This window comes from Microvirga sp. M2, assembly GCF_047497095.1.
Lineage (GTDB): Bacteria > Pseudomonadota > Alphaproteobacteria > Rhizobiales > Beijerinckiaceae > Microvirga.
In genome coordinates, this window is record NZ_CP134063.1 from 3,416,847 (window position 1) to 3,643,195 (window position 226,349).

Consider the following 226,349-nt stretch of genomic DNA (forward strand, 5'->3'; position numbering starts at 1 on the left):
AGCGCGGTCAGAAGGTCGAAGGGAGAGACCTCGAGAAAGGCCGAAGCCTCGCGGGCCAGGTCGGAGCGGGGCCGGCGCGACGCCCCGATCAGAACCAGAAGGCCGTATTCATCGAGGCTCCCGTACCGCGAGCGGAGCGGGCGATGATCGAAAGCCCGCCCCCGCTGGCGGCTCAGTGCAAAGGCAAGCAGCAGCGCGTCCGAGACGATCCCCTTGGCGGCGCCCGGCGAAACATAGGCGGAGAGCGCCCGCTCGGGAGCGTCGAGAAGGGAAAGGTCGTATTGATCGTCCAATCTTCCGATGGACCGGAAGACGTCGATCACCGGCACTGCGGTGGGATGGAAGAGAACGGCGACGGGATCGGGCCCGGACGACGGATTAGCGAATGTTTCGATCATCGAACAAAGGAGCCTGAAGCGATGCCGGTCTTTATGGGCGGTGCTGAAGGCCCGGAGCGATCCTCCGGGACCAGGCCGGCACGACGAGGTGGCGCCGGAGCATGAGCGGGCACGTCACCTCATCCTGCTGACCATCCTGGACGATTCCGGTCAGCATCCAGGCCACGTTCGGCCGCTCGCGGGGGGAGGAACTCGAAGCGAGCCGGCAGAACTCGTCGGGGAGCTCTTCCTGGCACAAAGCCGCATCCAGTTCGTTGGTGGCTGTCATCGGGGTCTCCGCATCTGTCTCGGCTGGGCAACGTGCCCGAAACGGCCGGGTTCCTTACATCGAACGCTTCCCGTTCGAGGCGAGGCGACTTTTTTGCGGAATGCTTCCGGAACCTTCTTCCGATCCCGGCGTTATGAAGACAACCGGTTCAAATGCCCCCTTGAGCCGGCACCTTTCAAGGCGCAGTCACCTCGTGGCTGCGCCTTTTATTTTGCACGCCGGGCAGAACAGAAAGGCGCCCCGGAAAACCGGAGCGCCCCGAACCGGCCGGAGCCGGTCTTTCATCACTGCTGCGGCGTGTTGCCACTCGCGCCGGTCGAACCGGTGGTCGAACGGTTCGCGTTGTCGTCGCGCTTGGCCTTGAAGACCGGCGCCGCCTGGAGTTCGGCCTTCGTCATGCGAAGGATCACGCGGTCCGGCTTGTGCGACGAAGCGGCACTCCCGCTCCCCGCGGCGGCGTTGTTCGTCGCCATGTTCGAATTCGACGCGTTGCCCGTGGCGGTCGAGCCGGTGGTCGACACATTGCCGCCGGTGTTGTCCATGGCGCTCGCCTGCTGGCTGCCGGCGAATTCCAGTGCGTCGAACGGAACGGCCACGTTCTTCTCGCCGATGCCCAGGAAGCCGCCGACGCCGACGACCACCGCCATCACCTGGCCGTTGCGGTCGACGACCACGTCGTTGATGTCGCCGATCGACTCGTTGTTCGTGCTGACGACGCGGGTTCCGATCACATCGGAGGCCATCACCTGGTTCGGTTCCAGCCGGGTCATGAACTGCCCCTGCGAGCCACTCTGGTTCATCGCCGACGAACCGGCGGAGGGAGCTGCCGCGGTAGGATTGGTCGTGGAAGGAGAGACGGTAGACGAAGAGCCGGTCGCGCCAGGCTGCATCGCCGGGGAGCCCGATGTCGCCGAACCGGAACCGGTTGCCGTGGGACGATCGGTCGGAGCGGAAGGCGAGGTCTGAGCGAGGGCGGGCGCAGCCGCGAAAGCCGTCACGACAAGGCAAGCCGCCATATGCTTCTTCAGCATCGTGATAATCTCCTGAGGGTCCATTGAATCGCGATATGCGCCAATTGCGCAGGGGCAAAACGCCATGCCGTAGCAGCCGTTCCAAATTTGCCTGTATTCAATATGTCGTCAGCACATTCAATTTTTCCATTATGAATATGAATACTTATTCATTTCTTGATGGACGGCCTAAGCAAACTCACATTGTTCTTTATAATTCTCACAAGAACAGGAATATATCAATCTCGATCCCCGACGACGCTCACCTCAGGACAGAGGCTGCTCCAGGGCCGCGAGGCAAAGGCTCGGCATCCTGTTGGCGCTGGCCTTGGCGAGGGGGCTCACGTCGCCCATGCAACCGACCGGCGGCCTCTGCTTGGGCGCCCTTGGCCCGCCGCCTTCACGCGCCGCGGGCGGATTCTGGGCCGTCGGGGCCTTCAGATCCTCCTTCATGGTGAGGGCGGGAAGATCGGTGTTCTTCACAATCGTGGTGATGCCGGAGCGCGGATCGGACCGGTAAAGGACCTCGCCGTCATCGCCGCGCAGGATCACGGTGGCATGGGAGAGCCCGACGATTTCCACGATCGAGACGGCGGCGGCGGCGTCGGCGGGGCGCAGGGCCGCCAGCCGGTCGCCCTTGGGAGCCGCCTGCTCCTCGATGAGCGTCGCTTTCATGAGGGACGATCGCAGGGCTCCGATTCCGGAATCCGCGAACGCGATGCCGCCCGCCAGAACGGCAGCACCGGCCAGAACGCTTAATCTCGTGACGGTGAGGAGCATTCGTGTCTCCCTGCTGCTTAGCTCAACCATTCGAGAAAACAACGCGGCCTTAACTTTGATGTTCCGGAACGACTTCTCCAACAAAATCCAAGAAAAAAAGCTGGAACCTTTATTTTCCAAGGAGCGTTCTTAAGGTACCGGCCTCCTGGTCCTCCCCGCATTCCCCTTGTGCATTGGCCGGCACCTTAAGACGGGCGTCAACGCCCGTCTTTTTTTGTCTCGATTACAGCGTGACAAAAGAAAAGCCCGGCTTGGTAGCCGGGCAATTACTTGGCCAAAAGCTTGACCGTTTACGTGGCAGCGGCGCGCAATGCCGTCAGGCGGTCGCGGCGCGGGGCTCGCGGCGCTTGGCGCTCTGCTGGAAGAACAGGGCCTGGCTGATGACGGCCGAGACGTTCGCCGGCTGGAAGGGCTTGGCGATGAGGAAGGCCGGCTCGGGCCGCTCGCCGGTCAGGAACCGCTCCGGATAGGCCGTGATGAAGATCACCGGCACCTCGAACGACTTCAGAAGGTCGTTGACCGCATCGAGACCCGAGCTGCCGTCGGCGAGCTGGATATCGGCGAGTATCAGGCCCGGCTGCTTCGCGGAAGCGAGCTTGACGGCCTCGGTCCGCGTCCGGGCGACGCCCGTGACGTTGTGGCCCAGACCCTCCACGAGGGCCTCGAGATCCATGGCGATGAGCGGCTCGTCCTCGATGATGAGGATATCGGTCGCCATGTCGGCAGCCAGCTCGCGGCCGGCCTCGTCGACGAGTTCGCGCACCGTCTTCGTATCCACGTCGAGGATCTGGCCGACCTCCTCCTCTCCGAATCCTTCGAGGCAGGACAGGAGGAACGCCTGGCGAGGAAGCGGCGTGATCTGGCCCAGGCGGACCTCCGCCGGCAGATCGCGCTGGATCTGCTCGCTGCGACCGTTCACGGAGAGCGAGTTCCAGATTCGCGTGAAGACTTGAAAGAGTTCGACCTTGACATTCCCGGAGGGGCCGATCGTCTCGGGCTCGCTCACCAGAGTCTCGAGGGTCGCGGCCACATAGGCGTCGCCAGCCATCTGGCTGCCTGTGAGGGCACGTGCATAACGGCGAAGATACGGTAAGTGCTGGACGACAAGCTGCGCTGTCGACATTCGCTTCCCCTTAATATGTGCTTTTGACTCGTTGTACCGATGGCTCTTCCAACGTGGCAAAGCTGGAAAAGTTCCAATTCTGGAACTGTATTCAACAACAGGCGTTATTGCTCGAAAATGAGTATAGGGCTACTGCCAAGGTTGGCCACCCTGAATAATATGCGGGATGGCAAGGGGAATCAGATGAATAGCGACAAGGGGAACAAGCTGGCTCGGGCGCTCCCGAGCACACCTCCGAGTGACAAGCTTGGGACCAATGCGAAACTGGACAGCAGCAGCCAGAAACGAATCGGCGACCAATTGCGCGCCATGTACGATGAGTTGATGCAACAACCGGTTCCGGACCGCTTCAAGGATCTTCTGGATCAGCTCGATAAGAAGAGGGAGGGGTAGCCGTGACCTCCGAGCCTGACCTCCGAGAGGCCCTGCTCGCGGCCGTGCCCAGCCTGCGGGCCTTTGCCATCTCCCTCTCGGGTCAGGTCGACAAGGCGGACGATCTCGTTCAGGACACGCTCCTTCGGGCGCTCGCCAATCTCCACCGCTTCGAGCGCGGCACCAATCTGAATGCCTGGCTTTTCACCATTCTCCGCAATCTCTTTCATTCCGAATACCGCAAACGCCGGCGCGAGGTCGAAGACCCGGACGGCTCCTATGCCGGGCGCCTGAAAATTCAGCCCGAGCAGGGATCGCATCTCGATTTCGAGGATTTTCGAACGGCCCTTGCCCAGCTCCCCTCCGATCAGCGCGAAGCCCTGCTCCTCGTCGGCGCTTCGGGCTTTTCCTATGAGGAAGCCGCCAGCATCTGCGGATGCGCGGTCGGCACCATCAAGAGCCGCGTGAACCGCGCCCGCCTGCGCCTCGCCACGATCCTGAACGTGGACGACATGGACGATCTGGGTCCCGACAGCATGACCCGCGCCGCCCTTCAGGGCTGATCGAAGAGCCGGTCGTTTCCAGAAGATCTCCATCGAAGGAAACCTCCCCCAAGAAAAACGCCGCCCCGGGAGGCGGCGTCTTCATCGACAAGGAAAAGTATCGCGCGAAGCGTCACATGGGGCTTCGTCCGCGCAGGAGACCGATGACGGCCGAAATGGCGAACAGCACGATCGCCACGAAGAAGATCAGCTTCGCGATCTCGACAGCGGTGCCGGCGATCCCGCCGAACCCGAACAGAGCCGCGACCAGCGCGATGATGAGAAAAGTGACAGCCCAACCAAGCATGGTGTTACCTCGCTAAATTTTAAGATCAGCTCATTTGTAATGATCAGCTCTCGGCCGATGACCCTCAACCAACGCCAAGCGCGACCGTGAAGTTCCGCCGGACGGACGGGCGCTCAGGATTTCGATAGGCTCGGCACAAGTATTTTCCGGTGATTTGACGAGGATGGAACCGGGCTCCCCGCAGGCACGTTTTTCAGAAGACTTGGGAGATATGTCGATGACTCGTTCCGTTGCCCTTCGCGCGTGCATTCTCTTCATCGTTCTTACTTTGCTCGCGGGCGTCACGGGCCTTGCGTCGCAGGCCGAAATCGCGGAAGTGGCCTTCCTGATCGGAGCGTCGCTGTCGGCCGTGCTTCTGTTCTTCGCGCTGACGGTGCAGCAGGCTCCCTCTCCGATTCCTGTGCGCGTGCGCCGTCGCCATTGAGCGCGCGATCATGTCCGACGTGAAAAAGGCGGCTCTTCGAGCCGCCTTTTTCGTTGTCAGGATTTTCGTTGTCAGGATTCCGTGGGGTCGCCGCCGTTGGGATGCAGGATCGAACCGGTGATGTAGGAGGCGTCCTCGCAGGCGAGGAACAGGTAGGAAGGCGCGACCTCGTTCGGCTGTCCCGGCCGTTTGAGCGGCGTATTGGCGCCGAAGCTCTTCACCTTCTCGGCCGGGAAGGTGGAGGGGATCAGGGGCGTCCAGATCGGCCCGGGCGCGACGCCGTTCACGCGGATGCCCTGCTCCGCGAGCTTCTGCGCAAGCGAGCGCGTGAAGGCCACGATGGCTCCTTTCGTCGCACTGTAATCCAGGAGCTCCGCGCTGCCGCGATAGGCCGTGACCGAAGCCGTGTTGATGATGGCGGCCCCTTTCTTCAGGTGAGGCATGGCCGCCTGGACCATGTAGAAATAACCGAAGATGTTCGTCCGGAAGGTGCGGTCGATCTGCTCGGGGCTGATCTCGGCAATCGCGGATTTGGGGTGCTGCTCGGCCGCGTTGTTCACGAGCACGTCGAGCTTGCCGAAGCGCTGGATCACCTGGTCGACCGCGGAGCGGCAGAACTCGGGATCGCCCACGTCGCCCGCGATGGTGAGGCACGTGCGCCCTTCCCTCTCCACGAGCTGCTTCGTGGCGCGCGCATCCTCGGTCTCGTCGAGATAGACGATGGCGACGTCGGCGCCCTCCCGGGCGAACAGGACCGCCACCGCGCGACCGATGCCGCTGTCGCCGCCCGTGATCAGGGCCGTCTTGCCCTGGAGGCGCTTGCTGCCCGGATAGCGCGGTTCGTAATCGGGCCTCGGGCTCATCTCGGTCTCGTGGCCGGGCTGCTGGTCCTGCACCTGCGGCGGAAGCGTCTGCTGTTGTCCGGAGCTCATGCCATCATCCCATTTTCGGAAAGAACGATGCGGCCCCTCGTCTCGTCCTATTCGAAAAAAGAGGAGCCCGCGTCGAGGCACAACGCGGGCTCCTTCAGGCGTGTTCCTGTGCGTGGATCAGGCGCGGGCCGGGTCGGCGGCGCGAGCCGGCATCATGTTCAGGAGGTGATAGAGGATGATCGCCCCGAAGGTCGCGGTGCCGATGCCGTCGAGCGTGAAGCCCGCGACGTTCAGCTTGAAGTTGCCCGCCCCCAGGATCAGGGCCGTCGCGACGGTGATGAGATTGCGCGGGTTCGAGAAGTCGACCCGGCTCTCGACCCAGATGCGGCCGGCGGTTGCGGCGATCAGACCGAACACCACGATGGAGAGACCGCCGAGCACGGGCCCGGGAATGGTCGCGATGAAGGCGCCGAACTTCGGCGACAGGCCGAGCAGCAATGCGAAGCCCGCCGCGATGACGAAGACCAGGGTCGAGTAGATCCGGGTCACGGCCATCACGCCCATGTTTTCGGCATAGGTGGTCATGCCGGTGCCGCCCGCGGCGCCGGAGAGCATCGTGGAGAGGCCGTCGCCCATGAAGGCGCGTCCGAGGTAGGGATCGAGGCTGCGGCCCGTCATGGCTCCGATCGCCTTGATGTGGCCGAGGTTCTCGGCCACCAGGATGACGGCCACGGGGGCGATCAGGCTCATGGCCCGAATATCGAAGACGGGGCTCTGGAAGGTCGGAAGCCCGAACCAGGCCGCCTCCCCGATCTTCGCGAAGTCGATGGGCGTTCCATAGCCCAGCAGGTTCGCGGCAACGAAGTAGATCAGGTATCCGGCGGCGCCGCCCAGGAGCACCGGCAGACGCCGTGCCATGCCCGGCGCATAGACGGCGACGAGCCCGACCGACAGGGCCGTGGCGATTGCGATCCAGCGCGCGAAATCGGAACCGGCGGCGTTGTCGGGCGTCACGCCCGATGCGCTGTTGATGGCGACCGGGGCCAGCACGAGGCCGATGGCGGCCACGATGGCGCCGGTGACGACCGGCGGCATGAGCCGCTCGATCCAGCGGTGTCCCGCGAGCTGCACGATCAGGCCGATGATGAAATAGACCGCGCCCGCCGCGATGATGCCGCCGAGGGCGAGCGGAAGGTTCGGGTTCGGGCTGCCGACCGTCGCCCCGGTGGCCACCAGGACGGGGCCGATGAAGGCGAAGCTCGAGCCCAGATAGCTCGGCACCCGGCCGCCGACCACGACGAAGAAGACGAGCGTGGCGAGACCGGAGAACAGGATGGAGACGTTAGGATCGAACCCCATCAGGATGGGAGCCAGCACCGTGGAGCCGAACATGGCGACCACATGCTGAAGGCCCACGACGACCATCTGGCCCGTCGGCAGCCTCTCATCAGGCATGATGGCGCCTTCGGTTTTCAAGGTCCATTTAGGCAGGAAACTGTTGGTCATCTGTTATTCCCCCAGACAATGACGCTTGAGGCGGCACCCTAGTGCCAGGAACGGAGAAAAGGCTAGCGGCCGAATGGACTTATTAACTGTTGCAAGAGCATCGGACGTGAAAAGTGGGACCCACTTTTGGGATCGAATCCGATGCTCCCCCCTATAGAATCCGATGCTCCCCCCTATAGAACAGCGCATCGTTCGGGGCGAAAAACCGGGTCCACTTTTTCGCACGATGCGCTAGAGCCTCATTTCTGGACAGGTGCCCCTTCAAGCGACACATCATGTCCGCCCGTAAGCGATGAGGACCAAGGATGCGCAAGGATCATAACCTGCCGGAAGGCGTGGTGCACAGCCTCCGGATCGACAGCCAATGCCTGAAAGGAAACCTTCTCGGCGATCCCGCCCGGAGGCGGATCGACGTCTATGTGCCGGCAGGCCATGACGGGCGGGGGCTGCCCCTCCTCGTCGATCTCGTGGGCTACACGGCCGGCGGGCCCGCCCACACCAACTGGAAGAATTACGGCGAGAACGTTCCGGAGCGGCTCGACCGGCTGATCGGAACGGGCGCGATGCCTCCCGCCGTCGTGGCCTTTCCCGACTGCTTCACGCGCCTGGGCGGCAACCAGTATGTCGACAGCGCCGCGATGGGGCCTTGGGAGACCTTTCTCATCCGCGAGATGCTGCCCTTCGTGGAGGAGCGTTTCGGCTGCGGCGGCGACGGGCGACGGGGCGTATTCGGCAAGAGCTCGGGCGGTTACGGCTCCCTCGTCCACGCCCTGCGCCACGGCGGCTCGGTCTGGGCGGCGGCCGCCTCCCACTCGGGCGATGTGGGCTTCGAATATCTCTACCATCTCGGCGAGTTCGCGGGCGCCCTGCGCCACCTTGCGGGGCACGGCATGTCCATCGAGACCTTCCTGGACAAGTTCGCGCAGGGACCGAAAGCCAAGGATCAGGACTGGCACGTGCTGATGATCCTCGCCCAGGCCGCGAGCTTCGATCCCGACCCGAGCCAGTTCTGCGGCATCCGGCTGCCCGTGGATCTCCACACCTGCGAAGTCATCGAGGAGCGCTGGGCCAACTGGCTGCGCTGGGATCCGCTGCGTATGGCCGACGACGAAGCCTGCCGGGAGAACCTGCGCAGGCTGAAGGCCTTCTACATCGATTGCGGGGACGTGGATCAGTACAACATGGTCTACGGATCGCGCCAGCTCCACCGCAAGCTCGAGGCGGCGGGAATCGCCCATGTCTACGAGGAGTTTCCCGACAACCACTCCTCCGTGGATTACCGCATGGACGTGAGCCTGCCCCTCCTGGCGAAGGCCCTTGCCTGAGGGAGCCCTGCCTGAGGGAGCTTTGCCCGACCGGCTCAGGCTCCTTCCGGCTCGTCCTCGGTCGGCAGCTCGCAATGGTTGTGGACATGGGTCGCCGCATGGGCGGCATGGCTCATGCCCACGACGATCTGGTCGAGGCCGCGGACGATGTCGCCTGCCGCATAGAGGCCCTTGACGGTCGTCTGGCAATGCTCGTCGACGAGCAGGCTGCCCGACCCGTCGTGCTCGGCCCCCAGGGAGATGGCGAGATCCGACCGGTACTTGAGGCCGAGAGCGGAATAGAGCACGTCGAAACGGTGCTCCTTCCCGCCGGCATGCAGCGCGGAAATGCGGTCCTTTTCCATGTCGAGGGATTCCACGGGCGCCTCGACGACCTTGATGCCGTGCTCGTCGAGACGTCCCCGCTGGTCGGGCGTCAGTTCAAGAGCCTGTCCCAACGTCAGCAAGGTGACGTCACGGGAATAGGTGCGGGCGATGAACACGGCCTCGCCCAACCCATGCGCCCCATAGGCGATCACGGCGATCTTCCGGTCCCGGGATTCGTAGCCGTCGCAGATCGGGCAGTAGCGCACCAGGCCGCGCTGCACGGCATTGGGCACGTCCGGCAGGTCGGGCTCGATATCCACGGCGCCCGTGGCGAGAACCACGCGCCTCGCCGAGATCTGGCCGGTGCGGCCCTCGTCGTCTTCGACGAGGGCGATGAAGCGGTCCGGCTGCTTGCGCAGGCCGGTCACCCGGCCGCCGCGGATGCACTTGCCGTATTGCTCGAGGTTGGTCCTGGCCCGGCTCAGGAGGTCCTTGCCCGAGATGCCGTCCGCGAACATCGGGATGTTGTGGCTGGTCGGAATCCAGGCAGCCCGGGGAGTCCCGCTGTCCACGATCAGGAAGCGGCGCTTGAACCGCGCAAGATACAACCCGGTCGTCAGCCCGGCCGGGCCGCCGCCGACGATCAGGCAATCGAGAATGTCTCCGATGGCCGCCATGCCGCCGCGATCCCCCTTGTTCTGGTCCCAGAGGAGGCACAACTCGCCAAAGCGACAAAAGATCACCTTAAAGCGGCGTGCCGATTGTCGAATCGTGTCGAGTGCCTGAGAACCGTTGGACACGATGCCCAGGAAGCATCGGTCCTTCAGGAGCGCGCGATGACGGTCACATTGTCCAACGGCCACCTCAAGGCCCAGATCGCCTCGCAGGGCGCGGAGCTGATCCGCCTGTGCGACGAGCAGGACCGGGACCTGCTGTGGGACGGCGACCCGGCCTTCTGGACGGGGCGCTCTCCCCTCCTCTTTCCCATCGTCGGCCGCCTGCGCGACGACCGGGTGCTCATCGACGGGCGTGCCCGCTCGATGAATCAACATGGCTTCGCCCGCACCTCTCTCTTCGAGATCGTCGACGCGACTGCGGAAGCCTGCCGCCTCCGCCTGGATGCGGACGACATCACGCGCGAGCAGTTTCCCTTCGATTTCCGGCTCGACATGACCTACCGGCTCGACGGAGCCGCGCTGATCTTCGCGGCATCGGTGTTCAATAAGGACGATCGCACCCTGCCGGTCTCGTTCGGCTACCATCCGGCGCTGCGCTGGCCCCTGCCCTATGGCGGCGACAGAAATGCGCACGAGATCCGCTTCGAGACGGCGGAGACCGCCTCCTTGCACAGGCTGTCGGACGGCTTGATCGGAGACGCCTCCCGCCCGACGCCTGTCGAGGGCGAGCGCCTGCCCCTGCGCGACGACCTGTTTCAGGACGGCGCGCTGGTCTGGAGCACGCTGTCGAGCCGCAGGGTGCGCTACGGCGTCCCTGGCCGCCGCTCCGTCACGGTGTCGTTCCCCGGCATGCCGCATCTCGGCATCTGGACGAAGCCGGGCGCCGGTTATGTCTGCATCGAGCCGTGGCAGGGCTATGCCGACCCCGTCGGGTATGAGGGCGAGCTCGAGGACAAGCCCGGCATCGTCCTGGTCCCGGCGGGCGGGAGCCGCGAATTCACCATGAAGATCGCGCTCGATCCGCCGGAGACGCCTTAGCGCGCCCCGACGACGCGAGCGCCGATGTCCGCGTTGGAGACGGTGCCGTCCTCGCCCATGGCACGGACGATCTGAACCTCGACGACCTCGAGCGGGATGGCCCCTGGATTGGCGAAACGGAGCATAGCGCCGGCCGGAATATGGATCGCCCCGTTTTGATGCGCGAGCCCCGTGTTCCCATTCACCGTCACCTCGGCGGCGCTACTTGCCGCTACCCAATGCCGGGACCAACGGCGACGATTCCGAAGAGACAGACACTCGCCCGGCTTCACCACGATTCGCTCGACCTGGAACCCCGAGGCCGCACCTCACGCGCCGGTGCCAAACCCAGTGATGGTCCACGTGGATTGACCCGCGTGCCTCGGGCGCCGTCTTAATGTGCACTCAGAGCGAGCTCATGTATGGGCGAACGCGGCTCGAAAAACCTTGAGCACTACAAACCCGCTCGACGTAAGCGATTCCACGTTCGACCCGCGCGTTATACTCAGCTTCATTGTTCCACAGCCGTTCGATGATGCCGAGGACCTCACTGGGCGTGGCATAGATAGCAGCATCCTGAAAGGTTTCTTCGAAGTGATGTGGAAGAATCACAGGCACTCCTGTCGCCATGGCTTCCATTGGAGCCCTTCCGAACGCCTCGATCAGATCACGGTGTGGGAAGTAGACGAAGAAATCCAACTCTGCCAGGAAGGACGCAACATCGACTTGGTTGAATGGCAATACCTTCCAGTTTCTGGGCTTTCGGCCAAGGCGGGAAATGGCATGTCCCGCACCTCCCAAGATCCGCACATCGACCGGACCGTCGACACCGTATGCAGCCACAATGCTCTCAACATCTTCCGGCCATTTCTCGTGGTGATCCCGCCCGTGTCGTCCAATGACCGGACGTCGGCTCGGCGTGCGCTCGGGCACCCGGTCCCGACGCCATTGACTGCAATTGATCAGCGGCGTCCAGTCGATCGGAGTAAATTCAATGGCGAGCTGGCTGCTCCCAAGGATACGTCTGATCAATGGAGACAGGGGAGCGGCCTGTGGCCTGACACCGAAGGCACGCTGGGCATTGTCGAGAACTTGCTGAGTATCATAGGCAACCCTGCCACTATCATGTCGTGTGACCGGAGCCTGATTGAAGATCACGACGCAGGCACCGCACTCAACCTGGGGCAGGATGTTTGGTAGCGTCATCAAAAGGTTTGGGTGATTGACCACAACCAAGTCACACTTCACCTTTTCACCAGGAACGATGACATCGATCAATTGCTCATGAATCAGTTTTCTCAACTTGGACTGCGACGGTAGGTGCACGTGATCGGCGCGTGGCCAATGCAGCACAGCTTGCTTCAGGCCACTTTCGGCAGCAGCCTGCCACATATTGATATTGCTCGATGTTGTTCCGCCAGGCAGGGAGAGATCCGACACGAACAGAATGTCGTACTCCCGCGCGCTCGTGTCTCGTGAGCAAAAAATCCGAGGGACCGGGAAAGCCCTTCCATGCTCAGGCAGCGGCAGGCTGTCTGTGGTCGAATGCCAGTAATCATAGGCCTCCCGATACTCGCGACGGGCTCCGTAGTAAAACGTGTGCTTTCCCGTTGCAGAGTTCTGGGTGAGCGATCCGGAGCTCGAGAGGATGAAGGTCAGGGGTGTCGCCTTGACCAAACGCTTGCATGGCTGCCCATAATACTTCTGTGCTCGGACATATAATTCGGCATCGCCGCCAAAGCGGACCGCATCCCACCCGCCAAGTCGGGCAAGATCTGCGCGCCGATACAGGACTGAGGATGTGTTAAAGACGACGATCCGACCATCGTTCGGCTGGGTTAGGAACTTCAGGTCGTCTGAGACGCGAATGCCGCTTGTAGCGTTGAGCGCGGTTGCCTTCTGAAGGGAATCATTGACCTGGATGGCGATTTTCTGAGGATGCGACCAGTCGTCCGCATCATGAACGGTCACGAACTCTCCGGTCGCATGTGCCAACCCCGTGTTACGCGCAGCATAGGCACCACTATTCCGAGGATGCGCAAGCTGTCGAACCCGTTCATCGCGCAAAGCGAAGCTGCGCACGATTTCGGCTGTATTATCGGTACTTGCATCATTGACAACCAGAACCTCGAGGTTGCTCCATGTCTGAGCCAAAATGCCTTCTAGGGCGGTCCCAATGGTCTCTGCGGCATTGTAAGCCGGAACAATCACACTGACTTTAGCACGAGAACAATCGGGTTCAGGGATGGCCGTTGGCGCGTGAATATTGCCGAGGGCCAGCGATCCGTTCGGGTCGCGAAGCGCCAGCGGAGCGAGCCCTCCAACCGCCAAAGCCCTGTTGATCGTGTCGAGGTGAGCGGATGTGTGACCTGCCCCTTGCGCCTTGGCGACATTGGCCATCGCGTACAACAACTCGGGTTCATCACCGCGAACTTTCTGAAGCGCATGTGCCGCGAATTGGGCCTCGCTGACCTGACCCTCGGACAGCAAAGCCTCCAGTTCAAGAAGTTGGAACCCGATGGTCAGGCTCGAGTCGGGCAAAAGACGCCGCAAGGCGTAAAAATACGACAGCGCCTGTTTGTAGTCCTGAACGCTCACACTCCAGCGGGCAAGAGCCCAGAGCGCATGAATGCGCCGCATTTCGTTTGCGCTCGGGTCTTCTAGTACTCGGAGCAAAGTCTCGACCGCGTGATCGGAGTACGGGCTCCAGAGCCCAGTTTCAATTGTTGGAAAAATGGATCGAGGCTGCGAGAGAATCCGCGCCAACTGCCTCGTCCTCAACGCCGGATCCGTCGTGAGCCGAGCGACAAGAGCCCTAACGGTAGACTTTGGCAGAACTTTCTTTGCCGTTTGCCGAACGAAGGCTGGGGTATAAGCCATCACCTTGCTAATAAGTAATTTGTTCAGTCTCATCGGGCCGCTCCAGGCGTGATCTGGGTCTAAATGAGGCTTTTGGGGCTTATCTGTCCATCGGCGCTTCCACGGCTTTCCATGTGCCGCGGTTGCCTCGGACATCATACCCGACGACTTTACTCGGTCGCTGGCCTACCTCGCTTATCTGTTCAGCTTGTCTCATCAAGTGGCTTCGGCATGGTATGATGCTGTTTGTGCTGTACTTTTTTGAAGCGAGGATCCCGCATCAGAAAGGCAAGGCAGAAAGGCAAAGTTGTATTGATGCTTTGCAGGGCATGGAAGACCCCGGCGAGACCATGCGCGAAAAGCCGGAGAGCAATGATGTAGGAAACAACAACCGTTACAGATTTGGCTGTGAGTTCAATCTCGTTAATGAACCAAATGGAGGATAGGCTTAAAACGAATGCCAATGTCAGGTTGCTCAACAGGTGATTGCGCGCCGACAGCTTCAAACGGGCGCCATACATGTTGATAAAATCATTGTAGCCTAGATCAGACTCAATTTCCGTTTGCGCCTCGCGCCGATCAAACATTGAACTTTTGAGCCACTTGCTCTCTAACTGCTTTATCATTTCGCTGTAGGCCGAAGAACTAGATCGAATACTGTGACCAATATTGGTGCCATGCAATGCCGCCAGAATGTAGAGTGGACTCAGCATGACAAGGCTAAGCATTAGAAGTCCAGTCAGGGCCGGAAACAGCACCAAGCATGTCAACGCGCCGGATATCATCATGACACCGGACGTGCCCCCATTGATGACATGCAATAGATTACGCGCCATCATCCGAGGGGCCTGCCTCGTTATACTAGCTCTCTCTTGCTTCGTTATTTTGGTTTTATTCAAGCGGCATTGATGAGCGATCGCCAGTCCTTCGACCAGAGATGTTTTTTCATAGGCCAAAACGATCTGAACGGCGAGTTTGCTTCCGATATAACTGAGGGTGCTCGCGATGAGAAGGATACCCGCGATTCCGGCAACAGCCCAGGTCAGGCTGCTCTGGAGATCATCTGAAGGGAAGCCCCCGTGGGTAAGTGAGCGGGTCAGGATATGCATCCCGACGACAAAGCTAGCCGCATCGGCCAGTCTTCCGCACGTAATTAGGGCCATGCTGACAATTGAACGCCAGCCGTAAAGAGGCCAGACGGTCAACCACAACCAAGCTGTGAGCAGCTTGGCTCGCTCGAGAACCCGCCGAACTATTTGAGGGCGCCAGTGGGAGACCGCATAGCGCGGTGCCGTTTCGCCGCCCTTCAGGTCCTCGTCCTCGTCAAGTTCATCCATCATTAATGACTACTTTCGCGGACTGCCGCCCGTCATATCATTACAGGTTCGGTTTGTTAATCTTAACAGACCACGTGAGGCCCTACCTGGAACTTCGACAGCCACGGGTTGAGCGGCAATCCTTCAAATACGGGGTATTGCTGCTGCACCTTGCCGTCCACGCCAGGAGACCCTTCTACGAGAGATCTCCGGTGAGTTCCCCACCACGCGGGGCCTATGCAGGGCCTAGGCGGCTAGTCCGGCCACGGTTGATTAACGAAATAGTGAAGCATTACTTCATGTCAGAGGCGCCGGTTAGCTGATCCATCAACGTTTTATACCGCCCCACCGCCGGCCCCGCCGCTGAAACTCCAAGAATTCACCGCTCTTGAGTCGGTTTACTACGCGCCAATAGACCTTGGTCCACTTCCTCCTTACAAGTCGCCGACGGAGGAAACCGGCAAGCCTGCGCCTTGCTAACACTTGGTTCTCACGGATCGAGGGCTCGTACTGGCTGACCCTCTGGAGCCATTCCTGTCGGTAGAAGCCATCATCCCAGAATTTTTGCGCCAGGGCCGCCGGAGCAATCGCCGGCACGAGCCCCAGTTTCACGAAGCCATAATAGTCGGGCTCGATGCGATCAAGTTCAAACAGCTGATAAACGGGATGCCCTCTTCCTAGCAGATCAACGACAACCGAGGAATTGCCAACAATGGCTACGTGATCTTCGTCAGGCGCCGCTGATCGAACCCGGAAGTGTCTGGCATCCTCGTCTGTGAAGACCGTTGCGCTGTTGGGATGAGGTTTGACGAAATAATCGGCAACAGCGGGATTGCGACCCAGAGAGTCAATCGCACGGCGTATTGCCGCAGGATCGCAGTGGGAGGTGGGATAGATGCCGACGATTGCTTGGTCGATGAGCTTCTCCGGGACTTTCTGAAAACTGCCCCCATCAAAGTTTCTTGAGACGACGAAGACCCTACCCTTTACCCGCCCTGCATTCCGATACCGATCCAGGGATACTTGGTTGCGAAGGACAGCCGCGGTAAAATCAAGGGGAGGAAAGGCACCGGATACTTCGGCGTGCTGCATATAAATGACCGGAACCCCGAGCGTCTCCATCGCCATCGCGAAGCCGACCTGCAGAGGAGCATGGTCGTTGGCAACAACTGCGATTCGAGGCAAGAGATAATCCTTGCCGGAGTAGGAGTACATGACGTTGAGGTACGCGCCCGTATATTGAAGATGTCTAAAGAGTTGAGCGCCGGTGATGGAGGCAACAGACTGTAGCCATCGTTCCGTGTCACGATGAACCGAATCAAGAAGCGGCTTAGACAGCCCCGAGAGCTTTCTTTTTGTGCACTCGAAATCGTCCAGGAAGTAGCAGCACGTATACTGGACGCCTTGTTCGTCAAGGATCTTTTGTAAGAACTTGAATTCTTTTAGGTTGTTCCCCGTTTTGCCGAAGAAACAGATGTCGGCTTGCGCAACATCATACTCGCGCACGCGCCTGATTTCACCAGTCAGGAAATCGATGTAAGCGCCAGCAAGCGATCCTCTATCCAATGCAGCCAATGCTTCGATCTGCTGCGGCATCCTTGCTTCGACAAGGGTCCGATAATCAGCACTGACCGACGCCAAGTGGCCGACTCTGAGACAGCCCTTAAAATACGCAATCGACATTGTGTCAGTGCCCAGATCAGCGTGGTACTATTGCGGAGAATGTTGCCGCATCAATCGGCGCGCAGCAGGTCCCAAGTCAGTGCGGTTCCGCGCTGAACGTCCCGTGGCACCGGGCGGCCGAGCATCACCTGGAGATACTTGGGTGGGAGGCCCCTGCCTGGGCGGATCGCACGAAGGTTCTTCTCCGTCAGGACCTCCCCTGCTTTCATATTCTCCACAATGTACAAGGAACGACGGAACTGGATCGACTTCTTCTCAGCCTCGACCGGACCATAGGTAATCCTGCCAAGCGCCTGCCAAGCACGCTCCGTTTCAATGACCAACTGAGCCATTTCCGCAGGCTCCATCGAGAAGGTGCTGTCGACCCCGCCATCCGCACGATCCAGCGTGAAGTGCTTCTCGATGACGGTGGCGCCAAGGGCCACGCTGGCGACCGACACGCCGATACCCATCGTGTGATCCGACAGGCCGACCTCGGTACCGAACAACTCCCTCATGTGGGGAATGGTCAAAAGATTCGTGTTCTCCGGGGTCGCCGGATACGTGCTGGTGCACTGAAGCAGGATCAGGTCCTTGCATCCTGCCTCACGGGCGGCACGGACAGTTTCGTCGAGTTCAGCAATCGTGGCCATTCCGGTCGAGATGATGATCGGCTTGCCAGTTGCGGCAACCCGACGGATCAGCGGCAGATCGGTATTCTCGAAGGAGGCGATCTTGTAGCAAGGAGCATTCAGTTCCTCGAGGAAGTCCACTGCGGAAGCATCGAAAGGCGTGCTGAGGCAGATCAGCCCGCGTCGCGAAGCATGCTCGAAGATTGTCCGCTGCCAATCCCAGGGCGTATGTGCCTCCTCGTACAATCGATAGAGTGAGGTACCGGACCAGAGGCTGTTCGGATCGGAAATGAAGAATTCACCCTCATCGAGATCGAGGGTCATCGTATCGGCAGTGTAGGTCTGAAGCTTGATCGCGTGAGCGCCGGCATCGGCAGCAGCGTCCACGATCTTGAGTGCCCGCTCGAGCGATTGGTTATGATTGCCGGACATCTCTGCAATGATGAACGGCGGGTGGCCCTGGCCAATCGTATGGTCGGCGATCTTGATCATCGTACAAGCACTCTGGTCTCAAAGATTATAAGATATAACAGAATGACCGGCCAGCCGCTACGCCCTGCCGCTCGTCGGCCCGGACTGGATGCCGGGCATCAAAAGTTCGGCGGTTCTCAGGGCCCCCCGTCCATCTACGGCGGACGGCCCGGTTCGAGAAAGATGCGACAGCCGTTCCCGATCGAGCAGAGCAGAAATCCGCGCTCGCAGGCTTTGCACGGTCACGGCCGACAGTTCGCCCGCATAATCGATAAGGCCGGCGGCCGATAAAGCACGCGATGACTGCACCTGATTCTCGGCGATTGCGACTATGATCGCCGGAAGGCCAAGGCATAGTCTCTCCCAGGTCGTGGCCCCGCCGGCCCCGATAGCGAGATCGGCACGGCTCATCAAGTCCGCCAAGTGGGGACGCGGCTGATGGAGCGCGACCCGCCCACGCGTCGCGGCCTTCGCCTCGATCGCTTCGCGGTGCGGGTTGGCAGGACCTATCACGACATCCACATCGAGCATCGCCAGCTCAGGAGCAGCCAATGCATCGAGTGCAAGTCCTGTCACGTTGTCGAGGTCCGCGCCTCCGAAGAAGACCAGCACGCGCTCGACCTTGTCGCGCAGCCGCGGCCCGAGCAGGCGGTACTCAGGGCGCAGGAGCGCATATCGTGGACCGAGCAGCAGCATGCAGTCGAGGGGAACAAGCCCTTTGTACCGGTCGGAGGCCTCCGCGCCATAAGTCTGATCGAGCAGAATGTCGCAGTCATGGGGACGGTTGGCGAGATCGTCGATGACCATGATCCGTCTCGTACCTTGTCGCACAGCCCGCTCCCAATGGGCGTCCAGGGCATAATGATCGACGATCAGGAGATCTGCGCAGCCGCCTCCCATCGCCCCCAGCGTCTGCCCGGCGTCCTCGTCCTGCGACACGCCGAGCCAGGCGGAGTAGCCCGGCTCCGCCTGCGCTTCGCGAACGGGAGGAGGCAAGGCCTCGACCCGAAAGCCTTCATCCTCGACGAGTTTGTTGGCATGCCCCGGGTGCGCGCGGCAGACGAACCGCACATCCGCCCCTCGGGCTCTCAACTCGCTTGCCAGGGTCCGGCAGCGGACCAGATGCCCGGTGCCGATCTGCGGAGAGGCATCGGCCCGGATGAAGATCCTCATTGGATTCCTCCTGCGTCATCAACGGACAAGCCCTCCAGCATCGGACGTGAAATCGAACTCACGTCCGATGCTGGAAGGTCCATGTTTTCTTGAGCATCTTTTCTCACAAAACTGGTTCCCACTTTTCCGTTCGATGCTCTAGCACAAGCGTCGAAATCCTCGGATGCACAGTTCGCTCCTCCGCCCAAAGGGTCCATCCTCCTTGGAACCCGTTCCTGCTGCGGCAAGAACGGCGGGGGCAATCCCGGCTGGCCCTTGGTCCATGCCGTTCTTATCGCTCTGAAGCCTCCCCATGTCAGAGTGGGAGCGCGAGCAGGATCCTGCCCTAAACGGTCCTTCTCTTCCTGCATTGAACTGCGCACCAGCGCCAGCCCGTGCAGCAGCTCTGAAGCGGAGAACAACTGCATGAGACTATGTTTGACTGTTTAGGCTCGCTTCTCGCTGAGGCCCATCTTCTTCATCGAGTTCGCCGCGGATGAGGCAAACTCGCCTACGAATGATCGCAAATGCTGGAGCCCGGCCCTACCAGCAGGTCCATCCGCCATCCACTACCAGATTGGCTCCATTGATATATTTGGAGGCGCCCGAGGCGAGAAAGACAACCGGGCCTTTCAGCTCATCGGGGACTCCGATTCGCCCCAAAGGCACACGTTCACTCAGCCGATGAATGAAAACTCTGTCGTCTTCCTGCACCTGCCGAGACGGAAAGGGCCCGGGCGAGATGGAATTGACCCGGATGCCATCCTTACCGAACTCGCAGGCCGCATACCGGGTCCACTGCAGCATCGCGGCTTTGGCGGCACCATAAAACGGTGGGTTTGCAGTCTGCTTCGACGCATAGATACTCGGATCGGGACTCACGATCCCGTACATAGATGCAATGTTGATGAAGGAGGTGTCCCCCGCCTCCTGTACGGCAGCCTTAAGGTTTGGCAGCGCAGCTCGCATCAGGTTGTGAGCTGCAACGACTGATACGTCGTAGCTTTGGCGATAGGAAGCAGCCTCGCCGGTTTCGATCGACCCCGAGCCTCCATAATAGGCGTTGTGGATCAATGCGTGTAGCGCCAGCTTGGGTCGGTTCTGGAAGTATTCGACAATCTGCTCTTCCCGGGTGACGTCAAAGACGGCACTCTCAGCCGATACTCCGTTCGCCTGCAACTCTCCAACCAGTGAGGTGACGCGCTCGTGATCCCGTCCGTTGATCAGCAAATGCGCGCCGGCCTCGCCGAGACCTTCGCTCATCGCGCGTCCAAGATGACCGGTGGCTCCTGTGAGAAGGACTGTTTTGCCTTCGAGTGAAAAGAGAGCGCTCATCACCATACCCTATCCCGTAATCCATTGAGCCGGATCCAGAGACTGCTCCGACAATGCCGGGCGCTCCTGGCCGATTTGGAGCAAGGCCTCGTGGTTCAGGGGTGGCGCTCTGAAGATTTCAAGATTCTCTGCCAATTGTTCATGCCGCTCCATCCCCACAACAATGCCATCGACCCATGCCTGGGATCGAACATAAGCCAGGCACAAATCCGCAACGCTCTTTCGATTCCAGCGCGCCGACTGTTTTCGGAGCCACGCTGTAATGGGAGCCGCATCGGAGACATGCGCTCGCCGCCACAAGTCACCATCATCGCTTAGCAAAAGCCCCTGCAGAAAGGCGCTTCTGACATGAACTGTCAGCTCCCTTTCGGCACGAACAGAACGAATGGCTTCCACAGCGAGACCCCACCGATGGTCAAGGAGATTGAACGGCATCTGGATGAAGCTGATTTCAGGCTCTCTCAGTATCCGAAGGAGCTCCTGCGGCGATTGAACCGATGCTCCGAGGCGCCCTACGGTTCCGACATCCCGCAAAGCCATTATGCGCTTCCAGGCCTCCCCGCCCCATTGGTCAAGATGCACGGCACGATGCAGCATAAGGACATCAAGGGATGGTCGCCCTAACGCGACACAAGATCCGTAGACGCTCGCATCAACGAAGGCATGCACGACGTCCCTTAAAGCGTCAGCTGGGCACTCCGCAAGCGGTGATAGTTTCGTTATGACCCTAACGGTCGCTTGTGGGACTGTCTTCAACGCGCGCCCGATAACGCCCTCGCTGCCGCCATACGCTCGCGCTGTGTCTATGTATTCGACGCCGCCCGCGAGCGCGGAGGAGATCAATCGAGCGCCTTGCTCCGGCGTGAGCCCCCCGCTCTGGTTACAAATTCCATAAGCACCACCGAGTTGCGCGCCTCCCAGGACCAGCTCCTTGACCGGCGCGCTTGGTATCGACGCATTTGACTTAGCGAGAAGATCGATCAGCTCAAGAGCAGAGATGTCGAAGGGATGTGGGACCGATCTGAAGACTCGCTCGACCCTGAGGTAATCGTCGAGGGTATCGATTGTCGATCGGTAGTGGCCCATCTTGAGCGCCTGATACTTCGTAAAGAACGTTGTCCCATACTTACGTCGCACATAAGGGGTGACGTGCTCGCGATCATAGTCGCTCTCGGCAAGGCGATTTGCCTCTCGCAGATGCCTGCACCTCGTGATCTCTACGCTCACGCCATATGGCAAACCCGAAGGCTCTCCGTTGCAGCATAGATATTCAAGATCCCGGGTGAAAAAATCCTGCGCGATCTCATCAAGCAACTGGCCGTCTGGGAAGACATTGTCGGCAGTGAGGCGATACACGATGGTTTCGTCGTCGTAGTCCGACAGAGCCTCCACGACGCGAGAAAGCGTATCATGCAAGCTTCCCCGGAAATACGAAATACCAGAGCTTTCAAGTATTGCCGTCAGAGCATCATCGCTTGGCTCGCTTGATGTGGCGACAACAACTTTGCATCCGGTGTTGCCTGCCCGCACGGCCGCCAGGACGGCGACAGGGACGCCATTCAATGGCAGAAGTACTTTGGCAGGCAAGCGTGACGAGCTCACTCGAGCTTGGATAACCGCAATCCTTGTCATGTGATTGCTCGTCTAATGGCAGAAGCCACCTCCTGCTGCTGCTCGTCCGTCAGTGTCGGATACAAAGGGATGCTTATTGCCTCGGCATAGTAGCGCTCGGCCTCCGGGAAGTCGGACCGGACGAACCCGAACCGGGCGAAGTCGGGCTGGCGATAGACCGGGATATAGTGCAGGTTCACCAAAATTCCGGCCTTGCGCAGCCGCTCGAACACCTCGCGATGGCCGCGGGAGATTTCTTCGAGACGCAGCCTGATGATGTAGAGATGAAAGCCCGAATAGTCGCGCGGGTCTCGCCACGGCACCACCACGGGAAGATCGCGCAGCAGATCATCATAGCGCGCCGCAATGGCGTGCCTCCGCGCCACATAATCGTCGAGACGATGGAGCTGGCTCAGCCCCAAAGCCGCCTGTAACTCCGTGAGGCGATAATTGTAGCCCAGCTCGAGTTGCTGGTAATACCAGCCCCCCTCCGAAGGCGAAGTCATTTCAGCCTGATCGCGCGTGATGCCATGGCTGTTCAGTCGCGCCATACGGCGGGCGAGCGCGGGATCATTCGTCACCGCCATGCCGCCTTCCCCAGTCGTAATGATCTTGACCGGATGGAAGCTGAAAACCGTGATGTCGGAGTATCGGCAGTCCCCGACCGGTCGGTCGCGATAACGTCCGCCGATAGCGTGGGATGCATCCTCGATGATCGAGAAACCGTATTTCTGGCCGAGCGCATGGATCGTTTCCATATCGGCAGGCTGACCGGCGAGATGGACCGGGATAACAACCTTCGGCAGTTTCCCCTCGCGCTTGGCAATAGCCAGCTTATCAGCCAAAGCTACTGCGCTCATATTGTACGAGCGGGGATCGATATCAACGAAATCCACGTCGGCGCCGCAATACCGGGCGCAATTGGCGCTCGCGACGAAAGTGACCGGGCTTGTCCAGACGCGATCCCCCGGTCCTACCCCTAGCGCGAGGCAGGCCAAGTGGAGTGAAGAGGTAGCACTGTTGGACGCGACTGCATGTTGGGCGCCGACGCGTTCTGCGACAGCCCTTTCGAACCGGGGGACGAGAGCCCCTTGTGTCAGGAAGTCGGAGCGAAGAACCGCCGCGACCGCCTCAATATCGGAGTCCGTTACCTCCTGCCGGCCGTAGGGGATGGGGCGGTGGTCAGATTTTGCCGATTCTTCCGCGATTTTCATCGATCCAGGCACGTAGTGTCTCCCTCTCCATCCACTCGGTGTTGGTATCAGACCGGTACACAAAATCCTCTGGCACCTTACGCCCGTTCTTGATGCGCTTCGGATCGGTGTACCAGTTATTGATGGCTGGCAGAATCTTGTAATAGCTGTCGTATTCGTAGGTGTAGGGCACATCCTCCTCACCGATCATCTGCTCGTGCAGCTTTTCGCCAGGACGGATGCCGATGATCTTATGCCGGGCGTCCGGAGCCACTGCCCTGGCGATATCGGTCACTTTCATGGACGGAATTTTCTTCACGTAGATCTCGCCGCCAACCATGTCTTCGAATGCGTGCCAGACCAGTTCGACCCCTTCCTGAAGGGTGATCATGAAGCGGGTCATCCGCGGATCGGTGATCGGCAATTCGCCGCTCTCGGCCAAGGAGAGAAAGAAGGGAATGACCGAGCCCCGAGACCCCATAACGTTGCCATAGCGGACCACGGAGAACTCGGTGTCCTGCGAGCCGACATAGGAATTGCTGGCCACAAAGAGTTTATCCGAAGCGAGCTTCGTCGCGCCATATAGATTGAGAGGGCTGCTCGCCTTATCGGTCGACAGCGCAACCACGCGCCGAACCTTTCGATCGATGCATGCATCAATGAGGTTCATAGCACCGAGGACGTTGGTCTTGATGCACTCGAAAGGGTTGTATTCCGCAATCGGCACGATCTTCGTCGCGGCCGCATGGACAACGTATTCGATGCCGTCCAAGGCGCGCTCCAGCCTGTTCTGATCTCGGACATCACCGATAAAGAAACGCACTCGGGGGTCATCGCCGTAAAGCTTAGCCATCTCCCACTGTTTCATCTCGTCGCGCGAGAGAATCACCAGACGCCGAGGATTGTATTTCTTCAATGTCATTGGGACGAAGGTGTGGCCAAAAGAGCCTGTCCCACCGGTAATAAGAATCGATGAGTTCTTCAGCATCAAAGCGTCACTTTCAAGAGATCGCCGGCGGAGGCGCCGCAATAGGAACCGGGCTCAACATGCACTGACATAGGACCGCCCCAATTGCAACACCAGAACCAGGAAAAGAGCAAGAGAGAGCTCAACCAAGCATAGACTCTCATTCCACGTGGCCAGTCGAGAGGCGCTTTACAGTCAGACATCCAGAAACACGGCAATAAATACAGCGGAATGGACTCACATTCTTGCCAGGATCATTGCTTTCATCTCCGACCGACGAGCTAACCACTCTGTTTTTAGAATGCCCAAGAGGCGCCCATACTATCTTTGTTCAAGCCACTGAATATAACTACTCTGGAAGTAACGTCGTTAATTTCATAAATGAAGTATTGCTGTTCCTCATGATCGCGAACACGCATCAACCACGATTTGCGTTCTTCTATTCCGAGCAGGTGCCGAGTATATATCTTTGATCTTACGCTCTGAGAGTTCCTCCGCCCTCTCATCTTCTCAAGATCATCATCAGCAACACTACGGAGAAGGCCGACCCTGGTCACCTTTGGTCCTATACATTTCTGCAGCTGTACAATCGTCTATAAGCCGTATTGCACTAAGCTCGTCAACCAAAGTTGCGGTACATTTTGATGCGCACGAGAAGGACTGGGATTTGTGAGAATTCCAGAGGTGTCCGACTAAATATCTCGGCCCCAGCCACATTTTTAGCCTCGCGTCCTGAATGCTCCAGGTCCGCTGTTCGCTCTGCTGCTTCCCCCGATCATTTGCAGGAATCCCGCGCCGATCATAGGACCCGTTTCAGGCACAATCTCGGCCGTATGGCTGACGCGTGTACGAACTTCGGTGTGCCAATCGAAATCCGTGGCCGTTTCTCGACGCTCTTGCGCCAAGGCGTGCAGGATCCATAGCAACGCCGGCACCACCATCCTTTGGCAGACCCGTCATCCAGAGAATCTCTGACGCACAGATTGTGGCGCTCCGATGGTGACCTACCCCTGAGATTCTCTCTGCTGAAGGCATACGAGAATGCCCTCAGCGACAAAACAATACCGCTAAAGGACGGTGCGCGCGTCCCGCCCGGGACAGGAGGCGAGGCGCTTGCAGACTTCCTGAACAACAAGCCTCACACATTCATCCCGTGGAGCCGTGAAGTCGATCCACTTTGGTGCGACAACTGTCGAGTTGAGGGTCAGGTAATCACCTTCATCCAAGCCCCCTCTCGTTCTCAGAAAATAGGTCTCTGGAGAAAATCCCAGCATCCAGACGGGCGTCCCAAGCGCGGCACCAAGCTCTATCGGTACCGTACTGATGCCGGTCAGAAGATCCATGCCCTTCAGGTAACGAGCGAAGCCCTCAAAATCATTGAAGAGATCGATATCTTCAATTGTTCTAATGCCGTGGGCCCGACAGAAGTCTATCTCATCGGCCTCCATGCAATGCTGGATCGACCAAAGCTCGATATTCTCCAGCTTAGTCAGTGGCGCAAAATCCTCGACCTGCAAATAATGAAACTTTCGCCTAAGTGTTCGAAAGTGACTTCTCCAGAGAATGCCAACGCGTAGTTTGCGTTGCGAGCCGACCTCCTTCGGAAGAGCAACTTTGTCTGGCGTGAGATAGGACCCGACCGGCGGGCGCGCCACGGCACCCGTAAAATAATTGAAGAAGATGTTCTCGCCGAAGGTCACATAATCCGCGTTCGCAATATGATCCCTGCACTCCTCGGTGAGAATATGCGTCATTTTCTCACCGAGCCCCTTGATACGGCCATTCATTTTATCCTGACGATCAAGCAATCCCTTCCGGTATCTCCAAACGGGAACGAACTCAATTTGAGGAAAGGAGCGCTCGAACATCGATTGCATGCGCGGATCGCAGGAAATGGTGACTTGTTTAAATCGCGTGACCAACTGAGAATAGAATTGAGCGGTCCTGATCTCGTCACCGACTCCACTGTCTCCAATGACGAACAATCTGGCCGATGAACTGCGATCAAACGGCAGTTCCTGATAGTTGAGAAACTTCTCCCCATAGGCTGCCTTCATGATCTTGCCGTAAGGATTGTGCCTTTTCGAATATTGCCCTGCGACGAGATCGCCGTTGAATAGCCGACTGATCGTAAAATCCTTCCCAAGGTCACTCCTATTGCCTGAGCGACCTCGACCAACGGTTCCGTAGCCAATTCTTGCGCGGACATCGAGAATTGCACCGGGCCCATGACCGGTACGCGGGAGAGTCAGACTAAGCCCAAGCCCCGCGGTTTTGTCGGCCGGATCCTCCTCGAGCACTGCAAGGAAGCAGTCCTTTGCGGAGAGATAATCATCAGCCGCGAAGTAATCCATTCCCCGACCTGTGATCGCCGGCAAAAGAGTATTGGGAGTGTGGGCTTCCTGTTGAGTTAACTTCGAGACGCACCCAACCTCCTCAATCTCGAGAAGATTTGCGAGGATAACGCCCTTCCGGAAGATGTCGGATCGCTGGTACATTGCGATCTGTGCAGAAATTGAGCGCTGATACAGCTCGTCCAGCAATGGCGCAGCTTTCCGGTGCTCCGCTAGGGCTGCAAGCACCGTGACGTCTTCGAGGAATGACGATGTGAAGTCCGTACAGCTGAGAATCTGGCGATTGATCCACAGCGGATCAGCTTTCATGTTCGCCAGGAACAATACAGCATCGGTCGGCGCATACCGCTCACTCAACTTAGTGAGCAGATCCCTGATCTCCGCGTCATATCCAAGCGCCTTTAAATACGGCAGATAACGGAGTTGGTAAGCAGGGTTCTCTACGTCAAAGCGCTCAAGCTCTACGAATTGAAGCAGGTCGATTTCAATCGCCGTATCGTATGTTAGCTTGAACGCTATCCACTTCATGTACTGCGTGACACGATCGAGCGACTTTTCTCGCCCGAGATTTTCCTCGATATCCTTCAGGATGGCGATTTTTCGGTCCAGCATCAGGCCCGAGAGGTATACCGCATCCGCGAATGCCAAAGCCGTTTGCGGGCTAAGCGCCCGAACATCAGAGGCCTTCCATCTCTCTTCAATCAGAAGATCGCCCTCTGTTCCACGGTCATTGGACAACATCGCTCTCGCAACAGTCAGAGCTTGTCGGTCGGTCAACGTCCGCACGTCCAAATAGGAGGCTACCTTGACAGCGCTTTTGAAGTTCCTCAACCTGAAAAGAGCTTGGAATATCTTATAGATCACATCGTCTTGAGGTGATTGCGCGGCAATATGAAGGAGGCGATCACGGGACAGTCCCTCCAGTTCGCGGGCTGGCGAAGCAGCTTCACTTCTTACGCCCTTGGCCAGATTCCTGATGCCCCCGACACCACGCACATTCATCACAAAATGCTTCGATCTTCGTATAATTTTTTCTACGGTCACTGCCCGATCCATATTGACGACCTGCTTCTCATTCCTTGATTTCTGAGATTGAATATCACAGCTTCCCAACTTCGAATTTCAGGCTGTATGAGGTCAATGCGCAGCACACCTGTTCCTCCGGCCTCAACAAAGCAGACTTGAGGGTGCCGGGAACAAGCGTTCCTTAAGTGGAAAAGGCATGTAAAGGTTGCTCGAAGTTTCGTGCCACGTCCGGAAGGACCGGGAATATTCATTCCGCACCGGGCTGAAGATGTCCATGTTGCCATCGATTTGGAAAGGACCACCACCGGAAAGAGTGTGCTCAGACCAATGAACAAAAGATAATAGTTTGTTAAGCTGCCTTATGCTGCCATGTCCGAACGAACGCTCCATCCTCAGGTGGAACTCCCCGTCGCCAGCAGCGCGGACGGAGTCGTACCAGCCGATCTTTTCCATCACGGGTCTGCGCCGGAACATCAACGAGGAAGCATCCGGCCTGATATAGCCATTGAGCATCCTGAACCCTCGGCTATCAGAGCATCGTACATGCTCGACCCAGGTCGCGATGATTGAATGATCTTTTTGCAACGTGGTCGCAGCCATTTCTATCTTTTGCGGCTGCGCCCAATCGTCGGCATCCTGATTGGTAACGTATTCCCCGACGGCAGCAGACAATGCGCGGTTGCGAGCAACAAAGGTTCCCGAACGTTGAGCGAGCGGTATCACCCGAAAGCGCGAATCTGCGGCAGAGAACTGCGCGGCGATCTGAACGGTCATATCACTGCTGGCATCGTCGACAACAATGACTTCGAAGTCCTGGTATGTCTGTCGCCGCAATGAGTCCAAGGCGTATCCGATTGTGTCGGCGCAATTTCTGGCGGGCATCAGAATTGAGACCAATGGCCCGCGCACAGGCACGGCGGATCCTGCGATCGACTTCAGATTGGCGCAGCTGAGCGGGAGGCGCTCATCCACCAAAGCAAGAGGATCGATACCTTGCCTGGCGAGCGCATTGTTTACTGAAGCCATCTGAAGTTCGTACCGGCGGCCCCAGAAATGGATTTGCGCTTCGTATATATCGAGCTTCGTTCGCCGTTGCTCTGTATCTGCAGCCTGGCGGAGTGCATCCTCAAGTCTGGCGGCTTCCGACTCGCGCCCCTTCTCGCGCAGAATGTGCGCACACTTCAGGATGTCATCAAAACAGTCGAGGGCGAGGTGCTCCCCGTGCGTGATGATGCGCCCGACGATCATGGCTTTTCTGTCGGGCAGTAGCCTTTCCGCTAACGGATATACTTTGCTTAGGAACCTTGACGCTGCCTCGCTGTTTGGTTCATCCAGAACCTCCTCTACAACGCGAACGATAGGGTCGGGCTGCTCAAGGTTGGCGGAAGCCAAGGCAAAGTAATATCGGCAGGAGTTATCTCCTCTGCTTGCGGCTGGCATTTTCTCATATGCTGCAATGAGATCCTCAAATCGATGCGCTGCGAAGTAGCAAAGGAGCAAGGCTCTCCAAGTTCGTACTTTCTTGGTCCTGACGGTTTCCAAGTATGCGGCGGCAGCATTGTAATTGTGGGCTCGCATTTGCTTCCCCGCTCGGACGAGAGCTGGGGTCTGTGTGTCGAAGCCGACGGCCCGCAGAGCCGTCTTGGCACGCAAAAAGAGGCCTAGATGTGAGCGGCACTTCCGGTTGAAAGCATGGGCTCCTGAAATGCCGGTTTTCTGTAGTTTTCTAAGTACCGACAACATCATCAAAACCTAGCCGTTTGCTGCAGGTACTTGCTCAGGATCTGTAGGATTGGCGCTTCGGATAGGGGCAGTGACGGCTCCGAGCCGCAAGAGCATGTCTGGAACAATCAACGCGCGTGCATAGCTGTGAGGGTAATATTTGAAATCCGCGTGGTCCCGCACGGAGTCCCCCGCGGGCAAAATATGCACGATCCCAAGTTCAGGATGCTTGTGAGTGACCCAGGCAAGCCCAAGTTGGTCCCGGCGACTGAACCGCTCGATTTGCTGCCACCATAACCGAAAGGCCTCAGGCGTTGCCCTGCTCAGCAGGGAGACAACCATGAAGCCGGTCTCGTACAGAGGTTGGTTCGCAGCTAATCCGCGGGCGCGATAATGGTCAACCTGCTCCTGGATTACCTTCGCGGAGTCCTTTCCGAGCTGTCGGCAAGCCTCTGCCTCGTCATAAAAGCAGGGGCGATGAGGATGCGCCACCAGGCCGAGGTCGCCGCCCGTGACCCGGATCATCTCCACATAATTGTGAAGGTCTCCTTTCAGAATGATGTTGGCGTCGAGCCAGACGGCGACTTCGTGGTGGGGAAACAGTTCATGAGGATGCAGCTTTACATAGCGGGCAACCCGCGTCGGATCGGCGTGCTGATAGGGGGCCGCGCGCATCTGCCAAACGCCATAAGTGTTGCGGGGCCGATCGGTAAAGCAGACGTAATCGATATCGGGGTCGATCCGCTCGGGAAGCAGCAGATTGTCGTATTCGCCGAAAATGGCCGTGTACAAGACGATCTTGCGCTGCTTCCCGTGGGCTGAATTGTGCTGGTAGGCTGCAATTTGCCTCTCGATATCTTCACTGACATGCCAGCGATTATCCAGAAGAGTTCGAGAGGCTTGCTTGGGCAAGGCAGTCGCGAGGGCATCCTTGATCCCCGCGACACACTGCCTTCCCCATGCCGCCAAGCGTGGAAGACGGCGCGCCAGGAAACGCAAAGGCACCGTCATTTTCCAGTATAGGGAGTTCTGCATTCCCCTGATTTCGGATTGCAGACTCCTGATACTGCCCTGCAGGATCTCGATCTCTTCTTTCAGCCTTCCGATCTCCGCACGCAAAGCGTCTGGATCACGCCCGTGGAGCGGAGCTTGATTTTGCCTCTCCTGCTGAGGAGCCTCGTCAGCCATCTACTCTCGTGTCCTGCCATTCAGCGCCGGCGACATGGAAGCCAAATGCCCAGTGCCCGTATCCGGGATGAAAAAGATTGGACTTCTTTGCAACCGGTGCCGACTTCACGCCTTCACCACATTGGGCCGGGCTCCCAGGTATCGTCCACGGGTGTCGACGATCAGCTTGGAATGGCTTTCGATGGTTTCGTAGTCGAACTTGTCATGATCCGTCGCCAGCAGCACCAGATCGTAGCTCGCGAGCACTTCCGGCGTCAGATCGACACTGGCCAGATCGAACGAGTAGCGCCTCATTTTGGGGAATGTCGGCACATGCGGATCGCTATAGGCAATATGGGCGCCCTTGGCCTGCAGAAGGCTCATCAGCTCCACAGAGGGAGACTCCCTCATGTCGTCGACGTTCTTCTTATAGGCGATGCCGAGAACGAGGATCCGGCTGCCCCGGATCGACCTCTCGCGTTCGTTCAAGGCATCGGCAATCTTCTCGACCACCCACTCGGGCATGGCGCTGTTGATCTCGCCCGCAAGTTCGATGAAGCGTGTATGCACGCCGTATTCCCGCGCCTTCCAGGTGAGATAGAACGGGTCGATGGGGATGCAGTGCCCCCCCAAACCGGGGCCCGGATAGTACGGAACGAATCCGAACGGCTTGGTGGCGGCCGCACGGATCACCTCGTGGATGTCGATTCCCATCCGGTCGGCGATGATCTTCATTTCGTTGACCAGGCCGATATTGACGGCGCGGTGGATATTCTCAAGCAGTTTGGTGAGTTCCGCCGCCTGCGTCGAGCTGACCGGCACCACTGTATTGATGACCTGCTCATAAAGGGCGAGGCCCGCCTCCAGACAGGACGAGGTCGTGCCGCCGCACACTTTCGGAATGGTATGCGTGCTGAACTTCGCATTGCCCGGATCCTCGCGCTCGGGCGAGAACACAAGGAAGAAGTCTTCCCCGACCTTGAACCCGGCCCTCTCGATCCGTGGCCTGAGCTCCTCCTCGGTCGTTCCGGGATAAGTCGTGCTCTCCAAGGACATCACCTGACCGCTCCTCAAATGCGGCACAAGGGCATCGACCGTGGTCAGCACATAGCTGAGATCAGGCTCCCGGTACTTGTTCAAGGGTGTCGGAACGCACAGGATCAGGGCATCGACCTCTCTTGCCTTTGAAAGATCTGTCGTGGGCTCAAAGCCGCTTTCAATAGCTTTTGCGATGCCTTGAACAGGAATGTGCTCAATATAGGTCTGCTTGTTCTTCAGAATATCGACCTTGGCCTGGTCAATATCGAAGCCGACGACCTTATAGCCTACTTCGGCGTATCGGATCGAGAGCGGCAACCCAACGTAACCGAGCCCTACGACACCGATCACGGCAGTCTTGTCATTCAGTTTCTTAAGCAGAGCATCTTTGTGCATTGCGAATCTCGACCTTAGCCTTGTTGGGCAGCATTTCCTATGGAAATCATCGGGTTAGGGCGCCAAGATCCAGACAGCGCACAGGAGGCGCTCCCCGAAAGAAGGCTGCGACCCCCCGCCGCGAAACGGATGACAGCCGCCGTCACGCCGCTATACCTTCTCAGTCCCGCACCAGCAACCCTTGGCAATATTATTTCTCTATCTGGATCGGGAACCCGGCCGTGACTGGATCGGGCAGGAAACCACCGAAGCGGGCTTGTAGTCACCGGTTGCCCCCTCTCAGGGATCGATCTACTAGACACAGTTCGACACGGGAGGACGAGGGTGCGCATTTTAGCCGTTGCCGTAACCTACAACCCGGACACTGGCATGCTCACCCGTGTTCTCGACTCGATTGCCTCCCAGATCGACGGGATCGCGGTGGTCGACAACGGCTCGGCCAACGTGGCCGAGATCGGTCGGATCGCCCAAGGCGTGGGAGCACGGGTCCTTTCAAACGCTCAGAATCTAGGAATTGCAGCCGCGCAGAACCAAGGCGTCGCCATGGCGCGCGAAGATGGCTTCACGCATGTGCTCCTGCTTGACCAGGACACGATTCTTGCGCCTGGAGTCGTGGCCGATCTGGCGCACCAGCTGTCGTTTCTGGAAAGGGAGCATGGCAAGGTTTCGGCCATCGGCCCCGCCTACTTCGAGCGTCACAGCAAGCAGCAGACGCGCGCCTATCGGGCCAACGGGCTCCGCCTATCAAGGATTTCCCTTGAAAATCAGACCCGACCGATCGCGAGCGACTCCATCATTGCGTCAGGATCCTTGATCCCCCTCACGGTCTTGGAGCAAGTCGGAGAGTTCAAAGAGGACCTCTTCATCGATCTCGTCGACGTGGAGTGGTGCTTCCGCGCTCGGGCAGCCGGATACGCCGCGTTCATCGCACCGAGCGCGGTGGTGGATCATCATCTGGGCAGCGGCACCGTCAAGATCGGACGCCGTCAGATTGCCGTCCACGCGCCGGTCCGGAATTACTACTGGGTCAGGAATGCCCTTTGGCTGGCCCGCCAGCCCTATACACCTCTGGCGTGGCGTCTCTACTTCATCAGCAGAAGCCTTGCCTTTCTCGGGGCTTACACCACGCTCGTCGACAGGAAGCGCTTAAGGCTGCAACTGATGGGGCGAGGCATCCGGGATAGCTTCAAAGGTCGCTTCGGGCGTATCCGCCCGTAGCGGAGGCCCTGTCCGCAAGCCCTGGCGGCCTCCGCAGGAGAGGTCTCTCGGTCATGCGCTGCGCTATGAGCCTGGCACCGCAGACGCTCCCGCGGCGATGCCCAGGAGATACTGACCATAGGTGCTTTTCGCAAGCTTGCCGCCGAGTTCGGTGAGCTGCTCGCGGCTGATCCAGCCGGCCGTGAAGGCAATTTCCTCCGGACAGGCAATCCGGAACCCCTGCCGCTTTTCGAGAGCGCGTACGAACTCGGCCGCTTCCACGAGGCTATCGGGAGTTCCCGTGTCCAGCCAGGCGTAGCCTCGGCCCATCAACTCCACCTGGAGCTGGCCCATTTCAAGGTAGGCCCGGTTCACATCCGTGATCTCGAGCTCGCCCCGGGCCGAGGGCTTGAGCCCGGCCGCGATGTCGACCACCTGATGGTCATAGAAGTATAGCCCCGTGACCGCCCAGTTGGAGCGCGGGGCCTTGGGCTTCTCTTCGATGGAGACGGCCCTGCCGCTGGCATTGAACTCGACGACGCCGTATCTCTCCGGGTCAGTGACATGGTAGGCGAATACGGATGCTCCGGAGGTGCGCCCGGCAGCCGAGCGCAGAAGCTCGGTCAGACCATGACCGTAATAGACATTATCTCCCAGGATCAGGACCGACGGTCCGCCGGCCACGAATTCCGCCCCGATGATATAGGCCTGAGCCAGCCCTTCCGGCTTTGGCTGCTCCGCGTAGGACAGGCGAATGCCCCATTGCTCGCCCGAACCCAGGAGATGCCGGAAGCGTGGCAGATCGTCCGGTGTCGAGATGATGAGGATCTCCCGTACCCCTGCCAGCATGAGTGTGGTCAGGGGATAATAGATCATCGGCTTGTCGTAGATGGGGAGCAGCTGCTTCGACATCACGTATGTCATCGGGTGCAGACGCGTGCCGCTCCCACCAGCCAGGATGATGCCCTTCACGTTGATCCCCTTTCGTCGGCAGCCGGGTCAGCGGCTGCATCAATGATCCAGTTCAGGTGCAGAGGATGCCCGATCCGTGAAAGGACCCCGTCAATTCCCCTGACGCTGCCGGCGCCTCGTATGTCCCGGCCATCAATCGAAATAGACGGGGAGTTCCGCAAGCCGCGGCTGCATTCGGTCCTTGTCCGACAGAATCGCCTGCCCTTGCGGCACAGGCCATTCGATCCCCAGCGCCGGATCGTCGAAGGCAATACCATGGTCGTGGGCTGGCGAGTAATCGGCAGTGACCTTGTACTGGATTTCCGTGTCCGGTTCGAGGGTGCAGAAACCGTGAGCGAATCCGACCGGGATCAGGAGCTGACGCCCGCTTTCTCCTGAAAGCTCCACCGCTACGTGCCGTCCATAAGTGGGGGAGGAACGCCTGATATCCACGGCCACATCGAGGATGCGCCCCCGCGCGACCCTCACGAGCTTGGCCTGAGCAAAGGGATGACTCTGAAAATGCAACCCACGGATGGTTCCGACAGCGGCCGACAAGGAATGGTTGTCCTGCACGAACTCCTCAGTGATCCCTGCCTCGAAAAACCGCTTTCGGCTATACGTTTCGGAAAAGAATCCGCGGTGATCGCCGAAACGCTTCGGCGTGACGATCTTCACGTCCGGAATCGCAGTCGGCTGAACATTCAGCATCATTAGTCTCCAGCTTTGCTCTGCCCAACCCTTTCAGGAGAGCATCCGGCCGTGACGCTCTCAGGCGCCGATACCGAGACGCTCGCCCCGATATCCTCCGGAGCGGACCCTTTCCCACCATGTCCGGTTCTCGAGGTACCATTGCACTGTCTTGCGGAGCCCGGTTTCGAAGGTCTCCGCAGGCCGCCAGCCCAGATCGCGCGCAATCTTGGTGGCGTCGATCGCATAGCGAAGGTCATGTCCCGGGCGATCGGCGACATAGGTGATCAGTCCTTCGCGGGGTCCGATTCGCGCATCGGGAGCCATCTCGTCCACCAGTCCGCATATGGTCCTGACCACATCGATGTTCCTGCGCTCGTTCCAGCCCCCGATATTATAGCTCTCGCCCACCCTGCCCCTCTCGGCCGCCAGGATGAGCGCCTCCGCATGATCGTCCACATAGAGCCAGTCGCGCACGTTCCTGCCGTCGCCGTAGACCGGCAGCGGCTTGCCCTCCAGGGCGTTCAGTATCATCAGAGGGATCAGTTTCTCGGGAAAGTGATACGGCCCATAGTTGTTGGAGCAGTTCGTCACGATGGTCGGCAAGCCATAGGTGTGGTGCCATGCACGAACGAAATGGTCCGAGGCTGCCTTGGAAGCGGAATACGGGGAATTGGGTTGATAGGGATAGCTCTCGTGGAACAAGCCTTCCTCGCCCAGGGCTCCGAAGACCTCATCGGTCGAGATGTGATGGAACCGGAAAGTGTCGCGGCGTTCTCCGCTGAGGGTTCGCCAGTAGCGCAGACTCTCCTGCAGCAGGACGAAGGTGCCGACCACGTTGGTCTGCACAAACTCTCCCGGGCTGTCGATGGAGCGGTCCACATGGCTTTCTGCCGCCAGATGCATGACCATGTCGGGCTGAAAGTGCCCGATAATGTCCCGCATCCGGGCAGCATCCGCGATATCGGCCCGCTCGAAAGCGAAGCGGGGGTCGTTCCCACAAGAGGCAAGGGAGTCGAGATTGCCTGCATAAGTGAGCTTGTCCACTACCAGCACCCGATGGGGTGTCGAGGCGATCAGACGACGGACAACGGCAGAACCAATAAACCCGGCCCCGCCGGTCACCAAAAAGCGTTTTCTCATTTTGGCACTCTTTCTGCCGTCTGTTTCGAAGCTCCTGGAGCCTGGGCGAACGACAGAAATTCTAGATGGGTCCGGAAGTCAAGATGCGCCCTTAAGCCCAAGAGAGGCTCCAAGCGATCGAAAAGAAATGCAATCGATTATGCTCGCTTGAGATTCATCAATTTCAGTTTCCAATCTCCATACGTCTAAATAATTCTTAACATATGCTGTCCAAGTGCCCGACTATCTCTAACGGTAACGCAATTCTACATAATTATAGAACGTTATCGCCAAGCAATATACTTGGGTCGTGTTATGCCCTCCGTCATTGAATGTATTGCCGCCGCCCATAGGCGGATATTCTGTCTATGATATCACCTATCAGGTCTTTGGATACATTGATCCGGAACACCACCCATCGGCCCGGAACTCTCCAGGCGACCGGACCCCTCAGGCGAGACCGTTCAAACGGATGATTGTCCGGAGTGACCATCGGTTCGCCAAGTTGACGCAAAGGCTTGGTCAGCCTCCGGTCTGGCGCGTCGCGACGGAAAGGCCCCAATCGAGAAGGCTCTCTGCGCGGGACGGACTTGCAGCCTCGACATAGACACGCAGTTCCGGCGCATTCCCGGACGCGCGGAAGTGAACGACCTCCCCGCTGCCTGCGGTGACACGTAGCCCATCCATCGCATCGAGGCTGGCTGCGCCACCGAGGAAGGCGAACAGGTCATGGCGAAATTCGATGTCCTGCTGAATGCGGGAAAGAAAGGATCCCGTCTTTTCGCTTGCGACATTCTTCAGGCGATTGCTTGCAGCAGCCTTGAAGGAGAAGTCCGCCGCAACACCGGAGAGCGGCTGCGCGCGCGCGGCAACCTCGCTCAAGACGCAAAGAATTGGCAACATGGCATCACGGGTAGGAAGCGCCCTGAGGCAGCGCCCTTCCTGCGAGACATCGGAGCCAAGCAGCACACCGCCATTGGCTTCGAACCCAACGATCACCCGCGCATCGGATCCTGTCGCCTCGCTCATGCCGTCGATCACGTAGGGAGACCCGACTTTCGTCCGGATGACGCGCTTGAAAGCTCGGGATGCTTCCAACGCCGAATTCGACGTGACAGGCGTCACGATCACATCGGCGCCGAGGCGGCGCGCTGTGATGGCCCCGACAAGGTCGCCACGCAGAAACGCCCCCGTTTCATCGGCAATCAATGGACGATCCGCATCGCCGTCGGTCGAGACGATCGCATTGAGCGACATGATGCCTGCCCATTGCCGGGCCAGGCTCTCGTCCTCCGGCCGCAACGCCTCCGTATCGACGGGAATGAAGCTCGTTGCGCGGCCGAGCGCGATCGCCTGCGCGCCGAGGGATTCCACGACGTCGACGAGGATGTCGCGCGCCACGGAGGAATGCTGGTAGACGCCGACCGTGAGTCTCGACAAGGCCCCGGCGCCGAAGAAATCCAGATAGCGCGCCTTGTAGGCGGCGAGCATGTCCGCATCCGGAGTTCCGATCTGGGATGGCGGAACCGCATCAGGAACAGGCGGCACACTTTGACAATTCAACCTGGCATGATGCGCCAGGATGCGGACTTCATCCTGCTTGCCGATTTCCCCCTCAGCCCGGTAGAATTTCAAGCCGTTGCGGTCGTCCGGGATATGGCTCCCCGTGACCATGATGGCAGGAACGCCTTGCCGCAAACCATGATAGGCCAGCGCCGGCGTCGGCAATGCACCGCACGCGACCGGGAGCAGGCCAGCGTCTCGTAATGCCGCGCAACAAATCTGTGCAATGCTTGGGCTGCTGGCGCGCAGGTCCTGCCCGACCAGCACCATCCCGTTCATGCCCTCCGTGGCGCCGTCTTCCTTGAGCACTTCCGCAAAGGCGCGCGTGTAGGCATATGCCGGGACTCCATTCAGCTCCGTGACAAGCCCTCGCAGCCCGCTGGTGCCGAATTTCAGAGAGCTTTCGCCTGGAATTGCCGATTGAGGTGCATCTGCCTGGGTCATCAGCAGATTCATACGGTCATGGAGACGGCGGCGTCCAGGGGCCTGCCCGGATCCTTCGGGTTACTCCGGTGAAGCGATCACGGCTCGTTCGGAAAGTAGTCCTCGCCGGCACGTCTGTCACCACCGCTCCAGGCTCGACGCAGCCCATTGCCGGGCCATCGGGCTTCAGATGCCAAAGGCAAAGCTGCAGGACGACGGCTGAAGGCGACGCAACGCGCGCCATGAGCTTGTCGATGCCGGTCTCAGAGCCACATGCATCGAGCAAGGCCCTGCCATTGAGGGGTCGACAGCCCTCTCATCCTCCAGACACGCCCGTGCCTTGGCAAACAATCCGCGGAATGTGGGGAGTATGGCTGGGGCGCCAGGATTCGAACCTGGGAATGGCGGTACCAAAAACCGCTGCCTTACCGCTTGGCGACGCCCCAATGGTGGGCGTGTACATAATCGGCGGCACCGGTCCTGGCAACCCGATTTTGCGACGGCCCTGCTCTGAAAAGATATCTGCCGGGACATGCAAATCCCCCTTGCGGCATCCGTCCCCCGTCGCTATAAGACCGGCCTCCCCGATGAATAATCGGTGTCGGAGTGTAGCGCAGTCTGGTAGCGCACCTCGTTCGGGACGAGGGGGTCGTAGGTTCGAATCCTATCACTCCGACCATTTTCCCGCTTCTGGATCAGTTCCATATGATGTGTGGCGGTCGTCCGTGGAAATCCGCGGACCGCTTCATGGACCGGCTCAAGCTCCAGCATCGGACGTGACATCGAACCCATCCGATGCGGCAAGTCTATGGTCTTGCACATCTTTTCACGAAAACCGGTTCCCATTTTTCACGTTCGATGCTCTCTCTACCCTGCGTGACCGGGAACGTGAAATGATCGCGGAGGGGGTCACCCGGCTCGATCAGGGCTCCCAGCGATCGCTCAATCCAGCTCGGCAGCCCCCTGCGGACAGCGTATCGAACCTGCAAGGCTCTATGCTGATCGGGACAATCCCACCTGAAGACAACAGAAGGCCCGGAAGCTCCGCCAGCCCGGAGGCCGGCGAGCGAATCGTCCAAGGTCTGCGCCGCATTCCCCGCTTCTCCGCGAACGCATGACTGCGGTAGCCCCCGGATAGAAGCCTGCTCCCCGAGCTTCGGGAGCAGGAAGATCTTCAGGCCAGTCTCATCGAGCCCACTAAGCGAGCTGACCAGCCAGCGAGCGTCTTGTTCCTGGCCACGATCTCGACTTCCTGGCCACGATCTCGACAGCTCGGCGGAAAGCGGCCTCTATCTCCTCAGGCCCGAAAGCCCCCGACGATACAAAGTCCGTGAGCAATAGGCCATGCTGTGGGATTTCGATGACCAAGGCCCGGTCCTGGCTGACCGGGATCGGACTCTCGACGAAATGAGGCTTGTGTTACCTTCTGACAGAAGGCATCCTCCCCTTCCATTGAAGGGGGTCCAAATGCGAATTCGTCCGGTGGTCATTGGCGACGCTAGGGTTCTCTTCGATTGGCGGAACGATCCCCTCACCCGGGCCATGTCCCGCACCACTGATCCAGTGGAATGGGATCGGCATGTCGCGTGGCTCACCCGCCGCCTGGAGGCCCCCGAGCCCCATCTTTACATCGCCGAGGTCGATGGGCGCCCTGTAGGAACCATTCGCATCGACGGCGAAGAGGTATCCTATACCGTTACTCCTTCAGAGCGCGGCAAGGGCTATGCGGTCGAAATGCTGCGATGGGCGCGGGAGAGGTTTGGAATGCTGACGGCCGGGATCAAGCCGGAAAACGAGGCGTCCATCCGGGCGGCCGAGAAAGCGGGCCATAACGTGCGCCTCCTGCGGGACTGAAGCCCTGCGCAGAGCGTCCAAATCTTCTGTCGCTGTCCCTCGCGCCATCCATTCTTCGTCGCGACGAGAGAAACAAGGGAGTCGTCGCAAGGGGACTCTACCGCTGCGGCTGCCTTGAAAGGGACCTGGGTTTGCCCCTGGTCGAAAGCGACCGCTGACGGAGCCACTGCGTTACGGGTTGGTCAAGGAGCCTATGGACCATCTCTGCGACGATCACTGAGGCCATCATCACGGCAATCAGGTAAACCCAAGGGGCGGCAGATACCGGTATAGCGAGCTTTATCGCGATCATGCGACTGCCCCAAATAACCAATGTATGCAGGAGATACAGCGCGTAAGACGAGTCCCCCAGGCGTGCGAGAGGACGAAGCCACATCGGCGGTGGACCGAACTTCCCTAGGGTTGCGCCAGCGACGATGAGAAATGCCGGGACCCCATAAACATAAATGCGCTCCCACTTGGAAGGGTAGCCATCGCCGATTTGAACGAAGTAAACGAAAACCGCGATACCAATCATCGCGGCTGCCATGGGCCAAGGCAAGCGCAGCCCCTCCTTGTAGGCGAGCCCGACACCAAGGCCAAATACGAAATTCAGGATTATTGGCTGGGACAGGAACGTAAGAGCATCAACGGCCGCTAGTGCTCCTCCGGCGGCAACGATTCCAACAAGGACCAGGATGAGACCACAGACCGCGAAACGGCGTGGAAAAACAATCCCTATCGAGAACAGAAGGTAGAAAAACATCTCGTAGTTCAGGGTCCACCCAACAGGGTGGCTCGGCTGCATTACGCCATCAGGGCGTGGATAGGGAATGAAGAAATACGACGCTAACGTATGTGCTAAGGTAAAACCGCCGCCGACACCGAGAACATAAAGCGAGGTTGTCGCCCAATACAACGGGACGATCCGGATCAATCGCCGTAACAGGAAGAGCTTGGTTGCTCCTGGTTGTCCAAAGAGGCGGTCTGACGAAACCACCATGATGAATCCGGAGATGACAAAGAATATATCGACGCCGGCGGATCCTATGACAAGTTTAGGAATTGCATGTGGAAGCCCGAACCCTTCAGCCAGATTAAGTTGAATGTGATGCCCTACAACCATCAAGGCGGCCGCAGCTCGCAAGAGCTGGACAGAAAACAAAAAAAGCACGCTTGACCCCGATCGACGCAGTCATCCCAACAAGATGCGCTGTATCAGCGATGGGCTTGGCGTCAAAGTGCTACGATGGTGATGCCTGAAGATTATCCATTGCGGCGGCGACACAGGAAAGTTCAAAGACGTCGTATCGCATTATCGGACAAACCCCAGGGGCGACGTGCAGTTGATCGCGTTGTGTGCTGGTGCTGGCACAGCCGGAGCTGTATAGGACGAGAGCCATATTCGGCGACGTGGATCCCGTTCGCCGTCAAAAATGCGGCACACCAAATAGGAGAGCTGATCTCCCATCGAAAGATGGACAGAACCGTGCCGACAGGCCATGGAAAGCGCCGGCCCGTTTCGCGGTCCTCCTCCTATCGCCGCCACGAGGTCATCGTGAAGCTCGTCATCGTCTCCGACATTCACGGCAACTACGATGCCCTGCAGGCTCTTCCGGAGGATTACGACGAGCTCTGGGTGCTCGGCGACCTGGTCAATTACGGTCCTCAGCCGGCCGAGGTCATCGCCACAGTGGTCGCGCGGGCCTCACTGGTCGTACAGGGAAATCACGACCATGCGGTGGCCCACGACGACGATTCGGCCTGGAGCCCGCGCTATCGCGCCATGGCCGAAGCAACGCGGCGCTACACCTCTTCGATGCTGAGCGACGCGCAGAAAGCATTTCTGCGCGGCCTTCCGGAGCAGGTCCAGATCGAGCGCGACGGGACCACCTTCCACCTGCTTCACGGCACACCGGCCGATCCGCTTCGCGGACGCTGGCCGACCGATGAGGCGGAATGGGAAGCGGAACTCGCCGGGGTCACGGCCGATGTCCTTCTGTGCGGCCACAGCCATGTGCCGGTCCTCAGACGGCTGGGGGGCAAGACGCTGCTGAATCCCGGAAGTCTCGGCCAGCCCCGAATGGGAGGCGCCTGCGCAAGCTATGCGGTATGGCAGGACGGCGCGTTCGAACTCAAGACGTTCCACTATCCGGTCCAGGAGACGGTGCGAAAGCTGAGGGAACTCCCCTTGCCTGCAAAGATCGCGTCGGAGCTGATGGAGATCCTGCACACCGGCAAAGTCTAGGCTTCCTGCACGGCGCAAGAATACTGACGGTGCGAGTGGAGGCCCGGCTCATCGTCCGGCACCGAAGTGCCGCCTGCGTGAAAAGCGGATCCGGCTCCCGGTGCAGGGCGATGCGCTAATGGGTCGAGAAACGGCCGTTCTCGTCGTACGTCTCATAATGAAGAGTCTGAGCCGGAACGGCCTCCAGCTGATGGGGGGCTTTCGGCCAGTCCTGAACCGTCTCGTGCGCCTGCGGCATGTAGCGCGGACGGAAGCGCAGATCGACCAGGGATCGCAGTTCGGGCGCTGCCAGGTCGAGCACGTTGGCGTCGCGCCAGCGGCGGTGCAGTTTGGGACGGCCCGTCATGCGTCCCCAGAAGCCCTGCACCTCCTCCTCGACCTGCAGGATGATGCGGCCCCTGAAGGTCTTGCGGAGATTAAAGCGTCCTGTCAGAGCCATTCAACTCTCCCAACTTGAGGTGTTCTGCAAAGGCGGCGTTCCAGGGCCCAGGTTGCGGCCCAGTTTGCCGAACAGGGCCAAGAATCCTGACCTCCCGGTTCGCCGGACTTGCCGTTACAGGCCAATGCAAGCGCAGGCTTTGAGGTTCCGGCTCGTGCGCAGGAACCGAAGGTCGCAATGTCGAGAGGAGATGTTCCGCACCGATTCAATCGGTTCTCGGCCTTCGCGGCGATGAGCCCGGCGATCGGTGCGGGAGAAGGACGATCGCCGGGCCGGAGGGAACGCAGGGTACTGGGAGGACCATGAGCTCCTTCTTCAACGACGCGGGCGCGGCGTGAGATCGATCGTGACGAGTTGTCCGGTGCGAGGATCGAGGATGGTCATGGCGGCCTCCTGTGCTGTTGACACAAAGGAAACGCCGCAGGGCGGCGAACGATCAAAGCCTTCTGCCCGCATGGTAAGCAATTCGTTACCGGAGCGTGTGCTTTCACACCTGGAAAGGCGGAAGCCCGGCCTTTAACCGGAGGCATCGCAGATGGCGCGGATCCACCGGCGCCGTCGTGACAACGACCGGAGATATTTTTGATGCATTCAACCTCGTTCGAGTCCGTATGGACGCCGCGCCTTCTCAGCATCCTGCGCATCGTCGCGGCGCTGATCTTCATGGCGCACGGCACTCAGAAGATTCTCGGCTTCCCCACGGGCGCCTCCCCGGCCATGTTCAGCCTCCCCTGGATCGCGGGCGTGCTCGAACTCTTCGGCGGGGGCCTTCTCGTTCTCGGCCTCTTCGTCCGCCCCGTGGCGTTCCTGCTCTCGGGCCTGATGGCCTGCGCCTATTGGATCGCCCACGCGCCGAAGAGCGTCTTTCCCGTGCTCAACGGCGGGGACGCGGCGATTCTCTACTGCTTCGTGTTTCTCTACTTCGTGGCGGCCGGCGGCGGCATCTGGAGCCTGGACAATCTGCTGCGCAAGACCCGCTGAGCGGGCACCGTTCAGACGATGGAAGGCGGGAGACCGAAGAGGCCTCCCGCCTTTTTTCATGGCTGCTCCTTGCCCGAGCCCGTCATGCGGCGAAGGCGCTCGTCCTCGAGTTCGACGTGCAGAGTGTGGTCGTCTTCCTCATCGAGCGGATTGGGCATGAGATCCGTGGTCAGGCCCGTCGTGGTCGAGGCGGCCGCTCCGATCGGGGGAGCGGCCCCTTGGGAGCGCCAGTCCGTCTCCCGCTCACCCGGCTCGATGCGCCCTTCGTCGTCCAGGATATTGACGACGCGCTCGATCTCCGCCTCGTCCACGCCCACCGTCACGAGGGTTCCGCCCTGGCGAACCCCATCCACATAGGCTTTGGCCTGGTCCTCGCTCAGACCGGAATCGGCCAGGGCTCCCATGAGCCCGCCGACCGCGGCCCCTGCCCCGGCGCCGACGAGCGTCGAGATCAGCCATCCGGCTCCGATCACCGGGCCGAGCCCCGGAACCGCCACCGTGCCGAGTCCGGCCAGGAGACCCGCGCCGCCGCCCGCGATCGTGCCCGCCGCCGCCCCGGCGCCGGCGAATTCGTGATTCAAATCCTCGTCGTCCAGCGAGCGGGTCGCATGATGCGAGGAAACGTTGTCGGTGTTGTTCGAGATCAGGCTGATCTCGAAATGGGGAATATGGGCCGCCTCCAGCCGCTGCACGGCCTTGGCTGCCTCGTCGTAGGTGTTGAAGAAGGCAGTGATTCTGCGCTCGGCCATCGGTTCGTCTCCAGGATTTCTCGGCTGTCCTGAATAGCTAATGAGCGCTTGATGGGACGGTTCCGGCCTTTCTTGCGTCCCGCGGCCAAGTTCTGTTGCAACACTGCGCGCCCGTGACGCCTTCCTGTCCTGGAGAAATATTGTTAGTGTTCGACAAAAGAACGCCGCACGCGGCGAATTGGGGGCTCCCACCATGCGACATATCCATCTCGATGAGGGCTTGCGTTTGCGTTTTCCCGGCCGCAGCGAAGATTTCGACCAGGGCGTCGAGATCGGCATGATCGCCGTTCTCATGGACCAGGAAACGCCTGAGTTCTCACGCTGGATTTCCCGCTCCACTCTCGGGCAGGTGGAAGCGATCGCCCGGCAGATGGGCTACCGCGTCGTCGAAGAAGGCGGCGACGAGGAATGGGTCGATCTCACCTTCCGTCACGGCAGCATCAAGGCGCGGCCGAATCTCCGGCTCGTGCATTCGGCAGGCTAGAGCTTCAGACGTGAAAAGTGGATTCCACTTTTGGGATCGGATCCGATGCTCACTTCTAAGATGAGCGCATCGGACGTGGGATCCAACTCGCGCCGGGATTGAGGCCCCTCGACAACGAAAGAAGCCGCCCGAAGGCGGCTTCCTGTTCACGGTGCCGACGCTCCCTTACCGGGCGCCGTCGTCGCGGCGGGTCACCGACCAGGCTGCCTGCATCAGGGCCACGGCCAAGGCGGTCTTCACCACCGTCGCGGCGACGAAGGGCGCGGCGCCGACGGTCCAGGCCTTCGCAAAGGGCATGACCAGCGAGAGCTGGGCGAGACCGAACACGAAAACCAGCGCATGGCCGAGGCTCATCATGACGATGACGCGCAGGAGCGAGCGGTCCCATCCGCGCTCCGCCATGAAGCCCATGGCGACGGCGGCGGCCAGGAAGCCGAAGAGAAAACCGCCCGTGGGACCCATCATGTAGCCGATGCCGGCCGTCGGACCTGCGAAGACGGGCAGGCCCATCGCGCCCTGCGCGAGATAGAGGCCGACGGTCGCGCCGCCGAGGCGCCAGCCATAGGACGTGCCGATGATCAGCACGACCAGCGTCTGCAGGGTCATGGGAACGTAAGGCAGGGGCACCTGGACCTTGGCGGAAAGGGTCAGAAGCGCTGTGCCGACAGCCATCAGAACGATGGCGCGGAGCGCGGAGAAGCGGGTATCGTCCCGGGACGGCCAGATCAGGCCGACGAGGGTCGACGGAGTGGTTGGCGAGGTTGCGCCAGTCGACATGAAACATATCTCCCAATCGATCCGCCATTCGCAGGCGGCCTGCGAACCCTTATAGGAGGGGCAGGCCCGCCTCAAGCGGAGGCGCAGCCGGGATGTTCAACCGCCCAGATTTCCCAGGATCCTTCATGGCAGACGATCTCTCCTTCGATGTCCGTCCCCCGGCCCGGTCGGGCGAATCGATGCGGGTGAGCCCTCTGGTCCGCCGAATCGTCGCGGGAAATCCGGGGCCGATCACCTTCACGGGGACCTGCAGCTACATCGTCGGCTCGGGCAAGGTGGCGATCATCGACCCGGGCCCGGACAGCCCCGGGCATATCGAGGCCCTGCTCGACGCCGCCAGGGGCGAGACCGTGACCCATATTCTCGTCACGCACACCCACCGGGATCACTCGCCCGCCGCCCGCGCCATTCAGGCCGCGACGGGCGCGCTCGTCGTCGGCTGCAGCCCGCACCGGAGCGCCCGTCCGTTGTTCACCGGCGAGGTGAACTCCCTGGAGGCAAGCTCCGACAGGGAATACGCCCCGGACCGGGAACTTGCGGAAGGCGACGCGGTGCAGGGCCCCGGCTGGACCCTGGAGGCCGTGGCGACGCCCGGCCATATGGCCAATCACCTCGCCTTCGCCCTGCCCGAGGAGAAGGCATTGTTCTCCGGCGACCACGTCATGGCCTGGTCCACCACCGTCGTCGCGCCGCCGGACGGCTCCATGAGCGCCTTCATGGCCTCCCTCGACAAACTCAAGGGGCGGGACGAGACGGTCTACTGGCCGGGCCATGGCGGCCCCGTCCAGGACCCTCAGCGCTTCGTGCGTGCCCTCATTCACCATCGGCGGCTGCGGGAGACATCGATCCTGTCCAGGCTCAGGGCGGGCGACCGGACGATCCCCGAGATCGTGGCGGCCATCTATCAGGGCCTCAACCCGGCCCTCGTGAATGCCGCCTGTCTGTCGGTCTTCGCGCATCTGGAGGACCTCGTCGTCAGGGATCTCGCGGTGACCGACGGCGTCCCGAGCCTCCACGGGGAATACCGGCCGACTTAGAGCATCGTTCCTCCCGTCGTCACGCCCGGCCTTGAGCCGGGCATCCACACCTTTAACCCGCTGCGGTGCGTGAAGACGTGGATGGCCGTGACTGCCCCCCGGATCACGTCCGGGGACGGCCATGACGAGACGCCCACTGTTCCGCACGATGCTTTAAGGCAGGCCTATTTCACCGCGAGGGCCAGATTGGACGCCTCTTCGAGGAAGGCGCGGATCCGCTTGGCGTTGGTGCCGAGATCGTGATGGCCGATGCGGGAGGCGGAACGGATGTCGATCCGCGTGCCGTCGACCCGGGGCCGGACGCGCACCGTGATGTCTTCGGGCATCTTCAGGATGCGGGTGCGGTCGATCGCCTCCAGCCGGCCCGCGCCGGTCCGGCCGCCGGGCGGTACCGCCTCGACGATCTTCCATCCCAGATTTTCGGCGGCCTTGCGAACCAGCGAAAAGGCATCCTCGGGCGGGATATCGAGCGAGAGCGGGGCGATCTGCACATAGGCTTCGCGCTGCAGTTCACGCTCCTCCGGCGGAACGTCCGGCGGGATGCGGCCATCGCGGGCCGTCAGGGCCGCATGGGAGCGCGAGAAGGCCGGCGGGTCGTCCGTATCGGTGCTGACGTCGTTGATCGCCGGCAGCGTCGCCGCCTTGAGACCCATATAGGCCGGATAGCCGAGAACGAGCGCGGCCAGGATAAGCCCTTTGATGGCGCTGCCGAGGCCCCTTCGCCCCTCCTGCCAGATGCGCACGAAGGCGACGAGGGAGAGCCCCGCCGCGAGAAGCGCGATGGCGAGCCCGAGCCCCAGAGCGATGAAGCCCGACTGGTAATCGATGCGGCCGAAGCGGATCAGCAGCGTGGAGAGAGCCGTCACGACGAGCGCGAACCAGGCCACCATGGGCGACCATCGGGCCGGCCGGGAGTAGGGTTCTTCGATAATGAGACGGCGCATCAAGGGGTCTTACAAATCTCTTTGAGCGCGCGCCACTCCTGTTGCGTCAGAAGAGGCTCGCCGGGCTGGGAAGGCACCTGTTTTTCCAAAGCTTTCAAGCGCTGGCCGGTAACGGGGTGGGTCAACAGAAAAGCGGGAATGCGCCTTTCGTTCCCCTCGCCCTCCTCCTTGTCCCCATCTTGATCGGCTTCGATGCGTTTGAGCAACAGCGCCATGGGATGAGCGGGCCGCCCCAGCGACACCATGGTCGCCCCGGCGAAATCGTCCGCCGCCGCTTCCGCCTCGCGGGAATAGGCGCTGTCGATCAGATAGCGGCTCGCGAACACGATGGCTCCGCCTCCCGTCACGTCGCCGAACAGAAGGCCGAACAGATAGGAGGTTCCTCCCGATTGGATCATCTTGCGCAGACCGTCCCGGGCCGCGACATGCCCGATCTCGTGCCCAAGCACGCCGGCGATCTCGTCGGTGGATTCGGCCTTGTCGAGAAGCGCCCGGAACACGTAGATCCGCCCTCCGGGAAGAGCGATGGCGTTGGGAATCTTGGAATCGAGCACCGCAACGTCGAGGGCGGCCTCAACCCCCTTGGCCCTGCTCAGGCGATCCGTGAGCCTGCGCAGGGCCAAGGAGCCCTCGGGAGCCTCGCAGACTTTGTCGCCGAGCAGGGTGTGCAGCTGATTGTCGACGGCCTTGCCGATGCGCCGTTCGGCCTCGACGGGAATGAGGGGCGTGAGCGTCTGCGCCAGAAGCGGCATCAGGAACAGGACGGACAGGATGATCGAGACCGCGGTTGCGGCGGACCAGAAGACGATCCGTCCCCTGGGCTCGCGGTCATGGTGATCGTCGATTCGATGGCAATGCTGCCGGATGATTGCCTGGACGGCGGGATCCGCGACGTCCAGGCGCGTCAGGTCCGGGCCGCTCTCGCGCGTCAGACGCAGGATGCCCTCGGGCGCATCCTTGCGCCGGATGTCGTCGACCGGCCAGGAGGCGACCCACTCGCCCCCTTCGTGAATGTCGAGGCTGGAGGCGGTGATCGTGAGAACGACCGCCCTGCGTCGGGCGCTCGTGCCATCGTAGAAGACCGCATCCATCACGGTTACCTTAAAGTCCGACGCTGAAGTCGAGTGCGTCGGCAAGCCCTTCGCCCATGCCGCCCGCAGGTTGGCCGGAAGCAACGGCGCTGTCCAGCGAGCGCAGGTTCGACACCGACGTGGTGTTGACGATCGCTGCCCACAGGCCGCGAACGAGGAAGTAGCGCTGAATGATGCCGAAGCCGAGCAGGAAGACGAGATAGGCGACCGCACAGAGAAAGCCGACGACGACCGCGCCGCTCGTCCACTCGCCGGCCTGCATGTCGAGCAGGGCCTCCTGGAAGAACATTCCGAGGGCGAAAGCCCCGAGCGTGAAGACGATGCCGAAGGCGATCGCGTAGCCCAGAGATGAGAAGAGCACCTTGAAGAACAGGCCGTAGAACGTGCCCGTCCCCAGCCTGCTCGCCACCGCCGCGCCGCCGATGCGCAGGCCGTCGATATGCCAGCGGGTGAAGATCGCCATCATGATCGGCCAGAGCAGCGCAAGGAGCGGAAACGCGAAGAGCGGACCGATCCCGGCAAAGGTCATTTCGTGCTCCGGAAAGGTCTCGGCCAAATGAAAGCTGACGGCGATGGTGCCGCCGAGCGCGATCCACGAGACGGCCCAGAGCCACCAGCCGCGCTTGAACAGCGTCCAGCCCGTACCGGTGAAGTCGCCCTGGACGCTGCCGAAATAGGTGTGGCGCATGCGGTAGCGCTCGAGATAGGCCATCGCCCACGGCAGGGCGAGGCCGAGCGTGAGCAGGTTGGCGGCGTCCCACAGGATGGCCCGGAAGGCGTAGGCCCAGCCCGATCCCTTCATCCAGAATCGGACCCCGCGAAAGACGGTCCGGGTCGCCCGGTAGCGGCGGGCGCGATAGCTGCCGAAATGGGCCAGCACGTACAGGATGAGAAACAGAGGAAAGCTCGCGAACGCCGCCTGCTCTTCGAGGGCGAAGGACAGCACGAAGATCGCGATATAGAGCGGGCCCAGGATGGCGAGAGCGATCAGGAAGCCGATCAGCAGCTCCTTGCCGGTGCCGGTATATTCGAAGGATTCGCCGTCGATCTGCGTGTTGGCCCAGAGGTGGCGGCGCAGCTTCGTGGTCAGCCAGAATCGATAGAAGCCGAAGGTGGGGATCTGGAAAAGGCTTCCCGCCACCAGCATCTTCAAAAACTCGCCTCCCCGTCCCGAGAAGGACATGGGGGTGGCTTGGGATGGGGCGTGCGGGGCCTGGGAAGAGAGCGAGGCTGTCATGGTCATAATCCTCAAGGGAAGATGGGACGAGCCTTAGCACATTCATGAAATCATATAACATATAAAAATGGATCGCGCCGGCCTTCTCGCCGCGAAGTCCCGAGGCGGGGATGGCGGCGCGAATCGTTTCGCCCTAAACTATCCCGTCGTATCAGGAGCCTATGTCCGTGACGTCCCTCTCACCCGTTCCCGCGGATCTCGGAGCCGATCCGCTCCGGATCTGGTTTCGCGTCATCCGCCTGCATCGCCGTGCGCTCAATACGGTCGCCAGCGAGTTGAAGGCGCTCGGCCTGTCGATCCCGCAATTCGACCTTCTCTCCACCCTGACGGAGCGGGAGGGGCTGAGCCAGCAGGAACTGGCGGAGCGGCTTTATGTGACGAAGGGAAATGTCTCGGGCCTTCTCGACCGGATGGTGGAGGCCGACCTCGTCGAGCGCCGCTCCATCCCCGGCGACCGGCGCTCGAATGCGCTGTATCTGACGAAGAAGGGGCGCGATCTGGCCGAGAAGGGCATCGCCGTGCAGCGCTCCTACGTCCAGCGCACCCTGGGCTCCCTTCCGGAACAGGATCTCGTCGATCTCGAGCGCATCGTGCTCGCCTGGCGCGAACGCGCCCGCGCCGAGGAGGACGCGACGCTCGAGAGATTGCAGCGTTAGGAACCATGTTCGACGCAGTGGCATTCGCAGGCGGCGGCAACCGCTGCTACTGGCAGGGCGGCTTCTGGGAAGCGGCGGCCCCTCTTCTCGGCCTGGACCCCACCATGATCGTGGGTGTCAGCGCGGGGGCCTGGTCCGCCTGCTACAGCCTCCTGGGCCTGGGCCGCATGGTCAACGAGATGGTGGCCGAAGGCTGCAGCCAGGGCCGCCGCAACTTCGAATGGCGTGCCTGGCGCAGCGAGGGCTCGCCCTGGCCGGTCTCCCTCATGTATCGCAGTCTCATCGAAGCCGTCATCGACGAGGCGGCGCTCGCCCGCCTGAAGAGAGGCCCCGAGATCCTGATCGGCCTGGCGCGCAAGCCCCGCCGCCTGCCGCTGGCCATCGCCGTCCCGCTCGGAATCGCGGCCTACCAGATCGAGAAGAAGTGGCGCTCTCCCGTCCATCCGCGCGGAGGGCGAGCGCTGGGCTTCGTTCCCGAATTCGTGCGGGTGCAGGATCTCGCCTCTCCCGCCGAGCTCTCGGCCGCCCTGATGGCGAGCGCCAGCGTGCCGCCCTTCATGCCGGTGGGGCGCATCGGCGGCACGGCGGCCCTCGACGGCGGCCTGGTCGACAATGTGCCGGCGGAGCCCCTGATTCCGGTCGAGGAGCGGGGCGGCAGGACGCTCGTCATCCTGTCCCGCCTCTACCGCGCCTTCCCGCAGGTGAAGGGACGCCTCTACGTCCAGCCCTCGCAGCCCGTCCCGATCGGACAATTCGACATCACCAATCCCGACGGCATCCGCAGGGCCTATGAAATGGGCCTGAAGGACGGCGAGGATTTCGCCCGTCGCCTCGGCCGTCGGAACCCGTAACGGCTACGCCGCGAGAGCATCATGCCGTTCATCCGGGATTAAGCCTGTTGAGACTATCCCTTGGACAACCAATACATGATTGCGGGTCTGCCTCAATGAGGACGCGTCTGCCCCATTCATGACGGCAGGCGTGAACGCCAGCTATGTCCAGGAGGAAATTCATGACCGTGCGTGCCCCGAACCGAGACCAACGACCGAATTCCCAGGCCCCCGCCCAGGCTATTCCGGCCTTCAAGCCCGTCGCCCTCCCGGCGCTCGCGGCCGCCATGCGCTCGGTCAAACGTCAGCCGGCCAAGCCCAAGACCGTCGAGCTTCCGGCGATCCTCCGCAAGGAAGCAATCCTGGACGATTGAGGCGCTATTGCCCTGCAACGAAAAAGCGCCCCTCGAGGGCGCTTTTCTTTTGGGCGCGAGGCCCGAGCATGACGATCTTGGTTTAGCGCACGATGACGGTCGTGTTCAGCGCCACGCGGTTGTAGAGGTCGATCACGTCGATGTTGCGCATCCGGATGCAGCCGGAGGACACCGCCTGCCCGATCTTCTCCGGCTCGTTGGTGCCGTGGATACGGTAGAGCGTGTCGCGGTTACCTTCGAAGAGGTAGAGGGCGCGGGCGCCGAGCGGGTTGGCGGGGCCGCCGGTCATGGCATGCACATGGGGCCAGCGCGCCTTCATCTCGGCGGGCGGGTTCCAGTTCGGCCATTCCGCCTTGCGGGCGATCCGCGACGTGCCGGTCCAGCCATAGGCCTCGTCGCCGACGGCGACGCCGTAGCGGATGGCCTTCCTGCCATCCTGCACGAGGTAGAGGAGGCGCTCCTTCGTGTCGATCACGATGGTGCCGGGCGCCTCGCCGGTCGGGTCGTCGACGATGTAGCGGGCATTGCGCGGCTCTTCCTGGGCCGGCGGAATCTGCGCCATCCATTCCGCGTCGCGCGCGGAGACCTGGGGGTCGGGGACGCCCTTGTAATTGCAGCCCGCCAGGGCGGCTGCCATGGTTGCCACAAGGAAGACGAGGCTCGAGAGGCGCATCGAAGGAAAGCTCTGTTGGCCGTCGCGAAGACGGCATGGGTTGACGTAACGCTCACTTCTGGATCGGCAGATCCGAGGTCGAGGCGAATCACCGCCACAATGCCACGGTTGGCGCAGGAGAGGTGTTGCATCGCAACAACATGGACAATCGGTTGCGCGGCTGCGACACTGTTTTTCCACCCTTAATCAAGTGCTTGCATGTCAACGCTCTACATCAGCCATCCGTCCAGCCTGAACCATCAGACGCCCCTCGGTCATCCCGAGAGGCCGGACCGCATCCGCGCCATCGAGCGCGCTCTGGAAAAGGAGCGTTTCACCGCGCTGATCCGCGAACAAGCCCCCATGGCCGAGATGGAAAGCCTCACCCTGGCCCATCCTGAAGACTATGCCGTACGGCTGCGGGATATCAGCCCCCGGGAAGGGCTAGTCCGAATTGATGAGGACACCGTGATGTCGCCCGGCACCTACGAGGCCGCCCTGCGCGCCGCCGGGGGCGCGGTTTTGGCCGTGGACGAGGTCATGTCCGGCCGGGCCACGAACGCCTTTGTCGCCATGCGCCCGCCCGGGCACCATGCCGAACGCACCAGGGCCATGGGCTTCTGCTTCTTCAACAACGCCGCGATCGCCGCGCGCCATGCCCAGAGAAAATACGGCGCCGAGCGCGTCGCGATCTTCGACTGGGACGTTCATCACGGCAACGGCACGCAGGACATCTTCTGGAGCGACGCCAGCGTGCTCTACGCCTCGACCCACGAGGCGCCACTCTATCCCGGAACGGGTGCCTTATCGGAAACAGGCGAGCACGGCACGATCGTCAACGCGCCGCTCAATGCGGGGGACGGCACGGAAGCGTTCCGCGAAGCCGTGGAGACCGCCATTCTTCCGCGCATCGACGCCTTCGCGCCGGATCTCATCATCGTTTCCGCCGGCTTCGACGCCCATTGGCGCGATCCGCTGGCCAGCCTCAATCTCACGGAGACGGATTTCGCCTGGGCCACGCAGAAACTGATGGGTCTCGCCGACCGGCATTGCGGGCAGCGGATCGTGTCGGTTCTCGAAGGAGGCTACGATCTCGAAGGTCTCGCCAAATCGACCGCCTTCCACCTCGATGCCCTCATGGGGCGCGAGATGCACACCTGAGGCCCGGCGCCGCAGGCCGGTCATCGACAACCTTCGGCGCGCATGTCTCGAGACGTGGATGGCCGCAACAAGTGCGGCCATGACGGCGAGAGCCGCCGCCCCCTCTCATCCCGGCACCCTCTTGGTCATCCCCGCGCGGGCGCCCCGGTCTGTCGGGTGAAGAGAATGCACCGCCCCGTCAGCACTCGATCGGCTCTTCGCAGATCAGTTCGATACCGAAGCCGGAGAGGCCGACATAGGAGCGGCTCGAGGTGGCGAGGTTGCGGATCGACGTGACGCCGAGATCCTTCAGGATCTGCGCGCCGAGCCCGATCTCGCGCCATTGGCTGGAGCGCACGGCTTCCGATGCGGTCTCCTCGCTTTCGGAGAAATGGGTCGCCGGCACCCCGGCCGTGCCGTCGCGCAGGTAGACGAGGACGCCCCTGCCCTCCTTCACGAATCGCTGCAGGGCGGCAGACACCGTCCGGCCGCCTTCGAACACGTCGGTCAGCGCATTGGCCCGGTGCAGGCGCACGGGAATATTGGCGCCGTCGCCGATGCGGCCATGGACGACGGCCATGTGCTGCACGCTGTCGAAGGGAGTCGAATAGGCATAGCCCGTGAACGAGCCCCAGGGCGTCTCCACCGGGAAGGTGGCGATGCGCTCGACGAGCTTCTCGCGCGACTGGCGATAGGCGATGAGATCGGCGACCGAGATGCGCTTGAGATCGTGCTGCTCGGCGAAGGCGTCGATCTGCTGGCCCTTCATCACCGTGCCGTCGTCGTTGGCGAGCTCGCAGATCACGCCCACCGGCGGCAGGTTCGCGAGCTTGCAGAGATCGACGGCGGCCTCCGTGTGGCCGGAGCGCATGAGCACGCCGCCATCCTTGGCGATGAGCGGGAACACGTGGCCGGGGCGCACGAAATCGGCGGCCCCCATGTTGTTGTTGGCGAGCGCCCGCACGGTGTTGGAGCGCTGCTCGGCGGAGATGCCCGTGGTCAGCCCGTGCTTCACGTCGACCGTGACGGTGAACGCCGTGCCGAGAGGCGCGTCGTTGGAGGCCACCATCGGGTCGAGCCGCAGGCGGCGCGCCTCCGCGACGGTCAGCGGCGCGCAGACGATGCCGCAGGTGTTTCGGATGATGAAGGCCATCTTCTCGGGCGTGCAGAGGGAGGCCGCGACGATGAGATCGCCCTCGTTCTCGCGGTCGTCATCGTCCGTGACGATCACGATTTCACCGCGGGCGAAAGCCTCGATGGCTTCGGCGACGGAGTTGGACATGAGGGCCTCCTGGGCGGATAGGGGCAGAAAATCGTTGGGCGTGACGGCTCCGCGGGTTTCGCGGGCGATCATTTCCGCGGTGTCCCGCGAAAGCCAGGCATGGTCGGAATTGCACATCTGGGTAATGGCGCCGGGAGTGACGCCGATCCGCCGCGCGAATTCCACGCGCGACACGCCGTTGCGGGACAACCATTCAGCAAGCTTCATGGCCCAGGCTTAGCGGAAGCTGCGATTTTAGTAAAACTAAAATTTGATGAAATCTTCTCTCGGCCAGCAGGACTAAAACTAAAAGACCCTGATCCTGCGGCTCATCCAGACAACCCGCGATCGTCCTCCCGTCATGGCCGGGCACGACGAGGGCGTATTGCGAGGGCGTATCGACGGAGCACCGGCAAAGAAGGCTCTTACGAAGCCCCTACCCGCCAAACGGCCAGGCAGGCCCCTCTCCGACCTGCCCGCGATGGCGCAGGAGGTGATCGGCGAGGACGCAGGCCATCATCGCCTCGCCCACCGGCACCGCCCGGATGCCCACGCAGGGATCGTGCCGGCCCTTCGTCATCACTTCGGCCTCCGCGCCCGTGCGGGTCACGCTGGAGCGCGGGGTGAGGATCGACGAGGTCGGCTTCACGGCGAAGCGGCAGACGACCGGCTGGCCGGTGGAGATGCCGCCCAGGACGCCGCCCGCGTGGTTCGACAGGAAGGTCGGCGCACCCTGGTTTCCCGGCCGCATCTCGTCGGCATTCTCCTCGCCGCGAAGGGTCGCGGCGGCAAAACCGTCTCCGATTTCCACGCCCTTGACCGCGTTGATCGACATCATCGCGGCCGCGAGGTCGGAATCGAGCTTGCCGTAGATCGGCGCGCCGAGGCCCGCCGGCACGCCCTCGGCCACGATCTCGATCACGGCGCCGATGGACGATCCCGCCTTGCGCAGGCCGTCGAGATAATCCTCATAGAATTCCGCCGCCTTGGCGTCCGGGCAGAAGAAGGGATTGCGCGCGATCTCCTCCCAGTCCCAGTTGCCACGGTCGATGGCGTGAGGCCCCATCTGCACGAGGGCGCCGCGAATGGTGACGCCGGAGAGAACCCTGCGCGCCACCGCTCCCGCCGCCACGCGGGCCGCCGTCTCGCGCGCGGAGGAGCGCCCGCCGCCGCGATAGTCGCGGATGCCGTATTTCACGTCGTAGGTGAAATCCGCATGGCCCGGGCGATAGGAGTTCTTGATCTCCGAATAATCCTTCGAGCGCTGGTCCACGTTCTCGATCATCAGGGCGATGGGGGTGCCGGTGGTGACCTGCCGGCCCGTGCGCTCGTCCGTGAACACGCCGGAGATAATCTTGACCTGGTCCGGCTCCTGGCGCTGGGTGGTGAAGCGCGACTGGCCCGGACGGCGCCGGTCGAGCTCGGCCTGGATCTCGGAGGCCTCCAGCGGGATCATGGGCGGGCAGCCGTCGATGACGCAGCCGAGGGCGGGCCCGTGGCTCTCGCCGAAGGTGGTGACGCGGAAAAGGTGACCGAACGTGTTGTAGGACATGGCGCACTTCGACAATGTTCAGGGCGTCTTAGAGCCAAAGCGCGCGGGTGTCACGCCTCCGCCGCGCCGGAATGCGCCAGGAGAAGCTCGGCGAACCGCTCGATTGCGGGACGCTGCAGGGTCTTGCGCCGGACGAAAAGCGTCCTGGCGCTGTTGAAATCGGGATCCGCGATGGGGTGAATGCCGAGGCGGGATCGCTCGGAATAGGTCCGGACGACGCTCAAGGGCATCATCGCAACCCCCATACCGGCAGCCGCGCAGCCCAGCATGGCGTGATACGACGTGAGTTCGATCATGCGCCCGATGGGGGTTCCGGCGCGGGCGAACCAGCCTTCCAGACGTGCGCGATAGGGGCATCCCGGATGGAAAACCAGAGCCGTCCGGGGATCCACGTCGCGCGGTGCGGCAATCGGCGGATGCGCAGCTCCGCCGACGAGCACCAGTTCCTCCTCGAAGATGGCGAGCGTGTTCAAACGGTCGTCATGGACGGGCTCCGCGACAAGGGCGGCATCCAGCTCGCCCGAGAGAACGAGAGCAATTTGCTCCCTCGGCGATCCCGTCCGAAGCTCGATGGACACCTCGGGATAGCGCTCATGATACTCGCATAGGGGCCGGGGGAGACGCGCCGCGGCCGTGCTCTCCATGGTCCCAAGGCGCAGGACCCCGAAAGGCCGGGTTTCGTGAACGGCGGATCGCGCCTGCTCTGCAAGGACAAGGATCTGCTCCGCGTAATCCAGCAGAATTCTGCCCGCCGGCGACAGCCGCACCCGTTTTCCCTCCCGCAGGAAGAGCCGGACACCGAGACTGGCCTCGAGCTTGCGAATGCGGACGGTGACATTGGACTGGACGCGGTTCAGCTGCTTTGCCGCGCTCGTGATTCCTCCGTGACGGACAACCGCTTGGAAGATGAACAGATCGGAGATTTCCATATTCCGTCATGAGAACGATATAATCTGTATTATTCATTTTACGGGATTACACATCTGAGGCAACTCTACATCCAGAGCCTTAGAGCAGGATTTGCACCATGATCGTCGTCGTATTCCGAAACCGTCTCAGAGAGGGCATCGAGGAAGCCTACAGGGCCGAGGCGACAGCCGTCGCTTCCATGGCCAAGGAAATCCCCGGCTATGTCGCTCATAAATCCTTCGTGGCCGATGACGGGGAGCGGGTGACGATCGCCGAATACGAGTCGGAGGACGCCCTCGGCGCCTGGGCCCGCCATCCACGCCACGTGGCGGCGAAAAGACGTGGGCGAAACGAACTCTATGGAGAATACAAGGTGCAGATATGCACTCTGATGCGCGAAGGCCGCTTTGCGCGCGAATAGGCGCGTCGAACTCGCCTCATTCTTCCGTTCTCCTGAACAGGCCAGACCCCGCCCCATCAGCCCGGGAGGGGCCTGTCGTTCGATTTCCGGCATCCGGACGCGCCGGTCGATCGTGATGCGGCCCTGCGCGTCGCGGTCGACGTCGTCGATCAGGAGAGTTCGGTCGCATCCGCGGCGTGGAGAATGTCGCGGAGGCCGAGCAGGGTCAGGGGTCAATGGGCGAGTCGCGTCGGCTGCCGCAGGCTCCACCCTCATCGCCGCGTCCGCTGTGGCCATCCACGTCTTCGGAACGGTTGCGTCATCAAGACGTGGAGGCCGGGCGAAGGTGAGGACGCAAGCCTCACACCCAGCGGTGATTGCGCCCCTCGAAAACGAGCACCCTGCCCTGCCAGATGTCCATGCTCGCCGCCTGGCGCGAGGAGATTCCGCAGCATATCGACAGGAAGGCGCGGGCCACGCCGCCATGGGCCACGATGACGGTGTCGCGCGTCAGGTCGTCGAGGACGGGGCGGATGCGGTCGACGAGCATGGCGTAGCTCTCGCCTCCCCCCGGTGGGGCATAGTTCCACTTGTCCTGCTCGCGCAGGGCCGCGAGCTGCGGCTCCGCCTTGCGGACCTCTTTCCAGGTCATGCCTTCCCAGGCCCCGAACGTGATCTCGACCAGGCGCTCGTCCAGGCGATAGCCCTGGGGCTGGAGACCGATGGCGCCGCGCAGGATCTCCATGGTCTCGCGGGTGCGCCGCATCGGGCTCGCGACATAGGCGAGATCCTCGTAATGCGGACGGATCGACTGGAGACGGCGGCCCGCCTCCTCGGCCTGGACGCGGCCCAGGTCGTTGAGCGGAATGTCCTTCTGACCCTGGAGGCGGCCTTCCAGATTCCAGTCCGTCTCGCCGTGGCGGATGAAGTAGATCGTCGGGCGAGGCGAATTCATGATCGGCCGGGTTACTCTTTGTCGAGGGAAAGGTCGGGGGCTTCCGGATTCTTCATGCCGACGACATGATAGCCGGCATCCACGTGCATGATCTCGCCGGTCATGCCGCGCGCCATGTCGGAGACGAGGTAGGCGGCCGTCTCGCCGACCTCCTCGGTGGTGACCGTGCGGCGCAGGGGCGAGTTGTATTCGTTCCACTTCAGAATATAGCGGAAATCGCCGATGCCCGAGGCCGCGAGCGTCTTGATGGGGCCCGCCGAGATGGCATTGACGCGGATGTTCTTGGGGCCGAGATCGGCCGCGAGATAGCGCACCGAAGCCTCGAGCGCCGCCTTGGCCACGCCCATGACGTTGTAGTGGGGCATCCACTTCTCGGCGCCGTAATAGGTGAGCGTCACGAGCGACCCGCCGTCGGTCATCAGCTTCTCGGCGCGCTGGGCGATGGCCGTGAAGGAATAGCAGGAAATCAGGAGCGACTTGGAGAAGTTGCCCTCGCTGGTGTCCACATAGCGGCCGGTGAGCTCGTCCTTGTCGGAGAAGGCGATGCAGTGGATGACGAAATCGAGCTTGCCCCAGAGGCGCTTCACTTCCTCGAACACGGCGTCGATGGTGGCGTCGTCCGTCACGTCGCAATGCCCGACCACATGGGCGTCGAGTTCCTTGGCCAGGGGCTCCACTCGCTTCTTCAGGGCATCGCCCTGATAGGTGAAAGCAAGTTCCGCGCCCTGCTGGCGGGCGGCCTGTGCAATGCCCCAGGCGATCGAACGGTTGTTCGCCACGCCCATCACCAAGCCACGCTTACCGGCCAGAATGCCGGTGGCCTTTGTCTCCGCCATGAGATTCACCTAGATCGTCGCTGGACACGTGAAAGAACGGCTTCTTTAGCCGACCCTGCAGGCCTGGGGAAGCCCTCTTGGTCGATAGGAACGCAATCCAGGTGCCTAACCGTAAGCTTTCGTTACTCCGCCTTCGCGGAACGCCGCTTGCGGGCGTAGTCCATCAGCTCCTCGGACACGGCCTGAGGAAGCTTGATCTCCACGGTGACGAGAAGGTCGCCATGTCCGCCGCCCTTCGTGGGCAGCCCCTTGCCGCGAAGCCGGAAGGTGCGTCCGGAATCGGTCATGGGCGGGATGTTCATGCTCACCGCGCCGGTCAGGGTCGGGATCCGCACGGGACCGCCGAGGATGGCCTCCTCGATCTGGATCGGCAGGCGCTGGCGCAGGTTCGCCCCTTCCATGGTGAACCGGTCATGAGGCGCGATCTCGATGGTGAGCAGCGCATCGCCCGGATTCACGCCCGGAGCCCCCTGCCCCAGGCCGCGCAGGCGGATCACCTGCCCGTCGCTCACGCCCTTGGGAATGACCACGTCCACGTCGCGGCCCGTGGGCAGCCGGATGCGCTTCTTGGCTTCCGCGGCAACCTCCTCCAGGGTCACCGTGAGCGTGGCGGACACGTCCTCGCCCTTCTGGGGGCGGGCGCGTCCCTGCTGGCGCATGCTCTCGGCCCCGGCCGAGCGGAAGGCCTCGCCGAAAAGCTGGGAAAAGATGTCCTCTCCCGCATCGCCCCCCGAAAAGCCGCGCGCATTGCGCCGGCCGCCGAAGGGACCGCCGCCACCGCCGAAGCCGTAGCCCTCGAAGCCTTGCCCGCCCGCGCCCCGGCCGCCGCCGAATCCTTCGAAACCCTGGAAGCGCGGCTTGCCCTCCGCATCGATCTCGCCCCGGTCGAACTGAGCGCGCTTCTCCGGGTCGCCAAGGATCTCATAGGCCGAATTGGCCTCGGCGAACTTGTCCTTGGCCTTGGGGTCGTTCTTGTTGCTGTCCGGGTGATAAGACTTGGCGAGCTTGCGGAACGCCTTCTTGATCTCCGCTTCGCTGGCGGAGCGGGACACGCCTAGAACGTCGTAGGGATTTCGCATCGTGGACAATCCATGAACCGTCTGATTGAGGCAGAACCGCCCCACGGAACTCAAGGTTCATATGGGAAAAGTGTTGCTGCTTTGCAACGAGCAGTTCGGCGGAGCTTGGCGCATCGAGCGCCCCTGCCGGGGCGCTGGAGTATCGAATCGATCCTCCTGTAGCACAGCGCATCGTGCTTATGAAAAACCGGGGCCGCTTCGTCGCAGGATGCGCTAGGCCTTGGCGACTTTCTTCTCGGGCCTGGCCGGGCCGTTTCCGGGCTTCGTCTCGCCCGCAAGCGGCCGGATCTCCTTGACCGTCCAGTCGGCGCCCGAAAGTCGGCAGGCCGTGCCGTGCAGGGAGGCATTCGCCGGACCGCTCAGATGCGCGTCGAAGGCGCGGCAGATCTCGTCGTTCTTCACGAAGGGAGCGCCGGCGGGCGTGAAGCTCCCCCTCATGGAGGTGTCCGGGTTGTCCCAGGAGACCTGGGTGCCGGGCCCCTGGGGATCGAGGGCGACGGCCAGAGCGGCCTTCGCCCGGCGCCAATCCTCGTCGTTCAGCGCCGGCGAGAGCGGCGACGGCGCGGCGTGCGGCTCGGCCGGAGCGAGGGCTCCCGTGGTCTTGGGCTCCTCGACATCCATTCCCGCCATGCCGAGAGAGAAACTGCACGCCGACGTCGACAGGGCGATGATCCCTGCGGCCAAGAGTTTCCCGGCTTCGCGGAGTTTACCGGCTTCGCGGAGTTTCCCGGCTTCGCGCAGGATCCCATCTGATCTATAACGGCGCGTCTTGATCCACGGCACGCGTCGGGTCCCCGTATCGAAAAGTCACACACCGAGATAAACCATTGAACCAGTTAACAACCGGTGACTTCACCGAATCCGAAGAGCCCTTCACCCTGTTCCGGTCCTGGCTGAGCGAGGCGGAGGCCTCCGAGCCGAACGACCCCAACGCCATGGCGCTCGCCACCGTCGACGAGACGGGGCTGCCCAATGTCCGCATGGTTCTGCTCAAGGGCTTCGACGAGAACGGCTTCGTGTTCTACACCAACACGGAATCCAACAAGGGCCGCGAGCTGCTGGGACAGAAGAAGGCCGCGCTCGTGCTGCACTGGAAGAGCCTGCGCCGCCAGGTCCGCGCGCGCGGACCCGTGACAATGGTGAGCGACGCGGAGGCCGACGCCTATTTTCAGAGCCGCCCCCGCGACAGCCGCATCGGCGCCTGGGCGAGCCAGCAGTCCCGCCCGCTGGAAAGCCGTTTCGCGCTCGAGAAGGCGGTGGCCGTCAACGCCGCGAAATATGCCATCGGCGAGGTGCCGCGCCCGCCCCACTGGACGGGTTTCCGCATTGCGCCCGTCTCCATCGAATTCTGGCAGGACAAGCCTTTCCGCCTCCATGACCGCGTGGTCTTCAGCCGCGAGGGAGACGGATGGCGGAAGGTCCGCCTTTATCCGTGAGACTTGCGCCTCCGGATCGGATAAGGATGGGCCTTCGCTCATAGAGATTTGCCATGTCCTCTTCATCCAACACCTCCCGCCGCATCATGCTGCTCACCGGCGCCAGCCGCGGGATCGGGCATGCCACGGTCAAGCGGTTCTCGGCGGCCGGCTGGCGGGTGATCACGTGCTCCCGCCACGGCTTTCCGGAAAACTGCCCATGGGAGATGGGTCCGGAAGACCACCTCCAGGTCGATCTCGCGAATGCCGAGGACACCTTACGCGCCATCGCCGAGGTGAAGGAACGGCTCGCGGCCGAGGGCGGCTGCCTGCACGCGCTCGTCAACAATGCGGGCATCTCGCCCAAGGGCCCCGGCGGCTCGCGGCTGAACGCGATCAATACAGTCTATGAGGATTGGCTGCGGGTCTTCCAGGTGAACTTCTTCGCCTCGATCATGCTCGCCCGCGGCCTGCAGGACGAGCTGACCCGCGCAAAAGGCTCCGTGGTGAACGTCACCTCCATCGCGGGCTCGCGCGTCCACCCCTTCGCGGGCGCCGCCTATTCCACCTCGAAGGCGGCGCTCGCCGCGCTCACCCGCGAGATGGCCGCCGATTTCGGTCCCCTGGGGGTCCGCGTGAACGCCATCTCGCCCGGCGAGATCGACACCTCGATCCTGTCGCCCGGCACGGAGAAGATCGTCGAGCAGATCCCCATGCGCCGCCTCGGCACCCCGGACGAGGTGGCCAAGGCCATCTACTTCCTCTGCACCGACGCGAGTTCCTACGTGAACGGCGCTGAGCTGCACATCAACGGCGGACAGCACGTTTAAGGAAGGTCGCGCCGAGCGTCATCCCGCGAAGGCGGGGATCCATAGCCACGACGCGTCGTGGAGAAGCGCAACCGCCCCCACAGCCTCGTTCTGGACCGTCGCGGAGAGGGATCCCGGGCCCCGCTGCGCGGCCCCGGGACAGGTGCGCGTCTCCTTCAGGCCGCCTTCGCCGGCCACGGCCCCACATAGCGCGATTGCGGGCGGATGATGCGGCCGGCATGCTCCTGCTCGACCGCGTGAGCCACCCAGCCCGCCGTGCGCCCGGCGGCGAAGAGCGGCGTGAAGCCTTCGCGCGGCACGCCGAGCGAATCCAGAAGGATCGCCGTGTAGAACTCCACGTTGGTGTCGAGACGGCGGCCGGGCTTGCGACGCTGAAGCACCCTCAAGGCCGCCTGTTCGACGGCCTCGGCGAAGGCGATGCGGTTGTCGTCGCCCCTCAGCCGCGCGGCGGCAGCCTTGAGCACGTCCGCGCGCGGGTCGCGCACCCGATAGACCCGGTGGCCGAAGCCCATGAGGCGCTCGCCCCGCGCCATGGCGTCGTCGAGCCAGGCTTCCGCATTCTCGACCGTGCCGATCTCATCGAGCATGTCGAGCACCGGACCGGGAGCGCCGCCATGAAGCGGTCCCTTCAGCGCGCACAGCCCGGCGACGACGGCGGAGAGCAGGCCGGCATCGGTGGAGGCCACCACACGGGCCGCGAAGGTCGACGCGTTGAGGCCGTGATCGATCACCGTGACGAGATAGGCATCGAGGCCCCGCGACCTGCCCGCGTCGACCGGCGCGCCCCTGATCATGCGCAGCAGATCCGCCGCGTGACCGGCGGACGCGTCCGGCGCGACGGGCGAAAGCCCCTTCGCGCCCCGGATCGCCATGGCGGCGGCGACCGCCGACCCGCCGACGGCGAGCAGGGCGGGCTCTTTGTCCGCGTCCGGCAGGGCCGAGAGCAGAAGGCGCATGCCCTCGACCGGCGTGAGACCGGACAGGTGCCGCGCCAGGGGCGAGAGATACCGGAAGGCTCTCTCCCGCGCCCCGCCGAAGCCGGCGCGCAGATCGGAGGGGACTCCGGGAACCAGGCCGTCCCACAGCCTTGCGGCGACCTCCTCGAAGGGGACGTGGCCGGCCAATTCCTCCAGGTCGCGCCCCCTGATGATCAGGCGGCCTGCTTCGCCATCCACGTCGCTCAGTACCGTTTCGGCGGCAACGACGTCATCGAGTCCGATGCTCATGCGATTTCTCCTTGTTCCCGAGGACCATCGCGCCGCACTTGCGCAACCGTCAATCTTGAATCAACATGTCAACATATGGGTATCGAACTGACCTCCGCCGAAGCAGCCTCCTCCCGGCTCGGGATCAGCCGGCCGAGCCTCTACGCCTATGTGAGCCGGGGCCTCATCCGGTCCTTCACCTCGCCTCACGACCCCCGCCAGCGGCTCTACGCCCTAGACGACGTCGAGGCCCTCGTCGCCCGCAAGACCCGGTTTCGCCGCCCGACCGTCGCGGCGGCGACCGCCCTCGACTGGGGCCTCCCGGTGCTGGAGACGAGCATCACCCAGATCAAGGACGGACGGCTCTTCTATCGCGGGCACGACGCCCTCGGCTGGGCGCGGGCCGCAACCCTGGAGGACACGGCGCTCCTGCTGATCGGGGGCCTTCCCGGCGAGGCCTTCCGCCTCCTCTCCCGGTTGCCTCGCGCCCTTCCCGCTCCCGCGGACGGCGTGCATGCTTTCATCTCGAATGCGATGCGCCTTCTCTCCGAGCCCGTCCCCAAGGAGATGCGGATCGTGGAGGTGGCGGCGATCCTGCGCCTGATGGCGGCTGCGGCCAGCGGGGCCGATCCGGGACTGGAGCCCTTGCATCGACATCTGGCCCGTGCCTGGAAGGCGCCTCAGGCGGCGGAGGCGATCCGCCGGGCCCTCGTCCTCTGCGCCGATCACGAACTCAGCTCCTCCGCCTTCGCGGTGCGGGTCACGGCCTCGACCGGCGCATCCCTGCGCAACGCCGTGATCGCCGGGCTCGCGGCCCTGGGCGGCCCCTATCACGGCGGCATGACCGAGCGGGTGAGGGCCTTCCTGGAAGCGCCCGACAAGGTCCCCGTTCCGAATTTCCGGCACAGGCTCTATCCCGAGGGCGACCCCCGCACGGCGGCCATTCTCGAGAATGTGCCGCTGCTCGCCTGCGATGGAACGATCTTCCGGGCCATCGCGGATACGGCGGGCGGAACGCCCAGCGTCGATGCCGCCCTGGTCATGCTGGAGCGCGCCTATGGACTTCCGCGCGGGGCGGCCTTTAGCCTCTTCGCCGTCGGGAGGAGCGCCGGATGGCTGGCTCATGCCATCGAGCAGCGCAGCCAGGCCCGGCTGATCCGGCCCCGCGCCCGCTACAGCGTGGACGGGGAGCCGCCATCGTCATGACGGATGACCGCCTTTACCCCACCCGCCCCATCCTGGCCGCCTCGGTGGCGGTGATCCGCGATGGGCGCATCCTGCTCGCCGCCCGCGGGAAGCCGCCGGGCGAGGGGCTCTATTCCCTGCCGGGCGGCATGGTGGAGGCGGGAGAGACCCTCGCCGAGGCGGCCCTCCGGGAGCTGCACGAGGAGGTCGGCGTCGAAGCGGAGGTCATGGGACTCCTCACGCCCGTGGAATTCATTGAAAGGGACGGGCGAGGCCATATAAAGCATCATGTCGTCATCGCCCCCCATGCCGCGCGCTGGGTCTCCGGCGAACCCCAGACAGGACCGGAAGCAAAGGACATCCGTTGGATTACGGAACGGGATATTGCGGATCTGCCCATGACGGCGGGACTCGGCGGGATTCTGGAGCAGGCCTTCACGATCGCCCGCGGGGACACGCGCCCATGAAGCGCGTCGTCGCCCTGCTCATCGCTCTCGCCATGCTTCCCGCCTCCGCGCAGCCGGGAGCGGCACAGGGCTTCTTCGAGCGCCTGTTCGGCCCCCCTCGGGACCCGAACGCGCCGCGGCAGGGCTACCAGGCGCCGCCGCCGCAATACCGCCCGCGCCCGCAGCCGCAACAGCGGCGGCCGCAGCAGACGGCGCCCCAGCCGCAGCCCAACCAGCAGCAGGCCGCGCCCGCTCCCGCAGCCGAACCGCCACCCGCTCCCTATGAGAAGGAGCTGCTGCGGCTCGCCGAGATCATGGGCGCGCTCGCCATGCTGCGCCCGCTCTGCACCGCGCCCGATGGCGACGAATGGGGCCGGCGCATGCAGATCCTGCTCGAGACGGAAGGCACCACGCAGGGCCGCCGCGAACGCCTGGCCGGGGCCTACAACAAAGGCTACCAGGCCTATGCCCTCACCTACCACGTCTGCACCCCTTCGGCCCAGGAGGCCTCGACCCGGTTCATCCGGGAGGGCGAGCAGCTCGCCCGCAACATCACCGGACGCTACGGCGGCTGATCGGCCGTCGTGCCTGAGCCCCCTCCGAGGGCTCCCCTCCAATCGGAGAGTGCGGCGATAAGCCCGTTCCCCGCCAAGGGTATTATCCACATTTTTCGAGTAGGGTCCTCTCGCATTAACCTCTTCGCAAGGAGATGCTGGCTGTGGGACGGCGCGATGTCCTAAGGTCGAATCAACCGACCCCCCGCGCCGCCCCTCAAGGGGCATGGATTCATGAACGATAACGACGTCCCTCTCACCGAACTGCCTGAACTCAGCGCCATCAAGCAGGCGGCCCTGAGCTATGTGACCGAAGCCTTCGCCGAGGCCGAGTTCGACGGGCTCGACGCCGACTGCATGGCCCAGGCGGCCCTGTTCGCGGCCTTCAGCGAACTCGTCGCGACCTACGGCGAGGACGCCGTCGCGGAATATGCTTCGACGCTCGCGGACAAGATCCGCAGCGGCGCGTTCTCGATGATGGGATCGCTCAAGCATTAAGAACTCCGGACGCCGCGAGGGGCGCGCTTTCCCCTTGCGTGAGACTGGAAGGCGCAAGGTCAGCGCTCGGCTTGGCCATCCCCGAGAGCGCCCCGGCCACGGCGCATTACGACGGCCCGCGTCCGGTTGGCGGCTTCCGTTATGCCCACCTCTCGTCATGGCCGCGCGTGTCGCGGCCATCCACGTCTTGCGAAGCGCTGCGCCGCAAACGCGCGAGTCCCCGGCCGGAGCGAAGCGCCGCCGCTCCGGCGCCGATGCGAGGAAGGGTCGATGACGGGCTTGACCTGGCGCCGAAACTCGCCATGATGCGCGCATGACCTCGACCCGCCACATCGCTTTTTCGTATTATCCGCCGTCCTCATAGGAGCGGCACGGGTCGATTGTTACTGTCGAGATGATGCCGCCGCGTGGCGGCGTTTTCATTTCCAGATGGCGTCCTCGCGGCGGTCCCGAACACCACCGAGGACCATAGGATGAGCCGCCCTACTCCCTTCCCGCCCGACAGGCCCCGCCTCGCCCTCATCGGCGCCGGCGCCTTCGGAGAATTCTGCATCCCGCATCTGCGGCGCTTCTTCGAGATCCGCGTCTTCGATCCGAGGCCCGATCTCGATCTCGTCTGCGAGCGGCATGGCGTCGCCGCCGCAGACCTCGCGAGCGCCGCCGGGCAGGACATCGTGCTTCTGGCCGTGCCGTTCCGTCATCTGCGGCCCGTCGCACGCGCCGTCGCGCCGCACGTGAAGCCCGGAGCCCTCGTGATCGATGTCTGCTCCGTGAAGGTGAGGCCGCTCGCGATTCTGCAGGAGGAGCTTCCCGCCGATGCCGAGATCGTCGGAACGCATCCCCTGTTCGGCCCGCAGAGCGGCCGCGACGGGATCGCGGGACTGCGCATCGCGGTCTGCCCGGCGAGAGGCCGCAGAGGCGCTCTCGTCGAACGTTTCCTGCGCAGGCGCCTGGGGCTCTCCGCCGCGCGCATGACGGCCGAGGAGCACGACCGGCAGATGGCCTATGTGCAGGGCCTCACGCACCTGATCTCACGGATCGTGCTCGCCATGGACGTGCCGCCCCTGGAGCACAGGACGACGACCTACGCGCATCTCGAATCCATGATCGGCATGGTGCGTCACGATTCCGACGGACTGTTCCGCACGATCCTCGCCGACAATCCGTTCGCCGGCGCCGTGATGCAGTCCTTCACGAACGCCACGCGGGACGTGCTGCAGCCTTTCGGCTATCCCGCCAACGGCAGCGCTCTCTGAGGCCGGCGGCGCGACCTGGAGCATCGCATTGATCAGACGCTAGTACAGCGCATCGCTTGCCGCGAAGAACCGGCTCCCACTTCTTCGCACGCTGCTCTAGCGCGCCGCGCCCACCGTCTCCTCGAACTGCACCGTTTCGCCCTGCGACGGCGTGTCGAGGCCGCCGTCCCACATCACCACGTGGCCGCGCACGACGGTGCCGATGGGCCAGCCGGTGACCCGCCTGCCGTCGTAGGGGGTCCACTGGGACTTCGAGGCGATCCAGTCGTTGGTGATGGTCTCGGTGCGCTTCAGGTCGACCACGGTGAAATCCGCGTCGTAGCCCACCGCGATGCGGCCTTTGCGGGCGATGCCGAAGAGGCGCTTGGGCCCCGCGCTCGTCATGTCGACGAAGCGCTCAAGGGTGAGCCTGCTCGCGTTCACGTGATCGAGCATGATCGGCACGAGCGTCTGCACGCCGGTCATGCCGGAAGGTGTGTTGGGATAGGCCTTGTCCTTCTCCTCGCGCGTATGCGGCGCGTGATCGGAGCCGAGAATATCCGCGATGCCCTCGTCGAGCCCCTGCCAGATCGCGGCGCGATGATGCTCGTCGCGCACGGGCGGGTTCATCTGGATATAGGTGCCGAGGCGCTCGTAATCCTCGGGCCCCGCCAGGGTCAGATGGTGCGGCGTGACCTCGACGGAGACGAGATCCTTGTAATCCTTCAACAGCGCCATCTCCTCCGCCGTGGTGACGTGGAGCACGTGGATGCGCGCGCCGGTCTCCCGCGAGATACGCACGAGGCGCTGCGTGCAGGCGAGCGCCACTTCCGCCGAGCGCCAGACCGGGTGGGAGCGCGGATCGTTCTCGACGCGCAGGCCTTTGCGGGCGCGCAGCATCGCCTCGTCCTCGGAATGGAAGGCGGCGCGGCGCCGGGTGTTGCGCAGGATGTTCGCGATGCCCTCGTCGTCCTCCACCAGCAGCGAACCCGTCGAGGAACCCATGAAGACCTTGATGCCGGCGGCGCCCGGCAGGCGCTCCAGCTCCGCGACGTCCTTCGCGTTCTCGTGGGTGCCGCCGACCCAGAAGGCGAAATCGCAATGCATGCGGTGTCGGCCGCGCCGGATCTTGTCGGCGAGCGCCTCCGGCGTGGTGGTCTGCGGATCGGTATTCGGCATCTCGAAAACCGCCGTGACGCCGCCCATGACGGCCGCGCGCGAGCCCGATTCGAGATCCTCCTTGTGATCGAGGCCGGGCTCGCGGAAATGCACCTGCGTGTCGATGACGCCGGGCAGGATGTGCAGGCCGCGGCAATCGATCTCCCGGCCCGCGGAGGCCTGCGAGAGATCGCCGATGGCCGCGATTCTCCCCGCCCGGACGCCGACGTCGCGCTCGACGCGCCCGTCCTGATTGACGACGATGCCGCCTTTGAGGATCAGGTCGAAGGTTTGGGGCATGGCAATCTCATCCCTTGAGGCTGGAGCAAAGGGGGCATATGTCACGCCTGTCGTGAAGAGCAACTGGAGCGGGACATGCCGTCAGTCCATTTAGCCGACCGGGGCGTGGTAAGGGTTTCGGGCGAGGACGCCAAGAGTTTTCTGGACGGCCTCGTCACCTGCGACCTCGACCGGGTCTCGCCGGAGGCCCCGCGTCTCGGCGCCCTGCTGACGCCCCAGGGCAAGATCCTGTTCGATTTCATCGTCTTTCAGGCGCCCGACGAGATCGGCGGGGGCTATTATCTCGACACCTTCAAGGTCTTCGCCCCCGATCTCGCCAAGCGTCTGCGCTTCTACAAGCTGCGGGCCAAGGTCACGGTCGAGGACATGTCGGAGACCATGGCGGTCGTGGCGGGATGGGACGAAAGCAAGCCCGACGACGAGGTCGGCCTCGTGGCGCAGGATCCCCGCGTGCCCGAACTCGGCTGGCGCGCCGTCGTGGCCGCGCAGGACGCGGGCGAGTTCGACAAGGCCCCGGCCACGGCCTACCACGCCCACCGAATCGGGCTCGGCGTGCCCGAGGGCGGGCGCGACTTCCTGTTCGGGGACGCCTTTCCCCATGAGGCGCTGATGGATCAGTTGCACGGCGTCGATTTCGACAAGGGCTGCTATGTGGGGCAGGAGGTCGTCTCCCGCATGCAGCACCGGGGAACGGCCCGGACCCGCCTCGTACCCGCCGTCTACGAGGGCGGCTTCGCGGCCGAAACAGGTGTCGAGGTGACGGCCGGCGACAAGGCGCTCGGCAAGACCGGAACGGGGGTCGAGGGACGAGGCCTCCTGATGATCCGCCTCGACCGCGCCGCCGACGCCCTGGCGGCCGGGCACCCCATCCTGGCGGGAGGAATTCCCGTCCGTCTCGAAAAACCGCACTGGGTGAACTTTCCCTACCCAGGGGAAGATGTTACTTCGTCGGTGGTCGGACCGGCTTAGGAGTCCATTCCAAGGAACCGGATCAATCGAAACTGCGTTAGCCGCGAACGGATCTCTCACGCGCCGGAAGTCATGCGCGGAGGCGCCTTTTCCAAGGGTTTCTCGATGATTGCTGTAAAAGCGCACGAGACGGCGCGGGACAAGGAACGATTTCAGCTTCTTGTCGATGCCGTCACGGATTACGCCATCTATATGCTCGATCCGAACGGGATCATCGCAAGTTGGAACTCCGGGGCGCAGCGCTTTAAAGGTTATATCGAAAGCGAAATCCTCGGAGAGCACTTCTCCCGCTTCTACACGGACGAGGATCGGGCCACGAACCTGCCGCAGCGCGCCCTCGAGACGGCTGCCCGCGAGGGCAAGTTCGAGGCCGAAGGCTGGCGCGTGCGCAAGGACGGGACCCGCTTCTGGGCGCATGTGGTCATCGACCCGATCTGGGACCGCAATCGCAACCTCCTGGGCTACGCCAAGATCACCCGCGACCTCACCGAGCGCCGCAAGGTCGAAAACGCCCTGAAGGAGAGCGAAGAGCGCTTCCGTCTGCTGGTGCAGGGCGTTACGGATTACGCCATCTACATGCTCGATCCCGAGGGCCACGTCTCGAACTGGAATCCCGGAGCGGAGCGCATCAAGGGCTACACCGAAGACGAGATTCGCGGCCAGCATTTCTCCCGCTTCTACACGGACGAGGATCGGGCCACGAACCTGCCGCAGCGCGCCCTCGAAACGGCTGCCCGCGAGGGCAAGTTCGAGGCCGAAGGCTGGCGCGTGCGCAAGGACGGGACCCGCTTCTGGGCCAACGTCCTCATCGACCCGATCTACAACAACTTCGGAACGCTGATCGGCTTCGCCAAGATCACCCGCGACATCACCGAGCGCCGCGACGCGCAGGAGGCGCTGGCCCAGGCTCAGGCGGCGTTGTTCCAGTCGCAGAAGATGGAAACCGTCGGGCAGCTGACGGGAGGCATCGCGCACGACTTCAACAATCTCCTGACGATCATCGTCAACAACCTGGACCTGTTGACCCGCAACGTGACCGGCGCCCGGGAGACCCGCCTCATCGAAAGCGCGCAGCGTGCGGCCGAGCGGGGCGCGAAGCTGACCCAGCAGCTTCTGGCCTTCTCGCGCCGTCAGCCTCTCCAGCCGGCGCTGCACGATCCGAACGCGCTGATCGTCGGCTTCGAGGCGGTCCTGCGCCGGGCCTGCGGCGAGATGGTGAAACTGAGGCTTTCCCTTCCCTCCCGCATCAGCACGATCAGCGTGGACGGGGCTCAGTTCGAGGCCGCCCTTCTCAACCTCGTCGTCAATGCCCGCGACGCCATGCCGGAGGGAGGCGACCTGACGATCTCACTCGACGACACCGCCCTCGACGGGCCGAGGGCGGCCGCCAAGAACATCCCGCCCGGTCCCTATGTCCGCCTGACGGTCCGGGACACCGGCTGCGGCATGACGCACGAAGTCGCCTCGCGGGTGTTCGAGCCCTTCTTCACCACGAAGGAAATCGGCAAAGGCACGGGCCTCGGCCTGAGCCAGGTCTATGGCTTCATCACCCAGTCGGGCGGGTATATCGAACTCGAGAGCGAACCGGGCCGCGGCACCGCCGTCGCCATGCTGCTTCCGTCCCATGGCGACGGACAGGGTGATCCGGGCGAAGAGGATTTTGCGGAGACGATCAGGCCCACCCGCGACACCGCCGGGACCGTGCTGATCGTCGAGGACGAACCCGCCGTGCTGGATGTGGCCACGGAGATCTTCGACAGCCTCGGATACGACGTGCTGACCGCCTGCGATTCGACACAGGCCGTCGAGGTGCTCGAACGGGACGTGCCCATCGACGTGCTGTTCAGCGATGTGGTCATGCCCAACGGCATGAACGGCTTCGAATTGTCCCGCAAGGCTCGCGAGCTCAGGCCCGGCATCAAGGTTCTGCTCGCCTCCGGCTATCCCATGTCGGCTCTGCCGTCGGAAGGGTTCGAGGAGGGCGTCTCCTTCATCAGCAAACCCTATCGCTGGACTGAGCTGGCCGACAAGCTCCGCACCCTGCGGACCAGCTCCTGAGCATCCCTCCACGACCTTATTCCGGCGCGGTTCGTGAAGGCGTGGGCGGCCGCATCGAGTGCGGCCATGGCGGTGAAAGACCACGACGGGAACGGAGCCTCATCGCCGACCGGGACCCGGCCCGCCGGGTCTGCGATGCTCTACGGCATCGGACGTGACATCGGGCCTACATCCGATGCTGTCAGTCTGTGGTTTTCTGAGCATCTTTCCACGCAAAACCGGTTCCCACTTTTCACGTCCGATGCTCTCCTTGCTCGAGCATCTTTCCACGCAAAACCGGTTCCCACTTTTCACGTCCGATGCTCTAGACCAGGATGAAGTTGTGGGCGGTGAGACGGTGGAAGCCGACGAGATCGATCTCACCCATGATCGGCGGGTTCCAGGTCGGGTCGGAAGCACTGCGGAACTGCACGATCGTGTGCCCGCCGATATGATCGTAGCGGACCTGCAGGCCCGTGCTGTCGTCGAACTGAGCGGTGCCGAGAAACTTCGGAGCGCCCGGTGTGAGGAAGGGACTGAGGAAGTTCTGATAGTTCGAGAGATCGATCACATCCTTCCTGTCCTCGAAGTCGAGGATCACGTCCCGCCTGCCCTCGCCGGGAGCACTCGTGGAGACATTGGTAGGGCCGGTGACGCCGACCCAGAAGCGGAAAGTGTCCTCGCCCCGGCCGCCGAAAAGGGTATCGCAGCCCTTCGATCCGTCGAGGACGTCATTGCCGTTCCCGCCGCTGAGGAAGTCGTTGCCGTTGTCGTATTCGATGTCGCCGCCGACGAGCGTGTCGTTTCCGTTGCCGCCGAACAGCCTATCGCTGCCGGAACTGCCGAACAGACGATCATTGCCGTTGTCGCCGAAGAGCCAATCGGAGTCTCCGATGGCGAGATAGCTGCCCGACACGATATCATCGCCATTGCCCGCATGGATCTCGTCGTGCCCGCGGCCGCCGCTGATGGTATCGTCGCCATTGCCGCCGAAGATGGCGTTCCGGTCGGTTGCGGACGGGGTGCCCGATACGCCCCTGGAATGTTCCGTCGGAGAAATCAGATCGCCGCGGCTGGTGCCGAAAACTCGTGCCATGTCATCCCCTCCAGAAATCTGAGTGTCTGCCATGCCCCCGCGCAGGGATTATAGCCGGTTCGGGATCGCGGACCTGTTGGGCAATGGCCGTACCCCATGCGGATCACGCTCGCATCCCGCAGAGAGATTGCGCATGGGGCGGCGTTTCCGTCCGCGCCACCGGAGGAAAGGCGCCGCCGTGATCCATGGGATCAGGATTTTCGACTGGTCGCGCCCCGATGCTCCACTCCTTAAATGGCGCATCGTTCGGAGCGGGCCCGGAGGGACGCGTCAACGACCCGAAGGGCCACGTTCGTGAAAACCGGGTCCACTTTTCGCTCGCGCGGCCCGCTGGGTCCGCACGATGCGCTATCGGATCTTCCCGTTTGCATCGAGGCCCGCTACACCTTTCCCATGACCGATGGACTGATCCTTCACCCCGACGACAAGCACCGCTGCTGGTGGCCCGGCACGGATCCCTTCTATGTCGCCTATCACGACACCGAATGGGGCGTGCCCGAGTTCGACGACCGGGCCCTCTTCGAGAAGCTCATTCTGGACGGCTTCCAGGCGGGCCTCTCCTGGATCACGATCCTGCGCAAGCGCGAGAATTTCAGGAAGGCTTTCGCGGGCTTCGATCCTGCCGTGATCGCGCGGTTCGACCGGTCGCATGTGGAAACGCTCATGCTCGACAAGGGCATCGTGCGCAACCGCGCCAAGATCGAGGCGACGATCGCGGGCGCGCGCGCATGGCTCGGCATTCAGGAGCGGAAGGGCTTCTCCGCCTTTCTCTGGGATTTCATCGACGGGCGCCCGATTCAGAACAACCTGATCAGCCGCAGCCACGTCCAGGCGGAAACGGACGTCTCGCGGCGCATCTCCAAAGCCCTGAAGGCGGAAGGCTTCAACTTCGTCGGCCCCACCATCGTCTATGCCTTCATGCAGGCGGTCGGCATGGCGAACGATCACCTCGTCGGCTGCTATCGCCACGCGGAATGCGCAGCACTCGCCGAGACGCTCTGAATGGCGAAGGAACCTCGCGTCTGGCAGCGGATGCTCTCCGGCCGCCGCCTCAACCTGCTCGATCCCTCGCCTCTCGACGTGGAGCTCGACGACATCGCGCACGGTCTCGCCCGCGTCGCGCGCTGGAACGGCCAGACCATCGGCGGGCACATCTTCTCCGTGGCGCAGCACAGCCTTCTCGTCGAGGCCATCGCCGGTCATCTCGCTCCGGACATGCCGCGGGCGACGCGCCTTGCGGTGCTCCTGCACGATGCGCCGGAATACGTGATCGGCGACATCATCTCGCCGTTCAAGGCCGTGATCGGCGACGCCTACAAGGCCATCGAGGCGGGACTGCTCGGCGCGATCCACCTGCATTTCGGATTGCCCGCGGCCCCGAGCGCCGCCCTGAAACGCTTCATCAAGCGGGCTGACCGGCAGGCCGCCTATCTCGAAGCGACCCATCTCGCGGGCTTCGGGCGCGAGGAAGCGATCAGGTTCTTCGGACGCCCCGAGCCGATGCCCCGCAACGTTCAGGCGCTTCTCGACCCCTGGCCCGTGGCCGAGGCGGAGGAACGGTTCCGCGAGCGCGTTCTCGCGGTTCTGGTGTGACGCCATGCCGACGCTCCATGTCTGTCCCCTCTCCAGGCTGAAGGAGACGGTCGCCTCCATCGGCCCGAGCCATCTGGTGAGCCTCCTGGGCAAGGGCGCGAGCGTGGAGCGGCCGGACATCATCGCGCCGGACCGTCATCTCGTGATCGGTGTCAGCGACATCGTCGCGCCGATGGACGGGCATGTCCTGGCCGGACCCGAGCACATGGAGAGGCTTCTCGCCTTCGTTCGCGCCTGGGACCGGGACGCCCCCCTGCTCTTCCATTGCTGGGCGGGAATCAGCCGCTCGACTGCGGCGGCCTATATCGCCGCCTGCGCTCTCGCGCCCGAGCGGCACGAGGGCGAGCTTGCCCTTGCCTTAAGGGCAGCCGCCCCGTCGGCCACGCCCAATGCGCGTTTCGTGGCTCTTGCCGACGAACTCCTCGAACGCCGCGGCCGCATGGTGGAGGCTATCCGGGCCATCGGCCGGGGAGCGGAGGCTATGGAGGGAGCCCCCTTCATGTTACAGATTAACAGGGGCTAGAGCGATTCCATCCGGACGAGGGCTGCCCCGAGGCTGAATCCGGAGGGGCTTTCGTGGACGACGCGTTGATCGGCTTTGCCATTCTTCTGGCTGTTCTCATCGGGATCGGCGCTCCTGTGACAGCCGTCATCGCCGTGGTCCTGGCGCACCGGTCGCGGCGGGAGCTGCGCGGCCTTCTGCTCCGCCTCGACCGGGTCGAGGCGGAGCTCCGGGCGCCGCGCGGGACATCCGATGCCGTTCTCGGGCAAGGACCCGCCATTCCTGCGGAACCGGTCCCGGCCCAGCCGATGCCGGCCGCCCCGCCCGAGGCCGAGGAGGTCAGGCCGGCCTCCGTTCCGCCGATCTCCGCCGCCGCGGCCCGGCCGGCCCCGCCCCGCCAGGACCTGGAGGAAACGCTCGGCTCCCGCTGGGCCGTGTGGGTCGGGGGCGTGGCCCTCGCCCTCGGTGGCATCTTCCTCGTCCGCTATTCCATCGAGCAGAACCTGCTCGATCCCCGGACCCGCATCGTGCTCGGCATTCTCTTCGCCCTCGCTCTCGTCGGGACCGGCGAATGGATGCGCCGCCGCGAAAGCGGCTTCGACCTGCCTGGATTGTCGAGCGCCAACGTGCCGAGCATCCTCACGGCGGCGGGCATCTGCACGGCCTTCGCTTCGGCCTATGCGGCCTATGCGCTCTACGGCCTCATCGGCCCCGGCACCACCTTCGTGACGCTCGGTCTCATCGCAGTTCTCGCCATGGTAGCCTCGACGCTCCATGGACCGACCCTGGCCGCCCTGGGCCTGCTCGGCGCCATGGGAAGCCCGCTCCTTGTCTCCTCGGACGAACCGCAGCCCTGGGCGCTCGTAGTCTATCTCGCCTTCGTGGTCCTGCCCGCCTATGGCGTCGCGCGGCTCCGGCTCTGGCGCTGGCTGGCGCTTGCGGCCGCAACCGGCGCGCTCCTGTGGACCACGCCCATCTTCTTCATCGGCGAGGCGAACGGCCTTCCGGCCATGGTGCACCTGGTGCTCCAGGCGGGCCTTGCCGCCTTCTTCCTCGCCGTCGATCCCTATCGCCACGTGCCGGACGACGAGGCGCTGACCGACAGAGCCGCCGGCGTGGTCCTGCTGGCCTTCGCCATGGCCGGTATCCTCGTGACGGGCACCATCGGGGCGGGAGACGGGCGGCCCGTCTTCGTGAGCGCCCTGGCGCTCGTTCTCCTGGCCGCAGGCATCCGCATCGCCAATGTCTCGACGGCGGCCGCGAGCAGCGCCGTTCTGGCGGCCGGGGCGCTGGTGGTCTGGCCCCTTGCGGGCGAGCTTGGGAATGCCCCGGAGAACCTGTTCTATCAGAGCGGGGATGTCTTCGCCGTCCGCCCGTATGCCCTCGATATCTATCTCCTCCTGGCCGCACTCCTGCCATCGGCGATCGCCGGGGCGAGCCTGTGGCGGCTGGCGCGGTCCCGGGGCCTGCGCCTGCCGGTCGCCGCCTGGTATGCGGCGGCGGCGGGCCCTGGTCCGCTTCTTGTCCTGGTCGCCGCCTATTGGCGGGTGACCGCGTTCGAACGCAGCCTCTCCTTCGCTCTCGTGGCCGGCATTCTGGGCCTCGTCTTCGTGCTTGCCGCCCAATGGCTCATGCGGCGCGGGGCAACCGACGAGGATGCGGCCATCCGCCTCGGATTGGGGTCCACCGCGTCGGCTGCTCTCGGCGCCGTGGCGCTCGGCCTGACCTTCGCGCTCGAGAAAGGCATGCTGACCGTCGCCTTCGCGCTATCGGCCCTCGGAACGGCCTGGGTCGCGGAGCGCATCGCGATCCCGGCCTTGCGCTATGCGGTGGGTGCCATCGGCCTCATCGTGCTGGGGCGGCTGATCTGGGATCCCACCATCGTCGGCGGCGATCCGGGCCCGGTGATCGTGAACTGGCTTCTCTGGGGCTACGGGGTTCCGGCCGTCTCGTTCTGGCTGGCGGGACGCCTGCTGGAGCGGAGCGGCCGCGACCGGGTCGTCCAGCTCGCCGAGAGCCTCGCCATCGTCTTCGCGGCCTTCCTGGTCTTCTTCGAGATCCGCCATGTCCTCCATGCAGGCGACCCGCTGGCGGCCGATTTCAGCCTGCTGGAGGCCGGCCTCGTGGCGACCGAGAGCCTCGCCTTCGCGATCCTGCTCACGCGGATGAGCGTCCGGCGCCCCGACCCGGTCTATCGATGGGGGTCCCTGATCTTCAAGGCGGCGTCGTTCGGGCTCTCCGCCATCGGGCTTCTTCTGGTCGAAAATCCGCTCATCTCGGGGCATGCGGTGTCGGGCGGAACCGTCTTCAACAGCCTGATCCTCGCCTATCTCCTGCCCGCGATCCTGGCCGGAGCGCTGGCCTTGACCGAGCGGCGCGCCAGACCCTGGATCCATGCCCTGGCCACCGCGATCCTGAGCCTCGTTCTGCTGAGCGCCTATGTCGGGCTGGCCATCAGGCGGATTTTCATGGGCCCGGAGCTTGCCGGCTGGAGGGGCCATACTCAGGGCGAACAATGGAGCTATTCCGTGGCGCTGCTCCTCATCGGCGTCGCGCTCCTCGGCTCTGGGATCCTTCGCGGCAACCGCTTTGCACGCATCGCCTCGGCGGTCTATCTTGTGCTGGCCGTCCTGAAGGTGTTCATCGTCGACCTGTCCCATCTGGAAGGCGTGATGCGGGCCTTGTCATTTATTGGCCTCGGGCTTGTTCTCATCGGGATCGGCCTCGTTTATCAGAGGTTCCTCGTCCGACGGCCGAGCAATGCCGCAATCTCGTGAGATGGCGGAACGACAACGATTTTTGACGGATAGCTGCATGACCGACACCACTTCCATCAAGACCCTCCCCTTCGAAAAGGCCCTGGCCGAACTGGAGGAGATCGTGCGGCGTCTCGAACGTGGCGACGTGCCGCTGGAGGATTCCATCGCCATCTACGAGCGCGGAGAAGCCCTCAAGAAGCATTGCGAGCAGCTTCTGAAGAAGGCCGAGGCCCGGATCGAGAAGATCACCATCGGACCCGACGGGGCCGCCTCCGGCGCGGCGCCCCTGGACGTCGACGCCTAGCGCATCGTGCGAAAAAGTGGATCCGGTTTTTCGCCAGAACGATGCGCCCCTGCAGGAGTGAGCATCGGATTCGATCCCAAAAGTGGATTCCACTTTTGGGTCCGATGCTCTAGCGCATCGGACGCCGTTCGAGAATGGCATCGACCTCCCGCAGGACGGCTGCGGGGTCGATGCTGAAGGCCTGCTTCGGGCCCTCCGGTTCCCCGACGACCGGCTCGTAATCCGCTCCCGCCTCGGCGGCCCAATGGAGGCCGGTGCTTTTGCGGGCATTCTGGGCCATCAGTTCGATCAGCAGAGGCTGGCGGCGGGCCCAGAGAATGTTGGCGAGACCCGCCCCGTGGACGGCCATGACGGTTTGCGCCTCCCCGAACCAGTAGATCTGCTCGTGATGGTTCGACCAGGACGCCTCGACGATCCTGAACCCTCGAGCCCGCAGGCCTTCGATCAGTTCGGCCTCCCCCGTCACCTGGCGCAGTCGCGTCTGGCCGCGGGTGAGATAGATCCGGGGCGCGGCCTCCGGACGCGGGCGGTCCGCATAGGCCGCATCGAAGACGGAGCGGGCATACCCCAACGCTTCGGGCGTCGCGAACACCCGCTCGAGATTGCAGCAATGGCTGCGCGCATAGAGGTATCGCCTGGCATGGACGCGCTCCCACGGAGCGAGCTTCACATGGCTGACGGGCACCCCGATCCCTCTCAAGCCTTCGATGAAGCTCTGCACCATCGGGTTGACCGTTCGGGCCGTGACGATGGTGAGCGCCTCGCCGGGAGCGAGGACCTCGCGGTGAAGGGCGTAGGCCAGAGGCATCAGCACGTCGGTGAGCAGGTGACCGTAATGCTTGTAGGGCGGAATCGCGACAACGGCGCCCTCCACATGCCGCGTGCTGAAGGCCGCCGGGGCGGGATAGGCGAAGTGCCAGTTGCTGTCGGCGGTCGTATCGAAGGCGAGCTGTTTCCCGGTGGCGGAATCGACCGGGGTCAGCGTATGGCCCGGGACCAGGACATCCGCCACGAAGGCGATCACCCGATGGGCCGTGTCCGGATCCGGGAACCGGCAATGCGCATTCACGACGTCGACATCATGAGAGCGGACGAAGGCCCGTTGGCGGCTGTAGCGCTCCTTGAGGAGATTGAAGGAGCGGACGCTGTCCTCCTGGAGATCGACCCTCGCCGCATCGGGCCAGCCGAAATCCGGGAAGAAGGACACGGCTTTTCGAAGCACCGGATAAGGGCCGGTCACCCCCTTCATCACCCGGAAGGCGATCGGTTTGACGTCGAACTTGCGGTGAAGTGTCGAATGATGCCTTGCCATGGAGTGCCGTCAGATCTGTCGGAGCTCACCGGTGCCGGGTAAAGGGGCGCCCCCTTCCCTCCGGGTCGTCGCCTGGTTCGAGCCCAGAACCAGAAAAAACGGCAACCAGAGAAAGAGGTAATGCATATTGAAGAAGGCGAACGGATTCGACAGATCCGTTCCCATATAGCCGAACGAGAAGAGGAGCGAGGCCAGGCCGAAGAAGCGCAGCGAACGGTCCTCCTGCCGGGTCAGCTGCCTGGCGTAGAACCCGATCATCGCCCAGAATGCCAGGAGGGCCACGAGACCGTAATACATGGCGACCCCGAAAAGACCGTTATGAGGGTGGCTCATCCAGGTCTTATCGAACCGAAAGCTCGGGCCGGTCCCGAGCATGGGGTGAAGAGCGATCTGCTCGCGCACCCAGCCCCAGATTTCGCTCCGGAACGACGGACGGCACCAATCGGCGTCGCTGTCGCAGATCGCGGCCTTGATCATCGGCTCAAAAAGGCCGAGGCCGGTGACCACGAGCCAGACGCCGCCACAGGCAAGAAGCACGGCGGCCGTCCCCCCGCGCCTGCTGAGCCAGAGCGCCAGCGGCAAGGCCAATGCGAGGGCGATGATCGGGGCGCGGCTTTGGGTCCAGGCCAGAGTCGTCAGCAGCGCGAGGATCAGGACGAAGTGCAGTGACGTAACCCTGCGCATGGGCGGGCGGTCGAGCCATAATGCCACGAAGGCGATCAGGGCGACGGCGAGGCCGCCGGCGCCGGGAATGGGATTGCGTCCTCGTCCGATGGGAACCAAGCGGTCGAAGAGGTCGTCGGCTGAGACAATGTGCAGCAGGAGCGCCGCGCATGCGCTTGCCCCGCCGGCAATGGCGACGACGGACAGAATCTGCCTCGTGCTCAAGGCGCGCGAGACCTGGGCCATGGACAGGAAGAACGCCCCCAGGAGCACGAGATTGAAGAAATCGGATATGTTGTATCCCGGTCCGCCGATGATGCCCCCGAGCGCAACCCACGCGCTGAAGAAAACACCGAAGGGAACCAGCGAGGCGCTCTGCCTGAACGCGGCTGCACCGGCTCCGCTGAACAAGGCCAGGATGGCCATCAGAACGATCGTGCCGACGGGAAGAGCATGCCCCCGGACGAAGAAGGTCGCCACCACGAAAACGAGGAAAGCCGCCACGCTGACGGAATGGGACCAATCCCGACCCGCATGTTGCTTTCGCAGCCAGAGAGCAGCATATGTCAGTCGGGACGAGACGGAGAACATCGGAAGCGGCATCCTCTTCCCGACATGGGACTTGGGATATTGTTTCTGGCCGTCTACCATCTGGCTTCTTTGCTTTCAACCTTTACGGCGCTGCCAAGCTTGGGCTCCCGGCGAAGGACATCCTGGATTCTGGTGACTACGTGAGCGCAACGCATACACCTCTTCTCGACACGATCGTGACGCCTGAGGATCTTCGTCAACTCTCGGAAGGGCAGCTGCGGCAGGTTGCGGACGAGTTGCGGGCGGAGACGATCGGCGCGGTGTCGGTGACCGGCGGGCATCTCGGGGCCGGGCTCGGCGTGGTCGAGCTCACGGTCGCGCTGCACTACGTGTTCGACACCCCGCGCGACCGCCTGGTCTGGGATGTCGGCCATCAGGCCTATCCCCACAAGATTCTCACCGGCCGCCGCGCCCGGATCCGCACCCTGCGCCAGCCCGGCGGGCTGTCCGGCTTCACCAAGCGGGCCGAGAGCGAGTACGATCCCTTCGGGGCGGCCCACACCTCGACCTCGATCTCGGCCGGCCTCGGCATGGCCGTGGCGCGCGACCTCGCGGGCGGGACCAACAACGTGATCGCGGTGATCGGCGACGGCGCCATGTCGGCCGGCATGGCCTATGAGGCGATGAACAATGCCGGCGCCTTGCATTCGCGCCTGATCGTGATCCTCAACGACAACGACATGTCGATCGCCCCGCCCACCGGCGCGATGTCGTCCTATCTTGCCCGCCTGGTCTCGGGCGGCACCTATCGCGGCATCCGCGAGACCGCCAAGCAGCTCGCCCAGAAGCTGCCGAAATTCCTCTACGAGAAGGCGCAGCGCGCCGAGGAGTTCGCCCGCGGCTTCTGGACCGGCGGCACCCTGTTCGAGGAGCTCGGCTTCTACTATGTCGGCCCGATCGACGGCCACAACCTCGATCACCTGCTGCCGATCCTGAAGAACGTGCGCGATGCCGAGACCGGGCCGATCCTGGTCCATGTGGTGACCCAGAAGGGCAAGGGCTATGCCCCGGCCGAAGCCGCCGCCGACAAGTATCACGGGGTGGCCACCTTCGACGTGGTGACCGGGGCGCAGACCAAGGCCAAGGCCAATGCGCCGGCCTACACCAAGGTGTTCGGCGAGAGCCTGATCGCCCAAGCGCGCCGGGACGACAGGATCGTCGCGATCACGGCCGCGATGCCGTCCGGCACCGGGCTCGATCTGTTCGGCAAGGAGTTCCCGGCCCGGACCTTCGATGTCGGCATCGCCGAGCAGCATGCGGTGACCTTTGCGGCCGGCCTGGCGACCGAGGGCTACAAGCCGTTCTGCGCGATCTACTCGACCTTCCTGCAGCGGGCCTATGACCAGGTCGTGCACGATGTCGCGCTCCAGAACCTGCCGGTGCGCTTCGCGCTCGACCGGGCCGGGCTGGTCGGGGCGGACGGGCCGACCCATGCCGGGGCGTTCGACCTCGCCTATCTCGGCTGCCTGCCCAACCTGGTGGTGATGGCGGCCGCCGACGACGAGGCCGAGCTGGTGCACATGGTGGCCACGGCCGCGGCCCATGATGCCGGCCCGATCGCGTTCCGCTATCCGCGCGGCGAGGGCGTCGGGGTCGATCTGCCGGACGAGGGCGTGCCGCTGGAAATCGGCAAGGGCCGCCTGGTGCGCCAGGGCAGCCGCATCGCCCTGCTGTCGCTCGGCACCCGGCTGGCCGAGGCCCTGAAGGCGGCCGAGGAGCTCGAGGCGCGCGGGCTCTCGACGAGCGTGGCCGATGCCCGCTTTGCCAAGCCGCTCGACACGGCGCTGATCCTCGAGCTGGCCCGCCGGCACGAGGTGCTGGTCACCGTGGAGGAGGGCTCGATGGGCGGCTTCGGGGCTTTCGTGCTGCAGCTGCTCGCCGAGCACGGCGCGCTCGATCGCGGCCGCCTGAAGGTCCGCACCATGGTGCTGCCCGACCTCTACCAGGACCACGACAAGCCCGAGCGCATGTACGCCAAGGCCGGCCTCGACGCCGCAGGGATCGTCACAAAGGTCTTCGAAGCGCTCGGCACGGACGAAGCTCGCCAAGCGCGAGCCTGATCCGCCATGACCCGCAAACGTGCCGATGTGGTGCTCGTCGAGCGCGGCTTCTTCATGAGCCGCGCGCGAGCGCAGGAAGCGATCGCCGCCGGGCTCGTCACCGTGAACGGCGCCGTGGTGAAGAAGCCCTCGGATGCGGTGACGGAGGATGCGCTCATCACCGCCGCACAGCCGCATCCTTACGTCTCACGCGGCGGCGTGAAGCTGGCGGCGGCTCTCGACGCCTTCGGGATCGATCCGAAGAACCGCATCTGCCTTGATATCGGCGCCTCGACGGGCGGCTTCACGGAAGTGCTGCTGATGCGCGATGCCGCCCATGTCTATGCGGTCGATGTCGGGCACGCGCAGCTTCACCCGAAGGTGGCGAATGACCCGCGCGTCACCAACCTCGAAGGCACGGATGCGCGCTCTCTCACCGCAGACATCATCCCCGAGCCTGCCGATCTTCTCGTCTCGGATGTGAGTTTCATCTCCCTGAAGCTCGTGCTGCCGGCCGCTGTCGCCCTGCTGAAGCCGCGCGCGTCAATGGCGGTTCTCGTGAAGCCGCAATTCGAGGCGGGCCGCAAGCACGTCAAAAAGGGAATCGTGCGGGACGAGGCCGTACACGGCGCGGTGTGCGACGACATCGCCGCCTTCATCGCCTCGCTCGGCTTTGCAATCGACGGGATCGTCCCCTCGCCCATCGAGGGCGGAGACGGCAACCGCGAATTCTTATTGGGAGCCCACCGTGGCTGATCAGGTCGTCATCAAGCGCCTCGGCGCGAAAGCAGACGGTATCGCGGAAACCGCGTCCGGTCCGGTCTTCGTGCCGAAGGCATTGCCGGGAGAGACCGTTACCATCGAGCGCAACGGCCCGCGCGCGGACCTGATCGGCGTCGATGTGCCGTCGCCCGAGCGCGAGACGCCGTTCTGTCCCTATTACGATGAATGCGGCGGCTGCGCGACGCAGCATATGAAGCACGGCTTCTATCAGGCCTGGAAACAGGAGACTCTCGCCCACACCCTGCGCCAGGCGCGGATCGAGGCTCCCATCGACCCTCTGATCGACGCCCATGGGGAGGGACGCCGCCGCGTGACGCTGCATGTGCGCTTTCCGGATCGCGCCATGCATGTGGGCTACATGGCGGCCCGCAGCCACCAGATCGTCGAGATCGCCTTCTGCCCCATCGCCGAACCCGCACTGAAAGAGCACGCGCCCGTCATCGCACGCGCCGTCGGCGAGCATCTGAAGTCCGCGCGCAAGCCCCTCGACATCCAGATCACCAACACGCAGACGGGTTTCGATGTCGACGTGCGCGGGCACGGGCCCTTGAAGGACGCGGACCGCCTGGGCCTGATCGATCTCGCGGCGCGACTCGATCTCTCGCGCCTGTCGATTCATGGCGACGTGATCGTGGAGCGCCGCCCGCCTGCGATCGCGATGGGACGCGCATCCGTCGTTCCGCCCGCAGGGTCCTTCCTGCAGGCCACGCGCCTGGGAGAAGAAACGCTTGCCCGCCTCGTGACGCAGGCCTGCGAGCGCGCCAAGCGCGTCGCAGATCTGTTTTCGGGCTCCGGGCCCTTCGCCATTCGGCTTGCGGAACGATTGGAGGTTCATGCGGTCGAGTTCGATCAGGGCTCGATGACGGCTCTCGACAAGGCCTTTCGCGCGACGCCGGGCCTGCGCCGCATCACCACCGAAACGCGCGATCTCTTCCGCCGTCCGCTTCTCCTGCCCGAACTCAATGCATTCGATGCGGTGGTGCTCGATCCGCCGCGGGCCGGCGCGGAGGCGCAGGCCAAGCAGCTTGCCGCTTCGAAAGTGCCGCTCGTCGTGAGCGTCTCCTGCGATGCCGCCACCTTCGCGCGCGATGCCGCCATCCTGATGGGCAGCGGCTATCGCCTGGAACGCGTGATCCCGGTCGATCAGTTCAAGTACTCGCCCCATCTCGAAGTCGTCGGCATCCTAAGGCGCGACGTCGCGAAGATGTCGCGTCGCAAATGAGTGGCGGTCGCGCATTCACCCGCAATGCGGTTTTCGGCGCCGTTACGAACGCCCCTTGACGATATCGGCCTGGTGCATCGGATGTGGGTTCGCTGTCACGTCCGATATTCTAGGGCTGAGCTTTCGCTTCGAAATCCTCGATCACCGCCATGAGTGCCTCCGGCTTCACTCTCACGGGCCCTGCGAACGGATGGTTGATGGCGATGATCACGAGCAGGCCCGAGAAGATCAGCAGGGACAGCACTCCCGTCATCAGGGCTTGGACGCGCAGGTTCTCGGTGCCGAAGAACAGCGTGAAGCCGACCGTCAGGACGGCTCCGCCGGCGAGGACGAACCAGAGCACTCCGGGAACCGCGCCCGAGGCCAGAACGAGCCTCGTGCGGCGGGCCTCGGTCAGGAGATCGAGCTGATGGAGCGCTTCGGCCAGGAGCGTGATCCCGCGGCCGTCGCCCGGCGTGTATGTCAGCAGCACCGCGTAGGTGGCATCGAGGGCCTGCGTCACCTTATGGCTTGATCCGTTCCGTTCCATCGCGGCCCAGTCCTCCGTGGCCGCCATCCTGGCGTAGCGGGTCAAGCTGTCGCGAAGACGTTCGCCGGGGTCCTCCCCGATTCCGTGGGACAGGCGATAGAGGGTCGCTGCGGCGCCGGCCTCCTGGGCTGCCGCGTTCTCCGCTTGGCTGAATTTCTCCCAGACGATGATGATGGCAAAGGCCAGCAGCACCGCATAGAGCACCCCGACGGTCGCGAAGGTGAAGCCGGCCACCTCATTGTTGAGCTTGAGCCTGTCCGGCGTGATACGCCAGCGCACGAGAACGGGACCGGCCATGGCAAGCAGGGTCGCAACGCCGATGATAAGTGCGCCCGAGATCCAGAGAGGTTGGGTGTCCAGGAGGATCATGTGCCGCCGCCTGATTTCCTGCTCCCACTGTATCAGCGACCAACGGCTCCGTCTGGATAACTGCTGCAAGGCGCGCGAGGAAATCCCCTGCCCTTCAGGAGGGTCCGGTGATCCTCCCCCGAGCCGGCGATCGGTCTGTTTCCGTGACATGCCGGGTTTGCCGATCCCGCCCGGATCCCGGCGTCCGGGTCTGACCAGGAAAGCCCCCTTGTGGAACATCCGTCGGCGAAGGCGGGTTATTCGAGGCCCGCTCCGGGGGCAGCCCTGATCGACCCGATGAGTTCGCCCGGAAGCACGAGTGAGCAGCGCGGTGGCAATTCGATTCCTGGCTTCTCGGGAGGCCTGCAACCAGGGCGACCATGTTCCTCAAACGTCTCATCCTCGGCCGCCCACTCCCCAACCGCGAATACGGCGAGCGTAAGATCGGCGCCTTCGAGGGCGTGCCGGCCATGGGCCTCGATGGGCTGGCCTCCTCGGCTTACGGCCCGGAGGCGGCTCTCACGGTTCTGATCCCGCTCGGGGCGCTCAGCCTCGCCTATATCGGGCCGATCACGGCCGTCATCGTCGCGCTGCTGGCGATCCTGTACGTCTCCTATCGCCAGACCATCCGGGCCTATCCCAGCAACGGTGGAGCTTACACGGTCTCCAAGGAGAACCTGGGCCGGAACGCCAGCCTTCTTGCGGCTGCCGCCTTGATGATCGATTACGTGCTCAATGTGGCCGTCGGAATTTCGGCAGGCGTCGCCGCTCTCGTCTCGGCCATGCCCGCGCTGTATCCCTACACGCTCTGGCTCTGCCTCGGCCTTCTGACCCTTATTACGCTGGTGAATCTCCGAGGCACCCTCGATGCCGGCCGGTTGTTCGCGCTGCCGGCCTACACGTTCGTGGTAAGCTTCGTGCTGCTTCTGGGACTGGGGCTTTATCGGGTCGTCATCTCGGGCGGCGATCCTCGGCCGGTCGTGCCGCCACCGCCCCTCGCCCCGACCACGGCCGCCGCGTCCCTGTGGCTGCTGATGCATGCCTTCGCGAGCGGCTGCACGGCCATGACCGGAGTCGAAGCCGTCAGCAACGGCGTGAGCGCCTTTCGGGAACCCGAAGTCAAGTACGCCCATCGCACCCTGACCGCCATCGTCGTCATCCTCGGGCTTCTCCTCGCCGGCATCGCCTACCTGGCCGGCTCCTATGGCATCGGCGCCATGGACCAAACCCGGGAAGGTTATCAGAGCGTGCTGTCGCAACTGGCGCAGTCGGTGGTCGGCCGTGGGTTCTTCTACTCCGTGGCCATCGGCAGCCTTCTCTGCGTCCTGGCCCTCTCGGCCAATACGAGCTTCACGGACTTTCCACGGCTGTGCCGCACCATCGCGGAAGACGACTTCCTGCCCCGCCCGTTCGCGGTGGTCGGCCGGCGTCTCGTCTTCTCCGTCGGCATTCTTTACCTGGCCGCCACCGCAGGCGGCCTGCTGATCGTGTTCGGCGGCATTACCGAGCGTCTGATCCCGCTCTTCGCCATCGGGGCCTTTCTCACCTTCACTCTGTCTCAGGCCGGCATGGTCGTGCACTGGCGCCGCGAGCGGCTCAAGAATCCTTCGGCCAGGCACGAGTGGCGGCTGGCGATCAACGGCCTTGGAGCGCTGGTGACCGGCATCGCGCTTGTCGTCATCGTCACCGCGAAGTTCACCGAGGGAGCCTGGGTCACGCTTCTCGTGATTCCATGCGTGATTCTGCTGCTGCGCTCCTTCCGGCGCTATTACGACGGAGTCAATGCGCGGATCCGCGAGGACGCGCCATTGGACCTGAGCGAAACAGCTCCGCCGATCGTGCTGGTCGTCACCGAGGAGTGGAGCCGACTGACCGACAAGGCCCTCCACTTCGCCATGCGCCTCTCGCCCGACGTGATGGCCGTTCACATGGTTGCCCTTTCAGGACCCGAGAGCGCGGACAAGGAGAAGACGCTGCAGCAGCAGTGGATCCGGTTCGTGGAAGAGCCGGCCCGCAGAGCCGGCCTCAAACCGCCTCGCCTGCTCCTGTTGCAGGCACCGTACCGGCGCATGCACGGGCCGCTGCTCAAGCTGGTCCGCCAGATCGAGGCCGAGCATTCGGACCGCATGGTGGCCATTCTCATTCCGGAACTCGTGAAGCGGAGCTGGTGGCAGTACCTGCTCCATACCCATCGGGCGCGACATCTGCGCTCGATGCTGCTCCAGTACGGCGGCGCACAGGTCGTGGTGATCAACGTGCCCTGGTACCTGGAGGAGCCCCGGCTTGAGGATGCCCTCGTGGATCCTGAGGCATCGGCGGGGCCGGCATGACGAAATCTTGCTGAAAAATGCTATGAAGGCTTTCAGGCCGATATTTCCGTGAGGTCCTTGGAACGCCCGCGATGACAGCCCACGATGAACGCCGCCCGGACTCCGTCAAATCCTTCGTCGTCTGGACGGCTATTCTCGCGTCCAGCCTCGCTTTCATCGATTCGACCGTCGTCACGGTCGCCATGCCGCAGATGCGCGAGAACCTCGCGGCCTCGCTCTCGCAGATCCAGTGGATCACCAACGCCTACGGGCTCACGCTCTCGGCCTTCCTCCTGCTGGGCGGGGCAGCCGGCGATGCTTACGGCCTGAAACGTATTTTCATGATCGGCATCGGCCTGTTCGGACTTGCGTCCCTCGGGTGCGGCCTCTCCCGATCCGCGGACGTCTTGATTGCGGCCAGAACCTTTCAGGGAATGGGCGGGGCTTTGATGATCCCTGGTTCATTGGCACTGATCAGCGTCAACTTTCCTTCGGAGGAGCGCGGGACAGCCATCGGAACCTGGGCCGCGGCCTCGGGCATCGCAGCGGCGCTCGGCCCCATTCTCGGGGGCTGGCTCATCGATATCGCCCCGTGGCAGTCGATTTTCTGGATCAACATTCCGGTTGCCTGCCTGGCACTCTGGATGTGCTGGAAGCATGTGCCGGACGTGCCCCCCTCGCAAGCGGCCGGGATGGATTGGCTCGGGGGCGGCCTCGCGGTCGCGGGCCTCGGCACTTTGGCGTTCGGCCTGACCTCTCTCAGCGCAACGAACGGCACATATGGGCTCGACCTTCTCTTCCTCGTTGCCGGCGCCGTGCTTCTCGGCCTGTTCGTAATGCATGAAATGCGCGCCAACGCGCCGATGATGCCGCTCGAACTGTTCAGGGTCAGAGCATTCTCCGGCGTCAACGCCCTGACGCTCCTGTTGTATTTCGCACTCGCCGGGGCGCTCTTCTTTCTTCCGTCGACGCTCATCGAAGTCCACGGCTACTCGGCGACGAAAGCCGGTTCGGTCTTCCTGCCCTTCACTCTCGTGATGGCTCTGCTCTCGCGGCTGGGAGGAACCCTTGCCGATCGGTTCGGCGTCCGGATTCTTCTGACCCTGGGCCCTGTCGTTACAGGTCTGAGTTTCGGCCTCCTCGTGCTTGCCGCCATCGACGGACGGTATTGGTTCGCCATCGTTCCCGTCATGACTTTGATGGGGCTCGGAATGGGCATTACGGTCGCGCCCCTCTCAACGACGGTAATGAATTCCGTTCCCGCCGACCGGGTGGGCGTGGCCTCCGGCATCAACAACGCCATCGCTCGCGTCGCCGGGCTGATTGCCGTTGCCAGCCTGGGCGCCGTCGCGATGCTCGGCTTTCAGTACATCGCCATGTCGGCCGATCCGGCTGTCGCGGAGATCTTGGCGCACACGACCTTCGGGGCCCCTCCCCCGGATCCGATCGACCCGTCCGCTTCGGCATCAGTCACGAAACTGTATGGGCAGGCAACCCTCGCGGGATTTGGCGCCGTCGCTTCGATCTGCGCGGCGGCGGCCGTTCTCAGCGGCTATTTCGGTTTCCGCTCGACGCAGCCCGCATGACCTTCGGATATTCTTTGCACACGCCGCTGCCTGAACAGGAGGCGAAGAGGGGCTGAAGCCCCTCTCCGGTTCGGAATTGCCGTCACGCGCATCGTTCTTTTCGAGAAGGGAGCACCGGAGGGAATCCCGATGCTCTAGAGCATCGGACCCAAAAGTGGACCCACTTTTGGGATCGAATCCGATGCTCCACTCTTTAAATGGCGCATCGTTCGGGGCGAAAAACCGGGTCCACTTTTTCGCACGATGCGCTAAGTCCGGCCTCCGGCGGCGAGGAGGCGCATGGCGTTGGCGGTGACCAGCACCGTCGCGCCCGTATCGGCCAGGATCGCGGGCCACAATCCCGTGATGCCCAGGATGGTGGTGACCAGGAACACCGCCTTGAGGCCGAGCGCAATGGTGATGTTCTGGCGGATATTGCCCATCGTGTCCCGCGACAGGCGCACCATGCGGGCGATGTCGAGCACGCGCCCGTGCAGCACCGCCGCGTCGGCGGTCTCCAGGGCCACGTCCGTGCCGCCGCCCATGGCGATCCCCACATCCGCCGCGGCCAGGCCCGGAGCGTCGTTGATGCCGTCGCCGATCTTGGCCACCACGTGGCCGTTGGCCTGAAGCTCACGGACGATGGCCTGCTTGTCCTGCGGCAGCAGATCGGCCCGGGGCTCGATGCCGAGCCCGGCCGCAATGGCCGTGGCCGTGCGCCGGTTGTCGCCCGTCACCATGAGCGTGTCGACACCGGCGCGCTTCAGGGCTTCGAGGCCTTCCTTCGCGTCCGGACGCGGCTCGTCGCGCATGGCGATCACCCCGGCGACCCGATCGCCCGCCAGCAGCACCGAGACGGACTTGCCCTCGTCGTTGAGCCCGGTGATCAGCGCCGTCTGCTCGGCCGTGAGCGCCACCGTCTCGGCCACGGCCTTGGGCGAGCCGAGAAAGAGCGCGACCCCGCCGACGCTGCCCGTGACGCCCTTGCCGCCGACCGCGCCCGCATTGGCGGCTGGAGGAACCGGAACGCCCGCCTCCGCGGCCTTCGCCAGAATCGCAGCGGCGAGCGGATGGCTCGATCCTGTTTCCAGGGCGGCCGCCAGGGACAGGACCTCGCGCTCCGAGCGGGCGACCGGGACGATATCCGTCACCTTCGGCTTGCCTTCCGTCAGCGTGCCGGTCTTGTCCAAAGCCGCCATGGTGATCGTGCCGAGCGTCTCCAGCACCGCGCCGCCCTTCATCAGGAGGCCGCGCCGGGCACCCGCCGCCAATCCGGCCGCGATGGCCGCAGGCGTCGAGATCACCAGCGCGCAGGGGCAGCCGATCAGCAGGATCGCCAGGCCCTTGTAGATCCACGCGCTCCAGGCGGCTCCGAAGAGCAGCGGCGGCACGACGGCGACGAGCGCGCCGACCACGAGAACGGCGGGCGTGTAATAGCGCGAGAAGCGGTCGATGAAGCGCTCGGTCGGAGCCTTGCTCTCCTGCGCCTCCTCCACCAGGCGCACGATGCGCGCGATGGTGTTGTCCTGCGCGGCCGCCGTGACGCGCACGCGCAGCGCTCCGTCGCCGTTGATCGTGCCGGCGAAGACCGTCTCGCCCTCGCGCTTGCGCTTGGGCACGCTCTCGCCGGTCACCGGCGCCTCGTCAATGGCGCTCGCGCCCGAGACGATCTCCCCATCGGCGGGAACCCGGTCGCCGGGGCGGACCAGGATGATGGAGCCGACCGCGAGGGTTTCGGCCGGGATCTCCTCGGTCCTGCCGTCGCGCTCGAGCAGCGCGGTCTTGGGCACCAGCTTGGTCAGCCCCTGGATGCTGGCGCGGGCGCGCCCCGCCGCGACGCCCTCCAAAAGCTCGCCGACGAGAAACAGGAAGACCACCATGGCGGCCTCTTCGGTGGCGCCGATGATCACGGCGCCGACCGCCGCGATGGTCATCAGCATCTCGATGGAGAACGGGGTGCCGAAGCGGGCCGCCACCAGAGCCCGCCGGGCGACGGGCACGAGGCCCACGGCCATGGCGGCGAGAAACGCCCAGTGCCCGATCTCCGGAACGAGCCGTCCGACCCCATAGGCGGCCACGAGCGCCGCGCCGCAGGCGATGGTCAGAAGACCGCGCCGGCTCTTCCACCAAGGGCCTTCGCTCGAGCCATGATCGTGCGGATGCCCGTGCAGGCCGGCGGAAGCCTGTTCGTCGTGCCGGTGCTTGTGGCCGTGATCATGATGATGATCGTGGCAGCAACCGGGTGCGTGCTCGCGTCCATGGTCATGGTCGTGCTCGTGATGCTGCGCCCCCAAGGGGCCCACGGGTTCCTGGCTCCCGACTGATTCCTGGCCCGTCACCTTGTAACCGAGCGTCGAGATCCGCTTGGCGAGCGCGGCCGGTACGACCGTGTCGTCGTGATCGACCGTCACGGTCCCGGCGGGAACAGAGACATTGACCTCCCCCACCCCCGGGCTGCGCCGCAAGGCCGCGTCGATCTTGGCCGCGCACGACGCGCAGTCCATCCCGGAGACCCGGTAGCGGGTGCGACGCCCCTTCGGCAGCGGGGCCTCGGAGCTGCCTTCGCGCTCGTCGGACGGATGGCATGCCTCACACATCACAAACCTCTTCACTTTGATTCGGCCGGAGCCTACATCCTCTAGCGGCTAGAGGTTCAAGAGGATTCTTCGATGTCCCTGACGATCGGCGAGCTGTCGCGGCAGACAGGCGTGAAGGTGCCGACCATCCGCTATTACGAGCAGATCGGCCTGCTGGCCGAGCCGCTCCGGACGGAGGGCCAGCAGCGGCGCTACGGGACCGAGGCTGTCCGCAGGCTCAACTTCATCCGCCATGCCCGGGAGCTCGGGTTCGAGGTCGAGGCCATCCGGCAGCTCCTGGACCTGACCGGCACACCGGACCGCTCCTGCGGCGACGTCCATGAGATCACCAAGGCCCACCTGAAGGAGGTGAAGGACAAGATCGCCCGCCTCACGGCCTTGCGGGACGAGCTGGAGGCCATGGTCGCCCGCGACCACCGAAAGATTTCGGAATGCCGGATCATCGAGGTGCTGGCCGACCATGCGGAGTGCCTTCACGAACGGCACTGACCCTGCGTGTTTTCCAGTCGTGAATGGCCGGGGGATCCCCGGATCAGGTCCGGGGCGGCCATGAGCGGGGCATCCGCCCTCACCTCGTCGTCCGCGCCTGCGACGCCGAAGGATGACAGGCGGGATGACGGGGACGTGTCAGACCAAGAGGCTTACCGCACCGCCACCTGATCCTTGATCTTCTCGTAGACCGAGCGCCGGACGATCTTGCGTGTGACGAGATCCTCCACCGAGGCGTAGGGGCGCCCCTTGATGATGGCGCGCCCGAGAGGGCCCGCATTGCGCAAGGAGTTCAGCTCCTCGAAGGATGCGGCATTGAGATCGACGAGATCGCTCCCAGGCTCGGGCCCGGCCGGGGCACTCGCCACGGTCACGGCGCCCGTCATGTCCGTATCGGAAACCGCCGGTTCGGGCGCACCGGTCTGCACCGCCTGGGGCAGCGCCGGCTCAGGGCCGGAAACCGCAGGCGCAGAAGCGGCCTGGTCGGCCGCCATTGGGGCTGGCGCGCTCGGTTGCGGGAGAACGTCCTGTGCGGGCGTTGAAGCGCTCGCGCTGTCGATCGCGGCTTGAGGCAGGATGGGCTCCGCGTTCGCGACCCGCACCGGAACCGTCGGGTCCGGCTGGCCGGCCGGCAGCGATGCGCTTACGGGTTCAGGCTGCGGGCCGGGGGATGCGGAGGCTTCCGCCTGCGGACCGAGATTCTCAACCGACATGGAGAAGGCGTAGGCGCCGGTCGCCGCGAGGGTCATGACGATGAAGACCCGCGCCATTTGAAAGGCGAAGATGCCGCGTGACCGGGTGGACGGTCGGGAAAGATTGCCTATCTGCATTGTGAGACTCGCACGCTGTTCAATTCGTGAGAAGCAAAAGCAAACCTTCAGTATTCCCGTGATATGGCAGATCGGTGGCAGGACACTCTCAGATTATAGCGTTTGATGGGGGCAACACCCCAGCTCGAACGAACGATGCCGGGCGTGACTTGAACCTGCCGCAATCCTGGGCACCACGTCCTTGACGGCCTTTGTCCCCGTACAGAGCTTGAACGAACGCGAGGAATATGCTCCGAAACGAAGCGCATTGCTTATACCGATAAAGTTGACTTCATGATTTCCTCCCTCGGACAGCGCCTCGGCCTCGATCGGGCTGCTCTCGCGCATGGGCTGCGCTTGGCGCTTGCCGCATGGCTCGCCTATGCCATCGCGTCTCTCCTGCATGTGGGAAACGCCTACTGGGCCGCGATGCCGATCTGGGTGGTGTCCCAATCGGCCAAGGGTCTTCTGATCGAGCGCGGGGTCTTCCGCATCGGCGGAACATTGCTGGGCGCCGCGGCCGGTTTCGGCGTTCTGTGGCTCGGGCTCACGCCCTATGCGTCTCTTGCCGTTCTCGGACTCTGGGTGGCCGCGAACGCATCGCTCGTGCATCTCCTGCGCGGCATGCACGGTTATGGCGCGCTCATGTCCGGGATGACGGCGTCGGTCGTCGTTCTGCCGTCCATTCTGCATCCGGACCATGCCGCGACCGTCGCGATGGCGCGGGTGGAATGCACGCTGATCGGCGTCGTCGTGGTGACGCTCGTCACCGGCTTCTGGACGCCGAGCGCTTCGAGGCGCGACTTCTACGCGCGCGTTCGCCGCCTCGCGCGCGATGCCATCGCCCTCGCGCTGTCCTTCCCGGTCGACGAGGCCGATGCGCGTGAACGCGCGATCTTGCAGGAGATGGCCGGTCTGCAGGCCAATGCGAGCCTCGTGGCCGCGGGATCGATCGAGGGATATCGCAGGCTGCATCATGTGGACGCGCTGATCGTCGCCGCCTTGGCTCTCACGGCGGCCGGGCGGACACTCAGCGAGCGTCTCAATCGAAAGGGCCTTCCCCCCGGAGCGCTCGACGAGGCCGATGCGCGCGACCTCGCGGCGCGTCTGCTCGCCACTTCGCCCGAGGACCGGCAGGAACGAGAGGCGCAGCTCGCCGGCATCGGACGGGCGGACGCCTCCGTGCTGGACGCCCTCGACCGGATCGTCCTGGCCGATCGCGCCTTCGATGCGGAGCCGGGCAGCGCCGACGCCCGGTCCTTCCGCCGCAAGGCGACCTATCTCGCGCCGCACCGGGATGGGCGGATCGCCTTGGAAACCGGCCTGTTCACAGGCGCGGCGACCTTCGGGGCGGGCGCGCTCGGCTATGCCTCCGGCTGGTCCATGGGCGAGCTTGCCGCGCTCGGCATCTGCATCTTCTCGATGGTGCTCGGATCGCTGCCGGACCCGAAGGCCGTCGCGCCGGTCATGCTCCGAGGCGTCGTGCTCGGATTGGCCGCCGCCCTGATCTACCGCCTGACGATTCAGCCCTCCATCACGACCGTGCCGCAGCTCGTCCTCTCGGTCGCCCCCTTCATGCTGGTCGGTGGGCTCGCCAGAGCGAGCCGGAGAACCGCAGGTCCCGCGCTCGACGCCAACATGTGCTTCATGCTGGCGAGCCAGGCCGTGCTTCCGGCGGTGACGGACCGGGTCGTGATCTTCAGCGAGGTGGCGGCGCTGCTTCTGAGCGTCAGCGTCGTGACCTCGGGCTTCATGCTGCTGCCCCCGGCGGGCGAACGGCGCGCCCTTCGGGCCGGGCGCGCCATCGGGGCGGATCTCATGCGCATTCTCCAGGGAAGCGACACGTCGGCCGCCCTCCGCAGGCCGGTCCTGCGCCTGAGCCTGCACATCGAGAAGAGCGCCCATCTCGGCACCCGTCCGGGCTGGAGCCTGCTTGCCGCCCTCAACCTGGGAGAGGCCATCGGCCGGCTCCGGCGACGTCTTGCGGAGCCGACGGGTGACAGGGCTTCCCGCAGGGTCCTGGAGGAGGCCCTGGCGGATCTCAAGGCAATGATCGAGACACCGGGCGCCACGGCCGACCGGCTGGAGAGCCATGCGCGCACGCTCGCCGATGCGGAGGCCGCCGAGATCCTTCTGGATACCGCCAACGCCTTGAGGGCGAGCCGGCTACTCCTCGCCCATGCGGGCGGGTCGAGCTTCTCCCCGTCATCCTGACTCTTGCCTCGTCATCCCCGGCCTCGGGCCGGGGATCCACGTCTTGATGGTTCAAGGGCGAAGATGAGGAAGGGGCACGACGACCGCGGCCTTTCCATTGACGTTCTAAACGGATCGCCTAGCCTCCCATCATTCACGGAGGGCCATGCGATGCGGCGCGGATGGCGGATCGGTCTTGCGGTCGTGGTGTCGTGGCTGGTGGCGCAGTCCTCCGGCCTCGCACAGGGAACGACGGCCGTTCGGGTCGGGCATTTTCCCAACATCACCCATGTCCAGGCGCTCGTCGCCCGGGCCCTGGAGCGGCAGGGCCGGAACTGGTTCGCCGATCGGCTGGGCCCCGGCGTCAGGATCGAATGGTATGCCTACAACGCCGGCCCGAGCGCCATGGAGGCGATCTTCGCCAAGTCGCTGGACCTCACCTATGTGGGACCGAACCCGGCGCTGAACGCCTATGCACGTTCCCGCGGGAGCGAGGTGCGCGTGGTCGCGGGCGCGGTGAACGGCGGCTCGGCCCTCGTGGTCCAGGGCGATTCGACGCTCTCGAAACCCGCCGACTTCAAGGGCAAGCGCATCGCGACGCCGCAATTCGGCAATACGCAGGACGTGGCGGCCCGCGCCTGGCTCGTGGCGGGCGGCCTTCGCATCACGCAGACGGGCGGCGACGCGCAGGTGGTGCCCACCAGCAACCCCGATCAGCTCTCCCTTTTCAAGAGCAAGCAGCTCGATGCGGTATGGACCGTCGAGCCGTGGGTGTCGCGCCTCGAATCCGAGGCCGGCGGCAGGGTGCTCGTGGAAGAGAATGACGCGATCACCACCGTGCTCGTGTCGAGTGCGGACTTCCTCAGCCGGAACCGCGACCTCGCCCGGCGCTTCGTGGCGGCGCATCGCGAACTCACCGAGTGGATCCGGCAGAACCCGGACGAGGCGCAGCGTCTCGTCCGCGAGGAGCTGCGGGCTTCGTTCAGGATCGACATGGCGCCGGAACTCGTGGCCCGCGCCTGGCCCCGCATGCAGATCACGCCTGACGTGGCGCTGTCCGCCTTCCAGTCCTTCGTCGCCAGCGCACAGGCCGTGGGCTTCCTGCGCGACGCGCCCGATCTCGGCCGCCTGATCGAGGAGCCTTGATGGAGGCGTCCCCTCACACCTCGCCCGGCCTCAGCCCCGCCAAGCTCGTGATCGAGGGCGTGTCGAAATGGTTCACGCCCAAGCGGAACATCGTGCAGGCGCTCGACGACATCTCACTCACGGTAGCCGAGGGCGAGTTCGTCTGCCTTCTCGGCCCCTCCGGCTGCGGAAAATCCACGCTGCTCAACATCGTCGCGGGCCTCACCAGGCCCGACCGGGGCCGGGTGCTCGCCGACGGCAAGCCCGTCGCAGGGCCGGGGCAGGAACGCCTGGTGATGTTTCAGGAATCGGCCCTGTTCCCCTGGCTCGACGCCTTCGGCAACGTCATGTTCGGCCTCAAGCTCAAGCCTGATCTCACCAAGGCCGAGCGCCGCCGCATCGCGGACGAGTATCTGGATCTCGTGGGCCTCGCGAAGTTCAAGCATGCGCAGATCCATGAACTGTCCGGGGGCATGAAGCAGCGCGTGGCGCTCGCCCGCGCGCTTGCTCCCGATCCGCAGGTGCTGCTCATGGACGAGCCTTTCGCCGCGCTCGATGCCATGACGCGCGACCAGCTCTACGACGACATCCAGCGTATCTGGATGGAAAGCCGCAAGACCATCATCTTCGTCACGCACAACGTGCGCGAGGCCGTGTGCCTCGGCGACCGCATCGTGCTCATGTCGCCGTCGCCCGGGCGCATCCAGCAGATCTTCGACATCCCTCTGCCCCGCCCGCGCGACATCAACAGCCCCGAGCTGGCCGCCTACACCTCGAAGATCGCGGCCGCGCTCAAAGGCGTCACGAACGGAGCGGTATTCGAATGAAGCGTCTGGCGGTCGCCCTTCTCTTCTTCGCGGCTCTGATCGCCCTGTGGGATCTCGCGGTGCGCAGCGGGCGCTGGTCCGTGGTGCTGCTGCCCTCTCCGGCCGCCGTGGCGGAATACATCTGGTCCGCGATTCTCGACGGCACCCTCGTCGAGTCCACCTGGGTGACGTTGAAGCGCCTGCTCATCGGCTATGCCGCCGGCGTGCTCATCGGCCTGCCGCTCGGGCTCCTCACCAGCACGTCGCAGTTTCTGGAGGACACCCTGGGGGCATTGGCCCTGGGCTTCCAGACGCTGCCGAGCGTGTGCTGGGTGCCGCTCGCGCTCATCTGGTTCGGGCAGACGGAGGGCGCGATGCTGTTCGTCGTGATCATGGGCACCGTGTGGTCCGTGATCATCGCCACCGATCACGGCGCGCGCAACATCCCGCCGATCTACGCCCGGGCCGCGCGCACCATGGGGTCGGAAGGGTTTCACAAATGGACCCGGGTGATCCTGCCCGCTTCGCTGCCGTTCCTCGTCAGCGGCATGAAGCAGGGCTGGGCCTTCGCCTGGCGCTCCCTGATGGCGGCGGAGATCTACGTCACGATTCTCACCGGGTTCGGCCTCGGTCACCTGCTCCATTACGGACGCGAGCTCAACGCCATGGATCAGGTGATCGGCATCATGATCGTGATCGTGGTGATCGGCCTGCTCGTCGACCGCCTGCTGTTCTCGCCGTGGGAGCGTTTCCTGCACCGGCGCTGGGGCACGAACCTCAAGGAGGCGTGAGGCCCACGGCGCATCGTCCTTCCCCGTCGTCATGCCCGGGCCAAGCCCGGCCGTGGCGAGAAGCCCGCTGTTCCACACGTTGCTCTAGATGGCCCGCACCCGTTTCGGAACTCCTATCTCGCATTCCAGCCTCTTACGATCCCAGCCCGCCGCATCCGCGGCGGCCGCATAGGTCGTCGAGAGAAAGTCGAGCAGCAGCGCGTCGGGATCCGGCGATTTGCGCAAGGTGTCGTATGGCAGGATGAACTCGCTCAGGGTCGTGTCGAAGAACGCGCCCTGCGTGACCTTGGCGTCGCGGAAGCCCGGCGGCTCCGGATAGGCGTAGGAATAGAACGCGGCCCGCGGATAGGCATCGTTCCCCGGCCAGAAACCTGCGCTGCTCACCTCGTCGGAATAGGCCTCCCGCGTCACTGCATCCGGCAGCCCGGGAACGCCGCCGGGGTGGAGCGGCGCCCTGCGCCCCGAAAAGCGCGTGACGGCGAGATCGAAGCTGCCCCAGAAGAAATGCGAGGGCGAGGCCTTGCCGAGGAAGGCGCTTCGGAAGAGCTTGAAGACGCGGTCCGCCTGCACGAGCGCGCGCCAGAACCGGTAGGCCGCATCCGCGTCGTAACTCGCGTGTACCTGATCCTCCGGAAAACGGATGGGATCGGGCACCTCGTTCGGCCTGTCGTTGATGGTCACGTGCACGCCGATCCCGCGCATCAGGTCGAGGAGCTCCTCGTAGAAATCCGCGACGCTGCGCGGCTCCAGCGCCATGATGCCGTCGTCCCCGCGGCTCGTGCGCACGAGCAGCCGATGGGTGAAGAAATCGAACTCGATCTCCACGATCTCATGGCCTGCAGGCATCGGCGACGTGGTGAGCCCGCGCGCGCTCACATAGAGCGGCACGTGCCAGCCGTGGTTGAGCCAGGGGGTCAGCGACAGCCTGATCTTGCCGACGATCTGCGTCCAAAGCTGCAGGGTCGCGGCCGTGTCGCGCCATTGCGGATAGGACAGTTCCGGCCAGACGTCATCCATGGGGCTTCTCCCGCGCGAACGGCTCCGAAGATCAATATAGATCAGGCCTTCCGGCTGTCACGGGAGCGAGGCGCCGGTGGTCCGCAGGGCTTTGCAGAGCCATGGCGACGAGAAGGCGCAAAAGACGTGGATGGCCGGGCCAAGCCCGGCCATGACGAGGGAAGCTGGGATCGAAAATGGGCACCGGAACGATCCTCGAAGGGGGCCGCACACTGCGTGCCGCGTTACCGCCCGTCGCCCTTTATGGAACCCGGTTCGCGGTTCTGAGTCTGGCCGCCTCCGGTTCCGATCGAGCCCACCGACGAGGCGGGACTCCCGCCCGGCACGGTTCCGCCCGGCTGCAGAGGGGTCGAGAGGCCGGAGGGCGCCTGGGGCGGGTTGGCCGACGAGAACCATTGCTCGTCGGTCCCCGCGCCCGAGCCGGTCGCGGCCGTATCGCCGGAGACGGACCGGGCCGCGCTCCCCGCCATGGAACCGGCTGAACCGGTCGGACGGGCGGCCCCCGTTCCCTGGGTCTCTCCTCTTCCCTGGGTCTCTCCCCTGCCGCCTGCCATGCCCATGGAGCCGGAGGAGGCGCGCCCCTCCATGCCGCGGCGGCTCAAGGAGCGGTCGGCCACGCCGCTGGCAAGGGGAAATGGCGGCGGGCGCCGCGGCGCCGGGCGCACGGGACGATTCGCGCGCCAGCCCGCGCGCATCTGCCCGTTCCGCGACAGGCTCCAGGCCAGGGCCGCACCGCCGATGGCGAGCGCCCCCGCCAGCAGTCCGAAGGTGATGCCCGTGGGCATGCCATAGCGGCTCGGCATCATCGCATGCGGCATGTGCCAGCGGGAGGCCTCGTAGGACGCGATCCGCTCGCGCTCATAGGCGCGCCGCAACGCGTCGGCTTCCTGCGGGGACAGGATGCCGTGCGCCGCGACCAGCGCGCCATTCTCCTCCAGGCTGAAGGCGTGGCGGACCACGCCGACCAGCTCCTTGAAGTCGAGCGCCCAGCGCCGGCTGTTCTTGTCGGATTGGGCGGAGAGCGCGTCGAGCCTGCGGCGGATATCGCGATGCTCGTCGTCGAGCTCGTGCAGGTAGGTCTCCGTGCGCCCGTCGCGGGCGAGCGCGGGGTAGATCACATTCTGCTTTGCCGCCATATGACGGTCCAGCTCGTCTTCGAGGTCGGCGAACAGTTCCGCGCGGCTGTTGGGACCATGAGGAGAAGCCCCCAGCACCTCCTGGCAGAGCTCCTCGATATTCGCATGTTCCGACAAGATCATCCGCCACAGGTCCATGGCGCGCCTCCTCTCGAGATGGGGTTCACCGGAGAACGGCTTGGAACGGGTGCTGTTCCGCGAGCGCATCGTGCGAAAAAGTGGACCCGGTTTTTCGCCGGAACGATACGCTCACCCAAGAAGGGAGCATCGGATCGATCCCAAAAGCGCACATCCACTTCCGGCGTCCGATGCTCTTAGGGCGCCTGACCGGTGCCTTTTCCGAAAGAGTTGGCACGGCGCGTGACAAGCCCACGCCGGGATTGGTATGGAAGGATCCGTCTTCCGCAGCAGCGACCGGATCATGAGCACCCCCATCCAGCCAACCCGCCCCTCCTCGCCCTTGCCCACCTATGACGACGTGATGACGGCGGCATGGCGCATCGCAGGGATCGCCCATCGGACGCCGGTGCTCACCTCCCGCACCGCCGACGAACGCACCGGGGGCAAACTCTTCTTCAAGGCGGAAAATCTGCAGCGGGGCGGCGCCTTCAAGTTCCGCGGGGCCTACAACGCGATCGCGCGACTGCCGGAGGACGCCAAGACGCGTGGGGTGGTGGCCTTTTCCTCGGGCAATCACGCCCAGGCCATCGCCTATGCCGGCCAGCTCCAGAACGTGCCGACCGTGATCATCATGCCCAAGGATGCGCCGGCCATGAAGGTCGCCGCCACCAAGGGCTATGGCGGCGAGGTGGTGCTCTACGACCGTTACAAGGAGGACCGGGAGGAGATCGGCCGCAAACTCTCGGCCGAACGGGGCCTCACGCTCATCCCGCCTTTCGACCACGAGGATGTGATCGCGGGCCAGGGCACTGCCGCCAAGGAGCTTTTCGAGGAGGTCGGGCCCCTCGACATGCTGCTCGTCTGCGTCGGCGGCGGCGGATTGCTGGCGGGCTCCGCACTGGCTGCCCATGCGCTCGCCCCCGCCTGCCGGATCTACGGCGTGGAGCCGGAAGCCGGAAACGATGCACAGCAATCCTTCCGTTCAGGAAGCATCGTGCGCATTCCCGTGCCCGTCACCATCGCCGACGGGGCCCAGACCACGTATATCGGCCAGAAGACCTTTCCGATCATCCGCGCCCTCGTGAGCGACATGCTGACCGTGAGCGATGACATGCTGGTGGATACCATGCGCTTCTTCGCCGAGCGCATGAAGATCGTGGTCGAGCCCACCGGCTGCCTGGCGGCGGCGGCGGCCCTTCACGGCGTCGTTCCGTGCAAGGGCAAACGCGTCGGAATCATCATCAGCGGCGGCAATGTCGACCCGAAGGCGTTCGCGGGCTTTCTCGCCGGGACGCTCGCCTGAAAAAGCTCGCGGCCTGCACGCCGAACGGCCGCCTTGCCGTCGTGAACTCCCGTCGTGGCTCACGACACGAAGTACGGCTCTCATGATTCCCCCTGCGGGGCGAAGAAGCAGATGATCGCCTTGGTGACCGGCTCCTCGCATATGTGAAAGTGCAGGTCGGGCGACGGCTTGGCCTGGTCCCGGGTGATCAGGCGGCCGTCCCAGAGGCGGTAGCCCTCCTGCGTTTCGGTGACGGTCTCTCCCTTGGCGGCCATCAGCTCCCTGCAATCACGATCGCTGCAGCACCAGGCCGGGTACCAGCTATGGGCCAGGGCCCGAGGTCCCGCGAGGGACGCCGCCACCGCGACGAAGGTCCAGCTCCACCGATGAGCCCAGCGTGAGGCCATGCAGGACAAGCCTTTCTCGAGGACGCGCCTCCTCGGGGACGAGCTTGTCTTAAAGCTTGGGCAGACTGCCCCGGCGTCCAGTCCTTGGGCCCGCCACATGCTCATCGGCGGTATCGGTCTCGCACTTTCGTCATGGCCGTCCCGGGACTCGATCCGGGACGGCCATTCATGTCTTCGCAGCCGTTGAGCCATCAAGACGTGGATGCCCGGCTCGAGGCCGGGCATGACGCGGTTCGGCCGGACCTGGAGAGAGGCACGCTTTGCAGAAGGAAGGTGTCAAGCCCCCTCCCTCGGCGGCCTGGACCGCGCGAGGCTGTTCAAGGCACCGCGCAGATTGTCCGGCTCGAGATCCGACAGGCGCTCTTCGATCGCCGCGTGAAGCTCGCGCCAGACCGGCACCGCGCGGGCCAGAACCTTCCGCCCCCTGTCGGTCAGGTGAAGAAGGCGGCTGCGGCGATCGTCCGGATCCACCGTGACCGCCACGAGGCCGTCCCGTTCGAGCGGTTTCAGGGCCGCCGTCAGCGTCGTCCGGTCCATCGCCAGCAATTGCGCGACCGGCCCGATGGCGGGCGGTTGCGGGCGGTTCAGGGCATTGAGCAGCGAGAACTGCCCGGAGGTGAGGCCAAGGGGCTGAAAGGCCTCGTCGAAGAGCCGCGAGAGGGTCCGCGCGGCTCTCTGCGCATGAAGGCAGAGGCAGGCATCCCGCACGTGGATCGTCGTTTCGAAGGGAACATCGCGGGTATTTGACATGGTCTTATTATGTTGATATCAACTCAGATTGTCAAGAAGCAAAGAGGGAACAAGGGAGTCGCATGATGAAATACGTCGACGGATTTGTCGTGGCCGTGCCGGCCGACCGGAAGGAGATCTACCGCGCATACGCCGCGAAGGCAGCGCCCCTGTTCAAGGAATTCGGCGCGACCCGCATGGTCGAGTGCTGGGGCGACGACGTGCCGGACGGCAAGCTCACCGACTTTCGCATGGCCGTGAAGGCCAAGGACGACGAGGTCGTGGTGTTCAGCTGGATCGAATACCCCTCGAAGGACGTGCGGGACGCCGCCATGAAGAAGATCATGAGCGATCCCCGCATGGAGGCCATGGGCGATATGCCCTTCGACGGCAAGCGCATGATCTTCGGCGGCTTCGCCCCCATCCTGGACGTCTAGGAGCTGCCCGATGGCCAATCAGCATGGCGATTTCGTCTGGTATGAACTCCTCACCACCGATGCCGACGCGGCCGCCCGGTTCTACGGCGCGGTCGTCGGCTGGCGGAACCGTCAGGCGGAGCATTCGGACCTGGACTACAGGCTCTTCGACAGGAGCGGCACAGACGTCGCCGGTTTCATGACCTGCCCGCCGGGTGCCGGGGACGCCGCCATGCGGCCACGCTGGCTGGGCTATATCGGCGTTCGCGACGTCGATGCGGCGGTCCTGGACATCGTGCGGGCCGGGGGCGTCGAACATATGCCGCCGACCGACATTCCGGGCGTCGGCCGCTTCGCGATGCTGGCCGACCCGCAGGGCGCCCTCTTCTATGTGATGCGCGGAGCGATGGAGGGCACGAGCACGTCGTTTGCCCCGGCCAAGCCCGGCCATTGCCACTGGAACGAGCTCGCCACCAGCGATCAGGGCGCCGCGCTCGCCTTCTACACGGGGCTGTTCGGCTGGGAGAAGGGCGACGCGATGCCGATGGGGGCCATGGGCGATTACCGGTTCATCGAGCATGGCGGCCAGGCGATCGGCGCAGTGATGAACCGGATGGAGGGCGGCCCTCCCCCGGCCTGGACCTTCTATTTCGGTGTCGAGGACATCGACGCCGCAGCCCAGGCCGTATCCGGCAACGGCGGCACGATCCATTATGGGCCCGCCGAGGTTCCTGGCGGCATCCATATCATCGTCGCGAGCGATCCGCAGGGCGCCATGTTCGGACTCGTCGGCCCCCGCCGAATCCCGGCCGGAGAATGATCGCCAGCGTCATGCCTGCCAACGTCGTCTCCGGCCTGAACCGGGGACGACGGGAGGATCGCATGGGAGCCGGAGGCCCCGATCCGGATTTTTTGCCGCGCTGCCCGAACCTCCCGCACGGATCCGCATTTCCTCGTGAGACACATCCGCAGAACGAGGACAGGCCGTGACAGCGAAAAAAGCGGAAGACGACCTCGTCGATGCAGGCTCGGAATATTCCTTCCCGGCCAGCGATCCGCCCTCCTATATGGGCGGCACTCTGGTCGCGGGCGCACCCGCGCGCAACGGATTTCCGCCGCGCGAGCCGGTGAGTCACGAGCTCATCGCCCCCGACGAGGCAAAGCCTGCCGAGACGGCTTCTCAGGGCAGCGATCCGGTGCGGGTCGGCAAGGCGCAGCCCGGCTCGGGCGGGAGCAATCCTTGAGCAAAGGACTTCGGGACGGCGGACTTATGCGTCGCCCTGGAGATAGGGCTCGACCTTGCCCTTGAGCTTGATTGTCATGGGATTGCCGAAGCGATCCTTGGCGCTGCCGGCGATCACGCGGACCCAGCCCTCGCTGACGCAATACTCGTCCACGTTGGTCTTCTCGGCCCCATTGAAGCGGATCCCCACGCCCTTGGCCAGCAGCTCCTCGTCGTAATAGGGGCTGTTCGGGTTCGTGGACAGGCGGTCGGGAAGCGTGTCGGACATGCGCGATGGTCTCCGTTCGAGGTCAAATCGGCCGGCAACCTAACCGCTCGCGGCCAGGATGCCAATTCTCGAACGCCCTCCCGTGACATTGTTCCACTCCGCTCTATGTCCCTTTCGTCATCCTGAGGCTGTCAGGATCTCAAACGGGACCGGTTCGGGAGGAGGACGACGTGTCGACCGAGACAGAAGGCGTTCATACGGATTTCGCGCAAGCCATGAGCTATGGGGACTATCTCCAGCTCGATACCCTTCTCTCCTCTCAGAAACCCCTGACGGCGGAGCACGACGAGCTTCTCTTCATCACCATCCATCAGGTGATGGAGCTGTGGCTCAAGCTTCTCAACCGCGAGCTCGACACGGCCCTCGCGCATCTGCGCGCCGACGAGTTGCAGCCCGCCTTCAAATGCACGGCGCGCATCAACCGGATCCAGGAGCAGCTGATCCAGGCCTGGACGGTGCTGTCCACCATGACGCCGTCCGATTATCTCAGCTTCAGGCCCGCCCTCGGCCGCTCCTCCGGCTTCCAGTCCTGGCAGTACCGCCTGGTGGAATTCAAGCTCGGCGCGAAGGACGAGGTCAAGATGGCGCCGCACCGGCACCGCAGCGATCTCGCGGAGCAGCTGGAAGCCGCCTATCGCGCGCCGAGCCTCTACGACGAGGCGCTGCGTCTTCTGGCGCGACGAGGCTATCTCGTGCCCGCCGAGGTGCTGAACCGCGACGTGACGCAGCCCTATGCCGCGCATCCGGGCGTGGAGGCGGCGTGGGAGGACATCTACCGCCATTCGGGCGAGCATTTCGATCTCTACGAACTGGCGGAAGAGCTGGTCGACCTGGAGGATGCGTTCCAGCAATGGCGCTTCAGGCACATGAAGACGGTGGAGCGCATCATCGGCATGCGCAGCGGCACCGGCGGCAGCAGCGGGGTGGCCTATCTCCGCAAGGCCCTGGAGAGGTATTTCTTCCCGGAGCTCTGGTCCGTGCGCGGCAAGCTCTGATCGTCCAAGCTCTGATCATCCGAGGTCTGATCATCAAGGCGTCCCATGCTCGATCTGCGTTCCCACTTCTCCCGCTTTCTCACCGCCGCGCCGGAGCGCCTGCATTTCGCGGCGCACAGCCATCACCCGTGGCCCGACGTCACGCGCGAGGCGCACCTCCAGGCCTGGGACGATGCGGCACGTCTCGTCGACGACAAATGGGAGCATGTGCTCGGCCCCGTCTTCGACGAATTCCGCGCGCATGTGGCGGGTCATCTCGCCCTCCCCGATCCCGGCACGATCGCGGTCGCGCCCAACACGCATGAATTCCTCAAGCGCCTTCTCTCCGCGTGTCCGGCGGACAGGCCGGTCCGCATCCTGACCTCGGACGGCGAGTTCCATTCCTTCAGCCGGCAGATCGCGCGCCTGGAGGAGGACGAGGCCGTGGCCGTCACGCGCGTGCCGGTGGAGCCGTTCGCGACATTCGAGGATCGCTTCTGCGCGGCGGCGGGCGGCGCGTTCGACCTCGTCTTCGTCAGCCAGGTCTTCTTCAATTCGGGCTTTGCGGCCGATGCGCGGAGGCTCGTGGAGGCCGTGCGATCCGACGCCATGGCGGTGATCGACGGCTATCACGGCTTCATGGCGCGGGCGACGGACCTGAGCACCATCGCGGACCGTGCCTTCTACATCGCGGGCGGCTACAAATACGCCATGGCGGGCGAAGGCGCCTGCTTCATGCATTGCCCACCGGGATGGGGATTGCGCCCGCGCGACACCGGCTGGTACGCGGCCTTCGGCAATCTCGCGAACGCGCAGCGCGGACAGGTCGGCTACAGCGACGACGGCTGGCGCTTCATGGGCGCGACGTTCGATCCGTCCGGCCTCTACCGCTTCAACGCGGTGATGCGCTGGCTCCACGGCGAGGGCATCACGCCCTCCATCGTCCATGCGCATGCGACGGCTCTGCAGCAGCACTTCCTGCGGCATGTTCCATGCCTTCCCGTGCTCCACGAAGCCCGCCTCGTCGTGCCCCAGGACGAGATGCGGCGCGGCAATTTCCTGACCTTCGAAACGCCCGAGGCCCGGAGCCTCTACACCCTCCTCAAACGGTACCACGTGATCACCGACGTCCGGGGCGACCGCCTGCGGATCGGGTTCGGCCTCTACCAGACCCAGCTAGAGGTGGACGAGTTCGTCAGGCGTCTGCAGACGACCGAGGCGGCGTTCGCCTGACCACGGGAGGCCGGATTCCGGCCTTGCCCCTCCGAGGCGAACAGCTTCACCGCCACCACGCTCAATCTGAACGCAGGTGACAGGCTGGCTGGCGGCGATACCCCAACCCTGACCGGTGGCGGAACATTCAAACTCGACCTCATGGACGAGCTCATCGGCGTCGAGACAATTCAAGGCACGGCGGCTGACGACGAGATCGTCATTGCCGGCGACCAGCTGGGCGACGCGCGCAGGATCGACGGCAGGGGCAACGTCTTAAGATTCGCTGACGATCATCGGCACGGCCGACCTAACCGGCATTGACGTCATCGGATTCGGCGGGATCAAGATCGGGAGTCACGGGAGCAACCTTACGGTCGGTGATGTCGCCACCGCCAAGCTCGTCACCGGTTACAATACGAGATGTTCGCCTTCTGACGGTCTCCGTGACGGAAAAGCACGGGGCGGGACATCTTCGTGTTCAACACGGCCTTGAACGCCAGGACCAACAAGGACCGGATCATGGACTGGAGCAAGGCCGACGACACGATCAAGCTGGAGAACGCCGTCTTCACGGCCTTGAAGAAGACCGGCACGCTGAGCAAGAGCTTCTTCAAGCTCGGCAGCAAGGCGACCTATGGTACGACGCGAACGGCAACAAGGCCGGAGGACAGGTGGTGTTCGCCCATATCGGCAAGAACAAGGCCATCGCCCATAACGATTTCATCGTCGTCTGAAGCGCCGGACGGACCGCTGATCCGTCAGGGCGGCCATGACGGATGAAGCGGTACGTCTCGAATCTCTCCCTCGTCATGCCCGGCCCCGAGCAGGGCATCCATGCCTTTTCGGCACAGCGCTTCCCAAGGCGTGGATGGCCGGACCAAATCCGGCCATGACGCTGCGGTTTTTCCGTCACCGTCCGACCGTCTGCATGCCCGCCGCCGCGTAGCGGGCCCCGGCGGCCGCGCCGGGCGGCATGATACGGTCGATCCGGTCCAGGTCGTCCTTCGTGAGCGTGACGTCGAGAGCGCCGACATTCTGCTCCAGATAGTTGCGGCGCTTGGTGCCGGGGATCGGCACGATGTCGTTTCCCTGAGCCAGCACCCAGGCGAGCGCGAGCTGCGCGGACGTGCAGCCCTTTTCCCGGGCCATCGTTTCGATCTCGCTCACGAGGTCGAGATTCCTGCGGAAGTTCTCGCCTATGAAGCGCGGCGAGGCGCGGCGGAAATCGTCCGGATCGAGATCGTCGATGCTCCTGATCTGCCCCGTGAGAAATCCGCGGCCGAGCGGCGAATAGGGCACGAAGCCGATGCCGAGTTCGCGCACGACACCGAGGATCTCGTCCTCCGGGTCACGGCTCCAGAGAGAATACTCGGTCTGCAACGCCGCGATGGGGTGAACCGCATGGGCGCGACGGATCGTCTGGGGCGCGGCCTCCGAGAGGCCGAGACAGCGCACCTTGCCCTGGCGCACGAGCTCGGCCATGGCGCCGACCGTCTCCTCGATGGGCGTGTCCGGATCGACCCTGTGCTGGTAATACAGATCGATCACGTCGACCTTCAGCCGCCTGAGGCTCGCCTCGCAGGCCTGGCGCACGTAATCGGGCTTGCCGCTGATGCCGAGACGCTCGCCGTTGGGGCCACGCACATTGCCGAATTTGGTGGCGAGCACCACCTTGTCGCGACGATCCCGGATGGCGCGGCCCACGAGTTCCTCGTTATGGCCGACCCCGTACATGTCCGCCGTATCGAGGAAGGTGACGCCGAGTTCGATGGCCCGGTGGATCGTGGCGATGGATTCGTCTTCGTCCCGCCCGCCGTAGAACTCGGACATGCCCATGCAGCCGAGCCCGAGGGCCGAGACCTTCAATGGACCTAAGTGACGTGTCTGCATGGGAATCTCCTGATCGGACGTGGACCGGCGCACGCATCCGGCGAGGCTGCGTCTCCCATGAACGAGGGACCGAACCTGGGGTTCCGGGGGCTTCGCGCCCCGGCGCATCCCTGCGCGGATCGGCCGTCAGGCCACCTGCCCGGCGCACCAGCCGGACGACCAGGCCCATTGGAAATTGTAGCCGCCGAGCCAGCCGGTCACGTCCACCACCTCGCCGATCAGGTAGAGGCCGGGAACGGACTTGGCCTCCATCGTCCGCGAATCGAGTTCGCGCGTATCGACGCCGCCCAGCGTCACCTCGGCCGTGCGGTAGCCTTCCGAGCCTGCCGGCTTGAAGCGCCAGCGGTTCACCGCCTCGTCGATGCGGCGCAGATATTTGTCGGAGCAATCGGCAAGGTTCGCGGGCCCCTTCCCGGCTTCCGCGATCAACTGCGCGAGCCGCTTCGGGAGAAAGGCGGACAGCGCCGTCTGCAACGCCTGCCGGCCATTCTGGGCGCGGGCCGCGCGCAGCTCCTCGAGCAGGTTCACGCCGGGCAGCATGGAGACGACGATCTCCTCACCCTCGCGCCAATAGGACGAGATCTGCAGGATCGCCGGGCCGCTCAAGCCACGGTGGGTAAAAAGCATCGCCTCGGTGAACGTCGTCCTGCCGCAGCCGACCACGGCGTCGACGGAAACGCCCGCGAGAGGCGTCAGCCACTCCAGCATCGTCGGCTCGAGGGTGAGCGGGACGAGCGCGGGGCGGGTCTCGACGAGGTTCAATCCGAACTGCCGCGCGAGATCGTAGCCGAATCCCGTCGCGCCCATTTTCGGGATCGACTTGCCACCCGTCGCGACCACCAGGGAGCGACACTGCACCGCTCCCTCGGAGAGGGTGAGGCGAAAGCCGTCGGGGCTTTTCTCCACCTGCGTCACGGATGTCTGCAGGCGCAGCACGACGCCCGCCTGCTTCATCTCGGCGAGGAGCAGATCCACGATTTGCCGCGAGGAGCCGTCGCAGAACAGCTGGCCCAGCGTCTTCTCGTGGTAGGCGATGCCATAGCGCTCGACGAGGGCGATGAAGTCGGCTTGCGTGTAGCGGCGCAGGGCCGAGATGCAGAAGCCCGGGTTCTGCGAAATGTAGTTGGCGGGCGCGGCGTTGAGGTTGGTGAAGTTGCACCGTCCTCCGCCGGAGATGCGGATCTTCTCGCCGGGCTTTGCGGCGTGGTCGAGGATCAGCACGGAGCGGCCGCGCTTGCCGGCCTCGGCGGCGCACATCATGCCGGCGGCACCCGCACCGACCACCACGACATCGAACTGTTCCAAGAGACTGAATTCCCGAGAGAGCTTCCGCAAACGAAGGCGAGCGGCTTGGTAGTGCACTTTAGCCGGATGAGGCAAGGCCCCGGCTTGGGAGGCTCGGCAAGGCGTGGTAAGGCCCATGGCCCCGCAACGGCTTTCCCCTGAACCTCATGCCGCCTCTTGCCGAATACGGCACACTCTTTGCCGCCGCGTTCCTCTCGGCCACGATCTTCCCGTTCCAGTCGGAGGCCGTGCTCTTCGGCTTGCTGGTGGCGGGCGACGGCCGCGGGTGGCTGCTCATCCTCGTGGCCAGCGTCGGCAACGTTCTCGGCTCCGTCGTGAACTGGTACCTGGGGCGTTTCCTCGGCCGCTTCGAGGGTCGGCGCTGGTTTCCGGTCAAACGCGAGCAGATGGCCCGCGCGGAGGGCTGGTACGGCCGCTATGGGCGCTGGACCCTTCTGCTCAGCTGGATGCCGGTGATCGGCGATCCGCTCACCATCGTGGCGGGCGTGCTGCGCGAGCCCCTGCCCGTCTTCATCCTGCTCGTGACGCTCGCCAAGACGGGCCGCTATCTTGCCGTCGGAGCGCTCAGCCTGGGCTGGATCTGAAGGACGTCACGGCCCCGTCACGGGCCTTGGACGCTCAGCCAGATTTCCTCCAGCATCGCGGGGCCGAGAACGGCTCCGGACGAGGTGCGGATCACGGCCTGCATACCGGCCGGAGCCTCGTTGTTCATGGCCCAGTGCACCGCCTCGCGAAGGTTCTTGAACTCGGTCACGTCGCTTGCGTCCCGATGGGCGCCTCCCTTGGGCGCGACGATCGGCTCGTATTGGAGATGAGCGGGGGCATCCCAGTCGGTCTTCGGCACCATGGCGTCGTCCTGCCCGTGTCTGTGGCGTTGCCAGGAACAACGCAGCCCGGGCAAGGCCGGTTCTGCTCGAAAACGGCGCAAATCGAGCGCGGCCGGGCGCTTTCCCGGCACGAAACGCCGCTCCGGCATGCGTTCTGCGCCTAAAGGCGGCAGCAAAACCGCTTGCATGTCGGGCGTTTTCAGCCGAACAAGACTGGCTTACGGATTGTGAGGACCAGAGTACACCCCATGCCAGCCTATCGCTCTCGCACCACCACCCACGGCCGCAACATGGCGGGCGCCCGCGGCCTCTGGCGGGCCACCGGCATGAAGGATTCCGACTTCGGCAAGCCGATCATCGCCGTCGTGAACTCCTTCACCCAGTTCGTGCCGGGCCACGTCCACCTGAAGGACTTGGGGCAGCTCGTCGCGCGCGAGATCGAGAAGGCCGGCGGCGTCGCCAAGGAATTCAACACCATCGCGGTGGACGACGGCATCGCCATGGGTCACGACGGCATGCTCTACTCCCTGCCCTCGCGGGAGCTGATCGCCGATTCCGTGGAATACATGGTCAACGCCCATTGCGCGGACGCCATGGTGTGCATCTCCAACTGCGACAAGATCACCCCCGGCATGCTGATGGCCGCCATGCGCCTCAACATCCCGGTGGTCTTCGTCTCCGGCGGCCCCATGGAAGCCGGCAAGGTGCAGCTCAAGGGCGTGACCAAGAAGCTCGACCTCGTCGACGCCATGGTGGCGGCCGCCGACGATACCGTGGCCGAAGAGGACATCCAGGCCATCGAGCGCTCCGCCTGTCCCACCTGCGGCTCGTGCTCGGGCATGTTCACGGCCAATTCCATGAACTGCCTCACCGAGGCTCTGGGCCTCTCGCTGCCGGGCAACGGCTCGACGCTCGCGACCCATGCCGACCGCCGCCGTCTCTTCGTGGAGGCAGGCCACCTGATCGTCGATCTCGCCCGCCGCTATTACGAGCAGGACGACGAAAGCGTGCTGCCGCGCTCCATCGCGTCGTTCGCGGCCTTCGAGAATGCCATGACCCTCGACATCGCCATGGGCGGCTCGAGCAACACGGTGCTGCACCTGCTGGCGGCGGCCTACGAGGCCGAGGTGCCCTTCACCATGGCCGATATCGACCGCCTGTCGCGCCGCGTTCCGGTGCTCTGCAAGGTCGCGCCTGCGGTCGCCAACGTGCATATGGAAGACGTGCACCGCGCCGGCGGCATCATGTCCATCCTCGGCGAGCTCGACCGTGCGGGCCTCATCGACACCGCCGTGCCGACGGTCCATGCCGAGAGCATGAAGGCCGCCCTCGATCGCTGGGACGTGCGCCGCACCAACAGCCATGCCGTGCATGAATTCTTCAGCGCCGCTCCCGGCGGCGTGCCGACGCAGACTGCCTTCAGCCAGGCAAGCCGCTACGACAGCGTGGACACGGACCGCGCCAAAGGGGTGATCCGCGATGCGGAGCATGCCTTCTCGAAGGATGGCGGCCTCGCCGTGCTCTCCGGCAACCTCGCCCTCGACGGCTGCATCGTGAAGACTGCGGGCGTCGACGAAAGCATCCTGCAATTCTCCGGTCCCGCGATCGTCTTCGAAAGCCAGGACGACGCCGTCAGCGGCATCCTCAACGGCAAGGTCAAGGCCGGCGACGTGGTCGTGATCCGCTACGAGGGTCCGCGCGGCGGCCCGGGCATGCAGGAGATGCTCTACCCGACGAGCTACCTGAAATCGAAGGGCCTCGGCAAAGCCTGTGCGCTCATCACCGACGGCCGCTTCTCCGGCGGCACCTCGGGGCTGTCCATCGGCCACGTCTCGCCGGAAGCGGCGGAGGGCGGCACGATCGGCCTCGTGCGGGACGGCGACCGGATCGAGATCGACATCCCGAACCGCCGCATCCAGCTCGCCGTGGACGAGGCCGAACTGGAGCGCCGCCGCACCGAGCAGGAAGCGAAGGGCTGGAAGCCCGCCGCACCCCGCAAGCGCAAGATCTCGGCGGCCCTCAAGGCCTATGCCATGCTGACCACCAGCGCCGCCAAGGGCGCGGTGCGCCAGATCTGACGTTCGACGCGGATACCGGGCTCGATCCGGAGATCCGCGTCCTGCCGCCTCGGCTCATCCAGAGCCTGTCGTCATGCCGGGCCCCGTGCCGGGCATTCGTGTTTTTAGAGCATCGGCCATTCGGCCTAACGACAGGAGATCAATGATACGTTATATGATTCATTAGGATGCTGCCTTAGCTTTATCGAAGCTCCGAACACCTATCGATCAAGGGACGCGCGCATGAGCAACGGTCGGATCTTCGAATGGGAAAGCATCACCCAGCCCTCATATTGGGGAGGCCAGGCTCTTTCCCCCGGCGGTCAGGCGGCAATGCGTCAGATCGCGGCCACCGGCGCCGGCACCGTCACGCTCATCCCGAACTTCTTCCAGGAGAACAAATTCAGCAATTCGGTCGGATTGAAGCTCGGCGATCCGAACAATCCCTGGGATGACGAGAGCGACACCTTCGAGCGGGTCGTGCAGACCATTCTTCAGGCCAAGGCGCTCGGCCTCAACGTGGTGCTCAAGCCCCATCTCGAAACCATCGACCGCGTGTGGCGCGCAGAACTCGCGCCCGCCGATGCGAAGGCGTGGTTCGACAGCTACAAGGCCATGATGGTCGAATATGCGAGGGCCGCGCAGACGGGTGGCGCGGCGATGATCTGCATCGGCACCGAAATGGACAGCATGATCGACCCGACCGAGCAATGTAGCGACGGCAAGACCTATACCGAGAAATGGAAGGAGATCGTCGACGCCGTGAGGGCCGTCTACTCCGGCAAGATCACCTATGCGGCGACCTATTGGACCGTGAAGGATGTGGGGTTCTGGGACAAGGTCGATTATATCGGGGTCGATGCCTATTACCCGATGTCGACCGTCGACAATCCGACCGTCGACCAGATGGTGGAGGCCTGGACGAAGCCGCATTCCAACCCCTGGATCCGGGACACGCTGCTCGGCGGCAAGTCCATCGTCGATTACTACAAGGCGCTGTCCGCCCACTACGGCAAGCAGGTGATCTTCACCGAGGTCGGGTTCCGCAGCATGGACGGGGCGAACAAGAATCCGGGTGTCTTCGGCAGCGGCGGCACGGTCGACCTGCAGGAGCAGGTGGACTGCTACTCGGCTCTTTACAGAGTGATGGAGAATTACGGCGGCCGGTGGCTCGCAGGCTCCTTCCTCTGGAGCTATTACTCCTTCGAACACCCGATGGCCCCTCAATCGGAAGGGGGAGCAGGCGTTTCGTGGACCGATTACACGACGCAGGACAAGCCCGCCAACGAGACGATCACCTATCACTATTCCAACCCGGCCCACACCACTGGCCTCGTCTGGAACGGCACGGCGGGAGCCGACAAGCTCGACGGCGGCTATCACAACGACACGCTCAATGGCGGCGGCGGCAACGACGTGCTCTGGGGCGGTCAGGGGAACGACAGCCTCAAGGGAGGAACGGGCAACGATACCTATTACGTGGATGCCGCAGGCGACCGGGTGGTTGAAACGTCGAAGGGCGGCACCGCCGACCGGGTCTACACCACCGTCAGCCACACGCTCGCAGCCTATGTCGAGCGGCTTTATGCGACCGGCGGCTCCTCCATCACGCTCAAGGGCAATGCCGGCGCCAACACGATTGCGGGCAATGCGGGCCACAACAAGATCTCCGGCCTGTCCGGCAACGACCGGCTGACGGGCGGGGCGGGCAACGACACGCTCGACGGCGGCACCGGGCGGGATGTGCTCAAGGGCGACACGGGCCAGGACACCTTCGTGTTCCGGGACCGGCCGGGCAGCGCCAACTACGACACGATCCTCGACTACAACAAGACCCTCGACAGCATCCAGCTCGACAACAAGTACATGGCCAAGCTCGGCGGCCCCGGCCGGCTGAGCAGCTCCAAGTTCGTGGTCGGGCCCAAGGCCAAGGATGCCGACGACCACCTGATCTACGACAAGGGCACGGGCAAGCTCTATTACGACCCTGACGGCTCGGGCAGCCAGGCGCAGGTGCTCATCGCCCAGTTCACCAACAAGGTCGCGCTCACCGCCTCCGAGTTCACGATCATTTGAAAATTGACCGGAGGACGAGGGAGCAGGCAGGAGAGTTCCATCGCCCTGCCCATCTTTGACACCAGTTCGACCTCTCGCCGCCGCAGAGCCGGAACTTGGAACGCATTGGCGCCTTTCTTGCGTGGCTTCTGCTTCCTATAGTCCCAACCATCGTATTCGCCCTTGACGGCATAGCATTGCGCAGGGACCAGTCAGGGATGTTTCAATCGGCCGTGAGGAGTCTTATGCGCCATCTCGTTTTCGCTGCCGTTCTTGCAGGCTTGCCGGCCTCCGCCATCGCCCAGGGAGCCGCTCCCGAAGCCAAAGGCCTGCAGCTGACGGTTCGACCTTCCGGCTACGAGGCAGAGCAGAATGACGCACAGGAACGGCAGGAAAAGCTGCTCAAGCGCCTCGAGCAGAGCAACCACATGATCCGCTCCATCTGCATCAATTGCGGCGACTCGTGGAAGCATCAGCTCTACGAGCCCTTCAATCCCTATGCGTCCCTGAAGGCGTCTGCCCGCCCCTCGGACGACCCCGAGAACTGACGCCCGTCCACAGGACCCGGACCACCGGCCGCAGGCATTTCTGCAAACATCGGCCGCTATTGAGACGCATGCGGCAGCCCTGTATACCTGGAAAGGCGCAAGGGGGGCCTCGCGTTATCATCTCGGAAAGGGTGTCACCGCATGGTGACGCGAGACCTGTATGGCGTGGGTTTATCTGACACTGGCGGGCCTTTTCGAGACAGGTTGGGCCATCGGGCTCAAATATTCCGAGGGCTTCACGCCCCTCGCGCCGTCCGCCCCGACCGCCGTCAGCATGCCGGCGAGCGTCCTGCTTCTCGGGATCGCTCTCAAGACCCTCCCCGTGGAAACCGGCTATGCCGCCTGGACCGGAATCGACACGGTCGGCACGGCCATCCGCCCGGGATCTATCGGCCTGATCGTGCTCGGCATCCTCGGCCTCAAGTTCGCGGCACCGTGAATGGGATCGAAGCGGATGCTCTTCCCCTCTCGTGACGCGCATTCGTCGACCCGTGGCCTCAAGGTTTTCGTGGCGGTGATCTGCCTCGCCATCGTCGGGCTGGAAGGCTGGAGGGACTGGACGGAGCGTCAGCAGGAATTCGCCCGGATCGAGAGCGAGATGCAAAACCTCGCCAGGTCCCTGGCCCAGCATGCCGAGGACACCTTCGACCTGGCAGATGCCATCCTGGTGGATATCGTCGACCGCCTCGAACGTCAGGGGGCGGAAGCGAACAGCATGATCGGCATGCAGGAGTTCTTCTCCGAGCGGATCCAGACCCTGCAGGCCCTGAAGGCTCTCACGGTCTATGGGGCGAACGGCTTCGTCCTGGGCAGTTCACTCCCGGGCCATAAGCGCGTGAACGTCACGAATACGGTGTTCTTTCAGCATCACGCCGCCTCGCCGGCCAGGAAGTGGTTCTTCGGGCCGCTCATTCGAGATCCGCTTGGCGGCGATTGGATCCTGACCATGTCCCGGCGCCTCAACAAGCCCGACGGCACCTTCAGCGGAGTCGTCCAGGTCAGCATCCCGCCCCGCTACTTCGGGAACTTCTTCGGCCGCATGGATCTCGGCTCCCAGGGGGCCATCGTCATGTTCGGCACGACGGACGGGAAAATTCTTTCGCGCTATCCCTATTTCGAGAAGGCGATCGGCATCGAAACGGAAACGTCCGAATGGCTGACAGGGAGTCCGTCCGGCTCCCGCTTTTACGTCTCCCCGATCGATAGGGTTCCGCGTCTTGCGGGATACCAGCGCAACCACGTCTATCCGGTTGTGGTTCTCTCGGCCGTCAGTCAGCAGGAAGCCCTGAGGAATTGGACGCTGGAACTTCAACTGCGACTGCTCGGAGTGGCTGTTCTCATCGGCATCATCTGCCTGCTGGGCTGGCGGCTCGCGCGCGAGCTGAGCCGCCGCGAGCAGGTGGAAGCCGAGCTCGCCATTCTGGCCGCGACGGATGGTCTGACGGGCCTCGCCAATCGCCGGACCTTCGACAGCCGCCTGGAGATCGAATGGCTGCGCGCCGCACGTGACGGGATCCCGCTCTCGCTTCTCCTGATCGATGTCGATCAGTTCAAGGCCTATAACGACCTCTACGGCCATCAGCAGGGCGACGCATGCCTGCGCAAGGTGACGGCGGTGATTGCCGGTGGCGTCACACGGCCTGGCGACTTCGTCGCCAGGTACGGCGGCGAGGAGATTGTCGTCCTGCTGCCGGATACGAACGAGGACGACGCCATACGGGTCGCGGAGAAGATCCGCGCGGGCGTCGAGGCGCTGGCCCTGCATCACGAGGCCAATGCCCCGACCTATACCTTGACGATCAGCATCGGCAGCGTCACGCAACGACCCGCCACGGATCGCTCGCTTGCAGGGCCGGCAGGCCTCATCGACATGGCCGACAAGGCGCTCTACCAGGCCAAGCAGAGCGGCCGCAACCGCGTTTCAGTCGCGAAGGCTGCGTAGCGACCCAGGTCAGAAGACGCATTCGCTGAAGGCAGGCCGCACCGAGCCGCCCCATGCGCCGTGATAGCGCTCCAGCCATCGCTCGGCAGGCGTCCGGCCCGATGCGACGATCTCCTCGGCATAGACCAGGTGCTTCGTCTCATCCTGCCCCGAGGCATCGAGATGGGCACGGCGCTTGAGCCCCTCGCGCGCGAGAGCCAGCGCATCGCGCGCGATGTCCTGCACCGAGCGCCCGGCAATCGCAGCCTTCAAGGCGAGTTTCGGTACATCCGCGCGCAGCCGCTCACGCTCTTCCGCACGCCAGCCCTTCACGAGTTCCCAGGCGCCGTCGAGCGCCGCCTCGTCGTAGAGCAAGCCGGTCCAGAAAGCCGACAGCGCCACGATCTGTTCAGGGCCGCCCACATCCGCGCCGCGCATTTCGAGATAGCGCTTCAGGCGCACTTCCGGAAACAGCGTCGAGACATGGTTCGCCCAGTCGGAGCGCGTCGCGCGCTCGCCCGGCAATTGCGCGAGCTTTCCGTGGAGAAGATCGCGGAACGAGGCGCCGGCCACGTCGTGATAGGTCGCATCGCGTTTGACGAAATACATCGGCACGCCGAGCGCCCAATCCACATAACGCTCGTAGCCGAAGCCGTCCTCGAAGGCGAAGGCCATCATGCCCGTGCGGTGCCTGTCCGTATCGAGCCAGATGCGCGAGCGCATGGAGAGATAGCCGTTGGGCTTGCCCTCGGTGAAGGGCGAGTTTGCGAAGATCGCCGTCGCCACGGGCTGCAGCGCGAGCGACACGCGCAGCTTCTTCACCATGTCGGCTTCGGACGCATAGTCCATGTTCACCTGCACGGTGGAGGTGCGGTACATCATGTCGAGGCCCAAGCTGCCGACCTTCGGCATGTAGTCCGTCATGATGCGGTAGCGCTTCTTGGGCATGACGGGCGTCTCGGCGCGCGTCCATAGCGGGCTCATGCCGAGCGTGAGGAATCCCATGCCGAGCGTCTCGCCGATCGCCTTCACGTCGGCGAGGTGCTGCGCGGTCTCCTGCGCCGTCTCATGAAGCGTCCGGAGCGGGGCGCCCGACAGTTCGAACTGGCCGCCGGGCTCGAGCGAGATCGCGCCGCCGCCCGTTTCATCGAGCAGGCCGATGGGCTTGTCGTCCTCCATGATGGGAGACCAGCCGGTGCGCTCCTGCAGGCCTTCGAGCAGCGCCCGAATCCCCTTTTTCCCGTCATAGGGAACGGGAGCGGCATCCTCCGTGTAGAAGGGAACCTTCTCGTGCTCCGTTCCCAACCGCCACGTTTCGCGAGGCTTCTCGCCCTCCGCAATCCATTCCACGAGCTCAGCCCGTGCGCCGATGGGGGTCGTATCGGATACGTCCCGCGCCATACATCACCTCATCCAAAAAGCGCGTTCAAGGCGCGCCGACTCAGGGATCGTGACTAGATAGGCGGGTTAAGGCCAAGCTGCAATGAGGGGCGGCCCCACAAAGTGCGGGGCCGTCAACACCTCAGTGACGGACGACCAAGTCCCCGACCGTCTCGGCGGAGAGCCAGTCGACCACGCTGGCCAGGGCGTCGCGGCCCGACAGGCCGCGCCCGAGGGCTTCCGTGTAGAGGGTGAGCTGCCGGTCCGCACTGGTCCCCCGCGCCACGATCCAGCGCGCAAGATCCACCTCCCGCTCGCAGCCGAGCTCTTTCGCATCGTCCCGGATCATGTCCAGCACGTCGTCGAGCAGTTCGCGCACGGGCTTGGCGCTACGGGTCTTCTCGTCGACGAAGCTGCCGTGGATGCCGTAGCGCATCGCCCGCCAGCTGTTCTCGTCGTTGATGGCGCGCGACGCGCCGGTCTGGCCGGCATTCAGCTTGGGCTCCAGGCTCAAGCGGCGCACGAGGCACCGGTAGAGAGCCGCAATGGCGATGGTGTCGTCCAGGCGGGTGCAGCTGTCGGCCACGCGCAGCTCCAGGGTCGGGTGCTTCAGCGAAGGCCGGATCACCCACCACACATAGCTCGAATTCTCGATGGCGCGCGAGGCGACGAGCGTATCGATATAGCGCTGGTAATCCTCGGCCCCGTCGAAAAGATCCGGCAGGCCGGTGCGCGGCAACTCGCGGTAGGCTGCGAGGCGATAGCCGAGGAGGCCCGTGCGCTGCGCCTGCCAGAACGGCGACGAGGTCGACAGCGCCAGCAGCAGCGGCAGATAGGGCTGAATGCGGTTCATGATGTCCACGCGCATGGCGAGGTCGGGCACCTCCACATGCACGTGCATGCCGCACAGGACCGTGCGGCTGCCGAGCATCTGCAGGTCGTGCATCACCTTGCCGTAGCGGGGCTGAGAGCTGGGACGCACGCGCGACCAGACGGCAAGCGGATGCGTGCCGGATGCCATGATGGACAGGTTGTAGTCGCGGGCGATGGCGCCCGCCGCGGAGCGCAGGCCGGACAATTGGGTGCGCGCCTCGGCGAAATCCTTCATGGGCTTCGTCGCGATCTCGATCTGAGGCTCGAGCATCTCGGGCTGAATGTCGTCCGAGAGCTGCTCCCGGCACGAGGCGAAGAATTCCCGGATTCGTCCCTTGGCCACGTCCCGCTTGGCGGCGTCGTTCACGAAGTATTCTTCCTCGATGCCGAACTTGAAATCCCAGCTCATTTCCCGGTTTCCTCTATTTTTTTCAGGAATGACCCTTACGCGCAGGATGACCTCCCGCCCGCTCCACACTCTGCTTGAATAGGGCGTGAATGGGGCGAATCGGCCCGAAACTGCTAAGCTTGTAAAACTAGAGGCGAATTGGCCTGCCCCATCGCAAGACGGGCGCGTCAGCGCCAGTCGCCAAGGACCGATTGAACAATCGCGAGGGCTGCCACTGCGGCGGTGTCGGCTCGCAGGATTCGCGGTCCCAACGATACGCAAACACATCTTTCGTGGGCGGCGACAAGCGCTCTCTCCTGGTCGGTAAATCCCCCTTCGGGGCCCACGATAACGGCAAGGCCCGCCGGATTGTTCCCAAGCTTGACCAGAGCTTCGACCGGATTGGAAACGGGCGCATTCTCGTCGCAGAACACGAGGAGGCGATCCTTTTCCAAGGCTTTGAGAAAACGCTCTAAATTCTCCTCCTCGCGCACCTCCGGGATCGTCAGGATTCCGCATTGCTCCGCCGCCTCGACGGCGTTGCTGCGCATGCGTTCCAGGTTGACCCGGGTGCTCTGTGTCCGCCGCGTGATGACCGGCTGGAGAATCCCTGCGCCCATCTCGACCGCCTTCTGGACCATGTAATCGAGCCGCGCATGCTTGAGGGGCGCGAAGGCATAGATCAGATCGGGCCGGACGGTCTGCGCCCGGACCTGCTCCGCACAGACGAGGTCGGCGGATTTGCGCCCCTCGACGGAAACGTCAGCCCGCCACTCCCCGTCCTCACCGTTGAAGATCAGGACGCTCTCGCCATCCCTCAGGCGCAGGACGTTCAACAGATAATTGGCCTGTCCTCGGTCGAGAGCGATCCTCGCGTTCTTTTGAAGAGGCGAAGAGACGAGGAGGCGGGGGGCGTTGAAATCGTAAGCGGCCATGGGATTTCTAGAGGGTTGAGGGATTTCTGGAAGGCTGAGCGAAGGAGCATTACCAAGTTCCCCCGCGCCTGAGGAGGGGTTGCGGGCCGCCGGTCGCCTGGGATCGGTCGCCTGGGATTCGCCGCCTGGGTTTTTAGTCACCTGGGATTAAGGTGCGCCGTGGCACAGCTCGATGCACAGCCTGGCCCTGGGCGACCAATCGCCCCTTGGCCTGAGGGGCCGTAACCTGTTAACAGAGCACAAGCCCGCGAGACGTCGCGGGCTTCATGAAGGGTTTTTGCCATGACGCACATCCGTTCGACCTTAGTGGCCGCGCTTGCCGCCGGTGGCATTTTCGCGGGCGCTCCTGCCTTTGCGCAGTCGAACGCCTGTCAGGACGGTCAGAAGATCCTGGTCGAGCGCCAGGACCTGGTCAAGCAGATCAACGGCCTGACCGGCGGAGGCAAGAAGAAGCAGATCGATCCCCGCGCCGCCTGCACGGTCTTCGGCAAGCTCGTGACCAATGGGGATGCCGGCCTGAAGTGGATGACCGCGAACAAGGACTGGTGCCAGGTTCCTGATCAGGTGGTGGAGAATTTCCAGCAGGATCATAAGCGCGCCCAGTCCTTCAAGACCCAGGCCTGCGGTGCCGCCGCGAAGATGGCCGAGATGGAAAAGCGCGCCAAGCAGCAGGCACAGCAGGGCGGTCCCGGCCGCATGGGCGGCGGCCTGACCGGTACGCTGAGCGTGCCGAAGGGCGCTCTCTAACCGAGGGCGAGACCGTCATGGAGCGTCCCGGGGCGTCATCCCTTCCCGATGCCGTGCGCGGCCATTGGGCCGACCGCTGGGCCCCGGCGGGCCTGCGCCCTTATCTGCGCCTGGCGCGGATCGAGCGGCCCATCGGCTGGTGGCTGCTGCTCCTCCCGTGCTGGTGGTCTGCCGCCTTGGCCGCCCTCGTGAAGGGACAGCCCTATCCCGACCCGCTTCATTGCCTTCTCTTCCTGATCGGCGCCGTCGCCATGCGCGGCGCGGGCTGCACCTATAACGACATCGTCGACCGGGACCTCGACCTCCGCGTGGAGCGGACCCGCCAGCGCCCCCTGCCCTCCGGTCAGGTCAGCCTCAAGGGAGCGCTCGCCTTCCTCGGGCTCCAGGGCCTCGTCGGGCTCCTCGTTCTCCTGCAGTTCAACGGTTTCGCCATCCTCACGGGCTTCGGCTCCCTGGCTGTCGTCGCGCTTTATCCCTTCATGAAGCGGTTCTTCTGGATGCCGCAGATCGTGCTGGGGCTCGCCTTCTCCTGGGGCGCGCTGATGGGATGGGCCGCAGCCTTCGGGTCCCTGGGCCTGACTCCGGTCCTCCTCTATCTCGCCAGCATCGCCTGGGTCGTGGGATACGACACCATCTATGCCCTCCAGGATATCGAAGACGACGAGATCGCCGGCATCAAATCCTCCGCCCGCTTCTTCGGCGAGCGCGTGACGCTGGGCGTCGGCATCTGCTACGGCCTGACCGTCCTGCTCATGACGGCGGCCTTCGTCCGGGCCGGCGTGGGCATCGCCTCCTTCATAGGCCTCGGTCTCTTCGCCGTGCATCTCGGGTGGCAGGTGGCCCGGATCGACCGAGCCGACGGTGCGGGAGCCCTCCGGCTCTTCCGCTCCAACCGTGACGCGGGGCTGATCCTGTTCGCCGCCATGATCGCCGACGCCCTGTTCTAGACGCCCGGTTTCCAGGTCCGGCCGAGCCTTCCTGTGCGAGCCTTCCTTTGAAGGAGGGCTTTTCGCGAGGAAACAGAGTTTCTTCACGATCCTCCCTGGTATCCGCCGCCCGGCCTACCCATTTTGAGAAGGATGCTTTCTCCTGTGTCCGATTCCCTGTCACCCCTGGCCGCGGCCGTCCGCGATGCGGCGCGCCGGGCCGGAGCCCTCGCCCTCCCTTACTTTCGCTCGGGCGAGCAGACGGCTGCGCGGCTCTGGTACAAGGGGCAGAGTTCCCCGGTGACGGAAGCGGACATCGCCCTCGACACCTTTCTGAAGGAACACCTGACGGGTCTCTTTCCGCAGGCGGGATGGCTGTCGGAAGAGACGGCGGACAATCCCGCCCGACTGAACCGCACCCATGTCTGGGTCGTCGACCCGATCGACGGCACGCGCGCCTTCGCGTCCGGACATCCCGACTGGGCCGTGTCCATTGCCCTGGTGAAGGATGGGGCGCCTGTTCTCGGCGTTCTGCACGCCCCCATTCACGATCGTCTCTACGAAGCAAGTCTCGGCGGTGGCGCGTGGTGCAACGGCGAAAGGCTCCGGCTCCCCGAGGCGCTTCCCGCGGATCCGATGCGCGTGGCGGGCCCCAAACCCCTGGTGGACCGGTTCGAGCGTCAGGTCGGCCCCGTCGAGCGGCTGCCCAAGGTGCCCTCTTTGGCGCTGCGCCTCGCTCGCGTGGCGGACGGCTCGATCGATGTCGGCCTCGTTTCCCATAATTCACAGGACTGGGATATCGCGGCCGCCGATCTCATCCTGCGCGAGGCTGGCGGCCTGCTGACGGATTTCGCTGGTTTGCCGCCGGCTTACAATCAACCTCTGCCGAAACACGGCGAAATGATTGCCGTTGCGTCACGGTTGCATCCTCGTGCTATTGGAGCCATGAGGACCTGATCAAGTTCGCCTCCAAGTTCGCCTCATAGCGTTTTCCCATTCCCGCATCCATTCGGAAGAGTTCTGAAAACATGACCGATACGTCCGGCAAGCAGCTGCTCCATCTGGTTTTCGGCGGTGAGCTCACGAGCCTCGAATCCATTGATTTCAAGGATCTTACCAAGCTCGACATCGTCGGAATCTACCCGAACTACGCCTCCGCCCATGCCGCCTGGAAGGCCAAGGCGCAGGCGACGGTCGACAATGCCCAGATGCGCTATTTCATCGTGCATCTGCACCGCCTTCTGGAGCCGCAGGCTTAAGGACTTCACGGCCAAGATGGGTCTCGTCAAACGCATCGTTCGGTCGCGGCCGGTCCAGGAAGCCTTGGGCTTCATGGTCGCGAGCTATCTGAAATTCGTGCAGCGCACGAACCGGTTCGTCATGGAGCCGGCGGATGCCTATGATCGGATCGGCCCCCAGATGCCCGTGATCGCCGCCATGTGGCACGGGCAGCATTTCATGATCCATTTCGCCAAGCGGTCCCAGGACCGGGCGGCGAGCCTCGTGTCCCGCTCCGGCGACGGAGAGTTCAATGCGGTCGCGCTGCGCCATCTCGGCATCAGGGCCATCCGCGGATCGGGTGCGCGCGGCCGCGATATTCGCAAGAAGGGCGGCGTTCAGGCCATGCGCGCCATGCTCAAGGCGCTGGCGGGCGGTGAAATGGTGGTGATGACCGCGGACATTCCCAAGATCTCGCGGGTCTGCGGACAGGGCATCGTGACCCTGGCGCAGATGTCCGGCCGCCCCATCGTGCCGGTTGCCGTGGTCACCAGCCGCCGCATCGATTTCGACAGCTGGGACAGCGCCAGCATCGGCCTGCCCTTCGGGCGCGGCGCGATGGTGCTCGGCGAGCCGGTCCCTGTCCCGCGCGATGCGGATGCGACCACGCTCGAGGCCCTTCGTCTCCGGGTCGAGCGGGAGCTCGATGCCGTTCACGAGCGCGCCTACGCCCTCATCGGGTCGCGGGACCCCGGAGCGAAACCATCGCCGGCCTTCGCAGGGGAATCGCACGCATGAGCACCCCGTTTCTCTTCAGGGCCTACCGCACGGCCACGGCCCTTCTCGAACCCGCCGTCTTCGGACTTCTTCTGTGGCGGCAGCGCAAGGGGCGCGAGGACCGCACGCGCCTGGGCGAGCGCCAGGGCCACCCCAGCCGTCAGAGGCCCAAAGGCCATCTGATCTGGGTCCACGGCGCAAGCATCGGCGAGACCCTGTCCCTGCTGCCCGTCGTCGAGCGCCTGACCCAGCGCGGACTTTCGGTCCTCGTGACCTCGGGAACCCGCACCTCGGCCGCCCTGATCGCACGCCGTCTGCCCCCAGGGGCGCTCCATCAGTTCATGCCTCTCGACGTGCCGCGCTACATGCGCCGCTTCCTCGATCACTGGCGGCCCGATCTCGCCCTCATCGCGGAATCCGAGATCTGGCCGAACACCGTCATGGCCCTCGACGAGCGGCATATTCCGCTCGTTCTGGTCAACGGGCGGATGTCGGACCGGTCCTTCAAGCGCTGGCAGACGTTTCCCGCCGTCATCCGGGGGCTGCTGGAGCGCTTCGCCCTTTGCCTCGCCCAGAGCCAGGACGATGCGGCCCGGCTTGCCCAGCTGGGGGCGCCCCGCGTGCTCGTGACCGGCAATCTCAAATTCGACGCCGCCCCTCCTCCGGCCGATCCGCGTGTCGTCGCGCATCTGTCGGGGCTCATTGCGGGCCGTCCCGTCTGGCTCGCCGCCAGCACTCATGCGGGCGAGGAAAGCGTCATCGTCGCCGTGCACCGGGCGCTCGCCAAACGGCATCCGCAGCTGCTCACGATCATCGCGCCGCGCCATCCCCACCGCGGACCCGAGGTGGCCGCCATCGCCACGCAGGCGGGTCTGCGCGCCGGCCGCCGCTCCGAAGGCATTCACCCCGACCGCGCCACCGACATCTATGTGGCCGACACGGTGGGGGAGATGGGCCTGTTCTACAGATTGTCCCCGATCGTCGTGATGGGAGGCTCCCTGGTCGCTCACGGAGGCCAGAACCCGATCGAGCCCGCCAAGCTCGGCGCGGCCATTCTTCACGGACCTCATGTCCACAACTTCGACGACGTCTATGCAGCCATCGACGAGGGGCGCGGCGCCCTGATGGTGAAGGACAGCACGGCCCTGGCGCGGGCCGTCAGCGAACTCTTGAGCAATCCCGCGCTCGCCCGCGACATGGCCCGGGCGGCCGGAGAGGCCGTACAGGCCCTCGGCGGCGCCGTGGAGCGCACCATGCAATCCATCGATCCCTTCATCGCACAGGCCAAGCTCGGGGCGCGACGCTGATGCGTGCGCCAGCCTTCTGGTGGCTGCCCCGCTCCTCCTTCATGGCGAACCTTCTGCGCCCGGCCGCGTCGGTCTACGGCGCCATCGCGGGCCGCCGGATGCGGCAGCAGGGCGAACGCGCCGCCGTCCCCGTCGTCTGCATCGGCAATTTCACGGCCGGAGGCGCCGGCAAGACGCCGACGGCCCTCGCCGTCGCGGAGATCCTCGACGCGGCGGGCGAAAGCCCCGTCTTCCTGTCGCGCGGATATGGCGGCAATCTTCGCGGCCCCGTGCAGGTGCAGCCGCAACACAAGGCCGGCGACGTGGGGGACGAGCCCCTTCTTCTCGCCGCCATGGCGCCCGCCATCATATCGGCGGACCGTCCGGCGGGCGCACGCCTCGCCCATGAGATCGGAGCCACGGTGCTGATCATGGATGACGGCCTGCAGAATCCGTCGCTCCGGAAGGACTGCGCCATCGCGGTCGTCGACGGGGTTACGGGAATCGGCAATGGTTTGCCCCTGCCCGCGGGACCCTTGCGCGCCCCGATGCCGGCGCAATGGCCCGTCGTCGATGCGGTGCTCGTGATCGGCGCCGGGGCGGGCGGGACAAGCGTTGCGGATCTGGCGCGTCACTGGGGCAAGCGTGTCTTCAGCGGCCATCTCGCCCCCGGCCGGGAGCTTGCCGACACGCTCCGGGGCCGGAGGGTTCTGGCCTTCGCGGGCATCGGACGTCCGGAGAAATTCTTCGACACCTTACGCGCCTGCGGTGCGATCCTCGAGGAAACGCGCGCCTTTCCGGACCATCATCCCTACACCCTCGCCGATCTCGACGAGCTTCGCCGGCAGGCTGCGTCCCGCGGCCTTAAGGCCATCACGACCGAGAAGGATTTCGTGCGCATCGCCGGCCTGAACGGCCCGGGAGCCTGGACCGACCTGATGGTTCTGCCCGTGCGGCTTCACCTTCACGACGAGAACGGATTGCGCAATTTCATCCTGCGCAAGATCGGCGACAGGCGCCTGTCGCATCCTTGAGCGGCGGGACCGTCAACCTTTTCCAGGAAAGGTCTGCCCGGTGATGCGCATCATCACCACCTCGGGCGAGGCATAGGCTTCCTGCAGCTCCACGCTCCAGTACTTCAGCTCGTCGAGGGGAATGGGCTTGCCGGTCACGGCGCAGCGCACGAACGCTCCGGGCTTTATGATCCGCAGGTTGCTGTCGAGATACTGCACGACGGCCTCACCGCCACCGCGCTCGTGCTTGTTCATCATTCCCGGCCATCGCAGGTTCGCAGACACATCAATAAGGGAATAAGGGCGCGAGGTGCACGCTTTTCAATGCCGGCGCGCCGTAGGATCGCCAGATCCGATGCTCCCTCCGAGAGGAACGCATCGTTCGAGCCGACCCGAAGGGCCGCACGATGCGCTAGAGCCTTTTCCGCAAAAGTGGATGCCGGGTTTTGCGAAGAAAAGGCGTCTTTCTCAAACAACAGGAGCCTTTTCCATGAACCGAAGGTCATGGAAAAGGCTCTAGAACAACGCGCCCTGCTCTTCCTTCGCGACGAGCTTGGGCTTCACCGGCTTCGGGCGGGATCCGATGCGCCCGCCCGTGGCCTCGACCTGACCGTCGGCGAATTCGAGCACGAGAGGCTGCCCGTCGAGCACCGCATCCGCCGTGCGCAGAGGCTGCCCGTCCGCGTCGCGCACGAGCGCGTAGCCGCGCTGGAGCACGGATTTGTAGTTCAGGCTGTCGAAGAGCTTCGACACCGCTTTCAGCCGGTCTGCCTTTCGCGCGATCTGCCCTTCGAGCGCAGGCGCCAGACGTTCGGCCACGCGCCGCACGAGTTCGGAGGATTGCGCGATGCGTGTGCGCTCGGCGCGCAGCAGGGTCTCCCGCGAGACGACCAGACGGCGGTCGAGCTGCTTGAGCGTTTCCTTGCGTAAGGTCACCAAACGGCAGACCGCGTTGTAGGGGCGCGAGCCGATGGCATCGAGCTTGGCCCGCATGCGCGCCACGTTCGCCACCGGCGAGACATGCGCGAGCTGGCGCGCGGCTTTCAGCAGCCGCTCCTCGTGTCCGCGCGCGTTGCGCGCGAGGGCCGGATAGAGCCTCGCCGCAGCGAGATCCAGCCGCTGGCGCTTCGGCGAGAACAGGGCCTCGGGCGTCGGAAGGGCGCGGGCCGTCGCGCGAAGATCGGAACGGCGGCGCTCGACGAGGCGCAGCATCGTCTCCGTGTGGCGGCGGGCGAGGTCGTTGACGCTGGCCGCGAGCTCGACGCGCACCGGCACGACCATTTCCGCCGCGCCCGTCGGGGTCGGCGCCCGCACGTCCGCCGCGTAGTCGATGAGGGTCGTATCGGTTTCGTGCCCCACCGCCGAGACGAGCGGAATCTCGCTCTCGGCCGCGGCCCTCACGACGATCTCTTCGTTGAAGCCCCAAAGGTCCTCGATGGAGCCGCCGCCCCGCGCGACGATGAGCACGTCGGGACGCGGAACCCTGCCGCGCGGATCCAGGGCGTTGAAACCGCGGATGGCGGCTGCCACCTCCGCCGCGCAGGTCTCGCCCTGCACGCGCACGGGCCAGACCAGCACATGGCGCGGGAAACGATCCTCAAGCCGGTGGAGGATGTCCCGGATCACGGCGCCGGTGGGCGAGGTCACGACGCCGATCACCCGGGGCAGGAACGGCAGGCGCCGCTTGCGCTCGGCCGCGAAGAGACCTTCGGCGGTCAGCTTGCGGCGACGCTCCTCCAGCAGCGCCATGAGCGCGCCGATGCCGGCGGGCTCCAGGCTGTCGACGACGATCTGGTATTTCGACGAGCCCGGAAACGTGGTGATGCGCCCGGTGGCGATGACCTCCATCCCCTCCTCGGGGCGGATCTTGAGCTTGGCGAAGGAGCCCTTCCAGATCACCGCGTCGATGCGGGCGTTCTGGTCCTTCAGGCAGAAATAGGCATGCCCCGACGAATGGGGCCCGCGATAGCCCGACACCTCACCCCGCAGGCGGACGAAACCGAACGCATCCTCGAGGGTGCGCTTGAGAGCGCCCGCGAGATCCGAAACGGACCATTCCTGGGCATTGGAGGGAGCTTTTGCTGCGAACATGAGGAGAACCTAATCGTTCCGCCCCCCCTCTGCCAAGGCCGCGGGCCGGGCCTGGAACCGGCAATCCTCATGGAATTCCCGATTGTCCACTGCCGGAACGACGCAGACCGTTCGCCGCCGGGGCCGGGAGCCTGCGCCCGAAAGCAAGCCTCGCCGGGACGGGCGGACGGCCTTCGGGCAGACCGCGCCTCCGGCGGCCACGGACGATGCGCCAGCCTCAAGCGACACACCGGAGGGATCCCAAAAGTGGGTTCCGCTTTCGGGTCCGATGCTCTAAGAGCCCGGATATCTTCACAGAGGGCTACAGCCATGAACATCCTTCTCATCGGTTCGGGCGGACGCGAGCACGCCCTGGCGCGCTCCCTGTCGGCCAGCGCCCTCTGCCAGCGCCTTTTCATCGCCCCCGGCAATCCGGGTACCGCGCAACACGGCACCAACGTGGCCCTCGACGTGACCGACCACGCGGCGGTCATCGATTTCTGCCGGGTGATGGCCGTCGGCTTCGTCGTGGTGGGGCCGGAGGCTCCCCTGGTGGCCGGGCTCGTGGACGACCTGACCGCCGCCGGAATCAAGGCCTTCGGGCCCAGCAAGGCGGCCGCCCAGCTCGAAGGCTCGAAGGCCTTCACGAAGGATCTGTGCGCCGAGTTCGGCATCCCCACCGCGGCCTACCGGCGCTTCACGGACGCGGAGACCGCCAAGACCTATATCCGCAGCTACGGCGTTCCCATCGTGGTGAAGGCGGACGGCCTTGCCGCCGGCAAGGGCGTGGTGGTGGCGACCTCCTTCGAGGAGGCGGAGGCCGCCATCGACATGATGATCGGCGGAGGCCTCGGGGAGGCCGGGGCCGAGGTGGTGATCGAAGCCTTCCTCGAAGGCGAGGAGGCGAGCTTCTTCGCGTTGTGCGACGGCGCCAACGCCGTTCCCTTCGGCACGGCGCAGGACCACAAGCGCGTGTTCGACGGCGATGAGGGGCCGAATACCGGCGGCATGGGCGCCTATTCGCCCGCGGCGGTTCTCACGCCCGAACTGCAGGCGCGCGTCATGCGCGAGATCATCGGACCGACGCTCGAAGGCATGGCCTCGCGCGGAGCGCCCTACAAGGGCATTCTCTATGCGGGCCTCATGCTCACCGCCTCGGGGCCGCAGCTCATCGAGTATAATGCGCGCCTCGGCGATCCCGAGACCCAGGTGCTGCTGCCGCGCCTCGCGTCCGATCTCGCGGAAGCCTTCCTCGCCGCCTGCGACGGCAGGCTCGACACCGTGTCCCTTCAATGGTCGGACAAGACTGCGCTCACGGTCGTCATGGCGGCGAAAGGCTATCCCGGCGCCGTCGAGAAGGGCTCCGAGATCCGGGGCATCGACAAGGCCGAGGCGCTCGACGGCGTCATCGTCTTCCATGCCGGCACGAAGCAGGACGGCGACCGGATCCTCGCCAATGGCGGGCGCGTGCTGAACGTCACCGCCCTCGGCGAAACGATCACGCAGGCGCAGGCGAAGGCCTACGAAGCCGTCTCCAGGATCGACTGGCCGGAGGGCTTCTGCCGCCGCGACATCGGCTGGCGCGCGGTGGCGCGCGAGCGGGGCTGACGAACCGCTGGGCTTGCCCAGCGCATCGTGCGGACCCGGCGGGCCGCGCGAGCGAAAAGTGGGGTCCACTTTTGGTTCCGATGCTCTAGGTTCGGAAAGACCACATCCCTGCCACCAGCGAACGGTCTTTCCATGAGCGACGATCTCTTCCCCGGCTTCGAGAGTCACTGGATCGATACGGAGATCGGACGGATCTTCGCGCGCTCGAAGGGCGATGGCCCACCGCTCGTGCTGCTGCACGGATTTCCGCAGACGCATGCCATGTGGCATCACCTGGCGCCGGCCCTCGCCGAGACGCACAGGGTCGTGTGCATGGACCTGCGCGGCTATGGCTGGTCGAAGGCGCCGAGGAGCGACGAGCGGCACGAGACCTATTCCAAGCGCGCCATGGGAGAGGACGTCATCCGCGTCATGGGGGCCTTGGGCCACGTGCGTTTTTCCGTCATCGGCCACGACCGCGGCGCACGCGTGGGCTATCGCCTGGCGCTCGACCATCCCGGCCGCGTGGAACGCCTCGCCCTTCTCGACATCCTGCCGACCTATCACATGTGGGAACAGATGCGCTCAGGAGCCATCCCCGAGGCGCATTGGGGCTATCTCTCGCAAGCCTATCCGAAGCCGGAAGAGGACATTGGCCGCGATCCCATCCCTTATTTCGAGGGGCTGATGAAGGCCTGGTCGGCGGCGGGCGACCTCAGCGCCTTCGATCCCCGCGCCCTCGAATCCTACCGGCAGAGCTGCAACGACCCGACCCGCATCCATGCCTTCTGCGAGGATTACAGGGCCGGCGCCACCCGCGACCTCGAAGCCGACGAGGCGGACCTCGCGGCAGGCCGGACGATCCAGTGCCCGACCTGCCTGATCTGGAGCGATTACGAATTCGTCAGCGGCCCCGTCGGGGACGGGAAGCAGCCGCTCGAGATCTGGCGTCAGAGCTTCGCCCCCAAGGCGCACGGCACCGGCGTCACCTCGGGCCACTTCGTGGCGGAGGAGAATCCGAGCGCGACCCTGGATGCGCTCCAGGATTTTCTGGGATAGTCACAACGCATCGGGCGATATAAAATATCGCCCGATGCGAAAATTCACCCGCTTCATCCTTTGCGTGGCCGTTATGGCCGCAGGGCTCGGCGTGGTTTACGTCATTCTCTACGAGCCCAGCCGCACGGCCCATCCGAGGCGTGGCATCGACGTGTCCCATCATCAAAAGGAAATCGACTGGCGGAAGGTGGCACGCGATGACGTCGCCTTCGCGTTCATCAAGGCCTCGGAAGGCGGCGATTACCGTGACACGCGATTTGCCGCGAATTGGCGAGAAGCTCAGGCTGCCGGTCTGAAAGTCGGTGCTTATCACTTCTTCACCTTCTGCCGCCCCGGCCGCGATCAAGCCAAGAACTTCCTCGACGCCCTCGGGCGGGACAAAGGTTCGCTCCCGGCAGCCCTCGACCTTGAGTTTGGCGGGAATTGCGCCACGAAGCCGGAGCCCTCCGCAATCAGAGCCGAGATCGACAGCTTTCTTGCGCTGGTCGAGCAGCAGACCGGCAGGCCCGTCATTCTCTATGTCACGCCCGAGTTTTGGGACGCCTACAAGGGCATCCTGCCCCGAAGGCCGCTCTGGGTCCGCTCGCTTTTCAGGCGCCCCGACGACGGGCAATGGAGCGTCTGGCAATATCACGACGCAGGCAGCGTCGACGGCATCGTCGGGCGGGTCGACCTCAATGTCATTCGCGACATGGAAGTGCTCACCCGCTAACGAGCTGCCGGATTTTCTGATGTCCTGAGAACCATCTCGCGTCTCGTCGGAGCTCACAGGCTACGCCACCCCTTCGTCATCTCCGGCCATGACGGGACGGGAGCGTGACGAAAAGGAAACCCTATCGCCTCTCCTCGAAGAACGCCTTGAGCAGGGCCGCCGCCTCGCTTTCGCGGATGCCGCCATAGACCTCCGGCGCGTGGTGGCAGGTGGGCTGGTCGAAGAAACGGACGCCATTGTCCACCGCGCCGCCCTTCGGGTCGGGCGCGGCGTAATAGACCCGCCGGATGCGCGCGAAGGAGATCGCGCCCGCGCACATGGTGCAGGGTTCGAGCGTCACGTAGAGATCGCAGCCGGAGAGCCGCTCGTCGTCCAGCGCCTCGCAGGCGCGGCGGATGGCGAGCATCTCCGCGTGGGCGGACGGATCCCGCAGCTCCCGGGGGCGGTTGCCCGCCGAGGCGACGACGCGGCCGTCCTTGACGATGGCGGCTCCGACCGGAACCTCCCCGCGCGCGGCGGCGGCGCGCGCCTCCGCGAAGGCCGCGCTCATCGGATCCCCCCTTGCCGGATCGGATGGATTGCGATCGTCGTTATCCATGTCTCTCGCTTCTGTTTCTTTCCTCTGCTATCAGGCTCCCATGACCGACAGCAACGACGATAATCGTAAGGGCCGTTCCTCGGGACGCTCCGACCGTGGCCGCACCTCCGGTGACCGGCCCTTCCGCAAACCCCGCGAGGGCGGCGAGCGCCCCTTCCGCGCCCGGGGCGAGGACGAGCGTCCCCGCAAGCCCCGCGCCGCGGGCGACAAGCCCTTCCGCAGCCGCGACAACGACGAGCGCCCGCGCCGTCCCCGGCCCGAAGGCGACAAGCCGTTCCGCGCCCGCCGCGAGGACGGTGACCGCCCCTTCCGGGCCCGTGGCGGTGAGGATCGCCCGCGCCGCTTCGACCGTTCCGCCGAGGAGCGCCCCCGCCGCAAGCGCGAGGAGCAGCGCCCGGCGGTTTCGAGCGAGGCCGCTCAGGAGACCGCCGAGGACCGCATCGCCAAGGTGATCGCCCGCGCGGGCGTCGCCTCCCGGCGCGACGCGGAGGCGATGATCGCGGAAGGCCGCGTCACCCTCAACGGCCAGGTTCTGGAGAGCCCCGCCATCAACGTGACCGCCGCCGACACGATCACCGTGGACGGGGAGCCTCTGCCCACCAAGGAGCGCACGCGCCTGTGGCTCTACCACAAGCCGCGCGGCCTCGTGACCACGGCCCGCGACCCGGAAGGGCGAGCCACCGTGTTCGACAACCTGCCCGAGGACCTGCCCCGCGTGGTGGCGGTGGGCCGCCTCGACATCAACACCGAAGGCCTGCTGCTGCTCACCAATGACGGCGGCCTCGCCCGCGTGATCGCCCATCCCGATACCGGCTGGCTGCGCCGCTACAAAGTGCGCGCCCACGGCGAGATCACGCAGGCCGATCTCGACGGGCTTCGCGACGGCATCACCATCGACGGCATCGAATATGGTCCCGTCGAGGCTCGCCTCGACCGCATGCAGGGCGACAACGTGTGGATCACGATGGGCCTGCGCGAAGGCAAGAACCGCGAGATCAAGCGCATCCTCGAACATCTCGGCATGCAGGTGAACCGCCTGATCCGCATGTCCTTCGGGCCGTTCCAGCTCGGCGATCTCGAGCAGGGCCTGGTCGAGGAAGTGAAGACGAAGGTGCTCAAGGATCAGCTCGGCGAGGCTCTCGCGGCCGAGGCCGGCGTCGATTTCGAAAGCCCCGTGCGCGAGCCCATCGCGCCCTTCGGCTCCCCGGCGAAGGAACGCAAGTTCCGCGAGGATCGCGACGAGCGCCCCGCCCGCTTCGGTCGCGGCGGCGACGACCGCCCGCGCCGCCGTGGCGATGACGAGAAGCCTTTCCGCGCACGCGGGGGCGACCGCTACGAGCGCGAAGAGGAAGAGCCCAAGAAGCGCCCCTCGCGCCTCGACGTGAAGAAGAGCGTCTGGCGCGCGGGCGAGACCGACGAGGATGCGCCGCGCAAGCGCGTGCCGCGACGCGGCGCCGACCCGCGCGAGGCGCGCGCCGCCAGCGCGGAGCGCCAGCGCGAGCGCGTCGGCGCCATCGCTTCGCCGGAAGGCCGCAAGGTCGTGGTGGAGCGCCTGGTCCGCCAGCCGCAGGAGGAAGAGGCTCCGGCACCGCGCGGGGGCCGTGGCGGCGCCCGTGGCGAGGAGCGTCCCCGCCGCCGGGACGACCGCGACGCGGCGCCGTCCCGCTTCAAGCGCGAGGGGGGCGCGGGCCGTCCCCGTCGCGATGACGACGAGCGTCCGCGCCGTGCGGGGGGCGAGCGTCCGTTCCGCTCCCGCGAAGGCGGCGAGGATCGTCCGCGCAAGCCCTATGGAGAGCGCCCCTTCCGGGCCCGTGACGAAGGCGGCGATGACCGCCCGCGCCGTGGTCCCCCGCGTGGCGACGGCCCCTCCCGGGGCGGCCCGCGCGGCGGTGGCGGCGGCGGCTTCAAAGGTGGCCCTCGCGGAGCCTCCAAGGGCGGCTTCAAGAAAGGCCCGGGCGGCGGATCCAAGGGCGGCCCGCGCGGCCGTCGCTGATGAGGCTTAGACCATGAGAATCGTGGGCGGGCGCTGGCGCGGCCGCTCGCTCAAGGGGCCGAGTTCGGACGTCATCCGCCCGACCTCGGACCGCCTGCGCGAGACGCTCTTCAACATCCTTCAGCACGGCTATGACGACCCGGTGGAGGGCGCGCGCGTGCTCGACCTGTTCGCGGGCACCGGCGCCATGGGGCTCGAGGCCCTCTCGCGCGGCGCGGCCTTCGCGCTCTTCGTCGACGACGGCGCGCAGGCGCGCGGCATCATCCGCGAGAACGTGGAAGCTTTGGGCGCCGGCGGCGCGACGCGCCTCTTCCGCCGCGATGCGACGCGCATGGGCGAGGCTGCGCCCAACGCGCCCTTCTCGGTCGTCTTCTGCGATCCGCCCTATGGCAAGGACCTTGCGCCCAAAGCTCTCCGCGCCTGCGCCGAAGGCGGCTGGCTGACGCCCGGCGCGCTCGTCGTGGTGGAGGAAGCGCAAGGCGTCGAGGTCAGCCTGCCGGACGGCTTCGAGGAGATCGAACGCCGCGACTACGGAGAGACCAAGGTGCTGTTCGGGCGGTTCAGCGGGTAACCCAATCCCGCCTGTTCGCCGGGGCTGCGCGGCGGTGCCCGGGATCCATTGCCGCCGACATCGCCGAATTTGCCCCCGCCTCCCCCGACCGCTATACCGCCTCTTCCCGCTCCTCGCGTATGAAAGGCCTCCCATGAAAGCCGTTCTCTTCGAGCAATTCGGCCAGCCGCCCCGCGTTCAGACCGTGCCCGATCCGGCGCCGTCGGCCGAAGGCGTGGTGATCAAGGTGGAGGCCACGGGATTGTGCCGGAGCGACTGGCACGGCTGGATGGGGCACGATCCCGACGTGGTGCTGCCCCATGTGCCGGGCCATGAACTGGCGGGCACAGTCCTCGCTACCGGGAAGCAGGTGACCCGATGGAAGAAGGGCGACCGCGTCACGGTGCCGTTCGTCGGCGGATGCGGCCATTGCTTCGAGTGCAATTCCGGCAACCATCAGGTCTGCGAGCACCAGTTCCAGCCGGGCTTCACGGCTTGGGGATCCTTCGCCGAATACGTGGCGGTCGATTACGCGGACACGAACCTCGTGGCGCTGCCTGAGAGCCTCGATTTCGAGACCGCCGCGAGCCTCGGATGCCGCTTCGTGACCTCCTTCCGGGCCATCGTCGACCAGGGGCGCGTCGGGCCGGGAGACTGGGTCGCCGTGCATGGCTGCGGCGGCGTCGGGCTGTCGGCGATCATGATCGCGGCCGCCATGGGGGCGAACGTCGTCGCCATAGACCTCACGCAGGAAAAGCTCGACTTCGCCAGGCAGATGGGCGCGGTCGCGACGATCAACGCCCGCGAGGTCGCCGACGTGGTCGAGGCGGTGCGGGAGATCACGAAGGGCGGCGCGCATGTCTCCATCGACGCGCTCGGCCATCCCGCCACCTGCTTCAACTCCATCGCGAACCTGCGCCGCCGCGGGCGCCATGTGCAGATCGGCCTCATGCTGGGCGACCATGCCCGGCCGCAGATCCCGATGGACCGCGTGATCGGCTGGGAGCTGGAAATCCTCGGCAGCCACGGCATGCAGGCCTTCCGCTACCAGGCCATGATGAGCATGATCGAGACGGGCAAGCTCCTGCCGCACAAGCTCGTCGGCAAAAGGATCGGCCTGGACGAGGCTCCCGCGGCCCTCATGAACATGGACCGGTTCGAGGGCCTCGGCATCAGCGTCATCACGCAATTCTAAAGGTATCGCTCGCGCAGCTCGGACGGGAACCGCGCGAGCGACGTCAATCCTATTGTTTGGGCAACGCGTAGGCGATCACGTAATCGCCCGCCTTCGTGCCGAGCGAACCGTGTCCGCCCGCGACGACCAGCAGATATTGCCGCCCGTCCGCGCCGGTATAGGTCATGGGTGTCGCCTGCCCGCCCGCGGGCAGACGGTCTTCCCACAACTGCCGGCCGGTCGAGACGTCGTAGCCGCGGATGTAATAGTCGATGGTGCCCGACAGGAAGGCGACGCCGCCTGCGGTCATGATCGGCCCGCCGAGATTGGGCACGCCGAGCGGCAACGGCAGCGGAACGGGGGTGGCGTCGCGCGTGGTGCCGTTCTTGTGCTTCCAGACGATCTTGCCCGTGGTGAGATCCGCGCCCGCCACATAGCCCCATGGCGGGGCCTGGCATGGAATGCCGAGCGGCGACGTGAAGGCATAGAGCTTCACGGCGAAAGGCGCGCCGAAATTCTCGTTGAGCGCCGGCAGGCTTCCTTCCGGGCGCTGATTGCCCTGCACGTAGAGCGTCTTGTCGTTCTGGCGCGGAACGAGCTGTGACACGAAGGCGAGATAGGTCGGCGTCGTGAAGGCGATCCGGCGCTGCGGATCGACCGCGATGCCGCCCCAGTTGAAGACGCCGAAATTGCCCGGATAGATCAGCGAGCCCTGGACCGAGGGCGGCGTGAAGCGGCCCTCGTAGCGCAGCTTCTTGAACGCGATGCGGCAGGCGAGCTGATCGAACAGCGTCGCGCCCCACATGTCGCTCTCCCTCAGCGGCGGCGGATCGTAGGACAGGGCCGAGACAGGCTGCGTCGGCGCCGTTCTGTCGCCCTGCGCGGCGCCCTGTGGCGCAGGCTTTTCGGTGACGGGGAGCACGGGCTGTCCCGTACGCCTGTCGAGCACGTAGAGCTCGCCCTGTTTCGTCGGCTGCACGAGCGCGGGAACGTTCTGCCCGCCGATCGTCAGGTCGATGAGGCTCGGCTGAGACGGCACGTCGTAGTCCCACAGGTCGTGATGCACGGTCTGGAAGACCCAGCGCGACTGCCCGGTCGCGAGGTCGAGCGCCACCACCGACGACGAGAAGCGCTCCACGTTCTCGCTGCGGTTGCCGCCCCATTGATCCGGCGGCTGGTTGCCGAGCGGCACATAGATCAGGCCGAGATCCTCGTCGACGCTGGAGATGGACCAGCTGTTCGGAGAGTTCGGCACATAGGTCTCGTCGGGCGCGATCGGCGTGGTGACGTCGGGCTTGCCCGAGTCCCAGTTCCACACGAGAGCCCCGGTGTTGACGTCGAAGGCCCGGATGACGCCGGACTGCTCGGCGGTCGACACGTTGTCGAGAACCGTGCCGCCGACGACGATGACGCCCCGCGCCACCACGGGCGGCGACGTGGAATAATAGGCGCCCGGATTCACGTTCGGCATGTTGCGCCAGAGATCGATCTGCCCCGTCCCTCCGCCGAAGCTGGTGCAGACGGCGCCGGTTTCGGGATTGATGGCGATCAGGCGACCGTCGGCGGTCGGCATGAAGAGCTTCGCGTTGCATTCCGGCACCGTCTGCGCGCCGGCCGCCGCGGCGACCGGCAGATCGGGCACGGGCCGCGCCTGCCCGTCCTGCGGGGCCGCAGGCGCGGCCGCCGTCACGCCGTCGCCGGGATAGTAGGACAGCCCGCGGCAGGTGAGATGCTGGAGCGCGAGCTCCCCGCGCACCTTCGGCTCGTAGCGCCAGATCTGCTGGCCGGTCGTCGCGTCGAGAGCGATGACGTCCTGATGCGGCGTGCACAGGAAGAGCCTGTTGCCGATCTTCAGAGGCGTCACCTGGAACGTGGTCTCCTCCGGATCGCCCGGACGGCCGCGGAGGTCGCCCGTGCGATAGGTCCAGGCGACCTTGAGATTGGACACGTTGGCGGGGGTGATCTGGTTCAGGGGCGAGTAGCGCTGTCCGTATCCGGTGCGCCCATAGGCGTGCCATTCGCCGGCCGGCACGCCGAGCGCATCGGGTGGAACCTGGGCGCGCGCATCGGGAGCGGTGCCTTCGATCATGCGGTGATCGACGAACCAGGAGGCGACCGCGACCACGAGAGAGAGGCCGAGAATCGCACTCAGCGACAGCCCCGCGCCGCGAAAGGCCGACACGCGCGCCGGGATGGCGCGTTCGGTCCCGTACGGCTCGGTCCTGAGGGCGCGCCTCACCCACGGCGTCAGCAGGAAGAGGCCGACCAGAAAGACCAGGCCTCCGCGCGCGCCGAGAGGCCACCAGTCGAGACCGACCTCCCACAAGGCCCAGAGCAGCGTGCCCGCGACGACGACCGCATAGACCCAGAGGGCCGAAGGACGCGCGGTGACGAGGAGGTAGGCCGTCACCAGAAAGCCGATGCCCGCGAGAGCATAGTACCAGGAGCCGCCGAGGGTGATCAGCCAGATGCCGCCCGCTCCCAGCGCCAATCCCATCAGCGCGATGACGATGCCTGCTCCGAGAAGAACAGGGCTCCACGACAATTTGTTCATGAGGTCCTCTGACAGGCCTATCGGGCACCCCGCTAGAGTATCGAACGCGGGAAGTGGGAACCGGCTTTGCGTGAAAGGATGCTCAAAACCACAAAGGGTCAGGCATCGGGCGCGAGTTCGAGACCGCGCCCGATGCCTTAACGCCGGCCCATAGGAATTGTTCACCCATGGCCGAGCTTTTCCGGCCGGGCTACCTCCGTCGTCGGCCCGGATTCCGGCCTCTCTCGACACGGCTGTGCTCTCTGTGCCAGCCTGCCGCGCAGACAAGCCCCTGGAGGAAGCCATGGCCTATCAGCCCGCCGACAACCGTTACGACGAGATGATCTACAATCGCTGCGGGCGAAGCGGCTTGAAGCTGCCGGCGATCTCGCTGGGACTGTGGCACAATTTCGGAGAGGACAAATCGGCCGCGACCGCGCGGGAGATCTGCCGGACCGCCTTCGACCTGGGCATCACGCATTTCGACCTCGCCAACAATTACGGACCGCCTCCCGGCTCGGCCGAGACGCTGTTCGGCGAAATCCTGCGCAGCGAGTTCCACGGATTGCGCGACGAGCTCGTGATCTCCACCAAGGCAGGCTACCGCATGTGGCCGGGCCCTTACGGCGAATGGGGCAGCCGCAAATATCTTCTCTCCAGCCTCGACCAGAGCCTCAGGCGCATGGGGCTCGACTATGTCGACATCTTCTATTCGCACCGCTTCGATCCGGAGACGCCGCTGGAGGAAACCATGATGGCGCTCGACTCCGCCGTGCGGCAGGGAAAGGCGCTCTATGTCGGCCTGTCCTCCTACAACGCGCAGCGCACCCGCGAAGCATTGGCCATTCTGCGCGAGCTCAAGACGCCCTGCATCATCCATCAGCCGAGCTATTCCATGCTCAACCGCTGGATCGAGGAGGACGGCCTTCTCGATGCGCTCGACGATCTCGGCATGGGCTCCATCGTGTTCTCGCCGCTGGCGCAAGGCATGCTGACCACGAAGTATCTCGACGGCATTCCCGACAGCAGCAGAGCCGCGGCCGGCAAGTCGCTCAGGACGAGTTTTCTGAGCGATGAGAACCTGTCGCGGATCCGCAGCCTCAACGAGATCGCCGCGCGGCGCGGGCAGACGCTCGCGCAGATGGCCCTGGCCTGGGTCCTGCGCGGCGAGCGAGTGACCTCCGCGCTGATCGGCGCGAGCCGCCCCGAACAGGTGGAGGATTGCGTCGGAGCGCTCAGGAATCCCACCTTCACCCCGGATGAGCTCGCGGAGATCGACCGCTATGCCATGGAGGGCGGCCTCAATATCTGGGCGGCCTCGTCGGAACGCACCGGTCCGGCGCGCTGAAGGCGTTCCTGCCTCGCAACGACCGGCGGCGCCGGTCGTTGCGCAATGGATCGGCAGGGCGTCCATTCTTTGCTCATGGAATGAACGGAAGCGCGGCATCTGCGCTCCTCGACCGCGTTGACGCCCCCGGCCTGCGCAATACCATCGGGATGTCGCTGCGATCTCTCGCATGCGGCTCACGCCCTGGCCGCGGGTTCAGCCTCTCGCTGCCAGGGCGCCCAATCTTGAAGGTGTCATCGTGCCGTCACCTGAAGCCGTTAGCGGTTTCGCGTGGGGGCACATGGGGTGGGCTTCACGGATGAACTGAGGCTCATCCCGCCTCCGCAGCCCTGCGACGATCGAAGAGAGCGACAGAGGATGAAACGCGACGAACCGACCTCCTGCCCCAAATGGTTCCCGTTCTTTCTGATGGGGATGGGCTTCGTGGGGGTGTTTGCACGTCAGATCCTGATCTAGCGCCCTTTCGACTTTCCTGAAATCAGCGCTTGTCTTCGGCTCCGCCCCATGCATTGGACTAATGTCCTACGGCATTACCCGAAAGGGGCATTGGAAAATAGTTAACGCAACATTAAGACGAGGCGTGGCGTTAACCATTTCAGCAGGTCGGGCCCATGGGCACTCGCAGCCGTATCGACAATCGCCGACAGGCCCGGCGCTTTCGCACGCAGCATCTCGCCAAGATCGTGCTGGGGCCCGATTCCATGATTTCCTGCCGGATCGTGGATATCTCGACCGGCGGCGCGAGGATCGCCCTCGATCAGAACACGGAGCTGCCTGACGATTTCGAGATCTTCATCGCCGCCCACGACCTCCAGGTCCATCGGGCGCGCCTGTGCTGGCGCCACAGCGACTCCCTCGGCGTCCATTTCGTGCGCTCGACGGACCGGGCGGGCGCCCTTCTACAGCACATGGTCCATGCCCCCGGCTCGTTTCAGGACGAGTTCGACAGGGTGCGGGTTGAGGTGGAGCGCGATCCCGCGAGGCCGGCGAAGGTGCTGCACGGCGTCGCCTAGAGCATCTTTTCACGCAAAGCCGGTTCCCGCTTTTCACGTCCGATGCTCTCCTTCCTTGAGCATCTTTTCACGCAAAACCGGTGCCCACTTTTGCGTTCGATGCTCTCCTTGCTTGAGCATCTTTTCACGCAAAACCGGTGCCCACTTTTCACGTTCGATGCTCTAGCGCCGCCCGAACAATCGCTCGATGTCGCTGAGCTTCAGCTCCACGTAGGTGGGCCGCCCGTGGTTGCACTGGCCGGAGAGCGGCGTGGCCTCCATCTCGCGCAGCAACGCGTTCATCTCTTCGGGCCGCATGCGCCGTCCCGCCCGGATGGAGCCGTGGCAGGACATGCGCGAGAGCACCGCGTCGAGCCGCTCCTCGAGCGGATTGGCGGCCCCTTGTCCCCATTCCGCGAGCGCATCCGCCACGTCCTGCACCAGCGCCTTGATGCGCCCGCCCGCGAGGGCCGACGGCACTTCGCGCACGAGCAGGGCCCCGTGTCCGAAGGGCTCGACGGCAAGGCCGAGGCCCTCCAGCATGGGAGCCTCCGCGAGCACACGATCCGCATCGACCGGATCGAGCTCGACGACCTCGGGGATCAGCAGCAGCTGGCGCGCGATGCCCGAGGATGCGCGCTCGCGCTTCAGGCGCTCGTAGACGAGGCGCTCATGCGCGGCATGCTGATCGACGATGACGATGCCGTCCTGCGTCTGCGCGACGATGTAGGTGCCGTGCACCTGCGCGCGGGCGGCGCCGAGGGGAGACGCCTCCGTCTCCGGCTCGATGTCGGTGAGCGTCGCGCGGCTGTCGGCCGAGGGAGCCGCGAGATCGGGCAGGCTCGCCTGCGTCTCCGCCAGCCCGCGAGTCGGCTCAAAGGCGTGCGGAGCGGGGTCGAGCGGCGCCTGCCAATGGGCGAAGCCGCTCGACGGACGGATGATCGAAGGCCGGTGATGGCCATAGGCCGGGCGTGACGACAGCACGCCCTGCGGACGCAGGCTCTCCAGCGTGCGCGCGCCGACGGTCGAGGACGCACGCATGGAAAAGCGCGTGATCGCCTCCTTGATGGCCGCCACCACGAAACCGCGCATGAAGGCGGGATCGCGAAAGCGCACTTCGGTTTTGGCCGGATGCACGTTGACGTCCACCGTGCGCGGATCGAGATCGATCATCATGGCGAGAACCGGATGGCGGTCGGAGGCCATCACGTCGGCATAGGCGCCCCGCACCGCGCCGAGCAGGAGCTTGTCGCGCACGGGCCGCCCGTTCACGACGAAATGGACGGCGGCGGAGGTGCCGCGGTGATAGGTCGGAAGGCTCGCGAAGCCCGTGAGCCGCACGCCTTCGCGCTCGACGCCGATCGTCATGGCGTTCTCGTTGAAATCGGAGCCGAGAACGCGGGAGAGCCGGCGCAGGAAGCCGTGCTCGCCGGGCTCCTCCGGCGGATAGGTGAAGGACGTGATGTGTTCGCCGGACAGGGTGAACCGCACGGTCGGATGCGCGATGGCGAGGCGCTTGACGATCTCCGCGACGGCCTGCGCCTCGGAGCGGTCGCTCTTCAGGAATTTGAGGCGCGCGGGCGTGGCGGCGAACAGGTCCGTCACCTCGACGCGCGTTCCCTTGGGGGCCGGCGCGGGCCGCACGGGATGCTTCACGCCGCCCTCGACCACGATCATGGAGCCGGTCTCCGCCTCCTTCGTGCGCGTCGTGATGCACAAGCGGGCCACCGCGCCGATGGACGGCAGGGCCTCGCCCCGGAAGCCCAGCGTGTTGATGGAAAACAGATCGCCGTCGGGCAGCTTGGAGGTGGCATGGCGCTCGACGGCGAGTTCGAGATCCGCCGGCGTCATGCCCTGCCCGTCGTCGACGATGCGGATCAGGCGGCGGCCGCCGGCCTCGACGGCGATCTCGATGGAGCCCGCGCCCGCATCGACGGCGTTCTCGACGAGCTCCTTCACGGCGGCCGCAGGACGCTCGACAACCTCGCCCGCGGCGATGCGGTCGACGAGAATGGGATCGAGGCGGCGGACGAGCATGAGGCCCTTCACGTTCGAGGGAATCGGAAAAGACCAAGATAGGGGGCGAGGATTCCCGACGCCAGCATCCGCGACGTTATTCCCCTGGCGATTGAGCGGACCGGATGCGCGATTCCCTGCCGCCATGGCCGACCCGCCCCTCGACGTCGCCGACCGTCGTCATGGCCGCCCTCGGTGCGGCCATCCACGTCCTGGAGGTCATGCGGTCCGAAGCGTCGATGCCCGGCTCAAGGCCGGGCATGAATGCCTTCACGCCTGTGCCAGGTACTGCTTGGCGAGGATCTTGCCCTCTTCCACCGCCGGCTGGTCGAACGGATCGACACCGAGCGCATAGCCGGTGAGGATCGTCTCCAGCATGAAATGCATCAGCAGTTCGCCCACGGCGCGCTCGTCGAGCTTCTCGATATGGATGCGCCGGGTCGGGCGGCCGTTCCTGGCGAGCGTATCGGCGGTGGCGCGGCCCTGGGCGGCCACCAGATCGCCGATGCGTTTGCCCCCGAAGCCCGGCTCTCCGGCGCGCTTGGCGAGCTTCTCGTCCATGAGCGGGCCCTTGCCGGCCACGTCCGTGGTCATGATGGTGAAGAGCTTGTCGTTGGGGCCGGCGAGATAGAGCTGAAGCTGGCTGTGCTGATCCACCGGGCCGGTGGCGGCCACGGGCTGCGTGCCGTTGCCGTCCTTGCCGATGCTCTCGGCCCAGAGCTGCACCCACCAGCGGGTGAAGCGCTCCAGGCGGTCCGCATAGGCCATGGTGACGGCGATGCCCTTGCCTTCTTGAGCGGCGGCCACGTTGAGCGCAGCGCCGAGGGCCGCCGGCGTGTCATTGGCGGCACTGCCGTTGCGGAAAGGCTCATAGGCGTCGGCAGCGCCCTGGCGAATCGCACCGATGTCGAGGCCGAGGACGGCTGCGGGCAGAAGGCCCACATTGGTGAGCACGGAATAGCGCCCGCCGATGCCCGTATGATGCTCCAGGAAGCGCACGCCCTCCGGCTCCAGGAGATCGCGCAGGGCGTTCCTGCCGCCGTCCTTGCGCGGCTCGGACAGGCCCAGGATCATGTCCTTGGGCATGGCCTTCAGGCCCGCCTTGTCGAGGGCGGACAGGACCGCGATGGTCTGCATCAGGGTCTCGCCCGTGCCGCCCGACTTCGAGATCGCCACGAAGCGCGTCGACGACAGAGGCAGCTTGTGCAGCACGTGGTCGAAGGTGATCGGGTCGAGATTGTCGAGGAAGTGGACCCGGGGGCTCTCCGTGAAGCGCCCGGCTCCCGGCACCGCGTAGTCCTTCAACTGGGCGAGGGTCTGTCCCCCCAGGCTCGAGCCGCCGGTGCCGAGGAACACCACGTCCGTCGCGTCCAGGCGCAGCCGGGCGGCCGCATCCCTGACGGAGGCGAGGTCGTCCGTCGTGCGCGGCATATGGAGCAGCGGCAGGCGTCCCGACGAATCGTCCTCCGACAGCCGCTCCATGGCCTTGCCGACGGTCGCGAGGGCCGCCTCGAGCGCCCCCTGCGAAAGACCGCCCTCCCCGATGGTGGATGCCAGGGCGAGATCAATCGATTGCTGCAAGGCCATGCGGTTACTCTCCGACTCGTTTCATAGGAAAGCGAAACTTTAGGGCCGGACAGGGTGGTCGGCTAGCGCATCGTGCGAAAAAGTGGACCCGGATTTCCGCAAGGACGATGCGCTCTCTCCCAGAAGGGGGAATCGAACGCAAAAGTGGGAACGGGTTTTGCGCGAAAATATTCTCACAATCATAATGTTGAAGCGCCGGACATGAAGTCGATGTCACGTCCGGCGCCGTAGGCCAAGCAAGTCTAAAGCCCCGTCGGTCGTCCCGCGATGACGGTCAGCATCCTGCCGGCGCCGAAGATGCGCTCGGCGGCCTTGCGGATATCCGCCTGCGTGACCGAGGCCACCAATGGGTTGCGGCGCCCGATATAGTCGATCCCGAGGTCTTCGAACGCGATCTGCGCGAGGGTATGGGCGATCTTCGTCGAGGTGTCGAAACCGAGAGCATAGGAGCCGATGAGGTAATCCTTCGCCTTCTGCAGCTCCTCGTCGGAGGGACCTTCCTCCTTGAGACGCGCCATCTCGCTCGCGATCACGTCGAGGCACTCCACCACGCGCTCGTTCTTGGTTGCGGTATAGCCCCAGGTCATGGTGGCGGCGCGATAGCTGACGAGCGAGGTGCCGACGCTGTAGGCGAGACCGCGCTTCTCGCGCACCTCCTGGAAAAGGCGCGACGTGAATGAGCCGCCTCCGAAGATGTGGTTGAGCACATAGGCGGGAATGAAGCCGGGATCGCGCCACGCGATGCCGGGCGTGCCGAACCGGATGACGGATTGCGGCACGTCGATATCGACGACGATGCGCGAGCCGACCTTCTGCAGGGACGCTGACTCGATGACGGAGAGCGGCTTCGCCTCGGGCAGCGCACCGAAGACGTTGTCGAGCAGCGCCGAGAGATTGTCGGCCGATATGGCGCCGACGACGGCGATCTTCACGCGGCCGCGCGCGATCATGGCGCGATGCATCGCCATGAGGTCGTCCCGCGTGATCGCCGCCACGCTCTCGGGCGTGCCCGAGGTCGGGCGGCCGTAGGGATGGCCCGCGAAACCCTCCTCGAAGAAGCGGCGCGTGGCCATGACGCCCGGATCGTTCTGCTGGTAGCGCAGGCCCGCGATGGTCTGGGCGCGCACGCGCTCGATGGCGTCCTGGTCGAAGCGCGGTTCGACGAGAGCGAGCCGCAAAAGCTCGAAGGCTTCGTCCGCATGCTTCACGAGCGTCTTCAGCGAGCCGCCGATGGCGTCGTTGCCCGCATTGAAGGACAGCTCGATCGCACGCGCGGCGAGGCGCTCCTGGAAGGCGTCGGAATCGTACTCGCCCGCGCCTTCGTCGAGCAGGCGCGCCAGCATCTGTGCGACACCCGGCTTGTCGGCCGGATCATGCGCGGAGCCGCCTTCGAAAATGAACGAGACGGCGATCAGCGGGACCACGTCTGATTCGACGTGCCAGGCCTCGACGCCGGTCGCGGAGGTCAGAGCCTTCACGGTCGTGGGGGACGAGGACAGGGTTTCAATGGAAGCGGTCATCTTTCCCTCGAATCTCAGGCAGGCGGTCAGGATGCCGACTTCTGCAGATAGCCCGTCACGGAACGGCGGGCGACGAGATAGCGCTCGGCGGCGGATGCGAGATCCTCCTTGAGCACGGTTTCGATTTCCACGGGCCAGCGGCGCACTTCCTCGATCGTCTCGCCGATGGCGAGAGCCGAACCGTAGATGCGTGCGAGCGACGACTGGCTGTCGGTGGAATAGATCGTCTCGGCCACGAGACGGGTCTTGGCGCGCTCGATGGAATCGGAGTCGAGCGCCTCGGCGGAAATCGTCTTCAGCACCGCGTCCACCGCCTCTTCGAGGGCGGACAGGGATACGCCTTCGGCCGGGACCGCGTAGACGCAGAAGCGCGTGTCCTCCATGGCCGAGGACATGTACCACGCGCCGGCATTCACCGCGACGCCGCGCTCCATCACGAGCTTGCGGTAGAGATAGGATGTGGGACCGCCGCCGATCACCTCGGCGAGAAGTTCGAGCGCATAGCAGTCGCGATGCGTCGCCGTGCGGCAGGACGGCACGAGGTAGAGCCGCTGCAGCGTCGGCTGCTCGACCTTCGGATCGGCCACCGTGATGTGACGCGCGGCCACCGGTTCGGGCTCGCGCGGCCGCACGCGCACCGGGCGCTTGCCCTGCGGGCCGATGCGGCCGTATGTGGCGTCCGCGAGACGGCGCACCTCGTCGGCCGTCACGTCGCCGGCCACGACCAGAATGGCGTTCTCGGGCGTATAGAAGCGCTTGTAGTAATCGAGTGCATGCTCCCGGTTGAGCGTCTCGATCTCGTGCATCCAGCCGATGATCGGAATGCCGTAAGGGTGATGCACGAAGAGCGAAGCGGCCATCGCCTCGGACAATTGCGCGGAGGGATCGGTCTCCACGCGCATGCGGCGCTCTTCGAGCACCACGTCGCGCTCCGGGCCGATCACGGATTCCTCTAGGAGCAGATTGGTCATGCGGTCCGCTTCGAACTCCATCATGACCTTCAGGTTCTCGCGCGCGACGCGCTGGAAATACGCCGTGTAGTCGAACGACGTGAAGGCGTTCTCCTGGCCGCCGAGGCCGGACACCACTTTCGAGAACTCACCTGCCGGATGTTTCTCCGTGCCCTTGAACATCAGGTGCTCAAGAAAATGCGCGATGCCCGATTGTCCGATCGGATCATCCGCCGATCCGTTGCGATACCACACCATATGTGTCGCGACGGGCGCACGATGATCGGGAATCACCACGACGTCGAGACCGTTGTCCAGGGTGAAGGAGGACAGATTCGGGCCGCTGCCTTCCGTGCGCCCGAAGGACGAGGCGTCGGCTCTGAGGATGGGCTTGGAGGCAGTCTTCATAATGGTTCAACCTTGGAAGCAGCAAAACGTTTCGTAGGGTGATTCCTACGGGATAGTCTAATCCGGGAAGCAAGCAAGCGAGGCAGGACACCTTTCGGTGCGACATGGTTTTGCGCCTGCGGGCCTCAAACAGGCTTGGCTTTGCGAGGCCCCTAGAACGTTTTCAGGCGAAGCGGGTGAAACCCGTTCGCCTGAAAAGGAAGGAAAAGAGCGATGCGCTACTGCCTGCGCTGCTGCTGTTGCTGGATGAAAGCCTGCGCGCTGTCGGGGTCTCCCGTCGGCTTCGGATCGACGGATGCCTTGAGAGGCGCACCGGGCGCGGCCTTCAGGAGATTGGCCGGCGGATCGCTCAGGTAACGGCGCTCCAGGCCGTTCCCTTCGAGCTCCACCTTCTGATTCTTCCCGAACGCGCGCAGCTCGTCCGGAGTCATGCGGCTGTTTTCCTTGCCCCAGCCTCCGGAAGGCTGCGGAAGGGCGTCGCGGCTGTTGGGATTGCGGCCGGCGCGGATCTCGTCGATGGACAGCCGCTTGCCTTCGCTGAGCTTGTGGAGCTCGGATTCCGTGTAGGGAGTCTTGGCTTCCTTCGCGGCCTTGCGGCGGGCGGCCAGGTCCGGATCCTTGGGCCAGTTGGCGTTGGAGGCCTCGGCGCCGTACGATGCCACCGGAGGCGGAAGATCCATCTTGGGCGGCAGCACCAGCGGCGCGCGCTCATTGTAAATGATAGGATCTTTCTCCTTGGGAATGATGCCGATGCTGCCGAGCAGGCTCTTCACGGCCTCGCCCTCCTGCGCCGAAGCGGAGGATGCGGCCACCAGGAACGCCAGCGCCCCTGCGAAGCCAAAAATTCTCATTCCCTTCATGGCACACCCACCCACCATTGTGTCTCGTTATGTCTGGAACGCCTGATCGCTCTTTAGGGCGAACATATGGCAGCTTGACAGGCAGACGGGGCTTACCGGCCCCGTCGCCCCTCCAGAACGAAGGAGTCATAAAGCAATCCAATGACACCCGCAACGATGGCCGCATCGGCCACGTTGAACACGTACCAGGACCAGTCGCCCAGGTGGAACTGGATGAAGTCGAACACAGCCCCGTACCACAGCCGGTCGATGACGTTGCCGATCGCCCCGCCCACGATCAGCCCGAGGGACGCCGCCAGCAGCTTCGCCCTGGTGCGCCGGATCCAGACGGACAAGCCGATGGCGGCCAGGATCGAGACGACGATCAGGACCCAGCGCCCCAGATCCCCGTCCTGCTGGAAGAGACCGTAGGAGATGCCGCGGTTCCAGACCACGATCAGCTTGAGGAACGGGGTCAGGACGATGGGCTCGTTGATCGGCAGATCGAGAGCCCGATAGGCGTAGATCTTCGTGGCCTGATCGAGGATCAGGGTGATCAGGGCGAGCGAAAAACCCAGGATCGCCGCCGCGGGAAGCCCGGTCCGGGTCGCGCGGTCGCCCCTGGGGGCGCGGGGTTTGGCCGCCGCGCGGGAGCGCTGCGGCGCCGAGGAGGGAGCGCCGGAGGGAGCACCCGGAGCCGGCGTCTGGGAGTTTTCGCCTTTGATCATTCCGCAGCCGCCTTCAGCCGGTCCCACTCACGAAGGGCTTCCGCATCCCGCGGAGTCACGTCCGGATAATCCGGGTCGCTGCCCACCTCGGGCGTGACTTTCCAGGAGCGGGCGCATTTGCGGCCTCGAGCGAGTTCCGGCACCACGGCCACGCCCTTCGCGTCCTCGAGTCGGAACGCCTCCGCGGGCCCCTCGCCCTGCATCACCTGGATGGCCGAGGTGATGCAGATCTCGGCCATGTCGAGTCCCTGGACGGCCTCGAAGAGGCCCTGGTCGGCGATGAACACGACGGGAGCCGCCTCCAGGCTCGCGCCGATGCGCTTCTGCGCACGCTCGATCTCGAGCGCGCCGGTGATGACGCGGCGCACGCGGCGCACCTTCGCCCAGCGCTCCGCCAGCGCGTCGTTGCGCCATTCGGGCTGCACCTGCGGGAACGTCTCGAGATGCACGGATTCCGCATTCGGGAAGCGTGCGAGCCACGCCTCCTCGGCCGTGAAGGCGAGGATCGGCGCGATCCAGGCCACCACGCAACGGAAGGTCTGGTCGATCACGGTCAGCGCGCTCTTGCGCGCGACGCTCGAGATGGGATCGCAGTAGAGCGTGTCCTTGCGAACGTCGAAGTAGAACGCCGACAGGTCCGTGGTCATGAACGAGTTGAGGAGGGCTACGACGCGCTTGTAGTCGTAGTTCGCGTAGGCCTCGCGCATCTCGCCGTCGAGCTCCACGAGACGATGCAGCACGAAGCGCTCCAGCTCCGGCATCGTGCCGAACGCGACCTTGTCGGCCTCGCGGAAATGGGCGAGCGAACCCAGCATCCAGCGGATCGTGTTGCGCAGCTTGCGGTATGTTTCCGCCGTCGTCTTGATGATCTCGGGCCCGATGCGCTGGTCGTCCCAGTAATCGACCGAAGCCGTCCACAGGCGCAGGATGTCGGCGCCGTAGTCCTTGATGATCGCCTGCGGGGCGACCGTGTTGCCCAGCGATTTCGACATCTTGCGGCCCTGCTCGTCGAGCGTGAAGCCGTGTGTCACCACGATGTCGTAAGGCGCGCGGCCGCGCGTGCCGCAGCTCTCGAGCAGCGACGAGTGGAACCAGCCGCGATGCTGATCCGTCCCTTCGAGATACATGACCCGGTCGGGCCCGCCGTCGACCTTGCGGCGAACCTGCAGGTCGGGGCGCTTCTCCAGCGCGAAGGCGTGCGTGCAGCCGGAATCGAACCACACGTCGAGAATGTCGTTCACCTTCTCGAAGTCGTTCAGATCGTAGCCGCCCGCTTTCAGGAAGCGCGAACCGTCATCCGCGTACCACGCATCCGCGCCCTCCTTCTCGAAGGCCTCGGCGATGGCCCCGTTCACGCGCTCGTCCTTCAGGATCTCGTTGGTGCCCTTCTTCACGAAAACCGCGATCGGAACGCCCCAGGCGCGCTGGCGCGACACCACCCAGTCGGGACGATTGGCGATCATGCCCGTGATCCGGTTCTCGCCCGATTCCGGCACCCATTGCACGCTCTCGATGCCGTTGAGCGCGCGCTGGCGAAGGGTATCGCCGTGAGCGTCGAGCGGTTTGTCCATCGAGATGAACCATTGCGGCGTATTGCGGAAGATGAGCGGACCTTTGGAGCGCCAGGAATGCGGATACTGATGCTTCAGGCGGCCGCGCGCGATCAGCGCGCCGACTTCCACGAGCTTCCTGATCACCGCTTCGTTCGCGCCCGCGTCCTTGCCCTTGTCGTCGTAGATGCGCTCGCCGGCGAAGAACGGCACGTCGGGGAAATAGGACGAGTCGGGCGCCACCGTGTGGGGCACCTCTTTCGTGCCGCAGGCTGCGAACACGTCGCGATGCTTCACATAGGTGTTGTAGTCGTCCGCGCCGTGGCCCGGGGCCGTGTGCACGAAGCCCGTGCCCGCATCGTCGGTGACGTAATCGGCGGGCAGCACCGGCACCGCGAAGTCCCAGTAGCCGTTCGCGCCTGCCAGGCCGCGGAACGGATGCGCGCAGCGCTCGATCATCACCGGCAGCACGTCCTTGACGCGCTCGTAGCCGGCGACGCGCGCGGCCTTGAACACGTCGGCCGCGAGCTTGTCGGCCACGACCAGGCGGTCACCCACCCGCGCCCAGTTGTCCTCGGCGGCTTCCGTCACCGTGTAGAGGCCGTAGGCGATGGTCTCGCCATAGGCGATGGCGCGGTTCGCCGGGATCGTCCAGGGCGTGGTGGTCCAGATCACGACCGATGCGCCCTCGAGATCGGCGTCGAGCGTGTTGGTGATCTTGAACTTCACCCAGATCGTGGTCGAGGTCTTCTCGTGATATTCCACCTCGGCTTCGGCGAGAGCGGTCCTCTCGACCGAGGACCACATGACCGGCTTCGAGCCGCGATAGAGCTGGTCGCTCGTCGCGAACTTGATGATCTCGCGGGCGATCTGCGCTTCCGCGTCGTAGGACATGGTGAGGTAGGGGTGCGCCCAGTCGCCGCCGACGCCGAGGCGCTTGAACTCCTCGCGCTGGACGTCGATCCACTTCTCCGCGAAGGCGCGGCACTCGCGGCGGAACTCGACGATCGGCACCTCGTCCTTGTTCTTGCCCTTGGCGCGGTACTCCTCCTCGATCTTCCACTCGATGGGAAGGCCGTGGCAGTCCCAGCCCGGCACGTAGTTGGAGTCGAAGCCGAGCATTCCCTGCGAGCGGACGATCAGGTCCTTCAGGATCTTGTTGAGGGCGTGGCCGATATGGATGTTGCCGTTGGCATAGGGAGGCCCGTCGTGCAGCACGAAGCGCGTGCGGCCCTTCTGGACCTCGCGCAGGCGCTCGTAGAGCTTCATCTCGTTCCAGCGTTCCAGGAGGATCGGCTCGCGCTGGGGCAGCCCTGCCCGCATCGGAAATTCGGTCTGGGGCAGGAAAAGGGTTTCGGAATAGTCGCGAGCGGCGCTCTCAGGTCTGTCGGTCATGACGGTCAATCGATCCAAGCGGCCCCTGATTCCGGGGCTCATTCAGGCTGCATGTGAGGCGAACGGCAAAGATCCCGGACCTTCGCGGATTACGCGAGGGCCGGGCCGATAATTCGCGAGGGCCGGACGAGGGCCGGGGCTTGAGCCTGACAATCCATGGGCATGGGAGCCTTTTAGCAGCGCCGGGGAGGATAATAAAGCGTGGTGATTTGCGCCTGCGCTCCCTATCTTAGGAGCCAGATCGACACCAAGCCCACCAGGTTAGGATTGACCCCATGGCAGACATGACCACCACGCGAGGCAGGCGCTCCGACGCGGGCTTCGACCTGACGCCCCCCTCCTCCGACGAATTGCGCAGGCTCGTGGACGATCTCGACGACGAAGAGCGCCGCGTTCTCCTGGAACACGGCACGGAACGTCCCTTCTGCGGCATCTTCAACGAGGCCAAGGAGAAGGGCACCTATTGCTGCCGCCTCTGCGGGCTGCCGCTCTTCAAGTCGGGCACCAAATTCGAATCCGGGACCGGCTGGCCGAGCTTCTTCAATCCCATCGACCGGAGCCACGTCGCCTTCGTGCGCGACTCAAGCTACGGCATGGTCCGCACGGAAATCCGCTGCGCCCGCTGCGAAGGCCATCTCGGCCACGTATTCCCGGACGGCCCGCCTCCGACCGGCGAGCGCTATTGCATGAATTCGGTCTCGCTGCGCTTCGTGGCGGAGGGCGATCCGCTGCCGGACGAACTCGGCCGGGGCGCGCCCGAGGGAGACATGCTCGCCTAGCCGATCATCGACGGGGTCGGGTCGTCCTCCAGAATTCGCCTGGCCGCGTCCGAATCCCGGTCCATCTGCGCGATCAGCGCCTCGATCGTCTCGAAGCGCTCCTCGCCGCGGATCCACCCGGCGAACTCCACGTCGAAGGTCCGGCCGTAGAGATCGCCTTCGAAATCGAAGAGATGGGTTTCCAGCAGGGGCGCACCATTGTCGAAGGTCGGGCGCCGGCCGAAGCTGGCGACTCCGTCGACCGGCCGGCCCTCCACCGAGGCCCGCACGGCATAAATGCCGTGGCGCAACCGGCAATCGTCGGGAAGACGCATGTTGGCCGTCGGATAGCCGAGCTCCCTGCCCCGCTTGTCTCCGTGCCGAACCTGGGCGCGAACGAACCAGCGATAGCCCAGGAGCGCGTTGGCCCGAGCGATGTCTCCCGCCTCCAGGGCCGCGCGGATCGCGCTGGAGGAGACGGGCTGCGTCCCTTCCACGACGGCGGGGGCGATGAAGCAATCGAGCCCCCGCTTCCGGCACAGGTCGTTCATCCGCTCCGGGGTTCCCTCGCGTCCGCGTCCGAAATGGAAATCGTGGCCGATGACGACGCCGGAGAGGTCGAGATCCCGGGCCAGGAGGTCGACGAACTCCTCCGGACCGAGGGACGCGAGCCTCTGGTCGAAGCGGAGCACGAAAGCCCCGGCAAGGCCGAGGCGCGCAAAGATCTCGAGCTTGACGGGTTCCGGAGTCAGCCTGAACAGCGGCTTGTCCGGCTGGAAGAAGAGGCGCGGATGCGGCTCGAAGGTGACGGCCGCCGCCGGACGGCCGGAGCCGAGGGCCATGTCGAGCAGGTGCCGATGCCCGCGATGCACGCCGTCGAAATTGCCGATCGCCGCGACCGCCCCCTTGAGGGTCCCGGGCACGGGGTCCTGGTCGCGGCAGACCGCGAAGGAGGACGAGACCGGTGCGAGAGCTTTGTCGGAGGGCATGAAGCGGGTCTCTACCTCAACCGGCTGCAGCGTCAAGGACGCTCTCAGGCGTCCCAGGACAGCACGTCCGTGATGGCGGTCGGCATGACGGGCTGACGGTCGGCCCAATCCTGCACATGGTCGGAGACGAGATCGCCCTTGTGGAGGCCGAGCTCCTCGGCGTGGATGCCGCGGGCCACCATCAGGGAATCGATGCCGAACCCGGAGGCTCCGGCGATGTCCGTCCGGATGGCGTCGCCCACGGCCAGGATGCGCGCCTTCGGGATGGAATGCTGGCTCAGTCCCGACGCCACGGCGAGCGCCCGCTCATAGACCGGCGCGTGCGGCTTTCCGGCATAGAACACCGCCCCGCCCGTCTCCTCGTAGGCGAGCGCGATCGTGCCGGCGCAGGGCAGGATCATGTGGCCGCGCTCCACAATGAGATCGGGATTGGCGCAGACCATGAGAAGATCGCGGCGGCGCATGGCTTCGAGGCGCTCGCGGTAATTCTCGACGGTCTCGCGCTCGTCGTCGTCGAAACCGGTGCAGACCACGTACTCCGCCTCCGAGATGGAGCCGAAACGCACGTCGAGACCGTCGTAGATCGGCATGTCCCGGGGCGGGCCGATGTGATGCACGATCTTGTCGATCCGCTCTTCGATGGCAAGCCGCGTCAGGTCGCCCGAGGTGACGATGGCGTCATAGGCGTCGCGCGGAACCTTGAAGCCGTCGAGCTGCGTGCCGACCGAGTAGCCCGGGCGCGGAGCGTTGGAGACGAGAACGACGCGTCCGCCCTTGGCGCGGAAGCGCGTGAGCGCATCGCCCGCCGCCTCATAGGCCTTCACGCCGTTGTGCAGCACGCCCCAGACGTCGCACAGGATGAGGTCGTAGTTCTCGGCGAGAGATTTCAGGCCCTCGACGAGAGCGGGACGGGAGGAGACGGTCATGGGATCTCGCTGGTGATGAAACCGGGCGGGTAGGCCCTTGCGGCTCTCAAGTCAACCGGTTCGGCTCATCCGGCACGCTGCAGGCGGGACTGGGCACCCTCCGGGGTAGCCTGGCGGGCGGCGGCCGCGGCCAGCACCTCGGCCCTGACCGCGCGCGGCGGCGAGAACACGAAGCCCTGCGCCAGCGGCACGCCGAGATCGGCCAGAACCGGCACCATCTCCTCGTCCTCCACATGTTCGGCCACCAGCTTGATGCCCTCGCGGCGCAAGGCAGAGGCGAAATCGCGGACGCCGAGTTCCGGGCCTAGGCGATGGCTCTCGTCGCGCCCGGCGGCCGCCAGCAGTTCCGCCGGCAGCTTCAGGAAGCGCACGCCCAGATCGGCGAGATCCCGGGCGTCGAAGCGGAGATCGGTCGCCGTGTCGAGGGAAAGGGGAACACCCTTGGACCGCAGGGCGGCCAGAGCCTCCCGCCGGTCGGCATCGAGATCGCGCCAGCATTCCTGCGGAAATTCAAGGACGACCCTGCCCAGGACCTCGTGCGCGGCGTCGAGGATCCCCATCAGCGACCAGAGGAAGCCCGGCTCCCGCACGGCATGGGGCGTCAGGTTCATGCAGATGATCGCCTCGCTGCCCTTGGCGAGGAGATGGCGGGCCACCGCCATCGCGCGGGTCAGGACCCGTCGGTCGAATTCCGGCGCGCGGCCCAGGCGCTCGAGGACCCCGAGAAACTCCGAAGGCCCGAGCAGCGTCCCGTCCGCAAGACGCAGGCGCGCCAGGGCCTCGTAGAAGCGGATCCTGCGCTGGGGAAGCCCCACGATGGGCTGCAGATGCAGCTCGATTCCATCCGCCTCGAAGGCCTGCATGATCAGCCGCATCCGGCGGATCTCTTCCTCCGGTTTGCGGGGCGCGGGCTGTAGAACCGGCCGATCGGCCGCGGCGGCGTGAGGAGCGGTCTGGGGCAGCAGGACGGGAGCCACCCTCTCCTGCCGGCTCTCGGGCTGCTGCCGGCTCTCCTGCCGGTCGCCCTCGAATGTCGGAGCGGCCTTCAGGTGGCCTTTCAGCTCGGCGACGTCCCGATGCTGGGTCGCGACGTTCTTCGCCAATTCGCGCACCACGCCCCCGAGCAGGCCCACGGTCCCGGTCACTTCCGCCATGGTCGTGCGCAGGGCGGGCGTCGCCCCGGGGACGGATTTCACGAGCCCCTCGAGCTTGGCGAGCCGCGCGCTCACATGGGCGAGGTCGTCGCGCGCAAGCCGGGCGGCGGCGAAAGCCTCGTCGGCCCTTTTCCAGGCCAGGACGAAGCCCGCGGAAGCCGCGATGCCGAGGAACGCCACCAGCGGCAGGATCGCAGCCGCGGGCAGGAACCCGACGGCCGCTCCCGCCATGGCGAGACTTGCGAGCGCGAGAGCGAACAATTTCGCTCGCTGCTCCTTATCGTTATGGACCTTCTCGGTCACCATGGGTGCCCCCGCTCCCCTGGTTCGGCGAAAATCGGCGAATCAGCAATTCCGCGATGGTGGACGAAAAGAGTCTCAGGCCACAAGCACCGCGTTCCAACAATAGACAACAACTTTGCCACGCTTCCGCGGCCGGACGCGTGACGCGAGAAGGAGTTTCCGATGGAAGAACCCCGCAAGGACCTTCTGATGCAGGTCGACGGCATGACCTGCCAGGGCTGCGCCGACGCGGTCGCCAAGGCGATCCGGCGCCTCGATCCCGGCGCTAAGGTCGATGTGGACCTGGACCACGGCCGCGTTCATGTCGTCACCCACGCGCAAAGCATCGACGTCGCCCGCGTGCTCGACGCGGCGGGCTACGAAGCCCATGGCATGACAGGCTGACGTGGGGCTTGCCCCTGCGGGGCGCGCAGCCCAAAGCTCCTTTGCGGCGATCGGAATCGGCTCGCGGGCGTCGCCGCGAAAGCCATTCCTGAGGGCGGCGATGGCCGCTCGGACGTCGCGAGCCGCCAGCGACATGTCATCCCGCGCGATCCGTGACCCGGCCATGACGTTTTGGGGAGCATGGCTTCTTGATTAGGCCTTGCTCCCCGCTCCCACCGTTCGATATAACATTGTTTCACGATCGAATGGTGACCTTCATGTGCGTCAGCCTCAAAAGGCGGATGGTCTCGAATTCCGACCTCGGACTTCTGGGTCTCGCACTCTATTGTCTGTCCGCCATGGGCTTTTTCCTGATCGGCGCGGGAGCAATCTGGCTTCGTTCATGGGGACCGGCGAAGTTTCAGACCTTTACCGTTCCCGTCGTATCCATGAGCCCTGCCCTCAATCCGGGGGACTACGTCCTGGGAGCCATGCATATCTGGCAGACACCCAAGCTGAAGCGGGGCGATCTCGTCTTCTTCCGCTTTCACATCAAGGCCGCCCATCCCGTCATCTGGATCAAGCGCGTTGTCGGCCTGCCGGGTGATCGGGTGCAGATGGCATCGGGCCGCCTCTCCATCAATGGCACCCTGGTCCCGCGCGAACAGGTGGGCGACGATGCTGACGGTCGGCCCGTCGAGGTGCGCCAATACGAAGAAACTCTTCCTGAGGGGAAGAGCTACCGGATCATCGAGCATGCCGAGGGCAGGACGTCTTACGACACGATGAAAGCCGTTGACGTGCCCGAGGGCGAGGTCTTTCTGATGGGGGACAATCGGAACAATTCATCGGACAGCCGTGCCTTCGGCACCGTGCCGATAACCGATGTCATAGGGCACCCCATCCTGATTTACTGGTCGCAGGATCCAGGCCGGATCGGCTCCGTGCCGCGCTAACGCATCGTGCGAAAAAGCGGCCCCGGTGTTTTCGCACGAACGATGTGCTGTTCTATAGTGGGAGCATCTACCCTTGCCCCTCTTGCCCGCACGGGTTAGGACGCAAGCACGTTTTTCCTCGATAACGGCTGTTGTTTGAACCCATGTCCAAGGCCGACAAGATCAAGGCCCGCGCACCGCGCGGCTTTGCCGACCGCACCCCCGCCGATTTGTCCGCCACCGAGCGCATGCTCGCGGCGATCCGCGATTCTTATGAGCTTTACGGCTTCGAAGGCGTCGAGACGCCCTTCGTCGAGTACACGGACGCGCTGGGCAAGTTCCTGCCCGACCAGGACCGCCCGAACGAGGGCGTGTTCTCGTTCCAGGACGACGACGAGCAATGGCTGTCGCTGCGCTACGACCTGACGGCGCCGCTCGCCCGCTACGTGGCCGAGAACTTCGACGCGCTCCCCAAGCCCTACCGCAGCTACCGCGCGGGCTGGGTCTTCCGTAACGAGAAGCCCGGTCCGGGCCGCTTCCGCCAGTTCATGCAGTTCGACGCGGACACGGTGGGCTCGGCCTCCGTCGCCGCTGATGCCGAGATCTGCATGATGGCCGCCGATACGCTCGAAAAGCTCGGGCTGAAGCGCGGCGACTACCTGATCAAGATCAACAACCGCAAGGTTCTCGACGGCGTGCTCGAAGCCATCGGCCTCGGCGGCGAGACGCAAGCCGGCCAGCGCCTCACCGTGCTGCGCGCCATCGACAAGCTCGACCGCCTCGGGCCCGAGGGCGTGAGCCAGCTTCTGGGCGCGGGCCGCAAGGACGAGAGCGGCGATTTCACCAAGGGGGCCCAGTTGTCCCCTGATGCCATCGAGCGCGTACTCGCCTTCACGTCGGCCAAGGGCGAGAGCAATGCCGCGACGGTCGGGAACCTGCGCCAGGTCGTGGGCTCTTCCGCCAGAGGGCTCGAAGGCGCCGACGAGCTTGCCGAGATCGCAGCCCTCGTGGCCGCCTCCGGCTACGAGGACCGCGTGATCATCGATCCTTCCGTCGTGCGCGGCCTCGAATACTATACCGGCCCCGTCTACGAGGCGGAGCTGACCTTCCAGGTGCAGGACGAGGACGGGCGCCCGGTTCGCTTCGGCTCCGTCGGCGGCGGCGGGCGCTACGACGGCCTCGTCGGCCGTTTCCGCTCCGAGCCGGTTCCGGCGACGGGCTTCTCCATCGGCGTCTCGCGCCTGCTTTCGGCGCTCCAGATGATCAGGAGCCCCATCGTGTCCGGCGCCGACAAGCCCGGCCCGGTGGTGGTGCTCGTCATGGACAAGGATCAGATCGCCGCCTACCAGCGCATGGTCTCGGCCCTGCGCCGGGCGGGCATCCGCTCCGAACTCTATCTCGGCTCGTCCGGCATGAAGGCGCAGATGAAATACGCCGACCGCCGCCAGAGCCCCTGCGTGATCATCCAGGGCTCCAACGAGCGCGAGCGCGGCGAGGTGGAGATCAAGGATCTGATCGAGGGCGCCAAGGCGGCCCAGGCCATCGCGTCCAATGCGGAGTGGAAATCGGCCCGCCCCGCTCAGTTCTCCGTGGCGGAAGACAAGCTGGTGGAGGCCGTTCGCGAGGTTCTGGGCCGGCATTTCGGGTAAGGCCCGGCCTGTCGGGAACTCCCACGCTTTCCTTGGGGTTGTCTTCTGAAGCTTGACTATCAGGAGACACCCATGGCGAAGGCCAAGAGCAAAGAGAAGAAGAGCGGCGACAAGAAGAGTACCGGCACGAAGCTGGCCAAGAAGGCCAGGAAGTCGGGCCTGATGGATCTGATCAACACGGATCTGGGCCGCGAGATCCTGGCGGATGCACTGATTGCGGCCGCAGGCGCGGCCGCCGCCGCCCTCACGAAGACCCGCACCGCCAAGAAGGCCGGCGCCGCCGCGGCCAGTGCGGGCTCCCACGGCGCGGACCTGACCCAGACCGCGGCCGGCGCCGTGGCCGGCGTCGTCACGGAGGCCGCCCGCCAGTTCCTGCCGGCCCGCATCACCGGCGCAGCGGAGGAAGCCGACGCCCAAGCCAAGACCGAGGATGAAGGCAAGAGGGTGAAGTACGTCCACCGTTCGAGCGACCACAGCAAGCGCAAGACGTCGAAGGCCAAGGGCAATACGCCCCACAAGGGGTGACCGGTCGCTCGCACGGTTCCGAACGGCGCTCTCCCTCGTCGTTACCGGCTTTCGGTGATCCGGCACTCAGCTCGTCGTTCCAGGGCTTGCGCCGCGGGGATCCATGTCTTCGAGGCGCAGAGCTTCTCGAGGCGTGGATGGCCGGATCAAGTCCGGCCATGACGAGAAGGGGCCGAGAACGGGCCGAGAAGGGACCATGACGTCATGGCCATGACGGCTCGCCCGGTCTCCTCCCATTCACCCTTCCCACTGAAAACGGTCGCGTTCCCGGCCGAGCGTTGCTAGAGAGCATGCCGGACAGAAGGATTAGGCGAAGCCAGTGACGGAGACGGATGCCATTGTCGCGCTGATCGCGCTTTTCGAGCGCGAGGGCTATGCGCGTGTCGAACCGCCGGTTCTGCAGCCTGCAGACGTGTTCATCGACCTTTCGGGCGAGGACATCCGGCGGCGCATGTTCGTGACGCAGGATGCCTCGGGCGCGGAGCTGTGCCTCAGGCCCGAATACACCATTCCGGTCTGCCTCCAGCATCTTTCCCATCGGGGAGCCCAGCCCTCGGGCTACGCCTATGGCGGCCCCGTCTTCCGCATGCGGCCGGGCGAAAGCGGCGAGTTTCTCCAGGCGGGCCTCGAATCCATCGGCCGGGCCGATGCCGCCGCGGCCGATGCGGAGATCCTCGGGCTCGCCCTGGAAGGCCTGGCCCTGTTCGGAGCCCCGGCGCCTGCCGTGAAGATCGGCGACATGGGACTGCTCCATGCCCTCATCGACGCCCTCGGCGTCGCGCCCGCCGCGAAGCGCCGCGTGATCCGGGCCATCGTGTCCGGCCAGGGGCTCGCGAGCCTCTCCGAGACCGAGGGACCGGGCAGCCAGGAGCATGCGGGCCTTCTCGCCGCCATCGAGGGACAGGCCCCGCAGGCCGCCAAGGCCTTCGTGGAGGACATTCTCTCGATTGCGGGCATCGCCAGCGTCGGCGGCCGCAGCGCGGGGGAGATCGCCGAGCGCTTCCTGGCGCGCGCGGCAAACCGCTCGGGCCTGTCCGAGGAAGCCCGGCAGGTTCTCGAGCGCTATCTTACGATCGAAGGCGATCCGGACCAGGCGGCGGATGCCGTGCGGATGCTCGCCGGGGATGCCGGGCTCGACCTCGGCCCGGCCATCGGCCTCCTCGAAGAGCGCACCGGGTTCATGGCCGCGCGGGGGCTCGATGTCGGCTCCTTCTCGTTCGCCGCCACTTTCGCGCGCAACATCGACTATTATACCGGCTTCATCTTCGAGGTGCAGGACCCTCGCCGCAGCGACGGCAAGCCCGTCGTCGGCGGCGGGCGCTACGACCGCCTGCTGGAGCATCTCGGAGCCGACAGCCCGATCCCGGCGGTGGGCTGCTCCTTCTGGCTCGACCGTATCGCGCAGAGGCCCTGATGACCGATTCCCCCCTCATTCTGGCGGTGCCCTCCAAGGGCCGCCTGCAGGAGAACGCGGCGGCGTTCTTCGCCCGCTCCGGCCTGGTCTTCTCCCAGTCGCGGGGCGCGCGCGACTATCGCGGCACGCTCAAGGGCGTGCCCGGCGTGGAGGTGGCGTTCCTGTCCGCGTCCGAGATCGTGACGCAGCTCGCCTCGGGAGCGGTCCATCTCGGCATCACGGGCGAGGACCTGATCCGCGAGCAGATCGCGGATGCGGATGACGCCGTCGAGCTGCTCACCCCCCTCGGCTTCGGCCACGCCAACGTGGTGGTGGCCGTGCCGCAGGCCTGGATCGACGTGCGCGGCATGGCCGATCTCGACGAGGTCGCGGCCGATCTTCGCGCCCGTCACGGGCGCAAGATGCGGGTGGCCACGAAATACGTGAATCTCACCCGCCGCTTCTTCGCCGAGAAGGGCGTCGCCGATTACCGGATCGTCGAGAGCCTCGGTGCGACCGAAGGGGCACCGGGCGCAGGCTCGGCGGAGCTGATCGTGGACATCACCACGACGGGCGCCACCCTTGCGGCGAATGCCCTGAAGATCCTGGACGACGGCGTGATGCTGCGCTCGGAGGCCAATCTCGCCGCCTCCACCCGCGCGCCCTGGTCCGACCGGGCGCGCGCCGCCGCCACCGCCGTGCTCACGCGCATCGCGGCCGAGGAGGAGGCGCGCAACAGCCGCGAGATCCGCGCCGCGCTCGATCCGGCCAAGGCTCCTGCCCTCGCGGCCCTCGCGCGGGACTTCGACGCTTCTCTTCCCTATGGCAATGCGCTCGGCCGCGAGATCGTGCTCCATTGCCGCGCCGCCGCGATGTTCGACATCGTGGGGGCCCTGCAGGGCATCGGGGCGCAGGACATCACGGTGCGTCCCTTCGACTATCTGTTCCGCCCCACCAACGGGCTGACGGAACGGCTCCTGAAGCGGATCGGCTGACGGTCACGATCCGGAGATGCTTCACCGAGGCTTCAGCTTGTCCGTGATATCAGACGCCATAGGACAATATCACTCAGGACGTTGCCTCCAGGGGCAAGTCCCCTTATGGTTCCGGCGATTTTTTTACGATGAAGAGGTTCCGATGAACGCCCTTCGGCTTGCAGCACTTCTGGCGGTCTTCGCCGCCGTTTCCGCGGCCCAGGTTTCCGTGGCCGAGGCGCAGACGGCGGCAACGCTCGGCCGGCCCGCGGGTCCAACCCGTCAAGTGGACACCAAGGTTCCGCAGCCGGGCGCCAGCGGCAAGATCTTTCCCCTCGGTTCCTCCTGGGTGGCCGTGAGCCTGAACGGGAAGCCGTTCGGCGGCGAACGTCCGAGCTTCCGGCTCGACGACCAGATGCGCGCCACCGGCTTCGGCGGCTGCAACACCTATTCCACCACGGCCTATCCGCTTCGCGACCAGGGCTTGGCCGTTGCGCCCTTCGCCGTGACGAAGAAGAGCTGCGACAAGGCCGCCATGGCGACCGAGCACGCTTTCCTCATGGCGCTGCGCACCTCCGGCAAATGGGACATCCAGGGCCGCAACCTGATCATCAAGAGCCAGACCGGCGATCTCGTCCTCGAGCGCTCGCTTTAAGAGAAGCTCCTGATCCGAACGAAAAGGCCGGCGCATGCGCCGGCCTTTTTTATATGCGGTTCCAAGCGCGGACGGGAATGGCCTCCCCTCGGCACGGCCATCCACGTCGTGACGCCGCCGCGCCTCGAAAACGCGGATCCCCGGAACGAGTCCGGGGACGACGGACGAAGCCCGCCCGGATCGCGCCTACTCGGCCGGCTGCGGCTGCATCAAGTCGACAGGCGTCGACAGGCCATTCTCCGCGCGCCTCAGGTCGATGCGCCGGTCGTGGAACGCTGCGAGCGTCGAACGGTGGCCGATGGACACCAGGGTCGTGTGGGGCAGCTTCTCCTTGAGGATCTGATAGATCTCGGCCTCGGTCGCCTCGTCGAGCGCCGCCGTCGCCTCGTCCAGGAACAGCCAGTCGGGCTTGGCGAGAAGCGCACGGGCCACCGCAAGGCGCTGCTGCTCGCCCAGCGACAGGGTCTGGCCCCATGCACGCTCCTCGTCGAGCTTGTCGGCGATCTGCGGAAGCCTTGCCGCCCGAAGGGCCTCCGCGATCGCGGCATCGCTGTAGGTGTCCCCCTTGGAGGGATAGGTCACCGCCTCGCGCAGGGTGCCCATGGGAAGATACGGCCGCTGCGGAAGCAGCATCATGCTCTGGCCCTGCGGCAGGACCACATGCCCATCCCCGAACGGCCAGATTCCCGAAATGGCCCGGAAGAGGGTCGACTTGCCCGTTCCCGACGGACCGGTCAGCAGCACGCTGTTGCCCTGACGGAGCGTGAGCTGATCCACCTGAACCAGCATCTGCCCGTTCGGGAGGCCGACCATGAGATCGGACAGCTCCATGTCGCGCCCCGTCCCCTGCCGGAGCCGGACATGCCGCTCGTGCCTCTGCGCATCGCGGACATGATGGACGGACGCGTCGAAGCTCGTGAGACGGTCGACGACCGACTTGTATTCGGCAAGGGTCGAGTAGGCATCGACGAAGAACGACAGCGATGACTGGACTTGGCTGAAAGCACTGGCTGTCTGGGTCATCCCGCCCAGGGCGATCTTGCCGCCGAAATAATACGGCGCGACCAGAACATAGGGAATGACGTTGCTCACCTGCGAATAGCCGGCGGTCAGAGCCGTGAGCTTCTTCGTCCGGCTGACGATCTGGAGGAAGTTTCCGATGACGCTTCCGAACCGGCCGCGCAACTGATCGGCCTCGGAAGGCTCGCCGCGGAGCAGGGCGATCTGTTCGCCGTATTCACGGATGCGCGCCAGGGAGAAGCGGAAATCCGCCTCGTAACGCTGCTGCTCGAAATTCAGCCTGATCAAGGGCCGGCCGACCACATGGGTCAGCCACGTCCCTATCACCGCATACAGCAGGGCTCCCCAGAGGAGAAAGCCCGGAATGCGGAGATCCGTGAAGGGCAGCGTGAAATCGGCCGAAAGGCTCCAGAGGACGAACGCAAACGAGAAGAGCGTGGAAACGGACGAGAGAATTCCCAGGAACAGGATGAACGTCGTCTGAGTGAAGCTCTGGACGTCCTCCTGGATGCGCTGATCCGGGTTATCGGTCCTGTTTCGGCCCTCGAGCTGCATCCGGTAATGGCTATGCTCGCCAAGCCAAGCCCCGATGTAGTGCTGCGTCATCCAGGTTCGCCACCGGATCGTGAGATAGGAGCGGATCGCGTATTGGTAGATCGCCACGGTCACGTAGATGACGGCCCAGAAGCTGAAGACCATGATGAGCTGACGCCAGAACTCGGCCTCATTCTTGTCCTGGATGGCATTGAACCAGTCCCGGCTGAAGTAGGACAACCGCACGTTGATCGCGACCTTCGCGAATTCCGCCCCGATGACGACGGCCAGGAACGCCAGGGCGACCCAGCGCACCTGGACGCGAAGACGGCCAAGCAGCCAGATATCCAGGGTGGTGGGGTCCTTGGACGTAAAGAACGGATACGTCAAAAGCCAGATCTGCCGGATCGACGCAATCAGCCTGTTCATTCGGGCAATCTCCTCGGCCGGAACGGCCGTCCGACACGATTACTTGGGTAGAGCGAAATCGGGCTGCCAATCAAGGACGTTCATGGCGCAAACAAGGCACTATTCCTATCTGGCCTTTGCCACAACGACGCAGCTCCCCCAGCTCGACAGGCCGCATTGAGGTTCCGTTATGACAGATATTTTCGTTATTAAATACGAAACGGTTGACACAAAGAACGCAATGCCGCATGCATCGAGATAACCTGAAAGATGACCTCGAAGGCGACCCTATGAACGCCCCTCTCGCATATCTTGGCGATCAGCCGTCCCAGCGCCTGATCCCGGCGGAGCCAATCGTGCGCCTGGAGAAGATCTCGAAGACCTTCCCGGGACGCGACGGCCAGCCCGTCACCGCCTTGCGCGAGATCGACCTTGCCGTGCCGCAGGGATCGATCCTCGGCGTGATCGGCCGCTCTGGCGCCGGCAAGTCCACTCTCATACGCCTGGTGAACGGATTGGAGAAGCCCACCTCCGGTAAAGTGATCGTGGACGGCGCCGATATCGCGGCGCTTCCGGAATCCGCCCTGCGCCATGCCCGCCGCTCCATCGGCATGATCTTCCAGCATTTCAACCTGCTGTCCTCCCGCACGGCGGCCGACAACATCGCGCTGCCCCTCGAGGTGGCGGGCTACGACAAGGCGGAGATCAGGAACCGGGTCGAGGAACTGCTCTCGCTCGTCGGACTGACCGACAAGCGCAACCGCTATCCGTCCGAATTGTCGGGCGGCCAGAAGCAGCGCGTCGGCATCGCCCGCGCTCTCGCCACGAAGCCCAAGGTGCTGCTCTCGGACGAAGCGACCTCCGCGCTCGATCCGGAGACCACCCGGTCGATCCTCGACCTGCTCACGCGCATCAACGAGGAACTCGGCCTCACCATCCTTCTCATCACCCACGAGATGGCGGTGATCCGCAGCATCGCCCGCGAGGTCGCGGTGATCGAGGGCGGACGCATCGTCGAACAGGGCGACGTGTTCGAGGTGTTCACCCGTCCGCAGAACGAGGTGACGCGCTCGTTCCTGGGCGACGAGGCCGGCCGGGTGCTGCCGCCCTACGTGCAGAAGCGCCTGCAGACGGAAGCCTCGCCCCACAGCCAGGCGGTCATCCGCATCGGTTTCCGCGGCCCGCATGCGACGGATCCCGTTCTGGCGCGGCTCGCGCGGGAACAGGGCATCGAAGCCAATATCCTGTCCGGCGCGGTGGACGAGATCGCGGGCCGGCCCTTCGGCACCCTCGTGGTCGGCGTCCCCGAGGCCTCGGCACGGACGACGCTCGAATTCCTGAAACAGCACGGTCTCGACACGGAGGTCCTCGGCCATGTCGCCTGAGATGATCCGCCTCATCGCCAATTCCACCGGCGAAACGCTCTACATGGTCGCCGTCGCGGCGCTGATCGCCACGCTCATCGGCCTCCCGCTCGGCGTGTTCCTCGCCACCAGCGGCAAGGGCGAACTCTTCGCGGCTCCCTGGGTAAACCGCGTGCTCGGCGTGATCGTCAACGCCACGCGGTCGACGCCCTTCATCATTCTCGTCGTCGCGATCATTCCCTTCACCCGCCTGATCGCGGGCACCTCCATCGGCACCAATGCGGCGATCGTGCCGCTGACGATCGCGGCCGCTCCCTTCATCGCCCGCCTCATCGAGGGCGCCATCCGCGAGGTGGATCAGGGGCTCGTGGAAGCGGCCCGCGCCTTCGGGGCGAGCCCGCTGCAGATCGTCCTGAAGGTCCTCATCCCCGAGGCCCTGCCGGGCATCGTGCTCGGGCTCACGCTCGCCATCGTGTCGCTTCTGGGCTTCTCGGCCATGGTCGGCGCCGTGGGCGGCGGCGGTCTCGGCGATCTCGGCATCCGCTACGGCTACCAGCGCTTCATGCCGGAAATGATGCTCGCCGTGGTCGTGGTTCTGATCGTGCTCGTGCAGGCTGTGCAGAGCATCGGCGACCGCCTCGCCCGGCACCTCAACAAGCGCATCCGCCACGGCTGATCTTCCGTCTCTGTCAGGACCCCGCACCAGGAGTATCCGCATGTCCCTGAAGAAACTGGGCCTCGCTGCCCTTCTCTCGCTCGCCGTCCTGCCAGCCGCCGCGCAGACGCAGACGGTCCGCATCGGCGTCACGCCCGGTCCGCACGCGCAGATCCTCGAAGCCGTGAAGCCCATCGCGGCCAAGAAGGGCCTCGATATCAAGATCATCGAATTCTCCGACTACGTGGTGCCGAACGCGGCGCTCGCGGCCGGCGACATCGAGGCGAACTCGTTCCAGAACCAGCCCTATCTCGACAACCAGGTGGCGGATCGCGGCTTCAAGATCGAGAGCGTCGGCCCGACCGTGAATTTCCCGATCGGCATCTACTCGAAGAAGCACAAGAGCCTCGATACCCTGCCGAACGGCGCGACGATCTCGATCCCGAACGATCCGACCAACGGCGGCCGCGCGCTGCTGCTGCTGCAGGACAAGGGCCTGATCAAGCTGAAGGACAATGTCGGCTTCAAGCCCGCTCCGATCGACGTCACGGACAACCCGAAGAAGATCAAGTTCGTCGAAATCGAAGCCGCGCAAGGGCCGCGCGTTCTCGAGGACGTGGATGCGGGCATCATCAACACCAACTATGCCACGGCAGGCGGCCTCGATCCGGTGAAGGGCCCCATCGCCCGCGAGAACCCGAAGGGCCCCTATGTGAACCTCATCGCCGTGCGCTCAGAGGACAAGGACAAGCCGTGGGTGAAGGCGCTTCTCGACTCCTATTATTCGCCGGAAGTGAAGGCCTTCGTGGAAAAAGAGTTCAAGGGCTCCGTTCTCACGAGCTGGTAGGACACGTCTCGTTTCTCTGAGAATGCCGGGCTTCGCGCCCGGCATTTTTGCTGTTCTCCCGGGATGCATGTCCCGACCCATCCAAGTCCCGCCCATCCAAGTCATTCAGGATTTCGAACAAGGAGTACCCGCATGTCCCTGAAGCGCTTAGGCCTCATTGCCCTTCTCTCGCTCGCCGTCCTGCCAGCCGCCGCGCAGACGCAGACGGTCCGCATCGGCGTCACGCCCGGTCCGCACGCGCAGATCCTCGAGGCCGTGAAGCCCATCGCGGCCAAGAAGGGCCTCGACATCAAGATCATCGAATTCTCCGACTACGTGGTGCCGAACGAAGCCCTCGCTTCGGGCGAGCTGGAGGCCAATTCCTTCCAGCACCAGCCCTATCTGGACAACCAGAAGGAAAACCGCGGCTACAAAATCGAGACGGCCGCTCAGACCGTGAATTTCCCCATCGGCGTCTACTCCAAGAAGCACAAGGCCTTCGACGCATTGCCGGATGGAGCCCGCGTCGCGATCCCGAACGATCCGACCAATGGCGGCCGTGCGCTGCTGCTGCTGCAGGACAAGGGCCTGATCAAGCTGAAGGACAATGTCGGCTTCAAGCCGACGATCCTCGACATCACGGCCAATGCCAAGAACCTGAAGTTCACGGAGATCGACGCGGCTCAGGCTCCGCGCGTCCTCGACGACGTGGATGCCGCCGTCATCAACACCAACTATGCCACGCAGGCGGGCCTCGATCCGGTCAAGGACGCGCTGACCCGCGAGAATCCGAAGGGCCCTTATGTCAACATCATCGCCGTGCGCGCCGAGGACAAGGACAAGCCGTGGGTGAAGGCGCTCGTCGAATCCTATCACTCCCCCGAGGTGAAGGCCTTCGTGGAAGAGACCTTCAAGGGCGCCGTTCTCACGAGCTGGTAAGCAACGCGCTCCAGCACGACTAGAGCCTTTTCCATGAACTTCGGTTCATGGAAAAGGCTCCTGTTGTTTGAGAAAGACGCCTTTTCTTCGCAAAACCGGCATCCACTTTTGCGGAAAAGGCTCCAGGCAAGGCCGGGCACCCGCCCGGCCTTTTTGCTGTCCGCCTTCTGATGAAGCCGGTTTGAACGGCCGCACGGCTGCGACACCTTGACAATAGAGCCGGCTAAGCTCCCTGATGGGCCCGTCTCATTCAAGGACGATCGAGCCGGACGGATCACGCCCGGCCATTCAGGAGGAAACCTATGCGCCTTTCACTTGCCGGTTCACTTGCCGGTCTGGCCCTCGCCGCCTCGGTCTGCGCCGCGCCCTTCGCGGCCCAGGCTCAGGAGCAGCTCACGATCTATTGCTCGATCCTCGAGGAGCAGTGCCGCGTCGGCGTTGCCGCCTTCGAGAAGGCATCGGGGATCAAGGTGACGATGGTGCGCAAGAGCACCGGCGAGACGTTGGCGCAGATTCGGGCCGAGGCGTCGAATCCGCGTGCCGACGTGTGGTGGGGCGGGCCCGGCGATTCCCACATCCAGGCGGCCGAGGAAGGTCTCACGGTCGCTCACAACTCGCCCGTGCTGCCGGAGCTCTACGACTGGGCGCAGCGCTTCGCCGAGCAATCCGGCCATCGCGCGACCGCCACCTATCTCGGCGCGCTCGGCATCGGCTACAACACGGACGTTCTCAAGAGCCGCAATCTGCCGGAGCCGAAATGCTGGGCCGATCTGCTCGATCCCAAGTTCAGGGACGAGGTCCAGATCTCGGACCCGAATTCCTCGGGCACCGCTTACGTCTTCCTGGCCTCGCTCGTTCAGCTGATGGGAGAGGACAAGGCCTTCGACTACATGAAGAGCCTGCACAAGAACGTCAATCAGTACACGAAGTCGGGCGCGGCCCCCGTCAAGGCCGTCGCCCTGGGCGAGACCGCCATCGGCATCGCCTTCATGCACGACATGGTGACCATGATCGTCGACGGCGCACCGGTGAAGACGATCGCTCCCTGCGAGGGAACGGGCTACGAGACGGGCTCGGTCTCCATCGTCAAGGGCAAGAACCAGGACGCCGCGAAGAAATTCGTGGATTGGGCCCTCTCGGCCGAAGCGCAGAAGCTCGTGGGCGCGGACCAGAAGATCTACTCGATTCCGTCCAACAAGAATGCGCCCATCTCGGAGAAGGCGCCCAAGCTCTCCGAAATGAAGCTGATCAACTACGACACGGTCAAATACGGCTCCGTGGCCGAGCGCACGCGCCTGCTCAAGAAGTGGGACGCGGAGGTGAAGTCCGCACCGAAATAAGGAGCCATGAGCGCGTCTTTCGTGGCAAGGCCGGGAGCGATCCCGGCCTTCTTCTTGAGAAGCGAGCCCGCCTATTTCTGACGGGGTTCCTGGAGGCGCTCGCCGGCCTGTGCCCAATGCCCTGCCCGCTTCGCCACAACGCCGTTCAGCAGCGTCCAGGCGGCGTTACGCACCTCACCCTGCACATCGAGATCCCGGTCCAGCTCCTCGTGGCTGGTGGCATAGGGCTTCCAATAGCCGATATAGCGGTCGAGCTCGGCGAGGCTGCCCGCGGGCGTCAGCTCCATGGCGCGCAGCCAGTCCGACAGGCTGCGACGAACGCCCTCCGCCCCCTCCGCGTCGCCGTGCACGACGACGGAGAACAGACGGCCCGACAGGTGCTTGGGATAATCCCATCCCTTCAGCTCCAGCCCCTTGGCTTCCTTCACCGTCTTGCCATGGGTCGAGGTCGGATCCGGATTGCCGCCGTCGGCGCAGACGAGACGGTCCATCATCAGCTTCAGCGGCGAGGAAACCTGATACCAGTTCACGGGCGTGACGATCATGATCCCATGTGCCTCCACCCATTTCGGGTAGATGTCGTTCATCCAGTCCCGCGTCTGCCCGAGCGAGTAGTTGGGATAGCAGGAGCACGGCCAGTGGCAGAGCGCGGCCGCCGTCGAGAAGCAGGTCTTGCAGGGATGGATGTGACGGCCATACTCGGATGCGAGCCTGCTGAGGTCCAGAACCTCGACCGCGACGTTCGGCGCGCTCGCGATGACCTGCCTGGCGATCTCGACGAGCCGGTAGGTCTTCGACATCTCGCCCGGGCAGGTATGCTCGCTGCGCGCGGCGGAGGAGACGAGGAGGAAACGCGCAGGCCCCGCGGGATCCTCGTGCCGCTTCCGGGCGAGATCGATGGCCTCCTTCGCGGCGATCCAGTCGACGGCGAGGTCGTAATCGGGATCGGCGAAGCCCGGCCCCGCCTTGCGGGTTCTCGGGCTCTTGCGATGATGGCTGTAGGCGTCCCACGCCGCATCGGCGATGCGCTGCAGCTCCTGCGTCAGGGTGTCGAAGGCGGGATCCTGGAACGGCAGCAGGAAACGCCGCCTGAACTCGGTCTCGTCAAGCGTCGGATCGGGTGTGCCGGTTCTCGCTTCGGGGATGGACAAGGCGCACTCCCATTCTTAGATCTCAACGGCGCTACGCTGCGGAACGCCGGCCTCGTTGCACCGGTTCCCTCGGTCCGGCCCAGTTCCGGTTTGCCTATCGAACAAGAAACTCTAGCTCTGTCTCTCCCCTTTTTCCCGTAGGAGCAGTCGATGCCGACCACCCCACCCCTTCGCCTGAACGATGGAAACACGATGCCCCAGCTCGGCTATGGCGTCTGGCGGGTTTCGAACCAGGACGCCGTCGCCTGCGTGGCCGACGCCCTCAAGGCGGGCTACCGCTCCATCGACACGGCGGCGATCTATGAGAACGAGGAAGGCGTCGGCCAGGCGCTCGCCGCGTCCGACGTGCCGCGCAGCGACCTGTTCATCACGACGAAATTGTGGAACGACAAGCGCAACTATGATGCGGCGCTGACCGCCTTCGACGAGAGCCTGGAGCGGCTGAAACTCGACTTCATCGATCTCTATCTCATCCACTGGCCGGGCGTCGACGGGGACGGTTTCCTCGATGCGTGGCGCGCCCTGATCCGCCTGAAGCAGGAAGGACGCATCAAATCGATCGGCGTCTCGAACTTCCAGGCCAAGCATCTGCAGCGGCTGATCGACGAGACCGGCATCGTTCCCGTCCTCAACCAGATCGAGCTGCATCCGCGCTTCCAGCAGAAGGAGCTGCGCGCCTTCCACGCGAAGCACGGCATCGCGACGGAATGCTGGGGTCCTCTCGGGCAGGGCAGCCTCGTCACGGACGAGAAGCTCGCGGCCATCGGGCGCAAATACGGCAAGTCGCCCGCGCAGGTGATCCTGCGCTGGCACCTCGACAACGGCTTCGTGGTGATTCCGAAATCCGTGACGCCCTCGCGCATCCGCGAGAACATCGACGTGTTCGACTTCACGCTCGATGCCGACGACATGCGCGTCATCGACGCGATGGACGACGGGAACGGCCGCGTGGGACCGGACCCCGCAATCTTCGGCTAGGACGAATCCACATTCAGCACAGCCAGAGCATGATGGCGGCGAGGTGGATGAAGGCGAGGAAGTGGCAGGCGCGCCGGTCGTACCGGGTTGCAAAGCGTCGGCAGTGCTTGAGCTTGTTGAAGCAGCGTTCGATCCGATTGCGCAGTTTGTAGGCGGTGGCGTCATGGGCAATCGGCTGCTTGCGCGATCGGCTTGAGGGAATGACCGCCTCGGCGCCCATCGCCGCGATGGTCTGGCGCAGCTCGTTGGTGTCATAGGCCCGATCGGCCAGGACGGACCGGGCCTGGAAGCCGTCGAGCAGCGCCTTGGCGCCGAGGCAGTCGTGGCGCTGGCCGGCGCTCAGCAGGAAGCGCAGCGGTCGGCCGAGGCCGTCACAGATCATGTGGATCTTGGTGGTCAGACCCCCGCGGGAACGCCCCAGCGCCTGAGTGGCGGCCCCCCTTTTCCGGCGGCGGCCTGCTGATGGACGCGCACCAGGGTGGTGTCGAGCATGAGATAGTGATTGTCGCGATCCTTGATCAGCTCGGCAAACACCTGCTCCCAGACCCCGGCCTTGGTCCAGCGGGTAAAGCGGGCGTGGACGCTCTTCCATTTGCCGTAGCGCTCGGGCAGATGCTGCCAGAATGCTCCAGAGCGCAGCACCCACAAGACGCCGTTGACGAACAGGCGGTTATCCGCCCCGCTGCGGCCGGGGTCGCCCACCTTGCCCGGCAGCAGGGGGGCGATGCGCCGCCACTGGGCTTCGCTCAGTTCGTATCGCTTCACACCCATCGTCCGGCTCCGAATCAAACCACCTGCAACCCAGTGAGTCAGCTTTCTTCGCTCGTGCGAATCCTGAATGTGGATTGGCCCTAGCGCATCGTGCGAAAAAGTGGCCCCGGTTTTTCGCCAGAACGATGCGCTCATCTCAGAAGGGAGCATCGGATTGATCTCAAAAGTGCAAATCCACTTCCCGCGTCCGATGCTCTAACCGGGCACGAACGAGACTACAGGCGGCCCTTCGCCGGGTCGCCTGCGGACTCGAACTGACGGTAGATCGCCTCTGCGATCGGCAGGAGCTGCGCGCGATCGGCTTTGGCCGAGACCACATAGGACAGCCCGCCATCGATCCACGAGAAGGCCGAAACGCCATCCTGCCGCTCGAAGCGGAATGCGGTCTCCCTCTCCTGCGCGCTGGAACGCGCGTAAAGCGTCAGGCGATTGCCGCCCTCGTTCTCGTACATGAAGAGGGCGGCCGCTTCACCGCCAGAGGGCAGAAGCCTTCCGCCGATGAGGCGATAGCCCTGTGCATTCAGGTCCGGAGCCTTCAGGGGCTTTCCGACCCGGCGGGAGAGCCACTGCACGAGATGGGCCTCCTGGTCGCCCGGCACCTCCACGGGATGCAGCCGCTCGCCCACATAGAGGCGATAGGCGGCGATGGCATTGTCGGCGACAGCCGCCTGCCCCGAGGATTGCGGCGTGACGGGCCCGCGCCACCACGTTGCCCCGGTGGCGCCCAGAACCCCGCCCAGCACCAGCCACGCGAGGGCCGCCGCCATTCCGGTGAAGGCGCGATGCGGGCGGCGCCGTTGCGCGGCGACGAGATGGGCGACCCGCAGCCGCGCCGGAATCGGCTCCTGCGCCTTGAAGGCAAGCCGCGCGCGCAGCGCCTCGCGCTGCTCGGCCTCGCGCTGCACCCGCTCGGCCTGCGAGGGCTGGGATGCGAGCCAGGCTTTGACGATCTCGATCCGCGCGGGATCGAGCCTTCCATCGACGAAGGCCTGCAGGTCGTCCTCACCGATGGGTCGCTCGCCCGTCACTTCACTCTCCTCAAAACGGCGCTGCGTCCGTTTTCCATGAATTCCCGCAGGCGTCCACGCGCCCGGCTCAGGCGCGACATCACCGTGCCCATGGGGATCTCCAGAACCTGCGCCACCTGCTCGTAGGACAGATCCTCGACCCCGACCAGGAGCAGCACCGAGCGCTGCTCCTCCGGCAAGGCATCGAGGCCCGTCAGGATGTCGCGCAGGCCCGCATGCGCATCCGGTGGATCCAGGGTCGCGGACATCTCCAGGGCCTCGACCCCGACCTGGATGCCGCGCACCTTGCGGCCGCGCACATCGTTCAGGAAGAGGTTGCGCTGAATCGCGAAGAGCCACGCCTTCAGGTCGCCGTCCCGGCGGCGGCTCCAGTGGCGGATCGCCCGCTCCAGTGTGTCCTGGACGAGATCGTCCGCAGCCTCGTCGTCGCGCAGAAGCGCCCAGGCATAGCGGCGCAAGCCCGGAATCTGCGGTTCGAGAAGGGAGGCGATCTCGTCCACGATCAAACCTTCACATGTCGGGCATCATCAAAGATGAGCCCTCGCCGCGTGGCAAGATCGAGAGCCGTTTCCATCGACGTGGAATCAGCTCTCTTCTTCGGCTCGGCCGCGTTTTCTCGACGGCGAACCGAGGCCACATCGCGGGAGATTTCTCAGGGCTGAGCGATATGCCAGATGTTGTTGACCCCATCGCCCGTCGCCTCGCCGGGTTTGGAATCCTTCGTCCAGAGGTAGAGCGGCTTGCCCTTGTAGGCCCATTGCTTGGCGCCGTCCTCGCGCGTGACCACGCTCCAGTCGCCCGAGGCGGCCGCACCGGAGGCGGCCATGAGCGGCGGCCAGTTCTGCGCGCATTGTCCGTTGCAGTTCGATTTGCCGGCGGCATCGCGGTCGAAGGTGTAGAGCGTCATGCCCTTGGCATCGACGAGGGCCTTGCCCTTGCTCGTTTCGGCGACCTTCGCGGGCGCGGCGGTTTGAGCGACCGCGCCGGTGGCGACGAGAAGGCCGGCGAGAAAGGCCTGCGAGAAAAACAGCTTCATGGGTATCCTCCTGGAGGTCGTGATGACCACGCACCTTAAGACACCCCGCGACGGGCTTTATTCCACCGGAGGCGGAATTTTCGTCACCGTCCCGTCGGGTTGAAGCCGCCGCTTTCGGCGATGGGTTCGCGCAGCTCGATCCGATGCCGTCCGTTGTCGCGGATCTCCGCCGTGCGGTAACGGCCGTCGAGATCGTCCTCAGGGTCCTGAAGCACCTCGACGCCCGCCTTGCGCAGACGCGCGATCTCCTTGTCCACATCGGGCACGATCAGGGTGATCGCGGGTGTGCGCGTCCACTCGGCTTCGGGAAGCACGTGATCGACCTCGGCGATCTCGAGAAGGAAGCCGCTCCGCTCCAGAACCGCCGTCCGCCCCTGGACGAAACTGGTCGTGGAGATCAGCCGGAACCCGAGCTTGTCCCGATACCACCGGACGCTCTCGTCGAAATCCGGCGTGCGGATGGAGGTCGATCGCGCCGCCGTGCCGGAGGCGGGCTGCGCGCCGAGCGGGGCGAAGCCGGGCAAAACCAGGGCTTGGGCCGGCAGAAGGACAAGGCTCGCCAGGAGGCTGCGCCGCAGCCGGGAAACGGAAGGGGGGCGTGCTTTCACGGGTCATTCCTCGTCGGCCGCCGGAACCTGGCGCATCGTGCGAAGAAGTGGCCCCGGTTTTTCGCAAGAACGATGCGCTCTTTCCAAGAAGGGAGCATCGGACCCAAAAGTGAAACCCACTTTTGGGTCCGATGCTCAAGCCGTCTTCTCTCATGAACGCCCAACGGTGCAGATCGTTCGTGAGCTTCGACCGTCAGCCGCAGCCTCCATCGTTCCCGGACGTCAGCAGCTTCAGCAGCAGGCCGGCCAATTGCTCCGCCTCGGCCTCGGTGAGCTTCTCGCCGATGACGCGGTTGATGGCGGGGCCGTAGATCCCCCACATGCGCCGCTGGAGCGCCCGTCCCTCTTCCGTGATCTCGACCCATTGCCGCCGCTTGTCGCCGGGATAGGGAATGCGGCGGACGAGCCCGTCCGCCTCCATCCGGTCGAGAAGGCGCGAGAGGTTGTATTGCTCGAAGAGCACCGCGTCTTCGATCTCGCGCGGGGAGGAGCGGCCGTCGGGCCTGCGCTTCAGATGCAGGAGCACATCGTACCAGGACAGGCAGGGAAAGCCGGCCGTTTTCAGATCGTCCTCGATCCGGCCCACCGCTCCCCTCCCGGCCCGGATCAGACGGACCCAGGCGTCGGTCACGGCATCCGACGGTTCCCGCATGTCTTGCACCACGGCAAAGCCTCTTCTGTTTCTATGCAATTGCATCATATTTGACATTTCCATGCAAGTGCATATGAATATCCATGCATCTGCATGGAGTTTCCAATACCGAACGACACCACCCCGTCCGGCATCGCCTACGGCGCCCATGCTTTGGCCCCCGCCTGCCGCTTCTCTCCAGCCCGGCTTCACTGAAGCCTGCAGCCTGATCCGCTCTCAACCCAAGGAGACCCGACCATGAAGCTCTACTACGCTCCCGGCGCCTGCTCGCTTGCTCCGCACATCGTCGCCCGCGAAGCCGATCTCCCCGTCACTCTCGTGAAGGTGGATCTGTCCAAGCACCTTACGGAGACCGGCGAGAATTTCCGTGCGATCAATCCCAAAGGCTATGTGCCGGCCATCGTCCTGAAGGACGGTTCGCTGCTCACGGAAGCAGCGGCGCTCCTCCAGTATCTCGCCGACCAGCAGCCCGGCGCCGGACTGGCACCAGCCAACGGCACCATGGAACGCTACCACCTGATCGAGTGGCTAACCTTCGTCAGCACGGAGATTCACAAGGGCTTCGGACCTCTCTGGAACCCCGCCACTCCGGATAGCGTGAAGGCCGCCACGAAGGAACGGCTCGCCACGCGCTTCGCCTATCTCGACGAGGTTCTGGCCAAGCAGCCGTTCCTGACGGGAGAGACGTTCACGATCGCGGATGCCTACCTCTTCACGGTCGTGAACTGGACGAATTTCCACGGCATCGACATTTCGACCTTCCAGCACTTGAGCGCCTTCATGGACCGCGTGGCCTCGCGCCCGAAGGTTCGGGAAGCGCTCGCCGCCGAAGGCCTGCTGAAGCAGGCGGCGTAAGGTCTGATCCGCGCTGTCACGAAAAGGCCCCGGGGCAATCCGGGGCCTTCTTGTTTTGGACAATGGTGCAGGGCCACCCTCCCGGCCGTCAGGTGACGAAGAAGTCGTCCGCCTTCAGCAGCGTGCCTGCCTTCACCTGAGCGAATTTGACCGCCCCGTACTTCGTCCCCGAGCCGTCCGCATCATAGGACAGGTCGCCCGTCTTCTCGTTGTAGATGATGCGGTCGCTCTTATCGTGCGCTTTCGCCCCGGCCCAGAACGCGGCCTTCGACAAGATCCCCTTCTGGAGCTTTCCGAACACGGCCTGCGCCAGCCTGATCGTGTCGTCGGCGTGATTGAAATCCACGATCCGGTCGACATTCGTTGCACCGAGCTTGGTGGTGAACGCGAACGTGTCCTGCCCTGCTAGGCCGGTCAGCTTGTCGCAGCCGAGACCGCCGTTGAGGAGGTCGTGCCCCTTGCCGCCGACAAGAATGTCCGCCGTTTTGCCACCCTTCAAGGTCTGGGCACTCGCAACAGGGCTGACCCGGCCGGTGGTGACATCGATGGAGAACGTCCTGTCGATCGAAGCGCCAGCCGGATCGCTGGCACGCACCACGATCTCGACCCTGGTCTCGCCATGGAAACGACCGGCGACCAGGAGCTGGTTGCCGTGGATGCGGAAGAGACCGCCTGGATTGGTGACGAGATGATAGCCGAGCGGATCGCCGTCCGGATCGACGCCGCTTAACGTGCCGACCACGGTGCCGGCCGGCGCGTTGCCGCCAACGCTGGTGGCGCTAAGCGAGACCGAGACCGGGGCGGAATTCGTCGGAGCGAGAGCAATGGTGCGGTCAGCGAACTGCACGTATTCGATACCTGTGAGGGTATCGATGCCTTCATTCTCACGGTTACGGTTGTCCGTGATCAGGAAGCTGCCGTCGGCCCTTGCCTGGATTGTATAATCCGCAAAACGTCCCCGAAACAGAGCGACATCCGTCCCCGATCCGCCATCCAAGAGATCATTTCCCGATCCGCCATCCAGGAAATCGTCCTGACCTCCGCCGAACAACTGGTCGTCACCTAGGTATCCGAAAAGAGTGTCGTTGCCGGAATTGCCCCTTAAGATATTGTTGACGGGGCTGCCGACGAACCAGTCATTTGCCGACGTTCCGAGTATATTCTCCACATACCCGATGACAGCCCAGCTGGTCGCGCTCATGCTCTGCTCGTCGACTATTCTCAGGTCGACCGAGTGGCCTCCCCTCCAACCCTCTTGCGAAAGGTCAAGGGTATCTATGCCGTCGCCGCCGTAGAAGACATTATGTCCTCCTCCAAGCGCTACGGTCTCTGCGCCTGCGCCGCCGTAGACTGTGTCGTCACCGTCACCAAGATAGATCGTTCCGTTGATGCGGCCGCCGCGCCCGTCATAGAGGTCATGTCCACCGCTCAGGCTGACATCTCCATCGATCACTCCAGTGTTCGTGATCTTTCGCGACAAACCGTCGGGAACAGTCGCTATAGCGATCCCACCGGTGCCTTTGATGAGGCCGCTGTTGATGAGGGTGAGATCGCCGCCTACTCCGATACCAATCTCACCGGAAATCGTGCCGGTGTTCGTGATCGTCACTGGAGAGAATGGCTGACCAGGAAGGCTGCCGTCGGTAAAAACTCCATAATCCCGACCGGTTACGGAACCGAGATTGACGAGTGAGTCCGGCGTGCCATGCCTATGGTCGTTGACGAGATAGATCGCGAACCGTCCCGACACCGCTCCGGTCTGGCCGACCGTAATCGATCCATTCGTCGCTATGCCGTAGAAATCAGCGCTCGAAACACGGCCATTGATAATGAGGTTCGTGCCGACCGCACCGAGCCCGCCGTTGCCCACACTGATCCCGTCTATCCCGCACCATCCGAGGTTCTGTGCGGCGAGCTCGCCGGCCTCGGTGACGATCACGGTATCGCCCGATCCGATCGTAAGCGCGTGCCCGTTAGAGGTGGGCGGGAGGGGATGATCTATCACATGGACGGCCATAGGAGGCTCCTTCGAGGAATTCTCTCCTTTTATATGATATAGCATATCGTATCAATATGTGTCTACGCACATGGAACTGCAAGAGCCGACATTGACTTCTCAGGCCCTTCGGAACGCACGGTAGAATTGGCCCATCGGCAACGAAAAAGCCCCGGAGTTTCCTCCGGGGCTTCTTCATTTCTACGAAGGCGTCGGACTTAGAAGTCCATGCCGCCCATGCCGCCCATGCCGCCGCCGGGCATGGCGGGAGCAGCGCTCTCGCGCTTGGGAGCATCGGCCACCATGGCTTCGGTGGTGACCAGGAGGCCCGCCACGGAAGCGGCGTCCTGCAGAGCCGTGCGCACGACCTTCGCCGGATCGACGATGCCGGCCTGGAGCATGTCCACGAACTCTTCCGTCTGAGCGTTGAAGCCGAAGGTATCGGTCTTGTTCTCGACGATCTTGCCGACCACGATCGAGCCTTCGACGCCGGCGTTCTCGGCGATCTGGCGGATCGGAGCCTCAAGGGCGCGCAGGACGATGTTGATACCGGCCTTCATGTCGGCGTTGTCGCTGGAGAGCTTGGCGACCGCAACCTTGGCGCGCAGCAGAGCGACGCCGCCGCCGGGAACGATGCCCTCTTCCACCGCAGCGCGGGTGGCGTTGAGCGCGTCGTCGACGCGGTCCTTCTTCTCCTTCACCTCGACTTCGGTCGCGCCGCCGACGCGGATCACCGCGACGCCGCCTGCGAGCTTGGCCAGACGCTCCTGGAGCTTCTCACGGTCGTAGTCCGAGGTGGTCTCCTCGATCTGCGCCTTGATCTGGCCGACGCGGGCTTCGATGTCTTCCTTCTTGCCGGCGCCGTCGATGATCGTGGTGTTCTCCTTCTCGATGCGAACGCGCTTGGCGCGGCCGAGCATCGGGAGCGAGACGTTCTCGAGCTTGATGCCGAGGTCTTCGGAGATCGTCTGACCGGCGGTCAGGACGGCGATGTCCTCGAGCATGGCCTTGCGGCGGTCGCCGAAGCCCGGAGCCTTGACGGCGGCGATCTTCAGGCCGCCACGCAGCTTGTTGACCACGAGGGTGGCGAGAGCTTCACCTTCGACGTCCTCGGCGATGATCAGCAGCGGCTTGCCGGTCTGCACGACAGCTTCGAGGATCGGCAGCATGGCCTGGAGCGAGGAGAGCTTCTTCTCGTGGATGAGGATGTAGGGATCCTCGAGCTCGGCCACCATCTTCTCGGCATTGGTGATGAAGTACGGCGAGAGATAGCCGCGGTCGAACTGCATGCCCTCGACCACGTCGAGCTCGGTCTCGGCGGTCTTGGCCTCTTCGACCGTGATCACGCCCTCGTTGCCGACCTTCTGCATGGCATGGGCGATCATCTCGCCGATGTCCTTGTCGCCGTTGGCCGAAATCGTGCCGACCTGGGCGACCTCGTCGGAGGACTTCACCTTCTTGGCGCGGGCCTGGATGTCCTTAATGGCCTCGGCGGTGGCGAGATCGATGCCGCGCTTGAGGTCCATCGGGTTCATGCCGGCGGCCACGGCCTTGGCGCCCTCGCGGACGATCGACTGGGCGAGAACGGTCGCCGTCGTGGTGCCGTCGCCGGCGATGTCGTTGGTCTTCGAGGCCACTTCGCGCACCATCTGGGCGCCCATGTTCTCGAACCGGTCGGCGAGCTCGATCTCTTTCGCGACCGACACGCCGTCCTTGGTGATGCGCGGAGCGCCGAAGGACTTCTCGATCACGACGTTGCGGCCCTTGGGACCGAGGGTCACCTTCACCGCATCGGCGAGGATGTCGACGCCGCGCAGCATCTTATCGCGGGCTTCGGAAGAAAACTTAACGTCTTTGGCAGCCATGGGCTTAGCCTCCAGTTAAATTGGAAATCGTGTGACGGGTTCGCCCGGCTGATTAGCCGACGATGCCCATGATGTCGGATTCCTTCATGATCAGGAGATCCTGACCATCGATCCGCACCTCGGTGCCGGACCACTTGCCGAACAGAACGCGATCGCCTGCCTTCACATCGAGAGCGGCGACCTTGCCGTTCTCATCGCGGGCGCCGGGGCCGACGGCGACGACTTCGCCCTCTTGCGGCTTTTCCTTGGCGGTGTCCGGGATGATGATGCCGCCAGCCGTCTTCTCTTCGGCCTCGATGCGGCGGACGACGACTCGGTCGTGCAGCGGACGGAACTTCATGGAACTTCCCCTTTGACTGTTGACGCAGCCCCGATGGCCGCGCCCTGGTCTATCCCTGTTAGCACTGTCGAAAGACGAGTGCTAACACAGTTGGCGAGATAAGGAGGTCCGCGAAAGGAGTCAAGGCACGCCGGATCGAGAAACCGCGCCGCCCGCGAAGCCTCGGGGGAACTTTTTTCTTCGCCCCTTGTGAAGTCAACCTACCGGCGGCTGGTGAGCAGGGCCGCGGCCACGATGAGGAGCCCTCCCCCGAGGGTCGCCCAGGTGGGAATCTCGCCGAAGACCCCGTAGCCGATCAGGACCGCCCAGATGAGGGCGGTATATTCGAGCGGCGCGAGCCGGGCCGCCTCCGCCTTGGCATAGGCCGTCGCCATGAGGACGTGGCCGATGACCCCGAGCACCCCCATCACCATGAACCAGGCCAGATGCACGAGGTTCAAAGGCTGCCAGGCCCAGAGACCGAAGGGCAGCGCCAGAATGGCCGGACCGGCATTCTGGAAATAGACGATGTGCAGGAACTTGTCGCGCTGGGCCCGCTGGCGCAGCAGGACGAGGCTCAGGGCGTAGGTGATCGCCGACGTCAGGGCCGCCGCGACGCCCAGCCAGGATCGGGCCGCCGAGGCCTCTTCCGTCTGCCCGAGGACGACCACGAGCGTGCCGCCGAACCCGATCGCGATGGCCGCGATGATCCTCGGATCCACCCGCTCCTTCAGAAGGAGCAGTCCGAAGAACGCGATGAACATGGGCGCGAGGAACGACAGGACGAGGGTCTCGGCCAGGGGCAGCTTGCCCAGCGCATAGAAGAAGCAGCCGGCCGTAATGACGGCGATGACGGAGCGCAGGAGGTTCGCCTGCACCGTCTCCCGGCTCGGCCAGCCCGGGCGCATCGCCGCGACCACGCCCGTGGCGACGATGGTTCCGCAGGCGAAGCGCAGAAAGGTGACCTGGAGGGTCGGGTAGGAAGCGGACATCCCTTTGATGACCGCATCCATGATGGAAAGCACCGCGATGCCCGCGGCAGCCCGAAAGGCCGGACCGAATTGCATGTAATCACGACGATGTGAGGCGCGGCCTCCGGGATGGCGGCTTTCGCGGAAGAGTGAAGCTCATAGCGCATCGTGCGAAAAAGTGGACTCGGTTTTTCGCAGCAGACGATGCGCTGTTTCTATAGGGGGAGCATCGAACTGATCCCAAAAGTGCAAATCCACTTTTTGGGTCCGATGCTCCGGCGCATCGTGCGAAAAAGTGGACTCGGTTTTTCGCAGCAGACGATGCGCTGTTCGATGCTCCGGCGCAAGTCACATGCCGCTTTACCCTTCCTTTCGCGCTGTCGACAGAAAGGTCGGATCGGCACTTCCGCACAGATGCGATCAAGTCGATGGAAACAAAAGCCGCGCTTGTCGTTTATTAAGCGTAACAACGACAAACAGGATGCTTCGATGCGCGCTTGGATCCCTTGCTCCGCAATGCTTCTTCTCGCCTTCATGCCATCTTCCGGATCGGCCCAGTCGGTCTATGGAGGCGGGACTTACTACGGCAATACCTACATTGCGCCGGAATACAACTATCCGTATGCCCGCACGCAGGACGGCTATCGCGAGAGTTACCCGCTCGTCACGCGTCCGGCGACGGGTACGTATCCCCTCACCACGGGTTCCGTGCAGTCCGGCACTCAGGTCGCGACGCTGCCGCAGACCTACTCGGATCCCGGATACGACAACAGCATCGACTATGCCATCTCGCCGGAATTCCAGCGGCAGGTCGTATCCTATCGCGGCAGCGAGACGCCCGGCACGATCGTGGTCGATACGAACGACAAGTTCCTCTACCTGGTGCAGCCCGGCGGACGGGCGATCCGCTACGGGATCGGCGTCGGACGCCCCGGCTTCGAATGGGCCGGCCGCAAGACCGTCTCGATGAAACGCGAGTGGCCCGATTGGCGTCCGCCGTCGGACATGCTCAGGCGCCGTCCCGATCTGCCGCGCTACATGAAGGGCGGGATCGACAACCCGCTGGGCGCGCGGGCGCTCTATCTCGGCTCCTCGCTCTACCGCATTCACGGCACGAACGAGCCGCACACCATCGGCCAGGCCGTCTCCTCCGGCTGCATCCGCATGCTCAACGAGGACGTGGTGGATCTCTACAGCCGCGTGAAGGTCGGCACGTCCGTCATCGTGATCTAAACGGCGGTCTCCCTGAAGGATCGTCATGGCCGGGCTCGTCCCGGCCATTCACGTTTCAAGGCTCCGCCGCGCGAAGACGGAGATCCCCGGGCCTGGCCCGACGGGTGACGAAGGAGAGCGTTTCAGGCTCCGCGATCAGGTCCAGTCGCCGTCGTCACCGGAATCGCCGAAATCGGAGAAGTCGTCGCGGTTCTGCGACGGGTCCTCGTAAAGGGCATCCGTGATGCCGGCGAAATCCTGGTTCCCGCCCTGATCGTTCCCGCTCTGGTCGTTGCCGAAATCTGCAAGCGAGGATTGCCCGCCCGCCGCGTTCTCCTCACCGCGGAAGGCATGCGACAGCGCGTTGGCGATCATCATGCCGCCTGCGACGCCCGCGGCCGTGGAGAGCGCGCCCTGCAGGAAACCGCCTCCGCGCGGCGGCTGCGGCTGCGCCATGCCGCCGCCCCAGGGTCCCTGAGATTGTCCCTGAGATGGCCCCTGAGATGGCCCTTGCGATTGCCCCTCCGATTGAGGCGGCATGCCGTAAGGCTGCTGCGGCATCGGCTGGGGCGAACCCCAGGGCGAGGCGCGGCGCATCGGCGGCGAGTTGTAGGCCGGCTCCGGCGGACGGGCGCCGCCGCCGAAGATTCCCGACAGAATGCCGCCCTGCTGCGGCTGCCGGCTGAGATGATCGAGTTCGGCGCGAAGCTGGTCGTTCTCGGCCTGGAGCCTCGCCAGCGCCTGCTCCTGCACGAAGATCGCCTGCGCCATGGCGTAGGGCGCATAAGGCTGCATGCGCAGCCTGTCGGCGATGAACCGCTCCGCCTCCGGATCGCGCGGCTGATTCGCCACCTGTTCGAGCCGTCGGAAGATATCGGCGATGATCTCGCGCTCCTGATCGTTCATGGCAAACCTCCTTCGCGCATGAATCCTGAGATTTCCATGTAAGGGCGGCCTCCGGTTTTGTTAGGGGCGGGCCAAGCCGAGCTTGCACATATTCCGCAGAGCCTCGGGGGCGATGCCGTCGAGCTCCGCCACGTCGCGCCATTCGGCGCCGTGCACCTCGGACGGATCGGGGTCGAGGCCGCCCTCTTGTGCCCGCAGGACGTAGCGAATGTCGTGGTGCCAGTGCTCCGGCTCTCCTTTTTGCGGGCGGGCGGGAATGAGATGGCTGTCGATGTCGATCGGCAGGCCCGATGCGCCGTGCCAGGGATCGAGCGCAAGCTCCCGCACGCCGGTCTCCTCGACGGCTTCCCGCAGGGCTGCTTCCTCCAGGCTTTCGGGTGCCTCGTAATGGCCGCCCGGCTGCAGCCACCGGCCCAGGGAACGGTGATGGATCAGCAGCACCCTCCGGCCCGCCGGGTCGAGGATGAAGGCCGACGCGGTGACATGGCCGGGGAAGGTGGACCGGCTGTGAATGGCATCGCCGCTCTCGATCTGCCGGCGCAGGACGGCATGCCGCTCGGCCGCGCCGCCGAAGGTGCGGACATGGCGGTCGAGAAGCGCCCCGATCCGGTCGCGGAAGGCGGATGAATCGAATGCGCCGCTCATTGGTCTTCCATCGCCTTCGCGAAGGCGTCCTTGAAGGCGGGATGCCACCGGGACAGGGCGGGACGGTTCTCGATGAGGTCCCCGGCGGCCCAGCGGATCCGCACCTCGTCCATCGCGCGGGTCGTCTCGTTGTCCGGACAGAGCACGTAGAAATCGCCCCGCTCCAGGGCCGGAAGCAGGAAATCGACGACCTGCTCGGGGCTCCAGGCTCCGGCGGGCTTCTCCTTGACCCCTCGCGCCCGGGTGAGACCGGTGAAGACGAAGCCCGGAATGAGGAGATGCGCCGTCACCCTGCATCCCGGCCGGTTGCGCAGCTCATGGGCCAGCGCCTCCGTCACCACTTTCACGCCGGCCTTGGAGACATTGTAGGCGGTCTCTCCGGGCGGGGTGGTGATGCCCTGTTTCGAGCCCGTATTGATGATGGCGCAGGGGGTGCCCTGACCGGCCATGGCGGGGGCGAAGACCTGCACGCCGTTGACGACGCCCCACAGATTGGTCTGGAGGATGGCCTGCCAGCGCTGCGGGTCGCCGAAGAGCTGGCCGCCGCCTTCCGTGCCCGCGTTGTTCATCAGCACGGCGACTTCGCCGAAGGCGGCCATCGCCTTGTCCCTCAGCGCCTCCACGTCCTCACGGCGGCCGACATCGGTCGGAACCGCGAGCACGTTCGAAGAGCCGCCGGTCCCGGCCACCTCTTCGACGGCGCGCTCCAGCGCCTCACCGGGCAGATCGGCGAGGCAAACCTTCATGCCAAGCTCGGCAAAGCGCCTGGCCGCGGCAAGCCCGATGCCGCTCGCGGCTCCGGTGACGACGGCGACTCGGTTGGGCGCGATTGCGGGATGCTGGGCCATGGTTCTGTTTCCTTCTCGCATGACGGCCGTGGCCCGGCGGCAATGCCGGGGCCTCACGACGATGAAGCGAGATAGAGCACCGGACGCAAAAGTGGGAACCGGTTTTGCGTGAAAAGATGCTCAAGCAACGTCAACTGACAGCATCGGATGTGGGTCCGATGTCACGTCCGAGGCTGTAGAACACACCGCAATTCGTGCAACCGCCCATGGAGCCATGAGGGGGCGGCTCAACAGAAAACCCCGCCGGAGCGGGGCCGTCCGGCTCGATGCGAGCGGAAGCATCTCTTTTGGAAGCATCTCTTTTCTTGGGCTCGGCCGCATTCTCGACGGCGAACGGGATCCACCTCCCGGATCCAACTCCCGGATCCAACTCCCGGATCCACCTCCCGGATCCACTTGGCCGGAAAACGCTCTATTCGCCATCCGCGGATTTCAGCGGACGGACATTCGTCTCGACCTCCTCCTCGTCGACGAGGCCCGCATTCTCCTCCTGGGAGTCGAGACGGGTCTTTTTGCGAAGCGCAATGTATTTCTTCTGGATCTTGATGCGGCTCTCGCGGGCGATTTCGAGGGCGCCCTGCACGAGGGAGCGCTCGGCCTTCTCGTTCTGCAGCTCTTCCGTGAGGCGGCGGTTGGCCGCCTCGAGGGTGTTGCGCTCCTGCTCGAAGCGCTTGGTGAGCTGATCGATGCGCTCGCTGAGGCTCGCGAGCTTGTTATCCGAGCTCTCGATCTGGAAGTCCTTGGCGGCAATGGCCTTGTTGAGCATCTCGACGCGCTCCTGAAGCTCGATGCGCGAGCGCTGAAGCTCGTTGACCATGGCGACCTGACGCTCGACCTCCTGCTGGGTCGCCTCCAGGCGGCGGTCGAGGGTATTCTTCTCGATGGTGGTCTCTTTGAGATTGCGCTCGACGCCGCGAAGCGCCTCGTTCTTGTCGCGCAGCTGGTCGCGGGTATGGGCCAGGATCTTGTCCGTGGCGGCCAGGCGCGAGGTGAGGCCCTCGATCTTCATGTCGAGCGCCGAAAGGTCGGTCTGATGCGAGGAGCGTTCGGAATCGAGCTGGGTTTCGAGACGCTGGCGCAGCACCTGCTCGGCCATGAGCTTGGTTTCGAGTTCGGAAGCGCGCTGCCGGGTGGCCTCGAGCTGGGTCTCCAGCTCGCCGTAGCGGTTCGTGAGACTGGAAAGCCGGTAGTTCTGCTCCTCCGCCACCTTCTGCAGGCGCTTCACCTCGTGATCGAGAAGACCGTTGCGCTCGCGGATCTCGATGAGCTCGCGTTCGGCGCGGGCGACGGCCTGGTCGGCCTCCTGCGCCTCCAGGCGCAGGGCCTGGTTCTCTTCCGTGATGTTGCGGGCGCGCTCGGTCTCGATGGCGAGCTGGTTCTCGAGATCGACGACCGTCGCCTCCTTGTCCTTCACCCCGAGGCGCAGGTCCTCGATGTGGGATTCCTGCTCGCGGGTTCTGGTCTCGGCCTTGCGCAGCTGCGACACCGTGGCGGTGAGATCGTCCATGGCGCGGGCATGGAGCGTGTTGAGATCGTGCAGCTCGCGGCGGAGCGACGCGGTGGTCTCGGTCTCCTGCCTGAGCACGGCCTCCGTCTCCAAGAGACGGGACTGGAGCTGCGGATAGCTGCGGATGAGATCGCTCACCGGCTCGCTCAGGAGCGCGAAATCCTCCTTGAGGCTGCGGATCTCCTCGAGCCGGTCGATCATGTTGGCGAAGCGGACGCGGATCAGCTCGTTCTTCTGCCCCACGGAATCGAGAGCCCCATTGGGGCGGGCGACGATCGCGTCCACCCTCTCCTGCGGCGCAACGGCCGCGGCGGAGCCGGTCGATGTCGTAACGTCACGCTGGGTGGGCAGACCATCGACGGCTTCGTCCTGCGGCTTCCTGCTGCCGAACCGGTTCCTGAAAGACGTCCAACCCGAAGACATGGTGCCGCCCCTTCACGCCTCACCGTCACACTACGGCACCTTTTAACCCAGAGTCACCTCGATTGGAAACGAAATTTCATTTCAAACGGCTGCGGCGGATTCACTCGGCCGCGACGGACAAGGGCCGCGACAGACGGTTCTGGAAGCCCGCCTTTTCCAGGGTTTCCGGCATCGGGCCGCCGGTCGCCCAGTCGAGGAGCTCGACCGTATGGACGATCGGGATCTCGGTCCCCTGTCCGATCTGGGTCATGCAGCCGATATTGCCGGTAGCGATCAGGTCGGGTTTCGTGCGCGCGATATTGGCGACCTTCCGGGCCCTGAGCTGAGCGGCGATCTCGGGCTGGAGCAGGTTGTAGGTGCCGGCCGAGCCGCAGCAGATATGGCCTTCCGGCACATCCTTCACGGTAAAGCCCGCCTTCTTCAGGAGAGTCTTGGGCTCGGTGCGGATGGATTGACCGTGCTGCATGGAGCAGGCGGAGTGATAGGCCACGACCAGATCGGTTTCCCGCACCGGCTCCGCGAGTTCGAGGGACATGGCGTATTCGGTGATGTCCTTGGCGATCGCCGAGACCCGGGCCGCCTTCTCGGCATAGGCCGGATCGTTCCGGAACATGAAGCCGTAATCCTTGATCGTCGTGCCGCAGCCCGAAGCCGTGATGATGATGGCGTCGAGCCCCTCTCCGTCCATCTCGGCGATCCAGGCGTCGATGTTGCGCTTGGCGAATTCATGCCCCTGCGCCTCGCGCCCCATGTGATGGACGAGCGCGCCGCAGCAGCCCTCCCCCTTCGGCTGGACCACGTCGACGCCGTGCCGGTTGAGCAGCCGGATGGCGGCCTGGTTGAAGCCGGGCTTGAGCACGGGCTGGGCGCAGCCGGACAGGATCGCGACGCGCCCGCGCCGCTCGCCTTCGGCCCTGAACGTGCCGGGCTGATCCAGGGGGGAACGGGCCGGCATCCTGGCCGGGGCCAGCTCGATCATCGCCCGCAGACGGCTTCCGAAGAACGGCAGCGCGCCGATCAGCCCCTTGAAGGGCTTCGCCAGAAGCGCTGCGCCGAGGGCGGCGCGGAAGCGGTTCGGATAGGGAAGAATGCGCGCGAGCACTCCGCGCAGGAACCGGTCGTGCCCGGGCCGGGTATAGGTGGCTTCGATATAGGAGCGGGCATGATCGACGAGGTGCATGTAGTGCACGCCGGACGGACAGGTCGTCATGCAGGACAGGCACGAGAGGCAGCGGTCGATATGCTTGACGACCTCCGCCGAGGCGGGCTTGCCGCTCTCCAGCATGTCCTTGATGAGATAGATGCGCCCGCGCGGCGAATCGAGTTCGTCGCCGAGCAGCAGGTAGGTCGGGCAGGTCGCCGTGCAGAAGCCGCAATGGACGCAGGTCCGGAGGATTTTCTCCGACGAGGCCGTCGCGGGGTCCTTGAGCTGCTCGGGCGTGAAATTGGTTTGCATCGCTTTATCTCAAATCGCCGATTGCCACCGGTCGATGGCCTCGACCGGGTAGATCAGCATGATGATATTCAGGGCGAGATTGTCCCGGATCCAGTACCCGACGAACAGCTCCATCAGCACGGCTGCGGCGACCGTCAGCCCGACCGGAAAGGCTCGGGCCAGGAAGAATCCGAGGGCCATGAAGGATATGTCCGACACCGAATTGATGACGCTGTCGCCGTAATAGTCGAGAGCGATATTCGTCGCACGGTAGCGGTCGATCACCATGTCGGTGTTCTCGACGATCTCCCACGCCGCCTCCAGCCCGAGCGCGAGAAGAAACGCCACGCCGAGCGGCAGCCGCTGTCCTCGCAGCCGGCCGATGAGCCACGTTCCGAAATAGAACAGGAAGCCGTGGATGACGTGCGAGGGCGTGTACCAATCCATCAGGTGCTGGGAGTTGCCGGAATCGTGCACGACGCCGTGCCAGAGCTCCACGTATCCGCATGTGCAGATCGGCGTGCGGCCCATGGCGAGGAGGATCGCGGCCGTCCCTGCGACGAGCCCGACGGCCAGAGCGGCGACAACGGCAGGCCTCAAGGGACTCTTCGCGGCAGCGATACCCATCTCAGACGCCCGCATACATCCGCCCCGGATTGAGAATCCCCGCCGGATCGAAGGAGGCCTTGATGCCTTTCGTGAGCGCCATCACGGTCTCGTTCTGCGGCTCGAACACATCGACGGCCGAGCGCATCTCGGCAGGCGCGCGCACGAGGGTCGCGTGGCCGCCGAGAGCGCGCGTCGCATCCCGCAGGATAAAAGCGCCCGCATCGTCGTTGACGGGCGTCGAGAGCCAGATGAGGCCGCCGCCCCAATCGTAGAACCATTGCGCATCGAGCGACTGCGCGATGCGCTTCGTGAATTCGGGCCCCTTCGCGGGCGCCGTCGAGACACGCCAGATCGCGCGGTCCGGGCCATCGGTCAGCACGGTGGCGTCGCGCAGGGACTGCCACACGGCCTCCGCGCCCCGGCCCTCCAGGATATCCGTGGAACCGCCGAAGCGCTTGAGCAGGCGGCGCAGCTCGCCGAGGCGGTAATCGACCGATACGGAGAAGCCTTCGAGCCGGATCAGCGTGCTCGCCCCCTGCCTGTCGCGGGCCGGAATATGCGCCGCGCCCGTCACGTCGAAGGGGGAGCCGAGCGCCTGCGAGAGCGCCTCCACGGCCTGCGCGTCCTTGAGGCCGCGCAGGACCAGCGTCGCCATGCGCTCCTGTCTGGGGAGCACCTTGAAGGTCACCTCCGTGAGAAAGCCCAGCGTGCCCCAGGAGCCGGCCATGAGCTTGACGAGATCGAGGCCGGTGACGTTCTTCATCACACGGCCGCCCGATTTCACCACCTCGCCGCGCCCGTTGACGAAGCGCACGCCGATGAGGCTGTCGCGGGCCGCCCCCGCCATGATGCGGCGCGGGCCCGAGATGTTCATGGCCGCGACCGCCCCGATGGTGGGCTCCGCCTTCGTGCCGAGCAAAGGACGGTAATCCATCGGCTCGAAGGGCAGCTCCTGCCCCTTTTCGGCCAGCATCCGCGTCACCTCGGAGACGGGCGTGCCGCTCTTCGCGGAGATGACCATCTCGGCGGGCTCGTAGAGCGTGATGCCCGTCATCGCACCCGACGAGATCGACGAATCCGTCTGATTGGGACGGCCCATCTCGGCTTTCGTGCCCTGGCCGGAAAGGCTGAGCAGGATGCCCTTTTCGGAAGCGCCTCGGATGACCGCAGAGGCGTCCTGCTCGTCACGGGGAAGATGGGTGGTCACGCGGCAAGCCTTCCTTCCAGGGGAAACACTTTGGCGGGGTTGAGCAGCCAGAGCGGATCGAACACGCCGCGCACGCGCATCTGCTGGGCGAGATCGGCCTCGTTGAACTGGCACGTCATGAGGTCGCGCTTCTCGATGCCCACGCCGTGCTCGCCCGTGAGGCAGCCGCCGACTTCCACGCAGAGCCTGAGAATGTCCTCGCCCGCCTTCTCGGCCTTTTCCATCTCGCCCGGCACATTCGTGTTGAACATGACGAGCGGATGCAGGTTGCCGTCGCCCGCGTGGAACACGTTGGCGACGCCGAGGCCGTAGGATTTGGCGATCTCGTCGATGCGCCTGAGCACATAGGGCAGCTGGCCCGTGGGGATCGTGCCGTCCATGCAGATGTAATCGGCCACGCGGCCCGTCGCCCCGAAGGCCGATTTGCGCCCCTTCCAGATCGCCGCGCTTTCGGCCTCCGACTGCGAGACCTTGATGGTCTTCGGCCTGAAGGGTTCCGCGATCGCGACGATGCGCCGGAGCATGTCGTCGATCTCCTGATCCGAGCCCTCGACCTCCACGATGAGCATGGCCTCCACGTCGAGCGGATAGCCCGCATGCGCGAAGGCCTCGCAGATCTCGATGGCGGGTTTGTCCATGTATTCCAGCGCCACCGGAATGATGCCGGCGCCGATGATCGCGGCCACGCAGGCGCCCGCATCCTCGACCGACCCGAAGCCGAACAGGGCCGGACGCGCGCCCTCCGCGGCACGAAGAATGCGCACGACGGCCTCGGTGACGACGCCGAGCTGCCCCTCCGAGCCGCAGATCAGGCCGAGCAGATCGTAGCCGGGGCTGTCGAGATGCTCGCCGCCGATCTCCACCACCGTGCCATCGAGCATCACCATGGTGACGCCGAGCAGGTTGTTGGTGGTCACGCCGTATTTGAGGCAATGCGCCCCGCCGGAATTCATGGCGATGTTGCCGGCGATCGTGCAGGCCAGCTGACTCGACGGGTCGGGAGCGTAGAAAAATCCCTCGTAGGCGACGGCCTGGCTGATGCCGAGATTGGTGATGCCGGATTGCACCCTTGCCGTCCGGCCCTCGAAATCGACGTCGATCACGCGGTTCATCTTGGCGACACCGAGCACGATGGCGTCAGGCTGAGGGATCGCGCCGCCGCACAGCGAGGTTCCCGCGCCGCGCGGCACCACCTTCACGCGATGCTCGTGGCAGAAGCGCAGGACGGCGGACACCTCCTCCGTCGAGGACGGCAGCACCACGGCGAGCGGCATCTGCCGGTAGGCGGTCAGGCCGTCGGTCTCGAAGGCCCGGCGCTCGTCCTCCGACACGATGAGGGCCTCCGAAGCGACAAGGCGCCCCAATCCCTCGACGATCTCCTTGCGGCGCGCCAGAATCGCTTCGTCCGGCTTGGGAAATGCGATGGTCATGACACCCTCCTTGGCGTTGTCCGGCTGCTGTCACGGCATAGCTGCCCTTCTCCACAAGGTAGCTGGCCTTGAGAGATTTTTCCAATAATGTAGAGCTCCTCTAAGATGGGACATCGGTCCAGAAAAGGAGTTTTTGATGCGTTCCTTGGTTCTCTCAGCCGCCATCCTGCTCGCTGGCCTCGCTCAGGCCCAGGCGCAGGACGCCGCCGCCGGCGAAAAGGTTTTCGCCCAGTGCCGCGCCTGTCACCAGATCGGGCCGAACGCCAAGAACGCCGTCGGTCCCGAGCTGAACGGCGTCATCGGTCGGCACTCCGGATCGGTCGAAGGTTATAACTATTCGCCGGCCAACAAGAATTCCGGCCTGACCTGGGACGAGGCGACGTTCCGCGACTATATCCAGAACCCCAAGGCGAAGGTTCCCGGCACCAAGATGATCTACGCGGGTCTCAAGGACGAGCAGAAGATCAACGATCTCGTCGCGTTTCTGAAGCAGTTCGACGCTCAGGGGCAAAAGGTCACGCAATGAGCGTCCTGCCTTCCAGCCGATCCGGGAAACCCCGGGTCGGCCTTTTCGTGACCTGCCTCGTCGACCTGATGCGCCCCTCCGTGGGCTTTGCCGCCGTGAAGCTTTTGGAGGACGCGGGCTGCACCGTCGAAGTCCCCGTTCAGACCTGCTGCGGCCAGCCCGCCTACAATTCAGGCGATCGGGGCACCACGCGGGATCTGGCCATGCGGATCATCGAGACCTTCCAGGATTTCGACTACGTGGTCGCTCCCTCGGGTTCCTGCGCCGGGATGATTCGGAAACACTATCCCGAACTGTTCGAGGAAGACCCGAACTGGCGTGCGAAGGCCAGCGTGCTGGCGGCCAAGACCCATGAGCTGACGAGCTTTCTCGTGGATGTCCTCGGCGTCACGCAGGTCGACGCGTCCTATCATGGCGCCGTGACCTATCACGATTCCTGCTCCGGCCTTCGCGAACTCGGCGTGAAGACCCAGCCGCGCATGCTCCTGTCCAGCGTCAGGGGGCTGACCCTCGTCGAGATGAAGGACAGCGACGTGTGCTGCGGCTTCGGCGGCACCTTCGCGGTCAAATACAGCGACATCTCCGGCGCCATCGTCGACGCCAAGGTGAGGAACGTGGAAGACACCCATGCGCCGACCCTGCTCGCGGGCGATCTCGGCTGCCTCATGAACATGGCGGGCAAGCTCACCCGGGACGGCAAGCCGGTCCAGGTGCGGCACGTGGCCGAGGTCCTCGCCGGCATGACGGACGAACCGGCCATCGGCCTCGCCAAGGATGCGGCGCTCAAGTCATATCAGCCATGAACGTTCACACCACGTCTCCCCAGTTCAAGCAGAACGCAGCCCGGGCGCTGCACGATGCCCAGCTCCAGAAAGCGCTGGGCAACGTGAAGCAGGGTTTCATCGACAAGCGCCAAGCGGCGGCCGACAAACTCCCCGAATTCGAGGCCCTGCGGGATTCCGCCCGCGACATCAAGAACCACACGCTCGAGCATCTCGATCTCTATCTCGAGGCCTACGAGACGAAGGTGAAGGCTTCCGGCGGCCATGTGCATTTCGCCCGCAACGCGGACGAGGCGCGCGAGATCATCTTAAAAATCTGCCGGGACGCGGGCGCGAAGACGGTCACGAAGGGCAAGTCGATGATCTCCGAGGAAATCGAGATCAATCGCTACCTGGAAGCCAACGGCATCAGGCCCGTCGAGACCGACCTCGGCGAATACATCATCCAGCTGCGCAACGAGCTGCCGAGCCACATCATCGCCCCTGCCGTCCACCTCAACGCCACCCAGGTGGAGCAGGATTTCCGCCGCGTCCACACGCATCTCGACGCCAGGCGCGATCTCTCCGAGCCCGTGCAGCTGCTGACCGAGGCGCGCGCCGTGCTGCGGGAGCGCTTCCTTTCGGCGGATGTCGGGATCACGGGGGCGAACTTCCTGGTGGCGGAGACCGGCACGTCGATCATCGTCACCAACGAAGGAAACGGCGACCTCACGCAGATCCTGCCGAAGACGCATATCGTTCTCGCATCCATCGAGAAGCTGGTGCCGACGCTGGAAGATGCGAGCCAGCTGCTCCGCGTTCTCGCGCGCTCGGCCACGGGCCAGGAGATGTCGGTCTACACCACGTTCTCCACGGGCCCTCGCCGCCCCGGCGACGCGGACGGCCCCGAGAACTATCACGTGGTGCTCATCGACAACGGGCGCTCCTCCATGCTCGGCACGAGCTTCGAGGAGATGCTGCGCTGCATCCGCTGCGGCGCATGCATGAACCATTGCCCGGTCTATCACGCGGTCGGCGGACACGCCTATGGCTGGGTCTATCCCGGTCCCATGGGGGCGGTCCTCACCCCGTCGCTCATCGGGGTCGACAAGGCGGGCCACCTGCCCAACGCCTCCACCTTCTGCGGACGCTGCGAGAGCGTGTGCCCCGTGCGCATTCCGCTGCCCAAGCTCATGCGCCACTGGCGCGAGCGGGAGTTCGAGCGGCACCTTTCTCCCGCTTCCGTGCGCTCGGGCCTTGCCCTCTGGGGCTTCTTCGCGAGACGCCCGGCCCTCTACCGACTCGCGACGCGCGCCGCCATGGCGACGCTTGGCCTCGCGGGACGCCGGCGCGGACGCTTCTCCTGGCTGCCACTGGCGAAGGGCTGGACGAAGTACCGTGATTTTCCGGCTCCCCAGGGCGAAACCTTCCAGGCGCGCTGGAAGCGTGACCGCAAAGGACGAACCGCATGAGCGCCCGTGACGAGATTTTCGCCGGCATCCGCCGCTCCCTGGGCGTGAACGGCAACGAGACGATCCGCAGGCAGATCGTCCAGGACCGGCTGGAACGGGCGCCGAAGGGCGTGATCCCCGCTCGCGGGCAGGTCTCCGGCGAGGAGCGCATCGCGCTGTTCACGACGATGGCCGAGGCCTCCCTCGCCACCGTGACGGAGGTCGCCTCTCCCGCCGAGGTGCCGCAAACCATCGCGCTGTTCCTGCGCGGTCACAATCTCCCGGCGACCCTGCGCATGGGCGAGGATCCGCGCCTGAAAGCCATGCCCTGGGGCGAGACGACGCTGGAGATCTCGCACGGCCCGAGCCAGGGCGGCGACCTCAACGCCGTCAGCCATGCCTTCGGCGGCGTGGCCGAAACCGGGACGCTCGCCCTGATCTCGGGGCCGGAGAACCCCTCCACGCTCAATTTCCTGCCGGACAACCACATCGTCGTGGTCTCGGCCAGGGACATCGCGAGCGACTACGAATCCGTGTGGAACCGGGTGCGCTTCTCCTTCGGCAAGGGCGGCATGCCGCGAACGGTGAACTGGATCACCGGCCCGTCCCGCTCCGGCGACATCGAGCAGACCCTGCTGCTCGGCGCCCACGGTCCCCGCCGGGTGCATGTGGTGGTGGTGCGGGAGTAAAAAGGCGGACTCGCCAAGTCTGCGCGGGAGCGTATTCTCGTCCTGCGCAGCTTGGAGGCCGCCATGCCGTCCCGTTCCATGTCGTCCCGCCCCCTGATCTTCCGCACGCTTCGCTGGTCCGCCTGGGACGGAAGCGACGCGGGCCTCGAACAGACCGATATCCGCCCGGCCGACGGCGGCCATACAATCGCCGGCGTCGTGATCGGCCGGGAGGACGGCACGACATTCGCCCTGCACTACCGGCTGAGGGTGGATTCCGCCTGGCGGACCAAGGCGGTCCATCTCCAGACCACCTCCGGGCGCACCCTGGACCTGGAGAGCAACGGGCAAGGCAGCTGGACCGAGAGCGGCAAGCCCCAGCTCGAGCTTCAGGGCTGCATCGACGTCGACATCCAGGCCACGCCCTTGACCAACACCCTGCCGATCCGCCGGCTGGAATGGGCGGCCGGACAGGGCACCGAGATCCGCCTCTGCTACATCGCCGTTCCGGACCTGAGCGTCTCGGCCCGCACCCAGCGCTACACGGCCCTTAAGCCTGGCTCACTCTATCGCTTCGAGAGCCTGGAGAGCGGTTTCACCGCCGATCTGCCGGTCGATGAAGACGGATTCGTACGGGATTATCCCGGCTTGTTCCGACGCCTGGACTGACCGTTTTCCGCCTGCGTGACAACTCGGCGCGCCCCCGAGCCCTGGCGCTTTGCCGAAATATCGGCTAAGTGTTTGAAATCAAAAGTAGTTTTTAATAGTTCTAAACTAGAAGACCAGATGATCGTCTGCTCCTGCAACATTCTCTCCGACGGCGATGTGAAAGGCTGCATGAAGCCCGGGCCCGATTGCCCGCGTTCCCCTGCGCAGGTCTATCGATGCCTTGGCTGCAGCCCCAATTGCGGACGCTGCGCCCGAACGATCCGTGACATCATGGACAAGGCGCTCGCCGATGCGGGAGCGGCTCCGGTCGCCGCCTGCCAGCGGGGCTGCTGCCCCGCCTCGCTCGAGAAAGTGGCCGCCGAACCTCACCTTTGAACCGAACCTCACCTTTGAACCGAACCTCACCTTTGAACAATGAGAGTTTCACCCTAGTTCAAAAATCATCTAAGAAGAGCCCGGCCCTGCCGGGCGCTGTTTTGATGAGAGGGTAGGATGAAGGGTGATCCGAAGGTAATCGAGTATCTCAATCGCGGCCTGCGCAGCGAGCTGACGGCGGTCAATCAGTATTGGCTGCATTATCGGCTTCTCGATGACTGGGGCTACAAGGAACTCGCCAAGGCCTGGCGCAAGGAATCCATCGAGGAGATGCACCACGCGGACCGCTTCATCGAACGCATCATCTTCCTCGAAGGCTTCGCCAATCTTCAGGTGCTCGATCCGCTCCGCATCGGCCAGAACATCCAGGAAATTCTCGAATCCGACCTCGCGGCCGAGTACGACGCCCGCAATCTCTACGGTGAGGCGGCCGCCTATTGCGAGAGCATCGGCGACCGGGTGTCGAAGAACCTCTTCGAAGAACTGATGGCCGACGAGGAAGGCCATATCGACTTCCTCGAGACCCAGCTCACCCTCGTCGAACAGGTCGGCGTCGAGCTCTACGCCCAGAAGCATATCGGCGGCCTCAAGGACGACGACTGAGGCGAGCCTCAGAACACCGCCTCACAGGAACATCGACAAAGGGCGGTGACGTGCCGGAGCACGTCACCGCCCTTTTCGCATGCGCTCAGGACCGGCCTCGCGTATCGCGCGGCCTGCCGGGTCCGCACGCTGCTTCCTTCTTGGAAAGAACGCATCTTTTCACGCAAAACCGGTTCCCACTTCCCGCGTTCGAGGCTCTCCTTGCTTGAGCATCTTTTCACGCAAAACCGGTTCCCACTTTTGCGTTCGAGGCTCTAAGGAGCATCCGCCAGCTTCCCGGGCTCCTCGATGGACGCGATGGGAAGCGTCACGAGACGCAGCTCCGGATCGTCGGGGTCGGCCCGCACGGAAAAGCCGAGATCGCGGCACATGTCGAGCATCGTGCTGTTCTCGCGGAGAACCTGTCCCTCGACCTCGCGCAGTCCCTCCACCTTCGCCCATTCGATCATCTGACGCATGAGGGTCCATCCAAGGCCCATCCCCTTGAGATCGGAGCGCAGGAGAATGCCGTATTCGCCCGTCTCATGGTTTGCGTCCGCATGCACGCGCACGGCGCCCATCATCTCACCGGTCGCTTCATCGAAGGCCACGAACGCGATGGCGCGGGCATAGTCGAGCTGCGTCAGACGCGCCAGGAAGGTGTGGCTGAAGTCGCGGACGGGTGCGAAGAAGCGAAGGCGCAGATCCTCCGGCGTGATCTTCTCGAAGAACCGCTTGAACGCTTCCTCGTCCTCGGGCCTGACGGGACGCACGAAAGCCTTGCGTCCGTTGCGCAGGGTGATCATGCGCTCCCACTCCGTCGGATAGGGCCTGACGGCGAAGCGCGGATGGCCGCTCCCCTTCCTGACCTCCGGGGCCACGAGCACGCGGGCGTCGACCGCGATGACGCCCGTGTGATCGGCCAGCAGCGGATTGATGTCGAGCTCCCGCACCTCCGGCACGTCGGCGGCGAGCTGCGCGATCTTCACGAGGGTGAGCGCGATCGCACGCTCGTCGGCGGCGGGCACGTCGCGATAGGCCTTGAGACGGCGCGCGACGCGGGTGTGGGCGATGAGATCGTCCGCGAGCTTCAGATCGAGGGGCGGCAGGGCCAGCGCCCTGTCGTTGATGACCTCCACGGCCGTTCCGCCGCGCCCGAACAGCACGACCGGACCGAAGGCCGGATCGTCGGCGAGGCCCGCGATCAGCTCGCGCGCCTTGGCCCGGCGCACCATCGGCTGAACCATGACGCCGGTGATCGCCGCATCCGGCCGCAGGCGTGCGGCGCGCTCAAAGATATCGGCCGCCGCCTTGCGCACCGATTCCTCCGTCGTGAGATCGAGCTGGACGCCGCCGATGTCGGATTTGTGCACGATATCGGGCGAGAGCACTTTGACCGCCACGCGGCCGCCCTCGGCGATGATGGACCTTGCGGCTTCGACCGCCTCCCCCGGCGTCGTCGCCAGCATCACCGGGGCCGTGGGGATATCGTAGGCCCGGAGAAGCGCATCGACCTCGAGGGGATTGAGCCAGCGGCGGTTCTCAGCCAGCACCTGAGCGACGATCGCGCGCGCGGCCTCCGGGTCCGGCGAGAAGTCATGCGGCAGGTTGTCGGGGGTCTCCATCAGCTCCGTCTGCGCCTGGCGATAGCGCACAAGCTGAATGAAGCCCCGCACCGCATCGGCTTCGGTCGCGTAATGGGGAATCCGCGCGGCCTCGAAAACCCGCGCCGAATCCGGATCCTCGCCGATCCAGGCCGCGAAGACCGGCTTCTGCTGGAACCCCTTGGCGCGATGGCGCCTGATGACCTCCGTCACGGTTCGCGCCACATCGGCCGCGCTCGCAACGGCTGTCGGCACGTTCAGGATGAGGACGGCGTCGTTCCCCGGATCGGCGAGCAGCGCTTCGAGCGCGCCGGCATAGCGGGCGGGATCCGCGTCGCCGATGATGTCGACGGGGTTCGACTGAGACCATGTCGGCGGGAGGATGGCGTTCAGCTGGGCAAACGTCTGGGGCGAAAGCTCGGCAAGCACTCCGCCCATGTCGATGAGACGGTCGGTCGCGAGAACGCCGACGCCGCCGCCGTTGGTGAGAAGCGCGAGGCGGTTGCCGGGGAACGGTTTCTGCCGCCCGAGAGTCTCGGCCGCCGCGAAGAGCTGATCGAGATCCAGCACCCGCAGCAGGCCGGCCCGGCGGAATGCGGCGTCGTAAACCGCATCGGAACCGGCCAGGGCGCCGGTATGGGTCGCGGCCGCCTTCGCCCCCTGGACATGGCGGCCCGCCTTGATCACCACGACGGGCTTGATGCGCGCCGCGGCGCGCGCCGCCGACATGAACTTCTTCGCGTTGTCGATCGACTCGATGTAGAGCAGGATCGCGCGGGTGCCCGCGTCCGCGGAGAAGAAATCGAGGCAATCGCTGAAATCGACATCCATCTTGTCGCCCAGGGACACGATGGCGGAAAAGCCGACCTGCCGCTTCGCCGCCCATTCCACCAGACCGACCGCCACAGCGCCCGATTGCGAGATGAGCGCGAGATCCCCGGGCTTCGCGTCGTGCGCCGCGAAGCTCGCATTCATGCGCACGCGCGGCGACAGAACGCCGATGCAATTGGGGCCCACGATGCGCAGGCCGTAGCGCCGCGCGGCGAGCCTCACCTGCTGCGACAGGGAATCCGCGCCGTAGCCGAGACCGGTCGTCGCGATGATGGCGGCGGCGACCCCTCTTTGTCCCGCATCCTCGATCACGCCCAGCACGCTGCGGGGCGGCACAGCGACGACGATGAGATCGGGCGTGTCGGGGAGCTTGGCGATGGAGGGATAGCAGGGCTTGCCCTCGACCTCGTCATGGTGCGGGTTGACGGGATAAAGCGCGCCCGCGAACCCGCCCTGGATCAGGTTCCTCAGGAACGTCAGCCCGAGAGAGCGGGCGCGCGGGCTCGCCCCGACGACGGCGATCGACCGCGGGGAAAACAGAGTGTCGAGCCGATAGGTGGACATGAGGCGATCCTTCGTCTCGCAGGAACCTTGGCGCATCGGGCGGGATCGGAGGCCCGCGCCGGTCCGATGCCTGTTGCAACTCTCCGAAGCTAGAGCATCGAACGCAGAAGTGGGAACCGGCTTTGCGTGGAAAGATGCTCAGGATCAAAATGTTACAGCATCGGATGTGAGTTCGATGTCACGTCCGATACTGTAACGTCCGAGACCCGAGGGTCAAATGCGTTGGATCAATTCCGGCGACCGCGCGGAGGCTACTCCGCCAGCACCCGGGTCGGCGGGAAGATCACCTCCACGAGCGTGCCCTCCTTGGGACTGCTCGTGATCTGCAGGGCGCCGCGATTGGCCTCGACGAGGGCCTTGGTAAGCGGAAGCCCGAGGCCCGTTCCACCGGGCCTGCGGGAGGTCGCGAGCTGGCGGAACGGTTCGAGCGCCGCCTCGACCTCCTCCGGTGTCATGCCGATGCCCGTATCCCGCACACGGAACGCCACCTCGCCCCGGTCCGTCATGGCGGTCGAGACGATCACCTGCCCGCCCGCATCCGTGAATTTGATGGCGTTGGACACGAGATTGAGTGCGATCTGGCGCATGGAGCGCTCGTCCGCCGCCACCTGCGGAATCCTGGACGCGAAGCTCGTGCGCACGACGATCCGGTCCCGCATGGCCTGCGGCTGAAGCAGGGTCACGCAGCCCGACACGAGGTCGTTGAGATTGACGCCGGTAAACGACAGTTCGAGACGGCCCGCCTCGACCTTCGCCAGATCGAGCAGGTCGTTCACGAGGCTGATCACATGCGATCCCGAGGCGTGAACATCGCGCAGATATTCCTTGTAGCGCTCGTTCCCGATCGGACCGAAGCGCTCTTCCAGCATCACCTCGGCAAAGCCGATGATCGCGTTGAGCGGCGTGCGGATCTCATGGCTGATCTTGGCGAGAAGATCGGATTTCTGGGCACTCGCCTGCTCCGCCGCGCGCCGGGCGCCGACGAGCTCGCCCTCCGTTTTCTTGAAGGTGGTCATGTCGCGCAGCACGGCGCAGAACTTGCGGCCCGCGCCCCCTTCCGCGGCGGCCCCTACCTGCCCCATGGTCATGAAGAGCGGGATGGTGCCGCCCTGCCGCTCGCGGCCCAGCACTTCGCGGCCGTCGTTCAGCAGCCCGGCGACTCCGGGCGAGCGCAGGCCCTCGAGGTAGTCGAGCGCTTCCTTGTGGCTTTCGGGCGCGAGCAGAACCGTGATCGCGCTGCCTGCGACCTCCCGCTGATGATAGCCGAACAGCGCTTCGGCCGAGCGGTTCAGGGTCAGGATCCGGCCGGTCTCGTCGAACAGGATGACGCCGTCGGTGGCCGTATCGAGGATCGATTCCAGTTCCAGCACGCGGCTGTCCTGCGCGCCCGATGCCTGATCCCGGCCGAACGACCTGCGGATGAGCATGAGCTGCGCCTGCCCGCCGTTCCACTCGCTCTCCGATCCCCGCACGGCGACCGCAACGGTCGCGCCGTCGCGCGTCGTGAGCGAGAGCCGCGTATCGTCCTCTGCGGACGGGTTCAGGGCGGGAGAGCCGCGAAACAGCTGCACGAGACCGCCCTCGCCCATGATCTCCTCGGCCGTCGGATAACCGGTCAGATCGAGGAGGAAGCGGTTGGCGAACAGAATGGTCTCGTCGCGATGAACGATGATGCCGACCGGGAGACGGTCGAGGATCCGGTCGGACCTGTCGGAGGACGAGGATCCGACCGATGCTGCCGGCGCGCCCTCGACGGGGCCCGCGAGATCGGCGGCGGCCTCTTCGTGCGGGCTCGCCGCCGCGAGAGGAGCTGCGGCTTCGGAGCTCTTTTCCTCAAGCCGCGCCCCCAGAGCGCGCGCAATCTCGCGAAAGGCGCTGCGCTCTGCGGACGACAGGCCGGGGGTGGGGCCCGGACGCGCGTTCTCGCCGATGGCGCCCTTTTGCGGGCTCTCATCGGCCGCCGGGGATCGGCCGGCAGGCTTGGGGCCCGAGAGCGCTTCCGCCACCCGGTCGCGCAAGTGGGCGAACCAGTTCTCGTCCTCTCGGGGGGCGCCCTCCGTGGCCTCCGGTTCTTCCGGCTGCGTCTCTTCGGGCGGAGAGAATGGCAGGGCAGCATCCGTGAGGTAGGTCTCGGCCTCGGCGACGGGACGGATCGCTCCGTCCCTCGCGCGCATCTCGCTCATGCGCAGCAGACCGAATCCGCGGAACCCGATGAACTCGCGGCCGGCCCCGAAGACCGGCATGCCGCCCAGATCGACCGGCACCTCCATGACGCGATCGTCCATGGCCCAATAGACCGTCCGGGCGCTCCAGGTCTCACGGCGGGCGAAGCGGCCGGCGATCTCCCCTCCGGGATCGGACACGACCGTCGCCGTCAGGTCGTCCCATGTCCGTCCCACGATCGACCCGGCCTGCCGGCCGACCGCTTCGGCGAGCGCCGGCGACACCTGGGTGAAACGTCCCCGGGCATCGGCCTGCCAGAGGAAACGGACGGAGCCGGGCGGCTTGCCCTGGGGCGCCGGGGCCTCCTCCGACGACGCGCTCGCGGGCCCGGGAACCGCATTCCGATCCTCCCGCCGATCCTCCCGCCGATCCTCCCGCCGATCCTGCGGCGAAACGGCGGTCGCGTCCCGGCGCTCGAAGCCGTGAGGGACCGGCCCCAACAGGGCCGTCACGAGAACCTCCTCCCCCGTCTCGAGAACGGCCAGGCGGCAGGCGCAGGCGACGGGTTGCCACGGGCGGATCGGGTTGAGGCGAAGCCGCTCCAGGCGCGCTCCCTTACGGGGCGCCGCTCCTCCGGCCAGGATTCTCAGGCGGTCACGGGCGCGAAGACCGGGGGCGAGCCTCCCTGCTGCATCGGTGTAGGCCTCCCGCAGCCCTTCGGCGGCGGGCGAGGCCCAGAGAAGCCGTTCGACGGCGCGGTCCCAGACGAGAACGGGCGCTCCGGGCCGGGCCATCAGGCCGAGATCCGGTTCGGCGGAAAGCCGTGCGACCAGCGCTTCGTATCGGTTGGGAGCCCCGTCCATGGCGGCCTCGATCCTACCTCTAAATAGAAGAGTCTTATGGAAAAGGTTTTAGACGATTGTTGGCAAGGTGGCAGCAGGTCCGGGCTCTTGAATCCATTTACTTTCAGGTAACCTTAATACTTCAGGCCCGAAGACGGTTGATTTTGCACCGCACAATGTGATATTGCACTGCACAAATATCTGAAAGAGGAGCGATCCATGGCGACGAACCCGAACCAGCCTTACGAAATCCCCGCCGAAATGCGGGACCTCGCGGAAAAAAGCGTCGAGCAGGCCCGCAAGGCCATCGACGGCTTCATGAACGCGGCCCAGAAGACGGTCGACACCTTCGAAGGCTCGGCCAACACGGTCCAGGCGAGCGCGAAGGATGCAACCCGCAAGACCTTCACCTATGCCGAGCAGAACCTTTCGGCCGCGTTCGACCTCGCCCAGCGCATGGTGCGCGCCAAGGACATGCAGGAAGCCATGCAGATCCAGGCCGAGTTCGTGCGCACCCAGTTCGAGGCCATGCAGAGCCAGATGAAGGAGTTCGGCTCCCTCGCCCAGACGGCGATGAAGCAGCCGGGCTCGAAGAAGTAAGCGCCTTCTCAGAAATCTCGCGAGGACGTCCCGATGACGGAAACCAGGAAGACCAGGACCCGCAACGCCAAGAGCGCGCCGAAGGCCGATCTCATCAGCGCGCCGAAGGCCGATCTCATCGCGCTGGCCGCGAAGCCCGCTGCCGAAGCGAAGGAGACGATGCGGGCCCCGGAACCCGCGCCCGCCCCGAAGGCTTTCGTTTCCGCCGCAGGGCCGGAGAGCGAGCCCTTCGCCTTGTCCCTGCGCGATCAGGGCGAGGTCATCCGTCAGGCGATGCGCGAAACGGTCGCCGCCTCCGCCAAGGGCGCTCTCGAGGTGAACGAGAAAGTCATCGAGGCCCTGCAGATCCAGGGCCATGCGGCCATCGACCTGTGGCGCACGGCGCTCGACAATTCCCGCGGCCCCGAAGGCTTCAAGGCTCAGACCGGCGCAGCCCGGCAGGCCTTCGAGACGGCCACCGCCCCGTGGAAGGACGTCGCCGAGGCAACGGCCCGCTGGATGGCCCGGAGCGTGGAGCCGCTGCAATCGGCCTTCCTGCGGCCGACCCGCTGATTGCCCGCTATCGGACATTCGCCTCATGCCTTAAGGCTTGGCCATGACCGGCCAAGCCTTTTCTCATTCGCGCATCCCCGTTCCGGCGGTCATCGCCGTCGTCGTTCACGAGGGACGCGCCCTTCTCGTGCGCAGAGCCAATCCGCCCGATGCGGGACTCTGGGGCTTCCCGGGCGGCAAGATCGATTTCGGCGAGACGGTCGCGGATGCCGCGATCCGGGAACTCCGGGAGGAGACCGGCATCGCCGCTGAGGCGCAGGAGCTCATCACCGCCCTGGACGTCCTAGCGCATCATGCGAAAAAGTGGATCCGGTTTTTCGCAAGAACGATGCGCTGTTCTAGGAGTGAGCATCGGATTCGATCCCAAAAGTGGTTTCCACTTTTGGGTCCGATGCTCCAGTGCCCGGCGACGACGGGAGCATCCGCCAGCACTACGTCCTGATCGCCGTCCGGTGCCGCTGGCTTTCGGGCGCCCCCCTGGCCGCCGACGACGCGCTCGAAGCGCGCTGGTTTTCCCTGTCCGAGCTCGATCCCGCAACGCTGCCCATGAGTGCGGACGTGGACGTGATCGCCCGGCAGGCCGAGGCCATGTCCAAGGCCATGTCCCAGGCCATGTCCCGTCAGGCGGATGGCCTCTGATCCCCGAACGATCCCCCGAAGCCGGACAAGAAAAAGCCCCGCCTTGGAAGCGGGGCGAAGTTTGTCTCTAAACTTTGGTTCGGCAAATTCAATCCGAGCGCCCTTTTGCAACGGGAGTATCGCGACAGCAACGACTCCAGTCTCTCATGGTTTATAAAAAGTAAAGATTCATAAATCATCAAGCATATCGCCAGCGAATACAGGCAATCATATTGCAGAGGTACCCCCTCCGGCTTATGACACCCGGGACAGGCAATTAATGCCTACCCTGCTTCGATGTTTGGAACGGAATGACAGTGATGCGTACCCTCCCCCTCAATCTCCTCGCCGGCGCAGCCGCCTTCGGCATCGTGTCCAGCGCCCAGGCCGCCGACCTGCCCTCCCGCTACTCCCCGGCCCCCGCCTACAATGCCCTGCCGGTCTTCACCTGGAGCGGGTTTTACGCCGGCGTGAATCTCGGCTACGGCCGCAGCACCGGCGCCAGCCAGGTTTATGACGAGGCCTTCAACGTCACCGGCGGCGGACGCAAGAGCGGCTTCCTGGGCGGCATCCAGGGCGGCTACAATTACCAGCTCGGCATGTTCGTGGTCGGCGCGGAAGCCGACCTCCAGTACGCTGCCATCGGGGACAAGAGCGCAACCTATCGCGGCATCAATTACCGGGGCGAGGACGACGGCTACTTCGGCACCGTCCGCGCCCGTGCGGGCCTTGCCATCGATCGCGCCCTCGTGTTCGGCACGCTCGGCTTCGCCTATGGCGACATCGGCGGCAACAAGGGTCTCGACGCGGCGCTCGGCTACCGCCGCGACAGCAGCGCGAGCGGCGGCTGGACCATGGGTGGCGGTGTCGAATATGCCGTCACGGACAATTTCACCGCGAAGGTCGAAGGCCTCTACGTGAACCTCGACACGAGCGACAACTATGCTCTCGCCAACCGCGTCGTCATCCGCCGCGACACGGAATTCGGCGTGTTCCGCGCCGGCCTGAACTACAAGTTCAACTAATTCAACCAAGTTCAACTGATTCAACGAAGCGGACCGGATCAAACCGGCAGGAGGGGCCCGATGCTCGCATCGGGCCCTTTTCGTCTTTGCGCACCGGACGGGAGCACGGACGGATCGCACGACAAAGGGTTACACGAACACAATCACGCCTCTTTTAAGACTTGCCTCCCGTCCGAAGACGGCGTCATAATTCGGCGCATCCACGACGATTGCCCATCCCGCCGGATCGGCGAATGAAATCCGAGATAGACCCTGCGGCCGCCGGCGATCCGGCGGCAGGCAGACATTAAGAGTGCAGCTATGCGTTTTTGGGGCCAATCATGGCTGCGCCAGCGGTTCTCCGGCGGTCGCGCGAGACCCCGGTTTCAAGATCGATCGCCGCTCCCCTCTCTCAAAATCTCAAGTTATGCCCGCTCTTTCGTGGAGATGACGACCGATTGCGTCTTCTTTCTCGATCGCGACTGGCGCTTCACGTTCTGCAATGCCCGCGCCGCGACGGAACTGGCCGCGAACGCCGATATCCTCGGCGCCTGCATCTGGGACAGATTCCCCCAGCTCGTCGGCACGATCTTCGAGGAGAACTATCGCGGCGCCGTGACAGAGCGCTCGACGCGGATCTTCGAAGCCTATTTCGAAGCGTTGTCCTCCTGGTACGAGGTTCACGCCACGCCCGTGGGCGACGATCTGATGGTCATCTTCCGCAACATCAACGATCAGCGCGCCGTGGCCGGGGCCTTCCAGGAGAGGGAGCAGCAGCTCGCCACCGTCTTCGGTCAGACCATGGTGGGCATCCTGCACCGGGACCTGAACGAGCGGGTGCTGATGGTCAATCAGCGCTTCTGCGACATGGTGGGCCGCAGCCGGGAGGAGCTGAACGGCCTTCCGATGAGCGCCTTCACGCATCCGGACGACATCGCGTCGAACACGGCCCAATTCCGGAAGCATCTCGAGAGCGCCACGCCCTTCCAGGTCGAAAAGCGTTATCTGCGCCCCGACGGCACGGCGGTCTGGTGCGCGGTCAACGTGTCCTTCGTCTGCGACGACACGGGAAAGCCCGTTTCCTCGATTGCGGTCGCCGAAGACATCCATGCCCGAAAGACGGCGGAGGAGAAGGCGCACGAGAGCCAGCGTCAGCTGGCGAGCTTCATCGATAACCTGCCGGGGATCGTCTATCAGGGCGACATCGCCGCGCCATGGCGCTTCACCTTGATCAGCGAAGGCGCCGAGACCCTGACCGAGTATACCGCGGGCGAATTCCTGCAAGGAACAATCAGCTGGAGAGAGATCGTCCATCCCGAGGATGTCCAAACGGTCGAGGATGCGGTTCTCGCCAGTATCATGAGCCGGCAGGTCTTCGACATCGTGTACCGCATCAGGACGAAGTCGGGCGACATCCGCTGGATGGTCGATCGTGGCCGATGCATCTACAGCCCATCGGGAGACCCCCTCTTCCTGGAAGGGATCATCAGCGACGTCACGAGCCAGAAGGAGGCCGAGGAGAAGATCCTCTGGGCGGCCCACCATGATCATCTGACGCGCCTGCCCAACCGCGCCCTTTTCCAGATCCGGCTCGGCAGGGCTCTCGAGCGGTCCGCCGGCCGCAACCGCAAGCTCGGTCTGGTGATCCTCGACGTGGATCATCTCAAGGAAATCAACGACACTCTCGGCCATGACGCGGGAGATGCCGTCCTGCAGGCGGTCGCCAACCGTCTCTGCGCCGCCGTGCGTCCCATCGATACCGTCGCCCGCAACGGCGGCGACGAGTTCGCCATCATCTTTCCCGAAATCGAGAGCGAGCAGGATATCAGGACCCTCATCGCGCCCATTCAGGAGCAGCTGCAGAAGCCCCTTCCCTTTTCCGGGCGCACCCTCGATTGCCGCGCCAGCATCGGGGCCAGCATCTGGCCGGATCACGCCAAGGAATCCGCCGAACTTCTGAAGCAGGCAGACATCGCCCTCTACACCGCCAAGGCCACAGGACGGGACAAGGTCATGGTTTTCGAACCATCCATGCGCACCGAGGCGCAGCAGAAAGCCGAGATGCGGAACAACGCGCGCGGAGCCATCGATACGCGCAGTATCGAGCCGTTCTATCAGCCGAAGGTGCATCTGAGCTCCGGCGAACTCGCGGGCTTCGAGGCCCTCCTCCGTTGGCGCAATCCGCGCGCCGGCATCGAACTGCCCGCAAGCATCCAGGCCGCCTTCGACGACCCGCATCTTGCCGTCGCGCTGAGCAAGCAGATGCACGACATGGTCTTCGACGACATGCGCCGCTGGTTGCAATCGGGCATTCCGTTCGGTCATATCGCCATCAACGCATCCGCGGCCGAGTTCAGGGGCATGGATTTCGCCGAACGGATTCTCGAGCGCCTGCGGAGCGGGGATATTCCGAACCACTGCCTCGAGATCGAGGTGACCGAGACGGTCTTTCTCGGGCGAGGCGCGGAATTCATCGAAAAGACCCTGCGGACTCTCAGCGCCGAGGGCGTGAAGATCGCGCTCGACGATTTCGGAACCGGCTATGCGTCGCTCTCGCACCTCAAGCAGTTCCCGGTGGACATCATCAAGATCGACCGCTCCTTCGTGCACGATCTGGCCAGCAATCCCGACGATCCGGCCATTCTTCAGGCCGTCGTCAGTCTGGGCAAGAGCCTCGGGATCACGACCGTCGCGGAAGGCGTCGAAACGGCCGTTCAGGCCGCCTTTCTGCGCAGCCAGGGCTGCGATCTCGGCCAGGGATTTCTCTTCGGCATGGCAAGCCCCAGCAAGCTCATCCCCGATCTGGTGGCCCACTGGAATCCGGGTGAGTTCAACCTTCCCGCATTGGACGATCATGTCCTGAAGGACAGGAAGCAGAGGCGCTAGCGCATCGTGCGAAAAAGTGGCCCCGGTTTTTCGCAGGAACGATGCGCTCACCTCAGAAGGGAGCATCGTGCGGACCCAGAGGGCCGCGTCGGCGAAAAGGGGACCTGATTTTCGCCATCGCGGCCCTCTGGGTCGCTCACAGGGACCTTCGGGTCGCGAGAGCAGCCCTTCGGGTCCACACACAACGATGCGCTCTTCAGGAAGAAGAGGAGCGGCCCCACGAAGCGAGGCTCGCTTTCTCCCTTCGAGGCTCGGTGCCGTCAGGAATCGACGATGGCCGCCGGCCCGCGCGCTCTGCCTCGCTCTGTTTGAGCGCAAGCAATCGCCGGGCGGCCTTTCCCCCCGATTCCGACGCATAGAGCCGGTCGTTCATCACTTCGATCTGCCACTGCTGAAACTCGAGCAGGGCCTTGAGACCCCTGACATGCGCTCTCAGCTCAAGGGCATCCTGCAATAGATTGGGACCGCAAGTTTTCATGAGACCACCCCCTGACGGTTTCGGGATGAATCGCGGGTGAACGCAATGATTTGAAAAAGGCCCGGAAGGGCCGGAGGCAAAGCGGACGAAGAAAAGCCGGACAAAGCACTTGTCGCGCCAACCGGGGCACGGGTCCCGGTCGACGGATACGAACCGGCATCGATGCGCGACTCGATGCCCGGATAGAATTACATTCGCGGTGCGCGCGCAAGGATCATGATGTCGCATGGCCAAGCTCGTCCGGAAGCGTGGCCGCGAAGGCCGTTAGCCTGCCTGAAAGGATCGCGCTGCTAAGCTTGCGGCGCTGGAAAAATAGCGCCTGTCGACCTGCGACATCGGCACCAGGAACGGCCCAGAACCGGGGACGTTGCCTCGATGTGCGTTTCGGCACGGCGGCACGATCGCGTGCATGGTCATCTCCCAGAGGTCAGGAGGACAAGTCGATGCGAGCCTTGGCGGTGACATCCCTGCTCGGCGTCTTCGGAATGGTTTCGCTCGGCGCCGCCGCGCGCGCCGAGGAAGCGAACACGCGCATTGCGGCCATGCCTTATTCGGACTGCCTCTCGATCATTGCCGAAACAGCGCAGGAAACCGGCGAAGCTCCGGTGCAAACCGTCAGCAACGATGACGAGACGACGGTCCGGATCAATGCCTCCGATGGCTTCGTCACCGTGTCCTGCAGCCGCTCCGGCAAGATGGTGCTGACGAAGAGCCCCGTGCCCGCGGCGGCAGGCCAGACGGCCGCCCGCTGAGAACAGCGCCCGGGCGATTTTCACCAACGATTCGGAAAAAATGCCTCGAACCTGCGAGGCTTATGCTTTCGATATCGAACTCGTGTCTTCGGTATCGAAGTGGTACAGCCGCCCCGGCTCGAACGGGGGACCCCCAGATCCACAATCTGGTGCTCTAACCAACTGAGCTACGGCTGCACGTGAGGCAGGGTGTAATCGCGCCCGCGATCAATTTCAAGGCTTCTTTGCGGTCGCAGGGTCAGAAATGACAACGGCGGGCGAATTCGCCCGCCGCCTCAAGGGATTAGCTGGCCAAAACTTTACTCTGCGGACGCTCCGGCGGCTTTGAGGACCGGGGTCCAGCGCGCCACTTCGCTCTCCACGAGCTTCTGGAGGGATTCCGGAGTCCGTTCCGCCGCCGTCGGGATGACGCCGCCGAGCTCCAGCAGACGCTTCTTCGTGTTCTCGTCGTCGAGGGACTTCGCGAGCGCGTCGTTGAGCTTCTTGACGATCTCCGCAGGCGTGCCCTTGGGCGCGAACACGGCGTTCCAGGCGCTGACCTCGTAGCCGTCGAGGCCCGCTTCCTTCGTGGTGGGAACGTTCGGCAGGACCGGGGAGCGCTCGGGGGTGGCGATGGCGAAGGCCTTGATGTTGCCGCCCTGGATCTGCGGCGCCACGTTGACGATCTGGTCGGTCATGTAATCGACCGTGTTGGCCATGAGATCGTTCAGGGCCGGGCCGGTCCCGCGATAGGCCACCATGGTGGGCTTGGCCTTGATGACCGAGTTGAAGAAGATGCCGGTCGAATGCGACACGGAGCCCACGCCCGCATGGGCCATGTTCACCTTGTCGCCGTTGGTCTTCATGTAGTCGAGAAAGCCCTTCAGGTCGTTGGCCGGAAAGTCCTTCTTGGCCACGATGACGATGGGGGTGCCGGCCGCGAGGCCGATGGGCGCGAAATCCTTGGCGGGGTCGTATTTCAGGTTGGGATAGAGAGCGGGCGCGGCGCCGTGGGTGCCCATGTGGCCCATCATGACCGTATAGCCGTCCGCTTGCGCCTGCGCCCCGCGGGTGATGCCGGTCGTGCCGCCGGCCCCGGCCACGTTCTCGATCACGATCTGCTGGCCGAGGGTGCGGGACATGTGGTCGCTCACGATACGGGCCACGACGTCGGTCGGCCCGCCGGCCGCGAAGGGCACGATCATGGTGATCGGACGGCTCGGGTAGTCCTGAGCCTGTGCGCCCGTTGCGGCGAGGCCCGCCACGGCCGCGAGGGTCAGCGCGATCTTCTTCATCAAGTTCCTCCCTTTGGATGGTTATGTGTTTACATTGTGGGCAGGACAGCCCCGAAGGCAAGCTACTCCGTGAACACCTCGTCCCTGCCCTTTCGGATCGAGGGCAGGAGCGCCACGACGAGCAGGATGACCGCCACGGCGAGGAGCGCCGCGCTGACCGGATGATCGATGAAGGTCGAGAGCGACCCGCGCGACAGGATGAGGGCGCGGCGCAGGTTCTCTTCCATCAGCTTGCCCAGCACGAAGCCGAGCAGCATCGGGGCTGGCTCGAAGCCCAGCTTGATCAGCGTATAGCCCACGAGGCCGAAGAGAGCGATGAACATCACGTCGGTCGGCAGGGAGTTGATCGAGTAGATGCCGATGGAGCAGAACATCAGGATGGCCGGGAACAGCATCCTGTAGGGCACCTTCAGCAGGCGCACCCACATTCCCACCATCGGCAGGTTGATCACGAGCAGCATCAGGTTGCCGACCCACATGGACGCGATCATGCCCCAGAACAGGCTCGGGTTCTTGGTCATGACCTGCGGTCCCGGGATGATGCCGTGGATAGTCATGGCGCCGACCATGAGGGCCATCACGGCATTCGGTGGGATGCCGAGCGTCAGGAGCGGGATGAACGAGGTCTGGGCACCGGCGTTGTTGGCCGATTCAGGGCCGGCGACTCCCTCGATGGCGCCGCGGCCGAAACGGCGCGGATCCTTCGCGATCTTCTTCTCGAACGTATAGGACGCGAACGGACCGAGGACCGCGCCGTTGCCCGGCAGGATGCCGAGGATCGCCCCGATGAGCGTGCCGCGGATGATGGGCTTGTAGGATTGCTTGAAATCCTCCCGGTTCGGCAGCAGGCGGCCGATGGCCTTGCGCACCACGTCGCGGTGCTCGGTGTGATCGAGGTTGCGCATGATCTCGGCGATGCCGAAGATGCCCATGGCCAGCTCAGAAATACTCGGTCGGGCCGAAGATCAGGGCCAGGCCCGTGAGCGGCGCGCCGAGCGCCGCGATGACCAGGGTCGCCACCGTTCCCGCGAAGAAGGATCCGATCGCCGCGATGCCGAGCGCCACGCCGGCCCGGCCCTGGCGCGCCATCTGGTGGCCGTCGAGAGCCGTCACCACGGAGGTCGCCTCGCCCGGGATGTTGACCAGGATCGCCGTGGTCGAGCCGCCGTACTGGGCGCCGTAATAGATGCCGGCCAGCATGATGAGGGCGCCCGTCGGGTCGAACCCGAAGGTGATGGGCAGCAGCATGGCGATGGTGGCGATCGGACCGACGCCGGGCAGAACGCCGATCAGGGTGCCGACGAGGCAGCCGAGAAAGGCGAGGAGCAGGTTCTGCAGGCTCAAGGCGACGCCGAAGCCGAGGCTCAGATTGGACAGAAAGTCACCCATCAGATCCTCCCGCTGTGGTCGGCGATGTCGATTGTCGTGTTTCGGGATCCCTTCGTCCCGAAGAAGACTGCGATCGCGGCCACGATCAGGACGGCCGCGGTGGCCCGCATGATCGCCTTCTGGGACCATCCGGCTGGAAAGAGGCCGGCGAGCTCCTGCGGGAAGACCGGGATCGGCAGATTGAGCAGGTCGCCGAAGAGCAGCATGCAGAACGGCGTCAGGCTCAGGCTGAGGATGAGGAGTTCCCTGAAACGGGCCTCGGGCGTGGCGTATCCGCCGAGGATGATCCCGAGCGGTCCCGCCACCACCAGGCCGAGGCCGGGCAGCGCCAGGGGGCCGAACGAGAACGGCCGGATCGTCACGGCGAAGGCCAGGATGGACAGGATGATGAAGAAGGGACCGCGCAGGCTCCAGCGCTCCAGCGGCTCCCCGTCCCGGATGAACCCATAGGCGACCAGGGCCAGGCCGGACAGGCCGACCCCGACGGCGAGCCAGCGCGGCAGCATCGCGGGCCCCATGGCGTTGAGCGTGCCCTGATCGAGTTCCCGCGTGAGCCAGAGCGCCAGCGCGGCGAGAGCGATCAGGAGAATGCCGCCGGCTATTCCCTGCGGTGCGCGAACCGCCCCATGGCGTCCGGCCACGCCGGAGCCTTCGTGAGAAGCTGACATGATTGACCTCCGACGGGCGCTTAACCCGCCTTCATTGTTCCGCTTGAGTTGTGCCCAAGGCCTCGGCCCGGATCAAGCTTCGAGCGTCCGGGGCCCCAAGCTTTCTCGACGGTTTCACGGGATTTTCCAGAACTGGCCCCTTGGAACGAAGCCGGATGAAGATCCTTATACGGCACAGGCACCCCTTGAACGCATGGACGGGACGGCTTGATCGGCCGCGCCATGTTGTCTAGATGAATGCCGTTATAGCCAGGCCGGGCCCCTCTGGTCGCTCATACTTTGGGCGGCGATGTCGGACTGGATGAACCAGGGCAGCCTGGATTCGTTCAAGAAGACGGGAGCACCTGAACCCGAGGCCGGTCCAGCCGGCTATCCGGTGTGGGACAATCGTCTCCGCGAGAGAATTCTATGCGCTGCCCTTCAACCGACAATGAGGCAACGCATGTTCGAACTCTCGCAATATCTCTCCCCCGAGATCATCGCCTTTCTGATGGTGATCGGCATCGACCTGGCTCTGGCCGGCGACAATGCCATCGTCATCGGCCTCGCCGCGGCCGGCCTGCCGAAGGAGCAGCGCAACAAGGCCATCCTGCTCGGCGTCATCGCGGCCACCGTCCTGCGCATCATCTTCGCGCTCGTGACGACGCAGCTCCTCCAGATCGTCGGCCTGCTCCTCGCCGGCGGCATTCTGCTGCTGTGGGTCTGCTGGAAGATGTGGCGCGAGCTGCGCACCAGCCACGCGGACGAGGCAGCCGCCGGAGAGGCGCTCGAAGACAAGGACCTGAACCACGACGGCACCGTTGCCGGAGGCGCGCCGCGCAAGACCTTCGCCCAGGCGGCCTGGCAGATCGTGATCGCCGACGTCTCGATGTCCCTCGACAACGTGCTCGCCGTGGCGGGAGCGGCGCGCGAGCATCCCTACATCCTGGCGTTCGGCCTGCTCCTCTCCATCGCCCTCATGGGCATTGCCGCCTCCTACATCGCCCGCCTGCTCCAGCGTTATCGCTGGATCGCCTATGCGGGTCTGGCGATCATTCTCTACGTGGCCCTCAAGATGATCTATGAAGGCTTCCACGAGATCTATCCCTACGTGAACGCGATGGCCGGTTGAGAAACGCCGGACTCGACCTTCGTGTCGATTGACGGCGGAGAGACGGGAGGGCAGAGAGCTTAACCCTCATGCACTCCTCTCTCCGCCCTTTCTTTTCCCAGGCAGGCCTTCGCCACGGCGCGCGCGCCGCGTTGCCCGCCTTCCCCGGCTTCATCATGTTCTCCGCCGCGTTCGGCACGGCGGCGGCCCAGAAAGGCCTCTCCCTCGCCGAGGCGATGGGCCTCTCCGCCTTCGTGTATGCGGGCGCCTCCCAGATGGTCGGGCTCGAGGTCTGGCAGCAGGTCTGGACGCCCACGACCATTCTCACCATCATGACCGTCACGGCCGTCGTGAACGCGCGCATGATCCTGCTCGGCGCGACCGTCCAGCCCTGGCTGCGCCATGAGCCGATGGCCCGCAACCTGCTCAATCTCTTCCTCATCACGGAAGCGGGCTGGCTCGTCGGCACGCGCTACTACAACGAAGGCGGGCGCGACGTCGGCGTGCTTCTCGGCGCAGCCCTCATCCTCTGGATCGTGTGGCAGATCGCAACGATCGTCGGCTTCTTCGCCGGGGCGCTCGTGCCCGAGCCGAAGACGTTCGGGCTCGATTTCGTCATGCCGATCTTCTTCAGCGTCATGCTGGTTCCCCTCTGGAAGGGCGCACGCCCCGCCCTGCCCTGGCTCGTGGCGGGCGCCGTGTCCTTCGTGACCCATGCCCTCCTGCCGGGATACGGCTACATCGTCGCCGGCGCCCTGGCCGGCGTCATCGCCGGGATGCTGATCGAATGAGCGGGTTTGGCGCCTTCATCGCGAGTCCCTGGGGCTCGGCTCTCGCCATTGCGGCCATGGCGCTCATCACGTTCCTGTGCCGCATCGGCGGCCTCGTGCTGATGAGCCATGTGCGGATCACGCCGCGGATCGAACGCGGGCTTCGCGCGCTTCCGGGCTCCATCATCGTCGCGACGATCCTGCCGGCGGCCCTCGACGGCGGCTGGCCCGCCTTCGCGGCCCTGAGCGCGGCCGTCGCCGCCATGGCGACCACGCGCGTCGACATTCTCGGCCTGGCCGCGGGCCTAGGCGCCCTTTCCGTCATCAGGGCTTTTCTGTGATCCCTTGAGCCGGGTGCGAATGCGGTACATCAGCCCGTCGCGGATGTCGCGATAGGCGTCGAGCACATGATCGCGCGAGCCCTGCACGATCGCCGGATCGGGCGTCGGCCAATACTCCACATCCGCCGCGATGGTGCGCGTCAGTTCGAGCGCGGCGTGATGGGCCTCCGGCGAGAGCGAGATGATGAGGTCGAAATTGAGCCCCTCCCATTCCTCCAGCTCCGCCAAGGTACGCGGCCTGTGCTTGGATGCATCGATGCCGATTTCCGAAAGGGTGGACACCATGAAGCCATCGGTCTCGCCCTTGCGCACGCCGGCGGACTGCACGTAGATGGACCGGCCGAAATAGTGACGGGCAATCGCTTCGGCCATGGGAGAGCGGACAGCGTTCATCGCGCACACGAACAGAACCGAGTGGATCCGCTTCTGGGGCGTTTCCTCCAAGCGTCAGCCTTTCCAGTGAAGCGCGAAGATCAGCGTGAACAGGCGTCGTGCGGTGTCGAAATCCACATCGAGCTTGCCGTCGAGGCGCTGCCGCAGCAGCTCGGCGGCCTCGTTGTGCAGGCCCCGGCGCCCCATGTCGATGGCCTCGATCTGCGCGGGCGATGCGGAGCGGATAGCCTGATAATAGCTCTCGCAGATCATCTCGTAATCGCGAATGACCCTACGGAACGGCGTGAGCGACAGGTGGTGGGACACGAGATGCGCGCCGTCCTGAGCCGAAACCTCGAAGCAGAGCTTCTTCTCGATCAGGGAGATGCGCAGGACGTAAGGACCGCCCTCGTAGTTCGGCAGGGAGAAGGAATTCTCCTCGAGAATGTCGTAGATGGCGATGGCCCGCTCATGCTCCTGATCGGGATTGCCGCGGCCGATGGATGCCTCGTCGAGGGTGACCGCTACGAGGCGGCACCTCTCCTTCGTTGTGCTCGACATCCCCCCTCCGCAGGCCTCACAGGTTCAGGCGGATCGCCACGGACCGGGCGTGCCCCTCCAGCCCCTCGGCGCGCCCGAGAGCGATGGCTGCGGGGCCGAGCGCGCGCAAGGCAGCGGGATCGCACTTCAGGATCGAGGATCGCTTCATGAAGTCAAGCACCCCGAGGCCGGAGGAGAATCGTGCGGAACGCGCCGTCGGGAGAACATGATTGGGGCCGCCCACATAGTCGCCGATGGCTTCGGGCGTATGGCTGCCGAGAAAGATCGAGCCCGCATTGCGAACCCGGCCCGCCAGTTCCTCCGCATTCTCGGTCTCGATCTCCAGATGCTCGGGGGCCAGGCGGTCGACGAGCGGGATCGCGTTCTCGAGCGTGTCGATGAGAATGATCGCCCCGTAATCGCGCCAGCTCGCCCCGGCGATCTCCGCCTTCGGCAGGGTCTGGAGCTGATGCGCGACCGCCCGCTCGACGGCATTCGCCAGGGAGGGGCTGTCCGTCACGAGGATCGATTGCGCCGCGGGATCGTGCTCGGCCTGAGCCAGCAGGTCGGCGGCGATCCAATCGGGATTGGCATGTCCGTCCGCGAGGATGAGCACCTCGGACGGGCCCGCGATCATGTCGATGCCGACCTGGCCGAACACGCGCCGCTTGGCGGCCGCCACATAAGCGTTGCCGGGTCCGACGATCTTGGCGACCGGTGTCACTGTTTCCGTACCGTAAGCCAAGGCCGCGACGGCCTGCGCGCCGCCGATGCGGAAGACCTCGTCCACGCCGGCCAGACGCGCCGCCGCCAGCACGAGCGGGTTCGTCTCGCCCCGTGGCGTCGGCACCACCATGGCGATGCGGGGAACGCCCGCGACCTTGGCCGGCACGGCGTTCATCAGGACGGAGGACGGATAGCTCGCGCGGCCGCCGGGAACGTAGAGCCCCACCGACTCGATCGCCGTCCAGCGCCATCCGAGGGTGACCCCGAGAGCGTCGGTCGTCTGGCTGTCCTGGGGACGCTGGGCGAGATGATAGGTCTCGATGCGCTCCTTCGCGAGGGCGAGCGCGTCGAGGGCCTCCTGCGAGCACTGGCCCTCGGCCGCGTTGATTTCCTCTTCGGAAACCCGCAGCGTTTCCGGCTGCAGCGCCAGACCATCGAAGCGATAGGTATAGTCGATGAGCGCCTCGTCGCCCCCGGCGACCACGTCCTCGATGATGGCGCGGACCGCCTGATCCACGTCCTCGGACACCTCGCGCTTGGCAGAAAGCAGGGCCGCGAAATCCCTCGGGAACGAAGCGTTCCGCGTATCGAGCCGCAGAACCATCACAGACGCTCCGCCTGAGCCAGGTCTTCGTGCTGGGGACGGCTTTCGGCGGCCCAGACGGGGCCGGTGTCTTTCATCTGCATTTCGATGCACTCCAGGTCCACCTGGATGGCCCCGCCGTCGGCAAAGATCAAGGTGGCAGTGCCGGAAGGGGAGTCCCGCTCCTCGAATGCGATCGCAAGAAGGTTAAGAACGGCGTCCTTGTCGGTCTGATCGATTCCGCGCACGCGCACCGCCTTCACATGCTCGAAATGCATGCAGGTCAGCCGGCGCTGGGGCGTATCGGCCTCCCAATCGTACCGGCGCGTCTGGATCGCGAACCGGCGCTCCTTGGGCAGGTAGACGATATCCCCGACCCGCAGGAGCGAATCCTGCAGGTGTGTCGAGATGACAGCCAGATCGTCCGGGTCGAACGCAACGAGTCTCAGAAGGTCCATGGCTCTTAACCTATGTTGGGCTCTAAACCTATGTTGAACTTTGATGTTTAGGTAGAGAGCCCCTGCCCTCCGCGCAACCTGTGGTCCGGCGCCCCGGTTCGGACTTTCCGCCCAAGAGGCGCGCTTGCCCGATCGCGAGGGCTTGACGGCGAAAGGGATTGCCCGGGGCGCCGCTGGCGGGCCCCGGGTTCATCACCGCCGGCGATGCAGGATGAGGTGCACTGTCGCCGCTGCGCTCGTTCCTGAATCGTCAGCGGTGATGGCGAAGAAGATGGGAACGACCGAGGGAAGCCATGCGGCCGCAAGCGCGGCGGCCCAACCGCATGGCCTTTCGCTCGTCAGCCTCGCAGGCGCTCGATCGCGGCTCCGCACCGGGCGAGCTTGGCCTCCAGGGCCTCGAAGCCGCGGTCGAGATGATAGACGCGGTTGATGGTGGTCTCGCCATCGGCCACGAGCCCGGCGATCACGAGGGAGACGGAGGCACGCAGGTCCGTCGCCATCACGGGCGCTCCCTTCAGGCCCGGAACGCCGTCCACATAGGCGCTGTCGCCGTCGAGACGGATCCGGGCGCCCAGGCGGGCCAGTTCCTGCACATGCATGAACCGGTTCTCGAAAATCGTCTCCCGGATCCGCGACGTGCCGTTGGCGCGGGTCATGAGAGCCATGAACTGCGCCTGCAGGTCCGTCGGGAAGCCGGGGAAAGGATCGGTCGTCACATCCACGGCCTGGAGGCCGTTGCCGTTGCGGCGGATACGGATGCCGCTGTGGGTGGAGGAGACCTCGACCCCGGCCTGGCCGAGGGCGTCGAGAGCCGCCTGCAGATAGTCGGGACGGGTATTTTCCAGCACCAGATCGCCGCCCGTCATGGCCACCGCCATGGCATAGGTGCCGGTCTCGATGCGGTCGGGCATCACGTCATGGGACGCCCCGTGGAGGCTGGTGACGCCCTCGACCACGATCTCGGAGGTCCCGGCCCCCGTGATCTTGGCGCCCATCTTGACGAGGCATTCGGCGAGATCTGCCACCTCGGGCTCGCGGGCGGCGTTGCGGATCACGGTGGTGCCCTTGGCGAGCGTCGCCGCCATCAGGGCCACATGCGTGCCGCCCACCGTCACCTTCGGGAAATCGATCTCGGCGCCGTGGAGGCCCTTGGGGGCGGTCGCGACCACGTAGCCGCCCTCGATCTCGATGGCCGCGCCGAGCCTGGCGAGAGCCATGATGAGAAGGTCCACCGGACGGGTGCCGATGGCGCATCCGCCCGGCATGGAGACCTTGGCATGGCCGAATCGGGCGACCAGCGGGGCGATGACCCAGAAGCTGGCCCGCATGGTGGAGACCAGCTCGTAGGGCGCGCAGGTGTCGATGATCGTCCTGGCCGTCAGGCGGATGGTCTGGCCGGTCTCCGAGGACTGGCCGGGCCGGCGGCCCGCGATGGAATGGTCGAGGCCGAAATTGCTCATGATCCGCAGGAGGGAGGAGATGTCCGCAAGTCTCGGGACGTTGCCGAGTTCCAGGGTCTCCTCGGTGAGCAGGCTCGCGATCATGAGGGGCAGGGCCGCATTCTTGGCGCCGGAGATCGGAATCAACCCATTGAGAGGCGCGCCGCCCCGGATGCGAATGCGATCCATGAAATCTTATCCCCTTTTGAACTGGTCAATGCCGACGCTATGCGCGTCCTTGACAATATAGGCTAGTCGGACGGCTTGTCGCGTTCAGGCGCAACATCGGAGCATTCCGCATCGGTCGAGGCAGCCTTGGCCGCCTGCTGGCGTCCGCGCGCCTGCGCCTTACGTTTTCTCAGGTTTTCCTTTAAAGCCGCCTTAAGCCGCTCAGCCTTGTCTTGCGATTTCCCGTCAGTCATGGTTCACGCGACCCATCGTCGCCTCGTCCAATAAAGGCTTCGCAGGCGGCCCTCAACCGCAATATCGAAGTTTCGACCTTTGACCAGGATCAATGCCATCTGGCATAATGCGCGCGCACAATCCCCGGGCCGCAATCCCCGGCATTGCGTTGCCCACCCGGTGAGATGATGGATTATCAGACCTATTTTACGTCAGCCCTCGACCGCCTCCAGGCGGAGCGTCGCTATCGTGTCTTCGCCGAGATCGAGCGGCAGGCGGGCCGCTTTCCCCACGCCATCTGGCACAGCCCCGAGGGCCCGCGCCCCATCACGGTCTGGTGCTCGAACGATTATCTCGGCATGGGCCAGAACCGGGACGTGACCCGCGCCATGGTGGAGGCCGCCTGGCGGCTGGGCACCGGCGCCGGCGGCACCCGCAACATTTCCGGCAACAGCCATCCGATCGTCGCGCTCGAGGCCGAGCTCGCCGACCTGCACGGCAAGGACGCCGCCCTGGTCTTCACCTCGGGCTACGTCTCGAATCAGACCGGCATCTCGACGCTCGCGAAGCTGATTCCCGGCTGCCTGATCCTGTCGGACGCCCTGAACCACAACTCCATGATCGAGGGCGTGCGCCAGTCGGGGTGCGACAAGGCGATTTTCCGCCATAACGATCTCGCGCATCTGGAGGAGCTGCTCCAGGCCGCCGGCGACCGGCCGAAGCTCATCGTGTTCGAGAGCGTGTATTCCATGGACGGGGACATCTCCCCGATTCACGCCATCTGCGATCTGGCCGAGCGCTACAACGCCATGACCTATCTCGACGAGGTCCATGCGGTGGGCATGTACGGCCCCCGCGGCGGAGGCATCGCCGAGCGCGACGGCGCGATGCACCGGGTCGACGTGATCGAAGGCACCCTCGGCAAGGCCTTCGGCGTGATGGGCGGCTATCTGACCGGCACGAAGGCCGTGATGGACGCCGTGCGCAGCTTTGCCCCGGGCTTCATCTTCACGACCGCCCTCCCCCCGGCCGTGGCCGCGGCCGCCACCGCCTCGATTCGGCATCTGAAGGCCTCCTCCAAGGAGCGGCAGATGCAGCAGCGGCAGGTGGCGCGCACGAAGCAGGTCCTCAGCGGCCTCGGCCTGCCGATCATGGATACGGTGACCCACATCGTTCCCGTCATGGTCGGGAACGCGGAGGCCTGCAAGGCCGCCTCGGACCGCCTGCTGGAAAAGCACGGAATCTATATTCAGCCGATCAACTATCCCACCGTGCCACGGGGCACGGAGCGCCTGCGCATCACGCCCGGGCCGTTCCACACCGACGCGCATGTCAACGCCCTGGGGGCAGCGCTTGTGGAAGTCTGGGGCGCCCTGAGACTCCCCTTGGGCCAAAAAGTGCAGGCCGCCGAATAAAAGATCGATTTCAATCTTGCACAGAGGGCCGCGCTGTGGCACTAAGCGGCCCTCCTCGTTGGCGGGCTGCCGTAGCTCAGTGGTAGAGCACTCCCTTGGTAAGGGAGAGGTCGAGAGTTCGATCCTCTCTGGCAGCACCATCGACCTCCTTGAAGGTTCCATACCTTTTCGGATCGACCCTCCGAACGCCTTCGTCTCGGCGAGACTTGGCGGCACATGTGCGGCATTTCAAATGCTTCCCATCGGAACGGAAGATCTCAAGGCCTTAGAGGTTTAATTCCTCATCGTCCCACACGGCGGAACCTTCGTTATGGGTTCTGGGCGCGTAGCTCAGTGGGAGAGCACTACGTTGACATCGTAGGGGTCGCTGGTTCAATCCCAGCCGCGCCCACCATTCCACGCAGCAGCCGACGTCCTACGGCATAGGGCGTGAAATCGACCCTGCATCCGGTGCTGTCAGTCTCTGCTCTTGAGCATCTTTTCACGCCAAACCGGTACCCGGTTTTTCGCACTCGATGCGCGAGAGGGAGATACCGGTTCCCTTCTCACCCGCGTCTGCGCCTCTTGCCTGCGATGAGGCGCGGGTGCGGGGCGGGAAAGCCATCGATGCCCTCTCCCGAAGATGTCGCAGCGCCGCGGCGATATCGTCTTCCATCCTGCGCGCGATGGGGTGGCGATAATGGATCTGGTCGATGAAGAAATCGGTTCTCTCCAGCTCCGGACGATCAAGCCACCAATCGACCACAGCCGTGTTAGGCCGCCTCGCCACGAGATCGGTGAAGGCTTGCCGGCAGGCCTGTTCCGATGTGTAGCGCGGAGTTCCCGGCTTCGGCTGTTTTACGGAGAACACGGGCGGGAACACCAGAACGACAGAAACGTCGGCAGGGAGAGTCGTCAGTCTCTTTTCCAGCACCTGGACCGCCGGGAACGATCCGTCGGGATAACCTCGCTGATCATTTCCCTGCTTGAACAGGCCTTCGCGCCGGCGTCGAGAATCCGCAAGGATCTCGGCATAGAAGGGCTCATAATCCCAATAGCCGTCCATCGCCGACTGCGCCTTCGCGCTTCGGATAAGACCCAGACGTCGCCCCGCCTGCTCGAGGCTGCTGACGCTGAGCAGACCGGAGACGTATTCGAAGGGGGAGTTGCTGAAACGCCAGAACGGAAAGGGGTTCTCACCCACGCGCTTGGGATCCTGCGCGCACCATGTGTCCCGGTTGATACTGATCACCAGGGCCTCCGCCGTGCCGTCATGGTGCTTCATGAACCAGTCCATGACGGTGATCTGCTCGGGAATCAGTGTCCCCGGCACGGAGAGCTGTGCGAAGGGAAGCCCTGTGAGCTCGGTCAGCCGCGACGGCTTGATGAGAGCGATTGTCGAGTTGCCGATGACCGCCGCCTTGAATTGCGGGCTGCGGCCGACGCTGGCTGTCGCATTGACATCCTTCTGCCCGTAAAGATTGGGCTCACCCGAGAACGGGGACCGCCCCGTGTCATAAGGATCGATCAGGTAAAGGCCGCCTAGCAGCGCCAGGAACAAACCGGCAGTGGAGCAGACCGCCCACGATACGAACCGGCTCCAGGCGTGATGGTGTGCTTCTGCGATCATGGGATCTGCCACCCGTCAAAACTGGAAGTAGATGAATTCGTAATTCGCCGCGTCCCCGATCTGGAACAAAACAGCCAGGAGCGCCCCGGCAAAGCCGACGGCGATCCAGCGCCGAGGCGGAGCCAGCTTGGCAACACTCCACGCCGTTGGTCCAAGGCAGGCCACGGCCGCGGCGACGGCAATCGCACGCCACTTGAACGCCGAGCCGAGCGGCGCGATGCCGAACAACCCCTCGTAAATTCTCAGTGCCGCATCGAAGTTCGGGGCCCGGAACAGCACCCAGGCGAACATGACGAACAGCATCGTCAAGACCCAGCCCGCAGCAGCCGGCATGCGCAACCCTGCCCGGCGCCAGACGGCACCCGCCGCGAGCCCGAGCCCGTGCGCCATGCCCCATGCGACGAAGGTCAGGCCGGCCCCGTGCCAGAGGCCGCCCAGCGTCATGGTCGCGAGGAGTGCGCAGAGTTGGACGGCCATGCCATTCCGGCTGCCGCCGAGGGGGATATACAGATAATCGCGCAGGAAGCGGGACAGCGTCATGTGCCAGCGCCGCCAGAAATCCTGCAGGGACGTGGCGTTATAGGGCCTGTCGAAGTTGGGCGGCAGGACGATCCCGAGCATCAGGGCCATGCCCAGAGCCATGTCCGTATAGCCGGAGAAGTCGAAATAGATCTGGAACGTGAAGCCGAGCGTCCCCTGCCAGGCCTCGGCGACCGAGACACTCCCTCTGGAGGCCAGATCGAAGATCGGGTTGACGTACTCCGCCAGAGGGTCGCTGATGAACACCTTCTTGACCAGGCCGAGCGTGAGCAACATGAGACCGCGCCCGAAACGCTCCGCCGCATCCGGGCGCTTATACGGTCTCTCTTCGAACTGGTGCATGATTTCGCTCCAGCGGACGAGCGGGCCGGCAAGCACCTGCGGAAAGAAGGCGATGTACAGCGCATAGCGGACAAGGCCGTAGCGTGGCGCGCGTCCGGCTTTGAGATCGACGAGATACATCACGTGGTGGAAAGTGAAGAACGAAATGCCGAGCGGCAAGCCGATGTCCCACTTCGGAACGGCGACACCAGGAATGAGACCGGCCCACCCCGTGAAGAAGTTGAAGTATTTGAAGACCCCGAGGACGATCAGATTGGCAACAAGAGCCAGTGTGATCAGCCCCCCTTGCCGCGTCCGCAAAAAAGCTTGGGCGACAAGCCAGTTCACCCAAATCGAGACTGCGAGAAGTGGCGTGAAGCGCCAGTCCCAATAGCTGTAGAAGACGAACGAAAGCAGAAGCAGGAGAGGAAGCCGCCATTGCGGCCTGAATTGCTCGACAGCCCAATGGAGCATCAGGGATGCGGGAAGAAAGAAGAGCAGGAACGCAAGCGAATTGAAGAGCATGAGGAGACCGGACATCGGTTGGTTCACCGGGTATCGAGGCCTCGGCGCTCAGAAACCTTTATCCGGATCTTCGAAGATCCTCGCTGAGGTAACTGTATCTAGTCAATGCCTCAAAGAATATCCAATAGGATAAGTTGAGTAATGTACTAAAATAGTCGTAATGTAATTACTAAACGTTCAGGTTTTTTGAAAGTACTGTAGATATACTCGACCGCGCTGCTTACTGGAAAGTTTATCCGTGGTTCAGCAGTTTAAAATCGTACCACAGCGGTGCCCTGTTCATCACGGCGCATTTCATCCCGCCTGATCCCCAAGACGTCAGCGATTTCGTCAGCGGTTTCGCCCGAGGCGATGATACCCTCCCTCGCACATGCCACCGCTACGATGGCTCATGTCGCGCCACCCGCATCAAGAACGACATCGCATCCGAGGTTGCGCCGCACGGCTGCCTTCACGAAGCGCCCGGCCCGACGAAGCGGCAGGAGAGCGTCAAGCACGAGAGTGCCAGTCTCACTCCCTGGTCGGCCACCAATGATCCGGTGGCAGGACGAAAGCCCGCCTCTCGCAAGCAACTCCTTGCAAATGTTCGTCCTAAACGGACGCGCCTCCTCCGGAGCGTTCTTGGTTGCCGGGTCCTGATCAGAAGTTGGGGGGCAAAGTTTGATCTGAGCCCGTAAAACTGGATCGTTTTTGGTTGGAGTTTTCCGCGCTAGGATCCCGGGCTGGGAACGGAGCGGACAAC

213 protein-coding genes, 5 tRNA genes and 1 pseudogene (1 of these 219 only partly in view) are annotated in these 226,349 nt (G+C 64.7%); 106 read left to right on the forward strand and 113 right to left on the reverse strand.

The window, feature by feature from the left end; all coding sequences use genetic code 11:
* From RE429_RS16230 to RE429_RS16250, 5 genes are all read right to left on the reverse strand, one after another.
* Positions 1-398, reverse strand: partial view of a hypothetical protein gene (locus RE429_RS16230; RefSeq protein WP_414471753.1) — the 5' portion only. The gene continues 154 nt to the left of window position 1, outside the view; the window shows 398 of its 552 coding nt (coding positions 1-398); its start codon is at positions 396-398; its stop codon lies off the left edge, out of view.
* A 31-nt stretch (positions 399-429) separates the two neighbouring features.
* Positions 430-666 (reverse strand): hypothetical protein, encoded by a 237-nt coding sequence (locus RE429_RS16235; protein WP_370438404.1) that lies wholly within the window; start codon positions 664-666, stop codon positions 430-432.
* A 284-nt stretch (positions 667-950) separates the two neighbouring features.
* A complete protein-coding gene (locus RE429_RS16240; protein ID WP_414471754.1) occupies positions 951-1,697 on the reverse strand; it encodes a PRC-barrel domain-containing protein in 747 nt (248 codons plus the stop codon).
* Positions 1,698-1,943: 246 nt separating this feature from the next.
* On the reverse strand, positions 1,944-2,456 hold the full coding sequence (locus RE429_RS16245) for a hypothetical protein (RefSeq protein ID WP_414471755.1): 513 nt from the start codon (positions 2,454-2,456) through the stop codon (positions 1,944-1,946).
* Between the two features lie 316 nt (positions 2,457-2,772).
* Entirely contained in the window at positions 2,773-3,579 is an 807-nt protein-coding gene (locus tag RE429_RS16250) for a response regulator (RefSeq protein WP_370438408.1), read from the reverse strand.
* 183 nt (positions 3,580-3,762) lie between these two features.
* Here RE429_RS16250 and RE429_RS16255 point away from each other — a divergent pair, with 183 nt between their 5' ends.
* Positions 3,763-3,972, forward strand: a complete 210-nt coding sequence (locus tag RE429_RS16255; RefSeq protein WP_414471756.1) for a NepR family anti-sigma factor — start codon at positions 3,763-3,765, stop codon at positions 3,970-3,972.
* 2 nt (positions 3,973-3,974) lie between these two features.
* On the forward strand, positions 3,975-4,514 hold the full coding sequence (locus RE429_RS16260) for a sigma-70 family RNA polymerase sigma factor (protein ID WP_414471757.1): 540 nt from the start codon (positions 3,975-3,977) through the stop codon (positions 4,512-4,514).
* 112 nt (positions 4,515-4,626) lie between these two features.
* On the opposite strand, the gene RE429_RS16265 is transcribed toward RE429_RS16260, so the two are convergent.
* Positions 4,627-4,800: a DUF1328 domain-containing protein gene (locus RE429_RS16265; protein WP_009494036.1), complete on the reverse strand. Its 174-nt coding sequence runs from the start codon at positions 4,798-4,800 to the stop codon at positions 4,627-4,629.
* Between the two features lie 217 nt (positions 4,801-5,017).
* Between RE429_RS16265 and RE429_RS16270 the strand changes: the two genes are divergently transcribed.
* Positions 5,018-5,224 carry a hypothetical protein gene (locus RE429_RS16270; protein ID WP_414471758.1) on the forward strand — a complete coding sequence of 69 codons (207 nt, stop codon included), beginning with the start codon at positions 5,018-5,020 and terminating at the stop codon, positions 5,222-5,224.
* A 71-nt stretch (positions 5,225-5,295) separates the two neighbouring features.
* Here the strand turns inward: RE429_RS16270 and RE429_RS16275 are convergent, their stop codons facing one another.
* A complete protein-coding gene (locus RE429_RS16275) occupies positions 5,296-6,156 on the reverse strand; it encodes an SDR family oxidoreductase (protein ID WP_414471759.1) in 861 nt (286 codons plus the stop codon).
* A 117-nt stretch (positions 6,157-6,273) separates the two neighbouring features.
* A complete protein-coding gene (locus RE429_RS16280) occupies positions 6,274-7,602 on the reverse strand; it encodes a solute carrier family 23 protein (protein ID WP_414471760.1) in 1,329 nt (442 codons plus the stop codon).
* 305 nt (positions 7,603-7,907) lie between these two features.
* Between RE429_RS16280 and RE429_RS16285 the strand changes: the two genes are divergently transcribed.
* Positions 7,908-8,927, forward strand: a complete 1,020-nt coding sequence (locus RE429_RS16285) for an alpha/beta hydrolase (protein WP_414471761.1) — start codon at positions 7,908-7,910, stop codon at positions 8,925-8,927.
* 35 nt (positions 8,928-8,962) lie between these two features.
* Here RE429_RS16285 and RE429_RS16290 read toward each other — a convergent pair whose 3' ends face one another.
* Positions 8,963-9,910 carry an NAD(P)/FAD-dependent oxidoreductase gene (locus RE429_RS16290; RefSeq protein ID WP_414471762.1) on the reverse strand — a complete coding sequence of 316 codons (948 nt, stop codon included), beginning with the start codon at positions 9,908-9,910 and terminating at the stop codon, positions 8,963-8,965.
* 159 nt (positions 9,911-10,069) lie between these two features.
* On the opposite strand from RE429_RS16290, the gene RE429_RS16295 reads away from it, so the two are divergent.
* Positions 10,070-10,948: an aldose 1-epimerase family protein gene (locus RE429_RS16295; RefSeq protein WP_414471763.1), complete on the forward strand. Its 879-nt coding sequence runs from the start codon at positions 10,070-10,072 to the stop codon at positions 10,946-10,948.
* Here the strand turns inward: RE429_RS16295 and RE429_RS16300 are convergent.
* From RE429_RS16300 to RE429_RS16370, 15 genes are all read right to left on the reverse strand, one after another.
* The gene (locus RE429_RS16300; RefSeq protein ID WP_414471764.1) at positions 10,945-11,223 is read right to left on the reverse strand and encodes a hypothetical protein; all 279 of its coding nucleotides are present in this window, start codon (positions 11,221-11,223) and stop codon (positions 10,945-10,947) included. The genes RE429_RS16295 and RE429_RS16300 overlap by 4 nt on opposite strands.
* A 109-nt stretch (positions 11,224-11,332) precedes the next feature.
* A complete protein-coding gene (locus RE429_RS16305) occupies positions 11,333-13,840 on the reverse strand; it encodes a glycosyltransferase (RefSeq protein WP_414471765.1) in 2,508 nt (835 codons plus the stop codon).
* A gap of 149 nt (positions 13,841-13,989) precedes the next feature.
* Entirely contained in the window at positions 13,990-15,126 is a 1,137-nt protein-coding gene (locus tag RE429_RS16310) for a hypothetical protein (protein WP_414471766.1), read from the reverse strand.
* 303 nt (positions 15,127-15,429) lie between these two features.
* On the reverse strand, positions 15,430-16,698 hold the full coding sequence (locus tag RE429_RS16315; RefSeq protein WP_414471767.1) for a hypothetical protein: 1,269 nt from the start codon (positions 16,696-16,698) through the stop codon (positions 15,430-15,432).
* 137 nt (positions 16,699-16,835) lie between these two features.
* Complete coding sequence (pseI, locus tag RE429_RS16320; protein ID WP_414471768.1) at positions 16,836-17,888, reverse strand: pseudaminic acid synthase; 1,053 nt, start codon at positions 17,886-17,888, stop codon at positions 16,836-16,838.
* 57 nt (positions 17,889-17,945) lie between these two features.
* Positions 17,946-19,040 (reverse strand): UDP-2,4-diacetamido-2,4,6-trideoxy-beta-L-altropyranose hydrolase, encoded by a 1,095-nt coding sequence (gene pseG / locus RE429_RS16325; protein ID WP_414471769.1) that lies wholly within the window; start codon positions 19,038-19,040, stop codon positions 17,946-17,948.
* Positions 19,037-19,447, reverse strand: coding sequence for a hypothetical protein (locus tag RE429_RS16330; protein WP_414471770.1), 411 nt, complete (start codon positions 19,445-19,447; stop codon positions 19,037-19,039). The genes pseG and RE429_RS16330 overlap by 4 nt, the downstream gene beginning before the upstream one ends.
* Positions 19,448-19,562: 115 nt before the next feature.
* Positions 19,563-20,354 carry an SDR family NAD(P)-dependent oxidoreductase gene (locus RE429_RS16335; protein ID WP_414471771.1) on the reverse strand — a complete coding sequence of 264 codons (792 nt, stop codon included), beginning with the start codon at positions 20,352-20,354 and terminating at the stop codon, positions 19,563-19,565.
* Positions 20,355-20,363: 9 nt separating this feature from the next.
* A complete protein-coding gene (locus RE429_RS16340) occupies positions 20,364-21,986 on the reverse strand; it encodes an aldo/keto reductase (protein WP_414471772.1) in 1,623 nt (540 codons plus the stop codon).
* Positions 21,983-23,179, reverse strand: a complete 1,197-nt coding sequence (gene pseC / locus RE429_RS16345) for a UDP-4-amino-4,6-dideoxy-N-acetyl-beta-L-altrosamine transaminase (protein WP_414474224.1) — start codon at positions 23,177-23,179, stop codon at positions 21,983-21,985. The genes RE429_RS16340 and pseC overlap by 4 nt, the downstream gene beginning before the upstream one ends.
* Positions 23,148-24,146 (reverse strand): UDP-N-acetylglucosamine 4,6-dehydratase (inverting), encoded by a 999-nt coding sequence (gene pseB, locus RE429_RS16350; protein WP_414471773.1) that lies wholly within the window; start codon positions 24,144-24,146, stop codon positions 23,148-23,150. Before pseB ends, pseC begins: the two co-directional genes overlap by 32 nt.
* A 1,046-nt stretch (positions 24,147-25,192) precedes the next feature.
* On the reverse strand, positions 25,193-27,592 hold the full coding sequence (locus RE429_RS16355) for a hypothetical protein (RefSeq protein WP_414471774.1): 2,400 nt from the start codon (positions 27,590-27,592) through the stop codon (positions 25,193-25,195).
* Positions 27,593-27,646: 54 nt separating this feature from the next.
* On the reverse strand, positions 27,647-29,083 hold the full coding sequence (locus RE429_RS16360) for a glycosyltransferase (protein WP_414471775.1): 1,437 nt from the start codon (positions 29,081-29,083) through the stop codon (positions 27,647-27,649).
* 174 nt (positions 29,084-29,257) lie between these two features.
* Positions 29,258-30,415 carry a glycosyltransferase domain-containing protein gene (locus RE429_RS16365; protein ID WP_414471776.1) on the reverse strand — a complete coding sequence of 386 codons (1,158 nt, stop codon included), beginning with the start codon at positions 30,413-30,415 and terminating at the stop codon, positions 29,258-29,260.
* A 105-nt stretch (positions 30,416-30,520) separates the two neighbouring features.
* Positions 30,521-31,828: a nucleotide sugar dehydrogenase gene (locus tag RE429_RS16370; RefSeq protein WP_414471777.1), complete on the reverse strand. Its 1,308-nt coding sequence runs from the start codon at positions 31,826-31,828 to the stop codon at positions 30,521-30,523.
* Between the two features lie 324 nt (positions 31,829-32,152).
* Here RE429_RS16370 and RE429_RS16375 point away from each other — a divergent pair, with 324 nt between their 5' ends.
* Positions 32,153-33,046, forward strand: coding sequence for a glycosyltransferase family 2 protein (locus RE429_RS16375; protein WP_414471778.1), 894 nt, complete (start codon positions 32,153-32,155; stop codon positions 33,044-33,046).
* Between the two features lie 63 nt (positions 33,047-33,109).
* Here the strand turns inward: RE429_RS16375 and rfbA are convergent, their stop codons facing one another.
* The 5 genes from rfbA to RE429_RS16400 form a co-directional block, all read right to left on the reverse strand.
* Positions 33,110-33,997, reverse strand: coding sequence for a glucose-1-phosphate thymidylyltransferase RfbA (rfbA, locus tag RE429_RS16380; protein WP_414471779.1), 888 nt, complete (start codon positions 33,995-33,997; stop codon positions 33,110-33,112).
* 132 nt (positions 33,998-34,129) lie between these two features.
* Complete coding sequence (gene rfbC / locus RE429_RS16385) at positions 34,130-34,687, reverse strand: dTDP-4-dehydrorhamnose 3,5-epimerase (protein ID WP_414474225.1); 558 nt, start codon at positions 34,685-34,687, stop codon at positions 34,130-34,132.
* A 60-nt stretch (positions 34,688-34,747) separates the two neighbouring features.
* Positions 34,748-35,809 (reverse strand): dTDP-glucose 4,6-dehydratase, encoded by a 1,062-nt coding sequence (rfbB, locus tag RE429_RS16390; protein WP_414471780.1) that lies wholly within the window; start codon positions 35,807-35,809, stop codon positions 34,748-34,750.
* Between the two features lie 501 nt (positions 35,810-36,310).
* Positions 36,311-37,795 (reverse strand): phosphomannomutase, encoded by a 1,485-nt coding sequence (locus RE429_RS16395; protein WP_414471781.1) that lies wholly within the window; start codon positions 37,793-37,795, stop codon positions 36,311-36,313.
* Positions 37,796-38,145: 350 nt separating this feature from the next.
* Positions 38,146-38,220 (reverse strand) — tRNA-Gln (locus tag RE429_RS16400).
* A 156-nt stretch (positions 38,221-38,376) separates the two neighbouring features.
* Here RE429_RS16400 and RE429_RS16405 point away from each other — a divergent pair.
* Positions 38,377-38,453, forward strand: a tRNA-Pro gene (locus RE429_RS16405).
* A 788-nt stretch (positions 38,454-39,241) separates the two neighbouring features.
* On the forward strand, positions 39,242-39,628 hold the full coding sequence (locus tag RE429_RS16410; RefSeq protein ID WP_414471782.1) for a GNAT family N-acetyltransferase: 387 nt from the start codon (positions 39,242-39,244) through the stop codon (positions 39,626-39,628).
* Positions 39,629-39,725: 97 nt separating this feature from the next.
* Here RE429_RS16410 and RE429_RS16415 read toward each other — a convergent pair whose 3' ends face one another.
* A complete protein-coding gene (locus tag RE429_RS16415; protein ID WP_414471783.1) occupies positions 39,726-40,781 on the reverse strand; it encodes an acyltransferase family protein in 1,056 nt (351 codons plus the stop codon).
* Between the two features lie 315 nt (positions 40,782-41,096).
* On the opposite strand from RE429_RS16415, the gene RE429_RS16420 reads away from it, so the two are divergent.
* Entirely contained in the window at positions 41,097-41,855 is a 759-nt protein-coding gene (locus RE429_RS16420; protein ID WP_414471784.1) for a metallophosphoesterase family protein, read from the forward strand.
* A gap of 115 nt (positions 41,856-41,970) precedes the next feature.
* Here the strand turns inward: RE429_RS16420 and RE429_RS16425 are convergent, their stop codons facing one another.
* Positions 41,971-42,294, reverse strand: a complete 324-nt coding sequence (locus RE429_RS16425; protein ID WP_414471785.1) for a hypothetical protein — start codon at positions 42,292-42,294, stop codon at positions 41,971-41,973.
* A 585-nt stretch (positions 42,295-42,879) separates the two neighbouring features.
* On the opposite strand from RE429_RS16425, the gene RE429_RS16430 reads away from it, so the two are divergent.
* The gene (locus RE429_RS16430; protein WP_370439361.1) at positions 42,880-43,275 is read left to right on the forward strand and encodes a DoxX family protein; all 396 of its coding nucleotides are present in this window, start codon (positions 42,880-42,882) and stop codon (positions 43,273-43,275) included.
* 56 nt (positions 43,276-43,331) lie between these two features.
* Here RE429_RS16430 and RE429_RS16435 read toward each other — a convergent pair whose 3' ends face one another.
* Positions 43,332-44,024: a hypothetical protein gene (locus tag RE429_RS16435; RefSeq protein ID WP_414471786.1), complete on the reverse strand. Its 693-nt coding sequence runs from the start codon at positions 44,022-44,024 to the stop codon at positions 43,332-43,334.
* Between the two features lie 193 nt (positions 44,025-44,217).
* On the opposite strand from RE429_RS16435, the gene RE429_RS16440 reads away from it, so the two are divergent.
* A complete protein-coding gene (locus tag RE429_RS16440; protein WP_370438449.1) occupies positions 44,218-44,508 on the forward strand; it encodes a hypothetical protein in 291 nt (96 codons plus the stop codon).
* 165 nt (positions 44,509-44,673) lie between these two features.
* Here the strand turns inward: RE429_RS16440 and RE429_RS16445 are convergent, their stop codons facing one another.
* Positions 44,674-45,285 (reverse strand): biotin transporter BioY, encoded by a 612-nt coding sequence (locus RE429_RS16445; protein WP_414471787.1) that lies wholly within the window; start codon positions 45,283-45,285, stop codon positions 44,674-44,676.
* Between the two features lie 125 nt (positions 45,286-45,410).
* Here RE429_RS16445 and RE429_RS16450 point away from each other — a divergent pair, with 125 nt between their 5' ends.
* Positions 45,411-46,322 (forward strand): MBL fold metallo-hydrolase, encoded by a 912-nt coding sequence (locus RE429_RS16450; protein ID WP_414471788.1) that lies wholly within the window; start codon positions 45,411-45,413, stop codon positions 46,320-46,322.
* Between the two features lie 164 nt (positions 46,323-46,486).
* Here RE429_RS16450 and RE429_RS16455 read toward each other — a convergent pair whose 3' ends face one another.
* Genes RE429_RS16455 through RE429_RS16465 form a run of 3 tightly spaced genes read right to left on the reverse strand, consistent with a single transcriptional unit; the run spans position 46,487 to position 49,594 of the window.
* Positions 46,487-47,266: a DUF1499 domain-containing protein gene (locus RE429_RS16455; RefSeq protein WP_414471789.1), complete on the reverse strand. Its 780-nt coding sequence runs from the start codon at positions 47,264-47,266 to the stop codon at positions 46,487-46,489.
* Positions 47,266-48,357, reverse strand: a complete 1,092-nt coding sequence (locus RE429_RS16460) for a M48 family metallopeptidase (protein ID WP_414471790.1) — start codon at positions 48,355-48,357, stop codon at positions 47,266-47,268. Before RE429_RS16460 ends, RE429_RS16455 begins: the two co-directional genes overlap by 1 nt.
* Before the next feature lie 10 nt (positions 48,358-48,367).
* On the reverse strand, positions 48,368-49,594 hold the full coding sequence (locus RE429_RS16465) for a DUF898 family protein (protein ID WP_414471791.1): 1,227 nt from the start codon (positions 49,592-49,594) through the stop codon (positions 48,368-48,370).
* Between the two features lie 161 nt (positions 49,595-49,755).
* Between RE429_RS16465 and RE429_RS16470 the strand changes: the two genes are divergently transcribed.
* The 3 genes from RE429_RS16470 (at position 49,756) to RE429_RS16480 (ending at position 51,454) form a co-directional block, all read left to right on the forward strand.
* A complete protein-coding gene (locus RE429_RS16470; RefSeq protein ID WP_414471792.1) occupies positions 49,756-50,250 on the forward strand; it encodes a MarR family winged helix-turn-helix transcriptional regulator in 495 nt (164 codons plus the stop codon).
* Positions 50,251-50,255: 5 nt separating this feature from the next.
* A complete protein-coding gene (locus RE429_RS16475) occupies positions 50,256-51,101 on the forward strand; it encodes a patatin-like phospholipase family protein (protein WP_414471793.1) in 846 nt (281 codons plus the stop codon).
* Between the two features lie 161 nt (positions 51,102-51,262).
* Positions 51,263-51,454, forward strand: coding sequence for a hypothetical protein (locus tag RE429_RS16480; protein ID WP_414471794.1), 192 nt, complete (start codon positions 51,263-51,265; stop codon positions 51,452-51,454).
* A gap of 82 nt (positions 51,455-51,536) precedes the next feature.
* Here RE429_RS16480 and RE429_RS16485 read toward each other — a convergent pair whose 3' ends face one another.
* Positions 51,537-52,127 carry a L,D-transpeptidase gene (locus RE429_RS16485; protein WP_414471795.1) on the reverse strand — a complete coding sequence of 197 codons (591 nt, stop codon included), beginning with the start codon at positions 52,125-52,127 and terminating at the stop codon, positions 51,537-51,539.
* 198 nt (positions 52,128-52,325) lie between these two features.
* On the opposite strand from RE429_RS16485, the gene RE429_RS16490 reads away from it, so the two are divergent.
* Positions 52,326-53,267, forward strand: a complete 942-nt coding sequence (locus tag RE429_RS16490; protein ID WP_414471796.1) for a histone deacetylase family protein — start codon at positions 52,326-52,328, stop codon at positions 53,265-53,267.
* 178 nt (positions 53,268-53,445) lie between these two features.
* Here the strand turns inward: RE429_RS16490 and ribB are convergent, their stop codons facing one another.
* From ribB to RE429_RS16505, 3 genes are all read right to left on the reverse strand, one after another.
* On the reverse strand, positions 53,446-54,735 hold the full coding sequence (ribB, locus tag RE429_RS16495; protein ID WP_414471797.1) for a 3,4-dihydroxy-2-butanone-4-phosphate synthase: 1,290 nt from the start codon (positions 54,733-54,735) through the stop codon (positions 53,446-53,448).
* 208 nt (positions 54,736-54,943) lie between these two features.
* Entirely contained in the window at positions 54,944-56,059 is a 1,116-nt protein-coding gene (aroC, locus tag RE429_RS16500; RefSeq protein ID WP_414471798.1) for a chorismate synthase, read from the reverse strand.
* 50 nt (positions 56,060-56,109) lie between these two features.
* Positions 56,110-56,988, reverse strand: coding sequence for a LysR substrate-binding domain-containing protein (locus RE429_RS16505; RefSeq protein ID WP_414471799.1), 879 nt, complete (start codon positions 56,986-56,988; stop codon positions 56,110-56,112).
* Between the two features lie 98 nt (positions 56,989-57,086).
* Between RE429_RS16505 and RE429_RS16510 the strand changes: the two genes are divergently transcribed.
* Positions 57,087-57,389: an antibiotic biosynthesis monooxygenase family protein gene (locus RE429_RS16510; RefSeq protein WP_414471800.1), complete on the forward strand. Its 303-nt coding sequence runs from the start codon at positions 57,087-57,089 to the stop codon at positions 57,387-57,389.
* 340 nt (positions 57,390-57,729) lie between these two features.
* Here RE429_RS16510 and RE429_RS16515 read toward each other — a convergent pair whose 3' ends face one another.
* The 4 genes from RE429_RS16515 to RE429_RS16530 all read right to left on the reverse strand — a co-directional run bounded on the left by RE429_RS16515 (position 57,730) and on the right by RE429_RS16530 (position 60,922).
* Positions 57,730-58,323 (reverse strand): histidine phosphatase family protein, encoded by a 594-nt coding sequence (locus RE429_RS16515; protein ID WP_414471801.1) that lies wholly within the window; start codon positions 58,321-58,323, stop codon positions 57,730-57,732.
* Positions 58,324-58,334: 11 nt separating this feature from the next.
* The gene (gene fabI / locus RE429_RS16520) at positions 58,335-59,159 is read right to left on the reverse strand and encodes an enoyl-ACP reductase FabI (RefSeq protein ID WP_414471802.1); all 825 of its coding nucleotides are present in this window, start codon (positions 59,157-59,159) and stop codon (positions 58,335-58,337) included.
* Between the two features lie 122 nt (positions 59,160-59,281).
* Positions 59,282-60,238, reverse strand: a complete 957-nt coding sequence (locus RE429_RS16525; RefSeq protein ID WP_414471803.1) for a DnaJ C-terminal domain-containing protein — start codon at positions 60,236-60,238, stop codon at positions 59,282-59,284.
* Positions 60,239-60,451: 213 nt separating this feature from the next.
* Entirely contained in the window at positions 60,452-60,922 is a 471-nt protein-coding gene (locus RE429_RS16530) for an RT0821/Lpp0805 family surface protein (protein ID WP_414471804.1), read from the reverse strand.
* Positions 60,923-61,065: 143 nt separating this feature from the next.
* On the opposite strand from RE429_RS16530, the gene pdxH reads away from it, so the two are divergent.
* Together pdxH and RE429_RS16540 are read left to right on the forward strand one after the other, a co-directional pair.
* Positions 61,066-61,674 (forward strand): pyridoxamine 5'-phosphate oxidase, encoded by a 609-nt coding sequence (gene pdxH / locus RE429_RS16535; protein ID WP_414471805.1) that lies wholly within the window; start codon positions 61,066-61,068, stop codon positions 61,672-61,674.
* A gap of 86 nt (positions 61,675-61,760) precedes the next feature.
* Positions 61,761-62,483, forward strand: a complete 723-nt coding sequence (locus tag RE429_RS16540; protein WP_414474226.1) for an SDR family NAD(P)-dependent oxidoreductase — start codon at positions 61,761-61,763, stop codon at positions 62,481-62,483.
* 155 nt (positions 62,484-62,638) lie between these two features.
* Here the strand turns inward: RE429_RS16540 and RE429_RS16545 are convergent, their stop codons facing one another.
* Positions 62,639-63,709, reverse strand: coding sequence for a citrate synthase/methylcitrate synthase (locus RE429_RS16545; RefSeq protein WP_414471806.1), 1,071 nt, complete (start codon positions 63,707-63,709; stop codon positions 62,639-62,641).
* Between the two features lie 75 nt (positions 63,710-63,784).
* Between RE429_RS16545 and RE429_RS16550 the strand changes: the two genes are divergently transcribed.
* The 5 genes from RE429_RS16550 to RE429_RS16570 all read left to right on the forward strand — a co-directional run bounded on the left by RE429_RS16550 (position 63,785) and on the right by RE429_RS16570 (position 67,627).
* Entirely contained in the window at positions 63,785-64,894 is a 1,110-nt protein-coding gene (locus tag RE429_RS16550) for a citrate synthase (RefSeq protein ID WP_414471807.1), read from the forward strand.
* On the forward strand, positions 64,891-65,340 hold the full coding sequence (locus RE429_RS16555) for an NUDIX hydrolase (RefSeq protein WP_414471808.1): 450 nt from the start codon (positions 64,891-64,893) through the stop codon (positions 65,338-65,340). The genes RE429_RS16550 and RE429_RS16555 overlap by 4 nt, the downstream gene beginning before the upstream one ends.
* Positions 65,337-65,894 carry a TIGR02301 family protein gene (locus tag RE429_RS16560; protein ID WP_414471809.1) on the forward strand — a complete coding sequence of 186 codons (558 nt, stop codon included), beginning with the start codon at positions 65,337-65,339 and terminating at the stop codon, positions 65,892-65,894. The genes RE429_RS16555 and RE429_RS16560 overlap by 4 nt, the downstream gene beginning before the upstream one ends.
* A gap of 213 nt (positions 65,895-66,107) precedes the next feature.
* Positions 66,108-66,371, forward strand: a complete 264-nt coding sequence (locus RE429_RS16565; protein ID WP_414471810.1) for a hypothetical protein — start codon at positions 66,108-66,110, stop codon at positions 66,369-66,371.
* 473 nt (positions 66,372-66,844) lie between these two features.
* Complete coding sequence (locus RE429_RS16570; RefSeq protein ID WP_414471811.1) at positions 66,845-67,627, forward strand: prephenate dehydrogenase/arogenate dehydrogenase family protein; 783 nt, start codon at positions 66,845-66,847, stop codon at positions 67,625-67,627.
* A gap of 96 nt (positions 67,628-67,723) precedes the next feature.
* On the opposite strand, the gene RE429_RS16575 is transcribed toward RE429_RS16570, so the two are convergent.
* Positions 67,724-69,064, reverse strand: a complete 1,341-nt coding sequence (locus RE429_RS16575; RefSeq protein WP_414471812.1) for a dihydroorotase — start codon at positions 69,062-69,064, stop codon at positions 67,724-67,726.
* Positions 69,065-69,139: 75 nt separating this feature from the next.
* Here RE429_RS16575 and RE429_RS16580 point away from each other — a divergent pair, with 75 nt between their 5' ends.
* Complete coding sequence (locus RE429_RS16580) at positions 69,140-70,033, forward strand: YgfZ/GcvT domain-containing protein (RefSeq protein ID WP_414471813.1); 894 nt, start codon at positions 69,140-69,142, stop codon at positions 70,031-70,033.
* A gap of 105 nt (positions 70,034-70,138) precedes the next feature.
* Positions 70,139-72,091, forward strand: a complete 1,953-nt coding sequence (locus RE429_RS16585) for a PAS domain S-box protein (RefSeq protein WP_414471814.1) — start codon at positions 70,139-70,141, stop codon at positions 72,089-72,091.
* A 304-nt stretch (positions 72,092-72,395) separates the two neighbouring features.
* Here RE429_RS16585 and RE429_RS16590 read toward each other — a convergent pair whose 3' ends face one another.
* Positions 72,396-73,166 (reverse strand): calcium-binding protein, encoded by a 771-nt coding sequence (locus RE429_RS16590; protein WP_414471815.1) that lies wholly within the window; start codon positions 73,164-73,166, stop codon positions 72,396-72,398.
* Positions 73,167-73,559: 393 nt separating this feature from the next.
* Here RE429_RS16590 and RE429_RS16595 point away from each other — a divergent pair, with 393 nt between their 5' ends.
* From RE429_RS16595 to RE429_RS16615, 5 genes are read left to right on the forward strand one after another with little or no spacing between them, the layout of a single operon-like run.
* Positions 73,560-74,168, forward strand: coding sequence for a DNA-3-methyladenine glycosylase I (locus RE429_RS16595; RefSeq protein WP_414474227.1), 609 nt, complete (start codon positions 73,560-73,562; stop codon positions 74,166-74,168).
* Positions 74,169-74,759: an HD domain-containing protein gene (locus RE429_RS16600; protein ID WP_414471816.1), complete on the forward strand. Its 591-nt coding sequence runs from the start codon at positions 74,169-74,171 to the stop codon at positions 74,757-74,759.
* Between the two features lie 4 nt (positions 74,760-74,763).
* Positions 74,764-75,282, forward strand: coding sequence for a tyrosine phosphatase family protein (locus RE429_RS16605; RefSeq protein ID WP_414471817.1), 519 nt, complete (start codon positions 74,764-74,766; stop codon positions 75,280-75,282).
* 53 nt (positions 75,283-75,335) lie between these two features.
* On the forward strand, positions 75,336-78,038 hold the full coding sequence (locus RE429_RS16610) for a DUF2339 domain-containing protein (protein ID WP_414471818.1): 2,703 nt from the start codon (positions 75,336-75,338) through the stop codon (positions 78,036-78,038).
* A gap of 37 nt (positions 78,039-78,075) precedes the next feature.
* Positions 78,076-78,324, forward strand: coding sequence for an exodeoxyribonuclease VII small subunit (locus RE429_RS16615; protein ID WP_414471819.1), 249 nt, complete (start codon positions 78,076-78,078; stop codon positions 78,322-78,324).
* A gap of 109 nt (positions 78,325-78,433) precedes the next feature.
* Here the strand turns inward: RE429_RS16615 and RE429_RS16620 are convergent, their stop codons facing one another.
* Together RE429_RS16620 and RE429_RS16625 are read right to left on the reverse strand one after the other, a co-directional pair.
* The gene (locus tag RE429_RS16620) at positions 78,434-79,636 is read right to left on the reverse strand and encodes a glycosyltransferase family 61 protein (RefSeq protein WP_414471820.1); all 1,203 of its coding nucleotides are present in this window, start codon (positions 79,634-79,636) and stop codon (positions 78,434-78,436) included.
* Between the two features lie 9 nt (positions 79,637-79,645).
* Complete coding sequence (locus tag RE429_RS16625) at positions 79,646-80,890, reverse strand: O-antigen ligase family protein (RefSeq protein ID WP_414471821.1); 1,245 nt, start codon at positions 80,888-80,890, stop codon at positions 79,646-79,648.
* Positions 80,891-81,030: 140 nt separating this feature from the next.
* Here RE429_RS16625 and dxs point away from each other — a divergent pair, with 140 nt between their 5' ends.
* The 3 genes from dxs to RE429_RS16640 are packed head-to-tail and all read left to right on the forward strand — an operon-like array spanning position 81,031 to position 84,934.
* On the forward strand, positions 81,031-82,950 hold the full coding sequence (dxs, locus tag RE429_RS16630) for a 1-deoxy-D-xylulose-5-phosphate synthase (protein ID WP_414471822.1): 1,920 nt from the start codon (positions 81,031-81,033) through the stop codon (positions 82,948-82,950).
* Between the two features lie 6 nt (positions 82,951-82,956).
* Positions 82,957-83,685 (forward strand): TlyA family RNA methyltransferase, encoded by a 729-nt coding sequence (locus RE429_RS16635; protein WP_414471823.1) that lies wholly within the window; start codon positions 82,957-82,959, stop codon positions 83,683-83,685.
* Positions 83,678-84,934 carry a class I SAM-dependent RNA methyltransferase gene (locus tag RE429_RS16640; RefSeq protein WP_414471824.1) on the forward strand — a complete coding sequence of 419 codons (1,257 nt, stop codon included), beginning with the start codon at positions 83,678-83,680 and terminating at the stop codon, positions 84,932-84,934. The genes RE429_RS16635 and RE429_RS16640 overlap by 8 nt, the downstream gene beginning before the upstream one ends.
* A 109-nt stretch (positions 84,935-85,043) precedes the next feature.
* On the opposite strand, the gene RE429_RS16645 is transcribed toward RE429_RS16640, so the two are convergent.
* On the reverse strand, positions 85,044-85,832 hold the full coding sequence (locus RE429_RS16645) for a DUF4239 domain-containing protein (protein WP_414471825.1): 789 nt from the start codon (positions 85,830-85,832) through the stop codon (positions 85,044-85,046).
* A gap of 359 nt (positions 85,833-86,191) precedes the next feature.
* Between RE429_RS16645 and RE429_RS16650 the strand changes: the two genes are divergently transcribed.
* Both RE429_RS16650 and RE429_RS16655 read left to right on the forward strand, forming a co-directional pair.
* On the forward strand, positions 86,192-88,141 hold the full coding sequence (locus tag RE429_RS16650; RefSeq protein ID WP_414471826.1) for an APC family permease: 1,950 nt from the start codon (positions 86,192-86,194) through the stop codon (positions 88,139-88,141).
* Between the two features lie 71 nt (positions 88,142-88,212).
* Positions 88,213-89,706 carry an MFS transporter gene (locus RE429_RS16655; RefSeq protein ID WP_414471827.1) on the forward strand — a complete coding sequence of 498 codons (1,494 nt, stop codon included), beginning with the start codon at positions 88,213-88,215 and terminating at the stop codon, positions 89,704-89,706.
* A gap of 248 nt (positions 89,707-89,954) precedes the next feature.
* On the opposite strand, the gene RE429_RS16660 is transcribed toward RE429_RS16655, so the two are convergent.
* On the reverse strand, positions 89,955-92,189 hold the full coding sequence (locus tag RE429_RS16660; RefSeq protein ID WP_414474228.1) for a heavy metal translocating P-type ATPase: 2,235 nt from the start codon (positions 92,187-92,189) through the stop codon (positions 89,955-89,957).
* A gap of 165 nt (positions 92,190-92,354) precedes the next feature.
* Here RE429_RS16660 and RE429_RS16665 point away from each other — a divergent pair, with 165 nt between their 5' ends.
* Entirely contained in the window at positions 92,355-92,771 is a 417-nt protein-coding gene (locus RE429_RS16665) for a MerR family transcriptional regulator (protein WP_414471828.1), read from the forward strand.
* Between the two features lie 152 nt (positions 92,772-92,923).
* On the opposite strand, the gene RE429_RS16670 is transcribed toward RE429_RS16665, so the two are convergent.
* Complete coding sequence (locus RE429_RS16670) at positions 92,924-93,601, reverse strand: helix-hairpin-helix domain-containing protein (RefSeq protein ID WP_414471829.1); 678 nt, start codon at positions 93,599-93,601, stop codon at positions 92,924-92,926.
* Between the two features lie 273 nt (positions 93,602-93,874).
* Between RE429_RS16670 and RE429_RS16675 the strand changes: the two genes are divergently transcribed.
* The 4 genes from RE429_RS16675 (at position 93,875) to RE429_RS16690 (ending at position 98,495) form a co-directional block, all read left to right on the forward strand.
* Positions 93,875-95,794, forward strand: coding sequence for an FUSC family protein (locus RE429_RS16675; RefSeq protein ID WP_414471830.1), 1,920 nt, complete (start codon positions 93,875-93,877; stop codon positions 95,792-95,794).
* A 150-nt stretch (positions 95,795-95,944) separates the two neighbouring features.
* On the forward strand, positions 95,945-96,919 hold the full coding sequence (locus tag RE429_RS16680; RefSeq protein ID WP_414471831.1) for an ABC transporter substrate-binding protein: 975 nt from the start codon (positions 95,945-95,947) through the stop codon (positions 96,917-96,919).
* Positions 96,919-97,725 carry an ABC transporter ATP-binding protein gene (locus RE429_RS16685; RefSeq protein WP_414471832.1) on the forward strand — a complete coding sequence of 269 codons (807 nt, stop codon included), beginning with the start codon at positions 96,919-96,921 and terminating at the stop codon, positions 97,723-97,725. The genes RE429_RS16680 and RE429_RS16685 overlap by 1 nt, the downstream gene beginning before the upstream one ends.
* Entirely contained in the window at positions 97,722-98,495 is a 774-nt protein-coding gene (locus RE429_RS16690) for an ABC transporter permease (RefSeq protein ID WP_414471833.1), read from the forward strand. Before RE429_RS16685 ends, RE429_RS16690 begins: the two co-directional genes overlap by 4 nt.
* Before the next feature lie 84 nt (positions 98,496-98,579).
* Here RE429_RS16690 and RE429_RS16695 read toward each other — a convergent pair whose 3' ends face one another.
* Positions 98,580-99,512 (reverse strand): DUF5996 family protein, encoded by a 933-nt coding sequence (locus RE429_RS16695; RefSeq protein ID WP_414471834.1) that lies wholly within the window; start codon positions 99,510-99,512, stop codon positions 98,580-98,582.
* Between the two features lie 224 nt (positions 99,513-99,736).
* Positions 99,737-100,786, reverse strand: a complete 1,050-nt coding sequence (locus tag RE429_RS16700) for a hemerythrin domain-containing protein (RefSeq protein ID WP_414471835.1) — start codon at positions 100,784-100,786, stop codon at positions 99,737-99,739.
* Between the two features lie 283 nt (positions 100,787-101,069).
* On the opposite strand from RE429_RS16700, the gene RE429_RS16705 reads away from it, so the two are divergent.
* A complete protein-coding gene (locus tag RE429_RS16705) occupies positions 101,070-102,071 on the forward strand; it encodes a threo-3-hydroxy-L-aspartate ammonia-lyase (protein WP_414471836.1) in 1,002 nt (333 codons plus the stop codon).
* 80 nt (positions 102,072-102,151) lie between these two features.
* Here RE429_RS16705 and RE429_RS16710 read toward each other — a convergent pair whose 3' ends face one another.
* The gene (locus RE429_RS16710) at positions 102,152-102,457 is read right to left on the reverse strand and encodes a hypothetical protein (RefSeq protein WP_414471837.1); all 306 of its coding nucleotides are present in this window, start codon (positions 102,455-102,457) and stop codon (positions 102,152-102,154) included.
* Positions 102,458-102,733: 276 nt separating this feature from the next.
* The gene (locus RE429_RS16715) at positions 102,734-103,207 is read right to left on the reverse strand and encodes a MarR family winged helix-turn-helix transcriptional regulator (RefSeq protein WP_414471838.1); all 474 of its coding nucleotides are present in this window, start codon (positions 103,205-103,207) and stop codon (positions 102,734-102,736) included.
* Between the two features lie 65 nt (positions 103,208-103,272).
* On the opposite strand from RE429_RS16715, the gene RE429_RS16720 reads away from it, so the two are divergent.
* The 3 genes from RE429_RS16720 to RE429_RS16730 all read left to right on the forward strand — a co-directional run bounded on the left by RE429_RS16720 (position 103,273) and on the right by RE429_RS16730 (position 104,846).
* A complete protein-coding gene (locus tag RE429_RS16720; protein WP_414474229.1) occupies positions 103,273-103,623 on the forward strand; it encodes a DUF1428 domain-containing protein in 351 nt (116 codons plus the stop codon).
* 10 nt (positions 103,624-103,633) lie between these two features.
* Positions 103,634-104,422, forward strand: coding sequence for a VOC family protein (locus RE429_RS16725; RefSeq protein WP_414471839.1), 789 nt, complete (start codon positions 103,634-103,636; stop codon positions 104,420-104,422).
* 166 nt (positions 104,423-104,588) lie between these two features.
* Complete coding sequence (locus RE429_RS16730) at positions 104,589-104,846, forward strand: hypothetical protein (protein WP_414471840.1); 258 nt, start codon at positions 104,589-104,591, stop codon at positions 104,844-104,846.
* Between the two features lie 24 nt (positions 104,847-104,870).
* Here RE429_RS16730 and RE429_RS16735 read toward each other — a convergent pair whose 3' ends face one another.
* Positions 104,871-105,113, reverse strand: coding sequence for a DUF3297 family protein (locus RE429_RS16735; RefSeq protein WP_414471841.1), 243 nt, complete (start codon positions 105,111-105,113; stop codon positions 104,871-104,873).
* A 215-nt stretch (positions 105,114-105,328) separates the two neighbouring features.
* Here RE429_RS16735 and kynA point away from each other — a divergent pair, with 215 nt between their 5' ends.
* The 4 genes from kynA (at position 105,329) to RE429_RS16755 (ending at position 108,036) form a co-directional block, all read left to right on the forward strand.
* Entirely contained in the window at positions 105,329-106,108 is a 780-nt protein-coding gene (gene kynA / locus RE429_RS16740; protein WP_414474230.1) for a tryptophan 2,3-dioxygenase, read from the forward strand.
* 45 nt (positions 106,109-106,153) lie between these two features.
* Positions 106,154-107,320 carry an aminotransferase class V-fold PLP-dependent enzyme gene (locus tag RE429_RS16745; protein ID WP_414471842.1) on the forward strand — a complete coding sequence of 389 codons (1,167 nt, stop codon included), beginning with the start codon at positions 106,154-106,156 and terminating at the stop codon, positions 107,318-107,320.
* Positions 107,321-107,461: 141 nt separating this feature from the next.
* Positions 107,462-107,623, forward strand: coding sequence for a hypothetical protein (locus tag RE429_RS16750; protein WP_414471843.1), 162 nt, complete (start codon positions 107,462-107,464; stop codon positions 107,621-107,623).
* Positions 107,624-107,745: 122 nt separating this feature from the next.
* A complete protein-coding gene (locus tag RE429_RS16755; protein ID WP_414471844.1) occupies positions 107,746-108,036 on the forward strand; it encodes a hypothetical protein in 291 nt (96 codons plus the stop codon).
* Between the two features lie 175 nt (positions 108,037-108,211).
* Here RE429_RS16755 and RE429_RS16760 read toward each other — a convergent pair whose 3' ends face one another.
* Together RE429_RS16760 and RE429_RS16765 are read right to left on the reverse strand one after the other, a co-directional pair.
* Positions 108,212-109,192 (reverse strand): aldo/keto reductase, encoded by a 981-nt coding sequence (locus RE429_RS16760; protein ID WP_414471845.1) that lies wholly within the window; start codon positions 109,190-109,192, stop codon positions 108,212-108,214.
* A 126-nt stretch (positions 109,193-109,318) separates the two neighbouring features.
* The gene (locus RE429_RS16765) at positions 109,319-110,497 is read right to left on the reverse strand and encodes an NAD(P)/FAD-dependent oxidoreductase (RefSeq protein WP_414471846.1); all 1,179 of its coding nucleotides are present in this window, start codon (positions 110,495-110,497) and stop codon (positions 109,319-109,321) included.
* 146 nt (positions 110,498-110,643) lie between these two features.
* Here RE429_RS16765 and RE429_RS16770 point away from each other — a divergent pair, with 146 nt between their 5' ends.
* Positions 110,644-111,081, forward strand: coding sequence for a YqaA family protein (locus RE429_RS16770; protein WP_414471847.1), 438 nt, complete (start codon positions 110,644-110,646; stop codon positions 111,079-111,081).
* Between the two features lie 17 nt (positions 111,082-111,098).
* On the opposite strand, the gene RE429_RS16775 is transcribed toward RE429_RS16770, so the two are convergent.
* Positions 111,099-111,344: a hypothetical protein gene (locus RE429_RS16775; RefSeq protein WP_414471848.1), complete on the reverse strand. Its 246-nt coding sequence runs from the start codon at positions 111,342-111,344 to the stop codon at positions 111,099-111,101.
* A 228-nt stretch (positions 111,345-111,572) separates the two neighbouring features.
* Between RE429_RS16775 and ilvD the strand changes: the two genes are divergently transcribed.
* The 5 genes from ilvD to RE429_RS16800 all read left to right on the forward strand — a co-directional run bounded on the left by ilvD (position 111,573) and on the right by RE429_RS16800 (position 117,926).
* Positions 111,573-113,402 carry a dihydroxy-acid dehydratase gene (ilvD, locus tag RE429_RS16780; protein WP_414471849.1) on the forward strand — a complete coding sequence of 610 codons (1,830 nt, stop codon included), beginning with the start codon at positions 111,573-111,575 and terminating at the stop codon, positions 113,400-113,402.
* A gap of 222 nt (positions 113,403-113,624) precedes the next feature.
* Positions 113,625-115,457 (forward strand): glycoside hydrolase family 113, encoded by a 1,833-nt coding sequence (locus RE429_RS16785; protein WP_414471850.1) that lies wholly within the window; start codon positions 113,625-113,627, stop codon positions 115,455-115,457.
* Between the two features lie 224 nt (positions 115,458-115,681).
* A complete protein-coding gene (locus tag RE429_RS16790) occupies positions 115,682-115,984 on the forward strand; it encodes a hypothetical protein (protein WP_414471851.1) in 303 nt (100 codons plus the stop codon).
* Positions 115,985-116,144: 160 nt separating this feature from the next.
* Positions 116,145-116,423, forward strand: coding sequence for a DMT family transporter (locus RE429_RS16795; protein ID WP_414471852.1), 279 nt, complete (start codon positions 116,145-116,147; stop codon positions 116,421-116,423).
* 15 nt (positions 116,424-116,438) lie between these two features.
* Entirely contained in the window at positions 116,439-117,926 is a 1,488-nt protein-coding gene (locus RE429_RS16800; protein ID WP_414471853.1) for a diguanylate cyclase, read from the forward strand.
* Positions 117,927-117,935: 9 nt separating this feature from the next.
* Here the strand turns inward: RE429_RS16800 and RE429_RS16805 are convergent, their stop codons facing one another.
* The 3 genes from RE429_RS16805 to RE429_RS16815 form a co-directional block, all read right to left on the reverse strand.
* On the reverse strand, positions 117,936-119,306 hold the full coding sequence (locus RE429_RS16805) for a glutamate--cysteine ligase (protein WP_414471854.1): 1,371 nt from the start codon (positions 119,304-119,306) through the stop codon (positions 117,936-117,938).
* 121 nt (positions 119,307-119,427) lie between these two features.
* A complete protein-coding gene (locus tag RE429_RS16810) occupies positions 119,428-120,567 on the reverse strand; it encodes a carboxylate-amine ligase (RefSeq protein ID WP_414471855.1) in 1,140 nt (379 codons plus the stop codon).
* Between the two features lie 167 nt (positions 120,568-120,734).
* A complete protein-coding gene (locus RE429_RS16815) occupies positions 120,735-121,481 on the reverse strand; it encodes a 16S rRNA (uracil(1498)-N(3))-methyltransferase (protein ID WP_414471856.1) in 747 nt (248 codons plus the stop codon).
* 282 nt (positions 121,482-121,763) lie between these two features.
* Between RE429_RS16815 and RE429_RS16820 the strand changes: the two genes are divergently transcribed.
* The 7 genes from RE429_RS16820 to lpxK all read left to right on the forward strand — a co-directional run bounded on the left by RE429_RS16820 (position 121,764) and on the right by lpxK (position 127,469).
* Positions 121,764-122,228 (forward strand): hypothetical protein, encoded by a 465-nt coding sequence (locus tag RE429_RS16820; RefSeq protein WP_414471857.1) that lies wholly within the window; start codon positions 121,764-121,766, stop codon positions 122,226-122,228.
* Positions 122,229-122,245: 17 nt separating this feature from the next.
* Positions 122,246-123,175, forward strand: coding sequence for a 4-hydroxybenzoate octaprenyltransferase (ubiA, locus tag RE429_RS16825; RefSeq protein ID WP_414471858.1), 930 nt, complete (start codon positions 122,246-122,248; stop codon positions 123,173-123,175).
* Between the two features lie 132 nt (positions 123,176-123,307).
* Entirely contained in the window at positions 123,308-124,111 is an 804-nt protein-coding gene (locus RE429_RS16830) for an inositol monophosphatase family protein (RefSeq protein WP_414471859.1), read from the forward strand.
* Between the two features lie 71 nt (positions 124,112-124,182).
* Complete coding sequence (locus RE429_RS16835) at positions 124,183-124,413, forward strand: DUF4170 domain-containing protein (RefSeq protein ID WP_414471860.1); 231 nt, start codon at positions 124,183-124,185, stop codon at positions 124,411-124,413.
* A 16-nt stretch (positions 124,414-124,429) separates the two neighbouring features.
* Positions 124,430-125,170, forward strand: coding sequence for a lysophospholipid acyltransferase family protein (locus tag RE429_RS16840; protein ID WP_414471861.1), 741 nt, complete (start codon positions 124,430-124,432; stop codon positions 125,168-125,170).
* Positions 125,167-126,456: a 3-deoxy-D-manno-octulosonic acid transferase gene (locus tag RE429_RS16845; protein WP_414471862.1), complete on the forward strand. Its 1,290-nt coding sequence runs from the start codon at positions 125,167-125,169 to the stop codon at positions 126,454-126,456. Before RE429_RS16840 ends, RE429_RS16845 begins: the two co-directional genes overlap by 4 nt.
* On the forward strand, positions 126,456-127,469 hold the full coding sequence (lpxK, locus tag RE429_RS16850; RefSeq protein ID WP_414471863.1) for a tetraacyldisaccharide 4'-kinase: 1,014 nt from the start codon (positions 126,456-126,458) through the stop codon (positions 127,467-127,469). Before RE429_RS16845 ends, lpxK begins: the two co-directional genes overlap by 1 nt.
* 12 nt (positions 127,470-127,481) lie before the next feature.
* Here the strand turns inward: lpxK and RE429_RS16855 are convergent, their stop codons facing one another.
* Genes RE429_RS16855 through xseA form a run of 3 tightly spaced genes read right to left on the reverse strand, consistent with a single transcriptional unit; the run spans position 127,482 to position 129,539 of the window.
* Positions 127,482-127,706, reverse strand: a complete 225-nt coding sequence (locus tag RE429_RS16855) for a DUF2093 domain-containing protein (RefSeq protein WP_414471864.1) — start codon at positions 127,704-127,706, stop codon at positions 127,482-127,484.
* Positions 127,703-127,954, reverse strand: coding sequence for a hypothetical protein (locus RE429_RS16860; protein WP_414471865.1), 252 nt, complete (start codon positions 127,952-127,954; stop codon positions 127,703-127,705). Before RE429_RS16860 ends, RE429_RS16855 begins: the two co-directional genes overlap by 4 nt.
* 10 nt (positions 127,955-127,964) lie before the next feature.
* Entirely contained in the window at positions 127,965-129,539 is a 1,575-nt protein-coding gene (xseA, locus tag RE429_RS16865) for an exodeoxyribonuclease VII large subunit (RefSeq protein WP_414471866.1), read from the reverse strand.
* 309 nt (positions 129,540-129,848) lie between these two features.
* Here xseA and purD point away from each other — a divergent pair, with 309 nt between their 5' ends.
* The 3 genes from purD to RE429_RS16880 all read left to right on the forward strand — a co-directional run bounded on the left by purD (position 129,849) and on the right by RE429_RS16880 (position 132,876).
* Entirely contained in the window at positions 129,849-131,126 is a 1,278-nt protein-coding gene (gene purD, locus RE429_RS16870) for a phosphoribosylamine--glycine ligase (protein WP_414471867.1), read from the forward strand.
* A 132-nt stretch (positions 131,127-131,258) separates the two neighbouring features.
* Positions 131,259-132,164, forward strand: a complete 906-nt coding sequence (locus RE429_RS16875; protein WP_414471868.1) for an alpha/beta fold hydrolase — start codon at positions 131,259-131,261, stop codon at positions 132,162-132,164.
* A gap of 34 nt (positions 132,165-132,198) precedes the next feature.
* Positions 132,199-132,876 (forward strand): GH25 family lysozyme, encoded by a 678-nt coding sequence (locus RE429_RS16880; RefSeq protein ID WP_414471869.1) that lies wholly within the window; start codon positions 132,199-132,201, stop codon positions 132,874-132,876.
* A 121-nt stretch (positions 132,877-132,997) separates the two neighbouring features.
* On the opposite strand, the gene RE429_RS16885 is transcribed toward RE429_RS16880, so the two are convergent.
* Positions 132,998-133,474: a nucleoside deaminase gene (locus RE429_RS16885; protein WP_414471870.1), complete on the reverse strand. Its 477-nt coding sequence runs from the start codon at positions 133,472-133,474 to the stop codon at positions 132,998-133,000.
* Positions 133,475-133,514: 40 nt separating this feature from the next.
* On the opposite strand from RE429_RS16885, the gene RE429_RS16890 reads away from it, so the two are divergent.
* The 3 genes from RE429_RS16890 (at position 133,515) to RE429_RS16900 (ending at position 137,212) form a co-directional block, all read left to right on the forward strand.
* Positions 133,515-135,467 carry a pseudouridine synthase gene (locus tag RE429_RS16890; RefSeq protein WP_414471871.1) on the forward strand — a complete coding sequence of 651 codons (1,953 nt, stop codon included), beginning with the start codon at positions 133,515-133,517 and terminating at the stop codon, positions 135,465-135,467.
* A gap of 13 nt (positions 135,468-135,480) precedes the next feature.
* Complete coding sequence (rsmD, locus tag RE429_RS16895; RefSeq protein WP_414471872.1) at positions 135,481-136,038, forward strand: 16S rRNA (guanine(966)-N(2))-methyltransferase RsmD; 558 nt, start codon at positions 135,481-135,483, stop codon at positions 136,036-136,038.
* A 133-nt stretch (positions 136,039-136,171) separates the two neighbouring features.
* Positions 136,172-137,212: a zinc-dependent alcohol dehydrogenase family protein gene (locus tag RE429_RS16900; protein WP_414471873.1), complete on the forward strand. Its 1,041-nt coding sequence runs from the start codon at positions 136,172-136,174 to the stop codon at positions 137,210-137,212.
* 49 nt (positions 137,213-137,261) lie between these two features.
* Here the strand turns inward: RE429_RS16900 and RE429_RS16905 are convergent, their stop codons facing one another.
* Positions 137,262-139,745, reverse strand: coding sequence for a glucose/quinate/shikimate family membrane-bound PQQ-dependent dehydrogenase (locus RE429_RS16905; protein ID WP_414471874.1), 2,484 nt, complete (start codon positions 139,743-139,745; stop codon positions 137,262-137,264).
* Positions 139,746-140,028: 283 nt separating this feature from the next.
* Between RE429_RS16905 and mgrA the strand changes: the two genes are divergently transcribed.
* Together mgrA and RE429_RS16915 are read left to right on the forward strand one after the other, a co-directional pair.
* Positions 140,029-141,072: an L-glyceraldehyde 3-phosphate reductase gene (gene mgrA, locus RE429_RS16910; protein WP_414471875.1), complete on the forward strand. Its 1,044-nt coding sequence runs from the start codon at positions 140,029-140,031 to the stop codon at positions 141,070-141,072.
* Positions 141,073-141,683: 611 nt separating this feature from the next.
* On the forward strand, positions 141,684-142,085 hold the full coding sequence (locus RE429_RS16915; protein WP_414471876.1) for a PilZ domain-containing protein: 402 nt from the start codon (positions 141,684-141,686) through the stop codon (positions 142,083-142,085).
* Between the two features lie 162 nt (positions 142,086-142,247).
* On the opposite strand, the gene mutL is transcribed toward RE429_RS16915, so the two are convergent.
* From mutL to ileS, 8 genes are all read right to left on the reverse strand, one after another.
* Positions 142,248-144,101, reverse strand: a complete 1,854-nt coding sequence (mutL, locus tag RE429_RS16920; protein ID WP_414471877.1) for a DNA mismatch repair endonuclease MutL — start codon at positions 144,099-144,101, stop codon at positions 142,248-142,250.
* Between the two features lie 76 nt (positions 144,102-144,177).
* Positions 144,178-144,342: a hypothetical protein gene (locus RE429_RS16925; protein WP_414471878.1), complete on the reverse strand. Its 165-nt coding sequence runs from the start codon at positions 144,340-144,342 to the stop codon at positions 144,178-144,180.
* A gap of 8 nt (positions 144,343-144,350) precedes the next feature.
* The gene (locus RE429_RS16930) at positions 144,351-145,667 is read right to left on the reverse strand and encodes a glucose-6-phosphate isomerase (RefSeq protein WP_414471879.1); all 1,317 of its coding nucleotides are present in this window, start codon (positions 145,665-145,667) and stop codon (positions 144,351-144,353) included.
* Between the two features lie 242 nt (positions 145,668-145,909).
* Positions 145,910-147,187 (reverse strand): M16 family metallopeptidase, encoded by a 1,278-nt coding sequence (locus tag RE429_RS16935; protein ID WP_414471880.1) that lies wholly within the window; start codon positions 147,185-147,187, stop codon positions 145,910-145,912.
* Between the two features lie 26 nt (positions 147,188-147,213).
* Positions 147,214-148,545, reverse strand: a complete 1,332-nt coding sequence (locus RE429_RS16940; protein ID WP_414471881.1) for a M16 family metallopeptidase — start codon at positions 148,543-148,545, stop codon at positions 147,214-147,216.
* A gap of 218 nt (positions 148,546-148,763) precedes the next feature.
* Positions 148,764-149,396, reverse strand: coding sequence for a hypothetical protein (locus RE429_RS16945; protein ID WP_414471882.1), 633 nt, complete (start codon positions 149,394-149,396; stop codon positions 148,764-148,766).
* Between the two features lie 101 nt (positions 149,397-149,497).
* Positions 149,498-149,965, reverse strand: a complete 468-nt coding sequence (gene lspA / locus RE429_RS16950; protein WP_414474231.1) for a signal peptidase II — start codon at positions 149,963-149,965, stop codon at positions 149,498-149,500.
* 143 nt (positions 149,966-150,108) lie between these two features.
* Positions 150,109-153,057, reverse strand: coding sequence for an isoleucine--tRNA ligase (gene ileS / locus RE429_RS16955; protein WP_414471883.1), 2,949 nt, complete (start codon positions 153,055-153,057; stop codon positions 150,109-150,111).
* A gap of 275 nt (positions 153,058-153,332) precedes the next feature.
* Here ileS and msrB point away from each other — a divergent pair, with 275 nt between their 5' ends.
* Positions 153,333-153,836: a peptide-methionine (R)-S-oxide reductase MsrB gene (gene msrB, locus RE429_RS16960; protein ID WP_414471884.1), complete on the forward strand. Its 504-nt coding sequence runs from the start codon at positions 153,333-153,335 to the stop codon at positions 153,834-153,836.
* Here the strand turns inward: msrB and RE429_RS16965 are convergent.
* The 3 genes from RE429_RS16965 to RE429_RS16975 all read right to left on the reverse strand — a co-directional run bounded on the left by RE429_RS16965 (position 153,833) and on the right by RE429_RS16975 (position 157,190).
* Positions 153,833-154,804: a bifunctional riboflavin kinase/FAD synthetase gene (locus tag RE429_RS16965; protein WP_414471885.1), complete on the reverse strand. Its 972-nt coding sequence runs from the start codon at positions 154,802-154,804 to the stop codon at positions 153,833-153,835. The two genes, msrB and RE429_RS16965, sit on opposite strands and share 4 nt — an antisense overlap.
* A gap of 44 nt (positions 154,805-154,848) precedes the next feature.
* Entirely contained in the window at positions 154,849-155,730 is an 882-nt protein-coding gene (locus tag RE429_RS16970) for a TIGR01459 family HAD-type hydrolase (protein WP_414471886.1), read from the reverse strand.
* A 65-nt stretch (positions 155,731-155,795) separates the two neighbouring features.
* Positions 155,796-157,190, reverse strand: coding sequence for an EAL domain-containing protein (locus RE429_RS16975; RefSeq protein ID WP_414471887.1), 1,395 nt, complete (start codon positions 157,188-157,190; stop codon positions 155,796-155,798).
* Between the two features lie 159 nt (positions 157,191-157,349).
* On the opposite strand from RE429_RS16975, the gene RE429_RS16980 reads away from it, so the two are divergent.
* From RE429_RS16980 to RE429_RS17010, 7 genes are all read left to right on the forward strand, one after another.
* On the forward strand, positions 157,350-157,571 hold the full coding sequence (locus tag RE429_RS16980) for a heavy-metal-associated domain-containing protein (protein ID WP_414471888.1): 222 nt from the start codon (positions 157,350-157,352) through the stop codon (positions 157,569-157,571).
* Between the two features lie 230 nt (positions 157,572-157,801).
* The gene (lepB, locus tag RE429_RS16985; RefSeq protein ID WP_414471889.1) at positions 157,802-158,506 is read left to right on the forward strand and encodes a signal peptidase I; all 705 of its coding nucleotides are present in this window, start codon (positions 157,802-157,804) and stop codon (positions 158,504-158,506) included.
* A gap of 143 nt (positions 158,507-158,649) precedes the next feature.
* Entirely contained in the window at positions 158,650-160,134 is a 1,485-nt protein-coding gene (gene hisS, locus RE429_RS16990; RefSeq protein WP_414474232.1) for a histidine--tRNA ligase, read from the forward strand.
* Between the two features lie 72 nt (positions 160,135-160,206).
* Positions 160,207-160,659, forward strand: a complete 453-nt coding sequence (locus tag RE429_RS16995) for a hypothetical protein (RefSeq protein ID WP_414471890.1) — start codon at positions 160,207-160,209, stop codon at positions 160,657-160,659.
* Positions 160,660-160,978: 319 nt separating this feature from the next.
* On the forward strand, positions 160,979-162,073 hold the full coding sequence (locus RE429_RS17000; protein WP_370438558.1) for an ATP phosphoribosyltransferase regulatory subunit: 1,095 nt from the start codon (positions 160,979-160,981) through the stop codon (positions 162,071-162,073).
* Positions 162,073-163,047 (forward strand): ATP phosphoribosyltransferase, encoded by a 975-nt coding sequence (hisG, locus tag RE429_RS17005; protein ID WP_414471891.1) that lies wholly within the window; start codon positions 162,073-162,075, stop codon positions 163,045-163,047. Before RE429_RS17000 ends, hisG begins: the two co-directional genes overlap by 1 nt.
* A gap of 142 nt (positions 163,048-163,189) precedes the next feature.
* Entirely contained in the window at positions 163,190-163,681 is a 492-nt protein-coding gene (locus tag RE429_RS17010) for an META domain-containing protein (RefSeq protein WP_414471892.1), read from the forward strand.
* 186 nt (positions 163,682-163,867) lie between these two features.
* On the opposite strand, the gene RE429_RS17015 is transcribed toward RE429_RS17010, so the two are convergent.
* Positions 163,868-165,664: an ABC transporter ATP-binding protein/permease gene (locus tag RE429_RS17015; RefSeq protein WP_414471893.1), complete on the reverse strand. Its 1,797-nt coding sequence runs from the start codon at positions 165,662-165,664 to the stop codon at positions 163,868-163,870.
* Between the two features lie 269 nt (positions 165,665-165,933).
* On the opposite strand from RE429_RS17015, the gene RE429_RS17020 reads away from it, so the two are divergent.
* From RE429_RS17020 to RE429_RS17040, 5 genes are all read left to right on the forward strand, one after another.
* A complete protein-coding gene (locus RE429_RS17020; protein WP_414471894.1) occupies positions 165,934-167,028 on the forward strand; it encodes a methionine ABC transporter ATP-binding protein in 1,095 nt (364 codons plus the stop codon).
* The gene (locus RE429_RS17025) at positions 167,018-167,683 is read left to right on the forward strand and encodes a methionine ABC transporter permease (protein WP_370438563.1); all 666 of its coding nucleotides are present in this window, start codon (positions 167,018-167,020) and stop codon (positions 167,681-167,683) included. Before RE429_RS17020 ends, RE429_RS17025 begins: the two co-directional genes overlap by 11 nt.
* 40 nt (positions 167,684-167,723) lie before the next feature.
* On the forward strand, positions 167,724-168,509 hold the full coding sequence (locus RE429_RS17030; protein WP_414471895.1) for a MetQ/NlpA family ABC transporter substrate-binding protein: 786 nt from the start codon (positions 167,724-167,726) through the stop codon (positions 168,507-168,509).
* 132 nt (positions 168,510-168,641) lie between these two features.
* Positions 168,642-169,427: a MetQ/NlpA family ABC transporter substrate-binding protein gene (locus tag RE429_RS17035; RefSeq protein WP_414471896.1), complete on the forward strand. Its 786-nt coding sequence runs from the start codon at positions 168,642-168,644 to the stop codon at positions 169,425-169,427.
* A gap of 302 nt (positions 169,428-169,729) precedes the next feature.
* Positions 169,730-170,767 (forward strand): ABC transporter substrate-binding protein, encoded by a 1,038-nt coding sequence (locus tag RE429_RS17040; RefSeq protein ID WP_414471897.1) that lies wholly within the window; start codon positions 169,730-169,732, stop codon positions 170,765-170,767.
* Between the two features lie 71 nt (positions 170,768-170,838).
* Here RE429_RS17040 and RE429_RS17045 read toward each other — a convergent pair whose 3' ends face one another.
* Complete coding sequence (locus RE429_RS17045) at positions 170,839-171,918, reverse strand: flavodoxin family protein (protein WP_414471898.1); 1,080 nt, start codon at positions 171,916-171,918, stop codon at positions 170,839-170,841.
* A gap of 150 nt (positions 171,919-172,068) precedes the next feature.
* Here RE429_RS17045 and RE429_RS17050 point away from each other — a divergent pair, with 150 nt between their 5' ends.
* Positions 172,069-172,896, forward strand: coding sequence for an aldo/keto reductase (locus tag RE429_RS17050; RefSeq protein ID WP_414471899.1), 828 nt, complete (start codon positions 172,069-172,071; stop codon positions 172,894-172,896).
* Between the two features lie 13 nt (positions 172,897-172,909).
* On the opposite strand, the gene RE429_RS17055 is transcribed toward RE429_RS17050, so the two are convergent.
* From RE429_RS17055 to RE429_RS17080, 6 genes are all read right to left on the reverse strand, one after another.
* Positions 172,910-173,667 (reverse strand): IS5 family transposase gene (locus RE429_RS17055; RefSeq protein ID WP_414471476.1). Its coding sequence is split into 2 segments (ribosomal slippage): positions 172,910-173,331 and positions 173,331-173,667, totalling 759 coding nucleotides; the frame shifts between segments, so codons are not numbered across the junction.
* A 215-nt stretch (positions 173,668-173,882) separates the two neighbouring features.
* Positions 173,883-174,695, reverse strand: coding sequence for an anti-sigma factor family protein (locus RE429_RS17060; RefSeq protein ID WP_414471900.1), 813 nt, complete (start codon positions 174,693-174,695; stop codon positions 173,883-173,885).
* Positions 174,692-175,195: an RNA polymerase sigma factor gene (locus tag RE429_RS17065; protein ID WP_414471901.1), complete on the reverse strand. Its 504-nt coding sequence runs from the start codon at positions 175,193-175,195 to the stop codon at positions 174,692-174,694. Before RE429_RS17065 ends, RE429_RS17060 begins: the two co-directional genes overlap by 4 nt.
* A 152-nt stretch (positions 175,196-175,347) precedes the next feature.
* On the reverse strand, positions 175,348-175,731 hold the full coding sequence (locus RE429_RS17070) for a hypothetical protein (RefSeq protein WP_414471902.1): 384 nt from the start codon (positions 175,729-175,731) through the stop codon (positions 175,348-175,350).
* Positions 175,732-175,814: 83 nt separating this feature from the next.
* Entirely contained in the window at positions 175,815-176,339 is a 525-nt protein-coding gene (locus RE429_RS17075; RefSeq protein ID WP_414471903.1) for a VOC family protein, read from the reverse strand.
* A gap of 193 nt (positions 176,340-176,532) precedes the next feature.
* Positions 176,533-176,991 (reverse strand): MarR family winged helix-turn-helix transcriptional regulator, encoded by a 459-nt coding sequence (locus RE429_RS17080; RefSeq protein WP_414471904.1) that lies wholly within the window; start codon positions 176,989-176,991, stop codon positions 176,533-176,535.
* A 237-nt stretch (positions 176,992-177,228) separates the two neighbouring features.
* Between RE429_RS17080 and gstA the strand changes: the two genes are divergently transcribed.
* On the forward strand, positions 177,229-177,846 hold the full coding sequence (gstA, locus tag RE429_RS17085) for a glutathione transferase GstA (protein ID WP_414471905.1): 618 nt from the start codon (positions 177,229-177,231) through the stop codon (positions 177,844-177,846).
* 88 nt (positions 177,847-177,934) lie between these two features.
* Here the strand turns inward: gstA and RE429_RS17090 are convergent, their stop codons facing one another.
* The 4 genes from RE429_RS17090 to RE429_RS17105 all read right to left on the reverse strand — a co-directional run bounded on the left by RE429_RS17090 (position 177,935) and on the right by RE429_RS17105 (position 183,093).
* Positions 177,935-179,863: a hypothetical protein gene (locus RE429_RS17090; RefSeq protein ID WP_414471906.1), complete on the reverse strand. Its 1,929-nt coding sequence runs from the start codon at positions 179,861-179,863 to the stop codon at positions 177,935-177,937.
* A 197-nt stretch (positions 179,864-180,060) separates the two neighbouring features.
* A complete protein-coding gene (gene groL / locus RE429_RS17095) occupies positions 180,061-181,707 on the reverse strand; it encodes a chaperonin GroEL (RefSeq protein ID WP_414471907.1) in 1,647 nt (548 codons plus the stop codon).
* A gap of 52 nt (positions 181,708-181,759) precedes the next feature.
* Positions 181,760-182,047 (reverse strand): co-chaperone GroES, encoded by a 288-nt coding sequence (groES, locus tag RE429_RS17100; protein ID WP_114945189.1) that lies wholly within the window; start codon positions 182,045-182,047, stop codon positions 181,760-181,762.
* Between the two features lie 200 nt (positions 182,048-182,247).
* The gene (locus RE429_RS17105; RefSeq protein ID WP_414471908.1) at positions 182,248-183,093 is read right to left on the reverse strand and encodes a DMT family transporter; all 846 of its coding nucleotides are present in this window, start codon (positions 183,091-183,093) and stop codon (positions 182,248-182,250) included.
* A gap of 393 nt (positions 183,094-183,486) precedes the next feature.
* On the opposite strand from RE429_RS17105, the gene RE429_RS17110 reads away from it, so the two are divergent.
* Positions 183,487-184,230, forward strand: coding sequence for a L,D-transpeptidase (locus RE429_RS17110; RefSeq protein WP_414471909.1), 744 nt, complete (start codon positions 183,487-183,489; stop codon positions 184,228-184,230).
* Between the two features lie 135 nt (positions 184,231-184,365).
* Here the strand turns inward: RE429_RS17110 and RE429_RS17115 are convergent, their stop codons facing one another.
* The 8 genes from RE429_RS17115 to RE429_RS17150 all read right to left on the reverse strand — a co-directional run bounded on the left by RE429_RS17115 (position 184,366) and on the right by RE429_RS17150 (position 193,219).
* Positions 184,366-185,115, reverse strand: coding sequence for a DUF2076 domain-containing protein (locus RE429_RS17115; RefSeq protein ID WP_414471910.1), 750 nt, complete (start codon positions 185,113-185,115; stop codon positions 184,366-184,368).
* Between the two features lie 60 nt (positions 185,116-185,175).
* The gene (locus tag RE429_RS17120) at positions 185,176-185,760 is read right to left on the reverse strand and encodes an NUDIX hydrolase (protein WP_414471911.1); all 585 of its coding nucleotides are present in this window, start codon (positions 185,758-185,760) and stop codon (positions 185,176-185,178) included.
* Entirely contained in the window at positions 185,757-186,608 is an 852-nt protein-coding gene (locus RE429_RS17125; RefSeq protein ID WP_414471912.1) for an SDR family NAD(P)-dependent oxidoreductase, read from the reverse strand. Before RE429_RS17125 ends, RE429_RS17120 begins: the two co-directional genes overlap by 4 nt.
* 412 nt (positions 186,609-187,020) lie before the next feature.
* A complete protein-coding gene (locus RE429_RS17130; RefSeq protein ID WP_414471913.1) occupies positions 187,021-188,538 on the reverse strand; it encodes a chromosome partitioning protein ParA in 1,518 nt (505 codons plus the stop codon).
* Positions 188,539-188,638: 100 nt separating this feature from the next.
* Positions 188,639-189,994, reverse strand: a complete 1,356-nt coding sequence (gene glcF / locus RE429_RS17135) for a glycolate oxidase subunit GlcF (RefSeq protein ID WP_414471914.1) — start codon at positions 189,992-189,994, stop codon at positions 188,639-188,641.
* Positions 189,995-190,003: 9 nt separating this feature from the next.
* On the reverse strand, positions 190,004-190,615 hold the full coding sequence (locus tag RE429_RS17140; protein WP_414471915.1) for a DUF2585 domain-containing protein: 612 nt from the start codon (positions 190,613-190,615) through the stop codon (positions 190,004-190,006).
* On the reverse strand, positions 190,602-191,789 hold the full coding sequence (locus tag RE429_RS17145; RefSeq protein WP_414471916.1) for an FAD-binding protein: 1,188 nt from the start codon (positions 191,787-191,789) through the stop codon (positions 190,602-190,604). Before RE429_RS17145 ends, RE429_RS17140 begins: the two co-directional genes overlap by 14 nt.
* Positions 191,786-193,219, reverse strand: a complete 1,434-nt coding sequence (locus tag RE429_RS17150) for an FAD-linked oxidase C-terminal domain-containing protein (RefSeq protein ID WP_414471917.1) — start codon at positions 193,217-193,219, stop codon at positions 191,786-191,788. Before RE429_RS17150 ends, RE429_RS17145 begins: the two co-directional genes overlap by 4 nt.
* A gap of 136 nt (positions 193,220-193,355) precedes the next feature.
* Here RE429_RS17150 and RE429_RS17155 point away from each other — a divergent pair, with 136 nt between their 5' ends.
* From RE429_RS17155 to bfr, 7 genes are all read left to right on the forward strand, one after another.
* On the forward strand, positions 193,356-193,745 hold the full coding sequence (locus RE429_RS17155; RefSeq protein WP_414471918.1) for a c-type cytochrome: 390 nt from the start codon (positions 193,356-193,358) through the stop codon (positions 193,743-193,745).
* Positions 193,742-194,548, forward strand: coding sequence for a (Fe-S)-binding protein (locus tag RE429_RS17160; protein WP_414471919.1), 807 nt, complete (start codon positions 193,742-193,744; stop codon positions 194,546-194,548). Before RE429_RS17155 ends, RE429_RS17160 begins: the two co-directional genes overlap by 4 nt.
* Positions 194,545-195,978: a LutB/LldF family L-lactate oxidation iron-sulfur protein gene (locus tag RE429_RS17165; protein ID WP_414471920.1), complete on the forward strand. Its 1,434-nt coding sequence runs from the start codon at positions 194,545-194,547 to the stop codon at positions 195,976-195,978. The genes RE429_RS17160 and RE429_RS17165 overlap by 4 nt, the downstream gene beginning before the upstream one ends.
* Positions 195,975-196,646, forward strand: coding sequence for a LutC/YkgG family protein (locus tag RE429_RS17170; protein WP_414471921.1), 672 nt, complete (start codon positions 195,975-195,977; stop codon positions 196,644-196,646). Before RE429_RS17165 ends, RE429_RS17170 begins: the two co-directional genes overlap by 4 nt.
* Before the next feature lie 63 nt (positions 196,647-196,709).
* The gene (locus RE429_RS17175; RefSeq protein ID WP_414471922.1) at positions 196,710-197,294 is read left to right on the forward strand and encodes a putative glycolipid-binding domain-containing protein; all 585 of its coding nucleotides are present in this window, start codon (positions 196,710-196,712) and stop codon (positions 197,292-197,294) included.
* Between the two features lie 117 nt (positions 197,295-197,411).
* Positions 197,412-197,669 (forward strand): bacterioferritin-associated ferredoxin, encoded by a 258-nt coding sequence (locus RE429_RS17180; protein WP_414471923.1) that lies wholly within the window; start codon positions 197,412-197,414, stop codon positions 197,667-197,669.
* A 117-nt stretch (positions 197,670-197,786) separates the two neighbouring features.
* Entirely contained in the window at positions 197,787-198,272 is a 486-nt protein-coding gene (gene bfr / locus RE429_RS17185) for a bacterioferritin (protein WP_414471924.1), read from the forward strand.
* Positions 198,273-198,526: 254 nt separating this feature from the next.
* Here bfr and RE429_RS17190 read toward each other — a convergent pair whose 3' ends face one another.
* Positions 198,527-201,250: a GNAT family N-acetyltransferase gene (locus RE429_RS17190; protein ID WP_414471925.1), complete on the reverse strand. Its 2,724-nt coding sequence runs from the start codon at positions 201,248-201,250 to the stop codon at positions 198,527-198,529.
* Positions 201,251-201,501: 251 nt separating this feature from the next.
* Positions 201,502-204,276 (reverse strand): ATP-binding protein, encoded by a 2,775-nt coding sequence (locus RE429_RS17195; RefSeq protein ID WP_414471926.1) that lies wholly within the window; start codon positions 204,274-204,276, stop codon positions 201,502-201,504.
* 198 nt (positions 204,277-204,474) lie between these two features.
* Between RE429_RS17195 and RE429_RS17200 the strand changes: the two genes are divergently transcribed.
* The 7 genes from RE429_RS17200 (at position 204,475) to RE429_RS17230 (ending at position 211,145) form a co-directional block, all read left to right on the forward strand.
* Entirely contained in the window at positions 204,475-204,855 is a 381-nt protein-coding gene (locus tag RE429_RS17200) for a phasin (protein WP_414471927.1), read from the forward strand.
* A 33-nt stretch (positions 204,856-204,888) separates the two neighbouring features.
* Positions 204,889-205,407: a phasin family protein gene (locus RE429_RS17205; protein WP_414471928.1), complete on the forward strand. Its 519-nt coding sequence runs from the start codon at positions 204,889-204,891 to the stop codon at positions 205,405-205,407.
* Positions 205,408-205,450: 43 nt separating this feature from the next.
* Positions 205,451-205,849 (forward strand): NUDIX hydrolase, encoded by a 399-nt coding sequence (locus RE429_RS17210; protein ID WP_414471929.1) that lies wholly within the window; start codon positions 205,451-205,453, stop codon positions 205,847-205,849.
* Positions 205,807-206,046 (forward strand): hypothetical protein, encoded by a 240-nt coding sequence (locus tag RE429_RS17215; protein WP_414471930.1) that lies wholly within the window; start codon positions 205,807-205,809, stop codon positions 206,044-206,046. The genes RE429_RS17210 and RE429_RS17215 overlap by 43 nt, the downstream gene beginning before the upstream one ends.
* Positions 206,047-206,345: 299 nt before the next feature.
* Positions 206,346-207,050 carry an outer membrane protein gene (locus RE429_RS17220; protein WP_414471931.1) on the forward strand — a complete coding sequence of 235 codons (705 nt, stop codon included), beginning with the start codon at positions 206,346-206,348 and terminating at the stop codon, positions 207,048-207,050.
* 426 nt (positions 207,051-207,476) lie between these two features.
* Positions 207,477-209,915, forward strand: coding sequence for an EAL domain-containing protein (locus RE429_RS17225; RefSeq protein ID WP_414471932.1), 2,439 nt, complete (start codon positions 207,477-207,479; stop codon positions 209,913-209,915).
* Positions 209,916-210,836: 921 nt separating this feature from the next.
* Positions 210,837-211,145 (forward strand): hypothetical protein, encoded by a 309-nt coding sequence (locus RE429_RS17230; protein WP_414471933.1) that lies wholly within the window; start codon positions 210,837-210,839, stop codon positions 211,143-211,145.
* A 100-nt stretch (positions 211,146-211,245) separates the two neighbouring features.
* Here the strand turns inward: RE429_RS17230 and RE429_RS17235 are convergent.
* From RE429_RS17235 to RE429_RS17250, 4 genes and pseudogenes are all read right to left on the reverse strand, one after another.
* Positions 211,246-211,322 (reverse strand) — tRNA-His (locus RE429_RS17235).
* Positions 211,323-211,444: 122 nt separating this feature from the next.
* Positions 211,445-212,419: a tripartite tricarboxylate transporter substrate-binding protein gene (locus RE429_RS17240; protein WP_414471934.1), complete on the reverse strand. Its 975-nt coding sequence runs from the start codon at positions 212,417-212,419 to the stop codon at positions 211,445-211,447.
* A gap of 62 nt (positions 212,420-212,481) precedes the next feature.
* Positions 212,482-213,808 (reverse strand): annotated as a pseudogene (locus RE429_RS17245) (tripartite tricarboxylate transporter permease).
* The gene (locus RE429_RS17250) at positions 213,808-214,476 is read right to left on the reverse strand and encodes a tripartite tricarboxylate transporter TctB family protein (RefSeq protein WP_414471935.1); all 669 of its coding nucleotides are present in this window, start codon (positions 214,474-214,476) and stop codon (positions 213,808-213,810) included. Before RE429_RS17250 ends, RE429_RS17245 begins: the two are co-directional and overlap by 1 nt.
* A 442-nt stretch (positions 214,477-214,918) precedes the next feature.
* Here RE429_RS17250 and RE429_RS17255 point away from each other — a divergent pair, with 442 nt between their 5' ends.
* The 3 genes from RE429_RS17255 (at position 214,919) to RE429_RS17265 (ending at position 216,677) form a co-directional block, all read left to right on the forward strand.
* Entirely contained in the window at positions 214,919-215,587 is a 669-nt protein-coding gene (locus RE429_RS17255; RefSeq protein WP_414471936.1) for a TerC family protein, read from the forward strand.
* Positions 215,588-215,655: 68 nt separating this feature from the next.
* Positions 215,656-216,357, forward strand: coding sequence for an AzlC family ABC transporter permease (locus RE429_RS17260; RefSeq protein WP_414471937.1), 702 nt, complete (start codon positions 215,656-215,658; stop codon positions 216,355-216,357).
* On the forward strand, positions 216,354-216,677 hold the full coding sequence (locus RE429_RS17265; protein WP_414471938.1) for an AzlD family protein: 324 nt from the start codon (positions 216,354-216,356) through the stop codon (positions 216,675-216,677). Before RE429_RS17260 ends, RE429_RS17265 begins: the two co-directional genes overlap by 4 nt.
* Here RE429_RS17265 and RE429_RS17270 read toward each other — a convergent pair.
* The 6 genes from RE429_RS17270 to RE429_RS17295 form a co-directional block, all read right to left on the reverse strand.
* Positions 216,642-217,070 (reverse strand): low molecular weight phosphatase family protein, encoded by a 429-nt coding sequence (locus RE429_RS17270; RefSeq protein WP_414474233.1) that lies wholly within the window; start codon positions 217,068-217,070, stop codon positions 216,642-216,644. The genes RE429_RS17265 and RE429_RS17270 overlap by 36 nt on opposite strands.
* Positions 217,071-217,124: 54 nt before the next feature.
* A complete protein-coding gene (locus tag RE429_RS17275; protein ID WP_414471939.1) occupies positions 217,125-217,610 on the reverse strand; it encodes a UPF0262 family protein in 486 nt (161 codons plus the stop codon).
* A gap of 16 nt (positions 217,611-217,626) precedes the next feature.
* Positions 217,627-218,919 carry a histidinol dehydrogenase gene (hisD, locus tag RE429_RS17280; RefSeq protein ID WP_414471940.1) on the reverse strand — a complete coding sequence of 431 codons (1,293 nt, stop codon included), beginning with the start codon at positions 218,917-218,919 and terminating at the stop codon, positions 217,627-217,629.
* Complete coding sequence (locus RE429_RS17285) at positions 218,919-219,356, reverse strand: DUF2948 family protein (protein WP_414471941.1); 438 nt, start codon at positions 219,354-219,356, stop codon at positions 218,919-218,921. Before RE429_RS17285 ends, hisD begins: the two co-directional genes overlap by 1 nt.
* A gap of 338 nt (positions 219,357-219,694) precedes the next feature.
* Complete coding sequence (gene murA / locus RE429_RS17290; RefSeq protein ID WP_414471942.1) at positions 219,695-220,984, reverse strand: UDP-N-acetylglucosamine 1-carboxyvinyltransferase; 1,290 nt, start codon at positions 220,982-220,984, stop codon at positions 219,695-219,697.
* 62 nt (positions 220,985-221,046) lie between these two features.
* The gene (locus RE429_RS17295; protein ID WP_414471943.1) at positions 221,047-221,217 is read right to left on the reverse strand and encodes a hypothetical protein; all 171 of its coding nucleotides are present in this window, start codon (positions 221,215-221,217) and stop codon (positions 221,047-221,049) included.
* A 168-nt stretch (positions 221,218-221,385) separates the two neighbouring features.
* Here RE429_RS17295 and hemA point away from each other — a divergent pair, with 168 nt between their 5' ends.
* The 3 genes from hemA to RE429_RS17310 all read left to right on the forward strand — a co-directional run bounded on the left by hemA (position 221,386) and on the right by RE429_RS17310 (position 223,006).
* On the forward strand, positions 221,386-222,612 hold the full coding sequence (gene hemA / locus RE429_RS17300) for a 5-aminolevulinate synthase (RefSeq protein ID WP_414474234.1): 1,227 nt from the start codon (positions 221,386-221,388) through the stop codon (positions 222,610-222,612).
* 65 nt (positions 222,613-222,677) lie between these two features.
* Positions 222,678-222,752 (forward strand) — tRNA-Thr (locus tag RE429_RS17305).
* A gap of 179 nt (positions 222,753-222,931) precedes the next feature.
* A tRNA-Val gene (locus RE429_RS17310) sits at positions 222,932-223,006 on the forward strand.
* 87 nt (positions 223,007-223,093) lie between these two features.
* Here the strand turns inward: RE429_RS17310 and RE429_RS17315 are convergent.
* Both RE429_RS17315 and RE429_RS17320 read right to left on the reverse strand, forming a co-directional pair.
* Positions 223,094-224,221, reverse strand: coding sequence for a hypothetical protein (locus tag RE429_RS17315; RefSeq protein WP_414471944.1), 1,128 nt, complete (start codon positions 224,219-224,221; stop codon positions 223,094-223,096).
* Positions 224,222-224,236: 15 nt separating this feature from the next.
* Positions 224,237-225,607: an MBOAT family O-acyltransferase gene (locus RE429_RS17320; protein ID WP_414474235.1), complete on the reverse strand. Its 1,371-nt coding sequence runs from the start codon at positions 225,605-225,607 to the stop codon at positions 224,237-224,239.
* Positions 225,608-226,349 lie beyond the last annotated feature (742 nt).

Excerpts from the sequence above, each read along its gene's own strand:
- RE429_RS16340 (WP_414471772.1), bottom strand. The coding sequence starts at position 21,986 with ATGACAAGGATTGCGGTTATCCAAGCTCGAGTGAGCTCGTCACGCTTG.
- RE429_RS16655 (WP_414471827.1), top strand. The coding sequence starts at position 88,213 with ATGACAGCCCACGATGAACGCCGCCCGGACTCCGTCAAATCCTTCGTC.
- RE429_RS16665 (WP_414471828.1), top strand. The coding sequence starts at position 92,355 with ATGTCCCTGACGATCGGCGAGCTGTCGCGGCAGACAGGCGTGAAGGTG.
- RE429_RS17200 (WP_414471927.1), top strand. The coding sequence starts at position 204,475 with ATGGCGACGAACCCGAACCAGCCTTACGAAATCCCCGCCGAAATGCGG.
- RE429_RS16820 (WP_414471857.1), top strand. The coding sequence starts at position 121,764 with ATGACGCACATCCGTTCGACCTTAGTGGCCGCGCTTGCCGCCGGTGGC.
- RE429_RS16515 (WP_414471801.1), bottom strand. The coding sequence starts at position 58,323 with ATGAATTCGCCTCGCCCGACGATCTACTTCATCCGCCACGGCGAGACG.
- RE429_RS16800 (WP_414471853.1), top strand. The coding sequence starts at position 116,439 with ATGCTCTTCCCCTCTCGTGACGCGCATTCGTCGACCCGTGGCCTCAAG.
- RE429_RS16570 (WP_414471811.1), top strand. The coding sequence starts at position 66,845 with ATGAGCCGCCCTACTCCCTTCCCGCCCGACAGGCCCCGCCTCGCCCTC.
- RE429_RS16670 (WP_414471829.1), bottom strand. The coding sequence starts at position 93,601 with ATGCAGATAGGCAATCTTTCCCGACCGTCCACCCGGTCACGCGGCATC.
- RE429_RS16675 (WP_414471830.1), top strand. The coding sequence starts at position 93,875 with ATGATTTCCTCCCTCGGACAGCGCCTCGGCCTCGATCGGGCTGCTCTC.
- RE429_RS17080 (WP_414471904.1), bottom strand. The coding sequence starts at position 176,991 with ATGCGGGAACCGTCGGATGCCGTGACCGACGCCTGGGTCCGTCTGATC.
- RE429_RS16540 (WP_414474226.1), top strand. The coding sequence starts at position 61,761 with ATGCTGCTCACCGGCGCCAGCCGCGGGATCGGGCATGCCACGGTCAAG.
- RE429_RS16685 (WP_414471832.1), top strand. The coding sequence starts at position 96,919 with ATGGAGGCGTCCCCTCACACCTCGCCCGGCCTCAGCCCCGCCAAGCTC.
- RE429_RS16305 (WP_414471765.1), bottom strand. The coding sequence starts at position 13,840 with ATGAGACTGAACAAATTACTTATTAGCAAGGTGATGGCTTATACCCCA.
- RE429_RS16965 (WP_414471885.1), bottom strand. The coding sequence starts at position 154,804 with ATGCCCTCCGACAAAGCTCTCGCACCGGTCTCGTCCTCCTTCGCGGTC.
- RE429_RS16650 (WP_414471826.1), top strand. The coding sequence starts at position 86,192 with ATGTTCCTCAAACGTCTCATCCTCGGCCGCCCACTCCCCAACCGCGAA.
- RE429_RS16600 (WP_414471816.1), top strand. The coding sequence starts at position 74,169 with ATGGCGAAGGAACCTCGCGTCTGGCAGCGGATGCTCTCCGGCCGCCGC.
- RE429_RS16295 (WP_414471763.1), top strand. The coding sequence starts at position 10,070 with ATGACGGTCACATTGTCCAACGGCCACCTCAAGGCCCAGATCGCCTCG.
- RE429_RS16250 (WP_370438408.1), bottom strand. The coding sequence starts at position 3,579 with ATGTCGACAGCGCAGCTTGTCGTCCAGCACTTACCGTATCTTCGCCGT.
- RE429_RS17265 (WP_414471938.1), top strand. The coding sequence starts at position 216,354 with ATGAGCGGGTTTGGCGCCTTCATCGCGAGTCCCTGGGGCTCGGCTCTC.
- RE429_RS16720 (WP_414474229.1), top strand. The coding sequence starts at position 103,273 with ATGAAATACGTCGACGGATTTGTCGTGGCCGTGCCGGCCGACCGGAAG.
- RE429_RS16275 (WP_414471759.1), bottom strand. The coding sequence starts at position 6,156 with ATGAGCTCCGGACAACAGCAGACGCTTCCGCCGCAGGTGCAGGACCAG.
- RE429_RS16280 (WP_414471760.1), bottom strand. The coding sequence starts at position 7,602 with ATGACCAACAGTTTCCTGCCTAAATGGACCTTGAAAACCGAAGGCGCC.
- RE429_RS17180 (WP_414471923.1), top strand. The coding sequence starts at position 197,412 with ATGATCGTCTGCTCCTGCAACATTCTCTCCGACGGCGATGTGAAAGGC.
- RE429_RS17140 (WP_414471915.1), bottom strand. The coding sequence starts at position 190,615 with ATGCGGGCGTCTGAGATGGGTATCGCTGCCGCGAAGAGTCCCTTGAGG.
- RE429_RS16475 (WP_414471793.1), top strand. The coding sequence starts at position 50,256 with ATGTTCGACGCAGTGGCATTCGCAGGCGGCGGCAACCGCTGCTACTGG.
- RE429_RS16695 (WP_414471834.1), bottom strand. The coding sequence starts at position 99,512 with ATGGATGACGTCTGGCCGGAACTGTCCTATCCGCAATGGCGCGACACG.
- RE429_RS16900 (WP_414471873.1), top strand. The coding sequence starts at position 136,172 with ATGAAAGCCGTTCTCTTCGAGCAATTCGGCCAGCCGCCCCGCGTTCAG.
- RE429_RS16790 (WP_414471851.1), top strand. The coding sequence starts at position 115,682 with ATGCGCCATCTCGTTTTCGCTGCCGTTCTTGCAGGCTTGCCGGCCTCC.
- RE429_RS16590 (WP_414471815.1), bottom strand. The coding sequence starts at position 73,166 with ATGGCACGAGTTTTCGGCACCAGCCGCGGCGATCTGATTTCTCCGACG.
- RE429_RS16795 (WP_414471852.1), top strand. The coding sequence starts at position 116,145 with ATGGCGTGGGTTTATCTGACACTGGCGGGCCTTTTCGAGACAGGTTGG.
- RE429_RS16605 (WP_414471817.1), top strand. The coding sequence starts at position 74,764 with ATGCCGACGCTCCATGTCTGTCCCCTCTCCAGGCTGAAGGAGACGGTC.
- RE429_RS16285 (WP_414471761.1), top strand. The coding sequence starts at position 7,908 with ATGCGCAAGGATCATAACCTGCCGGAAGGCGTGGTGCACAGCCTCCGG.
- RE429_RS16745 (WP_414471842.1), top strand. The coding sequence starts at position 106,154 with ATGCTCGATCTGCGTTCCCACTTCTCCCGCTTTCTCACCGCCGCGCCG.
- RE429_RS16585 (WP_414471814.1), top strand. The coding sequence starts at position 70,139 with ATGATTGCTGTAAAAGCGCACGAGACGGCGCGGGACAAGGAACGATTT.
- RE429_RS16595 (WP_414474227.1), top strand. The coding sequence starts at position 73,560 with ATGACCGATGGACTGATCCTTCACCCCGACGACAAGCACCGCTGCTGG.
- RE429_RS16290 (WP_414471762.1), bottom strand. The coding sequence starts at position 9,910 with ATGGCGGCCATCGGAGACATTCTCGATTGCCTGATCGTCGGCGGCGGC.
- RE429_RS17160 (WP_414471919.1), top strand. The coding sequence starts at position 193,742 with ATGAGCGTCCTGCCTTCCAGCCGATCCGGGAAACCCCGGGTCGGCCTT.
- RE429_RS17070 (WP_414471902.1), bottom strand. The coding sequence starts at position 175,731 with ATGAAGCTGTTTTTCTCGCAGGCCTTTCTCGCCGGCCTTCTCGTCGCC.
- RE429_RS17195 (WP_414471926.1), bottom strand. The coding sequence starts at position 204,276 with ATGGACGGGGCTCCCAACCGATACGAAGCGCTGGTCGCACGGCTTTCC.
- RE429_RS16450 (WP_414471788.1), top strand. The coding sequence starts at position 45,411 with ATGGCAGACGATCTCTCCTTCGATGTCCGTCCCCCGGCCCGGTCGGGC.
- RE429_RS17275 (WP_414471939.1), bottom strand. The coding sequence starts at position 217,610 with ATGTCGAGCACAACGAAGGAGAGGTGCCGCCTCGTAGCGGTCACCCTC.
- RE429_RS16440 (WP_370438449.1), top strand. The coding sequence starts at position 44,218 with ATGCGACATATCCATCTCGATGAGGGCTTGCGTTTGCGTTTTCCCGGC.
- RE429_RS16940 (WP_414471881.1), bottom strand. The coding sequence starts at position 148,545 with ATGAAGACTGCCTCCAAGCCCATCCTCAGAGCCGACGCCTCGTCCTTC.
- RE429_RS16465 (WP_414471791.1), bottom strand. The coding sequence starts at position 49,594 with ATGACAGCCTCGCTCTCTTCCCAGGCCCCGCACGCCCCATCCCAAGCC.
- RE429_RS16545 (WP_414471806.1), bottom strand. The coding sequence starts at position 63,709 with ATGAGCATCGGACTCGATGACGTCGTTGCCGCCGAAACGGTACTGAGC.
- RE429_RS16430 (WP_370439361.1), top strand. The coding sequence starts at position 42,880 with ATGCATTCAACCTCGTTCGAGTCCGTATGGACGCCGCGCCTTCTCAGC.
- pseC (WP_414474224.1), bottom strand. The coding sequence starts at position 23,179 with ATGAAAATCGCGGAAGAATCGGCAAAATCTGACCACCGCCCCATCCCC.
- RE429_RS16315 (WP_414471767.1), bottom strand. The coding sequence starts at position 16,698 with ATGCCGCAGCAGATCGAAGCATTGGCTGCATTGGATAGAGGATCGCTT.
- RE429_RS17255 (WP_414471936.1), top strand. The coding sequence starts at position 214,919 with ATGTTCGAACTCTCGCAATATCTCTCCCCCGAGATCATCGCCTTTCTG.
- RE429_RS16660 (WP_414474228.1), bottom strand. The coding sequence starts at position 92,189 with ATGGACTGCGCGTCGTGCGCGGCCAAGATCGACGCGGCCTTGCGGCGC.
- RE429_RS16915 (WP_414471876.1), top strand. The coding sequence starts at position 141,684 with ATGGGCACTCGCAGCCGTATCGACAATCGCCGACAGGCCCGGCGCTTT.
- RE429_RS16625 (WP_414471821.1), bottom strand. The coding sequence starts at position 80,890 with ATGTTCTCCGTCTCGTCCCGACTGACATATGCTGCTCTCTGGCTGCGA.
- RE429_RS17125 (WP_414471912.1), bottom strand. The coding sequence starts at position 186,608 with ATGGCCCAGCATCCCGCAATCGCGCCCAACCGAGTCGCCGTCGTCACC.
- RE429_RS16235 (WP_370438404.1), bottom strand. The coding sequence starts at position 666 with ATGACAGCCACCAACGAACTGGATGCGGCTTTGTGCCAGGAAGAGCTC.
- hisD (WP_414471940.1), bottom strand. The coding sequence starts at position 218,919 with ATGGTTCTGCGGCTCGATACGCGGAACGCTTCGTTCCCGAGGGATTTC.
- RE429_RS17020 (WP_414471894.1), top strand. The coding sequence starts at position 165,934 with ATGAACGCCCCTCTCGCATATCTTGGCGATCAGCCGTCCCAGCGCCTG.
- RE429_RS17120 (WP_414471911.1), bottom strand. The coding sequence starts at position 185,760 with ATGAGCGGCGCATTCGATTCATCCGCCTTCCGCGACCGGATCGGGGCG.
- RE429_RS16710 (WP_414471837.1), bottom strand. The coding sequence starts at position 102,457 with ATGGCCTCACGCTGGGCTCATCGGTGGAGCTGGACCTTCGTCGCGGTG.
- RE429_RS17220 (WP_414471931.1), top strand. The coding sequence starts at position 206,346 with ATGCGTACCCTCCCCCTCAATCTCCTCGCCGGCGCAGCCGCCTTCGGC.
- RE429_RS16970 (WP_414471886.1), bottom strand. The coding sequence starts at position 155,730 with ATGACCGTCTCCTCCCGTCCCGCTCTCGTCGAGGGCCTGAAATCTCTC.
- RE429_RS17175 (WP_414471922.1), top strand. The coding sequence starts at position 196,710 with ATGCCGTCCCGTTCCATGTCGTCCCGCCCCCTGATCTTCCGCACGCTT.
- RE429_RS17260 (WP_414471937.1), top strand. The coding sequence starts at position 215,656 with ATGCACTCCTCTCTCCGCCCTTTCTTTTCCCAGGCAGGCCTTCGCCAC.
- fabI (WP_414471802.1), bottom strand. The coding sequence starts at position 59,159 with ATGGCGGAGACAAAGGCCACCGGCATTCTGGCCGGTAAGCGTGGCTTG.
- pseI (WP_414471768.1), bottom strand. The coding sequence starts at position 17,888 with ATGATCAAGATCGCCGACCATACGATTGGCCAGGGCCACCCGCCGTTC.
- RE429_RS16945 (WP_414471882.1), bottom strand. The coding sequence starts at position 149,396 with ATGAGAATTTTTGGCTTCGCAGGGGCGCTGGCGTTCCTGGTGGCCGCA.
- RE429_RS16255 (WP_414471756.1), top strand. The coding sequence starts at position 3,763 with ATGAATAGCGACAAGGGGAACAAGCTGGCTCGGGCGCTCCCGAGCACA.
- RE429_RS16835 (WP_414471860.1), top strand. The coding sequence starts at position 124,183 with ATGACCGATACGTCCGGCAAGCAGCTGCTCCATCTGGTTTTCGGCGGT.
- RE429_RS16445 (WP_414471787.1), bottom strand. The coding sequence starts at position 45,285 with ATGTCGACTGGCGCAACCTCGCCAACCACTCCGTCGACCCTCGTCGGC.
- RE429_RS16410 (WP_414471782.1), top strand. The coding sequence starts at position 39,242 with ATGCGAATTCGTCCGGTGGTCATTGGCGACGCTAGGGTTCTCTTCGAT.
- RE429_RS16750 (WP_414471843.1), top strand. The coding sequence starts at position 107,462 with ATGGACGAGCTCATCGGCGTCGAGACAATTCAAGGCACGGCGGCTGAC.
- RE429_RS16680 (WP_414471831.1), top strand. The coding sequence starts at position 95,945 with ATGCGGCGCGGATGGCGGATCGGTCTTGCGGTCGTGGTGTCGTGGCTG.
- hisG (WP_414471891.1), top strand. The coding sequence starts at position 162,073 with ATGACCGATTCCCCCCTCATTCTGGCGGTGCCCTCCAAGGGCCGCCTG.
- RE429_RS16560 (WP_414471809.1), top strand. The coding sequence starts at position 65,337 with ATGAAGCGCGTCGTCGCCCTGCTCATCGCTCTCGCCATGCTTCCCGCC.
- bfr (WP_414471924.1), top strand. The coding sequence starts at position 197,787 with ATGAAGGGTGATCCGAAGGTAATCGAGTATCTCAATCGCGGCCTGCGC.
- RE429_RS16550 (WP_414471807.1), top strand. The coding sequence starts at position 63,785 with ATGGGTATCGAACTGACCTCCGCCGAAGCAGCCTCCTCCCGGCTCGGG.
- RE429_RS17250 (WP_414471935.1), bottom strand. The coding sequence starts at position 214,476 with ATGTCAGCTTCTCACGAAGGCTCCGGCGTGGCCGGACGCCATGGGGCG.
- RE429_RS16425 (WP_414471785.1), bottom strand. The coding sequence starts at position 42,294 with ATGGCTCTGACAGGACGCTTTAATCTCCGCAAGACCTTCAGGGGCCGC.
- RE429_RS16245 (WP_414471755.1), bottom strand. The coding sequence starts at position 2,456 with ATGCTCCTCACCGTCACGAGATTAAGCGTTCTGGCCGGTGCTGCCGTT.
- RE429_RS17040 (WP_414471897.1), top strand. The coding sequence starts at position 169,730 with ATGCGCCTTTCACTTGCCGGTTCACTTGCCGGTCTGGCCCTCGCCGCC.
- RE429_RS17225 (WP_414471932.1), top strand. The coding sequence starts at position 207,477 with ATGACGACCGATTGCGTCTTCTTTCTCGATCGCGACTGGCGCTTCACG.
- RE429_RS17030 (WP_414471895.1), top strand. The coding sequence starts at position 167,724 with ATGTCCCTGAAGAAACTGGGCCTCGCTGCCCTTCTCTCGCTCGCCGTC.
- RE429_RS16735 (WP_414471841.1), bottom strand. The coding sequence starts at position 105,113 with ATGTCCGACACGCTTCCCGACCGCCTGTCCACGAACCCGAACAGCCCC.
- RE429_RS16575 (WP_414471812.1), bottom strand. The coding sequence starts at position 69,064 with ATGCCCCAAACCTTCGACCTGATCCTCAAAGGCGGCATCGTCGTCAAT.
- RE429_RS16455 (WP_414471789.1), bottom strand. The coding sequence starts at position 47,266 with ATGCGCCGTCTCATTATCGAAGAACCCTACTCCCGGCCGGCCCGATGG.
- RE429_RS16770 (WP_414471847.1), top strand. The coding sequence starts at position 110,644 with ATGCCGCCTCTTGCCGAATACGGCACACTCTTTGCCGCCGCGTTCCTC.
- RE429_RS16760 (WP_414471845.1), bottom strand. The coding sequence starts at position 109,192 with ATGCAGACACGTCACTTAGGTCCATTGAAGGTCTCGGCCCTCGGGCTC.
- RE429_RS16980 (WP_414471888.1), top strand. The coding sequence starts at position 157,350 with ATGGAAGAACCCCGCAAGGACCTTCTGATGCAGGTCGACGGCATGACC.
- RE429_RS16925 (WP_414471878.1), bottom strand. The coding sequence starts at position 144,342 with ATGCCCGGCCTTGAGCCGGGCATCGACGCTTCGGACCGCATGACCTCC.
- RE429_RS17150 (WP_414471917.1), bottom strand. The coding sequence starts at position 193,219 with ATGACCATCGCATTTCCCAAGCCGGACGAAGCGATTCTGGCGCGCCGC.
- RE429_RS16690 (WP_414471833.1), top strand. The coding sequence starts at position 97,722 with ATGAAGCGTCTGGCGGTCGCCCTTCTCTTCTTCGCGGCTCTGATCGCC.
- mgrA (WP_414471875.1), top strand. The coding sequence starts at position 140,029 with ATGGCCTATCAGCCCGCCGACAACCGTTACGACGAGATGATCTACAAT.
- hisS (WP_414474232.1), top strand. The coding sequence starts at position 158,650 with ATGTCCAAGGCCGACAAGATCAAGGCCCGCGCACCGCGCGGCTTTGCC.
- RE429_RS17210 (WP_414471929.1), top strand. The coding sequence starts at position 205,451 with ATGACCGGCCAAGCCTTTTCTCATTCGCGCATCCCCGTTCCGGCGGTC.
- RE429_RS17165 (WP_414471920.1), top strand. The coding sequence starts at position 194,545 with ATGAACGTTCACACCACGTCTCCCCAGTTCAAGCAGAACGCAGCCCGG.
- RE429_RS17315 (WP_414471944.1), bottom strand. The coding sequence starts at position 224,221 with ATGATCGCAGAAGCACACCATCACGCCTGGAGCCGGTTCGTATCGTGG.
- RE429_RS16725 (WP_414471839.1), top strand. The coding sequence starts at position 103,634 with ATGGCCAATCAGCATGGCGATTTCGTCTGGTATGAACTCCTCACCACC.
- RE429_RS16615 (WP_414471819.1), top strand. The coding sequence starts at position 78,076 with ATGACCGACACCACTTCCATCAAGACCCTCCCCTTCGAAAAGGCCCTG.
- RE429_RS17170 (WP_414471921.1), top strand. The coding sequence starts at position 195,975 with ATGAGCGCCCGTGACGAGATTTTCGCCGGCATCCGCCGCTCCCTGGGC.
- RE429_RS17050 (WP_414471899.1), top strand. The coding sequence starts at position 172,069 with ATGCCGACCACCCCACCCCTTCGCCTGAACGATGGAAACACGATGCCC.
- RE429_RS16885 (WP_414471870.1), bottom strand. The coding sequence starts at position 133,474 with ATGGATAACGACGATCGCAATCCATCCGATCCGGCAAGGGGGGATCCG.
- RE429_RS16580 (WP_414471813.1), top strand. The coding sequence starts at position 69,140 with ATGCCGTCAGTCCATTTAGCCGACCGGGGCGTGGTAAGGGTTTCGGGC.
- RE429_RS17110 (WP_414471909.1), top strand. The coding sequence starts at position 183,487 with ATGCGCGCTTGGATCCCTTGCTCCGCAATGCTTCTTCTCGCCTTCATG.
- msrB (WP_414471884.1), top strand. The coding sequence starts at position 153,333 with ATGGCAGACATGACCACCACGCGAGGCAGGCGCTCCGACGCGGGCTTC.
- RE429_RS16265 (WP_009494036.1), bottom strand. The coding sequence starts at position 4,800 with ATGCTTGGTTGGGCTGTCACTTTTCTCATCATCGCGCTGGTCGCGGCT.
- RE429_RS16810 (WP_414471855.1), bottom strand. The coding sequence starts at position 120,567 with ATGAGCTGGGATTTCAAGTTCGGCATCGAGGAAGAATACTTCGTGAAC.
- murA (WP_414471942.1), bottom strand. The coding sequence starts at position 220,984 with ATGGATCGCATTCGCATCCGGGGCGGCGCGCCTCTCAATGGGTTGATT.
- RE429_RS17105 (WP_414471908.1), bottom strand. The coding sequence starts at position 183,093 with ATGCAATTCGGTCCGGCCTTTCGGGCTGCCGCGGGCATCGCGGTGCTT.
- pseG (WP_414471769.1), bottom strand. The coding sequence starts at position 19,040 with ATGAGGATCTTCATCCGGGCCGATGCCTCTCCGCAGATCGGCACCGGG.
- RE429_RS17205 (WP_414471928.1), top strand. The coding sequence starts at position 204,889 with ATGACGGAAACCAGGAAGACCAGGACCCGCAACGCCAAGAGCGCGCCG.
- RE429_RS16470 (WP_414471792.1), top strand. The coding sequence starts at position 49,756 with ATGTCCGTGACGTCCCTCTCACCCGTTCCCGCGGATCTCGGAGCCGAT.
- RE429_RS16700 (WP_414471835.1), bottom strand. The coding sequence starts at position 100,786 with ATGGACCTGTGGCGGATGATCTTGTCGGAACATGCGAATATCGAGGAG.
- RE429_RS16505 (WP_414471799.1), bottom strand. The coding sequence starts at position 56,988 with ATGGAAATCTCCGATCTGTTCATCTTCCAAGCGGTTGTCCGTCACGGA.
- RE429_RS17035 (WP_414471896.1), top strand. The coding sequence starts at position 168,642 with ATGTCCCTGAAGCGCTTAGGCCTCATTGCCCTTCTCTCGCTCGCCGTC.
- RE429_RS17130 (WP_414471913.1), bottom strand. The coding sequence starts at position 188,538 with ATGTCTTCGGGTTGGACGTCTTTCAGGAACCGGTTCGGCAGCAGGAAG.
- RE429_RS16705 (WP_414471836.1), top strand. The coding sequence starts at position 101,070 with ATGAGCACCCCCATCCAGCCAACCCGCCCCTCCTCGCCCTTGCCCACC.
- xseA (WP_414471866.1), bottom strand. The coding sequence starts at position 129,539 with ATGTTCGCAGCAAAAGCTCCCTCCAATGCCCAGGAATGGTCCGTTTCG.
- ribB (WP_414471797.1), bottom strand. The coding sequence starts at position 54,735 with ATGAAGCTTGCTGAATGGTTGTCCCGCAACGGCGTGTCGCGCGTGGAA.
- RE429_RS16435 (WP_414471786.1), bottom strand. The coding sequence starts at position 44,024 with ATGGCCGAGCGCAGAATCACTGCCTTCTTCAACACCTACGACGAGGCA.
- RE429_RS16620 (WP_414471820.1), bottom strand. The coding sequence starts at position 79,636 with ATGGCAAGGCATCATTCGACACTTCACCGCAAGTTCGACGTCAAACCG.
- rsmD (WP_414471872.1), top strand. The coding sequence starts at position 135,481 with ATGAGAATCGTGGGCGGGCGCTGGCGCGGCCGCTCGCTCAAGGGGCCG.
- RE429_RS16510 (WP_414471800.1), top strand. The coding sequence starts at position 57,087 with ATGATCGTCGTCGTATTCCGAAACCGTCTCAGAGAGGGCATCGAGGAA.
- RE429_RS17285 (WP_414471941.1), bottom strand. The coding sequence starts at position 219,356 with ATGGACCTTCTGAGACTCGTTGCGTTCGACCCGGACGATCTGGCTGTC.
- RE429_RS16995 (WP_414471890.1), top strand. The coding sequence starts at position 160,207 with ATGGCGAAGGCCAAGAGCAAAGAGAAGAAGAGCGGCGACAAGAAGAGT.
- RE429_RS16715 (WP_414471838.1), bottom strand. The coding sequence starts at position 103,207 with ATGTCAAATACCCGCGATGTTCCCTTCGAAACGACGATCCACGTGCGG.
- purD (WP_414471867.1), top strand. The coding sequence starts at position 129,849 with ATGAACATCCTTCTCATCGGTTCGGGCGGACGCGAGCACGCCCTGGCG.
- RE429_RS16330 (WP_414471770.1), bottom strand. The coding sequence starts at position 19,447 with ATGCAGTTGTTCTCCGCTTCAGAGCTGCTGCACGGGCTGGCGCTGGTG.
- kynA (WP_414474230.1), top strand. The coding sequence starts at position 105,329 with ATGAGCTATGGGGACTATCTCCAGCTCGATACCCTTCTCTCCTCTCAG.
- mutL (WP_414471877.1), bottom strand. The coding sequence starts at position 144,101 with ATGCTCGTCCGCCGCCTCGATCCCATTCTCGTCGACCGCATCGCCGCG.
- RE429_RS17230 (WP_414471933.1), top strand. The coding sequence starts at position 210,837 with ATGCGAGCCTTGGCGGTGACATCCCTGCTCGGCGTCTTCGGAATGGTT.
- RE429_RS16875 (WP_414471868.1), top strand. The coding sequence starts at position 131,259 with ATGAGCGACGATCTCTTCCCCGGCTTCGAGAGTCACTGGATCGATACG.
- RE429_RS16565 (WP_414471810.1), top strand. The coding sequence starts at position 66,108 with ATGAACGATAACGACGTCCCTCTCACCGAACTGCCTGAACTCAGCGCC.
- lpxK (WP_414471863.1), top strand. The coding sequence starts at position 126,456 with ATGCGTGCGCCAGCCTTCTGGTGGCTGCCCCGCTCCTCCTTCATGGCG.
- gstA (WP_414471905.1), top strand. The coding sequence starts at position 177,229 with ATGAAGCTCTACTACGCTCCCGGCGCCTGCTCGCTTGCTCCGCACATC.
- RE429_RS17115 (WP_414471910.1), bottom strand. The coding sequence starts at position 185,115 with ATGAACGATCAGGAGCGCGAGATCATCGCCGATATCTTCCGACGGCTC.
- RE429_RS16555 (WP_414471808.1), top strand. The coding sequence starts at position 64,891 with ATGACGGATGACCGCCTTTACCCCACCCGCCCCATCCTGGCCGCCTCG.
- RE429_RS17320 (WP_414474235.1), bottom strand. The coding sequence starts at position 225,607 with ATGCTCTTCAATTCGCTTGCGTTCCTGCTCTTCTTTCTTCCCGCATCC.
- RE429_RS17015 (WP_414471893.1), bottom strand. The coding sequence starts at position 165,664 with ATGAACAGGCTGATTGCGTCGATCCGGCAGATCTGGCTTTTGACGTAT.
- RE429_RS16840 (WP_414471861.1), top strand. The coding sequence starts at position 124,430 with ATGGGTCTCGTCAAACGCATCGTTCGGTCGCGGCCGGTCCAGGAAGCC.
- RE429_RS16240 (WP_414471754.1), bottom strand. The coding sequence starts at position 1,697 with ATGCTGAAGAAGCATATGGCGGCTTGCCTTGTCGTGACGGCTTTCGCG.
- ileS (WP_414471883.1), bottom strand. The coding sequence starts at position 153,057 with ATGACCGACAGACCTGAGAGCGCCGCTCGCGACTATTCCGAAACCCTT.
- RE429_RS17010 (WP_414471892.1), top strand. The coding sequence starts at position 163,190 with ATGAACGCCCTTCGGCTTGCAGCACTTCTGGCGGTCTTCGCCGCCGTT.
- RE429_RS16890 (WP_414471871.1), top strand. The coding sequence starts at position 133,515 with ATGACCGACAGCAACGACGATAATCGTAAGGGCCGTTCCTCGGGACGC.
- RE429_RS16830 (WP_414471859.1), top strand. The coding sequence starts at position 123,308 with ATGCTTTCTCCTGTGTCCGATTCCCTGTCACCCCTGGCCGCGGCCGTC.
- RE429_RS16930 (WP_414471879.1), bottom strand. The coding sequence starts at position 145,667 with ATGGCCTTGCAGCAATCGATTGATCTCGCCCTGGCATCCACCATCGGG.
- RE429_RS16815 (WP_414471856.1), bottom strand. The coding sequence starts at position 121,481 with ATGGCCGCTTACGATTTCAACGCCCCCCGCCTCCTCGTCTCTTCGCCT.
- RE429_RS16905 (WP_414471874.1), bottom strand. The coding sequence starts at position 139,745 with ATGAACAAATTGTCGTGGAGCCCTGTTCTTCTCGGAGCAGGCATCGTC.
- RE429_RS16880 (WP_414471869.1), top strand. The coding sequence starts at position 132,199 with ATGCGAAAATTCACCCGCTTCATCCTTTGCGTGGCCGTTATGGCCGCA.
- rfbB (WP_414471780.1), bottom strand. The coding sequence starts at position 35,809 with ATGAGAAAACGCTTTTTGGTGACCGGCGGGGCCGGGTTTATTGGTTCT.
- RE429_RS17025 (WP_370438563.1), top strand. The coding sequence starts at position 167,018 with ATGTCGCCTGAGATGATCCGCCTCATCGCCAATTCCACCGGCGAAACG.
- RE429_RS16855 (WP_414471864.1), bottom strand. The coding sequence starts at position 127,706 with ATGATGAACAAGCACGAGCGCGGTGGCGGTGAGGCCGTCGTGCAGTAT.
- RE429_RS16775 (WP_414471848.1), bottom strand. The coding sequence starts at position 111,344 with ATGGTGCCGAAGACCGACTGGGATGCCCCCGCTCATCTCCAATACGAG.
- RE429_RS16935 (WP_414471880.1), bottom strand. The coding sequence starts at position 147,187 with ATGACCGCTTCCATTGAAACCCTGTCCTCGTCCCCCACGACCGTGAAG.
- hemA (WP_414474234.1), top strand. The coding sequence starts at position 221,386 with ATGGATTATCAGACCTATTTTACGTCAGCCCTCGACCGCCTCCAGGCG.
- RE429_RS16480 (WP_414471794.1), top strand. The coding sequence starts at position 51,263 with ATGACCGTGCGTGCCCCGAACCGAGACCAACGACCGAATTCCCAGGCC.
- RE429_RS16460 (WP_414471790.1), bottom strand. The coding sequence starts at position 48,357 with ATGGATGCGGTCTTCTACGATGGCACGAGCGCCCGACGCAGGGCGGTC.
- ubiA (WP_414471858.1), top strand. The coding sequence starts at position 122,246 with ATGGAGCGTCCCGGGGCGTCATCCCTTCCCGATGCCGTGCGCGGCCAT.
- RE429_RS16525 (WP_414471803.1), bottom strand. The coding sequence starts at position 60,238 with ATGCGAAATCCCTACGACGTTCTAGGCGTGTCCCGCTCCGCCAGCGAA.
- glcF (WP_414471914.1), bottom strand. The coding sequence starts at position 189,994 with ATGCAAACCAATTTCACGCCCGAGCAGCTCAAGGACCCCGCGACGGCC.
- RE429_RS16645 (WP_414471825.1), bottom strand. The coding sequence starts at position 85,832 with ATGATCCTCCTGGACACCCAACCTCTCTGGATCTCGGGCGCACTTATC.
- RE429_RS16485 (WP_414471795.1), bottom strand. The coding sequence starts at position 52,127 with ATGCGCCTCTCGAGCCTCGTCTTCCTTGTGGCAACCATGGCAGCCGCC.
- groL (WP_414471907.1), bottom strand. The coding sequence starts at position 181,707 with ATGGCTGCCAAAGACGTTAAGTTTTCTTCCGAAGCCCGCGATAAGATG.
- aroC (WP_414471798.1), bottom strand. The coding sequence starts at position 56,059 with ATGTCCTACAACACGTTCGGTCACCTTTTCCGCGTCACCACCTTCGGC.
- ilvD (WP_414471849.1), top strand. The coding sequence starts at position 111,573 with ATGCCAGCCTATCGCTCTCGCACCACCACCCACGGCCGCAACATGGCG.
- RE429_RS16975 (WP_414471887.1), bottom strand. The coding sequence starts at position 157,190 with ATGGTGACCGAGAAGGTCCATAACGATAAGGAGCAGCGAGCGAAATTG.
- RE429_RS16860 (WP_414471865.1), bottom strand. The coding sequence starts at position 127,954 with ATGACCTTCGGTTCATGGAAAAGGCTCCTGTTGTTTGAGAAAGACGCC.
- RE429_RS16785 (WP_414471850.1), top strand. The coding sequence starts at position 113,625 with ATGAGCAACGGTCGGATCTTCGAATGGGAAAGCATCACCCAGCCCTCA.
- RE429_RS17270 (WP_414474233.1), bottom strand. The coding sequence starts at position 217,070 with ATGAACGCTGTCCGCTCTCCCATGGCCGAAGCGATTGCCCGTCACTAT.
- RE429_RS16635 (WP_414471823.1), top strand. The coding sequence starts at position 82,957 with ATGACCCGCAAACGTGCCGATGTGGTGCTCGTCGAGCGCGGCTTCTTC.
- RE429_RS17240 (WP_414471934.1), bottom strand. The coding sequence starts at position 212,419 with ATGAAGAAGATCGCGCTGACCCTCGCGGCCGTGGCGGGCCTCGCCGCA.
- groES (WP_114945189.1), bottom strand. The coding sequence starts at position 182,047 with ATGAAGTTCCGTCCGCTGCACGACCGAGTCGTCGTCCGCCGCATCGAG.
- RE429_RS16490 (WP_414471796.1), top strand. The coding sequence starts at position 52,326 with ATGTCAACGCTCTACATCAGCCATCCGTCCAGCCTGAACCATCAGACG.
- rfbC (WP_414474225.1), bottom strand. The coding sequence starts at position 34,687 with ATGCTGAATGTTCAGCCGACTGCGATTCCGGACGTGAAGATCGTCACG.
- RE429_RS16310 (WP_414471766.1), bottom strand. The coding sequence starts at position 15,126 with ATGATGGATGAACTTGACGAGGACGAGGACCTGAAGGGCGGCGAAACG.
- RE429_RS16395 (WP_414471781.1), bottom strand. The coding sequence starts at position 37,795 with ATGACCCAGGCAGATGCACCTCAATCGGCAATTCCAGGCGAAAGCTCT.
- RE429_RS16365 (WP_414471776.1), bottom strand. The coding sequence starts at position 30,415 with ATGGCTGACGAGGCTCCTCAGCAGGAGAGGCAAAATCAAGCTCCGCTC.
- RE429_RS16805 (WP_414471854.1), bottom strand. The coding sequence starts at position 119,306 with ATGGCGCGGGACGTATCCGATACGACCCCCATCGGCGCACGGGCTGAG.
- RE429_RS16360 (WP_414471775.1), bottom strand. The coding sequence starts at position 29,083 with ATGCGAGCCCACAATTACAATGCTGCCGCCGCATACTTGGAAACCGTC.
- RE429_RS17190 (WP_414471925.1), bottom strand. The coding sequence starts at position 201,250 with ATGTCCACCTATCGGCTCGACACTCTGTTTTCCCCGCGGTCGATCGCC.
- RE429_RS16270 (WP_414471758.1), top strand. The coding sequence starts at position 5,018 with ATGACTCGTTCCGTTGCCCTTCGCGCGTGCATTCTCTTCATCGTTCTT.
- RE429_RS17090 (WP_414471906.1), bottom strand. The coding sequence starts at position 179,863 with ATGGCCGTCCATGTGATAGATCATCCCCTCCCGCCCACCTCTAACGGG.
- RE429_RS16845 (WP_414471862.1), top strand. The coding sequence starts at position 125,167 with ATGAGCACCCCGTTTCTCTTCAGGGCCTACCGCACGGCCACGGCCCTT.
- RE429_RS17155 (WP_414471918.1), top strand. The coding sequence starts at position 193,356 with ATGCGTTCCTTGGTTCTCTCAGCCGCCATCCTGCTCGCTGGCCTCGCT.
- pseB (WP_414471773.1), bottom strand. The coding sequence starts at position 24,146 with ATGCTGAAGAACTCATCGATTCTTATTACCGGTGGGACAGGCTCTTTT.
- RE429_RS17295 (WP_414471943.1), bottom strand. The coding sequence starts at position 221,217 with ATGACTGACGGGAAATCGCAAGACAAGGCTGAGCGGCTTAAGGCGGCT.
- RE429_RS16370 (WP_414471777.1), bottom strand. The coding sequence starts at position 31,828 with ATGCACAAAGATGCTCTGCTTAAGAAACTGAATGACAAGACTGCCGTG.
- RE429_RS16335 (WP_414471771.1), bottom strand. The coding sequence starts at position 20,354 with ATGAGCGCTCTCTTTTCACTCGAAGGCAAAACAGTCCTTCTCACAGGA.